General features: G+C 49.9%; 232 protein-coding genes, 3 tRNA genes and 1 riboswitch (2 of these 236 cut by a window edge). Of the genes, 104 read left to right on the forward strand and 131 right to left on the reverse strand.

Annotation, left to right across the window (positions count from 1 at the left end):
- The 6 genes from feoB to BRW83_RS06315 all read left to right on the forward strand — a co-directional run.
- Positions 1-1194, forward strand: the 3' portion of a protein-coding gene (gene feoB, locus BRW83_RS06290) for a ferrous iron transport protein B (protein WP_036602919.1). 963 nt of this gene lie to the left of the window's left edge; 1194 of the gene's 2157 nt are visible here — the last part of the coding sequence; its start codon lies beyond the left edge, outside the window; its stop codon occupies positions 1192-1194.
- A 1-nt stretch (position 1195) separates the two neighbouring features.
- Entirely contained in the window at positions 1196-1399 is a 204-nt protein-coding gene (locus tag BRW83_RS06295) for a FeoB-associated Cys-rich membrane protein (protein WP_036602916.1), read from the forward strand.
- Between the two features lie 496 nt (positions 1400-1895).
- Positions 1896-2846 carry a hypothetical protein gene (locus BRW83_RS06300; protein WP_145814973.1) on the forward strand — a complete coding sequence of 317 codons (951 nt, stop codon included), beginning with the start codon at positions 1896-1898 and terminating at the stop codon, positions 2844-2846.
- Between the two features lie 146 nt (positions 2847-2992).
- Positions 2993-3997 carry a YiiG family protein gene (locus BRW83_RS06305; protein ID WP_005880639.1) on the forward strand — a complete coding sequence of 335 codons (1005 nt, stop codon included), beginning with the start codon at positions 2993-2995 and terminating at the stop codon, positions 3995-3997.
- Between the two features lie 182 nt (positions 3998-4179).
- On the forward strand, positions 4180-4629 hold the full coding sequence (locus BRW83_RS06310; RefSeq protein ID WP_005880638.1) for a hypothetical protein: 450 nt from the start codon (positions 4180-4182) through the stop codon (positions 4627-4629).
- Between the two features lie 213 nt (positions 4630-4842).
- Positions 4843-5922 (forward strand): porin, encoded by a 1080-nt coding sequence (locus tag BRW83_RS06315; protein WP_036602914.1) that lies wholly within the window; start codon positions 4843-4845, stop codon positions 5920-5922.
- 70 nt (positions 5923-5992) lie between these two features.
- On the opposite strand, the gene BRW83_RS06320 is transcribed toward BRW83_RS06315, so the two are convergent.
- Positions 5993-6676: a tetratricopeptide repeat protein gene (locus BRW83_RS06320; protein WP_231284482.1), complete on the reverse strand. Its 684-nt coding sequence runs from the start codon at positions 6674-6676 to the stop codon at positions 5993-5995.
- A gap of 206 nt (positions 6677-6882) precedes the next feature.
- Entirely contained in the window at positions 6883-8565 is a 1683-nt protein-coding gene (locus BRW83_RS06325; RefSeq protein WP_086131748.1) for a hypothetical protein, read from the reverse strand.
- Positions 8566-8874: 309 nt separating this feature from the next.
- Here BRW83_RS06325 and BRW83_RS06330 point away from each other — a divergent pair, with 309 nt between their 5' ends.
- Positions 8875-10143: a type II toxin-antitoxin system HipA family toxin gene (locus BRW83_RS06330; protein WP_005880634.1), complete on the forward strand. Its 1269-nt coding sequence runs from the start codon at positions 8875-8877 to the stop codon at positions 10141-10143.
- Between the two features lie 23 nt (positions 10144-10166).
- Here BRW83_RS06330 and BRW83_RS06335 read toward each other — a convergent pair whose 3' ends face one another.
- The 4 genes from BRW83_RS06335 to moaA are packed head-to-tail and all read right to left on the reverse strand — an operon-like array spanning position 10167 to position 14074.
- Complete coding sequence (locus BRW83_RS06335) at positions 10167-11000, reverse strand: deoxyribonuclease IV (protein WP_005880633.1); 834 nt, start codon at positions 10998-11000, stop codon at positions 10167-10169.
- 14 nt (positions 11001-11014) lie between these two features.
- Positions 11015-12304, reverse strand: coding sequence for a molybdopterin molybdotransferase MoeA (moeA, locus tag BRW83_RS06340; protein WP_005880632.1), 1290 nt, complete (start codon positions 12302-12304; stop codon positions 11015-11017).
- Complete coding sequence (gene mobA, locus BRW83_RS06345; protein ID WP_391561021.1) at positions 12301-12957, reverse strand: molybdenum cofactor guanylyltransferase MobA; 657 nt, start codon at positions 12955-12957, stop codon at positions 12301-12303. Before mobA ends, moeA begins: the two co-directional genes overlap by 4 nt.
- Positions 12958-12961: 4 nt before the next feature.
- Positions 12962-14074 (reverse strand): GTP 3',8-cyclase MoaA, encoded by a 1113-nt coding sequence (moaA, locus tag BRW83_RS06350; protein WP_036602910.1) that lies wholly within the window; start codon positions 14072-14074, stop codon positions 12962-12964.
- Between the two features lie 370 nt (positions 14075-14444).
- Here moaA and BRW83_RS06355 point away from each other — a divergent pair, with 370 nt between their 5' ends.
- A complete protein-coding gene (locus BRW83_RS06355) occupies positions 14445-15143 on the forward strand; it encodes a pirin family protein (protein ID WP_005880629.1) in 699 nt (232 codons plus the stop codon).
- Between the two features lie 700 nt (positions 15144-15843).
- Here BRW83_RS06355 and pgaD read toward each other — a convergent pair.
- The 3 genes from pgaD to pgaB are packed head-to-tail and all read right to left on the reverse strand — an operon-like array spanning position 15844 to position 19654.
- Positions 15844-16386: a poly-beta-1,6-N-acetyl-D-glucosamine biosynthesis protein PgaD gene (pgaD, locus tag BRW83_RS06365; RefSeq protein WP_005880628.1), complete on the reverse strand. Its 543-nt coding sequence runs from the start codon at positions 16384-16386 to the stop codon at positions 15844-15846.
- A complete protein-coding gene (pgaC, locus tag BRW83_RS06370) occupies positions 16383-17687 on the reverse strand; it encodes a poly-beta-1,6-N-acetyl-D-glucosamine synthase (protein ID WP_005880627.1) in 1305 nt (434 codons plus the stop codon). Before pgaC ends, pgaD begins: the two co-directional genes overlap by 4 nt.
- Before the next feature lie 11 nt (positions 17688-17698).
- Complete coding sequence (pgaB, locus tag BRW83_RS06375) at positions 17699-19654, reverse strand: poly-beta-1,6-N-acetyl-D-glucosamine N-deacetylase PgaB (protein ID WP_231284481.1); 1956 nt, start codon at positions 19652-19654, stop codon at positions 17699-17701.
- Between the two features lie 485 nt (positions 19655-20139).
- On the opposite strand from pgaB, the gene BRW83_RS06380 reads away from it, so the two are divergent.
- A complete protein-coding gene (locus BRW83_RS06380) occupies positions 20140-20367 on the forward strand; it encodes a hypothetical protein (protein ID WP_036602905.1) in 228 nt (75 codons plus the stop codon).
- A 128-nt stretch (positions 20368-20495) separates the two neighbouring features.
- Here the strand turns inward: BRW83_RS06380 and BRW83_RS06385 are convergent, their stop codons facing one another.
- Positions 20496-23429 carry an Rne/Rng family ribonuclease gene (locus BRW83_RS06385; RefSeq protein WP_005880624.1) on the reverse strand — a complete coding sequence of 978 codons (2934 nt, stop codon included), beginning with the start codon at positions 23427-23429 and terminating at the stop codon, positions 20496-20498.
- Between the two features lie 65 nt (positions 23430-23494).
- Positions 23495-23656 carry a hypothetical protein gene (locus BRW83_RS11675; RefSeq protein ID WP_155811811.1) on the reverse strand — a complete coding sequence of 54 codons (162 nt, stop codon included), beginning with the start codon at positions 23654-23656 and terminating at the stop codon, positions 23495-23497.
- 323 nt (positions 23657-23979) lie between these two features.
- On the opposite strand from BRW83_RS11675, the gene rluC reads away from it, so the two are divergent.
- The 7 genes from rluC to BRW83_RS06420 all read left to right on the forward strand — a co-directional run bounded on the left by rluC (position 23980) and on the right by BRW83_RS06420 (position 30417).
- Positions 23980-24999, forward strand: a complete 1020-nt coding sequence (rluC, locus tag BRW83_RS06390) for a 23S rRNA pseudouridine(955/2504/2580) synthase RluC (RefSeq protein ID WP_005880621.1) — start codon at positions 23980-23982, stop codon at positions 24997-24999.
- Between the two features lie 63 nt (positions 25000-25062).
- Complete coding sequence (locus BRW83_RS06395) at positions 25063-25722, forward strand: HAD-IA family hydrolase (RefSeq protein WP_005880620.1); 660 nt, start codon at positions 25063-25065, stop codon at positions 25720-25722.
- Positions 25723-25754: 32 nt separating this feature from the next.
- On the forward strand, positions 25755-26702 hold the full coding sequence (sppA, locus tag BRW83_RS06400) for a signal peptide peptidase SppA (protein WP_005880619.1): 948 nt from the start codon (positions 25755-25757) through the stop codon (positions 26700-26702).
- A gap of 147 nt (positions 26703-26849) precedes the next feature.
- A complete protein-coding gene (locus BRW83_RS06405; RefSeq protein WP_005880618.1) occupies positions 26850-27317 on the forward strand; it encodes a hypothetical protein in 468 nt (155 codons plus the stop codon).
- A gap of 29 nt (positions 27318-27346) precedes the next feature.
- The gene (locus tag BRW83_RS06410) at positions 27347-28057 is read left to right on the forward strand and encodes a hypothetical protein (RefSeq protein WP_231284480.1); all 711 of its coding nucleotides are present in this window, start codon (positions 27347-27349) and stop codon (positions 28055-28057) included.
- Positions 28058-28364: 307 nt separating this feature from the next.
- The gene (locus BRW83_RS06415) at positions 28365-29303 is read left to right on the forward strand and encodes a bile acid:sodium symporter family protein (RefSeq protein WP_005880616.1); all 939 of its coding nucleotides are present in this window, start codon (positions 28365-28367) and stop codon (positions 29301-29303) included.
- Between the two features lie 130 nt (positions 29304-29433).
- A complete protein-coding gene (locus BRW83_RS06420) occupies positions 29434-30417 on the forward strand; it encodes a 3'-5' exonuclease (protein WP_005880614.1) in 984 nt (327 codons plus the stop codon).
- A 16-nt stretch (positions 30418-30433) separates the two neighbouring features.
- On the opposite strand, the gene BRW83_RS06425 is transcribed toward BRW83_RS06420, so the two are convergent.
- The 3 genes from BRW83_RS06425 to BRW83_RS06435 form a co-directional block, all read right to left on the reverse strand.
- Positions 30434-30964, reverse strand: coding sequence for a flavodoxin (locus BRW83_RS06425; RefSeq protein ID WP_145814971.1), 531 nt, complete (start codon positions 30962-30964; stop codon positions 30434-30436).
- Between the two features lie 136 nt (positions 30965-31100).
- Positions 31101-32012: a DMT family transporter gene (locus BRW83_RS06430; RefSeq protein ID WP_005880612.1), complete on the reverse strand. Its 912-nt coding sequence runs from the start codon at positions 32010-32012 to the stop codon at positions 31101-31103.
- A gap of 171 nt (positions 32013-32183) precedes the next feature.
- A complete protein-coding gene (locus BRW83_RS06435) occupies positions 32184-37286 on the reverse strand; it encodes a retention module-containing protein (RefSeq protein ID WP_086131750.1) in 5103 nt (1700 codons plus the stop codon).
- 423 nt (positions 37287-37709) lie between these two features.
- Here BRW83_RS06435 and BRW83_RS06440 point away from each other — a divergent pair, with 423 nt between their 5' ends.
- The 5 genes from BRW83_RS06440 to BRW83_RS06460 all read left to right on the forward strand — a co-directional run bounded on the left by BRW83_RS06440 (position 37710) and on the right by BRW83_RS06460 (position 42289).
- The gene (locus tag BRW83_RS06440; protein WP_005880609.1) at positions 37710-38846 is read left to right on the forward strand and encodes a histidine-type phosphatase; all 1137 of its coding nucleotides are present in this window, start codon (positions 37710-37712) and stop codon (positions 38844-38846) included.
- Positions 38847-39416: 570 nt separating this feature from the next.
- Positions 39417-40736 carry a phosphatidylinositol-specific phospholipase C gene (locus BRW83_RS06445; RefSeq protein WP_050757719.1) on the forward strand — a complete coding sequence of 440 codons (1320 nt, stop codon included), beginning with the start codon at positions 39417-39419 and terminating at the stop codon, positions 40734-40736.
- Positions 40696-40902 carry a hypothetical protein gene (locus tag BRW83_RS06450; protein WP_036602897.1) on the forward strand — a complete coding sequence of 69 codons (207 nt, stop codon included), beginning with the start codon at positions 40696-40698 and terminating at the stop codon, positions 40900-40902. Before BRW83_RS06445 ends, BRW83_RS06450 begins: the two co-directional genes overlap by 41 nt.
- 243 nt (positions 40903-41145) lie before the next feature.
- Complete coding sequence (locus BRW83_RS06455) at positions 41146-41643, forward strand: DsrE/DsrF/TusD sulfur relay family protein (RefSeq protein ID WP_231284479.1); 498 nt, start codon at positions 41146-41148, stop codon at positions 41641-41643.
- Positions 41621-42289, forward strand: a complete 669-nt coding sequence (locus BRW83_RS06460; protein ID WP_005880606.1) for a class I SAM-dependent methyltransferase — start codon at positions 41621-41623, stop codon at positions 42287-42289. Before BRW83_RS06455 ends, BRW83_RS06460 begins: the two co-directional genes overlap by 23 nt.
- Before the next feature lie 109 nt (positions 42290-42398).
- On the opposite strand, the gene BRW83_RS06465 is transcribed toward BRW83_RS06460, so the two are convergent.
- Complete coding sequence (locus BRW83_RS06465; RefSeq protein WP_231284478.1) at positions 42399-43406, reverse strand: TDT family transporter; 1008 nt, start codon at positions 43404-43406, stop codon at positions 42399-42401.
- Positions 43407-43491: 85 nt separating this feature from the next.
- On the opposite strand from BRW83_RS06465, the gene BRW83_RS06470 reads away from it, so the two are divergent.
- Both BRW83_RS06470 and BRW83_RS06475 read left to right on the forward strand, forming a co-directional pair.
- Entirely contained in the window at positions 43492-44382 is an 891-nt protein-coding gene (locus BRW83_RS06470) for a LysR substrate-binding domain-containing protein (RefSeq protein ID WP_005880604.1), read from the forward strand.
- Between the two features lie 117 nt (positions 44383-44499).
- Entirely contained in the window at positions 44500-45456 is a 957-nt protein-coding gene (locus BRW83_RS06475; RefSeq protein ID WP_005880603.1) for a DMT family transporter, read from the forward strand.
- Positions 45457-45548: 92 nt separating this feature from the next.
- On the opposite strand, the gene BRW83_RS06480 is transcribed toward BRW83_RS06475, so the two are convergent.
- From BRW83_RS06480 to BRW83_RS06525, 10 genes are all read right to left on the reverse strand, one after another.
- Positions 45549-46598, reverse strand: coding sequence for an alpha/beta hydrolase (locus BRW83_RS06480; RefSeq protein WP_005880602.1), 1050 nt, complete (start codon positions 46596-46598; stop codon positions 45549-45551).
- 156 nt (positions 46599-46754) lie between these two features.
- Entirely contained in the window at positions 46755-47480 is a 726-nt protein-coding gene (locus BRW83_RS06485; RefSeq protein ID WP_005880601.1) for a RibD family protein, read from the reverse strand.
- A 131-nt stretch (positions 47481-47611) separates the two neighbouring features.
- The gene (locus tag BRW83_RS06490; protein WP_005880600.1) at positions 47612-48136 is read right to left on the reverse strand and encodes an NAD(P)H-dependent oxidoreductase; all 525 of its coding nucleotides are present in this window, start codon (positions 48134-48136) and stop codon (positions 47612-47614) included.
- 66 nt (positions 48137-48202) lie between these two features.
- Positions 48203-49201, reverse strand: a complete 999-nt coding sequence (locus tag BRW83_RS06495; protein ID WP_005880599.1) for an aldo/keto reductase — start codon at positions 49199-49201, stop codon at positions 48203-48205.
- 403 nt (positions 49202-49604) lie between these two features.
- Positions 49605-50507 carry a DMT family transporter gene (locus tag BRW83_RS06500; RefSeq protein WP_196793280.1) on the reverse strand — a complete coding sequence of 301 codons (903 nt, stop codon included), beginning with the start codon at positions 50505-50507 and terminating at the stop codon, positions 49605-49607.
- Between the two features lie 281 nt (positions 50508-50788).
- Positions 50789-51097, reverse strand: a complete 309-nt coding sequence (locus BRW83_RS06505) for a hypothetical protein (protein ID WP_005880596.1) — start codon at positions 51095-51097, stop codon at positions 50789-50791.
- A gap of 80 nt (positions 51098-51177) precedes the next feature.
- The gene (locus tag BRW83_RS06510; protein ID WP_005880595.1) at positions 51178-51996 is read right to left on the reverse strand and encodes a tetratricopeptide repeat protein; all 819 of its coding nucleotides are present in this window, start codon (positions 51994-51996) and stop codon (positions 51178-51180) included.
- A 35-nt stretch (positions 51997-52031) separates the two neighbouring features.
- Positions 52032-52847 (reverse strand): tetratricopeptide repeat protein, encoded by an 816-nt coding sequence (locus BRW83_RS06515; protein WP_036602892.1) that lies wholly within the window; start codon positions 52845-52847, stop codon positions 52032-52034.
- 78 nt (positions 52848-52925) lie between these two features.
- Positions 52926-54617, reverse strand: coding sequence for a hypothetical protein (locus BRW83_RS06520; protein WP_005880594.1), 1692 nt, complete (start codon positions 54615-54617; stop codon positions 52926-52928).
- A 274-nt stretch (positions 54618-54891) separates the two neighbouring features.
- Positions 54892-55086, reverse strand: coding sequence for a hypothetical protein (locus BRW83_RS06525; protein ID WP_232451482.1), 195 nt, complete (start codon positions 55084-55086; stop codon positions 54892-54894).
- 374 nt (positions 55087-55460) lie between these two features.
- Here BRW83_RS06525 and BRW83_RS06530 point away from each other — a divergent pair, with 374 nt between their 5' ends.
- Positions 55461-55763 carry a hypothetical protein gene (locus BRW83_RS06530; RefSeq protein ID WP_005880592.1) on the forward strand — a complete coding sequence of 101 codons (303 nt, stop codon included), beginning with the start codon at positions 55461-55463 and terminating at the stop codon, positions 55761-55763.
- A gap of 72 nt (positions 55764-55835) precedes the next feature.
- Here BRW83_RS06530 and BRW83_RS06535 read toward each other — a convergent pair whose 3' ends face one another.
- Together BRW83_RS06535 and BRW83_RS06540 are read right to left on the reverse strand one after the other, a co-directional pair.
- The gene (locus tag BRW83_RS06535; RefSeq protein ID WP_186447487.1) at positions 55836-59798 is read right to left on the reverse strand and encodes an autotransporter outer membrane beta-barrel domain-containing protein; all 3963 of its coding nucleotides are present in this window, start codon (positions 59796-59798) and stop codon (positions 55836-55838) included.
- The gene (locus BRW83_RS06540; protein WP_157661011.1) at positions 59731-60342 is read right to left on the reverse strand and encodes a hypothetical protein; all 612 of its coding nucleotides are present in this window, start codon (positions 60340-60342) and stop codon (positions 59731-59733) included. Before BRW83_RS06540 ends, BRW83_RS06535 begins: the two co-directional genes overlap by 68 nt.
- 1146 nt (positions 60343-61488) lie before the next feature.
- Here BRW83_RS06540 and BRW83_RS06550 point away from each other — a divergent pair.
- Positions 61489-61983: a hypothetical protein gene (locus BRW83_RS06550; RefSeq protein ID WP_231284539.1), complete on the forward strand. Its 495-nt coding sequence runs from the start codon at positions 61489-61491 to the stop codon at positions 61981-61983.
- Positions 61984-62271: 288 nt separating this feature from the next.
- On the opposite strand, the gene BRW83_RS06555 is transcribed toward BRW83_RS06550, so the two are convergent.
- Positions 62272-62976 carry a phosphoribosylaminoimidazolesuccinocarboxamide synthase gene (locus BRW83_RS06555; protein ID WP_005880588.1) on the reverse strand — a complete coding sequence of 235 codons (705 nt, stop codon included), beginning with the start codon at positions 62974-62976 and terminating at the stop codon, positions 62272-62274.
- Positions 62977-63476: 500 nt separating this feature from the next.
- Between BRW83_RS06555 and BRW83_RS06560 the strand changes: the two genes are divergently transcribed.
- The 5 genes from BRW83_RS06560 to BRW83_RS06575 all read left to right on the forward strand — a co-directional run bounded on the left by BRW83_RS06560 (position 63477) and on the right by BRW83_RS06575 (position 66499).
- The gene (locus BRW83_RS06560) at positions 63477-64052 is read left to right on the forward strand and encodes a flavin reductase family protein (RefSeq protein WP_005880587.1); all 576 of its coding nucleotides are present in this window, start codon (positions 63477-63479) and stop codon (positions 64050-64052) included.
- Between the two features lie 295 nt (positions 64053-64347).
- Positions 64348-64503 (forward strand): hypothetical protein, encoded by a 156-nt coding sequence (locus BRW83_RS11680; protein ID WP_155811810.1) that lies wholly within the window; start codon positions 64348-64350, stop codon positions 64501-64503.
- Positions 64500-65756, forward strand: coding sequence for an autotransporter strand-loop-strand O-heptosyltransferase (locus BRW83_RS06565; RefSeq protein ID WP_005880586.1), 1257 nt, complete (start codon positions 64500-64502; stop codon positions 65754-65756). The genes BRW83_RS11680 and BRW83_RS06565 overlap by 4 nt, the downstream gene beginning before the upstream one ends.
- A gap of 68 nt (positions 65757-65824) precedes the next feature.
- Positions 65825-66022, forward strand: a complete 198-nt coding sequence (locus BRW83_RS11685; RefSeq protein WP_145814970.1) for a hypothetical protein — start codon at positions 65825-65827, stop codon at positions 66020-66022.
- Positions 66023-66121: 99 nt separating this feature from the next.
- Complete coding sequence (locus BRW83_RS06575) at positions 66122-66499, forward strand: hypothetical protein (RefSeq protein WP_036602882.1); 378 nt, start codon at positions 66122-66124, stop codon at positions 66497-66499.
- Positions 66500-66563: 64 nt separating this feature from the next.
- Here the strand turns inward: BRW83_RS06575 and BRW83_RS06580 are convergent, their stop codons facing one another.
- The 3 genes from BRW83_RS06580 to BRW83_RS06590 form a co-directional block, all read right to left on the reverse strand.
- Positions 66564-67784: a histidine-type phosphatase gene (locus tag BRW83_RS06580; RefSeq protein WP_005880584.1), complete on the reverse strand. Its 1221-nt coding sequence runs from the start codon at positions 67782-67784 to the stop codon at positions 66564-66566.
- A gap of 270 nt (positions 67785-68054) precedes the next feature.
- Positions 68055-69494: a GGDEF domain-containing protein gene (locus BRW83_RS06585; protein ID WP_050757783.1), complete on the reverse strand. Its 1440-nt coding sequence runs from the start codon at positions 69492-69494 to the stop codon at positions 68055-68057.
- Positions 69495-69792: 298 nt separating this feature from the next.
- On the reverse strand, positions 69793-70707 hold the full coding sequence (locus BRW83_RS06590; protein WP_005880582.1) for an AraC family transcriptional regulator: 915 nt from the start codon (positions 70705-70707) through the stop codon (positions 69793-69795).
- A 243-nt stretch (positions 70708-70950) separates the two neighbouring features.
- On the opposite strand from BRW83_RS06590, the gene BRW83_RS06595 reads away from it, so the two are divergent.
- The 7 genes from BRW83_RS06595 (at position 70951) to BRW83_RS06625 (ending at position 76952) form a co-directional block, all read left to right on the forward strand.
- Positions 70951-72006, forward strand: a complete 1056-nt coding sequence (locus tag BRW83_RS06595) for an NAD(P)-dependent alcohol dehydrogenase (RefSeq protein WP_036603745.1) — start codon at positions 70951-70953, stop codon at positions 72004-72006.
- A gap of 15 nt (positions 72007-72021) precedes the next feature.
- On the forward strand, positions 72022-73017 hold the full coding sequence (locus BRW83_RS06600; protein WP_036603743.1) for an aldo/keto reductase: 996 nt from the start codon (positions 72022-72024) through the stop codon (positions 73015-73017).
- Positions 73018-73076: 59 nt separating this feature from the next.
- Entirely contained in the window at positions 73077-73826 is a 750-nt protein-coding gene (locus tag BRW83_RS06605; protein WP_005880579.1) for a carboxymuconolactone decarboxylase family protein, read from the forward strand.
- Between the two features lie 35 nt (positions 73827-73861).
- Entirely contained in the window at positions 73862-74605 is a 744-nt protein-coding gene (locus BRW83_RS06610) for an SDR family oxidoreductase (RefSeq protein ID WP_005880578.1), read from the forward strand.
- 47 nt (positions 74606-74652) lie between these two features.
- Positions 74653-75129, forward strand: coding sequence for a (R)-mandelonitrile lyase (locus BRW83_RS06615; protein WP_005880576.1), 477 nt, complete (start codon positions 74653-74655; stop codon positions 75127-75129).
- Positions 75130-75264: 135 nt separating this feature from the next.
- Entirely contained in the window at positions 75265-76395 is a 1131-nt protein-coding gene (locus BRW83_RS06620) for a metallophosphoesterase (RefSeq protein WP_005880574.1), read from the forward strand.
- A gap of 290 nt (positions 76396-76685) precedes the next feature.
- Entirely contained in the window at positions 76686-76952 is a 267-nt protein-coding gene (locus BRW83_RS06625) for a zinc ribbon domain-containing protein (protein ID WP_005880573.1), read from the forward strand.
- Positions 76953-77020: 68 nt separating this feature from the next.
- Here BRW83_RS06625 and BRW83_RS06630 read toward each other — a convergent pair whose 3' ends face one another.
- Positions 77021-77362 (reverse strand): DUF805 domain-containing protein, encoded by a 342-nt coding sequence (locus tag BRW83_RS06630; protein WP_005880571.1) that lies wholly within the window; start codon positions 77360-77362, stop codon positions 77021-77023.
- Between the two features lie 238 nt (positions 77363-77600).
- Positions 77601-78692: an NUDIX hydrolase N-terminal domain-containing protein gene (locus BRW83_RS11980; RefSeq protein WP_231284477.1), complete on the reverse strand. Its 1092-nt coding sequence runs from the start codon at positions 78690-78692 to the stop codon at positions 77601-77603.
- A gap of 264 nt (positions 78693-78956) precedes the next feature.
- Between BRW83_RS11980 and BRW83_RS06640 the strand changes: the two genes are divergently transcribed.
- The gene (locus tag BRW83_RS06640) at positions 78957-79256 is read left to right on the forward strand and encodes a hypothetical protein (protein WP_005880568.1); all 300 of its coding nucleotides are present in this window, start codon (positions 78957-78959) and stop codon (positions 79254-79256) included.
- A 158-nt stretch (positions 79257-79414) separates the two neighbouring features.
- On the opposite strand, the gene rnk is transcribed toward BRW83_RS06640, so the two are convergent.
- From rnk to BRW83_RS06665, 5 genes are all read right to left on the reverse strand, one after another.
- Positions 79415-79807: a nucleoside diphosphate kinase regulator gene (gene rnk / locus BRW83_RS06645; RefSeq protein ID WP_005880566.1), complete on the reverse strand. Its 393-nt coding sequence runs from the start codon at positions 79805-79807 to the stop codon at positions 79415-79417.
- Positions 79808-79988: 181 nt separating this feature from the next.
- Positions 79989-81062 (reverse strand): NAD(P)-dependent alcohol dehydrogenase, encoded by a 1074-nt coding sequence (locus BRW83_RS06650; protein ID WP_036602875.1) that lies wholly within the window; start codon positions 81060-81062, stop codon positions 79989-79991.
- A gap of 204 nt (positions 81063-81266) precedes the next feature.
- Complete coding sequence (locus tag BRW83_RS06655; protein WP_005880563.1) at positions 81267-82604, reverse strand: diguanylate cyclase domain-containing protein; 1338 nt, start codon at positions 82602-82604, stop codon at positions 81267-81269.
- 345 nt (positions 82605-82949) lie between these two features.
- Positions 82950-84257 carry a bacteriohemerythrin gene (locus tag BRW83_RS06660; RefSeq protein ID WP_198341919.1) on the reverse strand — a complete coding sequence of 436 codons (1308 nt, stop codon included), beginning with the start codon at positions 84255-84257 and terminating at the stop codon, positions 82950-82952.
- 50 nt (positions 84258-84307) lie between these two features.
- Entirely contained in the window at positions 84308-85204 is an 897-nt protein-coding gene (locus BRW83_RS06665; RefSeq protein ID WP_005880559.1) for an alpha/beta hydrolase, read from the reverse strand.
- Positions 85205-85346: 142 nt separating this feature from the next.
- Here BRW83_RS06665 and BRW83_RS06670 point away from each other — a divergent pair.
- Both BRW83_RS06670 and BRW83_RS06675 read left to right on the forward strand, forming a co-directional pair.
- Positions 85347-85433 (forward strand) — tRNA-Leu (locus BRW83_RS06670).
- A 153-nt stretch (positions 85434-85586) separates the two neighbouring features.
- Positions 85587-86564: a tyrosine-type recombinase/integrase gene (locus BRW83_RS06675; RefSeq protein WP_086131752.1), complete on the forward strand. Its 978-nt coding sequence runs from the start codon at positions 85587-85589 to the stop codon at positions 86562-86564.
- A 117-nt stretch (positions 86565-86681) separates the two neighbouring features.
- Here BRW83_RS06675 and BRW83_RS06680 read toward each other — a convergent pair whose 3' ends face one another.
- Positions 86682-87116 (reverse strand): hypothetical protein, encoded by a 435-nt coding sequence (locus tag BRW83_RS06680; protein WP_086131753.1) that lies wholly within the window; start codon positions 87114-87116, stop codon positions 86682-86684.
- Between the two features lie 30 nt (positions 87117-87146).
- The gene (locus BRW83_RS06685; protein ID WP_086131754.1) at positions 87147-87653 is read right to left on the reverse strand and encodes a lysozyme; all 507 of its coding nucleotides are present in this window, start codon (positions 87651-87653) and stop codon (positions 87147-87149) included.
- Between the two features lie 92 nt (positions 87654-87745).
- Here BRW83_RS06685 and BRW83_RS11690 point away from each other — a divergent pair, with 92 nt between their 5' ends.
- Positions 87746-87964: a hypothetical protein gene (locus BRW83_RS11690; protein ID WP_157661012.1), complete on the forward strand. Its 219-nt coding sequence runs from the start codon at positions 87746-87748 to the stop codon at positions 87962-87964.
- Between the two features lie 135 nt (positions 87965-88099).
- On the opposite strand, the gene BRW83_RS06700 is transcribed toward BRW83_RS11690, so the two are convergent.
- The 3 genes from BRW83_RS06700 to BRW83_RS06710 are packed head-to-tail and all read right to left on the reverse strand — an operon-like array spanning position 88100 to position 91878.
- Entirely contained in the window at positions 88100-88726 is a 627-nt protein-coding gene (locus BRW83_RS06700; RefSeq protein ID WP_086131757.1) for a hypothetical protein, read from the reverse strand.
- Positions 88727-88728: 2 nt separating this feature from the next.
- A complete protein-coding gene (locus BRW83_RS06705; RefSeq protein WP_198341920.1) occupies positions 88729-89265 on the reverse strand; it encodes a hypothetical protein in 537 nt (178 codons plus the stop codon).
- 12 nt (positions 89266-89277) lie between these two features.
- On the reverse strand, positions 89278-91878 hold the full coding sequence (locus tag BRW83_RS06710) for a host specificity factor TipJ family phage tail protein (protein WP_086131758.1): 2601 nt from the start codon (positions 91876-91878) through the stop codon (positions 89278-89280).
- A gap of 80 nt (positions 91879-91958) precedes the next feature.
- Here BRW83_RS06710 and BRW83_RS06715 point away from each other — a divergent pair, with 80 nt between their 5' ends.
- Positions 91959-92447: a membrane lipoprotein lipid attachment site-containing protein gene (locus tag BRW83_RS06715; protein ID WP_036602557.1), complete on the forward strand. Its 489-nt coding sequence runs from the start codon at positions 91959-91961 to the stop codon at positions 92445-92447.
- On the opposite strand, the gene BRW83_RS06720 is transcribed toward BRW83_RS06715, so the two are convergent.
- The 21 genes from BRW83_RS06720 to BRW83_RS06825 all read right to left on the reverse strand — a co-directional run bounded on the left by BRW83_RS06720 (position 92421) and on the right by BRW83_RS06825 (position 112418).
- Entirely contained in the window at positions 92421-92774 is a 354-nt protein-coding gene (locus BRW83_RS06720; RefSeq protein WP_157661013.1) for an NlpC/P60 family protein, read from the reverse strand. The genes BRW83_RS06715 and BRW83_RS06720 overlap by 27 nt on opposite strands.
- Positions 92775-92803: 29 nt before the next feature.
- Positions 92804-93328: a DUF1833 family protein gene (locus BRW83_RS06725; RefSeq protein ID WP_086131760.1), complete on the reverse strand. Its 525-nt coding sequence runs from the start codon at positions 93326-93328 to the stop codon at positions 92804-92806.
- Positions 93321-93716 (reverse strand): hypothetical protein, encoded by a 396-nt coding sequence (locus BRW83_RS06730; protein ID WP_086131761.1) that lies wholly within the window; start codon positions 93714-93716, stop codon positions 93321-93323. Before BRW83_RS06730 ends, BRW83_RS06725 begins: the two co-directional genes overlap by 8 nt.
- Positions 93716-96259, reverse strand: coding sequence for a phage tail length tape measure family protein (locus tag BRW83_RS06735; protein ID WP_086131762.1), 2544 nt, complete (start codon positions 96257-96259; stop codon positions 93716-93718). The genes BRW83_RS06730 and BRW83_RS06735 overlap by 1 nt, the downstream gene beginning before the upstream one ends.
- Positions 96249-96641, reverse strand: coding sequence for a DUF1799 domain-containing protein (locus tag BRW83_RS06740; RefSeq protein WP_331282803.1), 393 nt, complete (start codon positions 96639-96641; stop codon positions 96249-96251). Before BRW83_RS06740 ends, BRW83_RS06735 begins: the two co-directional genes overlap by 11 nt.
- The gene (locus BRW83_RS06745; protein WP_086131764.1) at positions 96638-96964 is read right to left on the reverse strand and encodes a hypothetical protein; all 327 of its coding nucleotides are present in this window, start codon (positions 96962-96964) and stop codon (positions 96638-96640) included. Before BRW83_RS06745 ends, BRW83_RS06740 begins: the two co-directional genes overlap by 4 nt.
- Before the next feature lie 9 nt (positions 96965-96973).
- Positions 96974-97906: a phage tail tube protein gene (locus BRW83_RS06750; protein WP_086131765.1), complete on the reverse strand. Its 933-nt coding sequence runs from the start codon at positions 97904-97906 to the stop codon at positions 96974-96976.
- 13 nt (positions 97907-97919) lie between these two features.
- A complete protein-coding gene (locus tag BRW83_RS06755; protein ID WP_086131766.1) occupies positions 97920-98327 on the reverse strand; it encodes a hypothetical protein in 408 nt (135 codons plus the stop codon).
- The gene (locus BRW83_RS06760; RefSeq protein ID WP_086131767.1) at positions 98324-98629 is read right to left on the reverse strand and encodes a head-tail joining protein; all 306 of its coding nucleotides are present in this window, start codon (positions 98627-98629) and stop codon (positions 98324-98326) included. Before BRW83_RS06760 ends, BRW83_RS06755 begins: the two co-directional genes overlap by 4 nt.
- On the reverse strand, positions 98629-98979 hold the full coding sequence (locus BRW83_RS06765) for a DUF2190 family protein (RefSeq protein ID WP_086131826.1): 351 nt from the start codon (positions 98977-98979) through the stop codon (positions 98629-98631). The genes BRW83_RS06760 and BRW83_RS06765 overlap by 1 nt, the downstream gene beginning before the upstream one ends.
- An 82-nt stretch (positions 98980-99061) precedes the next feature.
- A complete protein-coding gene (locus BRW83_RS06770; RefSeq protein ID WP_086131768.1) occupies positions 99062-101098 on the reverse strand; it encodes a prohead protease/major capsid protein fusion protein in 2037 nt (678 codons plus the stop codon).
- Between the two features lie 61 nt (positions 101099-101159).
- The gene (locus BRW83_RS06775) at positions 101160-102611 is read right to left on the reverse strand and encodes a phage portal protein (RefSeq protein WP_086131769.1); all 1452 of its coding nucleotides are present in this window, start codon (positions 102609-102611) and stop codon (positions 101160-101162) included.
- A 3-nt stretch (positions 102612-102614) separates the two neighbouring features.
- Positions 102615-102833 (reverse strand): phage head-tail joining protein, encoded by a 219-nt coding sequence (locus BRW83_RS06780; protein WP_086131770.1) that lies wholly within the window; start codon positions 102831-102833, stop codon positions 102615-102617.
- Between the two features lie 8 nt (positions 102834-102841).
- The gene (locus BRW83_RS06785) at positions 102842-104977 is read right to left on the reverse strand and encodes a phage terminase large subunit family protein (protein ID WP_086131771.1); all 2136 of its coding nucleotides are present in this window, start codon (positions 104975-104977) and stop codon (positions 102842-102844) included.
- Positions 104970-105572 (reverse strand): hypothetical protein, encoded by a 603-nt coding sequence (locus tag BRW83_RS06790; protein ID WP_086131772.1) that lies wholly within the window; start codon positions 105570-105572, stop codon positions 104970-104972. Before BRW83_RS06790 ends, BRW83_RS06785 begins: the two co-directional genes overlap by 8 nt.
- A gap of 189 nt (positions 105573-105761) precedes the next feature.
- Positions 105762-106529 (reverse strand): hypothetical protein, encoded by a 768-nt coding sequence (locus BRW83_RS06795; protein ID WP_145814968.1) that lies wholly within the window; start codon positions 106527-106529, stop codon positions 105762-105764.
- A 53-nt stretch (positions 106530-106582) separates the two neighbouring features.
- Positions 106583-107362 carry a hypothetical protein gene (locus tag BRW83_RS06800; RefSeq protein ID WP_145814967.1) on the reverse strand — a complete coding sequence of 260 codons (780 nt, stop codon included), beginning with the start codon at positions 107360-107362 and terminating at the stop codon, positions 106583-106585.
- A 307-nt stretch (positions 107363-107669) separates the two neighbouring features.
- The gene (locus tag BRW83_RS06805) at positions 107670-108029 is read right to left on the reverse strand and encodes an antiterminator Q family protein (RefSeq protein WP_086131775.1); all 360 of its coding nucleotides are present in this window, start codon (positions 108027-108029) and stop codon (positions 107670-107672) included.
- 322 nt (positions 108030-108351) lie between these two features.
- Positions 108352-110865, reverse strand: coding sequence for a DUF5906 domain-containing protein (locus tag BRW83_RS06815; RefSeq protein ID WP_086131777.1), 2514 nt, complete (start codon positions 110863-110865; stop codon positions 108352-108354).
- Positions 110858-111703, reverse strand: a complete 846-nt coding sequence (locus BRW83_RS06820) for a KilA-N domain-containing protein (protein ID WP_086131778.1) — start codon at positions 111701-111703, stop codon at positions 110858-110860. Before BRW83_RS06820 ends, BRW83_RS06815 begins: the two co-directional genes overlap by 8 nt.
- Complete coding sequence (locus BRW83_RS06825) at positions 111696-112418, reverse strand: BRO-N domain-containing protein (protein WP_086131779.1); 723 nt, start codon at positions 112416-112418, stop codon at positions 111696-111698. The genes BRW83_RS06820 and BRW83_RS06825 overlap by 8 nt, the downstream gene beginning before the upstream one ends.
- Positions 112419-112509: 91 nt before the next feature.
- On the opposite strand from BRW83_RS06825, the gene BRW83_RS06830 reads away from it, so the two are divergent.
- Positions 112510-112803 (forward strand): type II toxin-antitoxin system RelE/ParE family toxin, encoded by a 294-nt coding sequence (locus tag BRW83_RS06830; protein WP_086131780.1) that lies wholly within the window; start codon positions 112510-112512, stop codon positions 112801-112803.
- A 3-nt stretch (positions 112804-112806) separates the two neighbouring features.
- The gene (locus tag BRW83_RS06835; protein ID WP_086131781.1) at positions 112807-113091 is read left to right on the forward strand and encodes an addiction module antidote protein; all 285 of its coding nucleotides are present in this window, start codon (positions 112807-112809) and stop codon (positions 113089-113091) included.
- A 26-nt stretch (positions 113092-113117) separates the two neighbouring features.
- On the opposite strand, the gene BRW83_RS06840 is transcribed toward BRW83_RS06835, so the two are convergent.
- The 4 genes from BRW83_RS06840 to BRW83_RS11870 all read right to left on the reverse strand — a co-directional run bounded on the left by BRW83_RS06840 (position 113118) and on the right by BRW83_RS11870 (position 114525).
- Positions 113118-113513 (reverse strand): winged helix-turn-helix domain-containing protein, encoded by a 396-nt coding sequence (locus tag BRW83_RS06840; RefSeq protein WP_086131782.1) that lies wholly within the window; start codon positions 113511-113513, stop codon positions 113118-113120.
- Positions 113510-113650 carry a hypothetical protein gene (locus BRW83_RS11695; RefSeq protein ID WP_157661014.1) on the reverse strand — a complete coding sequence of 47 codons (141 nt, stop codon included), beginning with the start codon at positions 113648-113650 and terminating at the stop codon, positions 113510-113512. The genes BRW83_RS06840 and BRW83_RS11695 overlap by 4 nt, the downstream gene beginning before the upstream one ends.
- 166 nt (positions 113651-113816) lie before the next feature.
- Positions 113817-114275 (reverse strand): YmfL family putative regulatory protein, encoded by a 459-nt coding sequence (locus BRW83_RS06850; protein WP_086131784.1) that lies wholly within the window; start codon positions 114273-114275, stop codon positions 113817-113819.
- A 25-nt stretch (positions 114276-114300) separates the two neighbouring features.
- Entirely contained in the window at positions 114301-114525 is a 225-nt protein-coding gene (locus tag BRW83_RS11870) for a helix-turn-helix domain-containing protein (RefSeq protein ID WP_186447524.1), read from the reverse strand.
- Between the two features lie 54 nt (positions 114526-114579).
- On the opposite strand from BRW83_RS11870, the gene BRW83_RS06860 reads away from it, so the two are divergent.
- The 18 genes from BRW83_RS06860 to BRW83_RS06940 all read left to right on the forward strand — a co-directional run bounded on the left by BRW83_RS06860 (position 114580) and on the right by BRW83_RS06940 (position 124211).
- Positions 114580-114969 carry a helix-turn-helix domain-containing protein gene (locus BRW83_RS06860; protein WP_198341921.1) on the forward strand — a complete coding sequence of 130 codons (390 nt, stop codon included), beginning with the start codon at positions 114580-114582 and terminating at the stop codon, positions 114967-114969.
- Positions 114970-115177: 208 nt separating this feature from the next.
- Positions 115178-115708 (forward strand): hypothetical protein, encoded by a 531-nt coding sequence (locus tag BRW83_RS06865; RefSeq protein ID WP_145814966.1) that lies wholly within the window; start codon positions 115178-115180, stop codon positions 115706-115708.
- 8 nt (positions 115709-115716) lie between these two features.
- Positions 115717-115857, forward strand: coding sequence for a hypothetical protein (locus BRW83_RS11700; RefSeq protein ID WP_157661015.1), 141 nt, complete (start codon positions 115717-115719; stop codon positions 115855-115857).
- Positions 115858-115860: 3 nt separating this feature from the next.
- A complete protein-coding gene (locus tag BRW83_RS06870; protein WP_086131788.1) occupies positions 115861-116040 on the forward strand; it encodes a hypothetical protein in 180 nt (59 codons plus the stop codon).
- 9 nt (positions 116041-116049) lie between these two features.
- On the forward strand, positions 116050-116826 hold the full coding sequence (locus BRW83_RS11875) for a DUF3310 domain-containing protein (protein ID WP_198341922.1): 777 nt from the start codon (positions 116050-116052) through the stop codon (positions 116824-116826).
- The gene (locus BRW83_RS06880; protein ID WP_086131789.1) at positions 116816-117175 is read left to right on the forward strand and encodes a DUF4406 domain-containing protein; all 360 of its coding nucleotides are present in this window, start codon (positions 116816-116818) and stop codon (positions 117173-117175) included. The genes BRW83_RS11875 and BRW83_RS06880 overlap by 11 nt, the downstream gene beginning before the upstream one ends.
- A 187-nt stretch (positions 117176-117362) precedes the next feature.
- Entirely contained in the window at positions 117363-118400 is a 1038-nt protein-coding gene (locus BRW83_RS06890; protein WP_086131791.1) for a DUF5131 family protein, read from the forward strand.
- On the forward strand, positions 118397-118621 hold the full coding sequence (locus tag BRW83_RS06895; protein WP_086131792.1) for a hypothetical protein: 225 nt from the start codon (positions 118397-118399) through the stop codon (positions 118619-118621). The genes BRW83_RS06890 and BRW83_RS06895 overlap by 4 nt, the downstream gene beginning before the upstream one ends.
- On the forward strand, positions 118608-118982 hold the full coding sequence (locus tag BRW83_RS06900) for a hypothetical protein (RefSeq protein ID WP_086131793.1): 375 nt from the start codon (positions 118608-118610) through the stop codon (positions 118980-118982). Before BRW83_RS06895 ends, BRW83_RS06900 begins: the two co-directional genes overlap by 14 nt.
- Positions 118979-119611: a hypothetical protein gene (locus BRW83_RS06905; RefSeq protein WP_086131794.1), complete on the forward strand. Its 633-nt coding sequence runs from the start codon at positions 118979-118981 to the stop codon at positions 119609-119611. The genes BRW83_RS06900 and BRW83_RS06905 overlap by 4 nt, the downstream gene beginning before the upstream one ends.
- Complete coding sequence (locus BRW83_RS06910) at positions 119608-120063, forward strand: class I SAM-dependent methyltransferase (protein WP_086131795.1); 456 nt, start codon at positions 119608-119610, stop codon at positions 120061-120063. Before BRW83_RS06905 ends, BRW83_RS06910 begins: the two co-directional genes overlap by 4 nt.
- A gap of 2 nt (positions 120064-120065) precedes the next feature.
- The gene (gene ssb / locus BRW83_RS06915; RefSeq protein WP_086131796.1) at positions 120066-120515 is read left to right on the forward strand and encodes a single-stranded DNA-binding protein; all 450 of its coding nucleotides are present in this window, start codon (positions 120066-120068) and stop codon (positions 120513-120515) included.
- A 25-nt stretch (positions 120516-120540) separates the two neighbouring features.
- Entirely contained in the window at positions 120541-120720 is a 180-nt protein-coding gene (locus BRW83_RS06920; RefSeq protein ID WP_086131797.1) for a hypothetical protein, read from the forward strand.
- Complete coding sequence (locus tag BRW83_RS12065) at positions 120717-120848, forward strand: hypothetical protein (protein ID WP_257789307.1); 132 nt, start codon at positions 120717-120719, stop codon at positions 120846-120848. Before BRW83_RS06920 ends, BRW83_RS12065 begins: the two co-directional genes overlap by 4 nt.
- A gap of 78 nt (positions 120849-120926) precedes the next feature.
- Positions 120927-121214, forward strand: coding sequence for a helix-turn-helix transcriptional regulator (locus BRW83_RS06925; RefSeq protein WP_086131798.1), 288 nt, complete (start codon positions 120927-120929; stop codon positions 121212-121214).
- Between the two features lie 507 nt (positions 121215-121721).
- A complete protein-coding gene (locus BRW83_RS06930) occupies positions 121722-122387 on the forward strand; it encodes a LexA family protein (RefSeq protein WP_231284476.1) in 666 nt (221 codons plus the stop codon).
- A 114-nt stretch (positions 122388-122501) separates the two neighbouring features.
- On the forward strand, positions 122502-123260 hold the full coding sequence (budC, locus tag BRW83_RS06935) for a meso-2,3-butanediol dehydrogenase (RefSeq protein WP_005880557.1): 759 nt from the start codon (positions 122502-122504) through the stop codon (positions 123258-123260).
- A gap of 213 nt (positions 123261-123473) precedes the next feature.
- The gene (locus tag BRW83_RS06940) at positions 123474-124211 is read left to right on the forward strand and encodes a copper resistance protein NlpE (RefSeq protein WP_005880556.1); all 738 of its coding nucleotides are present in this window, start codon (positions 123474-123476) and stop codon (positions 124209-124211) included.
- 279 nt (positions 124212-124490) lie between these two features.
- On the opposite strand, the gene BRW83_RS06945 is transcribed toward BRW83_RS06940, so the two are convergent.
- The gene (locus BRW83_RS06945; protein WP_005880555.1) at positions 124491-125189 is read right to left on the reverse strand and encodes a glutamine amidotransferase; all 699 of its coding nucleotides are present in this window, start codon (positions 125187-125189) and stop codon (positions 124491-124493) included.
- A gap of 98 nt (positions 125190-125287) precedes the next feature.
- Between BRW83_RS06945 and BRW83_RS06950 the strand changes: the two genes are divergently transcribed.
- Together BRW83_RS06950 and BRW83_RS11705 are read left to right on the forward strand one after the other, a co-directional pair.
- Positions 125288-126211: a LysR family transcriptional regulator gene (locus BRW83_RS06950; RefSeq protein WP_005880554.1), complete on the forward strand. Its 924-nt coding sequence runs from the start codon at positions 125288-125290 to the stop codon at positions 126209-126211.
- 169 nt (positions 126212-126380) lie between these two features.
- Positions 126381-126548, forward strand: coding sequence for a helix-turn-helix domain-containing protein (locus BRW83_RS11705; RefSeq protein WP_155811809.1), 168 nt, complete (start codon positions 126381-126383; stop codon positions 126546-126548).
- Positions 126549-126586: 38 nt separating this feature from the next.
- Here BRW83_RS11705 and mdcH read toward each other — a convergent pair whose 3' ends face one another.
- The 8 genes from mdcH to BRW83_RS06990 form a co-directional block, all read right to left on the reverse strand.
- Positions 126587-127519 carry a malonate decarboxylase subunit epsilon gene (gene mdcH, locus BRW83_RS06955; protein ID WP_005880553.1) on the reverse strand — a complete coding sequence of 311 codons (933 nt, stop codon included), beginning with the start codon at positions 127517-127519 and terminating at the stop codon, positions 126587-126589.
- On the reverse strand, positions 127516-128193 hold the full coding sequence (locus BRW83_RS06960; RefSeq protein WP_050757718.1) for a malonate decarboxylase holo-ACP synthase: 678 nt from the start codon (positions 128191-128193) through the stop codon (positions 127516-127518). Before BRW83_RS06960 ends, mdcH begins: the two co-directional genes overlap by 4 nt.
- Positions 128194-128212: 19 nt before the next feature.
- Positions 128213-129034, reverse strand: a complete 822-nt coding sequence (mdcE, locus tag BRW83_RS06965; protein WP_036602869.1) for a biotin-independent malonate decarboxylase subunit gamma — start codon at positions 129032-129034, stop codon at positions 128213-128215.
- Positions 129031-129864, reverse strand: a complete 834-nt coding sequence (locus tag BRW83_RS06970; protein WP_036602867.1) for a biotin-independent malonate decarboxylase subunit beta — start codon at positions 129862-129864, stop codon at positions 129031-129033. The genes mdcE and BRW83_RS06970 overlap by 4 nt, the downstream gene beginning before the upstream one ends.
- Complete coding sequence (gene mdcC / locus BRW83_RS06975; RefSeq protein ID WP_005880551.1) at positions 129857-130156, reverse strand: malonate decarboxylase acyl carrier protein; 300 nt, start codon at positions 130154-130156, stop codon at positions 129857-129859. Before mdcC ends, BRW83_RS06970 begins: the two co-directional genes overlap by 8 nt.
- Positions 130143-131033 (reverse strand): triphosphoribosyl-dephospho-CoA synthase, encoded by an 891-nt coding sequence (locus BRW83_RS06980; protein ID WP_005880549.1) that lies wholly within the window; start codon positions 131031-131033, stop codon positions 130143-130145. The genes mdcC and BRW83_RS06980 overlap by 14 nt, the downstream gene beginning before the upstream one ends.
- Positions 131033-132688 (reverse strand): malonate decarboxylase subunit alpha, encoded by a 1656-nt coding sequence (gene mdcA / locus BRW83_RS06985; protein WP_005880548.1) that lies wholly within the window; start codon positions 132686-132688, stop codon positions 131033-131035. Before mdcA ends, BRW83_RS06980 begins: the two co-directional genes overlap by 1 nt.
- A 243-nt stretch (positions 132689-132931) precedes the next feature.
- Entirely contained in the window at positions 132932-133417 is a 486-nt protein-coding gene (locus tag BRW83_RS06990; RefSeq protein WP_005880547.1) for a methylated-DNA--[protein]-cysteine S-methyltransferase, read from the reverse strand.
- A 797-nt stretch (positions 133418-134214) separates the two neighbouring features.
- On the opposite strand from BRW83_RS06990, the gene BRW83_RS06995 reads away from it, so the two are divergent.
- From BRW83_RS06995 to BRW83_RS07005, 3 genes are all read left to right on the forward strand, one after another.
- The gene (locus BRW83_RS06995; RefSeq protein ID WP_050757717.1) at positions 134215-136230 is read left to right on the forward strand and encodes a beta strand repeat-containing protein; all 2016 of its coding nucleotides are present in this window, start codon (positions 134215-134217) and stop codon (positions 136228-136230) included.
- 81 nt (positions 136231-136311) lie between these two features.
- A complete protein-coding gene (locus tag BRW83_RS07000; protein ID WP_050757716.1) occupies positions 136312-136584 on the forward strand; it encodes a hypothetical protein in 273 nt (90 codons plus the stop codon).
- Between the two features lie 87 nt (positions 136585-136671).
- Entirely contained in the window at positions 136672-137181 is a 510-nt protein-coding gene (locus BRW83_RS07005; protein WP_005880545.1) for a GNAT family N-acetyltransferase, read from the forward strand.
- A 140-nt stretch (positions 137182-137321) separates the two neighbouring features.
- On the opposite strand, the gene BRW83_RS07010 is transcribed toward BRW83_RS07005, so the two are convergent.
- The 8 genes from BRW83_RS07010 to BRW83_RS07045 all read right to left on the reverse strand — a co-directional run bounded on the left by BRW83_RS07010 (position 137322) and on the right by BRW83_RS07045 (position 145109).
- Entirely contained in the window at positions 137322-138395 is a 1074-nt protein-coding gene (locus tag BRW83_RS07010) for an alanine racemase (protein WP_005880544.1), read from the reverse strand.
- A complete protein-coding gene (locus tag BRW83_RS07015) occupies positions 138395-138844 on the reverse strand; it encodes a GNAT family N-acetyltransferase (protein ID WP_005880543.1) in 450 nt (149 codons plus the stop codon). Before BRW83_RS07015 ends, BRW83_RS07010 begins: the two co-directional genes overlap by 1 nt.
- Positions 138845-139388: 544 nt before the next feature.
- Positions 139389-140300, reverse strand: a complete 912-nt coding sequence (locus tag BRW83_RS07020; RefSeq protein ID WP_005880542.1) for a tetratricopeptide repeat protein — start codon at positions 140298-140300, stop codon at positions 139389-139391.
- Between the two features lie 49 nt (positions 140301-140349).
- On the reverse strand, positions 140350-141942 hold the full coding sequence (locus BRW83_RS07025) for a hypothetical protein (RefSeq protein WP_005880541.1): 1593 nt from the start codon (positions 141940-141942) through the stop codon (positions 140350-140352).
- 180 nt (positions 141943-142122) lie between these two features.
- On the reverse strand, positions 142123-142776 hold the full coding sequence (locus tag BRW83_RS07030; RefSeq protein ID WP_005880539.1) for a hypothetical protein: 654 nt from the start codon (positions 142774-142776) through the stop codon (positions 142123-142125).
- Positions 142776-143714: a DMT family transporter gene (locus BRW83_RS07035; RefSeq protein ID WP_005880538.1), complete on the reverse strand. Its 939-nt coding sequence runs from the start codon at positions 143712-143714 to the stop codon at positions 142776-142778. Before BRW83_RS07035 ends, BRW83_RS07030 begins: the two co-directional genes overlap by 1 nt.
- A 4-nt stretch (positions 143715-143718) precedes the next feature.
- Positions 143719-144645: an AEC family transporter gene (locus BRW83_RS07040; RefSeq protein WP_036602858.1), complete on the reverse strand. Its 927-nt coding sequence runs from the start codon at positions 144643-144645 to the stop codon at positions 143719-143721.
- Between the two features lie 56 nt (positions 144646-144701).
- Positions 144702-145109: a GlcG/HbpS family heme-binding protein gene (locus BRW83_RS07045; RefSeq protein ID WP_005880534.1), complete on the reverse strand. Its 408-nt coding sequence runs from the start codon at positions 145107-145109 to the stop codon at positions 144702-144704.
- A gap of 195 nt (positions 145110-145304) precedes the next feature.
- Between BRW83_RS07045 and recC the strand changes: the two genes are divergently transcribed.
- From recC to BRW83_RS07080, 7 genes are all read left to right on the forward strand, one after another.
- Positions 145305-148661, forward strand: coding sequence for an exodeoxyribonuclease V subunit gamma (recC, locus tag BRW83_RS07050; RefSeq protein ID WP_005880532.1), 3357 nt, complete (start codon positions 145305-145307; stop codon positions 148659-148661).
- Complete coding sequence (recB, locus tag BRW83_RS07055) at positions 148658-152398, forward strand: exodeoxyribonuclease V subunit beta (protein ID WP_005880531.1); 3741 nt, start codon at positions 148658-148660, stop codon at positions 152396-152398. The genes recC and recB overlap by 4 nt, the downstream gene beginning before the upstream one ends.
- A complete protein-coding gene (recD, locus tag BRW83_RS07060) occupies positions 152395-154254 on the forward strand; it encodes an exodeoxyribonuclease V subunit alpha (RefSeq protein ID WP_005880529.1) in 1860 nt (619 codons plus the stop codon). Before recB ends, recD begins: the two co-directional genes overlap by 4 nt.
- A 151-nt stretch (positions 154255-154405) precedes the next feature.
- Positions 154406-154801: a helix-turn-helix domain-containing protein gene (locus BRW83_RS07065; protein ID WP_005880525.1), complete on the forward strand. Its 396-nt coding sequence runs from the start codon at positions 154406-154408 to the stop codon at positions 154799-154801.
- A 648-nt stretch (positions 154802-155449) separates the two neighbouring features.
- Entirely contained in the window at positions 155450-155731 is a 282-nt protein-coding gene (locus BRW83_RS07070; protein ID WP_005880524.1) for a hypothetical protein, read from the forward strand.
- On the forward strand, positions 155721-155948 hold the full coding sequence (locus tag BRW83_RS07075; RefSeq protein WP_005880522.1) for a hypothetical protein: 228 nt from the start codon (positions 155721-155723) through the stop codon (positions 155946-155948). The genes BRW83_RS07070 and BRW83_RS07075 overlap by 11 nt, the downstream gene beginning before the upstream one ends.
- A 393-nt stretch (positions 155949-156341) precedes the next feature.
- A complete protein-coding gene (locus BRW83_RS07080; protein WP_005880520.1) occupies positions 156342-157382 on the forward strand; it encodes a hypothetical protein in 1041 nt (346 codons plus the stop codon).
- Between the two features lie 69 nt (positions 157383-157451).
- Here the strand turns inward: BRW83_RS07080 and BRW83_RS07085 are convergent, their stop codons facing one another.
- Positions 157452-158033, reverse strand: a complete 582-nt coding sequence (locus tag BRW83_RS07085) for a DUF302 domain-containing protein (RefSeq protein WP_005880518.1) — start codon at positions 158031-158033, stop codon at positions 157452-157454.
- Positions 158034-158226: 193 nt separating this feature from the next.
- Here BRW83_RS07085 and BRW83_RS07090 point away from each other — a divergent pair, with 193 nt between their 5' ends.
- A complete protein-coding gene (locus BRW83_RS07090; RefSeq protein ID WP_231284538.1) occupies positions 158227-158721 on the forward strand; it encodes a phospholipase D family nuclease in 495 nt (164 codons plus the stop codon).
- A 218-nt stretch (positions 158722-158939) separates the two neighbouring features.
- Here the strand turns inward: BRW83_RS07090 and BRW83_RS07095 are convergent, their stop codons facing one another.
- Positions 158940-159122, reverse strand: coding sequence for a hypothetical protein (locus tag BRW83_RS07095; RefSeq protein WP_005880515.1), 183 nt, complete (start codon positions 159120-159122; stop codon positions 158940-158942).
- Positions 159123-159171: 49 nt separating this feature from the next.
- On the reverse strand, positions 159172-159723 hold the full coding sequence (locus BRW83_RS07100) for a hypothetical protein (protein WP_005880514.1): 552 nt from the start codon (positions 159721-159723) through the stop codon (positions 159172-159174).
- A gap of 93 nt (positions 159724-159816) precedes the next feature.
- On the opposite strand from BRW83_RS07100, the gene BRW83_RS07105 reads away from it, so the two are divergent.
- From BRW83_RS07105 to BRW83_RS07125, 5 genes are all read left to right on the forward strand, one after another.
- On the forward strand, positions 159817-160236 hold the full coding sequence (locus BRW83_RS07105; protein WP_005880513.1) for a single-stranded DNA-binding protein: 420 nt from the start codon (positions 159817-159819) through the stop codon (positions 160234-160236).
- Between the two features lie 86 nt (positions 160237-160322).
- On the forward strand, positions 160323-161111 hold the full coding sequence (ku, locus tag BRW83_RS07110) for a non-homologous end joining protein Ku (protein WP_005880511.1): 789 nt from the start codon (positions 160323-160325) through the stop codon (positions 161109-161111).
- 26 nt (positions 161112-161137) lie between these two features.
- Entirely contained in the window at positions 161138-161341 is a 204-nt protein-coding gene (locus BRW83_RS07115; protein WP_036602852.1) for a hypothetical protein, read from the forward strand.
- Positions 161342-161358: 17 nt separating this feature from the next.
- The gene (locus BRW83_RS07120; RefSeq protein WP_196793279.1) at positions 161359-162309 is read left to right on the forward strand and encodes an ATP-dependent DNA ligase; all 951 of its coding nucleotides are present in this window, start codon (positions 161359-161361) and stop codon (positions 162307-162309) included.
- Positions 162310-162432: 123 nt separating this feature from the next.
- Positions 162433-162519, forward strand: a tRNA-Leu gene (locus BRW83_RS07125).
- Between the two features lie 204 nt (positions 162520-162723).
- On the opposite strand, the gene BRW83_RS11985 is transcribed toward BRW83_RS07125, so the two are convergent.
- The 4 genes from BRW83_RS11985 to BRW83_RS07145 form a co-directional block, all read right to left on the reverse strand.
- Entirely contained in the window at positions 162724-163278 is a 555-nt protein-coding gene (locus BRW83_RS11985; RefSeq protein WP_005880507.1) for a hypothetical protein, read from the reverse strand.
- 86 nt (positions 163279-163364) lie between these two features.
- On the reverse strand, positions 163365-165002 hold the full coding sequence (locus BRW83_RS07135) for a BspA family leucine-rich repeat surface protein (RefSeq protein WP_157658855.1): 1638 nt from the start codon (positions 165000-165002) through the stop codon (positions 163365-163367).
- Between the two features lie 234 nt (positions 165003-165236).
- Positions 165237-165998 (reverse strand): substrate-binding domain-containing protein, encoded by a 762-nt coding sequence (locus tag BRW83_RS07140; RefSeq protein ID WP_005880504.1) that lies wholly within the window; start codon positions 165996-165998, stop codon positions 165237-165239.
- A gap of 94 nt (positions 165999-166092) precedes the next feature.
- A complete protein-coding gene (locus tag BRW83_RS07145) occupies positions 166093-166425 on the reverse strand; it encodes a hypothetical protein (RefSeq protein ID WP_005880502.1) in 333 nt (110 codons plus the stop codon).
- A gap of 449 nt (positions 166426-166874) precedes the next feature.
- Here BRW83_RS07145 and BRW83_RS07150 point away from each other — a divergent pair, with 449 nt between their 5' ends.
- The 5 genes from BRW83_RS07150 to rpmG all read left to right on the forward strand — a co-directional run bounded on the left by BRW83_RS07150 (position 166875) and on the right by rpmG (position 169351).
- A complete protein-coding gene (locus BRW83_RS07150; protein WP_005880500.1) occupies positions 166875-167126 on the forward strand; it encodes a hypothetical protein in 252 nt (83 codons plus the stop codon).
- Positions 167127-167274: 148 nt separating this feature from the next.
- Positions 167275-167559, forward strand: a complete 285-nt coding sequence (locus BRW83_RS07155) for a hypothetical protein (RefSeq protein ID WP_005880498.1) — start codon at positions 167275-167277, stop codon at positions 167557-167559.
- 316 nt (positions 167560-167875) lie between these two features.
- The gene (gene hpnC, locus BRW83_RS07160) at positions 167876-168691 is read left to right on the forward strand and encodes a squalene synthase HpnC (RefSeq protein ID WP_036602850.1); all 816 of its coding nucleotides are present in this window, start codon (positions 167876-167878) and stop codon (positions 168689-168691) included.
- A gap of 232 nt (positions 168692-168923) precedes the next feature.
- Positions 168924-169160, forward strand: coding sequence for a 50S ribosomal protein L28 (rpmB, locus tag BRW83_RS07165; RefSeq protein ID WP_005882820.1), 237 nt, complete (start codon positions 168924-168926; stop codon positions 169158-169160).
- A gap of 23 nt (positions 169161-169183) precedes the next feature.
- Positions 169184-169351 (forward strand): 50S ribosomal protein L33, encoded by a 168-nt coding sequence (rpmG, locus tag BRW83_RS07170; RefSeq protein WP_005882818.1) that lies wholly within the window; start codon positions 169184-169186, stop codon positions 169349-169351.
- A gap of 72 nt (positions 169352-169423) precedes the next feature.
- On the opposite strand, the gene BRW83_RS07175 is transcribed toward rpmG, so the two are convergent.
- The 3 genes from BRW83_RS07175 to BRW83_RS07185 form a co-directional block, all read right to left on the reverse strand.
- On the reverse strand, positions 169424-170596 hold the full coding sequence (locus BRW83_RS07175) for an iron-containing alcohol dehydrogenase (protein ID WP_005880496.1): 1173 nt from the start codon (positions 170594-170596) through the stop codon (positions 169424-169426).
- A gap of 129 nt (positions 170597-170725) precedes the next feature.
- On the reverse strand, positions 170726-170932 hold the full coding sequence (locus tag BRW83_RS07180; protein WP_005880494.1) for a hypothetical protein: 207 nt from the start codon (positions 170930-170932) through the stop codon (positions 170726-170728).
- Positions 170933-170976: 44 nt separating this feature from the next.
- Entirely contained in the window at positions 170977-171192 is a 216-nt protein-coding gene (locus tag BRW83_RS07185) for a hypothetical protein (protein ID WP_145814959.1), read from the reverse strand.
- Positions 171193-171382: 190 nt separating this feature from the next.
- Here BRW83_RS07185 and BRW83_RS07190 point away from each other — a divergent pair, with 190 nt between their 5' ends.
- From BRW83_RS07190 to rfbC, 5 genes are all read left to right on the forward strand, one after another.
- Complete coding sequence (locus BRW83_RS07190; protein WP_050757715.1) at positions 171383-171892, forward strand: DNA-deoxyinosine glycosylase; 510 nt, start codon at positions 171383-171385, stop codon at positions 171890-171892.
- Between the two features lie 126 nt (positions 171893-172018).
- On the forward strand, positions 172019-172873 hold the full coding sequence (locus BRW83_RS07195; RefSeq protein WP_005880488.1) for a fumarylacetoacetate hydrolase family protein: 855 nt from the start codon (positions 172019-172021) through the stop codon (positions 172871-172873).
- 280 nt (positions 172874-173153) lie between these two features.
- Positions 173154-173864, forward strand: coding sequence for an MmcQ/YjbR family DNA-binding protein (locus BRW83_RS07200; RefSeq protein WP_050757714.1), 711 nt, complete (start codon positions 173154-173156; stop codon positions 173862-173864).
- 305 nt (positions 173865-174169) lie between these two features.
- The gene (locus tag BRW83_RS07205) at positions 174170-174406 is read left to right on the forward strand and encodes a hypothetical protein (protein ID WP_005880484.1); all 237 of its coding nucleotides are present in this window, start codon (positions 174170-174172) and stop codon (positions 174404-174406) included.
- Positions 174378-174926 (forward strand): dTDP-4-dehydrorhamnose 3,5-epimerase, encoded by a 549-nt coding sequence (gene rfbC, locus BRW83_RS07210; RefSeq protein WP_005880483.1) that lies wholly within the window; start codon positions 174378-174380, stop codon positions 174924-174926. The genes BRW83_RS07205 and rfbC overlap by 29 nt, the downstream gene beginning before the upstream one ends.
- Positions 174927-175088: 162 nt before the next feature.
- On the opposite strand, the gene BRW83_RS07215 is transcribed toward rfbC, so the two are convergent.
- From BRW83_RS07215 to BRW83_RS07235, 5 genes are all read right to left on the reverse strand, one after another.
- Positions 175089-175445 carry a TfoX/Sxy family protein gene (locus tag BRW83_RS07215; RefSeq protein ID WP_196793278.1) on the reverse strand — a complete coding sequence of 119 codons (357 nt, stop codon included), beginning with the start codon at positions 175443-175445 and terminating at the stop codon, positions 175089-175091.
- Between the two features lie 136 nt (positions 175446-175581).
- Positions 175582-176433: a tetratricopeptide repeat protein gene (locus BRW83_RS07220; RefSeq protein ID WP_005880479.1), complete on the reverse strand. Its 852-nt coding sequence runs from the start codon at positions 176431-176433 to the stop codon at positions 175582-175584.
- Positions 176434-176496: 63 nt separating this feature from the next.
- A complete protein-coding gene (locus BRW83_RS07225) occupies positions 176497-177672 on the reverse strand; it encodes a hypothetical protein (protein ID WP_005880477.1) in 1176 nt (391 codons plus the stop codon).
- 217 nt (positions 177673-177889) lie between these two features.
- A complete protein-coding gene (locus BRW83_RS07230) occupies positions 177890-178822 on the reverse strand; it encodes a universal stress protein (protein ID WP_005880475.1) in 933 nt (310 codons plus the stop codon).
- A gap of 188 nt (positions 178823-179010) precedes the next feature.
- The gene (locus tag BRW83_RS07235; protein WP_231284474.1) at positions 179011-181758 is read right to left on the reverse strand and encodes a cation-transporting P-type ATPase; all 2748 of its coding nucleotides are present in this window, start codon (positions 181756-181758) and stop codon (positions 179011-179013) included.
- A gap of 275 nt (positions 181759-182033) precedes the next feature.
- Between BRW83_RS07235 and BRW83_RS07240 the strand changes: the two genes are divergently transcribed.
- The 3 genes from BRW83_RS07240 to BRW83_RS07250 all read left to right on the forward strand — a co-directional run bounded on the left by BRW83_RS07240 (position 182034) and on the right by BRW83_RS07250 (position 184381).
- Positions 182034-182495 carry a low molecular weight protein-tyrosine-phosphatase gene (locus BRW83_RS07240; RefSeq protein ID WP_005880471.1) on the forward strand — a complete coding sequence of 154 codons (462 nt, stop codon included), beginning with the start codon at positions 182034-182036 and terminating at the stop codon, positions 182493-182495.
- A 31-nt stretch (positions 182496-182526) separates the two neighbouring features.
- Positions 182527-183807 carry a DUF445 domain-containing protein gene (locus tag BRW83_RS07245; protein ID WP_036602844.1) on the forward strand — a complete coding sequence of 427 codons (1281 nt, stop codon included), beginning with the start codon at positions 182527-182529 and terminating at the stop codon, positions 183805-183807.
- 100 nt (positions 183808-183907) lie between these two features.
- Positions 183908-184381 carry a pyridoxamine 5'-phosphate oxidase family protein gene (locus tag BRW83_RS07250; RefSeq protein WP_005880468.1) on the forward strand — a complete coding sequence of 158 codons (474 nt, stop codon included), beginning with the start codon at positions 183908-183910 and terminating at the stop codon, positions 184379-184381.
- Between the two features lie 85 nt (positions 184382-184466).
- Here BRW83_RS07250 and BRW83_RS07255 read toward each other — a convergent pair whose 3' ends face one another.
- The 5 genes from BRW83_RS07255 to BRW83_RS07275 all read right to left on the reverse strand — a co-directional run bounded on the left by BRW83_RS07255 (position 184467) and on the right by BRW83_RS07275 (position 191446).
- Entirely contained in the window at positions 184467-184709 is a 243-nt protein-coding gene (locus BRW83_RS07255) for a hypothetical protein (protein ID WP_086131799.1), read from the reverse strand.
- A gap of 931 nt (positions 184710-185640) precedes the next feature.
- Positions 185641-187074, reverse strand: coding sequence for a tail fiber protein (locus BRW83_RS07260; RefSeq protein WP_145814957.1), 1434 nt, complete (start codon positions 187072-187074; stop codon positions 185641-185643).
- Between the two features lie 266 nt (positions 187075-187340).
- Positions 187341-188483: a phage tail protein gene (locus BRW83_RS07265; protein WP_005880462.1), complete on the reverse strand. Its 1143-nt coding sequence runs from the start codon at positions 188481-188483 to the stop codon at positions 187341-187343.
- A 176-nt stretch (positions 188484-188659) separates the two neighbouring features.
- Complete coding sequence (locus BRW83_RS07270; RefSeq protein WP_036602825.1) at positions 188660-190048, reverse strand: autotransporter outer membrane beta-barrel domain-containing protein; 1389 nt, start codon at positions 190046-190048, stop codon at positions 188660-188662.
- A 3-nt stretch (positions 190049-190051) separates the two neighbouring features.
- Positions 190052-191446: a hypothetical protein gene (locus tag BRW83_RS07275; protein ID WP_005880460.1), complete on the reverse strand. Its 1395-nt coding sequence runs from the start codon at positions 191444-191446 to the stop codon at positions 190052-190054.
- A gap of 875 nt (positions 191447-192321) precedes the next feature.
- Between BRW83_RS07275 and BRW83_RS07280 the strand changes: the two genes are divergently transcribed.
- The 3 genes from BRW83_RS07280 to BRW83_RS07290 all read left to right on the forward strand — a co-directional run bounded on the left by BRW83_RS07280 (position 192322) and on the right by BRW83_RS07290 (position 194198).
- A tRNA-Gly gene (locus BRW83_RS07280) sits at positions 192322-192395 on the forward strand.
- A gap of 243 nt (positions 192396-192638) precedes the next feature.
- Positions 192639-192810: riboswitch (yybP-ykoY riboswitch) on the forward strand.
- Positions 192811-192816: 6 nt separating this feature from the next.
- The gene (locus tag BRW83_RS07285; RefSeq protein WP_036603725.1) at positions 192817-193392 is read left to right on the forward strand and encodes a manganese efflux pump MntP; all 576 of its coding nucleotides are present in this window, start codon (positions 192817-192819) and stop codon (positions 193390-193392) included.
- 314 nt (positions 193393-193706) lie between these two features.
- Positions 193707-194198 (forward strand): GNAT family N-acetyltransferase, encoded by a 492-nt coding sequence (locus BRW83_RS07290; protein ID WP_005880456.1) that lies wholly within the window; start codon positions 193707-193709, stop codon positions 194196-194198.
- A 160-nt stretch (positions 194199-194358) separates the two neighbouring features.
- Here BRW83_RS07290 and BRW83_RS07295 read toward each other — a convergent pair whose 3' ends face one another.
- The 4 genes from BRW83_RS07295 to BRW83_RS11720 form a co-directional block, all read right to left on the reverse strand.
- On the reverse strand, positions 194359-194586 hold the full coding sequence (locus BRW83_RS07295; RefSeq protein ID WP_005880455.1) for a hypothetical protein: 228 nt from the start codon (positions 194584-194586) through the stop codon (positions 194359-194361).
- 17 nt (positions 194587-194603) lie between these two features.
- Positions 194604-195425 carry a hypothetical protein gene (locus tag BRW83_RS07300; protein ID WP_005880454.1) on the reverse strand — a complete coding sequence of 274 codons (822 nt, stop codon included), beginning with the start codon at positions 195423-195425 and terminating at the stop codon, positions 194604-194606.
- Positions 195426-195560: 135 nt separating this feature from the next.
- A complete protein-coding gene (locus BRW83_RS11715; protein ID WP_005880453.1) occupies positions 195561-195827 on the reverse strand; it encodes a hypothetical protein in 267 nt (88 codons plus the stop codon).
- Positions 195828-195940: 113 nt separating this feature from the next.
- A complete protein-coding gene (locus BRW83_RS11720) occupies positions 195941-196138 on the reverse strand; it encodes a hypothetical protein (RefSeq protein WP_005880452.1) in 198 nt (65 codons plus the stop codon).
- A 239-nt stretch (positions 196139-196377) separates the two neighbouring features.
- On the opposite strand from BRW83_RS11720, the gene BRW83_RS07315 reads away from it, so the two are divergent.
- Positions 196378-197535 carry a phage tail protein gene (locus BRW83_RS07315; RefSeq protein ID WP_005880451.1) on the forward strand — a complete coding sequence of 386 codons (1158 nt, stop codon included), beginning with the start codon at positions 196378-196380 and terminating at the stop codon, positions 197533-197535.
- Here the strand turns inward: BRW83_RS07315 and BRW83_RS07320 are convergent.
- Positions 197530-198327 (reverse strand): AraC family transcriptional regulator, encoded by a 798-nt coding sequence (locus tag BRW83_RS07320; protein WP_005880450.1) that lies wholly within the window; start codon positions 198325-198327, stop codon positions 197530-197532. The two genes, BRW83_RS07315 and BRW83_RS07320, sit on opposite strands and share 6 nt — an antisense overlap.
- A 136-nt stretch (positions 198328-198463) precedes the next feature.
- Here BRW83_RS07320 and BRW83_RS07325 point away from each other — a divergent pair, with 136 nt between their 5' ends.
- The gene (locus BRW83_RS07325) at positions 198464-199690 is read left to right on the forward strand and encodes a CynX/NimT family MFS transporter (protein ID WP_036603721.1); all 1227 of its coding nucleotides are present in this window, start codon (positions 198464-198466) and stop codon (positions 199688-199690) included.
- Positions 199691-199710: 20 nt separating this feature from the next.
- Here BRW83_RS07325 and BRW83_RS07330 read toward each other — a convergent pair whose 3' ends face one another.
- A complete protein-coding gene (locus tag BRW83_RS07330) occupies positions 199711-199983 on the reverse strand; it encodes a hypothetical protein (protein ID WP_005880448.1) in 273 nt (90 codons plus the stop codon).
- Positions 199984-200442: 459 nt separating this feature from the next.
- Between BRW83_RS07330 and BRW83_RS07335 the strand changes: the two genes are divergently transcribed.
- The gene (locus BRW83_RS07335) at positions 200443-200796 is read left to right on the forward strand and encodes a S24 family peptidase (protein ID WP_050757713.1); all 354 of its coding nucleotides are present in this window, start codon (positions 200443-200445) and stop codon (positions 200794-200796) included.
- 93 nt (positions 200797-200889) lie between these two features.
- On the opposite strand, the gene BRW83_RS07340 is transcribed toward BRW83_RS07335, so the two are convergent.
- Genes BRW83_RS07340 through BRW83_RS07350 form a run of 3 tightly spaced genes read right to left on the reverse strand, consistent with a single transcriptional unit; the run spans position 200890 to position 202053 of the window.
- Positions 200890-201300 carry a DUF6691 family protein gene (locus BRW83_RS07340; protein ID WP_005880445.1) on the reverse strand — a complete coding sequence of 137 codons (411 nt, stop codon included), beginning with the start codon at positions 201298-201300 and terminating at the stop codon, positions 200890-200892.
- A gap of 1 nt (position 201301) precedes the next feature.
- Positions 201302-201739, reverse strand: a complete 438-nt coding sequence (locus BRW83_RS07345; RefSeq protein ID WP_005880441.1) for a YeeE/YedE family protein — start codon at positions 201737-201739, stop codon at positions 201302-201304.
- Positions 201736-202053: an ArsR/SmtB family transcription factor gene (locus tag BRW83_RS07350; RefSeq protein WP_036602820.1), complete on the reverse strand. Its 318-nt coding sequence runs from the start codon at positions 202051-202053 to the stop codon at positions 201736-201738. Before BRW83_RS07350 ends, BRW83_RS07345 begins: the two co-directional genes overlap by 4 nt.
- 319 nt (positions 202054-202372) lie before the next feature.
- Here BRW83_RS07350 and mscL point away from each other — a divergent pair, with 319 nt between their 5' ends.
- Positions 202373-202804, forward strand: a complete 432-nt coding sequence (mscL, locus tag BRW83_RS07355; protein WP_005880437.1) for a large-conductance mechanosensitive channel protein MscL — start codon at positions 202373-202375, stop codon at positions 202802-202804.
- 86 nt (positions 202805-202890) lie between these two features.
- Here the strand turns inward: mscL and BRW83_RS07360 are convergent, their stop codons facing one another.
- Together BRW83_RS07360 and BRW83_RS07365 are read right to left on the reverse strand one after the other, a co-directional pair.
- Positions 202891-203742, reverse strand: a complete 852-nt coding sequence (locus BRW83_RS07360) for a potassium channel family protein (protein WP_005880435.1) — start codon at positions 203740-203742, stop codon at positions 202891-202893.
- Positions 203743-203927: 185 nt separating this feature from the next.
- A complete protein-coding gene (locus BRW83_RS07365) occupies positions 203928-204698 on the reverse strand; it encodes a sulfite exporter TauE/SafE family protein (RefSeq protein WP_036602818.1) in 771 nt (256 codons plus the stop codon).
- Between the two features lie 349 nt (positions 204699-205047).
- On the opposite strand from BRW83_RS07365, the gene BRW83_RS07370 reads away from it, so the two are divergent.
- Positions 205048-207039: a sensor domain-containing protein gene (locus tag BRW83_RS07370; protein WP_005880430.1), complete on the forward strand. Its 1992-nt coding sequence runs from the start codon at positions 205048-205050 to the stop codon at positions 207037-207039.
- Here BRW83_RS07370 and BRW83_RS07375 read toward each other — a convergent pair.
- The 8 genes from BRW83_RS07375 to BRW83_RS07415 form a co-directional block, all read right to left on the reverse strand.
- Positions 206991-208352, reverse strand: a complete 1362-nt coding sequence (locus tag BRW83_RS07375) for a GGDEF domain-containing protein (RefSeq protein WP_005880428.1) — start codon at positions 208350-208352, stop codon at positions 206991-206993. The two genes, BRW83_RS07370 and BRW83_RS07375, sit on opposite strands and share 49 nt — an antisense overlap.
- 43 nt (positions 208353-208395) lie before the next feature.
- The gene (locus tag BRW83_RS07380; RefSeq protein WP_005880426.1) at positions 208396-209712 is read right to left on the reverse strand and encodes a GGDEF domain-containing protein; all 1317 of its coding nucleotides are present in this window, start codon (positions 209710-209712) and stop codon (positions 208396-208398) included.
- A 265-nt stretch (positions 209713-209977) separates the two neighbouring features.
- Positions 209978-211423 (reverse strand): multidrug transporter subunit MdtD, encoded by a 1446-nt coding sequence (gene mdtD / locus BRW83_RS07385; protein WP_005880424.1) that lies wholly within the window; start codon positions 211421-211423, stop codon positions 209978-209980.
- Between the two features lie 294 nt (positions 211424-211717).
- On the reverse strand, positions 211718-212428 hold the full coding sequence (locus BRW83_RS07390) for an acid phosphatase (RefSeq protein WP_145814956.1): 711 nt from the start codon (positions 212426-212428) through the stop codon (positions 211718-211720).
- Between the two features lie 249 nt (positions 212429-212677).
- Positions 212678-213220, reverse strand: coding sequence for an inorganic diphosphatase (locus tag BRW83_RS07395; RefSeq protein WP_005880421.1), 543 nt, complete (start codon positions 213218-213220; stop codon positions 212678-212680).
- 354 nt (positions 213221-213574) lie between these two features.
- A complete protein-coding gene (gene mgtA / locus BRW83_RS07400; RefSeq protein ID WP_005880419.1) occupies positions 213575-216289 on the reverse strand; it encodes a magnesium-translocating P-type ATPase in 2715 nt (904 codons plus the stop codon).
- A gap of 530 nt (positions 216290-216819) precedes the next feature.
- A complete protein-coding gene (locus tag BRW83_RS07410; protein ID WP_005880418.1) occupies positions 216820-217338 on the reverse strand; it encodes a hypothetical protein in 519 nt (172 codons plus the stop codon).
- Between the two features lie 222 nt (positions 217339-217560).
- Positions 217561-218811, reverse strand: coding sequence for an MFS transporter (locus BRW83_RS07415; protein ID WP_005880416.1), 1251 nt, complete (start codon positions 218809-218811; stop codon positions 217561-217563).
- 239 nt (positions 218812-219050) lie between these two features.
- On the opposite strand from BRW83_RS07415, the gene BRW83_RS07420 reads away from it, so the two are divergent.
- Positions 219051-220463: a chloride channel protein gene (locus tag BRW83_RS07420; protein WP_157658857.1), complete on the forward strand. Its 1413-nt coding sequence runs from the start codon at positions 219051-219053 to the stop codon at positions 220461-220463.
- 161 nt (positions 220464-220624) lie between these two features.
- Here BRW83_RS07420 and BRW83_RS07425 read toward each other — a convergent pair whose 3' ends face one another.
- From BRW83_RS07425 to ybaK, 4 genes are all read right to left on the reverse strand, one after another.
- On the reverse strand, positions 220625-221440 hold the full coding sequence (locus BRW83_RS07425) for a tetratricopeptide repeat protein (protein ID WP_186447510.1): 816 nt from the start codon (positions 221438-221440) through the stop codon (positions 220625-220627).
- A 120-nt stretch (positions 221441-221560) separates the two neighbouring features.
- Positions 221561-222448 (reverse strand): tetratricopeptide repeat protein, encoded by an 888-nt coding sequence (locus tag BRW83_RS07430; RefSeq protein ID WP_036602812.1) that lies wholly within the window; start codon positions 222446-222448, stop codon positions 221561-221563.
- Between the two features lie 81 nt (positions 222449-222529).
- The gene (locus tag BRW83_RS07435; protein ID WP_005880410.1) at positions 222530-223714 is read right to left on the reverse strand and encodes a hypothetical protein; all 1185 of its coding nucleotides are present in this window, start codon (positions 223712-223714) and stop codon (positions 222530-222532) included.
- Positions 223715-224111: 397 nt separating this feature from the next.
- Positions 224112-224594, reverse strand: coding sequence for a Cys-tRNA(Pro) deacylase (gene ybaK / locus BRW83_RS07440; protein ID WP_005880408.1), 483 nt, complete (start codon positions 224592-224594; stop codon positions 224112-224114).
- A 194-nt stretch (positions 224595-224788) separates the two neighbouring features.
- Here ybaK and BRW83_RS07445 point away from each other — a divergent pair, with 194 nt between their 5' ends.
- Together BRW83_RS07445 and BRW83_RS07450 are read left to right on the forward strand one after the other, a co-directional pair.
- On the forward strand, positions 224789-228064 hold the full coding sequence (locus tag BRW83_RS07445) for a response regulator (RefSeq protein WP_036602810.1): 3276 nt from the start codon (positions 224789-224791) through the stop codon (positions 228062-228064).
- 573 nt (positions 228065-228637) lie between these two features.
- Positions 228638-228925, forward strand: a complete 288-nt coding sequence (locus BRW83_RS07450) for a hypothetical protein (RefSeq protein ID WP_036602808.1) — start codon at positions 228638-228640, stop codon at positions 228923-228925.
- A 148-nt stretch (positions 228926-229073) separates the two neighbouring features.
- Here BRW83_RS07450 and BRW83_RS11725 read toward each other — a convergent pair whose 3' ends face one another.
- From BRW83_RS11725 to BRW83_RS07460, 3 genes are all read right to left on the reverse strand, one after another.
- Positions 229074-229250: a hypothetical protein gene (locus BRW83_RS11725; protein ID WP_005880404.1), complete on the reverse strand. Its 177-nt coding sequence runs from the start codon at positions 229248-229250 to the stop codon at positions 229074-229076.
- A 301-nt stretch (positions 229251-229551) separates the two neighbouring features.
- Positions 229552-230418 carry an AraC family transcriptional regulator gene (locus BRW83_RS07455; RefSeq protein ID WP_005880402.1) on the reverse strand — a complete coding sequence of 289 codons (867 nt, stop codon included), beginning with the start codon at positions 230416-230418 and terminating at the stop codon, positions 229552-229554.
- A gap of 177 nt (positions 230419-230595) precedes the next feature.
- On the reverse strand, positions 230596-230686 hold the end of the coding sequence (locus tag BRW83_RS07460; protein ID WP_005880399.1) for a bactofilin family protein. The gene runs 551 nt beyond the window's last position; only the last 91 of its 642 coding nucleotides appear in the window; its start codon lies beyond the right edge, outside the window — the gene reads right to left on this strand; its stop codon occupies positions 230596-230598.

Genomic DNA, 230686 nt, shown 5'->3' on the forward strand with positions numbered 1-230686 from the left:
GATGCTGTCAAGGCAGGGCTTGTTGCCGTGGATTGTGCCGAATGGCTCCAGAATCTGATACTGGACGGGATTATTGCCGGTACCGGTGCCGTTCTCGGGTTCGTTCCGCAAATCCTTATCCTTTTTGCTTTTCTCGCATTTATGGAATATTGCGGTTACATGGCCCGGATCGCTTTCATACTGGATCGGGTGTTTCACCGGTTCGGCCTTTCAGGAAAATCCTTCATTTCAATCCTGATCGGAACTGGCTGTGGCGTTCCGGGAATCATGTCCTCTCGCACGATCGAAAACGAACGCGACCGGAAAATGACCATCATCACCACGACGTTCATTCCATGCAGTGCGAAACTGCCGATCATCGCCCTTTTTTCGGGAGCCTTGTTCGCCGGGGCATGGTGGGTTGCACCGGCAGCTTATTTCACGGGAATCGCCGCCATCATTATTTCCGGCATTATCCTGAAAAAGACGCGACTTTTTGCCGGTGATCCTGCGCCTTTCGTCATGGAGCTTCCTCCTTATCGCTGGCCGACTATCGGCAATATTGTCCGCAGCATGTGGGAACGTGGCTCTTTATTCATCCGCAAGGCGGGCACCATCATCCTGCTGTCCACCATTTTTGTCTGGTTTGTTTCCAAATACGGTTTTACAGATGGCCATTTCGGAGCGGTTGAAGACATGAACGACGGTCTGATTGCCTGGCTGGGAAATGCCATTTCGTGGATCTTTTCGCCGCTGGGCTGGGGGGACTGGAAAGCGTCAGTCGCTACGATCACGGGCCTGGTCGCCAAGGAAAACGTCGTCGGTACATTCGGAATTCTCTTCGGTTTTGCGGAAGTGGCCGAAGACGGACAGGAAATATGGGGCACCCTTGCCACCCATTTCAGCCTTCTGGCAGCCTGGTCTTTCCTTGTTTTCAACCTGCTTTGCGCCCCTTGTTTTGCAGCCATCGGTGCCATCCGCCGCGAAATGAACAGCGCGAAATGGACTTTCTTTGCCATCGCCTACCAGACCGGCTTTGCATGGTGCACGGCATTGTGCATGTACCAGCTCGGTAACTGGATATTCAACGGGGTTTTCGGTTTCTGGACAGGGGTTGCCATTGCACTGGTTCTGGCGGCACTGTACCTGCTTTTCCGGTCATCCCGTGAAAAGAAACGCCTGTCCATGACGGTCTCGAATACGCAAGGAGCATAATATGATTGCCACCATTCTCATCAGTCTGGCACTGCTGGCCATTGTCGGAAGCATTATTTTCCGGATGATCCGGAAATGGCGCAGCGGACAATCGGTGTCATGCGGCGGAAGTTGCAGCGGGTGTGGCGGCGATTCCGTCTGTCACCCGAAACATCCAGCCGGACAAGCGATTAACTGGTATCCCCGGCAGAAGCCGGAACCGTGAATGGCAAATCCGGAACCCGAATAAGGGGTAGTGATATTTTTTATTTATAAAACCTCGCAAGCTACAGGCACTGTCCTGCTCAACTCTCATGTCTGTCGATATTGGCAGGCATGAGAGTTTTATTTTTGGCGGAGTGACAGATTGCTGTTTTAATTGGATATGTTTAAAAAACATATTTAGTATCAAATTGATAAACAGGTTTATTCATGTCTGTTCTTCGTATGGAAGGCGGCGTTTAAATCCGGAAGACTGCATCGGAAACTGTTTTTATCACGGTTTTTGTCATAGGCGTGCAGTATTGCCGGATTTAAATCCATATTGATGATTTTTATCATATTTGCCCTTTTTCCCGGTCTTAAACTCACGCTGAAAAGGGCATCATCCGGTCGTTTCGTAAAGATGAGGTTCGGCAGGCCTGACAGAAAAAAGGCTTGTATCGGCCAGTCGTGAAACGCTTATGAAGCGTGGCAGGTATTTTTATATGCCGGGGTATTCCATGAAATTCAGATCAATTATTTTGCCGGTCATGCTGTTGGTTACGGTGGGTATCACCGGATGCGACCAGACAGGCAAAAAAGCCAATGAAAAACCTGCAGACGCAGCCGCAAATAGTGCGTCGGCCAGACCGGATGCCGTTTCCGCCGCAAAGCTCGATTTGTATTCACAGGCATATAAAGTCATGATGAGTGGACAGACAAGCCTCAGGCCTTCTTATGAGGGATTTGTCGCCCGGCTTGAAAACACGCGAAACAATGAGGAAATTCTGTACATCTCCGGCGGCAGACTCGAATATGCGCTTGAATTGTTCAGGCAGGGGTATGCCATACATGGTGGCGATATGCCGGAACTGGACAGGAACGTTCTGGATGTCATCGATGCGGGAAATAGCCTGATGGCAAAAAGGGCCGGACAGGAGCCGATAGAAGGCAATCAAAAGGAAAATGATAGCCCTGATCGTGCAACGGACGGAACTTCACCATTACCGTCCGGTTATGAAGCCCTGTTTGCCGCAATGGATCGGATGGAAACGCTTTTGTTCAAATACAGGAAGAGTGAATCGGAAAAACGGATGGCATGGTTCAAAAAGGCAGGCAATTCATTGGGCTTTTATACGGAACGAAGTCTTGCTGAAGCACAGGATCTTTTGGCATTGTTTATCGCTTCGAAAAATGCCATCAATGACAGTGAAACGTACGACAAGGGCGATCTTGTTCTTTCCAGTCTGGAAGAGTCACTGGCAGCGCAGCGCAGGGCTTATGTCAATGCCAGATCAGAGGAGGTGGAAGGGCTGGAAAATTATCCTGCCGTTTACCGGGTTTTAACGAGTATGGCCGGAAGCTATCGTGACCTCAGGCAAAACAGGACGCTGTCAGATTTGTCTGCCCTGAATAAAAAATATAACGAAGCGATCAAGGCCAACAATCGGGTTTCAATGCTGATCCAGTGACGCAATTGCGGGAATTTCATGTCCGTTTGTCGCCATTCGGGTATAAAAGAAGGTTTCTTTGAAGAAGGCTGTCAAAATTTTCACCGATATCTGGAATAATAGGAAAATATTTTCGTCTTGCCATTGTCCTTTTCCGGAATCGAAAAATGAGAATTCCCGCTTTTGTCCGTCTCTTCGCTCTCGCCGCATTCACATTGAGCCTCTCCGGCTGTGTCGTCCTCATCCCGACGGTTGTTGAAGCCGTCAATCAGTACCGTCTGAACAATGAAGCGGAAGGTGCGGTTCTCGAGTCGAATACCGGCGCCTTGAAACTCGTCAAGGACAGTAACGACCCTGAAACCGGCAAGCTGAACGATTACATTTCCGGTTATAACAGCATCATGGTCGGTAACTGGAGCCTGTGGCCATCCTGGAATACCCTGACGAACCATACAATGAAGGCCAAACCGGCCGATACGATTTCCTTCCCGGTCGTCGCCGGGCTTGAAAAAGGGATAACTTCCTTCAAAAAGGGATTGGCGGTCAATGCGCAGGCATCTCCTGAATTGAATGCGGCGGTGACGGCTGCCGTAACAGCAGGGGAAAAGCTCTTGAAAGACGAACGCAGCAGCCTGCCTTACTTCCGGGATCAGGTATATCGTCGCGACAATCTGGATGGTGGCCGGGTTGTCCTGCCGATTCTGAAAGCGGATTATACGAAGCTGATCGATGCCATGAATGACATCGGTGCGATTCTCATCAAAAAACAAAGGGCGGAAACCCTGCGCAGAATGGATGTTTTCAAGTCGCAAAGGAATATGGTTCCGTATTATGCCGAACAGAGTCTGCTTTATGGACAGGATCTGGTGACCCTCTTTAACGATCCGGAAAACAGTGTGGCCGACAATGCCAAATACGTGGCAGGTGACAAGATCGTTGCCAGTCTTGAGCTTTCCCTGAAAAACCTGAAGAAATCGCTTGAAGCCGATTATCCGAAACGGGAAGGCAACAATGACCTGGACAGCATCATCAGCCATCTGGAAGGCACGATCAAGGTATACAGGTTCATGAAAGAAAAGAAAACGGCGAAATCTTTCAATCTGATGATGAAGCGTTACAGCAATGCCGTTGAAAGCTATAACCGTATCCTGAAGTTCACCCGTCCGGTATAAAACAGCTCATACGGGCTGCGTCAGACAGAAAAAAAGCACTTCGGCACTGAACGGAACGATTCATGACCTGAAGTGCTTTTTATATGCCGGTATTTTCGGCTATCATGTCGTCTGTTCAGGTTAATCGGATTCGGCATTTATTCACCATCACGCTTGTGATATTTCCATAAGGACAGGTTTCCATGAAAACGCCACTTGAAAACATCGTCGAATGGTTCAACGCTCTACCGGTTTCGTATCGTCAGGCAGTCGCAGTGGAAGTGGCTTCCATGATGCCCGGAATGGAGCCCAATATCAGCAATCCCTTTTATCACAAGCAGTTCATCGCCAAAATCAGTGAACCCCAGCCCGACAGGATGAAAGAAGAGGGGCTTGTCGTTTCCCTGAAAGCCCTGATCGAAGACATAATCACCGTCCGGACCAAAGAAAACGAAAATTGGGAACAGATGGAAAAAGAACTGAAAGAAGCGGCTGAACTTACCGGCAGCTGTTCCCTTGCCGAACACGCTTATCAGAAGCAGATTCAATACAAGCAATGGACAGCCATACGCGAGAGCTGGAAAGCGATGGCGGCACAATCCCTTACTTATCAGGCGCTTTGCCTCTGGCGCAAGGCCCTTCAGACAGCATAAACAGCTGTTTCAAAAGCTGTACCGTTTCAGTTACGAAACGAAAACAAACGGTAAAAAAGCATTGTTATTCTTTCAGGAAAGCAATGCTTTCGTTTTTTTATAATTTTGAGAATGATAATTATTCTCATTTGATGAGTTTGCATTTATAATGCAGTCCACTATGCGAGCCCATGCAGTGGCTCACAAATGAATCTCAGTCAGGAAGTTTCACTCATGTATAAAAAATTGATAGCCTTGTCGGCGCTGGGACTGGCCATGTCCGCGCAGGCACAGACCAATGTCATTATTTACGGTACCGTCGATACCGGCTTCGTCAAGGAAACAGGCAGCAGTACGCGGATGGATGAGAGTGCCGCCAACCTGATCGGCGTACGCGGATCGGAAGAGCTGGCAAACGGTATTAAAGCGACTTTCCAGCTTGAACGGCAATTCCAGCTCCCTGACGGCACCAACAAGGAAACCTACAGCCTTGACGATTCCATTTCAAGAGCGCTCGGCAACCGTGGGCAGACAATCGACTGGACAGGTGCCGCCAACGTTGGCCTTGAAGGGCCGTGGGGCTGGGTCCGTCTGGGGCGTGTCAATGAAATGTCGTCAGAATTCTTTACCGAACTCGATCCGTTTTTGCAGGCGGCAACCGGTTCGGCACTCGCCAAGTACAATCTTTTGCGCAGTGAACAGCTTTCCAATACGGTTCGCTACGACAGTCCCGAATTCGCCGGGTTCGTCGTCGGCCTGACTTACACGTTAAGTGCGGATGACCATAAAAAACCGGTGGGAGTAAACAGCGACATTTACAATGCCGGTTTCGGCGGCTCGCTGCGCTACAGCAATGGACCTGTTTCGCTGATGACCAACTATAATCGTCAGGCCGATTCCAATAAATCGTTCGTCTGGAATATCGGGGGTGCCTATACGCTGGGCGACTGGCGTTTCTCGGCAGGATATCAGGGAAGCCAGCTGAAAAACCTGTCGTTGATCCCTGATCTCGACCTTGGCGTTGATACGCCGATCAACCAGAAAGAATGGTTGCTGGGTGTCCAGTACCATATAGGACAGGGCACTATCAATGCATCGTATAACCGCGCTTCGGTCGATAAAACCGCCCACGATGGTGACGTCAACAAATACGCTCTGGGTTATACCTATGACTTGTCGAAGCGGACACAGTTATACGGCATGGTGTCCTATACTGACAGCGACAACAGCTTTGTCGGCAGTATCTACAATAACAACGGAGCGGAAAGGGAATCCGTTACCGGTGTTCAGGTCGGTATCACGCACAGTTTTTGATGTAAAAAGGAAGAAAAAACTTTGTCTGGAGCACGCCAGCCGTGCTCCTTTTTTATGTGAACAGAATTGATTACTGTTTCTTTTCGGCTTTTTCCGCCATATCCAGCCAGCGTTGAGACTCGGCATCATTCTTTTGAACCCCCAATTGGCCGAGCTTGTAAATGCCTGAGAGCACCTTCATCGCCAGCACATTCCCGTTTTTGGCAGATTCCCTGTACCAGTACAACGCCCGATTGGCATCATAGGGTACACCATTTGCCTTGGCATATGAGTCGGCCAGAAAGAGCTGGGCTTCGCTATCGCCTTTTTCTGCACCGAGGATGTAATACTGGACGGCTCGGTTAGGGTCTTTTTTGACACCCTGTCCCTTGTCGTAAAAAAGGCCGATATCCGCATAAGCCCCGACATCACCATGTTCAGCCGCCCGACGGTACCATTGCATGGCTTCTTTGTAGTCTTTTTTGACTCCTGTTCCCGTTACCGCCAGATAACCCATTTTCATTTCAGCGTCAGGATAGTTTTGATCTGCGGCTTTACGGAACCATTGAATAGCTTCATTCATATTTTCTGGTATCGGTTTACCGTGTTGATACATGAGACCCAGATTGAATTGGGCAGCAGCAAATCCGGCTTCAGCCGCATTCCGGTACCATTTATACGCCTCTTCCGGGTTTTCCTTTATTCCCAATCCCTTCTTGTACATATAACCAATGCGATTCATGGTAGCAGGATTATTGGCCGCATCAGGCTTCATGAAATAGCTCAAGGCTTCCTGATATTTTCCTGAGTCATAAAGTCGGTTTCCTTCTTTTACGTTGTCAGCAAAGACTAATGATGTGCTCATCCAAAATAAAAAGAGGAAAACAAAAGATTTGAGAAAAATTTTCATTTTATAAATTAGTTTGTACAAACAAGGCCAGCCTATTATGGCTAGCCTTGTTTGTTTCGGTCAAGCGGATATCACTGGGAAAGATCTTTGTCGTCCTTTCTTTTATCAGTATTTCTTTTAACAGCCAAATTAACCCCCACCTCCTGCCCCTGAGACACCCCGAAATCCGCCAGAACAGACGTGACCCACCTCTTCAATTCTTCGGGACTCCTGACCTGCGCAGGTGGCTGGAAAGGGATGTTGAGTAGCGAAAGCATCCCCAGAGGTATCCCGTACATCAGCGATTCCCCCACATGGGCCTGTCCTGTCTTGTCCAGCAGTTTCGCGTGCAGGTTGGCCGAGACGCTGGCTGCTGACATCCCGGTTAACGTCGCCAGACTGTCGACTTTGCCCAGTAAGGCCGTTACCGGAATTTTGACGATCTGGTTCCCGAGGTTCTGGTACAGGTAATCCGTCACGTTTTGCAGGGTCTTTTCCGGGTCATTGGGGTCGATGATTTTTTCGGGGGTCATGGGTTTCATGGCGTCCATTTCCCGCTGGTATGTTTTCAGTGTGTCCTGCACGGCTCTCAGGGCTTTGGGGTCGCCCCCGGTCATGCCATAGACCATTTCCCCCATCAGGGAGGCGAAGGAGTAGAAGGCGGTTTTGGCTTCCAGAGGCGCCATTTTCATGCCTTTTTCGAAGGAATAGGCTTGCCGGCTTCCGTGTTTGGGGTCGTAGGTGTATCCCTGTGCTTCGTTGAATTCCTGTATGGCCCGGCCGACGGTTTCATTGTCCATGTTCTGGAAGATGGCCGGGATCAGTTTGCCGGTGGTCTGGTCGGGTTCGCTAACGGGGCGACTGCCGTCTTCGCCGTGGACGGGGTTTTTCGGGGCAAGCGCCTTGTTGACGTAGCCGGTGACCGCTTTCCCGGCCTGCCTCTCTGCTTCGGCATAGCTCGAATCCGGATGCCCTGCCGGATTCTTTTTCCACGATTCGTTTCCTTCCATCGGGGCGATGGCGTTATCGTTCAGGTAGTCGTATGCGCGGCCCATGCTTTGATCCTGCGGAATATTCACACTCATGATCTGCGAAAGGAAATTGTCATCCACCTTCACGACCTTCACCGGTTCATCCGCATATTGAATCGCCTTCTGTATTGACGGCACCCCATCGCGTTCCGGAACATATTCAAGAGTGCGATAGCCGGTTGTCTGAGGATTTTTGTCATCCAGACGGAGTTCCAGTGTTTGGGCTCCTTCCTGCTGTTTTTGTCTGAGCTGGCTTTCCAGTTCGATCCATTGCCTGAAAACCGGGTCATGTCTGGCGTTCAGGATGAAGCTGATATCTTTCTGATCCTGTGTCATCCCATTGACCTTGTTTTTCCAGCCATGGATGTAGTCATCTCTTTCCGGGCCGGTCAAGGGACGTCCCAGTGGGCTTTTGGGGTCGTTTCCTGCACTGAAACGATTCATGAGCATGTCGTTTCGTCTGCTGGCGTCCAGTCCCTTGTACGGGTCGTCGGGGTCGGTTTTGAAGACGGGGGCCCGTTTATCGTTATCGGTGACGACTGGTTTTTGAGTATTTTGCTGGAGGGATTTTAGCTGTTCGGCCTGCGCGGCCTGTTGTTCCCGCAATATCCTTGCCTGTTCCCGTTCCTGTTCGCGCCTCCGTCTCTCGGCTTCACGTTCCAGTGCACGGTTTTGTTCTTCGGGGTCCTGGCTTCCTGAGTACATGTCTCCGGCAGCCCCAAAGTAGTCATCGATTCCACTCATTACGTATCTTTTGCCAATGAAAAAGCCTTCCGGCTCATGAGGTAATGGCGGAAGGCTTCAGAAATAAAAAAAGCCTCCCGTCAGGAAGGCTTCAGGTATAAAAAAGGCCCCTCCATTGGAAAAGCCTCGTGTCAATTTCGAAAACCGGGCGCATGTCGCCCGTCTCTTTCATTTATACAGGATAAATACTCTTCGGTCAGCTATGTCACTTGTATTTTGTAATAAAATCCGACCGGAAGAAGGGATGAAACTATGTCAGGCTTTCTCTATCTGATAAGATGGGGAATGTCTCTTCAAGCGAGGTGATCCATGCAATGCACGATTGAAATTTTCGACCGCGGTCAATGGCAGCCTTGCTGCATCGTCGAAACGGAAAATCCGTCGGCCGGATCGCAATCGCCTTCCGTTCTGACGTATCTGCCCGATTATGTTGAAAACGGCAGCCTGCCCGTCTCGATTCATTTTCCTGTCCGCAAGGAACCCTACCGTCTGTCTCATTGGCCTTCTTTCATGCTGGATATGGTACCGCGCGGGGAAGGGCGGGAATATCTGCTTTATGAATGCCACATTCAGGAAGAGCTTGCGACCGACTGGAAACTGATGCTTGTCGGGGCGATCAATCCGATCGGCAATTTGCGGATTGCCGAAGCGAACGTGTTTTACCGGAATTTTTTAAGCAAAAAAGCGCCGCTCTGGGTCAATCGGGGGTTTACGATCAAGGAAATTCTTGAGCGGAGCGAGAATTTTGTGGAATACCTTGAAGAGCATGGCATGCTGTCGGCAGGAACGACGTCCGTTCAGGGGAAAACACCCAAATTTTTGATGACGCAGGACAAGGACGGCCTGTGGTATGCGGATGCTGCCTTGCCGGACACAAGGGCGGCGCGTCATTTTCTGGTCAAGCTTTCCCGGGGTCGCAATCTGGCAGACTGGAAAATTCTTGAAAACGAAACGGCTTATGTTCGTGTCGCCCGTGAAATGGGTCTGGCTGTCGGTGAATTGCCGAAGTGGCAAAGCGATATGCTGTTCATTCCGCGTTTTGACCGAACGGTCACGGAAACGGGCGTTATCCGGCACCATCAGGAAAGCATCGCTTCGCTGTGCCAGCTGGCCGATGCCTCCGAAAGACCTTCCCATAATGTCGCTTTGAAGACCTTGCGGAAATTTGTGTCCGATCCTTTTGCGACGACGGTGGAATACCTGAAACGGGATATTCTCAATATGGCGATGGGCAATATCGATAACCATCCCTTCAATAAAGCGGTCAGGATGCTGCATGGAAAAATCGGACTGACCCCCATTTTTGACTTTTCGCCGTCTTATCTGTTGACGGACGATATTGAACGGTCGATGGAATGGATGGATAAAAACGGGGATATTCTCGATAACTGGAACGATATTCTGGACAGTCTGGACATCCCTCCGGAAGAAATGTCGGCTGTTCTGGTCGAGATTGACCGTTTTGGGCGCAAACTGGACAGCTTGCAGGACATCATGACACAGCAGGGTGTGGATGAGGATATCGTCGATGCCCGTTATTACGGCATCCAGAACTTGCGCTCCCAGCTGAAAAACTGAATGCTTGAAAAGTCAGGCCGGGTTCAGTCCCGGTAAAGGCTTTTCAGCAGGGCGATTTCTTCGGCATGGCCCGGCAGTTCGTTGGGCGTTTCCAGACAGAACGGCAGGTTTTTCAATACAGGATGGTTGATGATCCGGGTGATCGCGTCGATGCCGATGGTGCCTTCCCCGATTGTCGCGTGTCTGTCCTTGTGGCTGCCGAAGGGCATCAGGCTGTCGTTCAGGTGGATGGCATGGAGATGCTTCAGACCAATGACTGAATCGAATTCTTCCAGTACGTCGTCAAGCCGGTTGACGACGTCGTAACCGGCAGACCAGACGTGGCAGGTATCGAGACAGACGCCTGTTTTCGGATGGTTGCCGCAGCCGTCTAGGATGGCTTTCAATTCTTCGAAGCGGCTGCCGACTTCACTGCCCGATCCGGACATCGTTTCCAGCAAAAGCGTCGGTTCGGGACCGGTTTCCAGCACCCGGTTCAACAGGTCGATGATCAGTTCGATTCCCTTGCCGATCCCCTGTCCGACATGGCTGCCCGGATGGAAGTTGTACAGGTTGCCGGGAAGAAGCGCCATGCGGCTGATGTCGTCTAAAATGGTTTCAAAGGCAAAGTCGCGCAGGCGCTCGTCTTTGGCGCAGGCGTTCAGGGTATAGGGGGCGTGAACGACGATCGGAGCAAAACCGTTTTCGTCCATCAATTGCTTCAAGGCCAAACCGTCGGCCAGGTCCAGTTTCTTTGCTGCACCGCCACGCGGATTGCGCAAAAAGCATTGAAAGGTATTGGCGCCGATGGAAAGCGCGTCCTTTCCCATCCGGAAAAGACCTTTTGAAACAGAGAGATGGCAGCCGATATTAAACATATTTATAAGCTACTCTAGGCGAGGCCTTCCAGAAGGACGATATCGACCTGTTCACCTGCGCGCACCTGTTCGCGTTCTTCGGGCAAGACGATGATACAGTTGGCTTCCGCCATCGAACGCAGGATGCCGGAACCCTGTTCGCCGGTCGTCCTGACCGTCAGGCCGTCGGCATTTTCGGTCACGACGCCGCGCTGGAATTCAGTGCGTCCCGCTCTTTTGGACAGATTGGTGGCTGTCTGTGCCTTGACGGTCACGAGTGGCGAGTGCGTCGCTCCCATCATATGCAAAAGGGCATCCCGCACGAAAAAGTAAAACGAGATCATGACGGCGACCGGATTACCGGGCAAACCGAAGAGAATGGCGCTCTGCTTGCCGGAGTTGATTTTCCCGAAAGCCATCGGTCTGCCGGGGCGCATTTTGATCGACCAGAAGGCAACGTCACCCATATTGGCCATGACCTGTTTTGTATAATCGGCCACGCCGACGGATACGCCACCGGAGGTGACGATGGCATCGGCATTTTCGGCGGCGGTTTTCAGGGTGGCTTCCAGTTCGGCCGGATCGTCGGCCACAATGCCCATATCCATTACATCGCAGCCAAGCCGTTCCATCATGGCAGCCAGCACCGCACGGTTGCTGTCGTAAACGGCGCCGTCGTCCAGTTCCATGCCTGTTGGACGCAGTTCATCGCCTGTGGAGAGCAGGGCAACGCGGACACGGCGGCGCACAGGCACTTCGGCCACACCCAGCGAGGCAAGCAGGCCAATATGGGCAGGACGCAGCACGGTGCCTTCAGTCAGGGCGACCGAACCGGCGGCCAGATTTTCCCCGGCACGACGGATGTTGTCGCCACAGACAGCGGTTTTCGGCGGGATGGTCAAATGGGTTTCATCGAGCAGTTTGACGTTTTCCTGCTGGACTACGGTATCGCAGCCTTGCGGAATCATCGCGCCGGTCATGATGCGAATGCATTCGCCGAAACCGACCCGGGTGGTATAGGGATGGCCTGCGTAGGAATAACCGGCCACTTTCAGGGTCACGGGCTGGGAGAGGTCGAGGTTTTTGCAGGAAAAGGCATAGCCGTCCATTGCCGAGTTGTCGAAGGCGGGAACGGAAAAGGACGAGACAATGTCTTCGGCCAGAACGCGTCCCAAACTGTTTTTCAGGACAACCCGTTCGATGGCGCCGACAGGAGAAACAAAACTGTGAATAAGGTCGTGCGCCAGTCTGACCGACAGGGAATCGGGATTGTAGGAAGGGAGGCCACGGGTCAGTTCGTCAAGGACAGAAGCGTGTTGGGTCATGAGCGTTTTTCCGGTTGGGGGGAAGCTGGCTGGTATTTTTCCAGATCGACGGGCGTATTGATGTTTTCAAACGCATGAGTATCATTAAAGCATACTTCAACGGTCTTTAATGTTGAAGTCCAGCTGTCGATTTTTCGACCGCCGTTTTCCAGAAAAGATTCAAGATGCGGCCTGAGCGTTTTTTTCATCAGGGAAAATACCGGCTGGATGCGACACCCATCGCCAGAAGGAATACAGGCTATCGCCAGGTCGGCCTGTTCCTTTTCCAGTGCAATAGCCAGTTTTTCGACCAGTTCAGGCGAAACGAAAGGAGTGTCACACGGCACGGTGAGCAGCCAGGGTGATTCGCAATGACGCAGTCCGGTCAGAAAACCGGCCAGCGGGCCCGAATAATCGAGTGGTACGTCCTTGAAAACAGGATATCCGAATGACCGGTACGTTTCACCGTTCCGGTTGGCGTTGATAATGAGTTTGTTGACTTGCGGGGCAATCCGGTCGATAACGTGTTTTACCATCGGTTTGCCGTCGAAGACTTGCAAGCCCTTGTCTGCCATACCCATGCGTTTGCCCTGGCCTCCTGCCAGAATGACTCCGGTCACCCGGTCTTTGTATGAAGCGGGAAAAGCGTCTTTCTGACGTGTTATGTCTGCCAATGGATCAGCCTCCAATATAGGACATTTCTATTTTTTTGCTTCCGGCCAAAGGCAGGGTATTGTTTGCCCGCAGTTCGGAATAGCGGTTGTCCCTTTCCTGCCAGTGCTGTGCCAGTGCGCTCGAGATTTCGTCATCCGACCAGCCGTCTCTCAGCATGGACCGGATATCATGGCCATCCGTTGCGAAAAGGCATTTGTACAGTTTGCCTTCGGTAGACAGGCGAAGGCGCGTACAGTCGCGGCAAAACGCCTGGGTAACGCTGGCGATAAAACCGATTTCACCGCTGCCGTCACGATAGCGCCAGCGTTCGGCAGTTTCGCCTGCGTAATGGCGGTCCAGCGGCTCGATCGGCATTTCGGAGCCGATCAGGCGGATCAGCTTTTCAGAAGGGATGATTTCCCTTTCTTCCCAGTCGTTCGACGAACCGACGTCCATGTATTCGATGAAACGGACGATGACGGGCGAGTTCCGGAAATGGCGGGCAAGCGGGAGAACCTGATGTTCGTTCATGCCTTTTTTGACTACGGTATTGACCTTGACGGGGTCGAACCCGACCGCAAGGGCCGTGTCGATACCGTGTAAAACGTCCCTGACGGAAAAATCGACATCGTTCATCTGGCGAAAAACCGTGTCATCAAGGGCATCGAGCGATACCGTAATGCGTTTCAGGCCTGCGTCGAAGAGGGTTTGGGCTTTTTTCGCCAGCATGGAACCGTTTGTCGTCAGGGTCAGATCGATGGGGCGGCCTTCCGGTGTTTTCAGTCGGGAAAGCTGTTCGATCAGCCGTTCGACATTCTTGCGCAAAAGCGGTTCCCCTCCCGTCAGCCGGATCTTTTCGACACCACGGGCCACGAAAAGACGGGCAAGCCGGGCGATCTCTTCGAAGGAAAGCATGTCGGAATGGGGAATGAAGCGGAAATCCTTGCCGAAAACCTGTTTCGGCATGCAATAGACACACCTGAAATTGCACCGGTCGGTGACGGAAATGCGCAAGTCTTTAAGTGGGCGTTCAAGTCTGTCGAGCACAGGAATACTCATCGCAGGCAGGATGATTTCCGGCCTGACAGGCATTTCAGGGTTTTCCTGTCGCAGGATGGGAATGACTGAACGGCTCATCGACAAATGGTCAAAAAAGAGAAATGAGAGACTGTAACGATATCACGAACCCGAAATTGTTTCATAAAAGGGGCTCCAGATCAAAAGAATGAAACGTTTTCGTCCGGAAAAAGACAGGACGGGGGAATGGGTATACATGTGGAACGGACATTTTTCGTTTTGAAAGGAAAATTTCAAATAATCCGTTTTCCATGATAAAACTCCGGAATGAATGGAGCTTTTTTACGATCACTCAAATGGCTGTCTTTTTCAACTCTCTAATATGAATCCATTAAGGAATCCGGTTTTTTTGAAATCGATGAAAAATATCGGTTTTCAGGAGAAAACGAAACAGGATGAATCGAAGACAGTTTTTTGAAAAGGACTCAAGATGATTACCGTCAGAAACGCACAGGACAGGGGCTATGCCGATCACGGCTGGCTTCAGTCTTATCATACATTTTCTTTCGCAGACTATTACGACCCGCGCTTTATGGGCTTCCGATCGCTACGCGTGATCAACGAAGACCGTGTTGCGGTCGGCAAAGGGTTCGGGTTGCATCCACACAATGATATGGAAATCATTTCCTATGTCGTTTCCGGCGCGCTGGAACACAAGGACAGCATGGGCAGCCATGAAATCATGCAGGCCGGTGAAGTCCAGCGCATCAGTGCCGGTTCCGGCATCATGCACAGTGAATATTGTGGTTCGAAGGATGAGCCCGTCCATTTCCTGCAAATCTGGATCATGCCGGACGAGCAGAACGTCCGTCCCGAATATGCACAGGCTTCCTTTTCCGATATCGAACCGGACAGCATGGTTCTGATCGCCAGCAAGACCGCACGCTACAATTCGATCGCCATTCATCAGGACGCTGACGTTTACGCCGCCAAACTGAAAGAAGGCGGGGTGATCAATCACGATGTGGCCCGCGGCCGGGGCGTCTGGATTCAAATGATCGAGGGCGAACTGTCGATTAACAATGAAAAAACCATTTATACCGGCGACGGGGCAGCTATCGAAAATGTCGATCATCTGATGCTGGTTGCCAGCAAGGACACACATTTCCTGCTGTTCGACCTGAAATAATATGGATGGACAGGAATGCAAAATGGCCAGGCAAAATTCAAAACAGGATCTTTTGACGCCGGATAATGGCGCGGCCTTTTTTATAGGGTAGCATTCGCGGATGCACTTGAACGTGACCGATACCGATAGCCATACATTGACGAACCATGTTCCGGGGCCTGCCGTTGAAGCGGGGATTTTAAAGGGTTCTTGCGTCTGTTCCCGTACAGCGGACAGAGGTATACGGTTTCGGCTTCGAATGCATCTGCACGTGTTCACAAGCAGCCGCAATCTGCCCGGATGCACCGGACTCCTGAAAAACAGGCCTCTTTTTTCCCCTCATGCCGGACAACCTCTCCCATCTGGCATGAGGCTTTTTCGAAAACGAAAGGGCCTTGTATGGAATATTTCGTTTCAAATGGAAAGCTTCCTCCGTAAAGACAGGAAAATCCGTCAGATGCCGCGAGAAAGTGGAAAGGAAAAAACCGGGATCGCGGAAGAAACGCGACAGCAGAGCGGTTTGAGAATCGGTATCTGAACAAGCGCAAATGCCTGAAAATCATGAGAAAGGGGTGGAATTTTCCGCCCTTTTTTTGTATTTGAACAGGATATTTGTGGCAAGCGTGCAGGCAGAGCTGGTATTTTTGCACTGCAACCGTCCAGCCGCAGGTTTCGCTCTCAGGACGGATTCAGACAGGAAAATTCATGCTTTCAGAACCACTCAGGCGGCGATTTTCTCACCTTGTGCCGTATCGTTGTGGATGGTGCGAACGTCAACAGGCCGCTGTTTTTTGACGGGCGATATCATGGCGTCATGCCTGATTCCGACAATGTTTCCGTTATCGTCGAACATGCAGGTCAGGATTTTCGCCTGCTGCATGTTCCGTACGTTCCCCGTTTCAAGATGGCAGAATCCGGCCGTTTCTTCCAGACTGACCGGTTGCGGACGGGGAATGCATCTGTCACGGTGTGTCGCAAATCGAAGCGTATCGTAGACGACCCACAGCAAAAAGGCGCAGACAAATCCGCCAATGACGGGAAAGTATCTTGAAATGATCTTTTTTATCGCCAGGATATCCTCGTAACCCATCCAGTTCCCGAAGTGCGAGTAATCGATTATCGAGCTGCCAAGGGCAAACAATGTGGACAGGACATAAAGCAGTATGCCCCAGAACAGAACGGGCAGGACTATCCCCAGTGCCCTCTGCCGGGTCGATTGTTTGTGCTTGTAACATATGATCAGATTGCTTGGGTCAATTATCATTTCGTTTTCCTGATGTCGTTTGATTTATCGTTTTGCAAAAGTGTCGTGTTGTTGTCCGGTTCGCCTCCGATTCCCCTGTCTGTCGTATGCCAGCGGCCCCGTTTCTTTCCACTGGAAAAAAACATGGCTTTCGGAAAGGCAATGATGGAGACGATCCAGTTCAGCAACCAGTAGAAAAGCGGATACCAGATGATTTCCAGATAAATGCCGCCCAGATTGCTGTCGTATTTCCGGGCCATGAAAAAGCAGACCGCAAACTGCAAGAGGCAGGTGACGCCCAGAACCAGCCCGGTATAGGGGAATGAGAAAAACGGTTCCGGAAAAGGGGTGACCAGTCTGAAAAGCCCGATTCCCATCAGTAGCAGAATGGTATAACTCCAGACGATGCTGGCGATATATTCGATAAAGATAGGCCAGAAACGGCGTACTTTCCAGCTGAACAGGTAGTGGCAATAGTTTTTGAATGCCTCTGCGCCACCCAGAGCCCAGCGCAGCCGCTGTTTGAAGAGGCCTGCCAGTGTCTCGGGCATCAGTATCCAGCAAAGGGCATGGGGCTCGAAATGGATATCCCAGTTGTTGAGCTGGAGCCGCCAGCTGATGTCGATATCCTCTGTAATGGTCAGTTCATTCCAGTATCCGACACTGTGCAGCGCACGCCGGCGGAAGGCGCCGATCACTCCGGATATGGTAAAGAGGCGGCCGTAAATCTGCTGGGCACGTTTCAAGAGCCCGACGATGGCTGAAAATTCGCCAACCTGGATTCTGCCCAACAGCGTGCTGCGAGTACGGATGCAGGGATTGCCGGTCACCGCGCCGACGCGAGGGTCACGGAGAAAGTGGGACATGATCCAGGTCACCGCGTAGTGATCCAGTATGGCGTCGCCGTCGATACAGACCAGAAATTCCCCTCTGGCGGCCATCGCTCCCGCTTTCAGCGCAACGGCCTTGCCCTGATTGGTCGCCAGCTGGACAACCCGCATGCGGGGAATGGTTTTCGCCAGTGTTTCCAGCTGATATCCCGTATCGTCGGAGCTGCCGTCATTGATGGCAAGAATCTCGTAGTTGGGATAATGCAGCTCAGCCAGTGCAGTGAATGTCTCGATGGCATTCGAGGATTCGTTATAACACGGTACCAGTACTGAAACCAGCGGGTATTCCGGCAGTTGGGGCGGATTCGCATAGCTTTTGCCTCTTTCGTAGCGGGAGTAATAGAGCAGCGCTCCCGTCATCCAGAGGTATGACATCAAAAGCGGATAGAAGAAGGCGAAATCGAACAGCAGTACAGTCAGGCGGTCAAGCATATCTCTCCTGTTCAGTTCCGGATGGAAAACCAGTGGGAAATCATGCCGATATCCGGATGACCCATGATAGGATCGTCAGGGTAGTAACCGAAATTGAGCGCGCCGTGTTGTAAGAGCTGTTGCATCTGTTTTGCCATGATGTCGTTTGGCATGGGCCTCAAGTGATCCGGCCGCCAGTCCTTTGCCTGCAATTCAAATACCGTCTTGCGCAATCCCAGAGGGTGTGCGGAGACTTTTGCGATGAGTGTTTCCATCCATTGTCCGGCATGGTCGGCGGCGCCTTCCATGTAAGGCATCGCTTCGATTGCGGTATAGTCGTACGTGGTCAGGAAGTCATCGAAATTCTGGGCCATCCATTCTTCCGCGTACGGCGAGAGAATGGCCGGAGCGTATATATTCCGGGCCGTGTAGACGGGAGGATGCCATTTTTCGACGGTTGCCTGAAGTTCTTTCGTGAAGTCGATCAGTGCGCGGCTTTTCGCACGGGTGAATTTTTGCATCATTTTCGGGTTTTTCCGGATCAGTTCCGGATCGTCAGGCAATCCCATACTGGTAAGCCAGGCTTTTCCGGCTGGGCTGACATCCTCATAATCGCCGATGATGGCATCGTCATGGAAAATGATTCCCATAAAAGGCGCATGACTGGCGAGGTCTTCATAAATTTCGTTGATGATGCGCCGGTTTTCTGCATCGAAGGGGGTCAGGCGGGTGTAAAAAACTTTCTTGTCGGGAGAAACGGCGGTAATGACCGGACGGTTCGGCAGATCGAAACCCAATACAGGCATCCATGCGTAAACCTCGCATTTGTATCGTGTTGCCAGCTGCCAGGCGATGTAGCTGAAAAAGTCGGCACGCATGGGAAGGTGGCGGTTCGGAAAATACATGGCGTCTGCCGTCCCGTTTCCGTCCGGGTCGGCAAAAGCCTGAAGGTAGATCACATTTGCACCCGACGCCCTGACGCGATCGAAGAGCAGGGACGTGTTTTTTTCACGCTGGGCGGGATTGTCGTCGTAGATCATGTCCAGATCGACATGCATGACGCGCTGTACCGGCAGATCGGATACGGGAAGTTGTGCCATCGCGTTGCGGCGTGAATAAAGCGTGCTTCCCGCCATGACGCCGGCTTCCATTTTTCGCATCATGTTCGGCAGGTCGATTTCTTCATGCATCATGAGTCGTGGAATGGTCGGCCAGTCGGCATAGAAAGCCAGTGAAGCCGTCAGCTCATACCCTGCTTCCAGGGCGGCGGCGACGCCGACCTGATTGTAACGGCCATAGGGCCATACAGCGACCTGCGGCCGACGGCCTGTTTTCTCATAGATGATGTCGGCAGAACGCTTCCAGTCGTTGCGAACCCTTTTTTTGAAAGCATCGACCGATTCATAGGAGCCGGTTTTCGGGTCGTACCATCTGTATGCGCCAGAAGGAAGCTGCATTCCCTGCGGATTGCCCTGATGTCCTTCGTGCAGATTGTGCGAATGGGAAGCCAGCTCGACAAGGCCGGAATCGGCCATTTCCCTGATCTGCTCCCAGCTGAGAAAAAAGGAACGGGGAAGCTGTCTGGTTCCTCCGTAGTTGACCATTTTATTGTCCGGGGTTTCCAGCCAGCCTGTTTCCAGCGCCAGCAGGGCGGTATAGCCGTAGGATTTCAGCATGGGATAAACCGTTTCGTAGAAACTGCGGTATCCGTCATCAAACGAAAGCAGGACGGATTTGGGCGGCAGTTCCCGATTGTTTTCCCGGGCTTTCAGAATGTCACTGACGCTGACGACGGTATAGCCGTTTTTTTTCAGCCAGTCGAAATGTTCCTTCAGTTCCGCCTGTGTGACAGGGGCAGTGTCGTCAGGAATGCTGCCATCCAGAACGGGAACCACATTGTGGTAACACAAGGTGATGAATGAGGGAGTGAGCGGAGCGGCCTGCGCAACGGCGGCGACAAGGGAAAAGGCAAAAACAGCGAGACACAAAACACATTTTCGTGGGGCTGACACTATTCTGGAAATAATTGCGGAAATGACCATGCTACGTATAAATATGACTAAAAAATTCCTTATCCTACCGGTACGAATATGGCCCGGGTTAAACAAGTCGTTGAAATGAATGGGAAAAACGGAAAATTGTACAGGGAATGGATAAAATTCGCACATCTTGGGGTGGGTTGCCCGTTTTCCACCGATGCCCTGTTAAATCCTGTTGTCTCTTCGGATACATGCCGCAGAGAGACAAACTTGCCAATAATCAGTTTTCCGGAAATGGCATATCCCTGACGCAGGCTTGAGAAAGTCCGGGTAAATACCGTCAATTGCGGTTTTCTCTGGAATCTGCGGGATAAGCACACGGGTTTTTCCGGCCACTGTTTCCGGGCAAGCCCGGTCAAACAGCGCTTTATGTTTACTGATAACGCATAAGGTACGCAACAGGTTGACAGGTATGTCCATATTTCAGGCGTTACTTGCGTTTTTCTTTCATTACACCTGCAAACAGGAGGAAATACGGGATTGATGCAATCGGTCTTTACCGTGGGCTCAGTGGGAAAGCATCGTCTGTTTTGCCGGACTGGTTACAGGTTGCCGGATATGGCGGGTTTGATAATGGGTTCACCTTTTTACGGCGCTTGCCGGTGAAACGGATCATCGGCATGTCGATCATCATGGCTGTGCTCACCATTATGGCAACCTGAACGGCTTCACATGAGGATAGTGATTTTCTGCCCGGTGTTCTGAACGCAAGCGCATTCAGATGAAAGGGCTCAAAAAAAACCGCATCAGATGACGCGGTTTTTTTTTGCAGAGGAACAATAACGGAGTTTTATTCCTTGCGGGTATCGACCTGAACCAATGGGCCATCGTCGATGACAACCGCTTTTCTGCGTCTGCGTACCGGTGGTTTGGCAGCTTCCACTTCAACCGGAGAGTCTTCCTGAACTTTTTTGAGTTTTTCAGGATCGGTCGACGCCATCGTCAGACCGGCTTCAGCCAGAATACGATCCAGTTCGGCGGCTGCATCGGCCGCAGAAGGGGCGGCAACAGTCGTTTGAACGGACACGGTTTCGACTTCGATCACGTTTTCAGCGACAAAGCGAACAGTAGTCGAGCCTTCGGAGACAGTTTCGACAGCGACAGGCGTTTCAAAAACCGCTTCGGCCGGTATGGTTTGTGCCGTTTCGACTTCAGTAACAACCGGTTCAACAACGGCCTCTGTCACGACTGGAGCAGGCGTTTCCGGTTTAGCTGCCGTGTCGGTTTCGGCGCCAGACACGACTGGAACTTCAACGGAGCCGTTTTCGATAACGACAGCTTCTTCAGAGCTGACTTCCTTCACTTCGGCTTCAGTTGTTTCAGTTGCGGCTTCAGCTTCTCCACGACTTGAATTGCGGCGTCTTGGATGGGAGCGGCGGCCTTCGCGGCGTGCAGGAACTTCGTCACCGGACGGGCTTGCTTCGGTTTGTTCTGCACCTTCAACGCCATCAGCAGCCGTTTCTTTGATATTGGATGTATCGGCAGATGCGGCAGCCGGTCCGGTTACGGTTTCAGCCGATACTGTTTCATCCGTCTGTTCTGTCGTTTCTGCATTCGGATCACGACGGTTACGGTTGCGTCCTCCACGACGGCGACGGCGGCGGGTTTCTTCTTCTGCGCCCGTGCGTTCGGCCGTTTCGTTTTCAGTGACGGCTTCCGTTTCACTTGCAATGACCTGAACCGCTTCGGAAACAGGAACGAGTGCCCTTGCGCCCGGTTTGGCAACGGCTGTTGTCGATGCTTCTGCCGAATCGGCATTTTCTTCGTTTCTGGCCGGTTTTCTGTCTTCACGCTGACGGTCGTTTCTGTCCGCATTTTTCGGACGACGGCCCCGTTTCTGACCGGCATTTGCGTTTTCGGTTTCATCCGCTTCCGGAGCGGCAGCAACAGGCGTTGCCGGAGAGACCGGTGTGCGTGCCTTGTCATCGCGTTCACCACGATTACGGTTGCGGTTACGATTGCGGTCGTTGTTCCTGCCTTTCCTGGCATTGTTTTTCGCCGGTTTTTCTTCCGGTTCGGCCGGTGTTTCTTCCTTGCCGATGCCGAAAATGCCCAGGAGTTTGCTGAAAAAGCCCTGTTCTTGTGCGACCGGTTTGCGTTCGACGACCGGAGCCGCAGGAATACCTTCAGGTATGTTCTTGACCATCGCTTCCTGAACCGGTTTGACCGGTTCTTTCTGGCGTTTGGCAAAACTCATGTCATCGTCGGACTGTTCGGCCAGCTTGTAGCTGACTTGCGGTTCTTCCAGTCTCGGATCATCGTGCTTGATGCGTTCAAGCTTGTAGTGCGGTGTTTCCAGATGGGTGTTCGGAATCAGGACGATTTCGACCTTGTGACGGTTTTCGACCTTCATGATTTCGCCACGTTTTTCGTTCAGAAGGAATGCGGCGACGTCGACCGGAATCTGGACATGAATGACGGCCGAGCTTTCCTTCATCGATTCTTCCTCGATGATGCGGAGAACCTGCAATGCGGAAGATTCGGTATCGCGGATATGGCCGGTGCCGTTGCAACGGGGACAGGTGATGTGGCTGCCTTCGGACAGGGAAGGGCGCAAACGCTGGCGCGACAGTTCCATCAGGCCGAAACGGGTGATCTTGTCCATCTGGACACGGGCACGGTCGTAATGCAGCGCTTCTTTCAGGCGATTCTCGATTTCACGGCGGTTTTTCGCCGATTCCATATCGATGAAGTCGATGACGATCAGGCCGCCAAGATCGCGCAGGCGCAACTGGCGGGCGACTTCTTCTGCCGCTTCGCAGTTGGTGTTGAATGCCGTGGTTTCAATATCGGTTCCACGGGTGGAGCGGGCGGAGTTGACGTCGACGGCAACCAGCGCTTCGGTATGGTCGATGACGATGGAACCCCCGGACGGCAGGGAAACGACACGTGAATAAGCCGTTTCGATCTGGTGTTCGATCTGGAAACGGGAAAACAGGGGCACGTCGTCGCGATAACGTTTGACACGGTTGACCATGTCGGGCATGACATGGCTCATGAACTGGCGGGCCTGTTCGTAGATTTCGTCGGTATCGATCAGGATTTCGCCGATATCCGGCTGGAAGTAATCGCGAATGGCGCGGATAACGAGGGACGATTCATGATAAATCAGGAATGCGCCAGGAGCGGAGCTGCCTGCGCCTTCGATGGCGTTCCAGAGTTGAAGCAGGTAATTCAGATCCCACTGCAATTCCTCCGTGCTCCGTCCAATACCTGCGGTACGGGCGATAATCGACATGCCAGCCGGTACTTCCAGCTTGTCCATCGCTTCACGCAGTTCCTGACGTTCTTCACCTTCGACGCGGCGGGAAACACCGCCTCCGCGCGGATTGTTCGGCATCAGAACCAGATAACGGCCAGCCAGTGAAATGAAAGTGGTCAGGGCTGCGCCCTTGTTGCCGCGTTCTTCCTTTTCGACCTGAACCATGATTTCCTGGCCTTCGGTCATCGCGTCCTTGATGGCGGCGCTTCTGACATCGACACCGTCCTTGAAGAGGGATCGGGCGACTTCCTTGAACGGCAGGAAACCGTGACGGTCTTCACCATAGTTTACGAAACAGGCTTCAAGGGATGGTTCGATACGGGTGATGACTGCCTTGTATATATTGGACTTGTGCAGTTCCCGTGAATTGGATTCAATATCGATGTCGATGAGTTTTTGTCCATCGACGATTGCAACGCGCAATTCTTCCTGCTGCGTCGCGTTAAACAACATACGTTTCATATATGCTCACCCCGTGGCTTTGCAGCCAACGGTCCTTTAATTGAAACGCCTTTTAAAGCGCTTCATCAATTTTGCCGGGGTGTACGCGGGGAATAAGGGTCGGGATTGAAAAGAGATGCCAGAAACAGGGCAAAACGGCGCAAGCCGTCCATGCCGTCCCTTGGGCAGGGATGGGTCTGATTGGTTTCGAGGTCAGCGATTACGCCTGCAATATGCATGTCATTCATCAAGAAAAGTATTTATCCTGAAAAGAGCAAATCAAAGCCGAACTTAAAAATCTTCAGTTATCAAACACATCATCGACGGGCAGCAAACTGTTTCTGCCTGTCATCAAATTCTTTGTATCCTGACGCAAAATCCACATTTTCGTGTCCTTCCCGGTTGACGCTATGGCGCAACCCAGGTTTGCACGGGAATGGTGCGTACACATCTTTTCCATTAAATTTATCAATGACGGGGGCCAATGGAAGCCCCAACTGTGTAGAATGCTTATTATTATTGTACACAGACAGCCATATATTAAATTGGCTGATGGCAGATTATATATCAAATGGCTCAAATACGTAGAGGAAATATCAGTAAAAGTGTTAAAAAACAGGTCGATACTGCGGATATTTCATCATTTCAGCAGGTTCGGCAGGTCACCGTAACGGAAAACGATGACGGACAACGGATCGATAACTTCCTGTTTCGTACCTGTAAAGGCGTCCCGAAAAGCCATATTTACCGGATTTTGCGTTCCGGTGAGGTTCGCGTAAACAAAAAGCGGATCGACCAGACTTACCGCCTGCAGGAAGGCGATACGATTCGTATTCCCCCCATCAAGGTGGCCGAGCGGGAAGAAAAACACGTTCCCGGCGCCAGTTTCGACATCCTGTATGAAGACGACAGCATTCTGGTCATCAACAAACCCGCAGGCGTAGCTGTCCACGGCGGTTCCGGTGTTTCCTATGGTGTTATCGAACAGCTGCGCGCCGCACGGCCCAATGCCAGGTTTCTGGAACTCGTTCACCGGCTGGACAAGGAAACCTCCGGCATTCTCGTTCTGGCGAAAAAGCGGAGCGCTCTGGTCAAATTGCATGAGCAGATCCGGGAAGGGTCGATAGACAAGCGTTATCAGGCGCTGGTCAAGGGAGACTGGAAAAACCAGCGCCAGCACGTCAAGCTGCCTTTGCTGAAATATCATACGGCCGACGGCGAACGACGGGTCAGGGTCGATGCCGGCGGCCTGGCTTCGCATACCATTTTCAACGTATTGAAGCGCTTTCCCGAATTCACGCTTTTGGAAGCCGAACTGAAAACAGGGCGAACTCACCAGATCCGTGTGCATCTGGCTTCATCCGGGCATGTCATTGCCGGTGACGACAAATACGGTGACTTTGAACTGAACCGGGAAATCCAGAAGGGCAAAAAAGGTGAAGACGCCTTGAAACGCATGTTCCTGCATGCATACAAAATTACCTTCATACATCCGGAAACCGGCAAGCCCCTTACGGTTTCAGCCCCGTTGCCGGACGAATGTTCCGGCTACCTGAAAGGCCTTGACGCCGAAAATGACAAGGACGTGTGAGGTATTTACGGTAAAATCCGCTTTTGTCAAACCGGCAAATGGCCGGATAAGGATTCATTCGATATGTCCAAACAACAATTTAACCTGATCGTTTTCGATTGGGACGGCACCCTGATGGACAGTACGTCCGCCATCGTCAAGAGCCTTCAGGATTCGGCAGCCGATCTGGGCTTGCCCACACCAGACAAAAAGAAAGCGGCGCATGTGATCGGCCTCGGCCTTCGAGAAGCGCTGGAAACCGTCCTGCCGGACGTCAGCCCGGAATACTATCCGAAACTCATCGAGCGCTATCGTACCCATTTCCTGAAAAACAGCGTATCGCTTTCCCTGTTCGACGGTGTCAGGGAAATGCTCGACGACCTGAAGAATCAGGATTATTTTCTGGCAGTGGCCACCGGAAAAAGCCGGGCCGGTCTGAACCGCGCCATCGACGAGGTGGGCTTGCAGGGATATTTCGATGCCAGCCGCACGGCTGATGAAACGCATTCCAAACCTCATCCGGCCATGTTGCTGGAACTGACCGAACAGTTGGGCGAACCGATGAAACGCACGGTCATGATCGGTGATACCACCCATGATTTGCTGATGGCAAACAATGCCGGTGCCTCGGGCATCGCTGTACAATACGGTGCACATTCACCCAAAGAACTGCAATTGATGCATCCGATGTATTCAGCCGATACGGTCGAAGAACTGCATCGCTGGCTGAATGAAAATGCCTGATTATCAACCTGCCAATCCAAAGCGAGCTGAACATGAGTGAAAACGGCTGGGAACGTGAAGTTCTCGAAAAACTGATGCTGCAAACCCTGAAAGAGCAACGGGCACGCCGCCGGTGGGGTATCTTTTTCAAGCTGACGACGATCATTCTGGTTATTTTTGTCATTTTCTCGATCAAGAGCCTTTCTTTTTCCAGCAAGGAAACCGTTCCCGTCCAGAAACATACGGCGATGGTCGAAATCCGCGGGACGATCGATTCCTCCGGCAATTCGTCGGCAGCCAATATCATCAAGGCGCTGGACAAGGCCTATGACGAGCCACTGGCAACAGGCGTTATCCTGAAAATCAACAGCCCGGGCGGAAGCCCTGTTCAGGCAGGCATGATTTATGATGAAATCCGGCGTTTGCGTGAGGTTCATCCCGACAAGCCTCTTTACGTCGTCGTTGAAGAATTATGCGCTTCCGGCGGTTATTATGTTGCCGCAGCGGCAGACAAGATCTTTGTCGACAAGGCCAGTCTGGTCGGTTCCATCGGTGTCATGATCAACGGTTTCGGAGTCACCGGCCTGATGCAGAAACTCGGCGTCGAGCGCCGCCTGTTGACGGCCGGGGAATACAAGGGTTTTCTCGACCCGTTTTCTCCCCAAACGCCACAGCAGGTCCAGTATGCCCAATCCATGCTGAACCAGATTCACCAGCAATTCATCGAAGTTGTCCGTCAGGGCAGGGGCGACAGGCTGAAAGAAAACAGGGAAATCTATAGCGGTCTGGTTTTTCTCGGTCCTGAAGCGATCAAAATGGGGCTGGCTGACGAACTGGGTACGGTCGAAAGTGTTGCCCGTGACGTGATCGGGGAACCTGTCATCGTCGATTACACCGAACAGGAAAGACTGTCTGACCGTTTCCTGAAGAAATTCGGTGCCTCCGTCGGTTATGGAGCGGTTCAGGCCGGTCTGGATATCAATCCCGTTCCCTTGCATTGATTCATTTTTGACTGTCCGGCTTTCATGAAAAATTGAAGCCGGACATTTATTTTTTTCGCGTTTTGCTGTTACTATTAAGAGCAATCTTGCCGATAGGCAGCAGATAAAGGCAGATAACTTGTTTTACGGACCCGATGGAGGCTGAAAATGTCGAAACGAATCCTGAAAGGATTGGTTGGAATCGTCGCTGTACTGACTCTCTTTGCCAGTGCCAATGCTGAAAATGTCACTGTACCGGCAAAAAGCGTTTTGTCGTACCGGCAACAGCAGGTTATCCGGAATGAATTCTCCAAAATCGAGTCACCGTCCGAACGTAAAATGGCAATGGAATGGAGCGATGCCAAAAAAGTGGCCGAAACCATGTGCCGCCCCATTGCACTGAAATATTTTCAGAAACAATTCAGGGATGCAGACCGCGTTTTTCTCGGTAACGTCCAGAGCGACAGTTTGAAACTTCAGAGTAATGAGTTGTTGACCGGGACGGGTCAGGTAAGGGCAGGCGGAACCTGGCATTACTTCACGTTTTCCTGTCAGCTGAATCCAAGAAACGGCCGCGCAGTTTCGTTTGCCGCCGATATTACACGTTCGGAAACCTACTCCCGCCAGTCGATTTGACTGGAAATGGGTAAACAGTCAGGGAAACTATGAGAAAACAGGATATAGCCAAAATCTTGCTTGTCTTGTGCGGCATGATGCCGCTGGCTTCCAATACGTTCGCCGCAAATCAGGACAAGCCCCTGAGCCCGGATGACGTTCCTTCCGAATGCAACAAGAAAAACGGGGCTGTCATCGATGTCAGTACCCTGCGCAAGCGGATTGCGACGACACCCAAAAAAACAAGCACCTGGATCGACAGCACTTATGGTTTCCAGTTTGTCTATCCATCCGGACTGAGACCATCACACCAGTTTGACGCCACTTATCTGCAACCCGGTAACTGGAGTTATTTCGGTACAAAAGACAATGGCCGCCGTCTCGTCTCGATTGAACTGCCGACGACACCCCGAAAAACGACAGTTGCGAATTTGCGCATCGGAGTGAGCGGCGATCCGGCTGTCGTCGCACAATGCCTTGCCGTTCCGGCAAATGCTGACCCGAAGAGCCTGAAAACGTTCAAAAACAACGATATTATCTACACCTATTTCACGGCAAAAGACGCCGCGATGAGCAAAAGCATCGATGTCGAGGTGTATCGTACCGTTCATCAAAACCGGTGCTATTCAATCGAATTGATGGTCAATGCCGTCAATCCTTCCGTACAGGACCCGCCGGACACGGATGCGATGAAACCGGATCTGGCCATGAAAAGGCTGAATGCCCTGTGGCGCCAGATGGACTTCAGGTGGCTCCCCTGATGGTTGCCTGACGCCGTATTGCCCTGAAAACCCTTTTTTACGGCATCCTGACGCAGAAGGAGGATGCCCGGGTTATTGTCTTCATTGATTCTGATCGTTATCACGTTGCGTGTCGGGTCGTTTCACCTGCGTGAAAAAAGGCCAGCGTTTGCGGAAACCGGCCCGGTTTCCTTCCGCATCATTCATATAAAAAATATATAAATTTCAAACAAAAAAAGTATTTTTTATATGGATGTCAAAAGAATAAACTGACATTGCCGATCTCGGGTTTTGTTTGTCAAATCAGTCAGCATAGTCAGGTGACGCCATGAATACCATCATCACTTTTGTCAAAAACTGGACATTGCCTCTGGGTATCGTACTGGGTTTCATCGGTTTTCCAGTCTTGTGGCACCTCAATTTTCTGGTGCCGTATCTGATTTTCACCATGCTGCTTCTGACGTTTTCGAAAATCCCGCTATCCAATCTCAAATTCAGTACCTTTCATTTTTTGATGGTTGCAGTGCAACTGGTCGGAAGCGTTGCCGTTTATGCGGCTTTAAGGCCGGTGAATATCATCATCGCTGAAGCCGCCATGGTCATCATCATGACGCCGACGGGGACGGCGACAGCCGTCGTGACGCAAAAACTCGGGGGCAATGCCGCCAGCCTGACCAGTTACATGATTCTCTCCAATCTGGCGACGGCGATCACAGCCCCCCTGCTTTTTCCGTTCATTCATCCGATGACCGCAGGGATCGGCTTTTGGGAAGCGTTTTTCTTCATCCTGCAAAAAGTTTTCCCCCTCCTGATCCTGCCTTTCATCATGGCGATGGTCATCAGGCATTTTGTTCCCCCGTTGGGACAGAGACTGGCCAAATGGCAGGAATGGGCTTTTTATCTCTGGGGCATTACCCTCATGATCGTTATTGCCAAAACGATCCACACGCTGGTTACCGAACCGAATGATGGCATGATGGCGTTTTCGCTGATGATTTCCGCCGCTGTCATCTGCTTTGTGCTCTTTACATGCGGCAAGTGGGTCGGCTCGTTCTTCGACGAAAGGGTGACTGCCGGACAGGCGATGGGGCAGAAAAACGCCATTCTGGCGGCATGGCTCTCGCAAACATATCTTTCTCCCATTACTGCCGTTGCTGCAAGTTCTTACATTGTCTGGCAAAACGCGTTCAATGCCTGGCAACTCTGGAGGCAAAGGCGGCGAACGGAACGGGAATCGCTTTTGAAATCGGAAGAAAAAGCACTCTGAGTGCCCGTCGGGCCCCGATTTGGTGTTTTTCGTTAAAATTGAGACTTCAAACAGTCGCTCTTCATGGCATCAGCCTGTATCATTCGCTATGAGTACCTTATTCTGAATTGTTAGAAAGCGATTGTTCCCGATGGAAGACACTCTATTCTCCAGTTTGCAGGCCGATCTGTTTGCCGAACCCGTCACGGAAACGGAAGCGAAAAAGGATAATTCACCAGACGATGTCACCACACTCAGGAAGCGCCTGAACAAAATCCTTGCCAAAACAGACGATTTCAGAATCCTTGAACGTATTCCCTTGACCAGACCCGGTATCGATTTGCCATATTCCCTTTCAGAAAAACATGGCGATGAAATCGCCATCGTTTTTCTGGATACCGAAACGACTGGCCTGTCGTCCGATATGGACGTCATTATCGAGCTGGGACTCGTCAAAGCGCTGTTTTCTCCCACGGCACACCGTCTTGTTTCCATCGAACGCATCGTCAGTGCCTATGAAGATCCGGGCAAGCCGATCACGCCTTTCATTACCGAACTGACCGGCATTACGGACGACATGGTTCGTGGCAAGCGGATCGATGAAACGATGGTTGCCGGTTTTCTGGACGATGCCGTCCTGATCGTCGCGCACAATGCCGCTTTCGACCGGCCGTTTTTCGAAAAACGTTTCAGAGGTTTTGAGGAGAAAAAATGGGCGTGTTCACTGGTCGGCATTGACTGGAACGGACTGGGCTTCAAAAACCTGAAACTGGAAGAGCTGGTTTTGAAGTCAGGCTATTTTTATGAAGCGCATCGGGCTTGTATCGATTGTCTGGCGCTGGCCTGGCTGCTTCACTGCCAGCCCGACGCATTTGCCAGTCTTTTGAAACAGGCAGAAAAAAGAACCGTGACGGTGCAAGCTTTCGGTGCGCCTTTTGAGGCGAAAGATGAGCTTAAAGCCCGTGCTTACCGGTGGCACGACGGGACAACCGGTCCCAACCGTCACTGGTGGAAAGAAATCGCCGAAGAAGAGCTGGCGGAAGAAAAAGCGTTTCTGGACGAGCTGTACGCCCACGGTTCGGAACGCGCCGGGTTTTCTTACAAAACAGCGGCAGAACGCTTCAAGGCACTCTGATTCTTATGCCTGTTTCTTATCCCTGTTTTGCCAGTCCCGTTTTTTTCAGCCAGTCTTTCAGAGATTGGTCCGCTTTCTCGCGCAGATGTCCGATGATCGCCAGACCCGGCAAGACAGTCGCTTGTGGACAGGCTTGCCGGATGTAACGTTCACTCATGCCGAGCCCGCTGCCTTCGTGAGTGCAGAACGGAGCGATTGTCTTGCCGGAAAAATTATACGATTCCAGAAAAGTCAGCACCGGCATCGGCATGACACCCCACCAGATCGGGTAACCCAGATAGATGACGTCGTAAGCGTCGAAATCGGGCACGCTTGCGGTCAATTCAGGACGGGCATTTTCACCCAGTTCGATTTTCGCCACTTCAGTCGATTCATCATAATCGGCCGGATAGGGTTTGACGGCCTCGATATGAAACAGCTCGGCTCCAGTCAAGGCAGCGATTTTTTTCGCAATCACTTCCGTATTGCCGACTGGCAGATCCATGATTTTTCCATCGAAATAATTGCTTCCCTTGCGGGAATACCAGGCAATCAGGCTTTTTGACATGTTCCTCTCCATCCTTAGACTATCAAAACGAATAGGAAAATTTCTTTTCCGGACAGCTTCACTATAGTCCTCGCAACAGTCTGGATATAGATTGAAATCTGCCCGATTCTTGCCCGATTCTCTCAGGCGCGGCATTTTAATGACGAATCAGTTGCCTTAACACGTTCAGGGAAGAGAGCAGGATTCCGCCGATGATCATCAGTCCTCCGACGATCTGCGGCATTGAAACCGTTTCATGCAGGAGAATGACCGCTTCCAGACTGGAAAAGAGCGGAATACTGTAATAGACGATTCCGGCACGGGCTGCTCCGATATATTCTACCGACCGGTTCCAGAGCAGGTAGCCGATCAGGGTAGGGATGACGGCAATATAGAAAATGATCCAGAGGGTCTGTCCATCGGGAAAATGCCAGTCTGTCGCCATCGCTTCAGCTGCCATGAGAGGGCAGAGTGCGAAGAAACCGAAAGCAAGCATCGCCGTCATCAGCGCTTTTTGCGGCATCGTCCCCGGTCTTTTTCGGACCAGAATGCTGTAAACGGCGAAAAGCGAGGCAGCCAGCAGCATCCAGAGGTCGCCAATGGTAAAGGACAGATCGGAAAACCGGTGGAATTCGCCTTTCAGCACCAGTACCAGAACGCCGATGACAGCAATGACCAGCCCCAGAATCTGGGGGAATGACAAACGCTCATGCAGAAAAGCAATGGCAAAAAAAGCCATGAAAACCGGTGCCGTGGCCGCAATCAGTGACATATTGGTGGCGTCTGTAGTCCGGCCTGCCTCGAACATCAGGATGCTGTACATCGAAAAGCCGAGCACGCCGGCGGCAAGAATCCATTTCCAGTTCTTTTTGAGAGCTGGCCGGTTGTTTTTCACTGCGACAAAGCCGAAAGGCAACATACATGAAAACGTGAACAGCCAGCGCCAGAAAGCCAGCTCGACCGGCGACATGGAAAAGGCGATCAGGCGTGCCAGCGGGAAGGTTGTGCTCCACAAGACAGTTGCCGACAGGGCCAGCAAATAACCTTTGGCGGACGTGGATGGAGTCATGGTGTGTCGGGAACAAGCGGAAAAAGAAGCCATGTTACCTCAAATGACAGGAGTTGGAGGAGAGGATTGACCAGCCTGTACAAGACCGTCACCTTTCTTTGGGCCGGTCTGTTCAATAAATGAAAAAAGGGAATGCTGTTGCAGCATTCCCTGTAAGGACAGGCAACAAAACTAGAACTTGATGTTCTCGTTGTTGACCAGTTGATTCATCAATTCCTGAACGATGTCTCCCCCATGATGGTCGAAACCGGACATGGTTATCGTCGCGAGATTGGTCATATGGGCGCTTCCGTCATGGCCGTCCACATCGATAGACAGTTTGACCGTCAAGGTGCCGTCATCATTTTTCTGGACGTCATCGAAGCTGAGATAGCCACCGTTCACAAGCGATTCCAGACTGGTCGGTTTGTCGTGACCCGTGATCAGCTCACTGATATCGAGCACGTCGGCATTCACATCGAGAGGACCTTTCGACTCGTTCAGGTTGCCCAGATGGAAATCCGTAATGGTATCGCCGTGCGTTACACCGTCCAGATCACCGGCAGTGTATTTGAATATATCGTTACCGGTACCGCCTGCCAGAATGTCATCCCCCTTACCGCCGACCAGCACATCGTTGCCGCTGCCGCCGAGCAGGATATCGTGGCCTTCGCCTCCGTAGAGGTGATCGTTTCCACCCATTCCGACAAGGATGTCGTCGCCCGTTCCACCGTAAAGATGGTCATTGCCATCATGGCTGCTTTCGATATTCAGGTTTTCAATGCCATTCGTGAAATGGCTGATTTCCTGTGCCGTACCATGATCGAACAGATGATGGATTCCGGCCGCCAGATCATCTCCCTGTGCATGGGCACCCATCAGATAGTCGAGATGATCCAGGCTGCCTTTTTGCGTCAGACTGTTGTCGCCGTCACCGATCAGGAGATCGTTGCCACCCTGTCCGACAAGGATGTCGTGGCCGGTTCCCCCGATCAGCAGATCGTTCTGGTTACTGGCTGCATCGGGACTGGAAAGGGTGTCGGCAAAATCCGGATGAGCCATCAGGAACTGATGGATGCCTGCCAGACTGCTTATATCGCCACCCGCAGCCGCCACAGCTGAGAAAAGGGCGATGTCCCCATCGAGTGCAGAGCCGTCTTTCGCGACGTAATGGACGTGATCGCCGAAAACGATGTCGTTGCCTGCTCCGGCATAGACGGTATCCCGGTCTCCATCGACAGGAGGAATAACGACTCCGGGTTTGAGAAACTCGGTCAGATCATGGCTGTTATGGAGAATCTGGCCTCCTCCCGTATTGTCGAAATGATCCAGCGTACCACCGTCCAGTCCTGATCCGGCGAAACCGGCGCTGTTCATTTCCAGATCGGGAACCATACCCAATAATTTTTCATAGCCATCCGTATGCGAAAGAACATATTGGCGTGCATATATGAAATAATCCGGGGCATAGGAATCATGCGGCCAACTGGCAGGCCAGTCCGGCTGACGGTGCAACGAATCGTAATTGATGACGGCGCCATTTACCGTAATGGCATTGGGAACCCCGTCAGAGATGAAAAATACTTTATTGACTACATCCGTTCCCTGAACGGGAGGGACGGCAGACTGTTGGGCAAACCATTGGCAGACTTCTTCGAAGGCCGCCTGATAATTGGTATTGGACGCTCCGCCATCCCGGATATGATTGGCCAGTTCGTTTACGTAACTCTTGAGTTCGTTAACATTGTCCTGAGTCACGGAGAGCCAGCTGTTTTCGAATGCACTGGAATGGAATCCGACCAGCTGGATATTGACGGTTATCCCTCCCTGAGCCGTCTGGGCGGCAATGGAATCGATCAGATTGTTCAGCGCTTCCACAGAGGAGGCAAGACGTGTATTGCCATTGTCAAGACCGGCATACATGGAATTGGACACGTCGAGCACCAGCGACAGATTGTAAGTGACCGTATTCTGGACACCGTCTATATGGCCTTTGTCCCCGATAATGATATCCGCTCCGCTTCCGCCGGTAATCGTATCGGAATGAACCCCTCCGACCTGCATGCCAACCGTTTCCAGATGGACCGTTTGCGACACGACGTCCCCGTCGCTGTCGGTCACCGAGACAGTGATGTCATGTGCTTGCCCTTGCGTCCCGAAGGCGGTGTTGACGACTTCGCTGTTTTGCTCATAGCTGACTTCGCCTGTTTTTTCATTGACCTCGAGAGAAGAGAGGGTCTGGTGATTGCCGCCGACACTGCCTTCCGTATGATGGGGAGGGACGGTTTGTCCGTCAACAGTCACCGTGACAGTTTTGCCATCGCCGTTATCCGCTCCGAAATCGAAGTCGAATCCGGCCTTGAAATGGTCCACACCGTCGGTGGCATTCACCATATCCTGCACTGCTTCGGCAAACAGCGTATTGACCGTCGGGACATCGTCGATGATATCGACCTTGACGTCGACCGTGAACTGATTGCCATAGGCGTCCTGAACGACCATTTTGACGGTATCGGCACCTTCGACCGTATTGGTTCCCTGTTCATTTCCGGAATCGATCGCCTTGTTCAGTGTGTAGTGCCACTGACCGTCCTTGCCGAAAGTGACGGTTCCGAATTCGCCCCCACCGGCCTTGACAATCACATATCCGTCAGGCGGGGTGAGAGTCGCCATCTCGGAATGGTCGGTCGCGTTGTCGAGGCCGTGTTCGTTGACGACGATGTGGGCGATCTTGCTGCCATCAGGGCCCGTGGCACCGGAGACATTGACGTCGATCTTGGTTTCAGCCCAGTCGCCGTCGGCATCCCTGATCTTGACGTCAAAACTGTCCTGCCCCTGTCTGGCGTCCGGGTTGGCCTTGTAAGTGTAGGTACCGTCAGCGTGAATGGTCAGGGTACCCAGTTTGCCGGCAATGTCATAAGAGCCTTTTGAAGCGATATCGGTAATGTCGACGGCTTTTCCCTCAACCGAAATCGTCAGTTGTTTTCCTTTACCGTCGTCCGCCCCGAAATCGACATCCAGCTTGCCGCCATCAGTGGACTGTTGACCGGCCATCACATCGTTGACAATGTTGTCTGTCACATTGACCGTCGGGACATCGTCGATGATATCGACCTTGACGTCGACCGTGAACTGATTGCCATAGGCGTCCTGAACGACCATTTTGACGGTATCGGCACCTTCGACCGTATTGGTTCCCTGTTCATTTCCGGAATCGATCGCCTTGTTCAGTGTGTAGTGCCACTGACCGTCCTTGCCGAAAGTGACGGTTCCGAATTCGCCCCCACCGGCCTTGACAATCACATATCCGTCAGGCGGGGTGAGAGTCGCCATCTCGGAATGGTCGGTCGCGTTGTCGAGGCCGTGTTCGTTGACGACGATGTGGGCGATCTTGCTGCCATCAGGGCCCGTGGCACCGGAGACATTGACGTCGATCTTGGTTTCAGCCCAGTCGCCGTCGGCATCCCTGATCTTGACGTCAAAACTGTCCTGCCCCTGTCTGGCGTCCGGGTTGGCCTTGTAAGTGTAGGTACCGTCAGCGTGAATGGTCAGGGTACCCAGTTTGCCGGCAATGTCATAAGAGCCTTTTGAAGCGATATCGGTAATGTCGACGGCTTTTCCCTCAACCGAAATCGTCAGTTGTTTTCCTTTACCGTCGTCCGCCCCGAAATCGACATCCAGCTTGCCGCCATCAGTGGACTGTTGACCGGCCATCACATCGTTGACAATGTTGTCTGTCACATTGACCGTCGGGACATCGTCGATGATATCGACCTTGACGTCGACCGTGAACCGGTTGCCGTGGGCATCCTGAACGACCATCTTGACGGTATCGGCATCGGTCACCGTATTGTTGCTGTCGTTTTCGCCCCCGGAAAAGATCGCTTCGTTCAGGGTGTAGTGCCATTGACCGTCCAATCCTTTTTCCATGTGGCCATGGGTCCCCTGGCCGTTTTCGGCGACGTCGACAATCGTGTAACCGTCGGGCATTGTGACCGGTTTCGAGATTTCTGAAGTATTGTCGACATCGTTCAGTCCGGCTTCATCGACAACGACATGGGCGATGCTGTCGGCGTCGGGTCCGGAAGGCGGTGTGACCGTCACATCCAGCTTGACATCTTTCGTGTCGCCGTCGGCATCGGTGATGGTCAGGGTGAAACTGTCCTGTGCATTGCCCGAAATGTTCGGATTGGCCTGATAACTGTAGCTGCCGTCCGCATAAACAGTCAGTGTGCCGTATTCGCCTGCAAGTTCGTAAGAACCTGCCTGGGCAAGATTGGTCACGTCGTAGCGATGGTCTCCGACGGAAATCGTCATGGATTTGCCTGCACCGTCATCCGCCCCGAAGTCGTAATGAATCGAACCGGCTATTTCACTGACGGATGAGCCCGATCCCACCGAAATCTGCTGGTAATCGGAGCCGGCCAGATCCAGCAGGGGAACGTCGTCGACGATATCTACCTTGACGTCGACCGTGAACCGGTTCCCGTTGCCGTCTTCAACCGTCATTTTGACGCTGTCCGCATCCGTGACGGTATTCGCTCCCGGATTGTTTCCCGAATCGATCGCCTCGTTCAGGGTGTAGTGCCAGTTGCCTTGGCCATCGTTCGATACGGTGCCGTGTTTGCCATCTTCAACATCAATGATTTTGAAACCGTCAGGGGCTTTTATCAAAGCGCTTTCAGATGCGTCGGCAGTATTGTCCAGCCCGTGTTCATTGACGACGAGATGATCGCTGACGACCGGATCATTATCGGTCGGTGGAACATCCGGACTTTCCGGATCGGAATCAGGTTCGAGAAGGAAGGTATCGAGCCCTCCGTCATATATTTCACTTTCCGGGACGGGATTGGAAAAGGTGCCTGTTTCGAAACCGGGCGTGACTTCCCCGCGTGCGGCATCCTGATCGACAACCACGAACGAGTGGGAACCGGAATGATTCGGGTCTCCACGGGTTCCCGCATCCGCTCCGGCCGCAGTCGCCTCGGCGATTTCCGTCGGATCAGCCCCGGCTGCGATCATTGCCTGAATGTCGGCTACGCTCAGATCGGTGGCAGCCTTGTTATCGGATTCAGCCATCGGATCGATGACGGACGCGTCCAGAACAAGTTTTTCGTTACTGCCGACCGTGGCGAAATTGCCGTTGTCAAATGCGATATGGACGGTGCTTCCATTAGCTGCCTGTACGGTATCGTTGAGTTCTACTGTATCACCGGTGCGCAGTTGCCGGGTGACGCCTCTGGTATTGGTAACCGTTACCGAACCGACCAGTCCTCTGACTATTCCTGTGGCCATGATTCACTTCGTTTTCGTTAATTCATTGATATGCCAAACCGTCTGGGCAATGGATGCCGGACGGGATACTTGCTTGATATAAATCAAGAATAGTCCTTCAAATGAAGTGCAAATATTGTCCTTTGGTACTAGTTTTTGACGTGAAATATCGAAATTCAGCCAGGATTTTCAGGCGGAAATGAAAAATGGCGGACGGCAAGTAAACGGAACATTCTCCGTTTTGTTTAATTGATCAAATCGCAATTAAAAGTAATGATAAAAATTCTTTAAACAAATAACTGATAACTCTTGAACAAAAACAAGTCCTCCATTTTCGATGTCCTGAAAATGAAAAAAACTGAATGAAAAAAATCCGTCTCATGACATGATATTTGCCAATAAACAACACTTTTTATCCAATATCCGACATTACCGGGGAGGGAAATGAAGTCAGCAAATTTGGTCAAAACGGTCATTCTCAGCCGTCACGGTATCCGTTCCCCCAAGGAAAGCGATGCGGTGCTCAGGCAATGGTCGACAAGAGCCTGGCCAACATGGCCGGGAAATCAGGGAGATCTGACGGAAAGGGGAAAAGAGCTGGTCAAGGCACAATGGGCAGCCATGAGACCTTTTCTCGTCGAAAATGGCTTGATTCCTGCAAGCGGCTTGCATCAGGCTCGCGACTATGCGCTGATTGCCGATGAAGACCAGAGGACGCGCATGACGGCGATTGCCATGTTTGAAGGCCTTTTTCCCGCTTGCCACATCAGGCCACAATACGGCAGCCGTTACGATCTGCTCTTTCATCCGGACAGTTCCATGTACCGGACAATGGATCGCCAGAAAGCGCTTGCCGAAGTTCAGGCGCTCCTCGATTGTCTGGATAGTGACCCCGTCATCGGCAATGCCCTGACTATCTTGCAGGACATCACGAAATGCTGCCGGCCTTCGCTATGCGGCGCACTCGGTGGGACGACTTCCTGTACATTGCAGGGCTTGCCGAACCGGATGAGTATCGATCCGCGAAAACCCAAACTCGATATCGCAGGAAAATGGCAAGTCGCCTCTACACTGGCGGAAATCATGCTGCTGGAATTTGCCCAGTGGCCGGAAAAGGAAGCGGGATGGGGAGAAGTGGATGAGACGGTGTTAAGGCAGATCATTCCCTTGCACAACGCTGTGTTCAATGCCACTCACAGGGCGCATTCGCTGGCAAAAGCGGGGGGAACGCATATGCTGGAATATATCCGGGAAACGCTTCTTTCGGAAAAATCGCCGCCCCTGACGATACTGGTCGGGCACGACACCAATATTGCCTACGTCAGTGGAATGCTCGACATTCACTGGACTGATCCGGAACTGGGATGCGATCCCATCATCCCGGGAAGCTTCATCACATTCGAACTCTGGCAGAAGACAGAAAGCGTCAGGGAAATCAGGATCGGTTTTCACGCTCCGTCACTGGAATTTTTGCGGACCTCGCCAGCCTCATTGACCCGACCTGTCTCCATACCGGTTGACAAAGCCGTTTATGAACCCGACACTTTCCGCAAAATGGTTGAGAATGTGACATCTCCTTAAAACGCATTGTCCGTTTTGTCGCTGACATCGTAATGACATTGAACACTATATCCCTTATGGAATCGGGCATTGGCGATATTTTTTCATTATCCTCTCCATTTTCAATCCAGCCATTTGGTTTCCAGAAAGAAATATATTTTTTCTTTTGGCAATCTTCATGAAAAAATGTCTCGGAAATAATACTTATGAATAAAAGTTGTCGGAAATATGAAATCTTCTTCCGGGAATATCGGCAGTTTCGGTATAGCATGAAATTCAGGCAGAGGCTTGCCGGCCTGAAAATAGTTTTAAAAGAAGGTTTCACAATTGAAATGAAGAAAACGACAGAATGGCCATTTCCGGGATCGTCAATGGATCGTTCGAACATCATTTATTCCGTATGACGTGACGGCGATATTGTTTATGCTCTCCTGATTTCATTGCATTTGCCGGGGCCGCTCGCTTCAAGCTACCACATGAGGAGTGAACACTATGGATAAGGTGCTTAACGTCCAATTCAGCTCTGGGGCCTATTCGGATTCAGACGATTTCAAACTCACGGACAGTCAGAATTCAGGAACGGTAAGAAGCATGTTCTGGAGAATTGATACACCGGGTTTTTTAGAGTTCAGTGCAAAACTCAGCTCAGATGAAATGCAGACATCGTTTGTCCGGTTTTGCCTGAATGCTTCCATCATGCATCGGTACGACGATGAATTATGCCATAACCATATTACGGTCGACGTAAACGGATACAAAATTGTCAGCGAAGGTACCGCTTACATGATCGACGGAGAAAGTTTCCGGGATTTTTTGTTTATGCTTCCCGGGGGTGTGTTGAAGTCAGGTGTCAATACGATCCGTTTTTCGTATGAATCCTATGACGGGACAGGTCTCTTCGTTAAAAAGGCGTGGCTTGAAATTTTCAGCGCGCTCGACAATAGCAAGTGGATGTTGGCTATTAATAATTTTACTCTCTTGTCAGGCATCAGTATGCCGGGAACACATGATTCAGCCGCATTCAGAAAATGGTATAAATCGCCATATACCTGCCACGACACCAGTATTACAGAACAACTCCAGGGGGGTATCCGCGTTCTGGATATTCGTCTGAAGACAAAACGCTCGCAAGTCGTAACCTGTCACGGTGATGTGGGGCCAAATGAATTCCAGCCTTTCAACGATGTTCTGGATGAGTGCCACCGTTTTTTGACGACAAACCCGTCTGAAGCCATTGTCATGATTTTGAAGGTTGATGACTGGGCGGATTATCGAAACGATCCGTCAGGAGGCAAAAAACTGATCAAAAACGGACTGGAAAATTTCAGGTCAATTTTATATCGCGGCAAAAGTATGCCGACAATGAACGAAGTACGGGGAAAAATCGTATTGTTGAACCGGATCGACGACAGTCTCGATTTTGGTGCACCTGTCTCCATTCCCCATAATGTCGCGGGAACTTACCTTGCCGATTCTGTCAATCGTCAGTACAGGGTCTATGTACAGGACAAATGCGAACTTTATTCGCAAGACTACACACGTTCGGCGGCCAAAACGTACAAATTCAACTGTTTCATGGACGCTCTCAGAAAACGGGGAAATGAAGGGCAATGGGGTGAGGTTTATCTGAATTTTGCCTCGGCCTGTTTTTTCAAAAGATTCACTGTCGGAAGGAAACAGGTGGATATCCCCATGTTCGGCATTTACATCATGGATTCGTTTTTGAACGAGATCGGTAAAGGTTCCAATCTTCCCCGTGCTCTGGGGTGGCTGATGTTTGATTATCCGTTCGAAAAGTATTACACAACCGAATGCGGGTATGTAAACGTCGTTGATATTGTTATCGGAGCCAACACGTTTTCAAAAGGATATGGAAAACGATTCCGGATTACTGACGACAGGGAACTCTGATACTGTTTTCGTGCAGGGTGAAAAGACGGTGGTGGTACTCTCCCGTAAGACCAATACTGTTGTTAGGCTTGCTTGTGCCCATGTGAAAATCCTGAAAAATGCCAGTCTCATGATGGCAAACACATTCATTACCGTCTTGCTGGTCGTGACATTCATGGTATTGTGAAAGAACACCTGCCCGAGCCTGAAACGGCTCTGGAGCGAAAAAGAGCGAATGCAAAATCATCTGAGCTTGCCGGTGGACGAGTTCATGTAAATGACAAAAAATGGCGAGGTGTTCGGCATCGACGGGCATCCTGTTACTGAAGGTGAGTAACGACGTATTCCCAAAGCCGGGTGATGCCCCTATAAACCATCCTGCCGGGCATGTTGATATTGCCGAAAGAAAAGGAACCGCAGCGTATGGCGGGTGGATTGCTGTCCGCTCGCCGTTAATGCAATCGTGTTGCCGGAAAAACAGGGCTGCCGGGTCGGCAAGATCGCCTATAATACCGCTGGATGGCTGGCAGCCGGTTTGCCTGTCGAACATTCTTATTTGAAAGGAATTATCATGAAAGTACTGATCATATTCAATCGTGAACCGTATGACATGACAGATGTTTCATGGAACGGTCTCCGGCTGGCGAGGACTTTGCTGAAAAACGGTCACGATATCCGGATATTCCTGATGAATGATGCTGTCGACATGGCTCGCGATGTCTGCAAACCGCCCCAAGGCTACGATCAGGATCTGGTAAAGATGCTGAAAGAACTGATTGCCGACGGTGCAACGGTCAGGGTGTGCGGCACCTGCATGGCCCGTTGCGGCATCCACGCCAACCAGCCTTATTTCGACGGTGCGGAAAAATCGACCATGCAGGCCCTGTCCGAATGGGTGATCGACAGTGACAAAGTCCTCACGTTTTAAAAACATCCCTGCGGAGTTATATGACGGATGGTATGAAACGCCCTCAGGAAACTGGACTGGCACGGTAGAACTCGGCCTCGTTCTGGACGCGCTAAAACCGGCTGAAGGAGACAGCATTCTCGACATCGGTTGCGGGACAGGGTGGTTTACGCGACAACTGGGCAAGTTGACCGGGATTTGCCTGACCGGCGTCGATATCGATACGAACTGGCTGGCATACGCCCAGAGCCGCGATTCGGCATCCCGTTATTGTCAGGCGGATGCCTTGTCTTTACCGTTTGAAGACAAGCGCTTCAGTCATGTCCTGTCCATCACGGCATTGTGTTTTACGCCGGACTGGAAAAGAGCCATTGCCGAGGCGGTTCGGGTAGCGGAAAAACGGATAGCCATTGGCCTGTTGAACCGGAACAGCCTGCTCTGGTGGAAAAAAGGCCGCAAACCGGGGAGTGCTTTTGACGGGGCAGAGTGGATCACCCCGTCTGAACTCATGGAAATGGCAAGCATGTTACCGCTTGAAGATATCCGGATTTCCACCGCGATTTATCTCCCGTCGGGATCAGGATTGGCGCAGGTCACTGAGCGTATGCTGAAAAACCGTCTGGATTTCGGATCGTTTCTGCTCCTGTCAGCGGCAGTTAACCCATGATCCGGTTGGATACGCATGCTGAAACAGACGAAAACGGGCAGAAAACAAGACTGGTTTTCTGCCCGTTTCATCTGAACTACCGGTTTTCGTTCTCTGTTTGTCGTTTGTCTTATTTTGCAATACTCTGGCTGACATGCACTCTGTGCGGCAGGAGATAGTTATGGATGAACCGGATCGAAACATATCCGATGATCGCCGTCGCTATCACGGCCTGCCCCAATGCCAGAATGTGCAGCTGGCTGGCGTATTCGGATGCCTGTGGATACTGACTGACAAGATTTGCCATTTTGTACAAGGCCGTCGCGCCGATTGCCATCGGAAAGGTGAATGCCGAATAACCCGGTGAAAAAGGCAATCTCATCAGATGGAAAAACGCGAAATAAATGACCAGTGTCATCAACAGGGCGATACCGAGCAGTACCGAACAAATCAGTAGTGACGGTTCTTTTACGACAGTCAGATAACCGGCCAGGGACAGGCTGGCGGGAGCGGCCATGATCGCAATGGTCGGTTTTGCCGAGTCAGGCACTTCACCGCGGAAAATCAGGCGATAAACCATCAGGGGAAGCATGATCAGGTAACTGAGCATGCCGATCGCCAGCAGGATCAGGGCAAATTTTGAGTAGCCAAGACCGGGCCAGGTAACGTCTGCGACGATAATGCCGACCGGAGGAACGAACCAGCTCGGTACCATGTGGTGCATTTTAAGATCTTTCGCACGGTAATAAATAAAAATCGACAGTGCGACAATATGGATTCCCACGGCCCCCAGCCAGAGCAGCTGACCTGCTTGGGGAAAATAATTGCCCAGTGCTTTCGAAATCACCATAATTGCCATCGCAAACGTCGGGACAATACTTCCGATTACAGGATGTTTCAGATCCTCACCCAGGGTATCAGGATGCAGAATGAAGCGAACGATCATGACGCCAAGCAGGATCGCTGCAATTAGCGCACCGATATTCTGTCCTGCACCATGAAGCGGCAAGACATTTTCAAGGCACCATCCCATACTCCCGATCCCGAGAGCGAGCCCGGCGACCGGAGTCGGCAATCCGCGAACTTTCTTATTCAGATACGTAAACATCTTTTCACCCCGATTTTTTGATTCTGCCATAACATCCATTGCCAATTACTATAACCAGCGGGTATTATTTAGAAAATCGAAATATTTTTGACATTGGGTTTAGGAAAACTAAACGATGAATATCACTTTCCGGCAATTGTCCGTTTTCGTCTCTATTGCACGGCATGGCAGCATGACGGCAGCCGCGGATGCGCTGTTCATGACGAAAGGCGCTATCTCCCAGACGCTGGCGGAACTGGAAAACCAGCTTGGCGTGCGCCTTTTCGACCGTTTGCATGCGCGGCTTTTCATCAATCATGAAGGGCAGAAGCTTTTGCCTGTTGCCGATGAATTGTTTTCACGCATGCAGGGGGTGGAACGGCTTTTTGACGATGACCATGAAGATACACGTTTGCGTGTCGGGTGCACCCGGACGATCGGAAGTTATTTCATGCCCGATATGTTCCTGGATTTTGACCGTAAAAACGGCTGGCTTCCCCAGTCGGTTATCGCCAACACCCAGGAAATTTGCGGCATGCTGAACCGTTTCGAGATCGATATCGCCCTGCTCGAAGGCTTGCCGACCGATTCCCGTCTTGTCAGCGAGACATGGATGGAAGATGAAATGGTCGTTGTGGCAGGAAAAAACCATCCGTTGGCGAAAGAAAAAGACGTTACGCTTGAAAAACTTTCAAGGGAACGCTGGCTGTTGCGTGAGGAAGGTTCAAGCAGCCGTGCCTTTTTTGAAAACCAGTTGGCGCTGAATTTCGATCACCCTCTGCAAACCTTGTCGCTCAATGCATCGGACACCATCCTGTCCTGTGTGTATCACAATCTTGGCATTACCTTCATTTCCAGCCGGATGCTGAAGCAACCGCTGTACGCCGGGCATTTCGTCCGGGTACAAACCGGAAAACGGTTTTTGCGCAAGTTCGTGCTGTGCTATCACCCCGACAAATTCATGTCTCCCACACTGGAAAAATGGATAGGCTTTTGCAGGGCATGGGACAAGGATATCACTGGCTGAAGCCGCATGGCACCGGCAAACAGGGTGTCCTGTCGTTTTTCCAAAACAGATTTTCTCCGGCAATCTGGTTCTTTCTTTCCGGAAAGAGTAAAGTGAAAAATTGTCTGGAGAAACAGGATGAACCGGCGGATTCCACTGGACGGCAAGGCGACCGTATTGATGCTGCTTTTATGTACTATCTGGGGGCTTCAGCAAATTGCCCTCAAGGCGGCTGCGCCCGATATGGCCCCCATCCTGCAAATCGGCTTGCGTTCCGGTGTCGCTGCCATTCTGGTCGGCCTGTTTTTGCGTTTCAAGGGTCTGTCTCTTTTGCCTGAGAGGAGCGCATTGCCCGCAGGAGTGCTGGCCGGTGCGCTTTTTTCGCTTGAATACCTGCTGGCGGGGGAGGGATTGCGCCATACCAGTGCCGCGCACATGTCGGTCATGCTCTATACCGCTCCTGTTTTCGCTGCGCTCGGGCTTCATTTCCGGATTCCTGAAGAACGCCTGAACCCGATCCAGTGGAGTGGTATCCTCGTCGCCTTCGGCGGAGTCGTCATCATGTTTTACGATCCGGCTTCGGCAGGGCCATCCGTCAATGACATGATATGGGGCGATTTTCTCGGTTTGCTGGCCGCCATGTCCTGGGGAGCGACGACCGTCGTCATCCGGACCTCAAAACTGGCGGACGTGCCTTCAGCCCAGACCGTCATGATCCAGCTGATTTGTGCCGTTGTCATTTTGCTGACGGCGTGTGTCCTGTTCGGCAATACCTCGTTCAATCCGACGGAAATACTCTGGGTCAGCCTGGGCTATCAGACCGTGATCGTCTGCTTTTTCAGTTTTCTGGTCTGGTTCTGGCTGCTTCGGGTCTATCTCGCTTCCCGCCTTGGGGTGCTTTCATTCCTGACGCCTGTTTTCGGGGTGATTTTCGGCGTGTTGCTGTTAAACGAAACGGTTGACGTCCGCTTCATTGCCGGAGCGTTGTGTACCCTCTCGGGTATCGTTCTGGTCAGTGCCTGGGATATGGTGAAAAGGTTTTTCAATAAAAAACCGGCTATTGTAATCAATCGGGGAAATGAAATAAAAAGATGATCTCGCCAGGAGAATATATTCATTATTGTTTCCTGTTTGTAAGAGAAAAGGCGCTTTCAAGCGCCTTTTTCAATCCATATTCCTTTAATGGTTTATTTCAGGTTCCGGCTGAAAAATTCAGTCAGTTTGTCGAAAGGGATGACGTTGACCCGGTCGTACAGATCGACGTGTCCTGCGCCCCTGACGTAATACAGTTCCTTCGGTTCGGCAGCACGCTTGTAGGCATCTTCCGAAAATTCTTTCGAGTGTGCCTGATCGCCAGTGATGAAGAGCAGGGGACGTGGCGAGATCGTTTCCATATCGTTGAACGGATAGAAGTTCATGAACTTGACGTTGGACGTCAGGGTAGGGTGCGTCGCCAGTTCTTTTGACGAGCCTGCCGGAATGAATTCACCTCTCTGTGTGCGATAGAAATCATAGAATTCGCGGGCGATCGGATCGGAATGTTCAGTGATTTCATGGACAGTTCCGCCCGTGTATCGGGTGGCTCCCCCTTCAAATTCAACATAACGCTGGCCAGCTGCTTCGGCAATAATCGCCTTTCTCTGTTCCAGTGTCTGTGCCTGTTTGAGGCCGTTGCGGCTCGCCTGTCCCATGTCATACATGCTGATCGTCGCGATGGCTTTCAGGCGTGGGTCGATCTTGGCGGCACTGATGGCAAAGCTTCCGCTGCCGCAAATACCGATGACGCCAATCGCGTTTTTGTTGACGAACGGGCGCGTACCCAGATAATCGACGGCCGCACTGAAAGCGTCTGCATACATATCCGGCGAAACGGCATTGCGTGGCTGGCCTTCGCTTTCGCCCCAGAACGGCAAATCGATAGAAAGGGTGACGAAACCGCGTTCAGCCATTTTCGTCGCATACAGGTTTGCTGCCTGTTCTTTCACGGCGCCCATCGGATGCCCGACAATAATGGCCGGAGATTTGGCATTTTTGTCCATGTTTTCGGGAAGATACAGATTTCCCGCGACTTTCATTTTGTACTGGTTTTCAAAAGTCACTTTTTGCATGGTGACCTTGTCGCTTTGATAAAAATTATCCGCTCCGCCGGACATGTCTTGTGCCGAGACGCTGGTGTTCATGATAAGCATTCCTCCCAAAATGGCTGCGATCCAGCCGGAGATGTTGAATTTGCGCATGATCCTCTTTCCTTTTTACGTATTGCAAGTGTTTGATTTTCAAGGAATAGACGGGCATTGAAAAATTTCCCGCATGGATTCAAGTATAGGAAAGAGAGAGAAGGGAGCGAAGATGCAATTTTGCCTGTTTCTTGCCCGATTCTCTCTTGTTTGCCTTTATTTCGCTTTCGATGGGGCAGGGTGGAACCGGTAACGCAGCCATGCCACCCCATGTGGAAGCATTTTCATCGACAGCAGTTCCAGTGACCGGTCTTTTGCCGGATGTTCCCCATGTTCACTGAAATACTCGAAAACGGCAGGAATACCGGCCCGGCCATCGATGCCCGGATAAATCAGGAGGCTGAGTTCGTCGATCAGGCCAGCCTTCAGAAAACTGCCGTTGATGATGCCGCCACCTTGCAACATGATTTTCCGGAGGCCGAACTCTCCCAATGTTTCCAGTGCCTTGTTGAGATCATTGCCGTGCCTTCCCGCAAAAAGATATGAAATCCCCAGTTCACGCAGGTGTTCCAGATAGGATTGTGAGACACTTTCACCCAGAACGACAATGATGTTTTCCCCCATTATCCTGTCGCTGGAATAACGGATTTTGCCTTTCGGGTCCATGACGATACACATCCTTGCGGTTTCACAGGTTCCGAAGAACGTATCGAAACTTTCAGCCTTCGGGGACTGGCCATGATCGAATGTATCACGAACCAGATCGGTCTGAACGGTTTTCCTTCCCAGCCATTCGGCATCCGCACCCATGTCGTTGCTGATATCGAAATAACAGGCGATCACGGTTTCATAGTCCGTTCCATCATATGGCCGTGTCCAGCCATTGCCGACAATCCGGCCGTCTACACTGCTCATCATCTGGCAGATGATTTGGGGGCGCATAAAAATCCTTTCATTTTTCCTATCATTTGTATTGATCTGATTGTCGTTTATTTTTTCAATAAAATCATATTATTAAAAAATATATTTCATCCTGTTCATTATAATTATCCTCAGGGATATAGGCAGTGGATTCATTCTTGAAGCCTTTCGGAAAACACTTTCCTGAACTGTCCAAGTGTTTTTTCATCGGCCTCTTCAGCCTTGTAAAAAACCAGAGGGTTCAGATACGTCATACCGACGTATCCCGCACAAGCCTTGAACGGAGTCAAAACATCTTCCATCGTGCAATCAAGCGGGCTTTGGTGCGAGTATGCTTCTGCTGCTGCGCCAGCTGATGTCACGACAAGCATTTCCTTGCCTTTCAGAGCCGTTCCATTCGGCCCGTAACACCAGCCATAGCTCCAGACTTCGTTGAAATAGGCTTTCATCATGGGAGTCAGATTGAACCAGTGAAGAGGGAAAAGATAAACGATCCGTTCAGTCCCTTCGTGAGCCTTCTGTTCTGTCGGGATGTCAAATCCCGTCACATCGTTTCCGTATAGCGTTTCAAGGTTTCTGACAGTGACATCCGGAATGCTTTCAGCTTCTCTTGCCAGGGTCCTGATGACTGTCGATTGTGAGGGGTATGGATGGGAAACAATGACGAGTGTATTCATAAGCTTCTCCTGTAGTTGGCAGGCGGGGGCAAGATTGTCACCGCCTGTTTTTCATCAATCATTCACTCAGATACCGGTTCCTTTTTCATAAGCCTGTGGAAACCGGTCGCCAAAAATGTCTATTTTCGCCAGTTCGTTTCCGATGCGTTTCAAATCATCGGCGGTCAGTTCCAGACTGGTGGCGGCCAGATTTTCTTTTAGCCGGTGAAGTTTCGTCGTTCCGGGAATCGGGACGATCCACGGTTTTTGTGCCAGCAGCCAGGCCAGTGCCACTTGTGCAGGTGTGGCATTTTTTTCGACGGCAAGTTCCGTGAGTTTTTCAACAAAGACCTGATTCGCTTTCAAGGCCTCCGGTGAAAAACGCGGAAAAAACTGCCGGAAATCAAAGCCTTCATTGAAGGTCGTATCGGCTTTCAGGGCTCCCGTCAAAAAGCCTTGCCCAAGCGGGCTGAAAGGGACGAAACCGATGCCCAGTTCTTCCAGAAGGGGAATGATTTCCTGTTCCGGTTTCCTGTACCAGAGAGAATATTCACTCTGAAGGGCAGCGACCGGGCAAACGGCATGCGCACGACGGATGGTATTCGCACCGGCTTCGGACAGGCCAAAATATTTCACCTTGCCTTCCCGGATAAGGTCTCCAACCGTCCCCGCAACGTCCTCGATGGGAACGGCAGGGTCAACACGGTGCTGGTAAAAAAGGTCGATGGTTTCCACGTTCAGGCGTTTTAAAGATGCTTCCGCCACTTCACGGATATGCACGGGACGGCTGTCGACCGCCGTCCAGGCTCCTCCATCGGCCGGGTTGGGTCTGAAACCGAACTTCGTGGCAATCGTGACCCTGTTTCTGATGGGGGAGAGCGCCTTTCCCAATAATTCCTCATTGATAAAAGGGCCATAAACTTCTGCCGTATCGAAATGGGTCACGCCCATATCAACCGCATTGCGGATCAGTTTCACCATCTCGTTGACGTCCGCTGCCGGGCCGTAGCCCAGACTCATGCCCATACAACCCAGCCCAAGCGCCGAAACCTCAAGCCCGCTTTTCCCCAATTGTCTTTTTTCCATTTTCAACTCCAAGAAATGATATGAATGCATCAAGTGAAAAGAAAGTCCGGAAATTTCTCATCAACTGGCATTCACTTTAAATTCCATCGACGAATCCGCACAGACACAAAGCTCTATATTGATTGCCTGATTCTCCCGGGACAGGTGGAAAATGGCTGGAAGAGAGTGCGAGACTGAGGCCTGCAAAGATGAAAGAGCTTCACGGGAATTTACCGGACCGAACGCAGTAAATTCGGCGCGTTCTGTGAAAAATCTTTTACATTTGAACGACTTGAGTCTGGATAACGGGCGTCGTTCACCCGAAAAAAGTGGACTGCAAACCAGATAGGCTGGATGCAAGCATCGAAAGAATTTCTTTTTGAATTTAGTCTGGTTCACTTTTTTGCCAAAAGTGAACCAGCCCTTATTTTTGGGAGGATGAAACCGGTGGTCTCTTTGATAATTCGGTGAAAATCACGGCAGAAAAGATCAGGGCTGCCCCGATATAGCCCTGGATTCCCAGAATTTCATGAAGGAAAATGTAAGACAAAAGAGCGGAAAAGACGGGTTCCAGCGAGAAAATCAGGCCGATCTTTTCAGGAGATGTGTAACGCTGGGCAATCGGCTGGACGACAAAGCCGTAAGCACTGCAAATCAGGCCAAGGCCGAGAATGGCTCCCCACTGGAGTGGCGTCTGCGGCAAGGATGGCGTTTCAAGAAGGCACATGAACAGGGCACCCAGCAAGGAAGCGATCCCCAGCTGGATGATGCTGATCAGGAAGGCATCCGGGCCCTTGGCCACCTTGTCGATAACGATAATATAAATCGCGTAGAAAAGCGCTCCGATCAGGCAGTAAATAGCCCCGAGGTCAAGGGAAATGCCATCTTTTGCCGTCAGCAGAAACAGTCCGGCAACTGCAAGCAGCGTACCGATCACAATGGTTTTCGATGGAAGCGTCCTCTTGAGCAGGCATTCCAGAACCGGTACCATCACGACCGTCGTACTCGTCAAAAAGCCGGCTGTCGATGCCGTGGTGTGGTTCACACCATTGACCATACCGTAAAAGATCAGAAAGAGGATGATTCCCATCACGATCCCTTTTGCCAGCGTGGAAACCGTCAACAGACGATAACGCGGGAAAAAAAGAACCGACATGACGAAAAAGGCAATCCCGAAACGCAGGGCAATCAGATTGTACGGGCCGATTCCATCCAGTCCGAGTTTCATCAGGAGATACGAAGACCCCCATGCCAGTGCCACACTGGCCATCAGCCATTCCGCTTTACGGCTATTCATGTATGCCGCCAGCGGAAAACAGGATTTCATTTTGCGATCCTGTAGAAACCAACGGGACATTGCAGCAGCCAGCCGAACGGACTGATTCAGGGTGTTTCAAGGGAAAGTCCGGATAAAGACGGTTGCAATGCAAGTGCATGATGCCGAATAAAAAAATTGCCGAAAAGCTATTTTATCGGTTTCCGCTTTCTTTTATAAGGGATGAGGGGAAAAACCTGTGGAGCCGTTTTAATGTCGGAATCAGATCATGGCTAAAATTTCTGAAAGTTCTGGATGGGATTTTATTATCGATTTTTGTAGAAGTATGTCGGTCAATGAATTGTTTCGGACTCCTTCATTACATTGGTCTGTGCATTCAGCCAGCGTAATAATGCGGTCGTGTCGTCTTCATTTTTGAATGGCCGGGTTTTTCCTGTCTGGGCAAAGAGTTGGCCTATGGCAGTAATCTCATGGTATACAGGAAGGATCTTCACCAACTGACAAAGAAAATCAACAGATACGTTATAATCTTTTATAAACTCATTCTTGGCGGCTTCGTTGAAATTTGATTTTTGAGATAAAAGTGTGCTGCACAGATAAAGCAGGCCTAATGTTTTTGAAATGTATTGTTCGTCGATCATAAGATTTTTCAAGTTTGATAATTAAAGAAAAAAATAAGCCGGAAAAATTTTCCGGCTTATTTGTTTGAAAATCAGGTAAATTAATTTTTCTGTTCAGCTTTTCTGGCCATGTCGTTCCATCGTTGTGCTTCCTGCTGGTCTGGCTTGACACCGAGACGGCCTTTTGCATAGATGGAACCCAGTTCTTTCATGGCGTTGACGTTGCCGTTTCTGGCGGCTGTTTTGTACCAGTAGAGGGCTTTTTCACTATCCGGTTGGATACCTCTGCCCAAGGCATATGCTTTTCCCAAAAAGGCCTGTGCTCTGGCATCACCCTTTTGAGCGCCCATAATGTAATACTGGACAGCACGGTTGACGTCTTTTTTGACACCATTGCCCAGAGTATAGAAAAGTCCAATTTGTGCATAAGCTGCACTATCGCCATGTTCAGCAGCGCGTTGATACCATTGTATAGCTTCTTGATAATCTTTTTTGACCCCTGTTCCTGTTGCGGTCAAATAGCCCATTTTCATTTCAGCGTCGGGATCATTTTGTTCTGCTGCTTTACGAAACCATTTAATGGATTCATTGATATCTTTTGAGACGCCGGTGCCATGTTGATACATAAGCCCCAGATTAAACTGGGCAACTGGTAAATTGGCATCAGCTGCTTTTTTGTACCACTTGAAGGCTTCTTTTGGATCTTTTTTGACTCCCTGACCTTCGTCGTACATATACCCGATCCGGTTCATGGTGGCTGGGTTATTGACCGCATCCGGTTTCATGAAAAAGGTCAGGGCTTCCTGATATTTTCCAGCATTATAGAGATGGTTGCCTTCTTCAACATTGTCGGCGAACGCCAGAGTGGAACCAATCAGAATGAATGCGAAGAAGAGGGCTTTGAGGATGGTTTTCATCATTTAAAAACAATGCAGATCAGATCAGAACAGAACCATCATGGCTGAGCTTCTTTTTGTTTGGCCATCTCAAGCCAGTGTCGGGATTTTTCCGGATTCTTCTCTATACCCAATTGGCCAAGTTTGTAAATGCCGGACAACACCTTCATCGCAGTGATATTTCCGTTTTTGGCGGATTCCTTGTACCAATACAAGGCGCGATCGGCATCATAAGGAATCCCGCTTGCTTTCGCGTAGCAATCCGCGAGAAAAAGCTGTGCTTCGCCATCGCCCTTTTCTGCACCCATGATGTAATACTGGACAGCCCGGTTGGGGTCTTTTTTGACACCGTTTCCCTGATCATAGAAGAGGCCAATGTCTGCATAAGCCCTATTATCACCATGTTCTGCTGCGCGCCGATACCATTGCAAGGCTTCTTTGTAATTCTTTTGAGTACCGATACCTTCTACTGTGAGATACCCCATTTTCATTTCAGCTTTGGCGTGATTTTGTTCAGCTGCTTTGCGATACCATTTGACAGCTTCAACCATATTTTTTGAAATGCCAGTACCCTTTTCATAAGAGAGTCCAAGGTTGAATTGAGCTTTGGCAAATCCCTGTTCAGCTGCTTTAAGATACCATTGATTGGCTATTTCAGCGTTTTTTTCTACACCTAAGCCCTTATCATAGAGATATCCAATAAGATTTTGTGCTGCAGGGTTTTTCTGGGCATCAGGCGTCATGAGGTGGGTCATGGCCTGTTCATATTTTTTTGCTTTGTATAACTCGATCCCTGTAAGAGCATTGTCAGCAAAAACAGCGGAAGAACACAGCATTAAAATGAAAGAAAGAAATAGCTTGTAAGAAATTTTCATCGTAGTGGTGTATCTCAAAATTGATAAGGCTGATTCATTATGATTAGCCCTTTCCGGCGAAGTCAATAGAAAATCGTGTTAGATAGGCTCTTTATCATCCCTAATGTTATCGTATTTCCTGACAACCGCCTTAGTCCCTTTCTCCTTGGCCTTCCCAACCCCGTAATCCGTCACCACCGACTGAACCCAGCCCATCAGATCAGCCGGAGACTTGATGGAAGCAGGGGGTTTAAACGGGATATTCAAAAGAGAAAGCATCCCCAGAGGAACCCCATACATCACCGATTCCGCGGCATGCGCTTCCCCGGTCTTGTCCAGCAGACCCGCATGAATATTTGACGCCACCGTCGCCGCAGACATCCCCGTAATCGCCGCAATCGAATCCGCTTTTCCCATCAATACGGAAAACGGCACCTTAACCATCTGATCCCCCAGCGTCTGGTAAAAATAATCCGTCACATTCTGCATCGTCCTTTCCGGGTCCCCCTCAACGTACACCTGATCCAGCTTCATTGGCTGAAGTTCATCCATTTGCCTCTTGTATTCCTTAAGCGTCCCCTGAACCGCTCTCAAGGCTTTCGGATCACCGCCGGTCACGCTATAAACCAGTTCACCGGTCAGAGAAGCGAAGGAGTGAAAAGCGATCTTCCCATCCAGGACGGCCTTATCAATCCCTTTTTCAAAAGAGTAGGCTTCCCGGCTGCCATGTTTGGGGTCAAAGCGGAAACCCTGGGACACACCGATATCTTCCTGCGCCTTGGCGATAGCATCGTGATTCAAATTTTGAAAAATGGCAGGAACCAGTTTGCCGGTAGACTGATCGGCTTCCCCGACAGGGCGAGTGCCGTCTTTACCATGAACAGGACTTTTCGGTCCCAGACCTTTATTGACATACTGAACGGCTGCTTTCCCGGCTTGTCTTTCCGCTTCGCCATAACTCTCATCCGGATGAGAGGGATAAGACCGGCCATAACCGGTTACCGCTTTGTCAGGACCGAATACACTGCCGTAGATGCCTAACAATGCACGATAAAGCGGCGTCATGCTCTGATCCTGCGGAACATTCACACTCGCCGCCTGCGGCAGCAGCCTGTTGTCGGCCCTGATCATGGAAACGGGGGCATTGCCATATTGAAAGGCATTCTGTATTGACGGAACCCCGTCGCGTTCGGGACGGTATTCAAGGGTGCGATAAGCGTTTGACGGATTGTCTTTATCATCCAGCCTGAGTTCCAGTGTTTGGGCTTTGGGTTGGGGCAGCCATTCCTGAAACTGCCGTCTGGCCTGTTCGACCTGTTCCCTGATGTCGGGATGCCGGTTCATATTCATTTGCAGCGTGACGTCCCTGACCACATCGGAATATCCCCTGACATCTTTTTTCCATCCTTCGACATACTCTTTGCTTCGATCCGGTGAGAGTCGTTGACCCGAATAATCGTTCGGATGGCGATTATCGTATTTGTGTAGCAGGATGTCGGTTCGTTTCTCACCCGGTATCCCATCAAGGGGATCGTCGGGGTTGGTTTTCAGAACGGATGCCGGTTTATTGTTGTCGATGTCAACAGGTTGGGGCAGGGCTTGCTGAAGGGATTTTTGGAGTTCGGCCTGTTGTGCCTGTTGTTCCCGCAATAGTCTGGCCTGTTCCCGTTCCTGTTCGCGCCGCCGTTTTTCAGCTTCCCGCTCCAGTGCCCGGTTTTGTTCTTCCGGGTCCTGACTGCCGGAGAACATGTTTCCTATGGAACTGAAGTAATCATCGTCTTCACCGCTCATGTTTTTCTCCTGTTTATGAAAAAAGCTTTCCGGTTCATGAGGTGATGGCGGAAAGCTTTAAAAATAAAAAAACCTCCATTCGGAGGCATGAAATAAAAAAGCCTCCCATCAGGAAGGCTTCAGGTATAAAAAAGGCCTCTCCATTAGAAAGACCCGAAAAATGGGCGCAACTTGCCCGACTGTTTATTTATACCTGTTTTTCAAACTTCTGTCAGCTATGTTCCGAGAATAAAAACAGCCGGAATATTTCCGGCTGTTTATGAAGAGATAAGGGTTATTTCTTTTGTTCCGCTTTTCTGGCCATGTCGTTCCATCGTTTCGCTTCTTGTATGTCCTTTTGGACTCCGAGATCACCTTCTGCATAAATGGAACCCAGTTCTTTCATGGCATTGACGTTTCCGTTTTTGGCTGCGGTTTTGTACCAGTAGAGGGCTTTTGGTATCTTTGGAAATTCCTTTTCCATAGGCATAGGCGGTGCCGAGGAGACCTTGTGCTTCAGGTTCACTGTGCTCCGAGTATGAAATATGGACAGGCTACTCTGGTTTAAAAGGGATAATGCCCAGTTCCGTTGACTGAAGCCAGTGGCTCGCAGGCATCGATTGCGGTATTCAGGTCATTTGGTTTTTCGATAATCGCAGCGGGCAGTGTAAGCTGGCCGGGAAGATTGGATTGCAGGCAACAAATTCATTCATATAATTTCTATTTTACATAATATAAATTATGCGAAGTTTGTATGTGATGGCTAAGTACTAGAATCCGCAGGATATCTGAAAACATCTCAGTTCAATTCGCCTGTTGTCAGATGAAATTGACTATGGCTGTCAGTCAAACCGGAGTCATGTCATGAATGAAAAGAACAATCTCACCGATTCCCTGCGATGGATGAATGTCTGGGGCGAAGTGATCAATGCGAATGGAGAAAGAAAAACGGCGCGAATGCGTACGGCCAACAGCTACAGCCTGACTGTTACGGGTTCACTGGCTGTGATTGACTATCTGATGAATCATCGGCCTGATGGTGGAACCTATACGCCAGCAAAGCTGATCGGTACCGATCAGCTTATGCGATTGCCTGAATCGGGAACACTGGAAATCGTCTGGTTTAAAGTTAATGTTTTTTCTTTTGAGTTTGCTTTATATATATGAAAATAAACAAAAAGGAGCTATTTTTTCAAGAGGCAGCTCCTTTTTTGTCATTACTGCCCGTTTTCGCAAAGGTCAATCAAACTGCCGGTTTATTTTCAGCATGAAACCACGCGATTTTTCATTGCCTGATTTCTGGTAAGCAGCACTGAACCCGATACTCAAGCGGTCTTTTTGCATATCCAGTCCCAGTGAACCGTTCCAGGACGTACTATCCATTATTTCCGTTCTGGTGATGTCACTCGCAGCGACGCCAGGGACATGGATACGCGTCGAGGCGTTCCTGTCGCCGGTTGCCGGAATAAAGGAAATGTCCAGTTTCGGTTTCACTGTCCAGCCGTTTTTGGCAACATAATCGCGGCTTAAGGTCACTCCAACCGGGATTTGCCAGATGTTCTGGGTGTCGCTACCGGTATTGAAAACAGTGCCCTGGCTGTTATGGGTTTTGAAAGCGTCTGTTTTCAGTCTGAGCCAGCGTACTCCGATATGAGGTGTCACGTCGAAAGTTGCTGTTTTCAACCGGTATTCACCCTGTGCGCCAATCGTCCATATTTGCGTATCCACGTCCGCTTTCAGCGTATCTCCCAGTGTTGAAGGAACCGTTTGTTTGAGCTCGTTCTTTCCCTTCATGTAACCGATATCGACCATGAGATTGGCGTTGCCACTGTTCAAGCTGCCGTAGGCGCTGAGTCCGTAAGTGTCATAATCGTTTCGGGTATCGTTGAAATCTCCGCGGGATTTGCCCTCGCCCGTGCCGATATTAAGCGCACCACCGGCACGGAAACTGCCGTTACCTTTATCTTTCCATGTGTAATCGGCTCCGGCCACAATGCCACCGAAATCGTTCTTGTAGTCGGCGTTGAAGCGCCCTGCCCGGATGCCACTGCTGTCGCTGTCACGATAAAGCATACTGGCCCACAAATCGGGACCTTCACGATGCAGTGAAGGCGCACCACGCTGATTGACGCTGTTGCTCAGTGACAGATGATCCTGCAAGGCACGGTTGACGGAACCGGAAGCAGAAATAGCGGATGCCTGTACGCCTGCGGCGATGGCTATCTGTGCGGCGCCATTGATGGTGCGGACGGTATCGTTCGGGGCAAGATACCGGTTGTCCATCGTTCTTGAAAGGAATGCAATACCCGCGTTGGAACTGTCAATGTCGTTACGGCCGCCGAACCATATTTCACTGATGGTTCCCGGCATGACGACACCGGGCAGCGTACTGGCCACATCCAGTGCCCTGGCTTCCACCTTGATGGTTCCGGTTTCGCTCTTGTCGATCGTCAGTCCGATTAGCTGGTCCGTTGATGACAGATAATCTCCTTCCCATCCCTTGACGTTCGCATTGTCTGCAAAACCGCTTGTGATGACGTATTTTCCTGTTGTGGCATTGCCTATAAGCAGCGATGCATTCTGAGCCACGTAGAGGGCTCCACCTTCCGAGGAGAGTGCCGCATTGCCATTCAAGCCTGATGCATCCACTATCAGGAGTGACCCGTTTGCGAAGGTGGCGGTGTTTGGGGCGAGCGGCGAAGTGGGCGCGGAAGTTTTTGAACCGTCGACCACGATGGCTCCCTGAGTCGGGCTGAGGTGTTGCGCAGCGGTAATGGACAGAGCAGCACTGATATCGTCTTTTCCCCATTTCAGTCCTGAGGTGTTGAACATGTCGATACTGCGGTCTACCGAAGTTTCTCCCAGTACAAGCAGGGAATTTTGTCCTACTGTCAGTTCACCGTCCACGGTCTGGTTGTTGAAAACCAGGGCGCCATGAGAGGCTGTTACGATTGTATCGTTACCAAGCCATGCGGGGTCCAGAAAAATCCCTCCTCCGTTAAGCGATACGGATGAACTGGAGAGTTTGCCTGCTGCACTTCCATTACCCACGGAAATCGTCATGCCGGAGTTGGCGACAAGATTTTCGGTTTTCAATGTACCGGTAACACTCATCGTGCCGCCAGCCACTTCGAGAGAATTGCCTTCAACCGTTCCCGATATGACAGTGTCTCCACCGCGTTGCTTCAATTGTTCGATCTGTGCCGATCCGGATACATTGAAATTTCCGCCTTCGAGTTCTACCGATGAAGAGGCAAGTTTTCCGGCGATGTTGGTTTCCCCCGTCGTCTGTTTCACCGAGGTTTGCAGGGTTGCATGTTCATCGATATTGAGTGTTCCGCCGTTGTTGTTGATGCCTGCAACGGCTTGCCCGGCTGTGCTGTCAGACTCGCCGGTAATACTGTGTTCGCCACCGCGGACGTTGACTATGCTGGAACTCCCGATCTGCACGTTTCCGGTGAGAGTGCCACTGGAAGCCATCCCAGTCGTACCGAGATTGAGCGTCCCTTCGGGAGTTGCGCTATTAGTCGATCCCACATGAACATCAACTGCCTTGTTTCCTTCGTTTCCGGCCTGCACGAGAGATGTGTTTGTCTCACCGCCCAGAAGCGTCAGGTATTGTCCACCTGTAATCGTCACTTCCGAGCCATCCGTTCCCAGATTCAGGTTGCTTCCACCGATGCTGCCCTCAATGGACTCTGCACTGCCGTGGGAACCGCTTGATGCGCCAACGACCAGATTGTTGCCTTTTGAGTCGGTTCCTGTGGTAAGGGTAGCACCACCAAGGACCATATTACTGAGGCCACTTGAGTTCAAATCACTTATTGAAACACTGGAAGAAGCATTTCCCGAGTTGTCATAGAGATTACCCGTAAAGATGATTTCCCTGCCACTCGTTTTATCGACCCCCAGTATTCCGGCAGCAGAACTGGCATATTTGAGGTTATATTTCGCATCGTTGAAAGAGATGAGTCCCTTTTTGAAGTCGATATGCTCTTTCAGTTTGCCTGCGTCTTCGTCTCTACCTTCCGAACCCAGTGCAGTTTCGAAAATATGGCTTGTATCCGTTAACAGCGTACCACCGTTGATCGTCAGGCTGGCATTATCTCCCACGAAGGAAAATGAGGAAGAATCCAGCGTTCCTCCCGTGACCGAGACGGCATTTCTGATATTCCAGTGTTGGGCAACGCTTAATATACCCTCTTCCACGCTGACAGTTCCCCATATACTGCTCATGGAAGAGTTTATTTTCATTTCTCCCCCGCCTGTTTTTTTGATGGCGGAATCAGAACTGATGTAGAGAGAATCCCTGTTGTTGTCAGTACCGAAGTAATTGACATCACCTATTTGCAGTTGCTGACCCTGAGCGATATTGAAATTAGCGGAAGAGGCGCTCAACAAATACAAAAATCCGCCTGCACCGGAGGTATTCCCGGAAATGGCGGGTGTGGGTGACGTTTTTGTCACGTTGAAGTCAAGATTCCCTGTCTGAAGATAGATCGCTCCTCCTTTTTGGGAGGATGAGTTGTTTATGAATGCAGTGTCAGTCATGCTCAGTGAGCCTTGAACTACTGTGATGGCTCCTCCTAATGAACCGGCCTGATTTTCTTCAAAACGTGTTCCACTTCCCAGATGTACATCCGATAGCTGGGCATAAATCGCTCCACCGTAGGAAGATGCTGTGTTGTTCTGGAAAACTGTGCTGGTTGTCGCAAGCTTTCCGCTTTCACTCTGGGTAGTAATGGAACCGCTTGTAACGTATAACGCGCCACCATTTCCATTTGCCGTGTTATTTTTCAGGGTTGTGTGATTGATGTTTATAGTCGATGAATTTGCGTAAACTGCTCCGCCCTTGGAAGCTTCGTTGCCTTCTACCACCGTTTCGTCCGAAAGATTCAAAAAACCATCCTTCAAATAAAATGCACCACCACTTCCTCCGTTGGCAGCAGTATTATTCTTGAGCGTCGTTCCCGAGATATTGGCAGTCCCCTCAATATAAAAAGCGCCTCCAGTCGCTTTTTCTGCCGCTACCTTATTTGATTCGACAAGCGTATTCTGATTGAGGGTCAATATTCCGTGAACTCTGATTGCACCTCCGTCTGTTATTGCCGAGTTTTCACGGATAATCGCACTTTCACCGAATGTCACTGAACCGGAAGCATCTATTGCTCCACCACGGACTGCCTCGTTTTTTTTCGACAAGAGCATTTTTTCCGAAGATAACTGCGCTGTCTGCGTCACCATCTACAAAAATGGCACCTCCTCCATTAGATTGGGACCATGGACCTATAACGACAGCTGCCTGGTTACTGATGAGTTTGGCATTCTCACCAAAAGTGACGCCTTTATTGGAGTAAATTGCGCCTCCTCCTTTTGTCGCTTCTCCTGAAGAATAATTATTGAGAAACGAGACGTTGTCACCGAAAATAATTTTACCGCCGGTGCTGGTTATGACTCCCTGTTTAACAGGTATAAGGTCGGGTCTCCAATTTTGAATAGTAAGAGGGCCTTCCGAAATAATTTTGATGTCTGTTCCATCAGCGATGAGCCATGCGTCCCCGACAGTCTTCCCTCCATCGTAAATACCTGACTGGAAACGGTATTCGTTTCTGTTTCCCTCTGTTTTTGCAATTATTCCGGTTACAGATTTTCCGTCAGCGCCTTTCCAATTCTCTTCATCGGTGGCGGCTCCCGTTTCTGAGTTGCCCGTGTAGTAATAGATAGGCTCGGCATTCGCGTTTCCCACACTTGCTGCAGCAAAGATCCCTATTTCTGCCAATGTCAGGAGTATATTTTTCAGGCGTTTTTTCCTCTGGACGGCATAATGCTCGTCAATCAGCCTGTCGAGTGCCTTTTTTGATCGGGTTAATTGGGTTACCCCCCCCCCCCCCCCCCCCCCCCCGATGGGAAAAGAGGGTGTGACGGCCTTGCATCAATGTCTGCATCAGTGTCACAAGCTATATATTCGGCAGCGCTCATCGAAATTTTTCCTTGAAGGTTTTAAACGGATGTTCCATGAGACGGATTGTTCATAATCTCGAAAGGAAATGTCTCGTTTTCTCTCCTGATTATACCTGTAAAAATTTCTTGAAAGAAATATTACTCAAGCCATCAAAATTTTATTTATACATGTCATTCGGGCATGTTCGTTTATTGAAGCGTTTCGATGCAATATTGAAATTTTGAATCGGCAACTGAAAATACGCGGGCCAACATGAAAATGTCTTTCTTCTTACTTGTAAGAAAAGGATGTCTTGCAAACTACCGGCGAAGGGTGTTGAAGGATTTGCCTGGCGGCTGGTCCCTGGTTTGGCCATGATCCGGCAAAGTATGGAAAAGTCAGTTAACGAAGCCGATACGTTTGTGCTGTTTATCAAACTGATACGTTTTATTGACAAAAAATTCGGCTGCCAATCCAGCAGGAATTTTATGGATCACTATTTTTCTGTCTTTTATTAAAAAACATCGATCTTTCCAAACTTTCCTGTTTTATTTCTGCCAAAGACATTCCGGTACGCGAAAAAGATCTGAAAGCGGATCGTGCATTTATCGCTACGTTCACATTTTTAATCGCGCAAGGGCTTTTTGTTTTAAAACCTGTCGCAGCCGGTTTTATTATTTTGGGTTTTTGAAGATATTTCTGTTTTTTTAGTGTTTTTGCTGGCTTTTTTTAGTAAAAACAGAGGTGTTTCACAGGATGTGATTTATCTGAGGACAAAATAGTGAAAATGGCTGTTGCTTTCTCACAAATTCCCTGAAAAATTGTCCTGGATCACTGCTTCACATGTTTTGAAAAATGTATAGTAATAATAACGGAACGATGTTGTAAGAAAAACCGAAGTATTTCGTTGTAAACCCAATTTTTTTATAAGGAGTAATTAAATTGGAAACCATGCTCATTTTCTTAACATTAAGCGTTTTCATTTTCGGTGGCCTGATCGTCATGCAGTTGTATGTTTTGCGTAAAAAACGCAAGGATGCCGACGAAACACGGGCACAGCTCGAGCAAATGCTCGTGCGCAAGTGCCGTCAGTCCATTTCCAAGTACCGCATGCATTTTTATCGTACGCCAAAAACCGATTTGGGTTTTCTGACTCAGGTAAGGCTCAGTCATGAAGCATGTATGCCTGAATTCTTCATTGCATTCGGCGATATGGCTTCGGAAGTCCTTGGCTATGCCAAATTCACGCAGACCGAATCTCACGGTCACCGGCAGACATACACACTGACGGAAATTCTGCCTGCTGGTGTGGAAGCTCCCTATCCTGTCATGTCTTTGGACAGCGAGCTTTACACACTCGATGAAGCGGTCAGAACGCGTGAAACGATTGATACGACGATCAACAAGATAGTGGACATTCGTGCCCAGGCGGCTGCGGCCAATTAAAGGCGTGAGTTTTGTCCTGACAGGATTGCGATGACACCTCCTTCGATCCGGGTGGATGTATCCACCCGGTCGGTCATCGCATTTTTCGTTTTACGGCATTTTTTATTAATGAGCATGTTTGTTTGAAGATAATCCCGAATACGGGATTTTTTTTAGAGGCCGTTTGTCGGCCTGTTCAGGTTCGGGTGTCGGGATAATAAAAAAACCGGCAAAATCTGCGGAGTTTGCCGGTTTTTTGTTTGTGTCATCATTATTGAGTCATGACGACCGTGAATGGTTTCGTTCCGATCAGGCGCGGAAGCAATCCGACAAGGCAGAGCCTGCGACCTTGTTCTTGCCGCTCATGTCGTATGCGCGGCAACCGTTGGCGCTGACTTCGTCAATCAGCATCAGCTTGCCGGTTTCAGCGTCTTTGCCCCATTCGATCTTGATGTCCCAGAGGTCCAGACCTTTCTGTTTGAACAGGTCGTGAATCAGTCCCATCGCCTTGGCGTTCAGGGCAACCAGTTCCTTGAGTGTATCGGCGTCCATCATGCCCAAAGCGACGATGGAGTCATGAACGATCAATGGATCGCCGCCTTCGTCGTCCTTGATGGTGATTTCAAAAACAGGTGTATCGAATACCATGCCGTCTTTTGCGCCCGGAACGGTTTTGTAACGGCGGATGAAACTGCCGGTGCCTCTCCAGCGGCAAACCCATTCCAGACCCGGTTTGAAAGTGACGGCCTTGCGGACAATCATGGACATGTTGTCCAGATCGGAAGAAACCATATGGGTTGGAACACCATTGTCAGCCAGATATTTGAAAATGGTCGATGTCATGGACAGGCAGGCGAAGCCCTGACCGTCGAGCAGGGAGTCAGATACGTTGTTTCCACCCGGATCGACTTCACCTTTATCGTTCTTGGTAACACGATCGGTGAATTTCAGTTCCAGAGTGTAGTCACCGTGGCTGTATACATCTTTTGTTTTTCCGCGCTGCAGGAGTGCCATTTTACAAATTTCCTTATGAATAAAAAACGGTTGAAACGGCAAGTAATGCCGGATTTTTCGCTATTTTATGCCGATTCTTTATCAAATAGAAACAAAAATCTGTTGGCATTCTTCCGATTTATTGAATACAGGAGTCGGGAAAAAAAGTTTCTCCATAAAAATGTCGCATGACTGCCACGTGGCATTTCATTGATACATTAACCGGTTTTGGCCTGATTTCTGCCAATCTCGTGTGTTGCCGGAAAAATCCTGACATTGCCATCTATTTCATGTGTCTGTTTTTTTTACCTGTTTTTCCTGTTCGGCTGAAACGGTAAACTGACAGCGTTTATGAAGCAATGTCATGAAGGCGTCAATTTTCTGCGGGATTCTTTCTCATATTGCCATTGGCAAATACGTGAATGATTCGACAGTGTTATGATGCGATTTATATAATCGAACCCATCCAGTAATGGTTCCCTTTTTTACTCGTTGTAAAGAATATCTGAAAGGATTTTGAAATGAGTCACTTCCGTCCTGTTCCGCTTGAATTTGCCACCCGTCTGATCAACCACGGGCCAACCATTATGGTCACCAGTCGCAGCAGGGATGGAGAAAAAAAGAATATCATGACGGCGGCATGGTCAACGCTTGTCGAGTTCGACCCTCCCCGTCTGGTCGTCGTGATCAACAAGGATTCCTATACACGGGAACTTCTTGAAGAAAGCGGTGTTTTCGCTGTTTGCGTTCCTGCCGCCCATTTTATCGATACGGTTTACGGTGTCGGAAGCACGACTGGAAAAGTGGAAGACAAATTTGCGAGCTTCGGTATTGAAACGGTCGCCAGTCCCGAGCTGGACATTCCTGTCATCGAAAAAGGATGTGTCGCCTGGCTGGAATGCCGTCTCCTGCCGGAACCGGGCCCACAGGACAGGTACGATACCTGTTTCGGTGAAGTCGTCTCGGCCGCAGCGGATGAGCGGGTATTTAAGGACGGTCTGTGGAATTTCAACAAGGATAATATCAACCTGCATACCATCCACCATCTCGGCGGAGGTACTTTCGTCATGAGTGGAGACATGATCAGCGCGAAATAACTTGAAGTTTTTTTTGTAATTTATTGATAACAAATTGAAAATACAATTTTTAAAATTGTAAGATACACGTAGTATTCATATTGACAGGATGCCTTTTGGCATCCTGTTTTATATTCGGAATTTCTCCACCCATCTCCTCCACTTCGAAACCAAAAGTGTTGCAAAAAACATGCTGGATTTGATTTGCCTGAAACCGGTTTTACGGAATCTGACCGGTTTTTGCCGTTAAACAAGGTCTTTTGCAGACGCGATTTTACATTGTGATGAGTTTCTCCATTTTTTACTGGAATCACTCATGAATTCGCGCTCCCTGACTGTCGGTTTCACTCTCTTCATTTGTTCGTCTCCTGCGATCAAGCCGGAAGAAAAGACCGGTTCTTTCATGATCGCCACTCTGGATGGTTCCTGCCAGTTTTCCTGTCCATTTTCAGACCAGTTGAAGCCATCATGAACATCATAGCCATCCGTGACGATTCCAGAGTCGACGAAGTCAACGAAACTCCGTCCCCCGTAAACTCTTCCAGTAACCAGAGCAGCGGTTATTCCCTTATGCCTCCCGAAATGCCGACGCAAAAAGGTCCGGCAGGGATTTTGTACGACTTCAATGACGGAGCCCGCCTCTTTCTTCCTCCGGGAGAGTGGCATGCGCAAATCATTGATGCCGATACCGGCAATATCCTTTTTTCCTGCGATTCCGAAGGCGGTTGGGTCTCCAGCACCAAAAAGTATTTCGTCAATTTCGGGTTCAAGGTCTGGAAACGGGGACAGAAAGAGCCGCTTTTCGAACACAATCTTGATCTGAAAAACCAGAATGTCATCATCAGTTTTCCTGTCGGGACGCTGGGTGACCTGATCGGATGGTTCCCCTATGCGGAGCGTTTCCAAAAACAGCATGGATGCAAGCTGGAATGTACGATGGGGCAGCTGATTATCGATCTGTTCAAGGAACAGTATCCGGATATCATTTTTTCCACCCCTGAAACCGTCAAGACCAAAAAGCCGTACGCCACTTATCGCGTCGGTCTTTTTTTTGGAGGCGATCTGGATCATCAGCCGATGGATTTCCGGCAGGTCGGATTGCACCGGACGGCCGGTTATATTCTGGGCGTCGATCCGACTGAAGAAAGGCCACGCCTGAAACTGGGATCGAAAAGACAAATTGAAGAACCTTATGTCTGTATAGCGACCCAGTCTTCCTGTCAGGCGAAATACTGGAACAACGGTTATGGCTGGAATCAGGTGATCGACCATCTTAAAAAAGCCGGATACCGTGTCTTGTGTATCGACCGGGAAGCGACTTATGGACAGGGATTTGTCTGGAACCACATCCCCTATGGCGCGGAAGACTGCACCGGCGCCCTTCCCTTGCAGGAACGCATTGCCCTTCTGGAACACGCTGACTTTTTCATCGGCCTTGGCAGTGGCCTGTCATGGCTGGCCTGGGCCAGCAATATCCCGGTTATTTTGATCAGCGGGTTTTCCTTGCCCAATTGCGAGTTTTACACCCCATATCGCGTTATCAACACGCATGGCTGTTTCGGATGCTGGGATGACGTGAATATCAATTTCGACCACAAGGATTTTTTCTGGTGCCCGAGACACAAAGGCACCGACCGGCAATACGAATGCACGCGCCTGATTACCGGGCAGCAGGTTATCAATCAAGTCGAACGTGTAAGGCAGTCACTGAAAAAACCGTCCTGATCTGAAGTCCTGATCCGAAAAAAAGCAGACAGTTTACGGTCAATGGAACGTAAATCGACCGCAATGCCGTGCAGATCCTGCTTGGCGCTGAATTTGCCATTCAGAAAAAAATGAAGCTTTATGTCGGATGCGATGGCCTGACCGGTAATGAGTCCCGCAATCATGGCGCACAGATCCAGTGGCAGATGAAGTTCTGGGTTGGTACGCCTGAGATGCAATTCGTCAGGAAAACAGGATGTCGGAGACGGCATCCTGTTTTTTTGTAGTGCATCATGTCTGTTCACACGGATTTGGGTATTATCTCATTCAGCTTCATTTGAAAAAACTTTGTGATCCGTTTTAAGACATTATGGAATCGGGAAATCATGAAAAAGATCGCTCTATTATGTGCCGCTTGCGTCTTGGTACTGACAGCGTGCCAGTCAACAGGAAACAGTCCGGACATCACGGCAAAACCGGACAGTCACAATGCCCGTATCGCACTGGATGTTGAGGGACGATATGAGGTCGGCAAGCCGGTTACCGGCACTGACATTCGCGAGGTATGGATCAAGAGTGGGAACCGTTATGCCGTTACGCTGGCAAACGGCATCAATGTCAGTGGCATGTATACATGGGATATTTCCGGCAGCCGGATCGTTCTGGATATCCGGGGCGACCGGAGCCCTTTTTTCGTGGGCGAGAATTTCCTGAAGTATGAGGGATCGGGCAAACAGAAAGACTGGACGTTCCAGAAGATGTGAACCATTGTCCGGTTTGGATCGCCGTTTGAAAAACGCGTCATTTCCTTATGCATGACGCGTTTTTTCATGGCTGGACCAGTTGTCGTACCTTCAGTGAAAAGGCGTCAGGCGTGAAGATGCCCTGATCGACTGGAACCTGTACGGGTCTGGCTACGGGAGCAGGTTGTGCATGCAGGGAAGCAAAAGTCGGTGCGCTGTAGTTCACTCGCACTTCACGGGTGCCATCGGCTTTTTGCCAGAGTTCGAATGTCAGGAAACCGCCGGGCGGGGTTGGATTCTTTCCCTGTTCCGGGATATTCCAGTCAATATTCAAGAGTCCGCCGATATTGGCGATATTGGTATCGTGACCGACAAGGAAGTTCAGCTGCGCAGACGTATCGGAGAGCAAGGTGCTTTCTATTGTTTTCAAAAGTTCCCTTCCGCCCGCTTTCGCCAGCGCCGGCGTCCTGTTGACGGCATCGAAAACCTTGTCGTGAAGCGGGACAATTTGTCTCAGGACGCTCTCGTCCACCTGCCCCCACCCGGCATTCTTCCCGGGCCACTGGCCGTATTCCAGCAGCATGATTTCGGCAATGCTGGAGGCGATTGCCCATTTGCCTCCGATTTCAGGTTTGTTTTTGCGCTGGTCGAGACTTGTCCGGTTCGGCAATTCCGTCAGGGCACAGCTGTTTTCGTGGGCCGTTCTGGCGCAAAGTGCCGGACCGCAACAATCGGTGATGTCCTGTATCCGGTTCAATGCGGCAATGGCGTCCGGGTCGTCATTCAGCTTCTCGATCCTTCCTTTCAGCACGGAGAGGACTTTTTCCGTGTTCAGGGCAGCCAGATCGTTTCTGGAAGGATGAAACAGGCTGTCATATTGTTCGCCCCATTGTGGACGGACACCGCAACCGGGAGCAAGCCCGTCGAAAATGGCGATTGCGGTCTCGCGGGTTCTCTGGTCCCTGTCGGCAATGAGAGTGTAGCTGGCAGAAGCCGGACAGGCATTTTCAGGCAAGAGCCCCTGCTCCGTCAAAACAGGCCGGATGGCTTTCCATTGAGCCGTGACCAGTTCGTGCCCACGTTCGGTCAGATAACCATATCGGACCGGCCACCGGGGCCAGGTCTTGTTGGACCATTGGTCCAGTGTTGTCCGGTTTTGTGTCGGAGACCGTACACCGTGGCGGCTTAACACGACGATTTTGACCAGTTTGTCTTCAGGCTGACCAGCCTCGCTGGCATAAACGGATGGGATTGCCGTCAAAACGGCCAGTACGGCGAAAAGGAAATACTGGAAAGATCGCTTCATGGAAAAACGCTCTCTATGGTTGTCTGAAACGGCAATGTATTGTCAATTGACTCAGGTGATTATGCATACAATCAAAGGCATGATCAAGCGGGAAAGAACCTCTTTTCCGCGATGATTTCCAGCGGGTCTGTCCTTAAAGCCGGGCTTTGCGGCATGCGATTTTACCGGTAATTTACCGTCAATCAGTCAAACCGGTTTTGATGTATCGGGAAAGGTTCGGCAAAAGATATGGAAACAATGATGGATTATTGCCATATTGGTTTTTTGTGTTCAGCTTTTTTGTAAAAGCACCGGATTATTGGCCGGGCTATCGAACGCTTCGATTTCTTCATAAAAGCAGATACCGGCCCCGCCCTTTTTCTTGATTTCGTACATGGCGTGATCTGCCTTGCGGATCAATTCCTCTGACGTATTGCCATCTTCAGGGTAACAGGCCACGCCAACGCTGGTATTGCAAAATACATTCCCTTTTTTCAGGGGCCAGGGTTTTTTGAACCGTTCGTGAATGAAATTGACCAGACTACGGATATTGTCTTTCATGACAGAACCGTTGATCAGGGCAACGAATTCATCGCCACCGTGCCGGTACATCCGGTTTTTCAGCATCGGGATGCCGAGGAAAAATTCCCCCAGCTGGATGAGAAATTCATCGCCCGAATCGTGACCGTAATTGTCATTGATGGCCTTGAAACCATCCAGATCGAAGAACAGCAGATAGCCATTGCCACGGTTTTGAATATGATCGATGAGGATCGTACAGTCATTGATCAGTTTCCTGCGGTTTGGAAGGCCGGTCAGTGAATCGAAATTGGCCAGATACTCGATCAGTTCTTCATTGCGTTTGTTATCGGTGATGTCTGCGCTGCTGACAACATGGGCAAGACGGCCGTCAACCCATCGGAACGCGGCGGAAAACACCCTGAACCACGAACCGTCAAAAGGCCGCTGGTAATCCCAGATATAGACTTTGCTCGGATTTCCGTCCTCGTCAAGCAGGTTTTTCTGGGGACAGAACTCGCACGGGCCATCCTGGCCCGGAAACAAAACCTGCCAGCACACTTTTCCAAGAAAGGCCGATGGGCCGCCATAAGGCGCTGCCATGGACTTGTTCACCCACAAGACCTTGTGGGTATGAAAGTCATTGACGTAAATGTCGATTCCCGTATTGTCCAGAATGCTTTCCAGCGAATTTTTTGCAAACGAAATCTTGTTCTGGTAGACCCTGACGCCGATATACCTGCCGAGCATGGCGAGCAAAACAGAGATCCTTTTATGATCTTCATCCAGCAGTGCCTTGCCTGATCCGGTTTTGAGAAAGACAATCAGGCCAAAGATGCGTGCATTTTCGTCCACGACAGAAAACGCGGTCACATGCGTTGCAGATAGCGTTTCAAGCAATTGTCTTTCGCCTGTGGTGTTATCTTCCTTTTTGTCGATTGAGGTAACGACCGATTTCGCCATATGGCTGCGGAATTCAGGGTCGATCGAGTTGATGGCGAACGTTTCGCACAAGGGAAACTCATGAAGAAGATGGCGTTCCATCAGATTGAAATCATGGGCCTGGTCTGCTTCATAAACAAGGGCGCCATCAAAAGAAAAAGCCTTGCAAATCAAATCGAGAGACTTGTTGATAATGACGGTGTCTACCTGTTTTTCAACAAGCATTTCTGCCATTGTCCAGATGAGTGAATCCCTGGATTGATCTGTCATATTTCTTTCCATCACGAAGTGACTGTCTGAATCGGGCGATATCGGTTTATCGACACTGATTCACCCGATGGCAATCGGAAAAATTGTCTAAAAGCCAATTCCGGATTTTTGTTGCATGGGAGACAAATTTCTTCCATAACAAAATTCTAGGGAAGAAATAAAGAAAGTCAATAAATTGGCTGGGAACTTTCCTAAATAAACAACATGTGGACATTCATGTTTTTTTCAAACCCGCTTTTACGTTATCTAAAAAATATAATGTTTTCCTTCAGGGCTGCATGTCTTGAGGAACGGCGGCTTACATGCGCAGTTCCCGCACTTTATTGATATTGCGCGATGGCGGTTCGCCGAAAAGCCGTTTGTATTCCCTGTTGAACTGGGTCGGACTTTCGTAACCGACGGCCATGCAGGCATTGGCGGCATATTCATTTTCGACCAGCATCAGCCTTTGGGCTTCGTATAGCCGAAGGCGCTTTTGAAACTGGAGCGGGGAAAGCGATGTCAGTTGTTTGAAATGCCGGTGAAAGGTCGACGTTGCCATGTTGACTTTTTTTGCCAATTCATCGACTTGTACGGGTTCTTTATAGTTGTTTCTTAACCATGAAATGGCTTGTGCCACCTGATTTCCCTGCGTTCCGAATGTATTGACGGTCCTTAAAAACGAGCCCTGTGGCCCGATCAGCAGGCGGTAATGGATTTCACGGAGGATCATCGGGGCCATGACCGGTATCTGTTCGGGTTTTTCAAGCAGATCCAGCAATCGGGCAAATGCATCCAGAATGTCCGGATCGGTCCGGGTCAGGGACAGGCCGCAGTCCGGTTCATTGCCTGTTTTCGGTGGTGGCGGGATTTCGGCAGCCAGCTGGGTTGTCAGCGATTTGTCGAGTCTGATGCCCATGCCGAGGAATGGATTGTCCGGCGTGGCGTCGAGGATAGTGTTTTTGGCTGGCAAATCGATTCCATTGACGAGACAATATCCTTCCCCGTAACGGTATTCCCTGCTGCCGATGTACGAATGCTTTTGTCCCTGGATGATCACGCCGACGGCAGGTTCATAGAAACAGTTTTCCGGACATTCACATTCGTTCTTCCTGAAAAGAAAGAAACCGTTGACCGGTGTCTGGTATTCACCGCTTTCAGGCAGCCATTTCAAAAGTTTTTCCTTGATCGGGTCATTTTTGTTTTCAAAGCCGGTTTGATTGTCTTGTCCCATGATGAAAATTCCCTTTTACGTCAATAAACGATTGAAAACACATTGTCTTTTTACCAGATTGTCTTCCGTTTTTGTAGATGGTTGAGAGAAATAGGCAATAAGAAGGCAGTTTCGTATCTATATCCGGCATTCGGCAAAGCTTTATATTTCAGGCATCGCAGGACGTTGGCAACAGGATTTTCCTGACGGAAATCGTCTCTGTCCTGACAGAAATTCGTTGTTCACATTTTGATGAGGTTTGCCATGAAAACAATTGCTTATGCATCGCATTCTCCTGATTCCCCGCTGGTTCCCTATTCTTTCGAACGACGCGAGCTTCGCGATAACGACGTTGCCATGGAAGTCCTGTATTGCGGTGTTTGCCATTCCGATATGCACATGTCCCATAACGATTGGGGCATGACGGTCTATCCGGTTGTCCCGGGGCATGAAATTATCGGACGGGTGACTGCAGTAGGGTCGAAGGTGACTCGATACAAGACTGGTGATGCCGTTGCGGTCGGCTGCATGGTCGACAGTTGTATGGAATGCGACCAGTGCCATCACGGGGAAGAACAGCTCTGCCGTGAGGGCATGACGATGACGTATAGCAGCCTGGACAGGATTGACCATACCGTGACTCAGGGGGGATATTCAAAATATCTTGTCGTCCGTGAGGAATTCGTTTTGCGTGTTCCGGACGGACTTGATCTTTCTCGTGCCGCGCCGCTTTTATGCGCGGGTATCACGACGTATTCGCCACTCAGGACATGGGATGTCGGCCCGGGCAGCCGTGTCGGGGTGATTGGCATGGGTGGTCTCGGCCATATGGCGATCAAGCTGGCTGTCGGGCTGGGAGCTGAGGTCACTGTATTGAGCCGCTCGGAAGGCAAACGGGCTGATGCGATGGAATTGGGTGCCGACAAGTTCCTGATTTCGAGTGACGCATCTGCGATGGACAAGGCACAGTCGTCTTTCGACCTGATTATCGATACCGTTCCCGTCAAACACGACCTGAACCCGTACACCCCGTTACTGGATATCGACGGCACGCTTGTCATCGTCGGACAGGTCGGGCCAGTCGCCGAGGTCAATACGGCGCCTCTTCTGTTCGGGCGTCGACGTATAGCGGCTTCACCGATTGGTGGCATTCGTGAAACGCAGGAATTGCTCGATTTCTGTGCCCGTAAAAACATTCTGCCTGAATGCGAAATCATCCGGATGGACGAGATCAACACGGCTTTTGAACGGATGGAGCGTTCCGATGTGCATTATCGCTTTGTGATCGATATGGCCACGCTTGAAACTGAAAAAAAATAAGAAGGGTCGATGGTTATGGAAAAAAGAAAATTGGGAACCGGTGGCCTTGCAGTCTCGGCTCTCGGGCTTGGCTGCATGGGTATGAGTTTCGGCTATGGGCCTGCCGGGAATAAAAACGACATGATCGGCGTCATCCGTTCGGCATTCGAACATGGAGTGACTTTTTTCGATACGGCGGAAGTGTATGGGCCCTTCACGAATGAAAAACTGGTGGGTGAAGCGCTTGCGCCCTTCCGCTACGACGTGACGATAGCCACCAAGTTCGGCTTTGTCGCCAATGCCGGTGACGACGGAAAATGGACGAAACTGGACAGCCGTCCCAGGCATATCCGTGAAGTGGCTGAAGCGTCTTTGAAACGCCTGAAGACAGATGTGATCGACCTGTTTTACCAGCATCGTGTCGATCCTGAAGTGCCGATCGAGGATGTGGCCGGTACGGTTAAGGATCTGATTGCCGAAGGCAAGGTCAGGTATTTCGGCCTGTCCGAAGCCGGTGTCGATATCATCCGGCGTGCGCATGCCGTTTGCCCTGTTACCGCCCTTCAAAGCGAATATTCGCTCTGGTGGCGTGAACCGGAAAAGGAAATTATTCCGGCACTGGAAGAACTCGGTATCGGTTTTGTGCCATTCAGTCCGCTTGGAAAAGGTTTTCTGACGGGGAAAATGAATGAGAAAACGACTTTCGATGCATCCGATTTCAGGAATACGTTGCCGCGTTTTACACCGGAAGCCTTGAAAGCGAATCAGGCGATGGCCGGTCTGGTTGGAAAAATGGCTGAACGGAAAAAAGCGACTCCGGCGCAAATTGCACTGGCATGGGTTTTGGCGCAAAAGCCCTGGATGGTTCCGATTCCGGGTACGACGAAACAGGCACGACTGGAAGAAAACATCGGTTCGGTCAATGTCGAACTGTCGGCGGAAGATTTGCTGGAAATCGATTATGCCGCGTCGAAAATCAGTCTGGTTGGCGACAGGTACCCGGAAAAATACGCAAGGATGATCAGCCGATAGGCTGATTTTTCCGGGAACCGTATTGGCGGGAACCCGGTCTTTTAAAGAAGGATCAGAAAATGGCAGGAAAATCGTTTTCGAAACTGGCAGCGGTAATGTTTGCCCTGCTGTGTCTGGGCAATCTGGCAAGGGCGGATGACATGGAAAAGCTTAAAACGGCGCTTGACGCCAGACAGGAAAAGATCGTGACGATCGCGGCTTTCACGGCCAATGGCAATTTGCCGGAACTGAAAACGGCATTGAACGGTGGCCTTGATGCCGGTTTGACGGTCAATGAGATCAAGGAGGTATTGATACAGTTGTATGCTTACGCTGGTTTTCCGAGAAGCCTGAACGGTATCCAGACGTTCATGACGGTTATGGATGAGCGGGAAAAAGCCGGTATTGCCGATCCCGCCGGTGCACAAGGGACAGCACTTCCGGCCGGTACGAATCGGGATGCCTATGGTGAAGCGGTTCGCATGAGATTGTCCGGCGTGACAGAGGTTCCGGCAAAAAGCGGATACCAGCTTTTCGCCCCGGGGATCGATGTCTTTTTGAAGGAACATCTGTTTGCCGATATTTTCGGGCGTGGTGTGCTGGAGTTTTCCGACCGGGAAATCGCGACGGTTGCCGCTCTCGCCGCTCTGGGCGGAACGGATGCCCAGCTTCAGTATCATTTGAATGCCGCCATGAACGTCGGCCTGAGCCAGCAACAACTGGCGGGAATCATTTCGGTTCTGGAGAAGGACGTCGGGAAAAATGAAAGTGCGTTTGCCGGAAAAGTATTTGGCGAGGTGTTGAAAAAGCGCTCGAATATCAATCCGTAAATGGTTGAATTATCATTATTTTCAGGGAAAATATAATGGACAATATTGGGAATAAGGTCGTTATCGTCACAGGTGCCAGCAGCGGAATCGGTGAAGCGATAGTCCGCAAGCTCGCGGCTGACGGCGCTATCGTTGTTTTGGCAGCGAGAAGAAAGGACAGGCTGGAAAAAATTGCCGGTGACATCAATGCATCCGGTGGAAAAGCCTTGTATTACACTGTCGATGTGACGGTCGAAAAACAGGTCAGGGAGTTGGTCGATGATGTCGTTGCCAGATTGGGGCGGGTGGATGTCATGGTCGGTAATGCGGGGTTGATGGCTCAGGCCCCTCTTTCATCGCTGAAAGTGGATGAATGGGACCGGATGATCGACATCAATATCAAGGGTGTTTTGTACGGTGTCGCGGCCGTATGGCCTGTTTTCGAAAAACAGCAGTCCGGCCATTTCATCAATATCTCATCCGTGGCGGGCATCAAGGTCGCCGCAGGAACGGGGACGGTTTATTCTGCAACCAAGTATGCCGTACGTGCCCTCTCCGAAGGCATTCGTGTGGAATCGGCAGGCAAATTCCGTTCGACGGTCATTTATCCGGGCTATGTGGAATCCGAATTGATGTATGGCAGTTCGGATGAAAAGACGCGTGAAGCGGTCATCGCGGGTTATGCAAAATATGCCATTCCTGCCGCGAGCGTTGCCAATGCTGTGGCGTATGCCATTTCACAGCCGGCTGATACGGCGATTAATGAAATTGTCATCCGGCCGACTTCACAGGAATTCTGAATACTGTCTTGATTGGGTAAAGAATGGAAATGAATCGGATTTTAAGAATGGCTCTCGTTCCCGTTTTGTTTGCCGCAGCGGCAGCTCAGGCCGGGACGGGAAGTGACGAAATGGTATCAAAGGCACAAACGGTGTCGAAAAGCGGATCAGAGGCTTCGTTTAAGGGGCCTGAACAGTTTTTTACCGGAAACGTAAACGTTTATATGTCGTTTTCACCCACGGCGGAACTGCCTGCCTCCGGTGCTTTCGTGATTTTTGAGCCCGGCGCGCGTTCGGCATGGCACACGCACCCGGCTGGTCAGACCCTGATCGTCATTTCCGGTGCCGGTCTTACGCAGGAATGGGGGCAGCCGGTGGTCGAAATCCATCCAGGTGACGTGATCCGCTGCCCTGCCGGAGTCAAACACTGGCATGGGGCGGCACCGGGCTCCGCCATGACGCATCTTGCGATAACAGGCGATGTAAACGGCAAGAATGTCGACTGGATGGAAAAGGTAACGGATGAGCAATATCGGGGAAAATGACTCTGTTTTTTCTGTTTCCCTTAAAAAGCATCCTTGCCATTCAAAATTGCAATATCAGGTAAACTACCGGCTTCAGGCGACTTTCCCGAAAGGAGGTCGCCTGTCCGGTTTCCCTCTGCTGAAAGCCATAAAAGCATGTTCCATATCTTTGCAACGATTATCGGTATTTATGTCGCCCTGAGACTGGTTCCCCCTCTCCGGTGGAAAGCGTCGGTCAAATGGATTGCGGGGATTTTCATCGTCCTGCTTTCCCAGTACCATTTCATTGGCCGGATGGTTTTCGGCAATATGGCTTCGCCGGAGTTACCGACAGGTTTGCTCATTTTTATGGGATGGCTGTTCGGTTCTTTCTTTTTGCTGGCCGTTTTTTTCCTCTTGAAAGACATGTTTTCCTTCGTGATTCTCCTCTGGAGAAGGATCAGGAGAACGCGAAAACCGCCGTTTTCGCCGAACCGGGTGAATGCGGTTTTGCTCACTGCTGCGCTTGTTTTGTCGGGTATCGGTGTCTGGCAGGCTGTCCGTGTTCCGGATGTCAAAATGGTGGACATTGCCATCAAGGGTTTGCCGTCAGAAATGGATGGCCTGAAGATAGTCCAGCTAAGCGATTTGCACGCCAGCCGTCTTTTGACCGGTGAGCGCAACCGGGCTGTGGTCGACAAGACCAATGCATTGAATCCCGACCTGATTCTTGTCACGGGGGATCTGGTCGATGGCACTGTCGAAAACCGGGTCGATGACGTCGCTCCCTTCCGCGATTTTCGTGCAAAGTATGGCGTCTTTTCCATTCCGGGAAACCATGAGTATTATTCAAGTTATGTGGATTGGATGAAGGCTTTTGACGGCCTCGGCCTGAATATGCTGAAAAACGGGCATGCTGTCGTGATTGTCAACGATCGTCCATTGGTGATCGCAGGTACGACGGACAGGGTCGCGCCGAATTTCGGTTTGCCCCGGCCGGATATCAGGGGGGCATTGAATGGCATTCCCGATAACGCGCCGGTCATCCTGCTGGCCCATCAGCCAAGAGGTGCCTCACAAAATGCGGAGGCCGGAGTCGATCTTCAATTGTCAGGCCATACCCACGGCGGCCAGATAATGGGTGCACACTGGCTTGTGCAGCTCTTGAATGAAGGATTCGTTTCCGGTCTTTACGACGTGGGTGATATGAAGCTGTACGTCAGTAATGGAACGGGTTTGTGGAACGGGTTCCCGATCCGGCTCGGCCGCACGGCAGAAATCACTGAAATCGTGTTACACGCTGGCTGACTGGTGGAAACTTTCGGACAGTGTTTTCAAATCAGTCGAAATACTGTGGTTTGTCCGCGCTTTGGATGGACATTTTTTCGTATTGGATTGCCATCGATCAATCCGGCAAATTCATGTCTATTGATGTGCCGGGTCAAGACGGTTACTCTATAGGTATGAAATGGAATAATCGCCCGGGCGTAAAAAATACTTTTCAATAGGCAAATTTATATGTATAAATGTTGAAAAGAACGTTCGGATGACGAAGAACGACCATACCACTGTCAATGAAGATTCTCGGAAAGGTGTCTATGGAAAAGATATATTGCCAGTCCTGCGGCATGCCGATGTCGGATCGGGATGCCACTTACGGAAAAAACGCCAACGGAACCGACAACAAGGATTATTGCAGCTATTGCTATAACCACGGCAAGTTCACGTGGGATATGACGATGGACGAGATGATCGAACATTGCGCCCCGCATATGGCGTCTGCTGCGGGCATGACCCGGGATGAGGCACGCCAGATCATGAAGGGCTTCTTCCCTACCCTGAAACGCTGGAAGGTGACGGATTAGGGTATTTGTTCATTGATCTCAAAAGAATGAAAAGACTTTGCCTGATTGACCGGTAAAGTCTTTTTTTATCATATCCCGTATGGATTGGGACCGTATTTGTTGGTTCCTGGGTCGCTTTTGAAGAAATACAGCATCGCGAAAAAGAGCAGATTGAGAATGGGAATGAACAGCCCTATCAAAAACCAGCCATTCAAGCCCACATCGTGAAAGCGGCGGACGGTCAGGCCGATGGATGCGATGAAGACGACGACATTGAAAATCCAGGCAAAAGGACCGATGAGCAAAATGAGGATAGTCCCGATCACGATGTTATTGATCAGGAAGTTCCACATTTCCAGCCGGGTTGAACGACCTTCAAAATTGCTGAAAGCGCGGAATGTATCCCGATAAATAATGAACCAGTTTTTCATATGTCGATTAAAAGTGTGTCGAAGTGTTCGCAGTATAAAGATTGAGACTTGAGGGTGCAAATCCGATTGTCGCAAATTTGATTGTGATCGAATATGTAGTGAAACGAATGTCCTGCAAAAATGCATTTTTTCCATGAACGATTCTGTTTTGAAACGCAATTACAAAAAACAAATGAAAAGTGGCCGTGCAGATAGACGTCAGGACACTTGATGCGGACAATTCAACGCTTTTTCAGCTTCAGTCGAACAGAACCTGCCAGTTTTCGTCGGCATCCGCCAGAAAGCACATCCTGACCTGCTCTTCGGTATTTTTATCCGTAAAAAGGGGTGGCAAATTGTCGGGGGAAAACCAGCCGCTTTCCGAGGTCTCGGCATTTTCATGGAACCGGCCTCCATTCGATTTGCACAGGACAAACAGCTTGCAGATGCCGTAAACGTAGCGCCTGTTCTGTTTTTTGTTTCCATCGAGGGCTGCGATCAGTCTGACCGGTTCGACGTCCAGCCCGGCTTCTTCACGAACTTCCTTGACGGTATTGGAGGCGACAGACTGGTCAACGTCTACCCAGCCACCGGGCAACGACCATTTGTCCCCTTCCCTGACCATCAGTATCTTTCCGTTTTCGAATATGGCTGCCCGTGTATCCAGTTTGGGTGTCTGGAATCCCGATTCATTGCAAAACAGTTCCTTGACGATACCCATGGAAAGGCCCGATTTTGTCGCCATGATTTCGGCCGATATTTCCCGGATGCGGTCGAAACGTTCCAGATCGAAGACGTCTTTTGAATAGGTTTGTCCTGCCTGTGCGATGAACTGGAGTTCGATGGCCCATGACAGCAAGGGGTCGATGGGAGTCTCCCTGTCCGGTTTGCCGAGCATGACAGCCAGCTCGTTCGGACGGGAAAACCGGTACGTCGCGTTTTCGGATGAACAGTCGCAGATATTCCAGAGCGTCAATGCGCAGTCGACGCTGGCATCTCTGGCGAAATGAAGGGCTTTTGCAGCGGATGTCACAAAAAGCGTTTCGTCCGGTTTTGCGCCCGTCCTGTCGAGATACAACAGGATGGGATTGGTGGTTTCGCTATTGCCTGAGATGTCGATGCAATGGGTGAAGTAAGTAAATATTGAGGATTTTTCAAAAACGGTCAGACCCATTTTTTCGCGGGACAAGGCTCCCAGTGTGTATGACATGGCTTTCAGTCCCTGTATCAGCGGACGGATACCTGAACAGGAGCGGATCGGGGCCGGAAAGTGATTCTTGCCGCGTAACGGGTTCGATTCTTTTTCGTCGAGGACGGAATCCAGATCGAAAACGATATGTTTGTATTTCACGTGATATCCCGGTTCTATTGAGTGTTTCTTTCCAACACCATTGATAATACCGTGTCCTGAAGCAGAAAAGTTTGATCTTTAAGGGTTATTTTCAGACGCAAATCGATGTTGAATGTCATGGACGTTACATTTGCGAGACATGGCATACGGAAAAAACCCGTTTTTATCCATTTGTGGTCAATAGCCGGTTTTGGGGATTGGATAGAATCGGCTTATGCATTAATCTGTTCGAGTCCCCGCCATTATTTGAACTGGAGGAGCTTCATGAGTCGTATCGTGCAATCTTTTTTAATGGGCGCAATGGCAGCATGTGCCTTTTCTTTCACGGCAGCCGCCCATGCCGATATTCCTTTCGGCTATACTGACTCGCAGGATTGGGATCAGCGCCCCTATCGTCACCATAATCCGGCGCCAAGATACGAAGATCCCTATAACGATTACCAGCGCATGCAGCGGCAATCGGATTATGTGAGAAGGCAGGAGGAAAACCTCTCCCGGGATTATCATCGGGATATCCAGCAATTCCAGCAGTCACGTGGTTATATGCGTAAACACCGGCGCTAAAAAGGTATTGTCGGTTCCTTGTTTTCTGGAAACAGGAGTGAACCTTTATCTTCAAGGAAGAAATCCATTAGGGATTTCTTCCTTTTTTATTCATGTTCTTGTTTGACAAAAATAATGTTTTGCTTTAAAAAAAGAAAATAATTTATTGATTTAAAAGATTATTCATTATCAGGTTTTTTTACATCAAGAACTTTTAACAGCAGTTTTTGCCTTCCGGGGACCTGCCATGGAATCGATTGGCCGACAGACATTCCCAGCAACGCACTGCCGACAGGTGCCAGCACGGAAATTTTTGTCGCCCCGTCAGCCTTGTCCGGATAAACGAGTGTGATTTCGAATTGTTCGTTCGAAGTTTCATCGAGAAAACGGGCTGTGGAATTGATGGTGATGACGTCGTTTGGCAATTCTTCCGGTTCAACGACGTTGGCCCTGTCAAGCTCATCCTGCAATTCGTCAATGCCGGGCAGAGTGCGATATTTGTTCAACATGAGCATCTGGGTCAGACGTTCATAGTCGCAACTGGTCAGGGTAATGGGCGGTCTGTCGTTCATGGGGTAAATCCTTCCAAATGTAAAAGCAGTGATACGGCTTTGAATAAACATCTCCGGGGCAAAATGTTTCCCTGCCTGCTGTGAAGGCCGGTGGAACAGATTGTTCGGGGAACAAATAACAAAAATAAAAAAGGCCGGATTGTATTTTCCAATCCGGCCGGAAAATCGTGGTTGAGCTTAATCAGGGAGTGATGGCAATTTTCAGCACGCCATCACGCTGATTGGCGAAAAGATCATATGCCGCTTCAATATCGTCCAGTTTGAAGCGGTGCGTGACAAGCGGTTTGAGATCGACGCGGCCACTTGCGACGACGTTTAACAGTCGCCGCATGCGCTCTTTGCCGCCCGGACAAAGGGTCGTAATGATGGTCTGGTCAGCCAGCCCCGCCGCAATAGTATCGGCTGGAAGCGTCAGCTTGCCGGAATAAACGCCCAGACTGGACAGGACACCACCCGGTTTCAGGACACGCAGGCAGCTTTCGAAGGTCTGCTGGGTTCCCAGTGCCTCGATCGCGACATCGACGCCTTTGCCATCGGTTATTTTCATGATTTCCTCGATGGGGTCTTTTTCGCGGAAGTTGATCGTGACGTCGGCGCCCATCCGTCTGGAAATGGCAAGCCTCTCGTTAATGCCGTCCACGGCAATGATGCGGGTGGCTCCACGCAGCTTCGCTCCTGCCGTGGCGCACAGGCCGATCGGCCCCTGGGCGAAAATGACGACGGTATCGCCGATTTTGACCTTGCCGTTTTCGGCACCTGAAAAGCCTGTGCTCATAATGTCCGGACACATCAGTACCTGTTCGTCGGTCAGGTCGTCCGGAATCGGTTCAAGATTGGCGACGGCATCGGGTACGAGCACGTATTCTGCCTGTGTCCCGTCGATGGTATTGCCGAATTTCCAGCCTCCGATGGCTTTCCAGCCGCCTGTTCCATGACCGCCGCATTGCGATGAATGATTGTCCAGACAGGCGTAACACTGGCCGCAAGGGGTAATGGCGCCGACAATGACCCTTTGACCGAGCTGATAGCCGGTGACGCCAACGCCGAGTTCGGCAATGACGCCGACGGGTTCATGGCCGATGGTCAAACCCGGTTTGACAGGATATTCGCCTTTGAGGATATGTACATCCGTACCGCAAATCGTCGTGGTCGTGATTTTGACCAGTGCCTGACCCGGACCGACTTCAGGAACCGGTTTTTCGTCGAGAACGATTTGACCCGGTTTGACAAAAACTGCCGCTTTCATGGTTCGCATAGGCAACTCCTTCCGTATATGTGTTCTTTCGGACAGGGCGAAAGAAATTTTTTTCGCCCTACAGGCAAGGCATTACTTGAAACGGCCGGGTGATGGTGATCGTTAAATTTTACTGCACCAGTCTGCACGTGCAAACTCGTCAACCGATCTCCCTTTTACCCCTAGATTAACCGGTGAGGACTGCCCTGTCCAGACGTAAAGCAATTAAATATGAAATTCCGAAAGAAATGAAAAGAAATTCCTGTCCTCTTTTTGCATGTGCATAATGACGACGTCATTGGCAAGGAAGCTGAATATTTCGGCAAAATCCAGTCTGTTTCTTTCAAAGAGCTCAGCCAGATGAACCGCTTTATGGACGAGTTGACGGTGAATGATGGCATGTTCATCCGTTTGCGGATATCCGATGGACATCATGATTTTTTCCTCGTTGTCGAAATGCATTTGAATGTGTGTCAGCAATTGATGGATTAACGGCGAAATCTGCTTTTTCGGCTTATTGTCGTAGATGGCATGCAAGAGCTGGCTGGAATAGAAAAACAACTGACGATGTTCTTCGTCAATGGTCTGGTTTCCACATTCATATTCCTGTTTCCAGACGAGTTTCAGAAAATGGCGCGCTTTCAGCTCAACCCGTTTTTTTCCGCTTGTCTTGGCCGCGAAAACGGCCGCGTCTATACGATTGATGAAGTCTTCAAGGGTTTCGTCCCTGCGATAGGTCGCCACGCCAAGGCTGGCCGTTATTTGTCCAACCTGGCTGAACTGTTTGTGCTCGATGGCACTTCCGATCCTTTTGGCAATCTGTTTGCCGGTAGTGAGATTCGTATCGGGCAGTAGCAGGATGAATTCCTTTTCGCTCCATTTGCCGAACAAATCGGATGAGCGAAGGTGTTTCAGGATCAGCTGGCAAAATTCCGCAAGAACGATATTGCTCGAAAATTGTCCCCATTCTTCATTTATTCTTGCAAAGTTATCGATATTCATCAGGACGACGGTGGTGCTGCTGTCGTTTTTGTCAGGCCTGAAAATAAGTTTTTGCAGATTGGCCAGCATGGACGGGTAATTCCAGTTACCGGTTTCGATATTTGCTATTCTTTTGTCATTTATTGACAAGAGCTTTTGTCCATCCTGAAGATGCTTCTGGCTGTCGACAGGAATGCCGATCATCCCGACTCCGGTAATTTCATCATCATTTTTGACGGGAAAATAAATCGTCAGGCACGATGTGACCGTATCGTCAATACAGAATTTTTCGATGCATACGGCCGGTTTCCCTGTCTCTTGAACGGTGTTTTTCCGATTGATATCAAACGGTTTGTCGAATCCGGTATTGGCATAAACGGTCTCTCCCGACCGGTTACGAATGACGACGACTGTTTTTGTATCATGCAAACATATCCCGGTTTGCAAGGCTGATTCAATGATGGCATGACCGATTCGTTGTGTCAGATTGTTCATATGCGGACCATTTGAAAAAATGTGCGTGGTCGACTGTCCCGGGGATGCCGGAAAAGACAGGCGCGTTTGCACAGTGCCAATATTCATTGTGTCAGTCACTGCCACTCTTCATTGTTCTTGTATGTATGAAAAATAGCCAAATGATTCATTCCTCTTGCCCTGGCGGCACGCGGTTTGCAGGCATCGAACAAAATAGTTGCATGGAAATGGCCGCTTCCATTTTGATGCAAACCATCGATTTGGATGACAGGATGAAAGGAATGATTTTTCATCCTGTCCGGACAGGGTATTGATAAAATCGATTGCTGGTGTTGATTGATTATCGGGAAATGATACTTCTGATAGTGTATTTTTATGCTCTTAACAATTACAAATAACCCTGATAACCTTTAGGTTAACCGGAGAAAGGCCATCTGTCCAGATGTAAATCGGTCAATGCCGTGCTTGTGGAAGAAACGGGAAGTATTTCCTGTCGGTTTTCAACATGTGTTCGATGACGACGTCGTTAGCCAGAAAATTGAAAATCTCGCCGAAATCGAGTTTGTTTTCCTCAAAACGGACAGAGAGCCGGACGGCCTTGGCAATGAGTTGCCTGTGGATCATGGCGTGTTCTTCGGTTTCCCTGTAACCCATTTTTTCAAGAATGCTTTCTTCTTCGTCGAAGTGCTGCTGAATATGAGCAAGCAATTTGTTGATCAGGGGCGTAATTTGTTTTTTCGGTGTGTTTTCCAGCATGGCGGCCAGCAAATGGTTTGCATCGGATACCATAAGACGATGCTGATAATCGATGATGGTATTGCCGCATTCATATTCGCGCTTCCAGACCAGCCGCAGGAAGTTGCTGGCTTTCAGGTCTGGCAGGCTCAGATCGCTCATCCCTGCCCTGTCGACCTCGACGCGGTTTTTTCCGTTCATCTTGGCGACGAAAACGGCGGCATCGGCACGACTGATACAATCTTCAATGGTTTCTCCCCTCTCATGAAGGGCAACGCCAAAGCAGGCCGTCAGGGAAGGCACTTTGCGAAACTGGTAATTTTCGATGGCATGGCGGATACGTTCGGCGACCTGAGCTGCCGCCACGACATTCGTGTCTGGAAGGACAAGGATGAATTCAGTGTCCTCCCATCTTCCGAACAAATCGGATGAACGCAGATGGTTTTTGACCAGTTCGCAGAATTCGACCAGAACGATGTCACCCGTGGCTCTTCCTGATTCTTCATTGATTCTGGCGAGGTTGTCGACATTGATCAGGACGATGGAAAGCGGTTTGCCATTTTTTTCGGACTGGATGATTTCATGTTTGATGGCATCGGCCATGGCCTGATGGGTCGGTATTTCGGTCAGGGGATCGATGTCGGGATTGTCGTCTGGCAGCAAGGATGTCTCATTTGTTTCATATTCAATTCCGTTTTTCGCCGGAATGCCGACAAGGCCTGTCCCGATAATTTCGCCAGCCGTATTTTTAAGAGGAAAATAAACCGTTGAATACGATATTTCCGTGTTTTCAAAAGCCAGTTTCTCTTCAAAAACGGCCGGTTTTCCGCCGGATTGAACCAGTTTTTCACGCTCACTGAAGAGTTTGTGGAAAAAAGCGGGAAATGCCGCACCGGATGCAGGCCCAATCAGTTTTTCAGGCTCCGTATCAATGAGTCTGGCAAATTCATTATTGATGTACAGGACAGCATGGCTACTGTCGCGCACAAGCGCTATCGTGCCGCTTTCCTGCCAACAGGATTCCATTTGGCGGATTGCATTGACAAGGGCTGTTAGTGTTTCCTGTTTCTTCTCACTCATGGTGGTGTAGGTGATTTTCGTGAAATATGTACAATGACGGGATTCGATGACACTTTGTTGGCAGGCGAGTGACAAAGAGAGGATATCCTGAGGAGCATGTCGGAAAAATCGCGTTTGTGCCAGCTTCCGATCGAATGGCCTGCTCCCTGATAGACAATGGCCCTCGCGTTGCCTCCGGCTGATTTCCATGCGTTGGCCATGTTTTGGGCCGTATCGGCAGGCAATCGCGGATCGGCTTCGCCCTGAAAGAAGAGCGCATCGGGCAATGCGGTTTTTTCACCGCGCTTCAATATCAGCAGGGGACTGGATTCTTCCATCGTTTTTTCATCGCCAAAATAGGCACGATGACACAGCACTATAGCCATGTTGCTGGATTCTTCTGCCATCCGGTAGCGGGCCAGAGGGTCGAGAACGCCTGAACAGGTAATGACGAAAGCCAGTCTGGCATCCAGCTCTTTGCCGGACGCCTGCAATTCATGGATCATGTATCGGGGGTCGTTATAACGCATGGCGGACAGAAGCAGCAATTGGCCGCCACTGGAAATGCCCAGTCCCCCTACCCTGTCAGGATCGACTTTATATCTGCCACTATGGTATTTGAGCCAGCGAGTCGCGTAGTTGACGTCGGCCACCGAGGCTGGATAAGGACAGGCAGGCGCCAGACGGGTATCGATGGCCATGACGACTATGCCTTTTTCCGCAACCAGTTCGGCAAAGCCTGCCGTGGCAAAACGGTCTCCGGAAACCCAGGCACCCCCATGAACACAGACAAGGGCAGGAAACGGCCCATCCCCCTTCGGACGGTAAATCAATGCACGGGCGGTTTGCCCATCCTTTTCAAGGTAAGTGACTTCGCTGACGGTAATGGTATCGAATGCTTTGGAATCAGGCATTAATGTGAGACATCCTGGCGGTTACTGAATATGTTCAGGTTCTTTTCCTATTATATCGGATGAATGGTTTTTTGTTGCCATAAAGTAATTTGCATGAATTCTGTTCAGCTTTTTGAGCCTATCTGTTACAATTCCTGTCCTTGCCCGGGTGGTGAAACTGGTAGACACAAGAGACTTAAAATCTCTCGCCAGAAATGGTGTACCGGTTCGATTCCGGTCCCGGGCACCACAGGCAAAAACAGCATTTAGACTCAAATACAATCAAAAGCCCATTTTCTCTCTGAAATCGGGCTTTTTTGTTTTTTCGAGATTGTCTTTTATTTGCTTTTCCACTTATTTAAATTTAATCTGTTACGGAAATTTTACGGAATGGATTACGGAAATGGCATCGTTTAGAAAAAAAGGAAACGGCTGGGTTGCGGAAATTGCTCGGGCGGGCTTCAGACAATCAAAATCGTTTGTCACAAAAGCCGAGGCTGTCGCATGGGCAACGCAAACCGAAGCGGACTTGCTAGCAGGGAAACGTGGCCGTGCGCCGAATAAACCATTAAATTGGCTGCTGGAAAAATATTCTAACGAGGTCTCCACCACAAAAAAAGGGGTTCGCTGGGAGCAAATAAGGCTTTCCGCAATGTCGCGTGACGAAATCGGAAAGATAATGCTGTCGGATCTTCACAAAAGAGACATAACCGAATGGCGGGACAGGCGACTCAGGACGGTCTCTTCAGCAACGGTCAACAGGGAATGGAATCTTCTTTCGAACGTGTTTACCATTGCGATGAATGAGTGGGGCTTCCTGGATGACAATCCAATGAAGACAGTAAGGCGTCCAGTAACATCAAAAGCGAGGGACAGACGCATATCTGAAGATGAAATTGAGCGCATGTTGCTTGCATGTGGATACGATTATGAGACACCCCCTGAAACGACTCAAGCAAGGGTTGGTGCCGCTTTTTTATTTGCTATTGAAACAGCTATGAGAGCTGGCGAGATCGTCTCGTTGACATCGGATGACATTGATATAGATAAACGGACCGCCCGTCTGAAAAACACAAAAAACGGGACAGACAGGGACGTTCCCCTTTCGTCAGAAGCAATCAGAATATTAAAGCAATTGCCCGAAGAAAATACCTGTTTTGATATAGCATCGTCGAGTCTTGACGCACTTTTCAGAAAAGCAAAAAAACGTGCGATGATCGATGACCTACATTTCCACGACACCCGACACGAATCTATTACCCGACTTGCAAAAAAACTGGATGTTCTTTCTTTGGCTCGCATGGTCGGACACAGAGACCTGAAAATGCTGATGGTTTATTACAATGAGACCGCCGAAGAGCTGGCAAAGAAACTTGATTAATTATCCCCGTTTCACATTGATAAACTTGTGGACAACTTCAGTAACTCGTTGCTTTGTTGTGTTCGTTTCGGCGTGATCGAAAAGGAGGCAGCTGTCCGATTTTTTCGGACAACTCAGTTAACCCCCTGATTGCGGCCACCCATCTCTCAACTTCCGTCTGTCGTTATCGAGTCTGTCAGCTGTTTCCGCCATGTCTCGATATTTTCCAGCGCAGTCTGCAAATAGCTCTGCGACGGTTCCGGTTCGCTGAATGCTGGCGGCGTTGGTATCGTTGGCTGTATAACTGGCAAGCTGCTTGCGCAACCGGTCAACAGCATTGCGAGCATTATCAGCATCGGCCCGGATTGTTTTTTCACGTTCGATGGCATGGTTATTTGCCTCCTGTATTTTCTGATTCCATTTTGTTTCGGCCTCTCTTGCCTGTTCGGCCTGTTCTTTCTTCCAACCTTCAAGTTTCGAATCGAGCCGCCAGCCGTTGACAATCCAGCCTGCACAAAATGCCACGGCCAGCAGTATTAAAAGACCAATGATCCACTTCCAACTGTTTGTCATATCGTTCTCTCATTAAAGAAAATTCATGCTTCACGCTGCCGCCATCAGGCATAAATCACGTTCAGCTTTTCGTCGCCGTGTAAGGCCTTTCAGGGTTTTCCCTCCTGCCTTATCCCAAGCCAGAAGTGCATTACAGGATCCGGCTTTGTCGCCTGCTCTCGCTTTCCTGATATGTGTTGGGATCTTCCCAGATTTCAGAACACAGAACCCGTCTTTTACGCCTTTACGACCAGGCCCCACATTAAAAGCAAACGAGATGTAGGCGGCGCGTTGATATACATCTATCGTGCCCGGAGCACACCGCTCAACTGTTAAAGCCGCTTCTTCAAGATCGCCCTGCAACCAGCCTTCACGTGTAGCCTTGTCATACCATTTCCCGATGACAACATCTGGCCCGGTATGTCCTGATCCTGCCGTGGCGATACCAACCGGATCAGCGTATCCGACAGCTTTATCACCCTCGAAATAAACAACCGTTGAAGCGCATAACGTAATGGCTGCTATTGATGCAAGCGTGATTTTTCTGGTTTTACTCATCGTCGCGCTCCATCAGGTTCTCAAGCCTACGGATTTCCAGCCTCTTCTTGTGGATATCAAAAAGGTACGCAACAATCGCACACAATCCACCGATGATCGCCAAGACCGTTACCCATCGATCAGCAGGTATTGAAAAGAACCAGTCCAGCGCTGCATATAGCCATGTCCCGATTCCTGCGGCCTTCCCAACCACTATGCTGTTTTCTTTCATTTATAGCCTCTCAATTCTGGCGGCAAATGCCGACGGTTTAATTCGCTTTCATACGCCTTTCGGCAATGGTTTTTCTGCCAAAAAAAAAGCACGTCAATGACGTGCCTCATGATTTTCCAGCGCTTCTTTTTCTCTCGTTCCCGCCACGCCCGACATGACAGCGTTTCATCGGCCCAGCCGCCACAGCATGAATTTATAAACTGATCGAATGCGATCAGTATCTGCTCACCGCGCTTCATGCGACCGACTCTGGAATCTGTATGTTGATGATGAGTGCCTGAACGGATTCGACTGTTGTCAGCGTATCGAGCACGTCTTCAAGCGCCTGCCGTTGCCCGATGATTGATCCGGAAAGTGCTGAAAAAGCATCATGCTTTACAAGAATCCTCTGCACCAGTTCCGGTAACGTGATTTTTCTCGATGTTGCTAAAGCAGACAGAAGCGGAACGCTTGTGGCATTGTCGGTTTGATATGTCTGTGCTTCTCTCACCTGCTGGTCAAATGTCAGAACTTCGGATGCCGGATATGTCGCTGTGGCCGCGTTCAAAATACTGTCGCAGGCCGCATTAATTTCTGCCAGTTTGGCGGCCTTGGCTTCTTCAAATGTCGGTACATAAGGCGCATTGATCTCATCGTATTTCGCTTGCCAGATTTCAACGTAGGAATTGACTTCACTGGTATAGCTGCTGATTTCGTGATTGCTGATTTTCCCATCGTCTGAAACGATTTCAAGTTCACCTTTTCCGTTGTGCCATTGCAATGCATGCAATCCCGCAATATGAGTATCAAATTCGCATTGCAACGGGAGGCTGTCAACAATAATAATCTTGTCTTCCGGAATTACTGTAACGTGTTCTTTCATGATTAAACTTTCATAATGTAAGCAAGCGCGTAATAAGGAGGCAGAGTGCCGACAGTTCCTGACAAACTGTGTGTGTGGGGTTGTCCGCCACCGGTATACCCAGTTGAACCATCACCCCCTCTAACTTCATTAGAAGTAACGTTATAAGAACCCCCTGCCGTGGTGACTACATTTGAGTGCTTGTGACTTGGAATTTGATCAATCGTGAGTGTTGTCCATCCAGTATTTCCCGAAACAGATGCAGACGCTGCCCCACCCGTTGCACCCACTCCATAATTGCCGCCTGCACCAACAACGAATTTATCTCGTAAGTCCGGTGTGCCGTTTTCACCATTGCATAACGCCCAGCCGGACGGTATTGCATTCGACGCGCCTGACCACATACTAATGATTCCCGTTGGAATCAGATTTAGTTTCTGTCCGTTATCGCCAAAGAGTTCATCGAGATATAGAAGCAATTTGTTCATGGCCACTTTAAAATCCCCTTCTTTGACGCCCGTACCATTGAATTCAATAATTTCCGGTAATGGATATTCCATATTTTTTCCTTTTTAGTTTTTCCACATCAGTGTATTTTCGTCATCGCTCCACATCGGCGTGTTTTCGTCCGGATTCCACATGTAATCCGATCCAGCCGAGTAAGCGATCATTACCCACGGGCCGACGGCAATTCCGGTAGCACAAACCCTGAAATACGTCGAGTTTCCATAGAGTGCGATACAAGAAAAATTCGGCGCAGAACTTTCGCCGGATCGCGTCCATGCCTTCATGTCCGACGACTGTTCAATGTAGTAATACTCCGCCCAAGGCGACGGCTCCCACGACAAAACAGCCCGCTCGACAGCATCCGGCATTGACCTGACAATCAGGCCTGTCAGAATTGGCCGCATTTGTGTTATCGGCAACTGGGTATGCGTCGTTTCCTGCGGAATGTTTTCAGTATCAGCCAGATGCACCGCGTCGTCTTCACCAACAAGTTCAATCTCAACCTTGTTGATCCCTCTCGGCTTTAATGACAAGGCTCGCGCCGGTTGTCGCCATGTCTCGCCCCATCCGAATGCCGTATGTGTCGGCTCGCTCGTGTCGCCTGTTCTGATCGTGAAGTCCGGTTCCGAGCCTTCGGCGATTACGCACTGGTTTTCTGCTTCGCCTTGGGTTACGACAGCGGGGCCGAATACTGTTCCGTTCGGCCTGCGAAGTGCAATGTAATGGGTTTCGCCTGCTTTCCACGTCAAAGGCTCTGTGAGCGTCAGAACTCGCGTTTCTGGGTCATATGCCATCACGCTGGCAGACTGCCCCCATTGCGGCATATCGTGTGCAACGATGCACAGATCGCCCATCGTCGGGATAAACCCTTCCATTTCGGTCGACAGGGAGATAACACGACGACGGAACCGGTTACAGGCGGCCATATACATGCCTTCTCGCCATGCCTGATCCCGGTTTGTGACCCCCAGTAATTTCACGGTCACGGGCTTTTCAGCGATGGAATCCGGCATCTTGGCCTTGACGGTTTTCCATTTCCAGATTCGCGCATCGAAATACTCAATATCCACCGCGTCGGCCGTTTCCTCGGTCGGCATCAGGTACTGGACTTTGAACGATCCTTTCACAATATTGCGCATCGTGAACATGCCGGATGGAACGCTTTGCGGCTGGTCACGAATAATGCGAACCATGCCGCCCTGTCTGAACGGTTTGGCGCGCCCTGCCCGTGCTATCGTTGTTAATGCTTCCCATACCGTCGTTTTGGTATCGAAACGGATATCAATGTAATCTCCCCGTCCTGTCCAGATCCTGTCCAGTTCATATAACGCTGGCAGATCAATTCGCCCATCGTTCAGTTTCGCGCTGTATTCCGCTTTACACGCATCAGCAAAGGCCCATGCGATGGATCGGGTGGCCACAGGAGCCGACCATCCTGTTTCGGGATTCCACACAGGCAATTTACGTGTAGCAATAACGTTGATTTTCCGGCTGGCCTGCTGGCTGATGTTGTTTGTGGCCCGGATTCGGACGGCAAGCAGTGTCATACCCGGATAGACCGTTCCGGCGTCTTCAAGATACGCCCGAAGCGATGCCCAGCATATTTCATGACCGGCCCTGCTATTCGTGTTTTTCGTGTCTGTCCGGGTAATTCTCGCTTCATAACGGCCCGGGGAAACGGTGTATCGGTAACTCCGGCGCTGTGGGGTTGATGTCGCTGCCTTGATGACTTCCGAACCCAATACCGTCCAGTCACCGATTGCTGTTCCGTAATCATCGATCAGACGGGCTTCACAACGAAATGACACGCTCATTTCGCTCAATGATCCGCTGTCGTTTGCGTAGTAAAGTCCACGGGTACAGACAACATCGAATGCCAGCCTGTTGGCTTTAGTATCCGCTTCGTTGGCGACAAACGCACCAAGTGGCGTACCCGTTAACATTTCCTGTCCGGACACTTCTACGGACGTTTCGACATTCGCCGGGAAAAGCGTCAGTTTCCCACCTGGTGGGATGACTTCTGTACTGACTTCGGCAAACTGGTTAATATCCGTATCTTCAATCCGGATTGCCTCGATGTCGTATTCACCCTGCCCGATGCAGAAAAGCTGATACAGATACTGTTCATTACCGCTGTATTCGACGTATGGCGAAGCCGCGAAATCAGGCCACGAAATATGACGGCCGTATTGCACCGGTATCGGCTCTCCAATACGTGCACTGTTTCCTTGCGATGAAACAGAATAAGTTGGACTTGCTGATTCTGTGGAGGCAATCGAATTTGACGGCGCTCTTACCGGGATCAGGACGTTAACCAGTGCAGCACCGACAATGCCGATGGCTGCAGTGGCGACTGCACCATAGGTTGCCCCAGCCCAAGCAGGACCAGCCCAAGCTGCAAATACCATTACGGCTAACATCAGGATCATGCGCAAAGGGTTGGAACCACCGCCGCCTTGCGGCAAGACAAGGAACTGGACGATATCGTTTTCTGCGATTTCGCGTGTCCAGCCCCTGCGAAGAATGACTTCGCCGTTGACCAGACAAATATACGGTTTTGAAATCGCAGGAGCCAAATCACAGATTCGGTTTCCTTTGGCCGCATTGAGTCTTTGCACGTCTTTACCGGGGTGCCACGGATTGTGATGTACAGCGATTATTGGCATGTTTTTCCCATAAAAAAACCGCCTTAAAAGGCGGTTATTGCGTGTTAATATTGCAATCAAACAATTAAAAGGCTTTGATCATGAAAAAACTGATTGTCGTTATTTTTCTATCTCTAATTCTTTCAGGATGCACAACATATCGCCCGCAATATGATGCCGACTATGAAAAGGCGGTATCAGCAGTGATTGATAAAAGTTCTGAAACCATCAAGTTTAATGATCATGCTATTTGGCACCCTAATAGATCAACTATCCCAACCGTTTTTCCTATCCCCACCCCAATTGAGGGAAACATGGTTATAACAGACAAAACACTATATTTTCTCGAATGGGATTCTGATTCAAATGCATACAATATTGTAAAGAAACTACCCATTACTGATATTCAGAATGTAAAAATCACGACGTTTGGGTTAAACCGCCAACTCGCAATACAATCTAAAAACAATAATTTCGATCTTTTCTCTTATACATCTCATATCAAAAGAAACGGAGATATGAATATTGAAGTTTTAAATTACATAAACTCCCTTATTAAAAAATCACCGGTGGTGCCAGAACGTCATTAATCCCCATCCGTCCAATGCCAGCGCCTGCCGCGTCTGGCATACAACGCCCATTCCTTGCGCACAGTGCAATACCTTTCCTCCATCCACATCAACCCACAGGCCAATATGCGACGGGTACCGGTTTCGCTGCATTAAGACAGCATCGCCATCTTTCGGATCGGTTACTTCAAACCAGTTTGACCGTTCGTCATGGGTTTCCATCGTCGTGATGACTTGCCGAAGATCGAGCGCGTCAACATCGACCGCCGGAACGTCTCGACCATAATACGTTTTCTGACAATGCCGGAAAAACGCCCAGCAGTCCCATTCTCCGGACACCCAAGGCATACCGATGTATTCTGTAATTTGTGCTGGTGTCATGACGATAAGGACGGAAACTGGTCCAGTGTGTATGTTTTTCTTGGATAAGCCGTTTTCGACAGGTCAGCGAATCCGGCACGTGCCGTTACCCGGAAAACGTCCGTCTCAACTGTATTAATGACCATTGTCATGGGCGGATCATTTTGGGGGCCGGACGGGTCAGACATCATGTAAATCCGGTATGCAATCTCGATCAGGTAAGGCGTTCTGACCGCCGCTTCAATGCTGGCCACAATTTCACGACTGACGTTATCGATCGTCAGCACGATTTCGGGCTTTCCACTTTCTGCGATTTCAGGTAATTCCAGATCAAAGGCGTATGGCAGGAATTCAACGGCTTCACCCGCGTTTTCAGGGGCTGATGCTTCCAGTGTTCCAGTAAACGACTTGTGGTCACGGACGACACGAAGCGGCTGCGTGAAGGCCGGATGACGCATTTCTATCGTGTAAACGATAATCTCATCATCCGGAGCACTGGCATAGGCCTCTTTGATCGCTTCTTTCAGTGTGGTATCAGTCAAGATATTCCTCCAGTTCTTCAGACGTCATTACCGACATGTCGCGTACTTCAAGCGTGGCAGACACGTTATAAATCCCTTTTGCGGCCAGCTCAACGGTATAAGGACCTACAAACCGGCAATCGGTTTCCGTCATTCCCATACCGTTATCAACCTCCATTACAAACCACGCTGTCCCATCGAATATCGTATGTTTGAACCACGCTTCAAATACCTTGAATTCAAGGCGTTGCATAATCCATTTAACAGATAGTTGCGTCGGCATACTGGCGCTTAACCGGCGCTGCCGTGCTGGCCCGGTCTCCATCTCTGTCCGGACTGTCGCGTTTTGCGGACTGATCTTGTACCCATCCACGGCACATGCCGGAATAATGCTCGGTATGTTTGCCATTAGTAAGCCCCCGCTGCCCGACTTGCGCCGAAGTTCCGCATGATCGCTCTGGATACCGGCCCATCGTTTTCGATGTCTCTTGTGACGATATTGACAATCATCGTGTTGCCATCAAAATGCGCACTGGATGAAGAGACTTCCTGTTTTGTTCCTTCGTTTCGATGATTGATTTGAATACTCATTTTGTTACTACCTCCCAGCGCGTCATTCGGCACAATGGATCCGCTGTTATTTGGCACGAATAATTCAGGCCCACGCTCACCGACCAGATATGTCTTTCCACCTGATACGGAGCCGCCGGATGCTCTGGCACCATCAATCGCACTGTATCCGAGCGTATCGTACCAATCCGCTGGCTGTGCCGCATCACCAAAAAATCCACCAAAAGCAGAACCAAGAGCAGACGTCAATCCATCTGCAAGCCCTGAAATCATTTTTTGAGCCTGAATACGGACGAGCCCAGCCAGAACAGACTCAACAAGATCCCCGAAAGAGATTTTTCCGGTTGTCACGAATTGCACGATAGCGTCTTCCGCCCCTTTGAAAGCATCCTTGAGTGTATCCCCCACCTGTTTTCCGACATTTCGCGCGGTTTCTCCGTATTCTGTAACGGCCATTTGCATGTTGACCCACGGATCGTTTTCACGCTGATATTTCATATTTGCCATTTGGATTGCAACGGTCTTTGCTGCCTCGGCCTGATCGTACAGAGCTTTGACATTCGCTTCATGAGCTGCTTTCTGCTCACCTGACAATGTCAGCCCTTTTTTACCGATTTCTTCATTGACCTTGCGAATACGTTCCTGTACTTCCAGATCAATGTTTCTTGCCGCAGTCAGCTTTTCTGTTTCGAGCGACGTCTTGCCAATCAGATCTATTTCGAACTGACGATTCGCATTATCGGTTTTCATGTCGAACGCAAATTCATCGACACGAGTTCCAAATTTTTTGACGACATTGATCTGTCTGATTTTTTCAGCTAACTCATCGACATACCGACCCTGCTCGACGTACTGTGCTTTCTGTTCAGCACTCAAGACCGGTAACTTCGATGAAATACGAGACTGATCAGACAATTTCCCCAGCGTGACATCAAATTCAGCTATAGCTTCTTTCGATGACTTTACACGCCTTTCAAATCGCTCGAAATTATTGATTGCAAAGTTCATGTCGGCAGCGGTACGCTGCATCGACTGCATTCCGGTTGTGAACGGATCTGATTTCTCGGCTTTCCCCTGAAATTTCTTGACGAGAGCGGCGCGACGTTTCTGATAGGCCTCCAACACCTGATTATATTCAGCCGATCCTTTTGCAAGCCCACGGGCAGCTTTCTGGAATGCTTCGTTTTCCTTTTCAAGTTCCGTTGACAGCGATGCACGCTTACTGTTTTCGATATATGTTTTTCGGTCTTTATAGGCAGCAATACTTTCTTTGTTTGCTCTGGCATTTTCTGCCTTGGCGATCGTATTGTTTTTAATCTCATCCGTTTCCTTGCGCATGGCCTGAACGTTTTGTTCAAGTTTGGCAATAATGTCGCGTTGGGAATCGGTTGTATTGCGTCCACTATCGTAGGCATCCCTGGCGCTTTTCAAGGCAGCTTCCATTTGTGCCAATTGCTGTGACTTTGTGTCCTGACGTCCCCAGTTCAACAATGCCTGCCAGCTCTCCTGAATGGATTTTGTCACACCTTTCCAAGCCGCCTCGATCCAGCCAAGATTTTCAACCATCTCACCGGCCCGGGAGCGCATCGTATCGGCAAACGTATCAACCGCCTTTTTAATCGCTTCCTGCTGTTTTCCTTGTTCAACCAGTGACTCGATATGCTTGTATACGTCCAGCGTTAAAAAGTTGTATTCATCGTCCAGCTTTTGGATGGCTGCCAACGGATCTTTAGCCAGCGAAACGAAATCCTCGACTACCTTTTCAACGCTTTTGCCTGCGACAGAAACAGCATCAACAACGCCACGCATTGCCGTTTCCAACGTTTCAGCACCAAATAAACCCGTCGATGCGAGCGCTATGGCGGCATCGCGTGCTGTTCCATATTTCCCAGTCAGCTCACCTATGCGACCGGCCATATCGGCAATATCGTCTGGTGTCAAACCAAGGATGCCACCGTTTTTTGTATTTGCGCCCGATAACGCTGCAATCTGGGATCTGGCCTCATAAACTGCATATCCCAGACCGGCTATAGCAGCCGTCGCCAAAGTTACAGGATTGATAATCGATGCAATATAACCGCCCATTGCCCTCAATGCCGGGCCAATACCACCGAACATGTCTTTCAACTGTCCACCCTGTTGTAACAGTACCGTCAAAGGTTTCTGTCCACCCTGGAGCGACACAAAGATATCGGTAAACTGGGCAGGAACCCCACGCAATGCAAACGCATATTGCTTTGCCGACATACCACCTGCACCAAAACTTTGAGATGCAATAGCAGCATGTTGTTGTGCCGCCTGACTTGCTTCTGCCAGATCGCGTTTATAACCGCTGGCATCAACCGACAATGTAGCAACAAGATCGCCGAGTTTACCTGCCATTTTTTACCTCTTTCAGTTTTTTATCGAACACTTCCAATGCTGCCAGTTCCATTACCCGAATGCGTTTAAACATTTCGGGTTTATCAGGTATTTCCATCAATCGCATTGCTGTTTCCAGCGCCGGATAAGACAGCCCAACATGGAAACAACCCGAGAGGCCGTTCGACATCATCCATTGAGTTTCAAGCGATAGAAACAGGCCGACTGTTTCCATGTTTTCCGGCCACACAAGAAAGTCATCGGCATCCTGCCGGATATTTTGCTGGGCCGCCTTGATGACTTCATCGGGCGCACCGGCGGCAACAAGAGAGGCAATGACGTCATCATCAACACTGATAACCTGATTGCTCTCTCCCGCCCAATAACGTGCCGCCTCAATCAGTTTTTTTCACGTGCCTTGAAAATGGTTGACCAGTAATAATGGCCCAGTGCCTGCAAAGCCTGCGGAATTTTCAAAAGCGCCGTTTTATTGGCTGAGTTGTAAGGCAATTCGTTTCCGGATGAATCAACAAGGCCGGACCAGCCGATCAGCATTTCATTCATGACCTCGGCAATGGACTTCGTTTGCAAATCGTTCAACCGGTCGAAATCGCACCGCAAAAATTCGGCCATAAAATCCGACTGGTCGAATTTGCCTTGTTCATTCGGAATATCGACAATAATCTTGACTTTGTATGTCGGTGTTAAAGCGAGTTTAAACGCCATGATTTCCCCTTATTTCACAGTAATACTGATTTCATCATTTCCCTCATCCGGAATCAGGGAAAGCGACACAGACAACATGGCGTTACCATCCTCGTCCTTGTACGACGGACTGTAAATCTGCGCTTTTGGTGCAGAAATGACCACGATATTGCCGGCAACCGTGCCATGCGTCATGGACACAGATCCGGTATCTCCATCGGCAATCGTCTGATACCAGTTTTTTGTTGCGATACTGTTCAGCTCGAAGGTGACAGATCCGGTTGGTTTGCGGTTCGTGATTTCAACACTGGACGCGCCGATCAGCTCCCGATAAATGACATCGTTGGCGACATCAACAGAAAATTCAGACATCGGCGCGGTTTGCCCATGTAATGACCAGACCGGTGTATTCAACGTACTGGCAACCTTCGGCACCTGAAATGCCGAATAATCCACACTGGACGGATTGGATGTATCAGTCGGTTCGGTGTATTTCCCGGTAAACTTGAATTTCATTTTCGGGATACCTTTTGGGGACAACTCAAACGAGACAGTCCCGCGACATCCGCTCATCTTGTGTAACAAACCGTCAAGATAATAAAAAATCGTTACAGACGGAATATTGTCGGTAACCGGTTTATAGACCACATCCGTCGATTCCGTTACTGTTTCGCCAAAGGCACAGGCTTTCAGTAATGGCCCCCATGCCGGAGCAACACCCGCCGTTCCGGAGCCGGTCAGCTCGACATCGAATTCAAGTTCTGACTTAACCGATGCAAGCAATTGCTCCGATGCTCCCAAATAGGGACGTTGCAAGTCCCTGTCGACAAATTCCGCCGACATCATGTTGGGAGAAATTCCACTGCACAAAATCGCGTTGGCCGCCCCTGTTGGTGTCGGATCGACACCATACGTCGTTTCTGTTTTCGCCAGAATCAACGCATTACGCATTCTTTTTGCCATAGCTTTTTCCTTTTTAAAGATTATTCGGGTTTGTTCTGTACAAAACCGAATAATGAGACTGCACAAAACAGCCATCAGACGGACGTTCGGCATATTTCGGCTCATCTGAACCGGTTTCTGCAATCTCGATAATGCCCGGGATCGGAGCCGTCATCAGGGCAGAATGGATGATCCCCATCAGGTCATCCGCTGCCACTTCCGGATTTTCACAACGACAAATAACCGTGATCCTCAAATCCATTGTCCTATCGATTGCCCCGATCATTCTGTCGTTTACCGTCTCGTCTCCACGATGGACAACGACAACCGGCGTTTCTTCTGCGCTGTACGCTTTTACAAGAGACCGTTCGACATGCTCGATCCCGTCTGTTGCATTCAGTAACGCAATGACTGCCGACATGATTTCTTCACGTTTTGTCATGGCAAGACCTCCAGCATCACCGTAGAAAATTCGCCATCCGCATCCTGCATGGGTGGACGGGTCAGTTTGTAGGCTGTCCCGTCAATCCGGATGACGTCACCCCTTTTGAGGGTGACGGCACTGGTGAGATATTCGATTGAATAATCCGTTGCCTTGACGAAATCATCCATATCCAGAACATCCGGACGTTTCAGACCGACTTTGAATGTCATACCGTTCCCGTTCGGTAACTGGAAAGTTGCCGTTTTCAGCATGCCATGCACCGAACCGATGGCTTCCCATATTTCGTCAGGCAACCCCATTAAAATGCCCCGTTCAGCCGAATAGTCGCACTCGTCTGTCCGGACGTCTTTGCAATCAGGAACACACCGATTTTTGGATAGGCAACCGGCGTTTGGGCGCCATCATTCGCTGCCGATGTCACCTTCTTGTCCGTATTGTTCCAGTAAGCAGCCGCGCCAACGGTGGCCGTGTCGGTACTGACGGCCGCCAGTTCATAGACACCATGCAAGTCAAGAACAACGTCTGCGTCGGATGCCGCGTCTGTCAAAGCAACACCGAACAGCGTGCCGACAAGCGCGCCATCACCACTGGACAGGGCATAAGGGGCTGGGACCTTGACGGTCTTGCCACTCGCAATCATGTTTTTCATACATATATCCTTTAAAAAAAGACGGTGGCCGAAACCACCGTCAAAACCACACAGGGAAAGATTTTTCAAACTGTCGTGCCGCTTATGCCGCACCGTTATTTTTGTAAAGACCACGCCAGTCGATGGCCTTGGCTGCAAAAACAAGACGCGCCTTGATCTGCAATCCGTCCACTTCGAATCCCTGTTTCTGTTCGGTAAACAGGCCGTTTTCACCTTCCAGATAGGCGTATTCGATTGTATCTACCATGTTCGGCGAAGCCGACATATACCAGGAATTTCCAATAATTCGCGGATCGACGATCACTTCCAGCGAGGTATTGAATTTCGGATTGATATTGACTGATGCGGCCGCGACGAATTCGGCTGACGTGTACTTGTTTGCCAAACCTTCGTTATCAGGGCCGACAATCAAATAAGCCGGTGTCAGGTTCAGATAACCATCTTTCAGGTCTTTCTGTTTTCTCATCATTGCCCTGGCTGCTGTCAGGGACGTGTCACTGATCGCCGTTCCGGTACTGGTCAGATTTTTATGGTCAGAATCGAACAGGGCTTTTCCGTCGGCCATATTCGGATTACCGGTCAAAATACCGTACACAATGTCTGATTCTTTTTGCGCTGCCTTATTCGCAAAAATGCGTGGAATACGGTCAAAGGCGTTCAGATCATCATTGACCAGCGTTTCCATCGTGATTGGAATAATCCGGCCATATTTGACGAGTGCATATTTCTCTGCACTTTCTCCCATAGTCGCCATTTTGTATTCTTCACCTTCGGTCACCTTTTCAAATCCACTCATGTCGGACAATTGAACACGGGCAACCTGTTTGAAATCCGGCGCGGTTGACCGGGTACAAAACGGCGTGAATGTTTTTGGCGCGGCATCATAGACCCGTCGCAAGGTGCGCCCGACTGTATTGCCAAGCACTTCCGGGAAGTCGCTGGTCGAGTTCATACCCGCACGCACACGCAGGTTTTGATCCACGTTCAATGCAATGGACGCGATTTCATGACGGGCAAATCCGGCAACCTTGCCGCCACCAGCTTCAATCGCAGCACGTGCCATGTCAATCAGGTTCATGCCCCGATACTGTCTTGCCCGTTCGATCTGATCCTTGTCCGTCAGGGCATTTGGATTGGCTCGCAAAAGAATGGCATCCGACATGGCCGCACGGCGAATATCCGTCTGATCTTGTACGGTAACAATATGTGCCGGACTGATAGTCGCACCAGACCCAGCAGATCGCTTGTGCAATTCGTTCAGACAGGCCATGCCTGCATCTTTTCCATCCATATCCCGATTATTGATCAATGCATCGGCAAAGCCCGGTTCCAGCCCAGCCATCCGGACAGCATCACGGATAGCCGTTTGGCGTTCCGCTTCCATTCGCATCCCTTCTGCACGAGCCGCTTCAATTTGTGCCTGGTTATCCTGTGGCACAACAGGTGCAGCGACAGGCGCGCCACTGCGGGTTCCTTCATTTGCTTGAGGCATATTGTTTCCTTTTTCAGTGTTCACGGCAGGTGCCGCAAGTTGACGTACAAAAAAATGGCATGGCGTTGTGGCCATGCCGGGTTGCTGGTCTGGCTGGCTTCGGGTGCCAGCGCCCCCATCCGCTGGAACCGTCACCAGCGACAATTCCAGCGGTTCCCAGTCTGTTGCCCGATAAATCCAGTCTTCTCCATCCTTTTCTGGCGGGATCATCTCGATGGAATGGATGGCATAACCAACCGAAATATTCCGGATAATGCCTTCCTTAACGTCCTGCCAAATCGCATTCACTTCTTCCCGTTTCGAGAATCGAGCAGTCGCAATGCCCTGACCATTTTCGATAGATGCTGATTCCACAACGCCGAGTTGGTCGGACAAGTCATAGCGACAATGACTGTTCAGAAATGGTGCCCTTCCTGATGTCAGTCGTTCCATTCGTACACATTCCGGGCTGACAGGCAGTTCTTCCACATAAAAACGTCCTCGCATGTAGTCGTACCGTCGAACCTTGCCTCCTGTCGTCCAAACCAGATTACACGTCCGGTTTTCATCGTTGATTGTCCCAACTGATGCGGCTCTGGTCTGCATCGGTAGGTCCGTCATTCCTTCTTTATTTGCCTGCTTTGGCATCTGTTTCTCCCAAAAAAATAACCCGGACAAGCCGGGCTTTTATTCTCACAATTCAAATACCTTATGAATCCTCTGTTTTCATGACATCCGTTATCTTGATCAACCTCTCCGATACCGCTGCATCCGAATCAAACAATATCCCCGCGTCGGCATACTGCTGGCGTTCGGCAATGATTTCAGCCAGAACGGCATCGGGGTCACCACCCAATTCCCTGATACTTTCTGATACGGATTTCATCCCTGCCCGTTGCGCTTCTTTTGCAGCCATAACATCCTTGACCGGATCAACCCAGGCCTTTTTAGGCATCGTCACTGACATTCGTGATGGTTTTCCTCGCAAAGCGCCAGATAGAATGGCTGATTTCTGCCATGCCCAGCAAATCGGGTTAATGAGCATCGGCACCAGCGCAAGCCACTGTTCGGCATTGATAATTTGCCTAAACTCCACCAGACCGGCACGGTAAGACGAATAATTGAACTTCGATAAATCGCCAGTCATCTGCGAATACATCACGCCCATACCGGCGGCAATGGCGTGCAATTGGGTGTTGGTATAACCTTCATATCCCCCCGATTGTGACGGTGAAGCAAATTCGATGGCATCCGCATTGTCGATTCTCGTTATCATGCCGGGGGCGAGTGTTTCCGTCCGTTGTCCTGATGCCGTTTTACCCTGTTGGCCAACATTCAAACCGCCATTGTCCGAGCGAATGAATACGGCGAAACAGGCTTCTATCTTTTTGCGAACCAGTTCGGCTTGTTCGTAATCGGCCACATCACGCAAGCGCATGAGCGCCACGGCTAATTCAGACATTCCTCTGACCTGCGATGCCCGTTCTTTCCGGTAGTAATGGAGGATATATCTGGCCGCCACCCTGATGCTGTCCATCCCGTTTTTCCAGCTCATTCCGGCAATCTCTCCCGGATGAGTCTGGAAAAGCCAATACGCACAGCGCCTGCCTGAACGGTCAAACTCCACACCGGCAATCACGAAATGCCCGTTATCCAGTTCACCTATTTTGCTTGTATCGAGATGATCAGCTTCGAGGACTTGCAACTGTAACGGAACTGACAATCCCTCATAAAGCCCGGTATGATGCAGGCGAATCAGCACTTCACCATCGGTATAACGATGACGTACAGCCAATTCCAGCAATCCATTGAAATTCAGTTGCCCGTCATAATCACACTGATCACACCATGCTTCCCACAATCCGTTATCCGGAGCTTTAACCGTTATACCGTCCCCGATTGTATTAGCCACCAGCGCACGAATGGCCGACCGTCCATATTCGTTGTTTCGGACAATATCCCGTCCTCTGGCACGAATACGGGACAGTTGCGGCGCAATTTCAGCATTGGCACTGCCGTTTGTAGCGTGCCATCCAGCTGTTCGTCTGCCAACCTTGCCCGCATCGTATGATCTGGCCATATTCAGAGACATACGCGCATACGCCCGGCGAACGGCAGCAGCGGGCGACACGTATTCAACCATTCGATCTATCCAGTTCATCCGTTAATCCCTCGAAAATATTGCCAGCGCTGCCGGTCCCCTGTTACTGTTTCCGCCCGATATCAAGCCGCTGGCGGTCAGCTCGCTGCGCATCAGGTTCCTCACCCGGAGCAGTTCATCCATCGAGCGATACCGCACCCGTTTTCCGCCGTAATCCACTTCCAGCAGACCATTTGCCAGTGCTTTTTCCACTGCATTGAATTGTTCAACTGTGAATGCCATTTATCCCCCTATAACCAGTTATCGTTACCTCCTCTGCAGAGCCAGTTTGACCCGACACCCAGCCAGTTATCCGGTTCCGGCTCTGGTTCTGGTTCGGTCTTATGTTCCTGTTCCGGTTTCGTTTCTGGTCTCGCTGTCGCTGTTTCAACAGTTTGCTTTTCCGTCTCAAGCTGCCGTTTTTCCGGTTCGGTTTCGGATATTTTCGCACCTGAAAGCGAAACGGATGTTCCACTCTGTTCCATCGCGTTCCGGTCATTTTTTTCATGTTCGTCAGCTTGTTTAAACAGATCAGGAATGCGCGGTTCGATCAGAGTTTTCAAATGTTCCCAGTCCGCTGCCTGAAACCGGTTAATTCGTACATTGGGATGACAGGCAGCAGCATAGGCATACACCCATGTATCCAGCGCCTCGTTACGCTGCCTTATCTTGACGTAACGCCCTCGCCGATCATCGTACACTTCCGCTGTCATCTGTTCGTAGAACTCCGTCGGCAATCCTTCAGGGAAACGAACCATCCTTTTTTCAGGTGCAAGATATTGTTCTGTTTCGCCTGAAATCTCGACGTCACTCGCCAGACGCGAAAACAAGGCGTTCTTGGCCGTATCGGTACCGACAGACCAAACCATTACCCCGTTCTTCTGAACGTCACCACGGGCGTTTTTGACGTCCTGGCGTGTCGGTCTGGACAGGATCGGCCGATTCGTTTCTTTTGCGCCCTTGACTGCAATAACTCTGTCGAAACGACATTGCCGGACATGGTTGTAAACCCTGTGCGTGTTGTAACCGGTATCGATTGCCGTCATGGATATTTGCAAATCCACGCCAAAGGCATTGCGAACCGGTGAATGTCGATACTTTTCCAGCGCTTCCCACACTTCCGGTTTTTCCGGATCGCCATGAATAATGACGTAATCGATGGTTGCGCACCGTTCGTTTTCTCCCCACCCCACAAGATGACCTTCCAACCGGTCTTTCTGAACGTCCACGCCCAGCGTCAGAACGAAAATGCCTTCCGGAACCGTCCGTACCGGCCAGCTTTCTGCCCGTTTTTCAAGATCAACGCCTTTAACCCTGTCGCCGAAATCTTCATAAGGCAAACCTTTCTGCAGGTTAATGAACGGCTGTAATTTGGCCGGATCATTGCAAGCATCCAGCCATTTCTTCGCAATCTCGACCCAAGTAAGCCCAAGCCCGATAGGCGAATACAAGGCATTGATGTGATAACCTAGCCTTTCCCGTTCCGGATGGGCATGTATCCAGCAGGCTCCGTTTTCCTCGGCCAGCATCCACGGCTTGAAGCGTTCTTCGATACAACCGCCACAATGTGGACAGACATATGCTGCCGTCTCCGGATGATGTATTTTCTTTCCGTCTTCGCCGACCGTTTTCTGCCAGATCAGATTTTCAAATTCAAGCGTCTGCAGTTCTACACAATGCGGACACGTCACCCAATATTTCGCCTGTGATGAGCGTTCATATTCTTTGGCGATATGTGACGTTTCTTTCCGTCCCGGTGTCGATGCCTTATACCGTTTTGCACGTGCAAACGTCACTGTCCGCTGTTCAGCCAGTGAAATAGGATCGCCTTCGCCGTCGACATCGATCGGGTAACGATCCGTTTCATCCAGAGCCAATTTCTTGATCGGCATGGATGCCAGTGCCGATGCCGCATTGGCGCCGGTCATGACGAGCACACCACCTGGAAATTCCTTGACCAACGTTGTGTTGCCGCTATCGCGTTTCCTTGATGCCGGTATTTTTGCCAATAATCGTTTGTTCAATTCGATCATTGGCGCAATACGCTGTTTACTGTACTTTTCTGCCGTGTCCACCGTCGGCTGTACTGTCAGCATCGGGGCCGGTGCATGATCGACTGTGTAGCCGATCCAGTTCAGCAAGACTTCCGTTTTTCCGACCTGCGAAGCGGCCATGAAACAAATATCCTTTGCAGGATGCTCATCCGATAGCGTGTCCATGATTTCACGCAAATACGGCGTTCTGGATGTCCTCCACAACCCCGGTTCAGCAGAGGCCTTACCGGACAACATCCTGTTTTTATCTGCCCATGTACTGACTTTCAGTTTTTCCGGTAATTTCCACGCTTTGACCACGGCATGACAGATTGCCTTGTAGCCATCAAGCATGATCTTCTCCGGATAGATGTTTCTCAATCAGTTCAGATACCGTTTTTTCCATCGTGCTGCATATCTTTTCGCATTCGTCTGTAATCAGAGCATGGACCTTTGCCGGATCCGTTTCAGCCGCGATCTGTTGCGTCAGGCGTTCCGGAATTTGCATTAAAGCCGTTCTGGCCGCCATGTGCGTATCCACCACCGCCTTGACGATGGGTTCCACCATGGCAATAAGCCCTCTTTGCTTTGCCAGTTCAATTTTTTTCAGCTCGGCTTCAGCCCGCTCCCTATCCGCCCGTGCCTGATGGTAGTCGCTTTCCTGTTCATCACTTACAAAAGGGCTGACTGGCTTGTTTTTTGGTGCTTCGGACACTGGTTTTTCCGGTAACGTGATCTCTTTTCCATCACGATAGGCATTCCAGCGATCACGAACTCCGACCTTGCTTGGATCGCCCGTCGCTTCGATCAGGCGCAAGCTGGCTTCGACGTTGACCTGTTTCCCATCTTCCGACAAAACGATACGTTTCTGGTCTTTCAGCTTCGTCACATATGACACGCCGCAACCGTATATTTTGGCGAACACGGATTTTGTGACAAAACCATTCATGCAAACATCCTTAATTTCACTTAAAATATTGATTTCACTACATATATTTCACTAACTTCACCAAGCTGTGACCAGCGAAAACACGCGGTTCGAATTACCCGCATAGGCGCCCCAAGGGAAGGACCCATATTTTTCAATTGAGAATGATTCTCATTTACAATATCGTGATCTGTACCCGAATCATTGCCCTCAGCCTTTTGATGTACCCGATCCAACAACTTGGACAAAAGTTTCCTTGAGATTCTTTTCAAAATGTCTCTCTGCAGATTTTTCCGTTGCATAAAAGAAATCCAGACGTTGCCCATAGACCGGATACGGAACAAACATCATGATCGGCTTGACTGCCGAACCCTGCGCTAACTGATACCGTGCCCAGATACCGGCAGCAAACTTGTCTGCTCTACCTTTCGAAACAAAGTAGCTGACTCCCTGTTTCGTTTTTGTTCCGCGTGCTATCGACTTGCGCCGTTTATCTGTCATGTTTGCCCGATAACCTTGCTCACCGAATGCTTTGAAATAAGCAAGAATCTGAACAATCAAACCTCGTGGCATGTTGCCATATGAATCCAGCTGAACCCCTGACCCAGGCACAACGATATGGTTGCTCGGCAAGATACCAATAGAGCGCAAAGCCACCTCAAACCGTTTGAGCGGACGAACCCCACCGAAAACTTGCGGTAATAGATATTTGCCAGCTGGAATGCCTTTGCCCCCGAATGTTTTGAAACCGACTGTTGCTTCAAGTTTTGATTTTGAAGCCGCTTGAATGTACGTGCTGTTTAACGTGTATGGCGTCGGTCGATCGAATGAATCCGTCATTTCATGTTTCAGATCGGCTTGCAAATCCTTGGCCGTCATCGTCAGACTCTTTGCTGCGATAAATGGAATCTGGCGGGCAATATGATCGTCAATCGACTCTTGCAATTCCTTCAAGCCCTTTATTTCGATTTTCATCATGACAATAAAAAAGCCCTGCAAATTTTGCAGGGCCTGCTGTATAAAAAATAGAACTATTCGTTATCGGTGAATATCTCATGAACATCAATAATCTTATACATTTTGGGTACATCCTCAACTGTTTCAACAAATACATCGACAAGAAAATAGTCTTGAAAAGGATAAGGACGTTCGAATAGCATTTTCTTTTTCAATTCCTCATTTTCGAACGTCACCCTGATCGGTTTTGGCGAAATACTTTCAATTATTGCCTTGTCTCCCACAGTATTGCTTGTCTGATTCTTAGCTTGATCCCAATGTAATAACACTTTATTGCGAACGCCAACCAGAGGAACTTTAAGAATCTCTATTTCCCTACGTGCATTATTCTGAATTGTATTGGCTTCTGGAGAATGAAAATGGTAATGGACACTAATTTCACCATTTACATTTACGGTATCGATTCTGAAAGAGCCTTTAGCATCTTTAGCAATTGGGTCAACGATATCCATAATATTTTCAAGTGTCTTTTTTTCGATCACAGCAGGTCTGTCAACCTTATTTCCAGCAAGCCAATTTAATAACACGACAAGTCCTCCCCCAAACGCAACCAATGTATTTATGTCTTCCATATACGGAAGCAAGGATGAGGTTAATCCCACTAGCTCGGTGATAATACTGCCAGACCTTACGTCTTTAACGTAAAGACCGGCATCAACAGGTGGCAGCCCCAACTCTTTTTCTACGTAACGCTGATATTCATTACTGACACCCAACATACATTCGGCCAGATCCCTCACATCTACCGGTCGGCTGTTCTTGATTGTCAACACGAGTTTTGATTCATCAGGCATGACGAGCTCCAACTGTTTATTCAGTTAGTAATTTACTCGTGCTCAACCATTTTTAGAATCGAAAATAACTTTTCCTTATAAAAATTAAACTTATCTGCTACAAATAAATATGATTACTGAGCAAAGTATTGAAAACGCAATAATTTCTTGTAAACTGTAAGGTTATTCATAAAAAAATCCCTGCCGAAATAGGTCAGGGATTAAAGAAAATAGTCTTTGAGTAACAGCTCTGCTTGAGCATAGCAATAATGTAACGAAAAAGTGTAATTTTTCAAATAGTCACTTTGTCTAAGTTCGGCTTGACAGTTTAAATCACTTGTTTATAATCGCGCGACCCAATTAAAACCTGTTGTTTCAACGCGCTCATTCGGTTATAGACTGTCTTGTTGGCACATCTATGATGAAATGCAATAGAAGACACCGGCAAGCCCTTCACATACCAATCCCACCCCATCCAGAACAACGATGGTTTTTCTGCCTTCACCCTGGACATAATGCCGTCGATCATCATTACATCAGCATCGACCAGCGCAACCGTACCAGAACTCCCGCCAGACAATTCAACCCTGAATGTCGGCGATTGAGCAGGAAACCCGCAAACCCCTTTTTCCTTCAGTGCCGAAAACAATCCCCATTTTTTCAATTTTTCGTCTGCCCAATCGCTCATTTCATCTTCTTTCTTTATTTTATTGATTCATGTCAATTTTTTAATGGTTTTGTGAACAGTATGAATAGTTATGTTAATAGTTTTGTGAATAGTTTATTTTTTATAACATATTGTTTTTATTAATATTTTTTAGGTATGTGAATAGTATGAATAGTTTTATCCCTATACGCGCGAGAAATTATTTCATTCTCGGAAAAATATGCATCTCGCGTGTGCGCGCGCACGTGTAGAAAAAACTGTTCATACTGTCCATACTGTTCACAAAGCCTTATTTCATGCGGGTTCTGACGTGTTAACAGTTTTTCGAAACTATTCATACTGTTCACATTTCCTGTTGTGTGTAAACGTTCCGGTACTTTTTAAGATGCTCTTCAAAAAGACTTGACGCCCCCTCAACCCAGCCACTGATCGTTTTATCGTCCGGCTTGTCTCCGACCAGATAAACAGTCCTCTGCTTGACATCACTGTTCAGGTCATACTTGATCAATGACTTCCTGACCAATCCTTTTCCTATCCGGTCTATCGTTCGACCGAATAGCGTCAATGTTGGGGGCCATCGCTCGCCACTCACTACGCACCACCGCTGGAAACCTGAATAGAGTTGTTGAGCGGAACAACTTATAAACGGAAGGGGAAGGAAACCCTGCGACCAGTTATGAAAAAAACGCTCTGGTGGCGACATGCTCAACGTAATAAGATCGTCCTTTGCCTCGGTTCTGGGCGGGTCGGTGTACTCGTCAAAACCATCAAACGTGACGGTATTAAGCAAAAAATCATAAAAAGCCTCAATACCGCCGTTATTCGCCTCTTCAGCCACAGCGCGATAAAACTCTTTCTCCCGTTTTGGCGGTGTCCAGAGAACAAGATAACGCCTGTCTGAACTATCCAGAACCAGCGGTTGCAACTCATTCGAAAGAAACACAAAATTCATGTGATTTGCTTCTTCCCTGGCATTCAGGTTTTTCGGATTAACCATCACCGTATCGCCAGAAATGATTTTTTTCAATCTGCCTTTTGTCGCTTTAAGCTCTGATCGAGTAATCACCTCATCAGCCACTACAAACAGCTTCTTGCTGGCCCAGTCGTTAAACTGGTTTTCCAGCTGTTCACTGCCGATAACCCCGCCATACTCGCCGTATATCCGACGCACAATGATTTCCCAGAACAGGTTTTTACCCGAACCTTCATCACCGTGCATCACAATACTCGTCCGCATTTTTGCGCCGGGGTTTTGCAGTGGGTAGGCGATCCAGCGCAATAACCACGTCATAACCGCTTTATCACCATTGGACAGGTGCCCGACCAGCTCCATGATTTTTTGATAAGAGCCTTTTTTCGGTTGAATCGTCCAGCCGTGATAAAGGTTTATTGCGCCGATCATGTCCTCTTTATGCCCAGGATCGAAAATAACGCGGTCTTTATTGACGATCTTTCGCTCACCATTGTTCAACCAGAATTTAACCTCGTCGCTGCCGTATGCCAGCCTTAAATTCGCGATCTTGATGAACATGTGGCGGTCACTATCGTAAGCCTCGTCCGTTCCGTAAATCAGAACAAACTTATCGAGCAGAAAATTAACTTTTTCCCAGAAATTAGCGCCCCGTTCCTTGATCTTGCGACCGCCCCTTTCCCCCTTGCCGTCGGCACTTTTTCCACCTTTTTTGTTGACTGGCAACGGCTTTCCGGACAGAGCAGCATCGATAGCCGCCTGAACCTGATCTTTGACCACATCAAGCGATTCATGAACATGCAGATCGTTGAAATCCGTCCATTTATTTGTTCCCCGATCTTTAAAAACCGGCCAGACTACCGACGCATTACCTGCATCAATCGCCGCATTTTTGGCACCGTAAATCCCTGCATTTCTGAACGTGAGTGAACGTCCATGTCCATTCCGTATGACTTCCGAATAAATGTAATCGTCGCCGTGCGGATCTTTTTTAAGCCCTGATGTGACACGCACAGGCATCCCGTCTTTATCAATCAGGTCGTTTTGAATACCGGAAAGTTCCGGAATATCAGAAAGCCCGTAATCAGTTGTCAGGCGTTCAGCGTACCGCTGCCGGATCAGATAATCATCATCGGCAATGAAGAGCAAATGCGCCTCTGGCCAGTCCCGTCTTACCCAGCGTATGACGCGCATCAGATTACCCACGTCAAATGCCACGATAGCCGGATATTTCCGGTCTGTCGCCATCCGAACAGATTGCATCGTTGCGTACCCCTCGCCAACCATGATCAGCTGGGGGGCGAGGGGAATTTCTCCTAATATCAGGCCTGCACCGTCTTTTTGCATCCCTTTATTAAACCGTTTATCGCCGGCTGGATCGATCTTTTGTAATCCAACAAGATGTTGGCCATCCGGGTCATACTGATACGCAGGGACAAATACGGATCCATCCGGCGCGATTTTCGCCCCGTCGCCATCAATACCCTTGCGCTGCAGATATGGCGAAATAACCCCAGCTTCCGGCTTGACTGCCTCCCATTGCGTTTTCGCCCGGTTTGCGGCAAACGTCGCCATTTTCCGGCGCTTTTCAGCTTCCCGATCGTCGAACTCTTTTTGTTTTTTGAGGGCCAGTGCTTTTTCTTCATCGGAAATTCCTTGCCAATCGATTTTGACGGATACTGCATTATTGTTTTCGCCCTGCCAGATTCCGAATGCGCCTGTCACGACCTGACGGCCCGACTTGAGCGTAATGTCACGCAAGGCATACCATGCTTTCTTACCGGGTCCAAATCGATGAATCTTGCCATCAAGGACTGGATGCCCTGAAGGCAACATCGGCAGACCGCAAGCCGTCATCTGGTCGATAACCGATGTCAGATTACTCATTGACGCCCCCCTGGATTTTATTCAGGGCTTTATCGGCCTTGATCCTGACGAATTGAAGCAGTTCTTCGATTCGTTCTTTTTCTTCATTCAGTTTGTGCAGGAGCGCATTGCCAAGGGTGGTTGTCTTGACAACTCTTTTTGCATACATCAGATTTAGTCTTCCGCCGGCGACACATCGATATTCAACCGCACGGCGCAAATGATCAATACAAAGGTCATAACATTCCCGCGACATTTCCCATGCCTTTTTTTCCATATCATCGGCCAGACTTTTCGGAATATCGACGCTGGAAACAGGAAGACCTTCCCGCATCATTTCAGCGATATCAACAGAAGACATCGATTTCGTTTCTTGAGGAATCCAGATATCCAGATCGTCAACCTTTCCAGAAAGATAATCGGACATCAATTCACCCCGGATTTCCCGGTATTTTTCCATTACCAGAACGTGCGCACGCATGTTGATGGCGGTTTGCTCTTCGGTAGTAATGACACGGACGGCCGGAAGTGTGCTTACAACCTGCGCTTTCGCGGAATCCAGAAACACACGAATGACCTTGAGATGGAATGCAGGGCTGATCCATGCCGCGTAGGCAATGACTAGTTCTTTACAAACATAAGAACCCTGTGCCCGCCCTTTTCCGGCAACTGTATTTAAGCTCCTCATATGTGAGGAACTATCAATTTCAGAAATTAAAGCCTTTGTTGCCTCAAGCCGCAAAAAATTGGAGGGCTGATGTTTTTTATTGCCACCGCTGGCCTTATGTAAATCATTGAGAGAATATAAACCGTCTTGCTGACGGATGGCGGACGAACCGATAGATATGATGTTAGTCATGGCTGACTCCTTTGTAGCGTTTTGAATTTTCGCTACCCGCTTCTAAACGGGTGGGCGAAACCGTGCGGATTAGAAGACCGGTTACAAAGGAACCCGGCGCACCCGAAGATGCCCCGCACGGCTCGCCCATAAAAAGAGACTTGCCACGGACATAAAAAAACCGCTTTGATGGCGGTGTCCGCCTTTGTATATCCGAGCTTCTAAACCCGACGCTGTTTTTTTCCAGCGCAGATGTAGCATAGCCGGATAGTTGACGGCTTGTCAACTCACCCCGGATTTCCCGGTATTTTTCCTGTGCCAGAACGTGCGAACGCATGTTGATGTTGGTTTGTTCTATCGTAGTGAGAATGCGCACGGCTGCAAGCGTATTTCTAGCATGTTGCTCCACCTCTTTATCCAGAATATCCAATACCCATCGCCGGAATTCTTTTGCCTTCGATGTTCTGGAAAACATGGCAACCAAATGAGCGCCACGAAGGGAAAAAAGACGGACGGTTTTTTGAATATTCCCCGAGACGGTCAAATTGACCGTCTCGGACATATCTGCCGTAAATTCATCAGCATTACGTCTGTATATCCGGCTTATTGCATCATCGGATTGATAACCCAATGACTTTGCGATATCGGTCGCAGAAAAATAGGTTTGATTGTTTTGTCGAATAATCGACAGAGATACGCCGTTAAAAACGAGCGCAGGCAATGAGGATTTAGGCATAGTAGCCCCCTTGAGTATAGCGTTTTGAATTTTCGCAATGATTGCGGCTTGACTCCTTGACCTTTTGTAACCGATTGGTTACAATAGAACCATGAAATACACAATCAAACAAACCGAAACATTTAAAACGTGGCTCAAAACAGTCAAGGATAGAACGGCATTTATTGCCATCATCAGAAGACTTGAAAGAGCCGGAAACGGCAATTTCGGGGATGCCAAGTCGATTAATGACGGTGTTTCTGAAATGCGCGTCGATGTCGGTGCAGGTTATCGCTTGTATTACACCATTCGCGGAAATGAGATCGTGTTTTTCCTGAACGGTGGAAAAAAGTCCACACAGAAATCGGATATTAAAATCGCAAAAAGCAAGGCGAAAGGAATTTGAAAAATGACTGAAAAAACACACACTTTTGACATAGTTGAATATCTGGACAGTGAAGAAAACGTCCAGGAATATTTCAGACAAGTCATGGAAGACGGCGACTCCGATGAAATTATCCGGGCGCTCGGCCACATCGCCAAAGCGCGGGGCATGATGAAACTTGCAAATGATACCGGACTCGCCAGAGAAAGCCTTTACAGGGCGCTTTCTGAAGGCGCAAAACCGCGTTTTGACACGATTATGCGCGTCACTCAAGCCCTTGGCCTGAAACTGACTATTGCGCACGGCTGACCGATAAAACAATAGGTGGTTTGCAGCTAACATGCTGCACCTCTCCCAACAACAACCTGAAATGCCCAATCATCCAGAAATTCTTTTCTATAAACGACTTCACGTGATGATTTTATTCGGACTGGTGTTGGCGATAGTTCCAACACCGGTTTGCGTTTTTTTGGTCCGGCAACCTTGCGGTTTGGTGTCGGTGCATCTTTACCAACTCCGAAAGCAAATACTCTTGAAAATGCATAGTCGCCCTCAAGCCAATCAGCAACATAAACCGTGCCATTTTTCCTTTTCTCGACTCGGATTTTACGCACGTGCTTATTGATCGTTTGACTGCAAAAACCTGTCTTTTCAGCGAGTTCTTTTACTGTCGCCGGTTTTTCTTTCAAGGCATCAATAATCTCTTTTTTTATATCTCTTTTGGTTTTCATTCCGACACCTCGTCAGTAAAAAACAGGCTGAAATCATCAATCACGTCGCTGATATAAAAATTCTGGTTATAGATCCCGACCAAAGCCTCATGCTTTTCCGTCACAAACGAAGCAAACCGCAAGCCCGATGACTTCATGATTGTTATCCGCCCGCAAAAGCTGAACACTGCGACAGAATCGGATGTTTGCCTCAATGCGCAAACAAGACGTCGGACGGCCTCTGTCAGTGACGTTTTTTCTGACAGCTTTCTTTTTCGAAGACTTTTCCTGACTGGTTTTAACGACATGGTTCTGGATATCATTTCAGTCTTCCTTTTCATGTTGCTTGCAATAGATTCGAAATGTGAGCGCCAACAGTTCCTGTACCAGCTTATTTACCCCCTCACCTGCCGCCGACAGATCCTGACGTTCTCGCTGATCGACCACATCATCAGAAATCGCCCTGCTGAATTTTCCGGAAAATTCGCCTACTTTCGCGTAGAGTGCATTCCACTTTTCCAGCAGTTCATCGTTTCCGATATCAGACACATCCGGCAATTCGACAAAAACCCCACCACTTAACGACGCCACTGCATCAGCAAAGAACGTTGTTCCACTGAAGGACTGGATCTGCAACTCTTCATCGGCCGTAAAATCCTGCCCCTTCCGGTTATATAACCGGTTATCAAATGCATGAATCGTCATTCCCATTGCCACTGCTAGCGCATCTTTTCCGCCGGGAAACGACTTGATCATTTTGAGATTTGCCTGCCTCACATTCACAGCGTTTGCCCTTTCCCTGTGGTTTTTAATTTTGGCGATTACAGTTAAATTGATTACATTGAACAGCAGCGACAGTTTCTGGATACACAGCCTTTAAATACATCATCCTGGCATCCGGAATCCCTTGTTTTCGCCACTTTGAAACAGCCTGCGAACGGATGCCAAAAATGTCAGCCACTTTGACGGAACCGCCAAGCTCATCAATTAATTTGGAGTCGTTTAAATGAATCATATTAGCGATTGTAACCATAGTTACACAGAAAAAGCAAATTATAGTTACAAAAAAATATGTAACCATTCTTTCATGGATACCATTAGCAAAAAAATCAGAGAGTTAAGGATTAAAAAAGGGCTGACTCCGGAGCAATTCGCCAAAAATATTGGAGTAAGTCGAGTATCGGTATTGAAATGGGAAAATGGCTCGGCGCAAAATCTGAAAATAGCTAATATTTTGAAAATTTGTGAGTTTTTTGGTCTTACAACTGACGAATTTTTGAAAGACGAATCGCCCTCTACATTAAAAGCGGCGGAAAAGGCAGAGCCTTATCGTGTGGGCCGGTACTGGCCGTTCAATTTCCCGCCTGACAAATTAAATTTATTACCAAAACCCGAAATCGACGCGATCAACGAATACATGGAATTGCGTTTTTTTAACTGGGAAATGAAAAGTAGAAAGAGAAAGAACGCTGGCTAAACGAACGCTTGCGATAATTATTCCTTTCCCGCGAAAAATCCTACCACCAAAAAACAACCCGCTTTGACGGGTTATTTTTTTATCCGTTTTACGCCCCCAGAATGTAACTACAATTACAAATTAATGTAATTACTATTGACACATTAAAAAATTAATGTAACTATGGTTACGAACAAAAAGTAATTAACGTTACAGAAAAGGGGGAAATATGCAAAGCAACGATACAACGCCTGTAGTGATTTATGGGCCTGCTGGATGCGGTAAGACGAGATACGCCCAAGCATTAGCCAGACACTATCGCAAGCCAATCATTATGGATGACGTCAGCAAACATGATAAAGGGGCATTTGGCTTGAATGCCCTTTATTTAACAAATGAAGACTTGAGCGATTCAGACATCCCTCATGCCATCCCTTTTCATGTTGCAGCCAGGGCCGCCGGCATTAAGGTGCCAGATAAAGACAAAAATGATAATCAGCCGCGTTACTGCAAAGACTGTAAACATTGCTCGGGCGATCTCAAATGGGGCCCTAAGTGTTCCGCCAAAGAATCCGAGTATGTCGATCTGGTTCAGGGTCCATTATTAAGATCATGTGAAAAAATGAGACGGACTGACCAGTTTTGCGGGTCATCTGGACGCTTTTATGTCGTCAAGGAATCGATTTCTTTTTCATCAAGAACTTCCATGTTGTTCTCCTCTTTAAATAAAAGGCATTCTGCCACGCTTTCCAAAAAATGAGGTCAATTATGAACTCTTACATTCTGACAATTACCGTTGATCTGCACAAAATCGGCAGATTCTGCAAGCGTCTTGCAGAAGGCCTATTTGTCGGCTTGATCATTGGCTCACCTATTCTGCTTTACGGCCTCGGCTGGATCAAGGGGTAAATCATGCTGATTCTTCCCGAAGAAGAGCTTAAAAAAGCATGGCAATGGCTCAAAGTCACTACCCCGTATCAGCAAATGATCGCATGCCCGACACAAAAAGCCATCCTTATGGCCATCGCCAAGAATCGCTCGCGAAAGAATCGAGTAAATACGCAGAACCGGCGGATTACTGAACGCACATAAGAGATTATTATGCCAAATCTGAAGTCCAAAATTATTGAATTGATAACCGCTCATCCAGGCATCAATGATGCAGAGATAGCCGACCGTCTGGATATAGAGGTAGATCTTGCCAGATCTGTCACCTCACCTCTTCTTGGAAATGAAATTTCATCCTCGGTTGTAATTACCCCGTCTGGACTACAAATCCGGCGATATCGGCGAATCTGTACTGAAAAAACTGCTATACCCATCACTCCTAAAATCAGTAAAAAAGAATCAATTTCTGTCGAAAGCGATCGAAAAAGTTCGATAAAAGTTTCAAAAGTGGCACTCGCACTCGCTTATTTAAGAACTCACGAAAAAGCAACGCCCGCAGAGTTAAAGCAAGCAATGGGACTTACTTCTCGTCAGCACCCTCTCCCTTTTTTGAAACATTTGATTTCAAAAGGATCCGTGAATTTTAGGGACAAGGTCTGGACGCTATGTGATATCGCTACCACCAATCCAAATACAGCTGACGAAGCATTAAATAAAACTGCATTGGAAGAATCAAAAATCGGAATAACAGAACAATCGTTTGACCCAGTCAACCAACCTTCTCATTACAAAACTGGCGGTATAGAGATGATCGATATTCTTCAGGCAAAGCTATCTCCCGAAGAGTTCAAAGGTTTTCTTAAAGGAAACGTCCTGAAATACACAATACGAGCCGAACATAAAAACGGAATTGAAGACTACGAAAAAGCCAGCGTCTACGCAAATTGGCTGGTACAAGCAGCCAAAGGAGAGGCACAAAATGGGATTTAACCACGATTACGGCGGCGTTTATGAAAAGCCGTCAACAAAAAATGTAAAAAAAACGCGGGTTTATATCAGTGGCCCAATGACCGGATTACCCGGTCTTAATTTTCCATTGTTTAACGCAGAGGCGTTACGTCTTGAAGGGATGGGATATGACGTAGTCAACCCTGTGGACCTATGCCCCAACTCGACGGATTGGCAACAGTGTATGCGCATTGATCTGGCTGCACTCCTGACTTGCGACATGATAGCCCTGCTGCCAGGCTGGATGAAATCAAGGGGCGCCCGTCTTGAAGTGAACATTGCTCATCAGGTCGGCATTGAAATCGTATCAGCAAAGGACCTGACATCATGACAGATGAGATAGATCGAGCACAGGAATACGAAAGCAGGATGACTGAAGCAGCAATTTCTCATGCAAGGGCAAACGCAGAAATGGCTAAAGGTGTACCCGGCGAATGTGAGTTTTGCGGTGAATGGTCCGGACGACTCGTTAATGGTGCTTGCGCCCCTTGTCGCGATAAATACAAATTGGGGTGATCATGGCCGACAACTCGAAAATCGAATGGACGGACGCGACCTGGAACATCATAACAGGGTGTTCTCCAGTTTCTCCCGGCTGTGCAAATTGTTATGCAAGTCGGCTCGCTGGTACACGTCTGAAACATCATCCTTCCCGTGCGGGCCTGACGAAAGAAGTAAACGGACGCTATGTCTGGAATGGTGAGGTGTGCTTTAGCCTCGAATGGCTGGACCAGCCTATTCGCTGGAAGAAACCAAGAAAGGTTTTTGTCTGCGCGCATGGCGACCTGTTCCACGAAAACGTCCCAGATGACTGGATTGATGCTGTTTTTGGTGTTATGTGGGCGTGTCTGTATGGACGCGATAGCGAACCCGGTCATATTTTCCAGATATTGACAAAACGTGCCGACAGAATGCTTGAATATCTGTCTCAAGACCGACGCGAGCAATGGGCAACTAATGCTGTTAATTATGGCGGAGGACTTGACCCCGATGGTCTTTATGATCAGACAAAATACTTTGACGGACCTCATCCGAGGATATGGGCTGGTGTCACAGTTGAAAATCAGGAGATGGCGGACAAACGTATACCGCTATTGTTGGCAACGCCTGCAGCAAAACGATTTATCAGTATGGAACCGTTGATTGGAAGCGTTGACATAGTTCATGCGTTTGATTGGCCAGCCCCCGGTGTTTGTATTGATTGGGTAATCGTTGGCGGTGAATCCGGACAAAATGCAAGACCAATGCACCCAGACTGGGTGCGTACTGTACGAGATCAGTGTGCGATAGCTCATGTCCCGTTCATGTTCAAGCAATGGGGAGAATGGTGCCCAAGAAGCGATTGCGTTCACAAATTCGAGGACGGTTCTTGCTTAGCTGACCTTGATCCAAGCTGCAAGAAATGGCCTTATGTCGTCCGACTGACAGCAAGGGGAAATGATGGATCCCGGCTCGAAAATTCCTGCGATGGCGATGACACATATATGCAAAAAGTTGGAAAAAAAATAGCAGGCCGTCTCCTGGACGGAAGAACTTGGGACGAGGTGCCGGAATGAGCAAAACACCTGAATTACACCAGTGTTATCTGTGCGGCGGGGATGTCGAGCTTATGGATGCCAATCTGAATAACAGTACTGCAAGCTTCCAATGCAAAAAATGTGAAACATGGATTTTAGTGAAGCTGAATAATGAGGTTATCAGCAAGTCAATCTGTGCCAACAAATGGAACAGCTTCGGAAACAAAAATCCGGTAAAGGAGTTTTATGAAAACACCTGAATTACTGCCCTGCCCGCATGACGGAAGCAAAGTCGAATTTTGCGACGAATGCGATGGCGGCTGTCACAGAATTATCGGCAATGGCATAGAGATAGACCTACTGCCAACAATTCGTCAGGGCGACAGCTTGGAGAACCGCAGGGCTATATGCGCTGAGCGATGGAACACCCGCGTATACCCGCCAGAAGCCCAAAAGGCCATTGAGCGGGATACACCAAAGATGCTAAAAAAAGGCAACCCTTTTTTCTGTGAAGGAGATGAGTTTATTTGTCCAAGTTGTGACGAGCATGTCCGCAAAAGTTTACTCAAAGGAAATTGCTGTTGTCACTGTGGCCAGCGGCTGGATTGGAGCGAAGAATGAGTAAAAACATAGTTATCAGCTTGTTTGATTACACCGGAAATATTGTCAAACCTTGGGCAGAAGCCGGATACAACTGTATATGCGTTGACCTTCAGCACCCGAACACATCTTCAGATGGACGTATTGCAAAAGTCAGGGCAGATGTACTGCACTGGATGCCAAAAAAACCGGATCAGGTTGCAATGTTATTTGCCTTCCCTCCGTGTACAGATGTTGCGGTATCCGGTGCCAGGTGGTTTAAAGACAAGGGGCTGGGGGCGTTAATCAACACATTAAATCTTTTTAAGCGCTCTGTTGACATGGCTTTATTGCTCGGCTGCCCGTATATGATTGAAAACCCTGTAAGCGTGGTCAGCAGCTACTGGCGTAAACCAGATTATACATTTCATCCGCATGAATATGCTGGGATATGCGCTGATGATAACTACACAAAAAAAACATGCTTGTGGACAGGAAATGGTTTTGTAATGCCGGAGACTCAACCAGATTTAAAGCTCGGGAAACCAGATGACCGCATTCATAAAGCCTCGCCTGGACCAGAACGCGCAAACTTTCGAAGCGCTACACCTAGGGGGTTTTCTGAGGCAGTGTTCAAAGCAAATCATAAATTCGAAGAGGCAGCAATATGAAGCCAATTCTTGATGCTTGTTGCGGCTCTCGGATGATGTGGTTCGACAAACAGAATCCGCTGGCTGTTTTTGCTGACAGCCGTAACGAAACTCACACTCTATGCGATGGACGAGTTTTGCATATCAATCCAGATGTTCAGCACGATTTTAGAAATATGGATTTTGAGGACGAGACATTTAATCTTGTTTGTTTCGATCCTCCGCATCTTGTACATGCGGGTGAAAAATCATGGCTGGCCAAAAAATATGGTGTTTTATCTGGCAGCTGGCAAGACGATATCAGACAAGGATTAGTTGAGTGTTTCCGCGTTTTGAAACCGCTCGGGACGCTCGTTTTCAAGTGGTCTGATGAGCAGATCAATACGTCTGACGTGCTAAAACTGACAACACATGAGCCGCTATTCGGGCATCGTCGCGGGAAAACAGTATTTTTAGTTTTTATGAAAGTTTGAATATGGCATCAATCAACAAAGTAATCATCGTCGGCAATCTTGGCCGGGATCCTGAAAATCGCTATTTGCCAAGTGGCGAACAGGTCACCAGTATCACTGTCGCAACGACTGATCGCTGGCGTGACAAAACATCGGGTGAACAGAAAGAACAGACCGAATGGCACCGTATTTCATTCTTCGGCAAACTGGCAGAGATTGCCGGTCAGTATCTGAAAAAGGGTTCACAGGTCTATATCGAAGGCCGTCTGAGAACGCGTAAATATACCGACAAGGAAGGTGTTGACCGTTACGCGACCGAAATCATCGCCGACACCATGCAAATGCTCGGCAGCCGTCAGGATTCACAAAGCACGGGGCGGAATGAGTACGCCGAACAGACAGGACGGTCACAGCCTACGCAGCGCAAGACCCCGCCAACTGCCGACATGTTGGACGATGATATTCCCTTCTGACGGGAAAAATTGAGAGGAAATAACGATGTCTGAAAATTCAAAAATCGAACAGCTGAAGCACGTTCGTGATGCCATGCAAATTCTCGTTAACGGAATCGGGCTACAAGACTTGCCTTATGCTTTGTCCACGACCGAATATGCAAAGGTACAACGGGCACAACGTATGCTGAATCAGCTTATCGATGATGGTGAAAAAAATGATTGAGCACCACTGCCCCGACTGTGCTCGCCAATCTCTCACGCTCGATCAGGCTTTTTCTCGACATCGCGTCAGGTGCGAAAAATGCGGATGGCGTATCGAGAAGTGGCACAGGGAACCAGGGGAAGCGCTAGCATTGCTGGAATTGGTTTGCTGGCAGATAGAACAGGATCGCAGAACAGGAACTTTGAAATTAACGAGGACGGCATAAGATGGAAACAGATATACTTGATAAACTTGCTTCAGCGGTCGCCGGTAAAATTCGCCCTGCAGTACCGATCAGCGTTGCATTATGGGATTCTGACGACGTATCTTCTTATTTGCGGGTCTCAAAAAACCAACTGACGCGGTACACACCGCGCCCGGATTTTCCAAAACCGATCAGATTACCAACACAATCAGGCGGCTACGGTCATCCGCTTTGGAAAGCGGAGCAAGTAATAAAATGGGCCGAAAGTTATCATGATAGCGTTATAAAAAAGCGTGTCAGAAACGGATGAATTACGGATATATCTGTTGAAAGCCTTATAAATAAAGACGTTTGTGGTGCCGGTCCCGGGCACCAGTTTGACGGATTCGGCATGAATCCGTAAAAAGGCCCTGTTTTCACAGGGCCTTTTTTCATACCAGTATAAAAAATTCCGGATTTAAAAAAATGGCTGAATGCCGCATGATACGGTTCATTGAGCTTTATCATATTGTATTAATTCCTGCCCAGTCCGCTTGCCCTGCAATTATAATATTTTATAAACTACGGGTTTCGTTATTAAGTATTCGAAAATCATGCTTATCTGTTATGAAGACGGACTTCACTATTCATAAGCTTCGGACAGAGAAAATTACATTTGCCAAAACGAAATAATTGCAGTTTGGCAATCACGTTCCTGACATCTCAGGATAGGCCTGTGTATCCATTTATGTTTAAACGTTTTGTTGATGAGTCCGTCAAACATTACGTGTAACACTTCACTTGAAAAATCGAGACAATGTTTTGTATGCATGAACAAATGAAACGTCTATACGAAGCAGCTAGGGTTTTGAAGCGCATACATGGCCAGTCCGAACTGGCCAGGGCGATTAATGCCTCTCCGCAAACGATTCATAACTGGCAGGAAAGAGGCATTTCGAAACAGGGGATGTTGAAGGCTCAGGAGGTGATCGGATGTTCCGCCTTGTGGCTGGAAACCGGTAGTGGCCCAATGTCCCTGAATGTGCTTTGCAATTCGTCACAGCTGTTTTCCAAAACCAGCCAGATTCCACTTATTCGGCCTGATCAGGCATTGAAAGTGAATTCGACGGCTGCCGCGCCTGCATTGGGTGATCCTCTGGGCTGGTTGTTCACTCATTCTAATCTGTCCTCGCGCGCTTATGCCCTTGAGGTATCGGGCAATTCCATGCAACCGGTCTTTCAGGAAGGCGACTGGATCATTCTCGATCCGATGGCCGTACCCGAACCGGGCGATTTCGTGGTAGCAAAATGTGGGGAAAAGAAAGAACTGATCTTCAGGAAATATCGCCCGAAAGGTCTGGATAATTCCGGCAAGATGACTTTCGAACTGGTGCCCTTGAATGAGGATTTTCCTTCCTTGCGATCGGATATCTTGCCCATTGAAATCATCGGGACTTTGATCGAGCATCGTATTTTTACAAAAAAACATCTCATAGCCTCATGAAAATGAGGCTTTTTTTTGTCCACTTTTCCTTCGGAAAAATTTCACAATCCGTTATATCCGCAACTTTCGGGTTTTATGTCTGTCTTTTTGAAATAAACTTCAATGGAGACGGCTATGAATCGATTTACGAACAAGGTGGTTGTGATTACGGGAGCCGGTAACGGTATTGGCGCCGCTGCGGCAAAGCGTTTTTCTTCCGGGGGGGCCACTGTCGTCGCTGCCGATTATGTCATGGACGATGTGAAAAAATTGGCGGCCTCCCTTCCTTCCGATCGAACATTTGCCGTATTTGTCGATGTTTCAGACGCGAAAGCGGTTGAAAACATGATTGCCGAGACGGTCAAAAGATGTGGCAAACTCGATGTCATGATCAACAATGCAGGTGTCCATGTCATTGGTTCGATTCTGGAAACGACACTGGATGACTGGCGGCGCATTTCCGCCATCAATATCGACGGGGTTGTTTTCGGTGCAAAATATTCCCTTCCCCATCTCATCAAATCAAAGGGTTGCATGATCAATACCGCTTCTGTTTCCGGTCTGGGAGGTGATTGGGGTGCGGCTTTTTACTGTGCTTCCAAGGGGGCCGTTGCCAACCTGACGCGTGCGATGGCGCTGGATCACGGTTTGTCCGGCGTTCGTATCAATGCCGTTTGTCCGAGTCTGGTCAAGACGAACATGACGAAAGGCTTCGACGCGGCAGTTCAGGAAAAATTCAATGAACGGATTCCGCTCGGCCGTGCGGCACAACCTGAAGAAGTCGCGTCCGTAATGGCTTTTCTGGCAAGCGATGACGCCAGTTTCATTAACGGGGCATGCATTCCGGTCGATGGAGGCACCACTGCTTCGGATGGACAGCCGAAAATCGCCTGATTTTGGTATTGTCGACGAACCGGACGCATTCATATTGAGTCGTCCGGTTCTTTTTTCGGCAAAAAATCATCTTCTTTTACCGTTTTTTTCTTTTCGTGCCATTTTCTGATCGCTTTCTGATTTGTGTCACTTCCCGGGATTTTGTGTGAGTTAGCCTTACTCTGGTTTTAATTCTTCCTGAATTTTTCAACTTAGGACATCCCAGGAGACATTATGAAGCGATTTTCCCTTTTTCTGGTTTCACTATTCATGCTGGCTGCGCTTGCTGCCTGTAGCAAGGCGCCCAAAAACGATACTCCTCCACAAGGCATGTATACGGGTACCATTCCCTGTGCCGACTGTGCAGGCATTAAATATGCCATTACCTTCAATCCTGATGGAACGGTAGTCGATACTTCCCTGTATGAAAATACAGATGGTGCATCTCTTTCCGAAATGGGTACCTGGAAAATGGAGAAAGGCATTGTTACAGTGACTTTCCCGTTCGACACGAAATACTTCATTGTCAAATCACCGGATGCAATCGAAATGACGAACAAGGAAGGAAAACGTTCCGAATCGATGGCAGATCAATATACGCTGAAGAAGGTACAGCCCAAAGTCGCTTCCGACTTTTCAGGACGCTACAAAATGTCCGGCGACAGTATGTTGAATGGCAATATGCAAACGCTGACCATTCTTGGGAATGCTGAAAACGGTGTGTCTGTTTCATTTGCTGCGGATGGCATGGAAGAAGGCTGTACTTTCAATGGCAACGGCAAGATTGTCAATGACCAGATCGAAGTGCCGCTTCAAACCGCCAATCCGGATCTGAAAAGCACGATGGTTATCCGCTCGACCGGGGCTGAAAGCATGAACGTTTTCACGTCCAAAGCAAATGACAAAAACGATCTTGGCCTTTTCTGCTCAGACGGAAAAACGCTTGCAGGTGATTACGTCAAGGCAAAATAATCCGTTTTTTTCCAAAATAATGCGCAGCCTCTGAATAGAGCTGCGCATTTTCATTTGTGTCGAATGATGAGGTTATTTTCATAAAACCGGGTCCTTCGGAAAACATTTGCATATATGACACAAAAAATTATGGTCGGAAAGAAACTTTTTTGGGGCTTTTGAATAAGGTGGGTAAACGCTATGTTTATATACCTTTTTGTTTATTTTCTCTCCGGAAAATATGCCATTAATTTTTAAAAACCGTTAAAAAGCAAGTGGAAGGGATGGGAAAATTACGATTTAGCCGATATCTTCGGCAATCCGGCAAAAATTATGCAAAAGTCGTAAAGGCCAGTTCGTTTTTTGAGAAGTCAATGCTGAAAGAGTATCCGGTTTCGTGCCGATGGTATGACATGCCGATTCAATGATTTCTGATGTGAATTCAGGATGAAACTGGACAGAGAAAGCACTGGTCCCATAACGGAGTATCTGGCATCTGTCTTTTTTGGACACGGCCAGAATGTCGCAGTCTTTCGGTGGTTTCAATACGCTTTGGCGGTGAAAAACGCAGGCAGGAAAATTTTCCGGAAAATTGTCCAGCAAAAGATTGCGTTTGCCTGCCTGTGTCAATTCGATATCGGCAAGGCCGGTTTCACCTCCGGCAGGATTGTCGCCGACGATACCGCCAAGGGCATGTGCCATGAGCTGATGGCCGTAACAGACCCCGAAAAGCGGGATGTCGAAAGGCATGGCTTTCCGAATCCATTCGGCGATTCTTTCGCTCCATTCTTCCCTGTCGGTTACCATGCTCCACGAGCCTGTAATGATGGCAGCGGTAACGGATACCGGTTCGGGCAGTTTTTCTCCGAGATAAGGTCTGATTACGTCAGCTTTTTTGCCGATTTTCGCGAGCGCAGCCAGAAACCAGTCGGCCGTTTGTCCACAACGTGCCAGTACGGATTCAGGAGGAGATCCTGTTTCAATGATCGTTATCGCCATTTTTGCTTCTGAAAGAGATGTTCTGTTATTGTAGTGCCTAATGGTTTGAAATAGTCATCAGACAAGGCAAAATCGATTGACGGGTTTACTTTTTTATCATGATAGATAGCGAACTGACGATCAGAAAGCTTGAAATTTTTCTGGCTTTCATGGAAAAGAAAAACATGGCACGCACGGCTGAAGCCCTGGGACTCAGCAGTGTTTCCGTCCACAGGGCACTCCATTCACTTGAAGAAGTACTTCGCTGCCCGCTCTATGCCAGCGAGGGGCGGAATCTGCGCCCTCTTCCAGCGGCGCATACACTGGCGCATTACGCCGGAGAAGTGTTGATGGTGACCCGTCGCGCCATCGAGGCGACACGGCAGGCGGCCGGATATGGCAGTGGGCGGATGAAGCTGGGTTGCCTCTATTCGCTGACGCTTGAAATCGTACCGAAGCTGATCATGGGCTTGAAGCGCAGGCGTCCTGAAATGGAAATTGACCTGACAATGAATTCCAACCAGAACCTGCTGGCGGGACTGGACGAAGGCCAGCTCGACGCTGCTCTCGTTTCAGTTTCGGATGCAAAAGCGGAACTGGCCGGGCTCGACATATTACCCCTGTTTGAAGACGACATTTATTTCGCCATGCCGGTTTCAGCGACAAAACCGGTTACTGATACGATCGATCTGGCTGATTTCGCCAATGAAAAATTCGTGACCTTAAATGAAGGTTTCGCGACGGCGCAGAGTTTTTCGCAGGCATTTGACGTGGCCGGTTTCAAACCGGAAGTCGTGACGAGGTTAAACGATATCTTTTCCCTGATGAATCTGGTACAGGCCGGGGTTGGCTGTTCGCTGGTGCCGAAACGGGTAAAAAAGGTGTTCGAGAATTCGGTCAGATTGCTTCCGCTGGAAGAAAAATACCAGACAAGTCAGACGGTTGCACTGGTTTTCCCGAAAACACGTGAACGTGATCCGGACATGCTGGCGCTGGTTGCCGAAGCGAGGATGATTACGCGGCAGGCAAATGATCAGTCTTGAGAATGGCTTTGAATATACTCTGGCGAAAGATTTTTTGATGACATTATGCGTGTAACGTTACACGCACCATATTGAACAGGATTAAAAGCTTTGTTCATAAAGGTCTGAAACTTTTTTTCGAAAACGGTTCGAGAGCAGGCATCAATGCACAGTTACTTCGGAAATAGCCGTGCGTCTTTCAGAGGTTATCGGCAGCTCACGGCAAGCATGGCTGGCAATGCAGAATGCCCATGATTTATGGCAGGCCCGCAACCGGGTCAACGTTTCACGTCTGACACGGCTTCATATACCGTCTGACAGTTTTCAGGACGGTATTCGTAAAAACGGCAGGAACTGAAGCGGTTCGTTCTCTTTCAGCTTATGGACTGGCCTGCTTTATCCTGTCCTCTTCCGCTGTCCAAGCCTCAAAACCGTATTAAATCCCTCCTGCTGGATTGATACGGCATCCCCTTCGGTCATGACCCGTTTCGCCAGTCCGGTCAACACTGATCCGGGTGGCATTTCAACGGCCAGCCGCACGCCTCTTTCATACGCTGCGGTCATGGCATTGGCCCAGTAAAGCGGACGGGCCATATTGAAGGCAAGGTCGTCGGCAATTCTCTCGGGCTGCCAGAGAACGCGGCCGGTACTCCCGGAAAGATAGGCTATGGCCGGGCGTTTGAATGGCACCTTTCGGATGGCTTCGAACAGTTTTTGAGCGGCCTGCCCCAGCAAGGGACAATGCGACGGGACGGCAACAGCCAGCCGGTCGGTTTTGGTCGCGCCCTTTTCGCGCGCCTTTTCCAGTACGGCCTGCATGGCGGCCTCACTTCCGGCGATGACGAATTGATCGGTGGCGTTATAGTTGGCAAGATAAACCGGGTTGTCGGGCGATTGGACGGCAGCGATCAGCGTTTCGACGTCTTTTTCGATCAGGCCACTGATGGCGGAGAGGCCGTAACCATCGGGATAAGCGCTTTCCATCAGTTCGCCGCGAAGGGAAACGACTTTCAGGGCATCGGTAAAATCCAGAGCACCGGACGTGACGGCAGCCGGAAAAGCGCCAATGGAAAGACCGCCGACGAAATCGGGAAGCATTTTTTCCTGTATCAGACGATCAGCCATGACAACACCCGCGATCAGGATGCAGAGCTGGACAGCACGGGTACGTTTCAGGGCATCAGCTGTATCCAGTGCCATGACATCTTCGCCCAGCGCCTCGCTGGCTTTATCGAGCCATGTCTGACATGGAAATGTTTGGGACAGGCTGTGCAGCATGCCCGGTATTTGAGCACCCTGTCCGGGATAGGTAAAAAGAATCCGGTTCATGGTGTGTTCCTGTTTTCATTCCAGGGATCGGTCGTCAGGATCGGGCCGAAGTCGGTTTTCAGAAGAACCCTCCTGCCCTTTTCCCGTACCCATTCTTTCAGGGCAAATGCCCCGAACGGGGTTTCAATCTGGATGTCTGTTTTGCAGGGCAAACTGTCCCATTTTTCAGCCAGAGGCGCGAATGCTTCCGGCAAAACGGGTTCGTTGCAGCGGATCAGCATATCGAGATCGCTTTCGGCATGCATGACGGCTCGTCCGCTTGCCAGTGCATACGCGCAACTGCCGGTCGGTCCCCATGCGAATGGCAGTTCCAGTTCCAGTAGTTCGAAAATGGCGCGGACGGGTTTTGCATCGGCAAAGGGGAAAGAAAACAGTTTTTCCCTGTCCATGATGAGGGTTTCCGGCGAGAGCCGCTTTGACACGTTTTCAGGGGCAATCCATGCCGGTGCCCGCTGGTGCTTTTCTTTTGCCCTAATGCCGACTGGAATCAGGCCTCTGGCGGAATGGTCACGCCGGACGATGAGAGGGAGAGACGCATTCCACTGTTCGTTTACCCATGAAGGCAATGGATCATCCGGAATCAGGGCGTCAAAACCGTCTGTCCACAGCATGTCGTGTGGCCGGTATGCTCGCACGGGTATGCTTGATACGGGTACTGTTTCAGACGGTTTCATCACTCTTTTCCCTTTCGGTTCAGGCTGCGTTCCATTCGGCCCTCATGCGCTCGCGTACCAGTGACGTGCTGGCACGGTTGGGCGATCCGAGACGGTTGGTCAGCATCACGCCTTCCCTGCGCGCGGTTTCGATAGCCTTGGTCACAGCTGCCTTGACCGTTTGCACTTCCGCCTGTGTCGGGTGTTTCGGATCGGCAACGTCGATCAGTTCTTCCAGCAGGCCAAGCGTTTTGTAATTGGCGATATCATAAGCCATCGGCGGGATGGTTGATGCGAGTTTTTCAAGCGCTTCAACCGTGCGCAGGGTAATGCGGGCAGCGGAAGCCTTGCCCATTGCGTGGATCATCACGTCCCTGTCGTTCAAGGCGATCAGGCGATTGGCCTGATAACCGTGTGCCAGAAACGCGCCGGACATGGCCTTGCCGACGATCAGGCCGATGACCGGATGACCGGCCAGACGGGCGTTGGCATAGGCTCCGGCAGCGGCAGCCAGTGCCAGATGGATGCCGAAGGCTTCTTCCCTGCGGCCGTAAGCCTGGGACGGCACGTCGATGATGGCGACGATAGCCCGTTTGACCGGTTTGTCCCTGTCTTCCTGTATGGCTTCATTCACCATCTGGCCAAGTGTCCAGCCTTCCAGAAGCCCGACTTCGCCCTTGACGGCGCGGGGATAATGGTTCTCCGGGTCGGGAACGACTGCGATGATGCGGGCAGCCTGTCCATCGAGCACGCCGTCGGCGACTTTCACGGAAGCGCACTGCCCTTCGCGTTGTCTGAATTGCCCGGCGAAAAGGTCGAACCAGATGTCGCCGTTGCCCCTGATTTTGTTGTCGGTGTTCATGAGCGGTTTCCTTTCGCAAAGAGTTCGGCGGTCAGTTTCGCATCGGCCTGCTGGCGCGTGTCGAACGCATTCAGACGGGTCAGGAATTCGTCGTAACGTTCGTTGCGCAGGCTGGCCGGTTTTCCTTTTTCCATGCATTCGACGGTCGCGGCTTTTACGGCAGCGAGGGAGTCGTCCACGAGCTTGTCCACGAATCCGTTACGTTCCCGGGCTTCACCGCCAGTCAGGCTCCAGATAAATGGACGGTTACGGGAATCGTATTCGTCGATATCGGCTTCCTGTTCGATGACCTGCGGGCCGTTCAGGCCGAGACGTGCTTCCCGGGTGACGATCAGGTAGCTGCACAGGGCAGCGGCAATCGACATGCCACCGAAACAGCCGACCGTTCCGGCAACAATGCCGATAACCGGGACATAACGACGCAAATCGACGATAGCGGCATGAATGTCGGCAATCGCGGCCAGCCCCAGATTGGCTTCCTGAAGGCGGACGCCACCGGTCTCAAGGCAAAGGACAGCCTGTGTCGGGATGCCCTTGCGGTTGTCTTCAGCGGCGAGTTCCAGTGCCGCAGCCATTTTCGCGCCGGAGACTTCACCCATGCTGCCGCCCTGAAAGGTGCCTTCGATGGCAATCACGACGGAAGGTTTGCCAGCGATGGTGCCTTTGGCGACGACCATGCCATCGTCAGCGGCCGGAACGATGTTCTGGGGCTCAAGCCAGGGTGACATGATGTATTCAAACGGGCCGAGCAGTTCACGGTACGTGCCTGCGTCCAGAAGTCCTTTTGCCCGTTCGCGGGCGGAAAGTTCGATAAAACGGGAATCAGTCATGGCTGGCCTCCTCGAAAACCTGTTCAATTCTCAAACGGGCAACGCCGGGCGTGGCACCGAAGTCGTGGATGACCAGTTTTCCCGACGGCAGGCTGCCTGTGATGGAAATCCGGTCGAAAAGGCGTTGCCAGCGAGGTGTGCTGCCGTCGACCGAAGTTTTGATCGAGACGGACAGTTTGTTTCCTTTGCCGGGTTCGAACAATGCTTCCATGTCGCCCGATCCAACGACACCGGACAGGGCCCTGTTTCTGGCAGTCTTGCTGCCGGTGTATTGCAGTTCAATGCGTTCCATTTCGTTTTCCTCCTTGCACGATGGCGGTATGTTCCATACCATCGAGAAACAATGTTGCTGCCAGCAGGTCAGCCGCTCCGCCCGGGGAGACGTTTGCCTTCATCATGCCTGCTTCCAGAATGTCGTATGTTTTGCGCCCTTCATGGCTGCCGATGCCGCCCTGAACCAGAATGGCGCGGGCACCGCTGCGCATGTCAGTCAGGGCCTTGATGCCGCCTCGTGAGAGTACACAGGTATCCGGCAGGGACGTCATGATGGCCAGAAGTGCGTCGATACGCGCCGCGTCTTCACTGGCACCTTCCCGCCTGCTTTTGGCAAGTTGTGGCAGAGCCAGTTTCATGACGTGCGGGAATCCCTGTTGGGCTTCTTCCCTCGCGCCGGGAACTTTATAGCGGTGGCTGGCGTACCGGCCTTTCGAAAAGACGGGTGGACAGGCTGTATCGGGCAGGCTTGCAAGACGGGCAGCCGACGATACCGTTTGGACGATCCCGGACTGGCCTTCATGCATGGCAAAAGCCGTGACCAGCAGGCCGAGCGACCAGATGGCACCACGGTGGGTATTGACGCCGCCGGTGGTTGCCAACATGGTTTTTTCCCCTTCCCGTCCGATGGCTCCGATTTGTCGGCGCAAGGCTGCATCAGGCACCCTTCTCCATCCTGCGTGCGCCATCGCGATAAAGGTCGGCGTCAGACATTCGGCTGAGGTTTCGAGCATCGCCAGATTCATGTCTTTATGCGCGCCCGATCCGCGACGGTCGACCAGTCCGGGTTTTGGCGTCAGCCGCGCTTCATCCAGCAGGGCCTCTGTGGCCCGATTCGCCAGATGGGCTGCGAGTTCTTCCGCCCGGTCGTGGTTTATGTTGATGGATGGGTTCATTACCAGCTCCTGAAACGGGCAGGCGGATTGTAGAGGCCGCCCGAGCATTCGACGAGTTCGGCGATACTGCCTGCCGCCAGCAGGGAACGTTTCGCGTCCGTGCGGGCGATGCCGAGGTCTTCAGGGAAAACGACCTTGCCTTCCTCGCGCAGGCGTTTGACGGTTTTCGGGTCTGCACCCATGCCGACGTCTGATATACCGGCGACCGCTGCAACCATCGCCTTGCGTTCTTCCAGCGATTTGGCGCGGTAGAGGTAAGCAATACCCTCTTCCGTCAGGACGTGAGTCACGTCGTCGCCGTAAATCATGACTGGAGCCAGCGGCATACCGGATTCCCGTGCAACATCGACCGCGTCCAGATTGTCGACGAAGGTCGGTGAGGCACCGGACTGGTACGTTTCGACCATCTGGACAACCAGCTTCCTGCCGCGTTCGAGCAGGTCGCCTCCTTCGATCATGTCCAGCCATGCCGGGGTGGCGTGACGGCGGCCGTGCGGGTCGTGTCCCATGTTCGGCGCACCGCCGAAGCCGGAAACGCGGCCTTTGGTGACGGTCGAGGAATTGGCGACGGGATCGACTTGCAGGGTGGAACCGATGAACATGTCGACGGCGTACTGCCCGGCCATCTGGCAAAACGCCCGGTTCGATCGCATGGAACCGTCGGAGCCGGTGAAGAAAACGTCGGGACGCGCGGCGATATAGTCTTCCATGCCCAGTTCACCGCCGAAACAGTGTACCGTTTCAACCCAGCCGGATTCGATGGCCGGGATCAGGGTCGGGTGCGGGTTCAATGTCCAGTTCTTGCAGATTTTTCCCTTGAGGCCGAGTTGCTCGCCATAGGTCGGCAAGAGCAGTTCAATGGCGGCGGTGTTGAAACCGATTCCGTGGTTTAGGGACTGGACCTGATGTTTTGCGTAGATGCCCTTGATCGCCATCATCGCCATCAGGATATGGACAGGCTTGATCAGGCGCGGATCGCGGGTGAAGAGCGGTTCGATGAAAAACGGCTTGTCGGCCACGACGACGAAATCGACCCATGAGCCGGGAATGTCGACACGCGGCAGGTCGGTGACGTCGTCGACCAGTTCATTGACCTGTGCGATGACGATGCCGTTCTTGAAAGCGGCTGCCTCGACCATTGCCGGGGTGTCTTCTGTGCTGGGGCCGGTATAAAGGTTGCCGTTTTTGTCGGCCTTGTAAGCGGCGACCAGTGCGACGTTCGGGATCAAATCGACGTACAGGCGGGAATACAGCTCGATATAGGTATGGATCGCGCCGACTTCAAGCAGGCCGTCTTCCAGCAGCTGCGACATACGCAGGCTTTGCGCGCCGGAATAGGAAAAGTCGATTTTGCGGGCGATTCCCTTTTCGAACAGGTCAAGATGTTCCGGCAGGCTGACGCTGGGCATGATCATATGAAGGTCATGCAGTTTGTCAGGGCTCGTTTGTGAGAGCATGCGGGAAAGAAAATCAGCCTGTTTCTGGTTGTTCCCTTCCAGCACTACCCTGTCGCCCGGCGCGATCAGTTTTTCCAGCATAGCCGGCAGATCGTCTGTCGGCAGCACTTTCCCTTTCAGGCCAAGACGCTCTATCCGCGCCTGTTTTTCTTGTCGCCGGGTATCCCACCTTTTCGGTGACGATGTTTGCTGCAACATGGAGTGTCTCCTTTCAGATAAGGCTTCGATGTTGACAGCATAGGAAAAAGAACGCTTCGGATCAATTAGGCTGGATGATGAATTATTAGTTTTAAGCTAATGATTTAGAAGTTATAAAATTGTCAAAATGGAATTTTATATTAGATAAATCACTTTAGAATGTATAAACAAGATTTTGAATAATAATGATAATTTATGATTTTCAAAATGCAGAATTGTTCTGTTTTCTGAAGTGGCATTTTTTCAGAAAAGAGAAGAATTATGATCGCGCGAATAATGTTTTTCCAGTTCGAGCAATTGTCGCTTGATGGGCAATCCCCCACCATAACCGGTCAATGAGCCGTTTGCGCCAATGACGCGATGGCACGGGATGACAATGGAAATGGGGTTATTGTGATTCGCCATGCCGACGGCACGGTTGGCCTTGCCATTGCCGATTTGTTTCGCGATGTCACCGTATGAGCATGTCTTGCCATAAGGAATGGTTTGAAGGGCTGCCCAGGTCCTGAGCTGGAATGGCGTTCCGGACAACTTCAGGGGTAAATCGAATGTCTTCAGCTCTCCATCGAAATAGTCCGATAACTGGCGAAAAGCTTCCTTGATGGCGGGCGTTTCCTTTTTTGCGGCATCGCCAATGTCGGCAGAAAATCCGATAAAAACGATTTCACCCCCTTCTTCCATGACGGTAACAGGACCAACGGGAAACGGGACAGTCTGGTAATAACGCATTTTGATTCCTCGCCAAATCAAAGATTAATTCAGGTTTATCCGGAATTTTTTCAGATTCTTTTCATTAATCATAACCCAATTTGAAAATTGATGAATCCAGTATTGAAAACCTGATTCACGGAAAGTTTTTAATGAATTTATTCACCTAAAATCAGGTTTGTTGTTTTTTTTGAGTGCCAGTATAAAAAATTATAAGCCCTTGAAACCTATATGAAACATGTCTTATTCTTAAGTGTTATCAAATCACGTTTTTATATGCTTCAAAATGAAATCATTTAAATGTAACATTTATAAATAATAACAATAATTATCTTTGGGAAATATTTATTGACTGCTTTTTTATTATTTATTTCATAAGGGAGTTTCAAGAAAAACATGAGCAGAATTTTTACCGGAACCGGCAAAATATCCGGTTCGTTTCTTCATTTTTGTTGCCCCATCCTGCTGATCGTCTCCGGTCAGGGTTCATTCTGAAGTCGTACCGGCAAGTAAAGCCTTGCAAATTATCCGGAATGAATATCACTTCACTTTTTTTACACGCGCTGGCCTGAACATTCATTCACAAGTGTATTTATCTGGCAGGCAACAGGTTTCATGTTCTGTCTGTTGTCGCGACATACACATATTAAATGATGAAAATCAACAGCTTGTGCAAATTCTTCCCATTTTTCAGGGTATTTGATTTTTGACAGTAACCCTCTCGGGTTTCTTTTTAACTCGACAAGCATACGCGTCCGCAGGATCAGGCTCGTGTGGGACTCTTTGTCATCTGCAAATACCAGACAGGATCATTAGATATGCATAAAAATCATTCAGAGAAAAAAACCGGCCGAACCAGTCACCCGGACAGACAGTACAGCCGATTTACACCGGTTGCAGCGGCTTGTGTCCTGCTATGCGCCTTATCTGCAAACACGGTGTTTGCGGAGACGATTGATTACACTGGCAACAGTGCCGATCTGCAAACCGTCCCGGCCGGTTTCGGTAGCGTCAGTAATGCAACGGATGCGCTTTTTCCGGCGACGGCTTCTTACTCGGGCAATTCGGTTACCATCAATATCGCACCCGGAGGGACTATTCCGTCTTTCGCTTTCGGCGGAATAGTGAACGGACTGAACGCAACAGCCGATGGCAATAACGTGCAGTTCATGCAGGGCACTGTTGCAAACGACGTACATGGGGGATATGCCTATGCCGAAAGCACGGCAAATCCGGCCAATGCGATTTATGCCGAAACAGTGGGAAATACCGTTGTTTTGGGCAATGGTACGGCAGCAAGGGCTGCTTATGGCGGCTTTAGCACGGCAGTTCATCAGTTGAACAATAGCGGTAGCGCCAACGCGTTTTCCGATAGCAACAAGATTACCGTCAATGGCGCAACGATCAGTGAAGAAATTTACGGCGGAAGAAGTATCGCATCAGGTCAGGGAACTGGACTGGTCAATCTCAGCGCGGAAGACAATGAGGTGTTTGTCGGAACCAATACTACCGTTGGCGCTGGCGTTTATGGCGGTTCGGCTGAAGGAAACAACTCGGGTGGTGGCAATATGGTCGTCAACACCAGCGATAACCGTGTCACGATTGCCTCTGGTGCCACGGTAAACGGCAGTGTTTTCGGTGGATATGCAACGGGCCAGACTCTCGGCCCGGGAACCATTGCCGTTACAGCCAGTAACAATACGGTTTCCATTTCTGACGCCACGGTAAACGGTGACGTGTATGGCGGTTTTGTCCTGGGCGATACTCAACTTGATACCAGCACGACCGCAAAAGCGACCGGGAATACGGTCAGTATTTCCGGCAATTCCACGTTCAGCACGAATACATCGATTTACGGGGGATTTGTCGAGACCGGGACGACCGGCACGATTCCTCCGGGATCGGATGTCCGGACCGGCAATACCCTGAATGTATCGACTTCTGGCATCAACATCAGGGAAGTCGGCAATTTCGAAAACTATAATTTTTATCTGCCCTCTTCCACAACCAACAATACGGTCATGATCCAGACATCTCAGGGAGCGGATCTGACAGGGTCGACGGTTGCCGTGAAGGCGGTCGCTCCCGGTGTCGCCCTCAAACAGGGCGATACGGTTTACCTGCTGAAAACGGGTGGGCTGACCGGCAATCCGACTCTGGTGAATTCGGCGAATGTGTCCCAGGGATATTCCCTCCAGTATGACCTGACGATGGCACAAAACGCCAACGACATTTATGCGACGGTTGGCGGGGTAAGTGTCAATCCGAAAAGCAAGTCTTTCCTTGAAGGCAGGCTGGCTGGTCTGGCACTGATATCGCAAGGCGCTGACATCGTTGCCGGTCAGGGTATGTCTTCAGCCATTGCAGCGGCTGAACAACAGGAAGGGAAATTGACCGTGTTCGGTACGGTTTCCGGAGGCTCAAGCCGTTACAAGACCGGTTCCCATATCGATCTGGACGGGTTTGGCCTGATGGCCGGTGTGGCGAAAAAACAGGACAATCTGGCCGGAGCGGTCTTTGTCGAAGGGGGTTGGGGCAGTTATGACAGCCATAACAATTTCGCCAACGGTTCCGTTCACGGTGACGGCGATACCCACTACTACGGTGTCGGCCTGCTCGGCCGTGCGACACTGAAAAACGGCATGTATCTGGATGGTTCGTTCCGGATCGGCAAAACCAGCACGGACTATACCGGCAAGAATTATCTGGACGCGGCAGGCAATCAGGCGCATTACAAGAGCAAGGCCACGTACGTCAGCGCCCATGCCGGGGTCGGTTACATGGCTCCGCTCAATTCGGTCACGGATCTGGATGTGTCGGCAAAATATCTGTGAAGCCGTCAGGGAAGCGATTCCGTCACCGTAGGCAGTGATCCGGTTCATTTCGATGCGGAAAATTCGCAACGTCTGCGCGGTATGGCGAAGGTCCTGCGCAAAATGTCCCCGGAATGGACCCTGACAGGGGGACTGGGTTACGAGTATGAGTTTGACGGCAAGGCAAAGGGAACCCTGTATCACATGTACAGCATCGATTCCCCGAGCCTGAAAGGCGGAAGCGGTATCGGTGAAATCGGTCTCGAATACAAACCGCAAAATAACCAGCGCCTGAGTCTGGAAGCGAAATTGGCCGGATATGTCGGCCAGCGTGAAGGGGTCAGCGGGCTTGTCCGTCTCAACTATGCGTTCTGATTGAAAAGCAAAAGGTAAAGGGCAATCGGATGGTTGCCCTTTTGTTTTATGATGGCAGCATATCAGGCAAACAAAGGAAAAACCATCATGATTATCCGGCAGGAAAAAACGGGTGATATCGACGCTGTTCATGAGGTCGTCAGGCAGGCATTTGAAAAGGCCTTGCACACGAATCACGATGAGCACAATCTCGTCAATCGCCTGCGCGAAAGCGAGGCGTTCATTCCCGAACTGTCGCTTGTTGCAGAAGAAAACGGACGCATCGTCGGGCATATTCTTTTTACGAAACTGAACGTTGGCGATACCGTTCAGCTCGGACTCGCACCTCTGGCTGTGCTGCCACAATGGCAAGGCAAAGGTATCGGTGGAAAACTGATTGAAGCCGGACATGCAAAGGCAAAAGAACTCGGATTTGACTATTCCATTCTGGTCGGGCATGAAAGCTATTACCCCCGTTTCGGCTACTTCCCGGCCAGCTGTATCGGAGTGACAGCGCCCTTTGATGTGCCCGATGAAAACCTGATGGCTTTCAGTTTGCAGGGAAAGAATACGCCGCTTGACGGGATGCTGGAATACCCGGCGGAATTTCTGCTTTAGGGCGATATCCGGATTTTTCCTCGCCTGTCCTGATCCCTGCTGTATAAAGACCCGGGCATGGGGATAATGTTTCGTTTTCCTGCCTGCTTTTGTCTTCCCTTTCATTTTTGACAGCGTTGTCCGGACGTCCTGTCCGTCTGTCATTCGATGACCCGTTTCCCGATATATCGGGAATTCATGAGTCGGACAGCTCCCATATAGTCCATGCTGAAGGCGATGGTGTCTCCGGTCTTGTACTGGGTCGTGTTCTCTCCCAGATCGACAACCAGCATATCCGAGCAGGCGCCACAACAGCTGATGGCGTTGTCATCCGGGAAAATGCGGGTATGTTCCACATCGAGCAAGCCAATATCCAGAATGGCCCGGACAGAGGTTTTCCCCCGGTCGTTCCTGTCGAATTCAGGCGTATCCCCTTCCAGATTGGTTCCCAGACGCCCTTCCGGAATCAGCGGTTTTTCTTCCAGTTCGATTATTTCGGCATACAGTTTCAGGACATCGTGTTCCATGTCGGGCAACAGGGTATCGTGATACAGATCGTTGCCGAAAAAGAGCGTTTCACCGATCCGGAAGTGATTGATTCCGGCTGGCACGACCTTGTCGGTCAACAGCGGAATCGTGACAGACGTGCCTCCGGAAACATAGGGGATGGCTTTTCCGAATTTTGCGTGCAGCAAGTCGCGGTAAAGGCAAAGCTGGTTCAGCTTGTCGTAATCCGGCAGGATGCCGGAAAGGCAGGACAGGTTCGTCCCCACGCCCACAATGTCGATATGGGGAAGTGTCAGTGTTTTTTCATAGATGGGCAAAACATCATCCCTCAATACGCCTTCCCGCAATTCGCCCAGTTCGATCATGATGATGACCTGGTGAACCTTGCCTTGCCGGGACGCTTCGGCAGACAGTTTTTCCAGTGTCGCGTATTCCGTATTGAAGCTGATATCGGCGTATCGGACGATATCGGGAATCGCTCTGAGAGCAGGTGGCCGGATGCACATGGTTTCGATATCTGGCGCTATTTTTTTGATGGCTTTGATATTGGCCATGCGGGAATCGCAAATCCGGGTCACGCCCAGTTTTCGAAGCTCTTCCAGAAAAAGAGGATGGCCGCACAAGAGTTTGGAGACGACACTCCAGCTGATACCGTTCCCGTCAAACAGGCGGTTCAGGTAATCGTAATTGTGTTTGAGTTTGTTTCTGTCCAGTGTGATATAGGCCATCAGCAATCCCTTTTGTCCAGCCGCATTTCCAGGTACTTGTTGCCGAACCCCAGATTGCGGTACAGGTAGAAAGCCGGATTGTCCGGTTCCACATGCAAGGCAATGGCGCCTTCCGTTTCAGAAATGACCGAAGACAGCAGGCGTTTCCCGAATTTCTGTCCCCGGAAATCACGGTGTACAGCGATATAGACCAGTATGTTTTCAGGGATGTAGCTTTCCATGCCGGTCCGGTTGACGACAGCGGCACCGATTGTCTTTCCGTTTTCTGTGGCAATCGCGACATGGCCTCCCCGTCCGTTTTTCGGGTCGTCCAGAGCGTATTCAATCGCTTTTCTGATGGATTCCACGGGATCGCCATACTGCTCCAGTTCGCGATGCAAAAAGCGGGAAAGCGCATCGGTTTTTTCGGGCGAAAGCGGGTTTGCTGTCGAATAATAGGTAATTTTCATGTCTTTCTCCTGTGGCAGATTCATCAGGCATCCGGCAGGTTTTCGCCGGACATGAATTCATGACCTTTATCGTATGAATGTCAGTCATGAACAGGAACAAACGTCTGCCGATGGCGATGATGTCGCTATCGGCCTGTTGTCGAGTGCGCTTTTCAATGGATGGAAACAGATAAAAAAGCACAGGTTCGGGAAACAAGCTTTTAAAAAACAGACGTTTGTTCCCGATTTTTAATTTGCCGCCTTAAAAGGCATCTTTGGCATATCTTCTGTCAGGCAGAATACAAAAACCTGTTTGGCGAAGATGATCATTGAACTTGCCGATACCATCGGCAAAGAGAATGTGACGCGTCAGGGCAGTTGAACGTGTCCGGTTCAAGACCGGACTAACACATCACTTTTTTATTTTGCACCATAAAAGGGCATCAGGGCAAGTTTCAGAGGGAAAATGATGAGGCAACATGAAATCCGGTTTCCGGATGAGGGAAGGCCCTGCCCTGATGCATCCGATGGACGGACATCCGGACGGACGTCAGATACAAGCGGCCTATAAGTCATCCGGGTCTATGCCGAAAAAGCGCAGTCTGCGGTCGACCTCCGGATCGGATTCCCCGTTCTTCTTGCGGGTTTCCCAGGCTTTTTCACCCCATTTTGCGGCAGCATCCGTATCCATTTTCTGGTCCAGAAGTCCATTGGCATAAACGATCCCGAGTTCTTTCATGGCAAGGAAACTTCCATTGTCGGCAGCTTTTTTGAGCCAGTAAAGTGAACGTTCGGGAGAGTATTGAATGCCCCGCCCCTGCTCATAGGCGCGGCCTAAAAGATACTGGGCATAAGCGTCGCCTTTTTCAGCACCCATGATGTAATACTGCACGGCACGGTTCCTGTCTTTTTTGACGCCATAACCTTCGGCATAAAAAATGCCGATATCGGCATAAGAACGGTCATCGCCATGTTCAGCAGCGAGACGATACCATTTCAAGGCTTGTGCAAAATCCTGTTTTATTCCTTTTCCCTTGACAGTGAAATAACCCATTTTGGATTCGGCGCTGGGATATCCCTGTTCTGCTGATTTACGGTACCATTTGATGGCTTCATTGATATCTTTTGGAACTCCCAAGCCTTTTTGATAACTTAATCCGAGATTGAACTGTGCTACTTTGAATCCCATTTCAGCTGCTTTTTTATACCACTTGACACTTGTTTGCAGATTCTTTTCAACACCAAAGCCTTTGTCATACATATAAGCTATGCGGTTTAATACATCCGGATTCTTTTGGGCATCCGGCTTCATGAAATATGTCATGGCCTGCTGATATTTTCCAGCCTGGAACAGACGCATGCCTTCCTTGGCGTTGTCGGCAAAAGAAGGAACACTGAAAAGAAACAGACAGACTATACAGAAGATCTTGAAAAAAGATTTCATTTGAAATGACAGGTTTGGATAAGGCTTGTTCATTATGAACAGCCCTATCCATATTGGTCAAGTGAAGCAAAATAAAATAAGTTTATTCTGTTTTTTTGATATTGTTTTTATCAACAAACCCATCAACTATCTTCTTCCTCCCATCATCCTGAGCCTTGTGAACGGCCGCCCCGACAACCATCGACTGGACATAATCCCTGACTTCCTTTGCACTTTGAAAGACGCCTGAATCCCTGAAAGGAAGCAGCGCTGCACTCATCAGTCCAAGCGGGACTCCGTACATGACCGATTCGGCAGCATGACCGTCACCGGTTCTTTCCCTGAAATCGGCGTAAAATTGTGAAGACAGAACGGCTGAAGACACGCCGAACAATTGCGCAAAGGTATTCAGATGGGCTGCCACATAATATGCAGGCAGTTTGACCGTCTGGTTTCCGAGTTCCTGATACAGGTATTGAGTCATATTCTGCATGGTTTTTTCAGGATCGCCCTCCACATGGATTCGGTCCACATTCAGGCGTCCCATGTTTTGACGCTCTTTCTGATGCTGATCCATAATTCCCTGAACCCGTCTGAGCGACGTGTCGTCCCCACCGACGATATCGAAAAGATGCTCGCCCGCGAGGGACGCTCCTGAATAAAAGAGGATTTGCATATCTTTCATGCCTTGCTGTACGCCTTTTTGCATGAAATCCAGCGGTATCTCCCGAAGTTTTTCATCCTCCAGGTTTCCCCAGTAACTCATATTCGGTGCGCCGATGACTTGTCTGCCCCTGCCGGTAACGGCACTGTCAAGACCGAAATTTTTCGATACGTCACCTATAGCCGGGTCGTAGCTTGAATCGGGATGCCCAACCGGAGCCCGCCCATAGCCGGAAACAGCGCTTTTATTGCCCAGATTGTTCGTGATATTTTCGGCAGCAAAGTCGGTCGCGCTTTTGTAACTCTGGTCCGTCTGACCGGCGATACGCTTGCCATCATGACCATGAACCTTGCTGTCAAATCCCAGTCCCTGATTGGCAGACTGAGCCAGAACCTGACCGAACGGACCATAACTCAAATCCGGATGAGTCGGCGGGTTTGCCCGCCAGCCGCTGTTTTCTCCCAAACCGTTTCTGGCGTGGTCATTCAGAAAATTGAAAAAAGGGGTCAGGGTCTCATCTTGCGGGATACTGACTTCGGCCGCTTTTTCGAAAGCGGATTTTTCCGGTGATGCCTGACGGGTTTCCGGTACGTCGCTGTCGAAACGAAAAGCCTTCTGGTTGGGGGCGTTTCGTTCCTGCCGCAGTTTTTTCAAATCGTCGAGAACCCCGTTGATGTCGTCCGGGTTTTCGGCCCGCTCTCTGGCACGATTGGACAGAATACGCTGGCGCTCTTCTTCTGAGACGGGATGGCCTGTCCAGTCGTAAACGGGTTCGTTATCCGGTGTTGTGGATGTATCCGGTACAGCATCGGATTGGGGTGTCTGTGCGAACGGGGCTGCCTGTTTTTGAACCTTCGGGATGACCGGCCTGAGAAGAGCGGTTTTTTGCTGCTGTTCGATCTTTTTCTGCTGTTCATCCATCCATCCGTTTTTTTCCACGGGGTTGTCGCTGGCGGCAGTCATGTCGCCGATCGTTTCGCCCCATTTTCTGGCTTTGTTGAACAAATCTTTTCCTGTGTCGAACCAGTCCATATCGATTTCCTTTCAAAACAAAAATGCCTTCCGGACAAGAGATTCGGGAAGGCATGGGATACAAAAAGGCCTCTCGGTTGGAGAGGCCATGAAAAATGGGCGCAAGCGCGCCCTGACTCTTTCTTTATAGCACGGTTTTCTTCTTCGGTCAGCTAGGGCATGCGAATGCTATGCTGACGTTCATAATCTGGCACTGATCAGATCCATCAGATGCACGGCATTGACGCCACCAAGCTTTAGTCCATGCAGGCACCCGGTGCAATAACAGACGACTTTATCGGTGGTGAACTGCTTGCCATGTTCCTGCATCCTCCTCTCCTGTTCTTCCGGAGGCAACGGGATGAATTTGTCTTTTGCATTGTCGAAAAACCGGACAGGGGCAAACCGGGAATATCGGGGAGACTGGGTTTTCATGAGCGAGGAACCGCAAAAGTCCGTTTTTTCAAAATTCTTCGCGATTTCGACTGTCTCGACATTCATGAGGCCAAGGATGTGGCGGACGGCATCCTGCATGGGACGGTTGTCGAAGGATCGCCAGCAGTCCTGTACGGTAACGGTATCGCCACTGTAGTCCGGCCATGGGAAGGCATCGTCGTTTTCCAGTATTTCCCAGATGGAGAGGGAGCGGTTTTTCGGCGTGTATTCCTGAATGAAGGCGCTGCAGGTCGGACAGGTATAAACGGCTATGTCCTCTTCCCGCAGTGTGTCGAGTCCGGTGCTGCAACAGCCGGTTTGACGGATGCCGTGCTGACGGATCAGGTATTGCCGGATTTTCCGGCTGTTTACCCGTGAATGAATGGTGTATTTGCAGCCCGGAAAATAGACGGCGGACATTATTTTTCTCCCGTTTTGACTCGCTCGATTTCTTTTTCTATTGTAGCCAGATTTTTACTTTGTGTGACAAGATACACACCGGAGAAGATTAAAATGACGGCGATTGTTTTCAGGAGGGTGAAACTGTCCATGCCCCATAAAATGGCGACGATGGCGGCGGCTATCGGCTGGATGTAGTTGTACATGCTGACGACGGTCGGCCTCAGTCGCTTTTGTCCTATCGAAATGAGCAGATAGCTGATGAAGGTGCCACCCACGACGACGAAGGCGATTCCGGCGAGGGTGCGCCATTCGACGGCCGCCCAGTCGATCGCCAGTATTTTGTCGTATGTGAACGGCAAAACGGACAGGGTCGAACCGGTGAACATCCATTTCATGATGGTGATCGGCGAATACCGGTTGATCAGGCCGCGGAAGAAGACGAGGTAGATGGAAAAGCAGAGCTGCGCTGTCAGGCACAACAGGTCGCCCCGGATATTGCTGGCGTTGCCGTTGGCGAGTTGCTGGCCACTCATGACGAGCAGGATCGCTCCGGTCGCGCCGAAGACGATACCGGTGATTTTCTTGCCGGTGACCGGTTCTTTCAGGTAGAAGGCAGCGATGATCAGGGTCAGGATCGGCAGGCTGGTCGTGATGATCGACGCGTCGATCGGCGAGGTCATGGAGACGCCGAAGATGAAGGAACCCTGATTGAAGACGATGGCAATCTGGGAAGCAAGGAAAAAGAGGCCCAGATCCTTCCAGCTGACGGGTTCTCTCTTCGTAAAGAAAGAGGCTATCCAGAACAGGATGGCTGCACCCAGTATGCGGAAGTCCGTCATGACTATCGGGCTGACGACACCGGCTGCCATGACCATTTTGGCGACCGGCGACATGATGCCCCACATGGCGTTGGCCCCGAACATGGCCGCGTGACCGGTCAGTTTTTCAGGCTTCATGATGTCAGAGGATGGTCAGCCAGACGGATAAGGTCAGGATACCCAGCACGGTTGTCAGGAATATGGTTCGGGATGCGATACCCCCGCCCTTGCCGTAGAGTTCGGCCAGCATGAAGGGCCCGGTTCCGGTCGGGAGTGCCGAGAGGATGACGGCGGACTTGGCCCAGAGCGGTGGCATATTGAAGACATGGAACGCGAAATACCAGGCGATCAGCGGCTGGGCGATCAGTTTCAGGATAACGAGTTCGATGGCGACGGCGGAACTGGAACTTTCCTGCCTCTGGGCGAGGAACAGGCCGGTGGCAACCAGCGCGCACGGGCTGGCGGCCCCTCCCAGGAGCTTGATCGACTGAAGCACGCCGTGTGGCAGTTGCAGTCCGGTCGCACAAAAGGCACCGGCAATGACCGGGGCGGCGATCAACGGGTTTTTGCAGAGTGAGACACCGACGTTTTTCAGGGTTGTCCAGACGCTTTTCCCTGACTGGGAACTGGCCTCGATGAAGACGATGGACACGGCAAAGTTGGCCGAGACGGTCAGGATGGCGGCGACCATGGCCGGGCCAAGTTTGTCGGCACCGAATGTCAGCGCACAAAGCGGCAGCCCGATATAGCCGGTATTGGCGTATGACGCGGAAGTCGCGTCGATGGTGGCCGAGGTCAGGTTTTTCGTTTTGAGCCAGTGAAAGGCCAGTACGGCGAAGAAGATGATGAATACACCGAGTTCGAAGGCGTAAAAGAATTCAGGCTGGTACAGCTCGCTCCAGGTACTGTTGACCATGACGTCGATCATGAGGGCCGGGAGTGCCAGATAGACGACGAAACGGTTCAGTTCGGTACAGGCGTTTGTAGACAGCACGTTTCGCCTGCGCAGGACATAACCCGCGATGATGAGCGCAAAAACAGGCAAAACGATATTGGCGATAGCAAGCATAGATCTCAGGCAAAACATAAAGCCACCCGGAGGTGGCTTTTCAATTCATTGAAAATTCAGTCCGTCAGGGCGGCGACTCCCGCTTTGGCGATCTGTGCGTCTTCAAAGGCTTTGACACCCGATACGCCGACGGCGCCGATGCAAACCCCGTTCACAATGACCGGAATACCGCCTTCGAGCATACCGTCAATTGCAGGAGCGGACAGAAAAGCGGTACGCCCTCCATTGATCATGTCTTCGAAAACCTTGCTTTCCTTCCCGCCTAGCGCAGCGGTTTTCGCCTTGGCCTGTGAAATGTGGGCAGACAAGGGGGCGGCATTGTCCATGCGAAGGAAATGAAGCAGGTGACCACCGTCATCGACGACGGCAATAGATACGATCAAGCCGTTTTTCACGGCTTCCTTTTCGGCGGCAAATGCCATTTTTCTGGCATCGTCCAGAGTCAGTACAGGTTTTGTTTTCATAGTCGCTCCTGGTGAGAGTTTGATAAACGGCAGCTTTTTGTGGAAGAAACCGTTTTGCATTTGCGTCAATTGTACGATATGACGGCATGAGGTTGTACAATCCGGTATGGATTTGTGTATCAGGGCCGATAGCATACTCCTGTTTTTACGACTGTCGGCAATGATTTTTCAATAAAAGGCCGGTTACGCCATCGCATGCTGAATCTGAATCTGTCCAATCGCTTCGAGGACCTTCTCGCGGCTCTGTTAAAGAACCTGCATTCCTCGCCTGCTTCGGTGTTCGAACCGGAACGGATCATCATGCCAAGTGCCGCGGTAAAGCGTTGCCTGACGATGGCGATTGCCGATACTTTCGGGGTCTGCGCCAATGTGGAGTTTTCCTTTCTCGCGCAGTGGCTCTGGCGACAGGTCGGGCATCTTGTCCCGGTTCAGAAAACCTCACCTTTTTCTTCCACGGTTCTGGTCTGGCGGATTCTGGGTTTGCTGGAGGAACCCGGTTTCGCTGATCCTTACCCACGGCTTTCAGCTTATTTGTCTTCCAGCGACGAGCTTATGCGTTACGATCTTGCCGCCCGGCTGGCGTCACTGATGGAACAGTATGTCATTTATCGCCCCGACTGGCTGTCGGCATGGTCCAGAGGCGAACGTGTCGATATCGTGCCTGCCGACCATAAGAAGTTCGATACGATTGAAAGCGACCAGCGCTGGCAATCGGCCTTGTGGCGCCGGATTGCGGCAGAGACCGGCACGCTGGAAAAACAGCCTGTCGAGCTTTTTTTCGAGGCTATTTCCGAAGACGAAAAAAAGGCGGCTTCCCTGCTGGATTCGCGTATTCACCTGTTTTGCGAGCCGTCCATTGCGCCGCAATATATTGAGATGCTGGAGAAGCTTTCACGCCTGATCGATATCGAGCTTTACGTCCTGAATCCCTGCCGTGAATACTGGTTCGATATCGTCGATTCCCGCAGGCTGGCCTATCTGGCAAACCGGCAAAAAGACCTGTACCACGAAACGGGGAACACCCTGCTTGCCTCATGGGGAAAACAGACGAAGGCATCGCTTGAATCCATGCACGACCGCCTGGACAATATCGAAAGGGAAGATGACGCTTTCATATCGAATGCGGAGCTTGGCGTGCCTGAAACGCTGCTGTCACATTTGCAGGACGCTATTTTCGATTTGCGTGAGCTGGAACCGGCTTCGCTGTCCCATCTGGGGGACGATGGCAGTATCCGGATTCACGTCGCCCATTCCCTGACCCGGGAAATCGAGATCCTCCATGATCAGCTTCTCCAGCGTTTTGCGTCGGACGATCCGCCGACGGCCGACCGGATTCTGGTGGTCACACCCGATCTGGACGCTGCCGCTCCGATGATCGAGGCGGTATTTTCCAGCCATAACAGTCATCAGGCACGTATTCCTTATACGATTACCGGGCTCTCCGGTAACCGGATCAATCCGGTGGCGCGCGCCCTGCTCGACTTGCTGGCGCTGGCGTCTTCCCGTTTTTCGGCAACGGACGTGATCGATTTGCTGATGCAGCCGGTTATCGGCAAGACTTTCGGGTTCGATGGCGATCTGAAAACCTTGCGGAACTGGTTTGCCGACGCGGGAATTTGCTGGGGACTGGATGGTGCACACAAGGCCGAGTTCGATTTGCCCGAAGAAGACAGACACAGTTTTCATGACGGGATGCACCGCCTGTTTCTCGCCTATGCCTTGCCGGATGGTGAACAGATGCCATTGGCCAATCGCCTTCCGGCCGGAAACCCGTCGGGATCACAGGCTGTCGCTCTCGGTCAGCTCTGGCAGTTTATTGGCGGCTTGCGGCGTTTGAAACGGGAACTGTCGAAACCGAAGACGGCGGATGGCTGGATGCAGACGTTTTCCGATGTGCTTGACTCGTTCATGACGGTTTCAACGGAACTGATCGAAAGTGAACGGGAAGTCCGTTCGTGCATCGGCGAGTGGCATGCCGCGATGGCGGAAGGCAGCCCGGAACTCCTGGCGGGATTTGCTATTGCGCGTCATGCCCTGGAACGGGCGCTGGAGGGTGCCGGACAGGGGAGTGTTCCCGTTGGAACCGTGACGTTTGCGCCGATGGACAGCTTGCGCAACCTTCCCTTTGACCATATTTATGCCATCGGACTGGACGATGGGATTTTCCCGGCTGACCGGTATCCGGACGAGTTCGATCTGATTGGAGTCGCGCCTCGCAAGAGTGACAAGTTGCCACGGGAATCGGACAGGAATGTGTTCCTCGATCTGGTGCTCTCGGCCAGAAAGAGCCTGACCCTGAGTTATTCCGGGAAAAATATCCGCGACAATTCCGCAAAGCCTCCTTCGATATTGATATCCGAACTCCTGAAATCGCTGAAACCGGCGCTTGCCGTATCGAATGATCCGGCCGATCTTGCTGCGGCTGAAAGGATGCTGGTCGTCGTTCACCCTCTTGCCGCTTTTTCCGCCGATTATTTCAATGGCAGGGGCGATCCCCGTCTGGTGAGCTTTCGAACCGACCTTTGCGAAGCCCTCAGAATACGGCAGGAAAGTCAGGCAAAACAGCAAAACGACGCATCTTTGACCGTTTCATCTGCGATGGCGACGGACGAGAGTGACGATGACACGACAACGGACAAATCCCTGCCTTTTTTTACCGGTTCTCTTCCGAAGCCCGAACCGGTATGGCAGGAAGTCAGTCTTGAACAGCTTGTCCGGTTTTTCAGCCACCCTGCCCGTTATCTGCTAAGGCAGCGTCTGGGTATCCGGTTTTCGTCAAAAGAAGAGGAATTGCCTTGTGCCGAACCGTTCACGATTGACCGGCAAAACCGCCGACAGCTCGCCAACAGGCTGTTGCCGCTCTTCCTTGAGGGCCACAATGAAGAATCGATCCGTCTGGCGGCGCTGGCCGGAAATGAATTTCCTCCCGGGCAAATGGGTAAAAACCGGATGGAACAGGAACTGATGGAACTGGCGGCTTTTGCAAGGGCGGCACAGGCTGACTTGCAGGCCGATGTTCTCGCTCCGGTAACGGGCAGCCTCGATTTCATAATTGATGGTGAAGAATGGCGATTGTCGGGGTCGCTGACGGAATTGAGGCAAAACGGCCTTGTCCGGCTTCGTTACGACAATGGCAGTGCATGGGATTATCTGGCTGGCTGGATCGAACACCTGTTTTTGAATGCCCTTGTGCCTGACGGCATTGCGCCGCATTCGGTGTGGTATTACAAAAATGAAAGCGTACGGCTTCATGCTTATAAAGAGGCGAAAAACAGGCTTTTCGAACTGGTGGACATTTACCGGACAGGATTGATGGCTCCGGTCCATTTTTTCCCGCGTTCCTCGTGGGAATTCGTCTCCTCTGACGACAATATGAACAGGGCCAGAGGCGAATGGGTCCATGCGCAACATGCCAATGGCGGCGAACATGCCGAGCGCTACACGCAATTGGCGATGCGTGGGGTGGACAATCCACTGGATGACGATTTCATTGAATTGTCGAAACGGGTTTTCGTGCCGTTATATGGACATCTGAATGGGGAAATATCATGAGTTTTCCTGAAGAATTCGATGTTTTCAACTGCCCTCTTTCAGGCCGGATTCTGATCGAAGCCTCAGCGGGGACTGGCAAAACCTGGAATATCGGAGGCCTGTACCTGCGTTTGCTTCTGGAAAAGCAACTGGAAGTGAAGCAGATTCTCGTCGTGACATTCACAAGGGCGGCAACGGCGGAATTGCGCGACCGCATCCGGGGAAGGATCGCAAAAGCGCTCTCTTACCTGAATGGCGTTGATGATCTGGCGGACGATACCTTCCTGCTGGAACTGCTCGGCAGGCAGCTTGAGACCGGTAATACGCACGCGGAATTGACCAGTCGCCTGCAACTGGCGTTCGAGTCCTTCGATCAGGCGGCGATTTTCACGATTCACAGTTTTTGCCAGCGGGCACTGGCGACGACGGCGTTTTCTGCCGGCGTCGCGTTTACCGTCAGGACTGAAACGGTCGACGAGGAAATGGTGCTCGAAGCCGTGCAGGATTTCTGGCGACGCCACATCGCCAACGGGCACCTGTCCGCCGCTTTTTCGGCATGGCTGGAAAAGAAACGGGTCACGCCGGAAAAACTGATGCTGCTTTTGCGAAGGCATTTGAGAAAACCGCTGGCACATGTGCTCTGGCCCGATGAAATCGGGGCTGCCGGAAATCAGGATGACAATCCGCAGGCGTCTGGTCTGGAGACGGCGTTTCACGAAGCAAGAGTATGCTGGCACACCCGTCGTGAAGAAGTGCTTGAAATCATGATGTCTTCTTCTGCCGATCTGAATCAGCAGCGTTACAAGCCTTCTGCGATTGAAAGTGCCTTCGGTGCTTTCGACAGGCTGTTTGCGACCGGCGACCCGCTTGGAATGGTTGACAGTGTCGGCAAAACGGAACTCCTGACAACGTCGAAACTTCTCGCCTCGACCAAAAAAGACAGGACGACGCCCAAGCATCTTTTCTTCGGACTCGCGGAAAAGCTTGTGATTGAATGCCAGCAGACAGAAGCTGATCTTTCAATGGCCTGGATGCGATTGTTAAAGCGATTTCTTGAAGAAACAGTCGCTTTGCTGAAGGCAAAAAAACAGGAAAAACGGGTGGTCGCTTTCGACGATATGTTAATCGACCTGTACAAGGCCTTGCATAATCCCGAACTGCCCTGGTTGCCCGACGTGCTCAGGCAGCAATTCCCTGCCGCTCTGATCGATGAATTTCAGGATACCGATCCGTTGCAATATGCCATTTTCCGTTCGATTTATGGCGAATCGGACTTGCCGGTTTTCATGGTAGGCGATCCAAAACAGGCGATTTACAGTTTCCGCAACGCCGATTTGCACACGTATTTTGCAGCCCGTTCCGAGGTCGATTATCACTACACCTTGCCTGAAAATCACCGATCGACTGCTGGCCTGATCGAAGCCTGCAATACGGTTTTTTCCGTCAATTCACGGGCGTTTCTCCAGTCTGGCCTCGATTTTCTGCCAGTCAGAAACGGAAACCGGGAACGGCCTGAACTGCTTGATTTGTCTGAAACTGAATCGGAAGCCAGTCTGACAATATGGCGCTTGCCTGACGAAAACGGCGAATGGATAGAACGTACCAAAGCAAAAGAACGCGCTATCGAAGCGACGGCCGATGAAATCGCTCGCCTTTTGAATGCGAGTGCAAAAGGAAAACTGACGATTGGCGAGAAGCCGGTTTGTGCCGGGGATATGGCGGTTCTGGTCAGGAGCCACCGGGAAGCGTCTATGGTGGGCAATGCCTTGTCACGCCGTGGCATCGGGAGTGTCTCGCTTTCTCATGAGAGTGTCTTTTTGTCCCGGGAAGCGAGGGAACTGGAATGTATTCTGGCAGCCCTTTTGTCGCCCGGCAGCGAGTCTTTATTGAAAGCGGCTCTCTCGACTGAAATGCTCGGGTTCAATGCGGGAGAAATGGACGTCCTTTCAAACGATGAAGCCCGGTTGTCGGACTGCTTCGAACGGTTCGAACAATACCGCAACAGCTGGATTTCCAACGGCATCGGCTATGCATTGCGTTTCCTGATGGATCGGGAAGGTATTGTGAAGCGGCTTCTGGCCTTGCCTGACGGTGAAAGGCGCATGACGAACCTGATGCATCTGGCTGAACTGTTGAACCGGGAAAGCGAAAACAACGATGCGCCAGACGCCCTGCTCCGCTATCTGGCTGAAAAACGCGAGAGCGACAAGACGGGTGAAGAGGAAGAATTACGGCTTGAAACGGATCGCAATCTGGTCCAGATTATGACGGTTCACCGTTCGAAGGGACTCGAATTCGCTTTTGTTTTCTGTCCCCTGCTCTGGGACGGCTATTCCAGACGGATGCCGAATGCTCTGGAAGGCATCGAGTATCACGATAATGAAAAGCTTGTGATCGATTTCAGGGAAATGGACAAGGAAACGTCACAGGCGATCAAAAATGATCAGGCGATTGAAACGGCGGCTGAAAGCCTGCGTCTGATTTACGTCGCACTGACCCGTGCGGTGTATCGCTGTTATCTGGTCGCGGGCTGTTACAGCCGTTCAAACGCAAAGCTGAAAACGGCGGAATCGCAACGCAGTCTTCTGAACTGGCTGGTAGCCGGAAACGGGTGTTCGCCCGATGAATGGTTCCTTTGGGACAACCGGAAAAAAGAAGACGAAATCGCTGCCGGACGAAACGCCATAGAAGAGGCATGGAAAGCGCTTGAAGGACGTTGCAGGGATATCGTGTTGTCAGATTTGCCGGAAAATCGCGGGGTGAGCCTGACTGAAACGGAAAACGGGCATGACACGCTTGCGGCAAAAACCTTTAATGGCCGGATCGTTTCGCGCTGGCGGATGAACAGTTTCAGTGGCCTGATGCGCAACGCTGTCGAATTGGACGAGTCGGGCGACCATGACGAGTATGTTGTGGCTGAAACTGACGGTTCTGTTGTGATGGAAACCGCACAACCGGAATTGTCCACCATTGACGCAGACGACATTCTGCTGTTCCCGAAAGGAACCTTTGCCGGAAGTTGCCTGCACGCGATGTTTGAAAACGCGGATTTCACCGACCGGGAAAGCTGGAACACGGCAATTGAAAGTGCACTGCAGCAGTTCCCTCAAACGGCAGAGGTGATTACCGTTGAAGATGGCAAAAACAGTTACCCCGACCTGAAGGCAATGGCAAGACGGATGATGGAAGACGTGCTGAATACGCTTTTGGGTGATGGTATTGTTCTTTCCTCGATCCCGAACGAAAAACGCCTGACCGAACTGCCGTTTTGTCTTTCGGAAGCGCCAGTATCGGCGAAAAGCCTGAATGCCCTGTTCAAACGTTTTGATTACCCGGTCCCGCAACTGGTTTTCGATGATATGAACGCTTTTCTGAACGGGTTCATCGATCTGGTGTTCGAGCATGAAGGCCGTTTTTACGTTCTGGACTGGAAATCGAATGTTCTCGGTACGAACAGGGAAGATTATGGCCCGGCTCCTGTTGCGATGGCGATGGCTGAACACGGATATCACTGGCAATACCTGCTTTATACCGTTGCCCTGCACCGTTTCCTGTCATTGAGACTGCCCGGTTACGACTACGACAGGCACATGGGAGGTGCGCTTTATCTGTTCATCCGTGGAGTCCGGCCGCAGTGGAGTAACGAAGATGGAACACCTTCTGGCGTGTTTTTCGACAAGCCGGATCGCTCCATTATCGAAGCGATCGACAGTCTTTTGAAACCGGCGGGAATGAAAAACAGGGAGAATGCGCCATGAGAAAGCCGTTTTTCACCGAATCCCCCGAGCAATCCCTTGCACGTGCCTTTGCCGAACATATCGTGTCCTGGGCTAGGCAGACCCGCGAGCTTGACGATCCAGTCGCCAATACGCTGAAAAAAGCGGCATGGCAGGTGAGCATGGCGGTTTCATCGGGTGATTCATGCCTGTTGCTGGATGATCTGGATGAAAATGGCGATAAGACTGATGTCGGCATTATCCGGCAAATGCTTTTTGACTCCGGTGTCGTGGCAACGCCTGATTTGCCTGGAAACTGCCCGCTTGTTCTGGACGGCGAAAACCGGCTTTATCTGCACCGGTATTTCGGGTATGAACAGACACTGGCCGAATGTCTTGTCAGACTGTGCCAGCCTCGTGAGATCGATACGAAATTGTTACGCCCTCTTCTCGATTCGCTTTTTTCACAAAACAAAAGCGACAAAACGCCAGACTGGCAAAAGATGGCGACGGCACTGGCTTTGAGGCAATCCCTTCTGATTATCAGTGGCGGCCCCGGAACCGGCAAGACAACGACTGTCGCCAGTCTCCTGGCATGCATTCTGGAAACGTCTCCCGCCAACCGGATCATGCTGGCTGCCCCAACCGGGAAGGCGGCCAAACGGATGCTGGATTCGATTTCGCAACGATTGGATCTTTTTCCTCTTCACATGCAGCCAGCCATCCCGAAAGAAGCGTTTACCATTCACCGGTTGCTCGGCATTACCGATAATCTGTCGAATGCCCGTTACCACAGGGGCAATCCCCTTCCCTGTGAGACGCTGATCGTCGACGAAGCATCAATGCTCGATCTTGCGCTGGCGTCGACACTGTTTGCCGCCTTGCCTGAAAACGCAAGGGTCATTCTTCTGGGTGACAAGGATCAGCTGGCAGCCGTTGAAGCCGGTTCCGTTTTTTCGGAACTCTCTTCCCGATTTGTTCTTTCCGGCTCATGCCGTGACGATCTGGAAGCGCTCACCGGATACCGGCTCACGGATAGTGACCTGCCGGACGCGGAAAATGATGCTTCTGGCGCTCCTCTTGGCGACAGTGTTGTCTGGCTGATGAAAAACTACCGTTTTTCCGAGTCGTCGGGTATCGGGAGGCTGGCAAGCGATATCCGTGACAAACGCATTGCGGAAGTGATCCGTTTCCTGCGTGAGCAAAACGACCCGCTCGTCCAGTGGCTGGATATGGACGATACCGGCGTTGTATCCGGTTTCGGGAAAACAGTTTCGGAGCAATTCGACGATTATTTCAATGTCGTCAGGGAAAATCCATCCGACGTCCGGCTGGTTTTTGATGTTTTCAACCGCTCCCGCATCCTTTGCGCGGTTCGGGAAGGACCGTATGGAGTGAACGCCGTCAACCGTTTGCTTGCCAATGCGATATTGAAAATGCAGGCTGACGGGAATCAGGCAGGTAAAAACCTTCGCGAGAAATGGTTTGCCGGACAGCCGGTTATGGTCAGGCGAAACGATTATGTCCTGAAACTGTTCAATGGGGATGTCGGTATTGTTTTACCGGATGCTGCGGGAAATTTGTCCGTTTATTTTCCGGATGAAGACGGTTCTTTCAGGTCTGTACCGCCCTCACGGATCAGTGACTTCGAAACGTCTTTTGCGATGACGGTTCACCAGTCACAGGGGTCGGAATTCGATTCTGTCCTGCTTTTGCTGCCGTCAGAACCCTCCAGGGTATTGTCCAGAGAGCTGATTTATACCGGCATTACCCGTGCCCGAAGTAAAATAACGATGGCATCCCGGCTGCCGGTTCTGCTGGAAAGCCTGCAACACGATTCTGCAAGACGTTCAGGCCTCGTGAAGCGGATCTTCGAAATCACGACTTGCAGTGGATGAAAACGATGAAAAAAACGTTTTCCTTTACGGTGCTGTAGCCAGTCAAAACGGGTGTTACACTTTATTTTTATGGATGAGTCCGGTTTGGGAATACAATACGCCCAAATTGTTTTGAACTCATGCTCAATATCTTTATTCGACCTGTTTTCATATGGATAAAATTGCTAAAAGAATAGAAAATTGCCGGCGCCATCTGAATTTCAGTCAATCCGAATTGGCACGAAAAGTCGGCGTAACCCCTCAGGCTGTGCAAAAATGGGAAAAAGCCAAAACCGTTCCCCGGGGTTATACATTGGAAAAACTGGCCGGTGTGCTTGGTGTTTCACCGGCTTATATCCAGTTTGGAATTACCGATGCATCTTCTGGCGGTCATTTTTCCGTAGAAGACGAAAAGACCGAATACCTTGTAACCGGCTGTTCAAAACAGGAGGAATGGCCTTTTTCCATTTCCAGAGAACAGTTCAGCCACTTCAGCGACGAGCAACGTTCTCTTATCAATCGATATATCGAAATTCTCTGGCAATCGGTCGACCGGAAGGAAAACTGATTCCTTTCACCCACATCTCCCCGCTCCATTACCCCCTGTTTTGTTATCTTTCAGGCAAAACGCTTCATACACTTTTGACACCTTGATGCCTTAAAACAACGTTTGGCATCTTCTAAAAAACCTTTTCGGAAAACAAGGTAAACTGCTTGCCGCCCCGTTATCTGGATGGCCTATTTTTACACATGACGGGAGTTGGTTTGAATTGTCTGTCAATAAGCTTTTTTTAAATGGACTTATTGATTTTTAGCAATTTTGTTTATAGCTTGTTTTTTATAATTTCCGTTCTTATTGGGAAATGTTGTTTGACGGATGCATTATATATTTAGGCTATTGGAAAATGTAAAATTTCAGTCAGGTTCAGGTTATTCAAGAATCTTCGAACCGTTCTTTTCATGACATTCCAATCTGTTTTCATCCAGCATAAACCGTTGGATCAAGCGAATTGTATTCGGCTTTAAAAAGATGTTCGTTAACAAATTTAACCATTTTTTACTGTTTATTACAACCGAAGGTTGTAGTATTGCCGTTGATGCGGTAACATTCGGGTGTATCATTTGTAACTTTAAGTTTAATCAAGAATTTGTTTTACTGATTTTTATCTAATGAAGTCGGTTTTTGAAACGAATCATTTTTACGCCAAGATCTAAAATGGACGAACTTAAAATGAAGGAAATGCTCACCAATATTCATTTCGAAATTATCCGTAATTCCATTCTGACGAGTCGGGAAATTGCGGATGGCGTCGGTGATTTTATTCAGAGATATACAACCGGAAGCGAATTTGCCGAAGTTTCCGTCGCACTCATGAATGAAGACAAGGATGAAGTCTTTGCATTGATGAAAAAGATTTTGAATGAAGCCATCTGGTATATGGCAGAAGAACAAACGGAAGAAGAAAACCAGGAACCTAAAAAGGAATATGATGACTGAATATTCGCATATGATCCATGAGGGACTGGAGGTCAGCATCAATGCCCTCGTCCAGTCGATCAACGGGCTCATGAACCGGGAACAGAATCTGCGGGAAAATGGATTGTCGGACAAGGCTGAACGAGTTCATGCAACGATTGAACGTCTTTATGTTTTACGTAACGAACTCATTCTTATTTTCAATGAACAAAAAAAGGAACGGACGGACTTTGTCTGACGCCGTTTTTTCCTGAATTACGGTAAAGGCGAATCTCTTCGTCTGTTCCTCCCGGGACCTGCCATCTGGCAGGTCTTCTTATATGGAGAATGACCTTGGTTACATTCTTGAGTTTGTCCACTTTCCTTGTGGACAAGCTTGTGCAAAAACGATGTATGGCACTCATAACGCCTTGATATTGAATCCTGTTTGAAAATATGCCTGTTTTTCGGGCAGGCTGTTTCATATTTTTTCCGGTACAGACAATTATCGATGCATAAATATTGTCTCTGAAAGCTCAGCCATTATCTTGTTGTCTGACCAAACTCAATGCCGGTTTTCACTCTCACCTGACAATGCTCCTGTATAGGCTTCTTTTGGATTTGCCGATTTTATTTTTGTTTGAAAACCATTATGGACGTACTGGAAAACATCATTGTCGCCTCTCTGGCTATCGTAATGACCTCTCTGATTGCGGTGCTGTATCATATACGGCAGCTCTATGCGACGGCGCCTGTCATGTTCCAGAAGAAGTCGGATAGCGGTTACGATTCTGTTTTCCAGATCGTCGTGACAAACCGCGGCAATCAGGTTGAAGAAAATATCGAGCTTGAAATCGATCCTTCCATCACGTTCGAAATTGTCGCCGCCAGTGTTCCGGACGTGACGAAAGACGGATCGACCGTTCGCATCGAACGTATTCACCGTAAAAACGAAGTGATCGTTTTGATTTCCACCACCGAGATCCATTTCGGATCTGCCACAATCCTCTCTGTCTCGTCCAATAATGTCAGCGGTCGTGTTTGCAAGACCCCGAAAGATATCCCGTTCAATTATGGAATGACTTCGCTTGCAATCCTGCTCCTGCTCAGCGCATTTCCCGTCGGGTATTATATTTATCAGGTCGCCGGTTATGTCGGGGACAAGGTCGATGAGGAAAAACTGGCTCCCGTGACGAAGGAAGGCTGGAGCAACCTGGATGAATATCAGGAATCGGATTTGCGGAAAAGTTACAGTGATCAGGAATTTCCGGTCAGACTCTCGCAGGTCAAAAAGAAGCAGGATTATGGCAACGATTCCGTTCCGGTTTCCCTGAAGGATGAATGGGACAATATCGATAAGGATAAAGATGCCCTTTTGCAGTATGAAATCAATAACAAGACAGCAGACAATCTTGGCGTCATGGCTTACCGGCGAAACGGGAACGCAACGCGCCCCTATTTTGCTGAAGTCTCTCCGCTTTCGAAGGGCGTCATTATCGTTCCGGTAACAGGACAGACCGATTCCGGCAATGTACAGGTCGAGTTCCTTTTCCGGCTGAACGATGAATGGCTTGAGAAGATCGTTCATTCCATCGATGCACAAAAATTGCAGGAAATGAAAAATGAGGACGCTTCAAAAACGGATGGAGGCCAATCGTTTAAGGCCAGAAAACTGGCCAGCCCCTCAAAATAAGGGGCTATTGCTTTTCAGCAAGGGATGAATGATTCCGTTCTGGCCTTTCGGAATATTATCTGCACCTTTTCAGTGCGTATCCTGCATTTTTCCTGAAATGACCTCGAACATTTTCTGCATTTTCACGACGGTCTGGTTTTCGGGATCGATTCCGTATCGTCTGGCAATCCATGCCGGGTCGTTCCATGACAGCATGGTTCCATCCGGTGATTCCCATACGAGTATTTTGAGTGGCAGATCGAGTGCCGCTTCAGGGTTTTCCTGCATCAGGAAGGTTCCGACGGCCGGATTGCCGAAGGAAACGACTCGTGCCTCCTTCATGTCCAGCCCCACTGAAACGGCATTGGCTTTGTGATCGACTTTTGAAAAAACAGGAGCTTTCATGTTTTCGAGTGTCGAAAGCAGTTTGTTCCAGACTGAATCGACGTCGCCGGGTACTTTGCTGTGTATGATTCCATTTTCCATCTTTGCCATAGTTATCTCCTTGTGACTGCCGGACGCCGCGTTGACGGGAAACGCCTGAACGCATAACAGGATTCCGGTAACGAGCGCTTTTATGAGGCCTGTCGTCAGAAACGGCTTCAGGCATATTGAGACCGGATTTGTGTTCATTCGTTCACGGTAATCCCGGTTCGATTGATCGGCATTCATGTCGTTTCTCCATATCGTGTGGCTTCAGAAAATATTTTCGTACGGTCAAAGCATTCGGGCTTGTCCGGTATGACGGTATTGTCTGAAAAATGGCGCTTCTTTATTGACGGACCCAACGATATAATACGCCACACTATCCATTACTGTTTTTCTGAAGATGAATAAAATCCACCGTTTTTTCCTTTTCGCTCTGATGCTCCTGTTTTCAGCCCATTTACAGGCTCAAACCGTTATCGAAAGCGCTTTTTCGCCTGATGACCGGGCACAGGAACTGATTTTGAAAGTGATCGATTCGTCCCGGGAAAACCTGCGTCTTGCCGCGTATTCGTTCACTTCTCCGGTCATCATGAAAAGGCTTCTGGCCGCCAAAAAACGCGGGGTGGACGTAAAGATTATCGTCGATGAAAAGGGCAACCGTTCCAAAGCCAGCAAGGCAGCCATGAATCTGATGGTCAATGCAGACATTCCATTAAGAACCGTTTCCAGTTACCGGATTCATCACGATAAATATATTGTTGTGGATGGAAAGAATGTCGAAACAGGCAGCTTCAATTACAGCCAGTCGGCCGCCAGAAATAACAGTGAAAACGTACTGGTGATCTGGAACAATCCGCAAATCGCCAGCCGTTACCTGTCGCACTGGGAATCCCGCTGGAATCAGGGTACCGATTGGAAATCGGAGTATTAGTCTTTTTTTGCTCCAGAATAAAAAAAGGGCCGGCTTTATGTCGGCCTTGTTCACAGGGATTGAACAAAAAAATACTCTGGTTTGGGAAAAGATTTGACCTTATAGTTGACGCAAAAAGCGTGCCATTTTTTTACGATACGATGAACGCTTTGCCCTGATCTGACCGGCAGATTGCCCCTGTTGGCGACAGAGCGACCCTGAATCCGGCTAAAGACCGTTTACAAGTTATTTTCAGGATCTTTCCGGTTGACGCCTTTCACCGGTTTTCCAGTGAAATCGTTTCCTGCCTTGTCCATATCGTGAATATCCGTGCCGACCAGCTCAGGTATTTTCTTTTCGATGTTATAAACGGACGATTTGGAGAATCGGACGGTTTTGTCGAGTTCTTCAATGATCGTCATGCCGGTTCTGTCTGTTTTTGCCGGTTTTCCAGTTCATCTGTCAGGTTGATCACGTTCCGTATGCTGTCCTGAACCGAAGCGATTTTATAAATTCGATTCCAAAAACGGGAACCGGATTCGCCGACTGTCCGGCAGACCGGAGAGGCTGGTTTTTCAGGAAACCGTCGGATTCTTTCAGCCGCTTGCGATGCGCGTCCATTCTGATCAGGTTTTCCAGTTCGATCTCGTTTTCAAACCTGAACCCGTTGAGACAGTTCAGAAAGACCTGCATGGTCGAATAAAGCGATTTGAGCTGCAATACCATTCCGACAGCGGTCATGCGGGACACGAACATGGCCTCTTCCCTTCTTTTGCGATCGTCCGGCTCCGCCAGCCAGGGTGAGACGGCGGCCGCCCCCATTGTCCCGATAGCGGTGGTCATCGACCAGTCCATAGCGTATGCGGGATTGCGCCAGTAGAACCCGATAGCGGTGAAAATCCAGCCGGCCAGTACGGCAAAGAGCGCATATTTGTATAAATTGTTATGCATGGGAAGGGAATGATTTTGTTTTCCTTTTTTCACTCTGGCCGTATCCCGTGAAATGAATCCGATTTTCGTCAAGATTTTCGTGACTAATTCTTCTTGCAAGGCTTTGAAACGAAACGAAGCATCTTGCCGGCGTGTCCAAATTTCAAACAGACGATGGGATGAAAAATGGCGTCGGTCAATAAAATCATTCTGCTTGGAACCGTCACGACAGCGCCTGATTTTCGGGTACTGTCGGGAGGCTCCATGATGGTCAGCCTTCAAATGGAAACGACTGTCGGGGAAGAGACAGAATCGCATGATGTGACGTTTTACGGGCGGCTGGCTGAAATTGTCATGCAATACGTTGCCGAGGGATCCGTGATTTTTGTCGAGGGGAAAATCCGGTCGAGACAATACAGGGATAAAAATGGCGTCGAGCGGCTCGTAACGGACATTGTGTCGCAAAAAATGCAGATGTTCGGACGGAAAAAAGATATCGTTTCCGACACGGACGATCTTTTTTCAAAAGACAATCCCTATAAAAAAGCCAGGGAAGGCAGGGGCGATCCCCCCGACTTGTCCAGATTCGAATATGACGACTGGTAATACACTGTTTCAAACAGGGATTTCAGTCGAAACTTTCATGACGATTATCTCTCTATAGGAATTCCAGGTATTTTAGTGAGGCGATCATGCCCGTTGCCCAGAAAAGCGCCATTTCCTTTGCATTGGTTCACATCCCGGTTGAACTGTTTTTGGCTACGCAGGATAACGATATTCATTTCAACCAGTTGACCGGCGACATGAAGCGGGTTCGATATCGTAAAACCGATGGTGCCGGTCATGAATTGAAAAATGAAGATATCGTGCGGGGCTTCCAGTACGAAAAAGACCGTTACGTCATTGTCACGGATGACGATATCGAAAAAATCAAGACCGAGAAGGATAACAGTATCGATATTCTGCTTTTTACGGATCTGTCGTCGATTCCGACGGTTTATTTCAACAAGTCTTACTACTGTGTGAGCGGGAAAGGCAGTGAAAAAGCGTTTGAACTCCTCCAGCGCGCCATGAAAGACACCGGAAAGGTGGCTATCGGCAAGACCGTTATCGGAACGAAAGAAACGATGCTGGCGCTGGTTCCGGAAAAGGACGGGATATTGCTCCAGACGCTTTATTTTCATGACGAAATCCGGGAAATCCCGAAAGAACGGGCTCACCCTCCCCTTGATAAACAGGAACTTGATATGGCGAGGCGCCTGATCGGATCGATGGAAAGCCCGTTCGAGCCGGAAAAGTATCACGATGAATACCAGATGCGTCTGAAAGCGATGATCGAAGACAAGATTGAGGGCAAGGAAGTGGTGGCCGCCAAACCGGTAAAATCAGGTAACGTGATCGACCTGATGGATGCCTTGAAAGCCAGTCTGGAACAAAACAAGCCGAAAAAAAGCCGTCCGGCACAACGCAAAGCCGGATGATGCCTTTTTGATGAAAGGAGTGTGTTATGCCTCTGCCAGCCCCGAAAAAGAATGAAAAGAAACAGGAATTCATATCCCGTTGCATCAAGGAAATGACGCTGGATGAGTCCGAACGTTTTCCGACACGGTCCCAACGTGCGGCCATCTGTTATTCGCAGTGGGGTGAAACACCCGAAGAACGTCGCCAGTACGCGGCGGCCAGAAAGAAAAAACCGTCTCCGAAAGCTTGAAAAGGCTGAAAATGGACATGTTCGACTCACGATCTGCTGTCCCCATGCTGATCGGGGTCGAAAGCGGGCCTTTTGACGATGAGGCCTGGATTTATGAACTGAAACTGGACGGCGAACGGACACTGGCCTATCTGGACAGGAATGGCACTTTACTGGTCAACAAGCGTTCTGTCAGGCTGCTTGCCAAATTCCCCGAACTGGCTACCCTGAATGACTCTGTTTCCCGACGGTGCATTCTGGACGGCGAACTGATCATCGTCGATGAAAACGGGCATCCGGATTTCGAGGAAGTGAAACGCCGGTCCCTAATGACCCGGACAATGGCGATTGAACGGGCCGCAGCCATGCGGCCTGTCGTTTTCGTCGCTTTTGACATCCTTTACGATACGGACAGGGAAATCATTCACCTTCCCCTGATGGAACGGAAAGCCATTCTTGCCGATGTAGTCCGGGACAATGCGCAAATGTCCGTCGCACGATATGTTTCAACGCAGGGAATCGCTTTTTACGATTTGGCGAAAGAAAGGCGTCTGGAAGGCATTATCGCCAAACGCAAGGACAGTCTCTATTCGCCCGGCAAACGGACGAAAGACTGGGTCAAGATCAAGAACCTGATGGACGACGATTACATTATCTGTGGTTATGTTTCCAATGCTGAATACGTTGTCAGTCTGGTATTGGGACAATATGACCGTTCCGGACGGATTATCTACAAGGGACGTGTGACCCTGGGAAAAGCGTCTGAAGATTTCGCGCTGATCGAAAAACAGCCGAAAGTGAAGTCCTGGCCTTTTCCTGAAAAGCCGCCCGCGTATGTCGACAATGCCACCTGGATCCGTCCGAAACTGGTTTGCAAGGTCGCTTTCATGGCGCGAAACCATAACGGCCTGATGCGGCAGCCGGTATACAGGGGCTTGCGGCCGGACAAGACTGCCAAAGAAACCCGTGAACCGGAAATCATGGACTGATCCACTTTCTTTACAGTCTTGACCTTTCTATGCAGTGTTGGAAAAACTGCCAGAAAGCCTGAAGCGGCGAAACCCGTTCAAATTCGTCAGGAAATGAAGTAAAATTGCCAGCTCTGGTCGTTAGCGAGGGTGGCGAAATTGGTAGACGCACCAGGTTTAGGTCCTGACGCCAGTGATGGTGTAGGGGTTCGAGTCCCCTCCCTCGCACCATTAAGCTATTGATTTTAAATGGCTTTTCAAAAAATAATGTCAAAAAAAGACCTGAAACAGGCATAAAAATGACATGGTTTGCCAGTATTTTGTCTGCCTCTTTATCCTTTATCCCATCCTTCTTCAGACCCTTACCATAAACAGGGTGACCACCCGGTTCGGGATGTCAAAATAGACGATTCAGCAGTCAATCATTTCCGTTCATCAGCCATCAATCCCGACGGCTTCTCCCATAACGACGTAACGGTTCACTACTGAAATGACGTAAAATTTATTGGCTTCCGTGGTCAAATCGCCAATCAGTTTGTGACTTGTCTGAATATCGATTTCAACCGGCGTGTTTCCGGTCGAAAAATATATGCTCGATTCGAGATGGCCGTCAGGCAGCGATGTCACGATGACTTTCTTTACTTCCCCTAACTGGTAAACCCTGTTTTCTTCGACAACTACGACGCTTTGTCCACTACCGCCATTTTCCGGTACCGTACCAGTAATGGTGACGACTTCGGGAACCGTTCTGAATCGGTCAGGATTCGCTGCATCATAAGGTGTATAACCCAGTGCGTCGATGATGTCTGCCGGGGACATGGACAAATCGATGCCCAGCGCTTCCCTTGCGGCTGCCTTGTCATCGCTGTCCGTGCCAAGTAAAGCTGACAGATAATCTCTCAGTTCACCTAGCGCGGCTTTCATCTCTCTGGTACTGGTTTTGGGTGTCTTGCTGCCGTCAAGCAGGGATTTTTCCGGTAATTTCGTCATTGTTTTCTCCATAAAAAAACCTCCGCGGAGGGAGGCTGGTCGTTTGAATGTGAATTGTCTTTTTGTGGCGGTTTGTGAAACGTTCGCTATTTCCAGCTTGCCGGAATCTGGCTGTAGTTGGACAGCGAATTGGCCGAGTTGCCGTTTCCGCCGAAGCAACCCGACGTGGTGGGTGTCGTTGAAAAACTGCAATTCCACAATTCCGGTGCACATCCCGTTTCAGTTCCGTATGAGTAGGACCCTCTTGAAAAGCAATTGGTGAAATTGATTGTTTCAGCGGAGGCAAAACGGCTCCCGGCATGGATGGTGTCGTCAGTGAATAACTCGCTTGCCAATACCAGACTGGTACATGCGTTGAAACAGCTGGAAAAATCGGTGACCAGACTGTTTCTGGCGAACAGACCTGAAGGGACTGTTTTCAGTTTGTTGCAATAGTAATAACAGTTTGAAAAGCTCGTGGCGGCGAGATTGGTGTCGAATATCCCTGAAGGTAATTCCGTCAGGGCCATGCACATTGAAAATGTCCGGTCGAAAAGCCGGGCCGCACTGCAGTTTCTGAAAACGGAAGAAGGAATATCGACAAGTGCCTTGCAACTGGCAAAACAGCTTGAAAATTTAACGGCACCTGTGCAATCCGCAAATATTTCATCGGAAATCGATGGCAGGTTTGTACAGTTTGCAAAGCACTGGGAAAAGTCCGTGACGCTGGCAAAGCCTTTGAAAAATGCCGGTGGAATGATCAACAGTGCAGAACATCCATTGAAACACATGGCAAACGAAGTGGCTTTGCTGCAATTGTCAAAAAGTCCTGCCGGGATGGATTCCAGCGTCTGGCATCCTGAAAAGGTCTGGGTGAAAGTTATCACATTCGTAGAGGTGTTGAACAGGCCTTCAGGGATCGCCGCCAACCTGGCACAGCCGGAAAAACACTGGGAGAATGTCGTCACTTTATCGCAATGATCAAACAAGCCATCGGGAATGGTTTCCAGTGAATTGCAGTTCATGAAGGTTTGCGAAAAATTGGTGACGCTGCTATTGGTATCGAAAAGACCCGAAGGAATGGTTTTCAGGTTTGTACAGGTACTGAAACAGCTGTAGTACGTCGAGACATTGACGAAATCACTGAACAGACCAGCGGGCAATGCTGTCAGACCGGTGCAATTGCCGAAGGACTGGAACATGTTGGTGTTTTTCGTGCATCCGGCAAACACGGTCGAAGGCAGGTTCTTCAGACTGGTGCAGTTGTAGAAGCATTTGTTAAATGAAGTGATATTCGGGTTCTGGCTGAAGAGATTGCCACAGACATTCCCCAGATTGGTGCAATTGGCAAAGAAATTGGTGAAATCCGTGACCGGGTTTCCATTTCTTGCCGTCATGGAACAGAGCGAACTATCCACGCTGACTAATAGCGTATCCGTATTGAAATTGAATTGCGGTATTTTTCCATCGGAACTGGTCATTTTTATCTGCCATACCTTCCCTTCGACATAGGTATGAGTGAGTTTCTCGACAGTGACGTTTTTATCGTCTTCGGAGATGAGTTGTGTCGATGTTCCGTCACCCCATTCTATGACGACATTTTCAATACCGGAATATTGACCGGTTACCGGATTTTTGAACGTGTAGGACAGCGTCGGACTTCTGCCGGAATCGATGCTGATCCGAAACGACGGGTCATTAATGCCCTGCGATTTCGCCTTTTGCATCAATAATGCTCTGAACATGGTTTGGCCTTTCTCTGGAGAGGTATTTCCCATAAAAAAAGACCTCTCTGATCAGGGAGAGGTCCTGGGGGAATAAAAAAAGGGCGCAAAAGCGCCCACACCGACATTTTAATGAAAAATTATTCTTCGGTCAGCTTGTGCAAGAAAAATAAACGGGAATATCCGGTCTCATGGTATGTAATGAAAAAGGCTGCATTTCTGGCAGCCTTTTTGTTGAAACTTCATCAGGTGAAACTAGTCGGTTATCCATCCCCATTTCCTGTAGATGGCTTTACCGTCGGAGGATTTCAAAAATGAGGTAAAGTCGATGGCGGCTTGCCGTGTTTTTCCCGATCGGGTGAGAGCGACTGCCGTATCACGATAGATCACGTATTTTGATTCGATCGGGACAGCATCGGCCAGCTTTGGATTGGATACCTGCCAGATGTTCCAGATGAGCCAGACATCCGTATCGGGATGGCTGATCCAGTAGTCTTTGGCCAGTGCTGAATTTCTGGCGTAAAAAACGATGTTGTTTCTCAGAGCCCGTACGGTTTCGATATTGCCCAGCCGTCCCGCCGCATCTTCCCAGACACCGTTCTGGCCCGCTCCGTTAACGACCAGCACTTTAACGCCGGGTTTTGTCATGTCGCTGAACTGACGGATTTTTTTGGGATTGCCGGGTTTGACGAGCATAGCCAGCGGGCGCAGGTAAAGCGGATAGACGTCCCGGTTGTCGATTGCGCCGTTCATGGCGTAAACGAAGTCGGTCATCATGGTTTCAGAGCCGCTATAGACGATGTCGGCATTTTCGCGCGCGCTGGCGATCCACTTGTCGGTTGGTCCACCGGTCACTTCGACCCTGACGCCGGTTTTTTTCTCAAAAGCGGTTGCCGCTTCCTTTACGGCGGGCAACGGGCCACCGGGACCATAAACACGAATGATTTCGGCTGCACCGGCCGAAGTGAACAGGAAAAGCCCCAGAAAGGCACAGGCAGCAATGGACAGATTTTTCATGGAATGCCCCTTTTCGATCAAAAAAAGAAAACGTCGACACCAGCGGTGAGTACCACTTTATTCTGCCCGGATTTTTTTGATAACGCCTTATCTGCTATGCTGCCGATTTTTCAGTATCGGGGGTGCCTCTCGGATAACCCGATTTTTCGAGATAGGCATCCATGAACTCATCGGTCTCATAAACTTTTGTCCAGGCTTTGACCGAGTTGGTTTCCTGTTCTCCCATTTTGTACTGGTCGAGAATTTTACGTTCCTTGGCTTCGAGATGGACACTGAAAGGATAGCCCTGCTTTTCAAGGTAGGACCCCATGATTTCATCTGTTTCGTATACGTGTGCCCAGGCCTTGACGGATTTGGCTTCCATTTCGCCCATCTTGTATTGATCAAGGATTGCTTGCTCTTTTGAAGATTCGTTCGTTTCCATCATGACTCCTGGTTTCTCTGCATCGCTAACTGGTAACGGCTGTTTTTGGTGTTTTTATGCGCCACCTGTTAACTGGAAATACACACAGCGATTTCTCTGTGTATATAGTACCGTAAGTCTGGCATTTCGTGGCTAAATAGATCACATTTTCGGTGATCTGTCGCAAAGTGTACGGGTTTTATGAAATCTGGTTCATAAACTTCCCGTGTTTTTTATCTGAAACGTTGGAAAATTCGACTTCAACGCAATTTATCCCTGAATTTTTGGTTTCTGTCCGTGTCAAATGATTTGTACTGTCTCTGAAAAAATGAATTATTTTTTCGACTGGCAGAAAAATTTCATAAATACGGCACCAGATTCGTTAAAATAGACCCTCTTTTGGCGGACTGAACATGGAAAAATGTCTTCCGCCTGCTGTCTCTGCTGGTAATGATTGATGAAAAGGATAAAGAATGAGCGAATCCAATGACAAGGCTCCTGTACCCAGACAGTTTTTCGAGGATCTGGGTTTTGAGCTGCCCGAAGAGGCATTCAGCTTTTACGTTGAAGGTTCCAGAATCGTTTTCAACGTTCAGGAGCTTGAGGAAATCGGTTGCAGCTTTATGGTTCGGGAAACACAGGAAGAATTTCCCCTTTCCGAAGAACAGCTTAAAAAACTGAGAGATGCCGGATACGATAGCCCGGAAGGCTTTCTCATCCTCTGACGAGGGTGGTGCCGAACTTCTCTTTTGCATGAGAATGATTTGACTGCCATCACCGGCGTTCTCCGGGATGCCGGAGTCCGGATATCATCAGGCAACAGACATGAGATGTCATAAGTTGAATCGATAATTTACTTTACTGGAAAATTTTATGAACAAGACTGAAATGGACGAAGCGTTCCGCAAATTTGAAAACAAATACGGCATTCCTCCTGTCTATCCCATGATTGACGGTGATAAACTGGGTGCTTTCATCATCACATTCAAAAGCCATGATTCTTTCATGATCACTGCCGAGAGCCCTGACGTCGATATTCAGGATGCCGCCAGCATGCTCGATCCGGACAACGTCAAGGAAGCGGCCAAAGATATCAGGGCATTGCAGAAAATGTGTTCCCCTATTGAAACGAACGCGGTACCACCTACCCTGCACTAGGACAGTTCCAGTCGAAAAGGCCGGCTTGTCCGGCTTTTTTTATGCGTTATTTCTGTGCTGAAAACCGGGAAACCGTACATTCCCTCTCCTGTTCTTTTCTTTTCGTGTTGTTTTCAAACACGCCCTTTATTCAAGATTTCTATTTAAATAGATGGCTCAAGTAATTGAAAATTATCGATTTTGGCTTTTTGAGAAAAACAGGCGTCATTATTTCGGAAGACCTTGATTTTGTTAAATAAATCCGGTTTCATGACTGAAAGCTTGAAAAACAGTATTTTTGTTTTACCATTACCGGTTTCAACATTCAGGGTCTTCAATGGCAGTCGAACATTACGAGAATTTTCCGGTCGCGTCGATCTTGTTGCCTTCAAACCTGCGCAAGCCGGTCGAGGTGATTTACGCGTTTGCCCGCTCGGCCGATGATATTGCCGACGAAGGAGATTTTCGCCCTGAAGAAAGACTGGCGGCTCTTTCCGGATACATTGCCGAACTCGATACCATCGAGCGAAACGGGCACCCCGACAGCAAGCTTTTCATCGACCTGAAACAGGTCATCGGGGAATTCCGCTTGCCTCTTGCGCCTTTCAGGAATCTGCTGGCCGCTTTTATACAGGACATTTCGACAAAAAGGTATGAAACGTACGATGATTTGCTGGATTATTGCCGTCTGTCGGCTAATCCCGTCGGCTTGCTGATGCTGCATCTCTACGAAGCGGCGACAGAGGAAAACAAACGGATGTCGGATGCCATTTGTACCTCCCTGCAACTCATCAATTTCTGGCAGGACATTGCTATCGACTGGAAAAAAGACAGGATCTACCTGCCACTTGAAGAGTTGGCCCGTTTCAATGTCACCGCCTCCGATATCGCTACAGGTAACTTGTCTGACAACTGGCGTTCTCTCATGCAGTTTGAAATCGACCGTACCCGCAAACTGATGCTTTCCGGAGCACCTCTGGCCAGCAGGTTGCCGGGCCGGATCGGATGGGAGTTGAGACTGGTCGTTCAGGGCGGCTTGCGTATTCTGGATCGCATTGAAATGGCCGCTTGCGATATATTCAACAAGCGCCCTCTCCTGCAAGGTGGCGACTGGCTCAGCATTATCTGGCAATGTCTGAAGCGAAAAGACTGATTTTTCCGGCTATCGGTTCACTCTTTTATTTTTTCTCATTCTTTTAGAAAAATCCTGAAAAAACATGACCTTGAACAGAATTGCATCCCGATTGTGACTTTATTATAAATAATACGACACAATAAATATTAACAAGTGCCTGTTTTATATTGTGTTTTTCAATCGTTTCGGGGTAGAATCCGGACTTCCGTTTTTTGTTTTGTTTTTTCTGTTTTTGTCTGGAGGTTTTTTCATGGCTCGTGTTTGCCAGATTACAGGTAAGAAGCCGATGTCGGGTAACAAGGTTTCTCATGCCAATAATAAGACGAGACGCCGTTTTATGCCGAATTTGCATTACCGTCGTTTTTTTGTCGAATCGGAAAACCGCTGGGTTTCCCTGCGGGTGTCGAATGCCGGTTTGCGCGTGATTGACAAGCTGGGGATCGATGCGGTCCTGGCTGATTTGCGCGCTCGTGGTGAGAAGGTTTAAAGTTTTTTTAGAGGGTTTTTGTTATGGCTAAGGCTGGTAGAGAGAAGATCAAGCTGGAATCGACGGCAGGTACGGGTCATTTTTATACGACGACCAAAAACAAGCGTACGACGCCTGACAAGATTGAAATCGTCAAGTTCGATCCCAAGGCAAGAAAGCATGTTCCTTACAAGGAAACGAAGATCAAGTAGGTCTTCACCGCTTTCTTATGCAAAAAGCCGACATGTATTTGTCGGCTTTTTTGTTGTGTGCAACGGACTGTTCTAGCGATAAGACTGTTCGTAAATGGCGATGCAATCAGCTTCAGTCAATGCTGCCGGATCGTAGTTGAACAAATCTCCCATTGTGTCACGGGCGTTTTTCGCCATTTTCGGCAAGTCCTCCCGTTTGATACCGTAATCGGACATCTTGAGATTGTCCACGCCACAGGCTGCCTGCAGGTGCGCCAGAGCCTTGACGAAATCCATCGGATCGGCCGCATCCTTTTCGCCCAGCGCTTTTGCCATATCGACCAGTTTTTTATCGCAGGCATGGACTTTGGCGAAATGGGTGTAATACGCGAGGCTGATCATGATCAGCCCTGCCCCGTGCGCCAATTCGGGATGATAAGCCGATAAGGCATGTTCAAGCGAATGCTCCGACAGGCACGACGAGGTCGATTCGACCATGCCCGAGATCGTATTGGCTGCCGCCATGCCTTCCCTTGCTTTCAGGTCTTTGCCGTCGTGTACGGCTGTCGGCAGGTTTTTTCCGATCAGTTCGATGGCCTTGATAGACAGGGCTTCGCTGATCGGGTTGGCGCAGTTGGCGATATAGCCTTCCGTACTGTGAAACAGCGCGTCGAATCCCTGATAGGCGGTCAATGCCGGAGGTACCGTCAACATGAGTTCCGGATCGACGATGGAGAGAACCGGAAAAGTGTCATCGTAACCGAAACCGATTTTTTCATTGGTTTCTTCTTTGGTGACGACTGTCCAGGGATCGGCTTCCGTTCCCGTGCCTGCGGTGGTGGTGATCGCGACAACCGGCAGCGGTTTGTTTTTGGGAATGTGTGCCTTGCCGGTTCCCCCTGCAATGTAATCCCAGTAATCGCCTTCATTGGTCGCCATGACGGCGATGGATTTCGCCGAATCGATGCTGCTGCCGCCACCCAGACCGATGATGAAATCACACCCTTCGCTCTTTGCCAGTGCCGCGCCTTCCATGACGTGTTTTTTGACCGGATTGGGCAGGATTTTGTCGAAAAGGACGCCGGAAATACCGGCCTGTTTCAATTGTTTTTCGACCCTGTCGAGATAGCCGAACTGTTTGATGGATTTGCCTGTCGTCGTGACGATCAGGGCTTTCTTGCCCGGCAATGGCTGGGCATGGAGTTCATTCAAGGTACCGGCACCAAACAAAATGCGTGTCGGAATGTAATAGGTGAAATTCGTCATGCTGCTTCCTTTGCCTGTCTGTCTTCACGGATGGTTTTTTTCAATAAAAGGATAAGTCCGGTTAAAACTATAACGCGTTAAAAAGCCCCTTGAAAGGGGCTTGTCAGAAAAAACCGGTTCCTTGCTATCCTAGTGGCGAACGATCTTCAATGCGTCCTTTGCGGCATCCATGCTCATGCCTTTGTACTGAAGCCAGACAAGAGCGTAATCCATGCCTATCCGGTCACGCATTGAAATGGCTTCGTCAATGATGTCATCATCCATAAGGGCCGCAGGAATCCTTCCTTTCGGGTCAAGCAGGAGTACCTGAATTTCCGGTTGTATGAGTTGAGGCATTTTTTCACCCGTTCAAACTGTCATCCGTTGGATAATAATCCGTTTCAACACCTTGCCCGGCGATCCCGTCGCCTGCGCAAGACCCGCTCTATGATTTCCGGCGCTATATCGTGCTTTTCCATAAAGCGGGCTGCAGACGAATAGCCATGATCGATGTCCATTTCGATGCCGCGTTCAACGATATCGAACTGTTTCCAGTCGCTGCGCCGGTTGTCTTCTTCGGGCAAAACGGTTCGTTTTTTCTCTTCTGACTGTTTCATATGTCTCTCCATTTTTCAGAGGGAAAACGGTTCCAGTTTATAAAAAATCCTCACTTGTCCTATTGTCCTATTTCAAAAGCAAAAACGATCTTCCCTGTTTTTTCAGTCTTGCCTGCGAAAGATGGACTTTGTCCGATAAAATAAGGATTCTTGCAACCGGCATGTAAAGACATAAAACGGGATAAGTTTCATGAGCGATTCATCCAAACCAGCCATACTGCTGGCTCCGCTGGAAGGCCTGCCGCCGCTTCTGTCCCCTGATATCCATACGATTATCCTGGGGAGTTTCCCTAGCCGGGAATCGCTGGCGGCAAGCCAGTATTATGCGCATCCCCGCAACCAGTTCTGGCGGCTTTTGTCAGAGGTTTTGACCGACGATCTGGCGCAACAGCCTTATGAGGACAGGCTACCGCGCCTGTTGACGCATAAAATCGGCCTGTGGGACGTGATTTCCATGTGTGAACGCGAGGGCAGTCTCGATTCCCGTATCAAACACGCGGTCGCCAACGATTTCGATTTGTTGAAAAAGGAGTGCCCGAAACTGAAAAAAATCTGCTTCAACGGCAAAGTGGCGGGTGCTTACGCCGAACGGCTTTCCAGCGCCGGTTTTGAAACAATTGTGCTCCCCTCTTCCTCACCTGCCTACGCCAGCCGCTCTTTTGAAGACAAACTCGCCATCTGGAAAAAAATATTGGATTAGGCTGTTTATTTCCGGGTCGGTTCGGTTAAAATTTTCCGGTTGTGGCAGCATGGTATCCGGTCATGAAAATAGCGGTTTTTTCAAACATTTCCGGACTTTATTTTCACTTTATGAAATGGATATTTTATGAAACTGGTTCGTTATGGCAAACCCGGAAAAGAAAAACCCGGACTGATCGACGCAAACGGGAAATTGCGGGATCTCTCCGGCAAGATCGATGACCTGACGCCGGAACAATTGTCGGACAAGGCTCTGGCCAAACTGGCGAAGCTCAATCCGGAAAAACTGCCACTGGTCAAAGGTAAACCCCGTCTGGGCGTGCCGGTTTCTTTCATCAGCAAATACATCGCCATCGGCATCAATTACATCGAACATGCCGAAGAAGCCAAAATGCGCATTCCACGTGAACCGATCGTGTTCATGAAAGCCGTCAGCTGTATCTGCGGCCCGAACGACAATATCATCCTGCCGAAAGATTCGAAAAAATCCGACTGGGAAATCGAACTGGGCGTCGTGATCGGCAAGAAGGCCCAATATATCTCCGAAGAGGAAGCACTCGATTACGTGGCCGGTTATTGCGTGACTGACGATTTGTCCGAACGCGAATTCCAGATCGAACGCGGCACCCAGTGGGACAAGGGCAAAGGCTGCGACACCTTCGGCCCGATCGGCCCCTGGCTCGTTACCCGTGACGAAGTGCCCGATCCGCAGAATCTGGATGTCTGGCTGGACGTGAACGGCGAACGGATGCAAAAAGGCAATACAAGGACGATGATTTTTTCCGTCGCCAAAATCGTCAGCTACCTGTCGCACTTCATGACCCTGATGCCGGGTGACGTGATTGCTACCGGTACCCCTCCGGGAGTCGGTCTGGCCCGCGATCCGCAGGTATTTCTGAAACCGGGGGACGTTGTCGTCGCCGGTGTCGAAAAACTGGGCGAACAACGCCAGAAAGTCGTTGCCTGGCCCGGCAAGAAATAGCAGAAGAGGAATGAAGCTGCCCGTGTCCTGTGCGCGGGTAGCGCAAATAGCGCCAGAACAGACGTTGTTGCGGGAAAAGAAGTTTTTCCTGCTTCACTTTTTTCCGGTTTTCTTTTCCCCTTGTTTCAAGCTTCTTCTTTCCGTTTTCTTTTACTTTTCACCCCGTTTGCCCGTCTGTTTTTCGATTTTTTCGACTTCCCTTGTGAAGGCTTTATGTCAGAATAGATCGTAGATACAGACAAACCGTGATGCTTTTTCCGCGAGAAAAGGACTGCAAGCGATGAACGAAAAGGACAAAACAGGAAAAAATCCAGACCTTGCCCATTTGGCCGAATTCCCGTTCAAAAGGAAAAAACTGAATGAAACATGCCTGATCCCTTTCGGTTTTGTCGAACAGGACGAAAAATACGTCTGGTCAACGCCTGTTTCAGACGGCCAGTTCCTCATGACCGTCTTCGTGACGAAAACAGGCGAAATCAGCACAAAACTGCTGGATCCGGATTCAGGAGAGGAATACGTACTGCATCGTGATCCCCTTGCAAAAGGGGCATTTGTCGGCAAAATCCGGATGGAATACGGGCGTATTCTGGAACTGATTGCGAATAAGTGCTTTGAAAACGATGTGTTTCAAAGCGACTATGCCCACAAAGTGATCCGATATGTCCGCCAGACGTATGGTGATGAACTGGAATTTTTGTGGGAGCGGTTTCCGGATAACGCCATTTTTCGCCGTAAGGATACCGGAAAATGGTACGGCGCATTGCTTGTCCTGTCCAGACGGAAACTCGGCCTGGCGTCTGACGATCTTGTCGACATTCTGGATTTGAGGATCAAAAGCGGAGAAATTGAAACGCTTGTGGACAAGGAAAAGTTTTTTCCGGGCTACCATATGAACAAAAAGCACTGGTTTACCGTTTGTCTGGATGGTTCGGTTCCGATGGAAGAGATTTTCCGGCGAATCGATGACAGTTATCTTCTGGCGAAAAAATGAGGCCCTTCCTGACGAACCCTGACAAACGGCCTGAATCCGGCGGCTGGCCTGTCGGTACATGAAACATTGAGCTCGGGAACCTGACAAAAACGGGAATTTCGACCATCACGCCGAAAGCTTTCTTGTGCCGCTTTCGTATTCCATGTTTTTATCTCTTCAAGTACCTGTCTGCTTGTATTTCTTGCTTCCCATTTCTCTTTTGTATTGCGCAAGGACAAGCTGTTTTGACTGAAAGCGCATTACCCTTTACCCATACCGCCATGTCATTCCAGTGACGGCATCGTTTAATTTTCTCATTCAGGACAATGAATATTCCCGAGGAAAATGTCAGTTTTCTGGGCAACCGGTTCAGGGCCGATCCGGCAACGGGGCGATTTGTCGAAGAATACGATCCCAATGTCGCTTTCGATGAATCCTGTACGGAAAACATCGACCCGTTTACATGGAACCATTTCGGCAAAAGCATGAACCGGTACCGCCCACGCAATACCCCATTGCATCTGGTGATCAATCATGAATATTACGAACACAGCCATACGTGAAGTCAAGATCGTCAACCCGGATGTTTTTCACGACAGCAACGGTTTCCTGATTGAGGATTTCAATCTGGAAACCTTTGGAAAAGCGCTGGATCACGCCGTAGAATTCGTCGATGAACGCCTGATCCATTCAGGAAGACATGAGCTCATGGGACTGCATTACCAGCTGCCGCCCCACGCACAGGAAAAGCTCGTACACGTCACGAACGGGCAGACGTTTCAGGTCGCCGTCGATCTCAGAAAATCCTCGCCTGATTTCGGCAAATGGATCGGGACGGTCGTTTCCGATGAAAACCGCATCCGGTTCTGGGTGCCCGAAGGCTTCGGGCACGGCTTCGTTACCCTCTCCGACTTCGCCGATATCGCCATCGGCGTCACAAAAGCCTTCGACAAGGAAAGCGAGCGTTGCATCCGCTGGGACGATCCGGCGCTGGAAATTGACTGGCACGGTATTATCGCGCCCCGCGTCTCGCTGAAGGATCTGGAAGGCAAGCTGCTGTATGAGGCACAAGTGTTTGTTTGAGCGGAACCCTGTTTCTGTCAGGACGCCAGCATCATCTGAAGACGCCTTTTTCCGGATGAAACAGCAAGGCATTTGAGCCATTGACGTGATTGAACATCGCTGCACAGCCTGATTCAGTGTTCGTGATTGCCTTCAGGTGCCAGACTATCCATCGTTTGGTAATCAGTCTGTTTTCTTTTTACCTTTTCTCGCTTTTGGTGCAGGTAATTCATCAAACATCGCTTCGAGCAATCCTGCCAGAAATTCCCTGTTATCGACTTCATCAACCAGTAACATCGGTTTTGCGCCTTCATAGGGAGATTCATATCTGGCGGCCGGCATAAAATCGACAGCGGATTTTGTGGGTTTGACAAGAAAGCGGTCATCATAAATCCCGCCGACTGTTTTTCCACGGTAATACAGGATGAATTCTCCCATCATGGGCTTGTATGCAATGTCGTCAAGACCGGATAGCTGGTCCAGTATAAAATTCAGATATTCCTTGCCTGACGCCATTACCGGCCACTCCACTTTTGGCATTCTTTTATGCGTTCGTCCTTATCATCCTTCGATATTACCGGAAAACTGGTGTCATAACGGACAGACAGGGTTAATACATTCGCCGCAATACTTTTACCCTTTTTTCTTTTCGACAAGACATTACAGGACGGCGGAATTACCTGACGGCTTCCCTTGCACGTGCCTTTGCAGCCTTGTCGGCCCATTCATCGGACAAGGCCTGATTGGCAGGGATGTGTTTGTAGCCGACCCGATAGATTCTGGCCAGTTTGTCCATTGCCTTGATGGTGCCCTCTGCAGCGCTCTTTTCGTACCAGTAGATGGCTTTGTCGAGGTCTCGTGGGGTAGCTAAGCCGGCACGGTAGTATTCGGCGAGATTATATTGGGCGGCCGAATCACCTTTTTCGGCAGCTTTTTTGTAAAGATCAAAGGCTTTTGAGTCGTTTTTTTCACCGCCGAGACCTTCCCCATAAAGATTGCCTAAATTGACCATAGCACTGACATTACCCTGTGTGACTGCTTTTTGATACCATTCACGCGCTTTAGCGTAATTTTGCTGAGTACCTTCTCCCTTTTCATAAGCGATACCAAGGTTATATTGTGCGTCAGCATATCCTTTTAAAGCGGAGCGCTGATACCATTGAATCGCTTTTTCATGATCCTGTTTCACACCCTGTCCAAAATCGTACATAACGCCAATATCGTACATGGCTTGAGGATTACCCTGATCAGCTGATTTGCCATACCAGAACATCGCCTTTTGATAATCCTGCTTGACGGCAAGACCCTTTAAATACATATATCCCAATATACGTTGAACCCGGGGATTCTTTTGAGCAGCCGGTGTGGAAAAATAACGATATGCTTTTTGATATTCTTCTTTTTTATAGTATTTCAATCCCTGAGTAATGTCATTGGCGTATGCAGGCGTTAAAAGAAAACAAGCCAATAAAAAAAGAATTAAAACGCGAAAATATATTCTGTAATCAATTGAATAGTTTTTACACATAGAATCTCTTTCTGGTTGGCTTGTTCGCTTTGTTTCTTCAAATTATAAAATACAGGTGTTTTATTATTCGAGTTTATTTTGTTGCTGTTTATTTTTCACAATTCTATCCACCCCCTCATCCACCACCTTATCAGCCAGATGATCCGATACCAGCGAATCGATTACCCGGGCAACGGGATCGGCTATCGTTTGATAATCTGCGGGCAGCTTTTTTGAAAACATCCCCCACGGTTCCAGATCGGAAGCAAGGGTCGCCATGGCTCCCCATCCCATCGCCTGCGCAAATTCCTCGTCGCCTGTTTTGTCCAGCACTCTCTGATAGACCTCGTGGGTCAGCCTTGACCAGTTATTGGCTGTCAGCGTCATTCCCGTCTGGGGCAGGTTCCGCTTCACGGCCATCAACAGGGACGCTCCCGCCACTCCTCCCAATACATTGCTGTATTTTTCCGTCGCCTGATGGATCGATTCGGCGGTCGGCTCGTTATAGTGAAACCGGTTTTGCTCATAGGGTTTGTTGATTTCCTCATTCAATGCACCCAGTTCCCGAAATCCGGTGCGGGCAGCCTTCAATGGGGAGGTTCCTGCATATTGATCCGGACGGTCGCTGGCCTTTTCGAACTCCGTTCCCATGTGTTCCGCTTTCATCTGGTTCACGACCGAGTTTGCAAAACCGTTATAAAACCCGAATGCATATGGATGTGCCTTCTGCGGGTTCTGCTCGTCATAATCCAGATTGCCAACCGCTTTATCCGTCTCCTCCACCGCTTTCAGACCGGACACCGGTTTCCCGTTTCCACGTATTGCCCTGAAAAACGGCGACGTGGGTTGATTGTCGAGACTGTATTGCCCTTCGACGGTTTTTCCGGCCACGTCGTGGTTCGCGCCCTGAAAGAGGCGGGTGGAGGCTGCATTGGCCGGGTCATGCTCGTCCTGTATGGAGGACGAAACAGCCTGATGGTTCCCGGCCTGAAAGAGTCGGGTCGAGGGGGCGTTGTCCGGGTTGGCTATGGCTTCGTTAGTGTCTCCGACCGCTTTCATGCCGGTACCTAATTGGCGGCTGAATGTGTTTGTTCGTCCTGCTTTTGGTGCATTGGGTGCTGTCCGGTTTGGAACACCTGGATAATCCGGCATCGGGAAATCGTTCCCGGCATTGTTGAGGTTTTCCTCGTATTCGTCCCCGTAAACGCCCGTCAATCCCCTGTTCTTTTTTCTGCCGTAATAATCGTATTCGTCTGCCATGTGTCCTCCGTATAAATGTTAAATGGCTCACTTATCTTGTAACATGGCTTTTCGCATGCTCCGGACATTTGTGGCACATTTGTGCAGGTTCGGGGCTTTTACGGTCTGTTTGACGGGTGTTTATGCTGATATGTGTTGGACTGGGGCAACAATCCCGATGACAATCAGGCCGGAAAAACCGGCCTGAAAATGACAGTCATGATGAATAAACGAAAACTTATATGCCCTTTCCGGCCAGTCCCAGATCGCGGTCGATGGCGGCAGGTGGGACGACGAGGATGTCGCAATCGGTTTCGTTGATGGTATTGCGGGTTGTGCTGCCCAGCAGGAATTCTTCCAGCCGGGTGCGGCCGTGCTTGCCCATGACGATCAGGTCGGGGTTGTTCGCTTCGATGTTTTCTTTCAGGACGACGGACGGGACGCCGAACTGGATGACGGGCGTGATCGGGTTGGGCACGTCCAGTTGCGAGATGAAATCCTGCATTTCCGCTCCGGCTTTCAGGCGGATATTGGAGCGGAATTCATGCAAAAGCCCTTCCGAGACGCTGGCATAGCGCATCATGCCTTCGTTGGGGACTTCGTAGGCATGAACCAGTACGATTTCGGTCTCCGGTGTCGCTATCGCCAGTGCCTGCTGTGCCAGATAGAGCGATATTTCGGAAAAATCGACTGCGACGATGATTTTCCGGTATTCGGTCGTGGGGGCTTTTCTTACAATCAGCAATGGACACGGGTTGAACTGCAGGAGTTTGCTGGGCAGGTTGCCCAAAAACATGTCACTGCCCGGGTCGTTGCCGTGTGCCCCGACAACGAGCAGGCCTGTTTTTTCGCCAATGACGCGGGTCGTGATTTCGTGTGCCGGTTTGCCGAAGCGGATCACGAGTCTTGAATTAATGCCGTAAGCTTCCTCAAGCCTTTTGGTGATGTTTTCCAGGTCGGCTGCCAGCCCTTCCCTGACGACCCGTTTGGTTTCGTCGGTCGGGCTCTTCAAGGCACGCGTCAACATGTCGATGACGGAAAGGTCCTGTACGTTGATGATGTCGAGCGTGTCAATGCCAAGCTGCCTGCACAAGAGGGCAGCCCGCTTTTCCGCCATGACGGCACAGGTGGACATATCGGTCGCCACCATGATGCTTGCGATTTTTTTCATGGGTTTTCCTCCTGATGCAATATGGTGGTGGATGAGGCTGTTTTTCCTAATGTAACCCCTAACGCTGAAAATTTCATCTCCGTGAATCGTTTTTCAACGGTTTTGTTTGATTTGATCAACGCGATTTCACTTCCGGTAAAAAACCTTGTTTAAAATGGAAAACGGGACGGCGAACCGTCCCTTTCTTCCTAAAAGTCCGGCTTGCCGTTTCTTGCTGCCAGAAACCGCTCTATGGCCTTGTCCATCTCGATGATGAGGAAAGTGCCGAGTCCCATCGCCAGAACGAGTATCCAGTCCTGAGGCCGCAGGGACGCCGTATCGAACAGGTCATGGAACCAGGGTGCGTAAGTGTATATCAGCTGGAGAACGGCCAGTATGCCCATGGAAATGTATATGGACGGGTTTCCGCAAAAAATCCGTCTGGTCAGCGACGAGCTCCGGAGGAAACGGCAGTTCAGCAGGTAAGCCATTTGCCCGACGACGATGGTACAGGCAACGATGGTACGTGCCACTTCGATGCTTTGCCCGCGCCGGAGTTCAAGATTGAACAGCAATAGTGCCGCCAGCATGAGGATGAAGGAAACGAATACGATCCGCCATATCTGGTAATACGACAGTGGCGGGGCTTTCGGGTTACGCGGCGGCCTGTCCATGACGTTGGCCTCGGGCCGCTCGAAGGTCAGCCCCAGACAGAGGGTCACGGCGGTGATCATGTTGATCCACAAAATCTGTTTCGAAGTCATGGGAAGCGCGAAGTCGAACAGGACGGCTGCAATGACGACCATCGTCATGCCGCCATTGGTCGGCAAGAGGAAGAGGATGCCTTTTTGCAGGTTGTCGTAGATGCGGCGCCCTTCCCTGACGGCTCCGGCAATGGTGCTGAAATTGTCGTCCGCCAGAACGATGCTCGCCGCTTCCTTCGCGGCTTCGGTACCCTTGACGCCCATCGCCAGCCCGACGTTGGCGCGCTTCAGGGCCGGTGCGTCGTTGACACCATCTCCGGTCATGGCCGTGACTTCACCGTTTGCCTGCAAGGCTTCGACCAGCCGCAGCTTGTGTTCCGGACTGGTACGGGCAAAGACGTCGACTTCCCCGACGACCCGTCTCAGTTCGGCATCGTCCATTTTTTCGAGTTCGGCACCTGTGACAGCCGGTTTGCCGACGCCGATGTTCAGACGTTCGCCGATGACACGCGCCGTTTCGACATGGTCGCCTGTGATCATCTTGACGACGATGCCTGCGTGATGGCACTGGTCGACCGCAAGGAGCGATTCCTCACGGGGCGGGTCGATGATGCCGAAGAGCCCCAGCATGACCAACCCTCCCTCGACATCGCCGAATGTCACGTCGGTTTTGTCGGCAGACACTTTTTTGGCGGCAACGGCCAGCGTTCTTTGTCCGGACGAGGCGATTTCACGGATTTTTTCATGCCAGTAATGCGGGTTGATCGGGCGTTTTCCTGTTTCTGTCCGTTCATCTGACGAACGTTCGATGATGGTTTCAGGCGCGCCTTTGACGAAGATGAACTTCGTGCCGGAACTGTCCTGATTCAGGGTTGCCATGAACCGGTGTTCCGATTCGAACGGGATGGAGGAAATCCGGTATTCCAGGTCACGCTGGACGTTCGGATCGATGCCCGCTTTCATGCCGAGCGACAGGAGTGCCCCTTCGGTCGGGTCGCCGATGACAGTCCACGTATCGTCCTTTTCCTGAAGGACGGCGTCATTACACAAAACGGCAGCATGGACGAGTTCTTCCAGTTCGGGATATTTGTACACCTCGACCATATGGTGGTTCAGATAGAATTCGCCTGCCGGGAAGTAACCGGTTCCGGTCACTTCAAACAGCCTGTCCGGTGTGACGACTGTCTGCACGGTCATTTCGTTTTTGGTCAGTGTACCGGTCTTGTCCGAACAGATAACGGTTACGGAACCGAGGGTTTCGACGGCGGGCAAGCGCCGGACAATGGCGTTCAGTCGCGCCATACGCTGGACACCCAGCGCCAGCGTAATGGTCATGACGGCTGGCAAACCTTCCGGAATGGCGGAAACGGCAAGTGCCACGCACATCAGGAACATGTCGGCGATGGAATAATCCCGGATGACCGTGCCGATGATGAAGGTGAACACGGTCACGGCAAGGATGCCGACGGTCAGCCAGCGGCCGAACACGGCGATCTGGCGCAAAAGCGGCGTCGTGATTTCCTTGACCTCGTTGATCATCTGCCCGATCCGGCCGAATTCGGTCATGTCGCCGGTGCCGACGACAACGCCCATCGCACTGCCGTGTGTGACCAGTGTGCCGGAATAGACCATGTCTTTCCGGTCGCCCAAAGGCGTATTCATCTGGACAGGCTCGACATCCTTGGAGACGGGATGCGATTCGCCGGTCAGCGCCGATTCATCGATGGAAAGGCTGTTGACGTCGATCAGGCGGATATCGGCGGGCACCCGGTCACCGGAAGCGAGCATGACGATGTCACCCGGAACGAGTTCTTCACTGAAAATGGACATGCGCTTGCCGTCCCTGACGATAGTCGCTTCAAGGGAGAGCATTTTGCGGATGGCTTCAAGCGCGCTTTCGGCCTTGCCTTCCTGTATGAAGCCGATGATCGCGTTGATCAGGACGACCCCAAGGATGACACCGGTATCGATCCAGTGCCTCAACAGGCCGGTAATGAGCGCCGAAACGAGCAGCACATAGATCAGGACATTGTTGAATTGCAGAAAAAAGCGGGCGAACGGGCTGCGGACTTTGGTGGCGGACAGCGTATTCAAGCCGAACTCATGCAAGCGTTTTTTGGCTTCGGCCTCTGTCAGGCCATTCCTGTCGACTTCCAGCCGCGCCAGCACCTGATCGTCGGGCATGGCATACCAGGGCAGATCTTTCAGGAAAAGCTGGCTGCGCTCCCGGTATTTTATGTTTTCCTTATCCAATTGTCGCTCCTTTTCAGCGGTCGATATAGCGTGATGCGAATCGGCAAAAATCGTTGAAAATCTTTTTTGAAGCCAAAAACTTAAGGATAGGGTCTTCATGTGTGCCGGAATTGATCTATATCGAGACAAGTGACCCGAAAGATCAAGGAAATGCGCCATTAAATGCCCATCATTGGCTAACTATACCTTAAAATAAGAAGAGTTCCTTCACTCTTTTTCGAACTGTTCCTTAACAGAAATCTGTCCTATTAACCTTCTTTTGAAAAGGTCGGCCGGTGATACAGAATATTCTCGTAATTTGTCTCGGCAATATTTGCCGCAGCCCTATGGCAGAAGGTCTTTTGAAACAGCGTTATCCGGATAAAACGATCGGTTCGGCCGGGCTTCGGGAAATTACGGTTGGATGGTCGGCAGACCCTTTTTCAATCCGTGTCATGCGGGAACATGGCCTGGATATCAGCCGGCATCGCGCAAGGCTTTTGACGAACGAGCTGCTCAAAGACGTCGATCTCGTCATCACGATGGAAAAGGAACAGAGCGATATCGTCAAATACAGTTTTCCCAATTTCAAAGGCAAAATTCTTCGTGTCGGGGAGTATGGCAATTACGATGTTCCCGATCCTTATTCAAAGAATATCAAGGCGTTCGAAGAATCTTTTGAACTGATTTCTCAAGGTATCGACCAGATCGATTCCCACCTGATGCAGCCGGAAAAGAGCGCTGAAAACGGCAAATAACTCCCTTCACGGGGAATCTTTCGGGACTTTCATGACGAGCGATATACGAAAAAGCCAGCTTTTCAGGATGAAGCTGTACGCGACCGCCCTTCTGGTCGCGATGGCAGTCTTGTTTCTCGTTTCCCGGTTAAACGGTCGTATCGGCATCTGGGAATGGATCAGCGCCTTTGCAGAGGCGGCCATGATCGGTGCCCTCGCGGACTGGTTCGCCGTCGTCGCGATTTTCCGGCATCCACTGAACCTCCCTATTCCGCGCACAGCGATCATTCCGGAAAACAAGGACCGTATCGCGGAGAATATGGCCGTTTTCATCCGGGACAATTTCCTCTCGAAAGAAACGCTCGTTTCCAAAATGCGCGACTGGGAACCGGCGCAGCGGATTGCCTCGTGGCTCTCTTCCAAGGAAAAAGCTGATTTTCTGGCGGACAAGACGGTCCGGGTATTGGTCGGTGCGCTGGAATTCGTCGACGACGCCCGTGTCGGCAAGCTTTTGCGCAATTCGATTTACCAGCGGCTGGAAGAACTCGATCTGGGCGACCTGATCGGGCAGTTGATGGATGTCTTGACGCACAATAACCAGCATCAGGCCATGCTTGACGTGGGTTTGCGGCGGATTTCGACCGTGCTGGACGAACCGGGAACCCGGAAGCAGCTGGCTACCGTCATTATCGAAGTCTCCAGACGGGAGTATCCGAAACTGATCAAAATGCTCGGCCTGGTCATGGATACGGATGAATTCGGCTTGCGTGTCTCCGGTACGCTGGTGGAAAGCATGCAGGGATGGCTGCACGATATCGGGCAAAACCCGACCCACCCGCGCCGCAAGCAGTTCGACGATCTGGCAACGCGCTTTATCGACAAGCTGAAAAACGACCCGGAATACCATGCCAAAATCGAGGAATGGAAAAAGGAATTTTTGGGTACGCCTGTCGTTGCCGACTATTTCGAAACGCTTTGGGTTCACTTCCGCAAATGGCTCTTAAAAGACATCCAGAGCAACGATTCCCAGATGCGGCACCGCCTGTCGCGCACCTTCCGGCGCTTCGGACGCTGGGTGCTGGAAAACCCGTCCCTCACCGAATCGATCAACGACCAGATGGTTTTGATCACTTACGCCATGTCTGCCGAAATCCGCGAAACGGTATCGCAACATATCGTTTATACCGTCACGCACTGGGATAATCAATCAATGGTCCGGGAACTGGAATTGTCCATCGGGCGCGATCTCCAGTTTATCCGGATCAACGGTACGCTGGTCGGCGGCCTGATCGGTGTGCTCTTGCATGCCCTTGTCCTTGTGCTGTCGATGTGATTTTTCCTCAGGCTGTCATTTCCTCTTTTCATTTCGTCCCAAGACAGGCACACTTTTCCCCTATCGCTATTTGTATGAACCCGTTTCAGGGGACAATGACATGGATATGAGACGAAAAGACAGGCTGGTGGACGATCCCGGTGAATTGCGGCTTATCCTTGAAGAATGCAAGGTTTGCCGGATCGCGATGATGGACGGGGAAGGCTTGTATATCGTCCCGCTGAATTTCGGGTACGAATATGACGGCGACAAGCTGACGCTCTACGTCCATTCGGCGCGGGAAGGCCGTAAAGTCCGGGCTTTCCGTCACAATGCGGCTATCGCGTTCGAAATGGATACCGGCCATGAACTCGTCGAAGGCAACATGGCCTGCCAGACCAGCTACCGCTACAAAAGCATTATCGGCAACGGCTCGATCCATGAACTGGACGACAATACCGAAAAGGCAAGCGCCTTGAACGCCATGATGGAGCACCTGACGGGGCAGACATTCGAATTCAATGACAAAATGGTGAGTGCTGTGGCCGTTTTCAGAATTGACGTCAGCCAGTTCAGTGGCAAAAGAAGGATTTGAATCCTTCACAATGCGATCAAAACGATTCCCGAACGTGGACGATTGGAAAGAGCGTTGTCATGGCAACTGAATCAGTGCCATGTTTTCACGATTCTTTTTTATCCATAAAAGGTTTATAGGTCAGAACCCTTATCTGTTTATCGCGCCCGTATTTATCCCGTAAAAACTCCAGGTCGTCGCTGTAATCGATAATTCTTGTTTTCGAGTCGTTCCATACGGCATAACGGTAGACAGGTTCATCCTTGTCGTTGATGTAAACGAATGGGCTTTCTCCAAGGTCTGCAATGTAAATGATGTCGTTGTTGTCAGTTGCTGAAACTTTAGGCATTCGTGTTCGTCCCCTGAGTTATGACCTTACGAGGGTCGGGCGGGAGCTAAAACACAGTCGTACCACGCTGCTGGGCATATTCCCCCTTAAGGGTCTTGTATTAGCCCACTCCCGCCCGTTTGAAGACGAACGAAATCCTACTTGCAGAAAAAGTATGGTACGAAGGTGTGTTTTAAGCACCGGTCTCAAATTTACATTTATTGTTAAAGATTGGCAAGTTCCGTCAATCGCTGATTTGCAGGGATATTGACGAGAGAAAGGAATAAAAATGAAGAAGAAATAACCGTCGTTCCAGCCAACAGGTCAGAGCAACCTGTCGTTGGAAACGAGCGGTAGTACATATACGGTATGTACTCACCGGGTACGAGCGCGTTTTAAAGCGCCGGTAGCAGGCGAAGCTGCCACCGAAGCCTAGATTAATTTGCCATCTGCATTTTTGCAAGTTTTTATGCACGGCTATTCAGACCTGATTTGGCTCTGAAACAGGGCAAAAATTTTCTGTGTAAAAGTTTTATACCGTGTGAGTCGATCAGACTTTTTATGCTTTTAACAAGACGGCTTACGGCAGATATTCATGCTCACGCTTTTTTAATATATAAGGCAGCGTTTTCAGGGACGAAATCCGCAATGGCACAACTGTCATCATTGCTCTTTTTTCGTATCTTGCGCTGTATCGGCGACAGAATGAACACACTGAAATTCGCCAGGCGTCAGTTTGTCATTCCTTTCAAACTTTTCAGACAGACTCTGGAGTAATCCCTGATCTGTTGACCTGACGGTATTCCAGTGTGTTCAGGCACGAGAAGAATGTGTATTACGGAATCATCCTTCTGCACTGGATAACTGTTTTGCGGATGATCCGCCAGAACATTGTTTCTACACATTTTGACCTATCCTGTGCAGGTTTCGGGATTTGTTGTCCAATCATGATTCAGGCGCTTTGTCCACAGGCATACCAATAATTAATATTTATTTTTGCCAGACGCATGCCAAATGATGTCGTTGTTTTTTCCCATGTAGAGAACCATTTCCATCCAACATTGATATCACTGTCTTTGTTACCTGCACCGGTACTTCCCTGTAATAAAGAAATATAATAACTTGTGTCTGAAAATGGGCAGCCAAGAGTAACTGTAATATTTGTATCATTTGCTGTTTGGTAAGCTCCTCCCTGCTCAACCCACCCATCCGACCATTTCCTGTACCAGTTCGTCCCGTCGTTATAGGCATCGACGACATACCTGACCGGTTTGCTGTCGATGACCCTGTCCAGTTTGCCATCCACTTCATTGGCCAGTCCGGTAATGTCGATCAGGCCGGGATTGGCGGCGGCGTCGAAGGCCTTAATGCAGGGGAGCAGGGTCAAGGCTGGCGGCTGGACGGTGTCGGATGCGCCGTAGATTTGATTTGACTGAGAAGCATTGAAAGATAAGGTATTCGCCCCTGCTCCAACAGTCGCGGTATTTGCGCGTGGACTTGCCCCTGTCAGCGAAAAAGCTCCACTTGCATCTTCGTTTCCCGCCCAAAGTATACTTCCGCTGTTTGTTATTACCCCTTCAATATTCGGCAACCCCGCCTCGATCTTCTGCCCCGGCGTATTGCTTCCCTGCGCAAACCGATCGATCAAATCCGGCAGGTTGAAGGTGGTTTGCTCATCTCCTTCGCCGAAGGTGGTGCCGATGACGCTATAGAGTTCGGCATAGGTTTCCCTTCCCACTGCCCTTCCGTCGGCTTTGAGGTAGCCTGCAGGCGGAGTTGACATGGCGAAGTATTCGACGGTTCCGATGGGGACACCGTTTAGCGGGCTGATTCCTTTGGCGGGGTTTTGGAGTACCCATTTGTCGAGTGCCTCGTCATATTGCAGTTCGAGCCAGTACCCGGCTCCGGCGATGTCGCCTTCTTCCAGTGGCAGGTTGTTGCCTTTGACGATTTCTTTTACTCCGGTCTGGTCAGCCTGAAAGCTGGGGGTTTTGCTGGTGTTTTTCTGTTTTGCGCGGACGAGGACGGTTTTTCCGGAGCTGAGGTGTTTCAGGGTCGGGTTGAAGCTGGCTGTCATCTCGTCTGCTGTTCCCTGCGCTTCAGCTGAGAGGGTCGCGCTGACGGTGCGGATGGCGGTTTCGAACTGCTGCTGAAGGGTGTCGATGTCGCCATTATCAAGAATGTCCTGTTCGCTTTTGTCGGCGGTGAATCCGGCGACGACAGCGGCGATGCTCGTGGCTTGCCGCAGGGCCTTGTTGACTTCGTTGGATCGGGCAAGGCCCTTTCTGAAGCCTTCTTTTACGGCGGTCGATTTCTCGTAGTCTTCCTGTGTCTGGACGATGGCGTTGGCGCCGGTGGCGAAGGGTTTGAAGTGGTTTTGTGTCATGTTGATATTCCGTTTAACGACTTGAATAAAAAAAGACCTCGCTTCATGTGAAGGAGGTCTCTGATTTTTTTTGTAAATTTCAGACGCAACTTTCGCGTCGAAAGAAATAATACTGCATGAAAATTCTTCGGTCAGCCTGTATTTCGTATTCAATATCCGGAAAACAGGCATATAAGACAGTGACCGAGATTGTTGCCTTCATGTTTTCAAAAATATTTGCCTGCATTGAAAATCGAAGGCTTACGATTGTGCAGGTGCTTTCCTGTTTAAATTCCTTGTCCGGTGGTATACCAGTTGCAATTCGAATCGATATTGGCATTGGTATAGTAAATTCGCGGTGTAAATGACGTGGTTGTTTTTACATAAGGTATTGCACCGACCAGCGCACCGTACGATGGAGCAGCCGCATCGCTTACGGTCATCACTAATGTGTAATCATTTCCGGAATAAGGCTTTAACAAGGTAATGGCTTGATTCGATTTTGACGTCTGTCCTCCCTGCTCCAGCCAGCCGTCCGACCATTTCCGGTACCAGTTCGTCCCGTCGTTATAGGCATCGATGACATACCTGACCGGTTTGCTGTCGATGACCCTGTCCAGTTTGCCATCCACTTCATTGGCCAGTCCGGTAATGTCGATCAGGCCGGGATTGGTGGCGGCATCGAAGGCTTTGATGCATGGTAGCAAGGTCAACGCAGGAGGCTGGACGCTATCAGATGCACCGTAAATTGGATTGGAACGGGACGCGTCAAAACCCAATTTCCAGCCATTTCCGGTGTTTCCGGAAGTGGCATCATATCCAATCGCACCGGCATTATAAAAACTGCCGGTTAAATTCGACGAAGAATAATCATCGATTGGCCCGACAACCCCGGCAATATTCGGAAGCCCCGCCTCCCGTTTAACTCCGGGAGTAGAACTGCCTTCTGCAAACCGGTCAATCAGATCCGGCAGATTGAACGTCGTCGATCCATCACCTGAACCAAATGTCGTCCCGATAGCGGCAAACAGATCGGGGTATGTTTCCCTTCCCACTTGCGAACCATCCGCTTTCAGATAACCTGCTGGTGGTGTTGCCATCGCAAAGTAGTCGATGGAACCGACAGGCGTACCCCGTTTGGCGATTTCCGCTTCCAATGCCAGCGTTTTTCCCTCCAGCTCCGACCTGTCGACTTTATTTTGAATGGCCGATTGAATCTCTTCAGAATCCGCTTTCGAGTCGATCTGTTCTGCCCATTGTTTCAGGTTAATTCCCAACGCCTGTCTGGCCGCTTCCTTGTCGCTGCTGTCTTCTCCAAGCAACTCTTTGAGATAATCCCGCAATTTGCCCAGTGCGCTTTTCATTTCGCCTGTTGTCGTTCTCGGCTGTTTGTTCCCATCCAGCACGTTCTTTTCCGGTAATTTCGTCATGTGTTTTCTCCATAAAAAAAGACCTCGCTTCAGGGAAGGAGGTCTTTCACGTTTAAATATCGGGACGCAATAAGGGCGTCATCGAAATGGTACCGGATAAAAAAACTTCGGTCAGCTTGTGCACCTGTTGCGAAAGCAGTCAATATTGTCCTGCTTTCGCATGGTGCTTGCGCTTGTCAGAAACTGTACCGGTACCCGATATTGAACTGCTTCTGATCGAAACGGCTGCCTTTGGCGTAGTTCGCGCCCATATAAATGTTATGCCGGTCGTTGATCTGCATGTTCAGACCGATGCCGTTATCCCACCAGCCTCCTCCGAAATCATACGATTCACGGTCGGCGCCGTTGAAGGTGTAATGGGTCTTGCCGGAAAACTCCCGGATATAGCCGGTTTTGAAGTACACATCGATCGGGTTCTTGCCCTTTATGATACTGTAACCGGCGATGATGCTGGCGCGTCCCAGTGTCGAATCGTAACTGCCCAGTTTCGTTTGCAGGCCATTGGATGCCTGCACCGACGCACTGTTCTGGTGCGAATACGTCAACTGCCCTTGGGGTTCGAGATACCAGCCGGTATCGGCATTTTCAAGATAGAAGCGTTTGCCGGTTTCGACCCCGATGGAAAAACCGTTCGTATTGCCGCTTCCATCGACACCCAGTCCGCCACCGGTCACGGTGTTGAACTCGTTTTTCATGTGCATGTATTTCACGATCCCATCCACATAAAAGCCGTTGTTCGCCATGTACGTGCCGTAAACACCGAGGTGATATGACCTGACGTCGCCAGTGCCGACGCTGTAATCCACGTCTCCTTTACTCGTTCCAGCCGCTGCGCCGACATAAAAACGTCCGTCCTGTCCGTCCAGCCTGCGGTCGACACCCATTTGCATCCCGGCGTATTTCATGTCCATGCCGCCCAGTCTGGAATCGAAATGGTCGAGCGAACCGCCATAGACCCGACCCCAGACGTCGCCGTCTTTGGCGTTACTTTGACGGAGCTGTCCCATGCGTTGCAGGAGAGTCTGGTTTTCGACGTAGCCCAGCAGGTAATTGATATTTAAGAGATTGACCGAGTTTTTGGCGGTATTGTTCAGGTCATTGCCCGGCGTGGCCGCCAGTATCCAGTACTGGGTATCGGAACGGGCAAAATTTTCTTCCCTGTCGAGTATATAGGAATAGGCTCCAACATCGACGCTGGTCTGCTGGATACCGGTTCCGGCATCGCCACCCAATGCAAAAGTTCCTGTCCCGCCGCTGGAATCCTCGACAATGCGCAGTCGTTCCGTCCCCAGTGTCGAGGTCGCGATGTTCCCCAGATTGGCGTCGCGAACGTAAACCTTGTGCGCGCCGCTCGAACTGTCGGTAATGTAGATTTTGTCCCCGTTATTGATGGCCGTATTGCCGTCGCGAGCGATATCGGAACGGACGTAGAAAGTCCCGTTTCCGGAAAGATTGGCGATCGTCAAATCCACCCGGTTACCCGAATGGGGATTGGCGGCGTCTCCGAGAATGACCTCCGTACCGGCATCGACATTCAGGTTCGTGAGGTTGGATGAGTTCATCATCTGTCATGTTGCCGTATTTGCAAGGTTCAGGGAAATAGAGCCGCCTGCGGAAGCGTCCGTACTGCCGGTATAGCGTGCATTTCCACTGAAGTTTCCGCTAATGCTGCCCGTCGCATCCGTTACCATATTGCCGGACAGGCTTGAACGTTCGCTCATGGTCAGCTGAACTTGCCCACCCGTTGTGGCATTCAGATTGCCGGTGCCAACCGCATCGCCACTGTAGGTTTGCTTCACGATACCGGAATCGCTGGCTGTCGCGTTGCCCGTCACACGGCTTGTATTGTCATAGGCGAGCTGAACCAGCGAACCGGCATTGTCGGAGACGAGATTGCCTGTAAATTGTGAAGCGCCATTGGCGTTCAGGACGATTTGCCCTTCTTTTTTGGCAACGATGTCTCCAGTGACGTTGTACACTCCTGCAACGGATGTGCCGTCCGCTTTTTCCGATGCGATGGAGGAACCGGTACCGGACGAGAAAATGGCATAGCTGCCTTTGGAAGAATCCACGGTGATGGTCGTATCACCGGCCAGGTGGATTTTGCCTCCCTCAAACGATTGTTTTATGCACGACGCATTTCCCAAAAGACAATTCAGGGTTGATCCCGACCAGACTTCTCCGTCTTCGGCAGCCAGCCCGTGAGCTGTCGATCCGGTTGTCGTTATCGTCGTGTTGCCCAGGTAAATCTCGCCGGTCTTGTTGGCGTATACGGCATGGGCGCTGTTACCGGCTGTCTGGATGACACTGCCGTTTCCAACCGTCACTTCTGCGGATGAAACCTGTGGCATCCCTTCCGTTTCCATAGTGCGGTTGCCTGCGTAGATACCGTATCCCAGACCCTGGGAGGTATTTTCACCATTGGCTTGTGTGACAATGGTCGCGTTTTCGCCTAGCGTGATGACATTTTTTCCCCCGTTGCCTGTCTGGTTGGACAAGTTGGCCCGGACAGCGACACCGCTCGTTGTCGTGATGTTTGCGCGATCGCCGACAACCAGATTCGAAGCGCCTGTCACGGCCAGATTGAGTCCGTCAGCTGAATAGCCGGTTGTGACAATAGTCAGGTCGTCACCGATCGTCAGGTTATTGCTTGAGCGCTGCATGAGGGCGTCAGACTGGGAACCGGTTGTGTTGACCGTGACTTTGTTCAAGGTGCCACCCTGGTTATACATGCCATAACCGGTCAAGGGAGTAAGGCTCATGTTCTGGGTCGTATTGATTTCCACTTCATCGTACTGTCCCGGATTGCCGCAATAATAAAGTGTGTTATCTGTTGTCAGTTTCGATCCGGACGGTGTGCATACGGCAAGCGCCGGACCTGCGAGACAAAAACCAAAGCCGAATGCCATTGCCAGTTGCCTGCATAAAACAATCGGAAAAACGGTTACCGTTTCTTTCTTCATACTTCTCCTTTAATTGAATTCCCCTCTGAGCCGCATACTGAAACCAGTCATTCAGGTTTTATGTTTTTATAAATAAAATCGGCATTTCTTTAAAAATATTGATTGCATGCAATCTTTTAAAAACCCGCGTGTTCTTTCTGTATCACTGAATATCCAAAAAAGAATTTTTCAAGAAAATAGTTTGCATGCAAATCAATTTCACGAATTTTATCATTAAATGTTAAATATCAAATCAATGTTACATTTTTTGATATATAAGACGTTTAAACAATTAATAGACGAAACCCAAATTAAGCGAACTGGAGAATAATAAAAACAAACAGAATGCATCAGCTTTAAGTAACTGATTTCAAATGAAAATAATTTACACACATAAAAATTTCCTTTATTTCGATTCACAGTATTATTTCTGTTGAAACAATAGGAAAAATGTATAAAGCGATGTTGTAAATTTACAGTGGAGATTATTTATATTTCTTTATAGAAATAAATAAATATTACTTGCGGGATATGTTTTTTAATATTTATGACAAAAACATAATGTCTATAAATCAAATATTGATTTCAGGAAATGAAATTTGAAGGAATATGTAAAAACCTTTCAGGTTTTCAATAATGGATTTATATCGTCTCTTTATTAACGAATGGTTTTCTATGTTATAAAAAATGTTTTCTTTAAAAAACATTTCAAACAGGAAACCTGTTTAAAAAGTCCGCGTCTTTTTTTAAACAAGCTGATTTAAAAAATCATCATCGATGCCAATAGCTGAGGGAAGACGTTTTTTCCTGTTATATGGTTAGGGTAAAAAAGTGCATGACGATACATGTGCATCAGGATGAACCGGCTTCAAAACAGGTTTATAATAGGAAGCTGTGCGGCGGTAGCTCAATGGCAGAGCCGAAGCTTCCCAAGCTTAAGACGCGGGTTCGATTCCCGTCTGCCGCTCCATTTCTGTCACTGTCCGCAATCAATGCCCTGACCGGCCAGTGTTCCTGAAACGCCAGCTCGTCATGCAACGCGTCTCCCCTCATCCGCTTCCATCGAATGCACCTGTCCTCAAAATGGGGAAAAGACCGTTCTGGGTCATGTGTTTTGTTTCCTGAAGCAGGAAAAAAGGTTTTATTGACGTTTTTTGCCCTGAAGAAATACCAATAAAATATGGACGTGGCTTTATCGGATTGATAAAATGCGCGCAGTCTCCTTGGGGAGTAGCCTGCTTCGCTTGCACGAAGCGCTTATGTCAACATATTCAGCCCTCCCGGCTGTGGTATAAGCGACCATCCGGTTTGGCGAGACCAGCGAGCGGTTCATGTTTTCCCGGTCGGGCGCATGGATTGCTTGTCTGTTGCGTCCCGGCCGCTGTATCACGATGAATCCGATTTCCATTTTCATGCTCGGCATGGCCATGTCCACCGATGCATTCGCGGCCGCCCTCGGCAAGGGCGCAGGCATGCTCAAACCCCGTTTCAATGAGGCTCTTCGCATAGGGTTCATTTTCGGCTTTGTAGAAATGCTGACCCCCATCATCGGCTGGTTTCTGGGATCGGCCGCCGCGCGTTATATCGACAGCATCGACCATTGGGTGGCCTTCATTTTGCTGGCCGGTTTGGGCTGCCACATGATTTACGGCTCCTTTCAGGATGAACCGCAAGAAAAGGAAACCTCGCGGAAAAACGGGATTTTTTCGATTGCCCTGACCGGTCTGGCAACCAGTATCGACGCGCTGGCGGTCGGCGTCGGGTTGGCCTTGATCGACGTGAATATCGTTCTGGTCGCCATCGTGATCGGTTTATGTACCTGGACGATGGTCACGATCGGGATCATGATGGGACGCATTCTGGGCAAAATGGTCGGAAAACGTGCGGAAATGATCGGAGGCTTTGTACTGATTGTCGTGGGCACCAGTATTCTTTGCGAACATATCGGTTCTTCCCCTGGCTTGTGAGGCTTCCTTCATCGTGCCAGGCACATGCACGTTACTGTACCCACTTGCACGGGAATGGATCGGACTATTTGTCTGATTTCGGAAAAAACGATTTTAAAATCAGTTATATCCTGTATAAAAATTTTTGATATTGCCGATTCTGAAAAACTTGAATTCTTCCCTGAATGAATAAGGTCAATATGTCATCGGGAACGTAAGTGTTTTTTCCATTTTCTGTCTGGATTATAATAATCGGCTTGCAAAAGGCAATATTCAAACCCGCCTTTTAAAGGGTTTTCAAAACAATAAACGGAAAGTTTTAAAGGCACAGTAAAATGGGAATCATTGCGAGAAAGTTCAACCCTGACGACATTGAAAGCGCCATCGATATCTGGAATGAAATTGTGGAAGACGGCATCGCCTTTCCGCAAATGGAACAACTGGACAAACAGGCCGGACTGGATTTTTTCCTCTCCCAATCCCATACAGGCGTGGCAATCGAGGAAGACACAGGCAAAATGGTCGGCCTGTACATCCTGCATCCCAACAACGTCGGACGTTGCGGGCATATCTGCAATACCAGTTATGCCGTGAAAGGCAGTGAACGCGGCAAGCGTATCGGCGAAATTCTGGTGAAAGACAGTATGGAACAGGGCAAAAAACTCGGTTTCAGGATTTTGCAATTCAATGCCGTGGTCAGCACCAATGAACCGGCTCTGCGTCTGTATAAAAAACTGGGCTTTACACAACTGGGCATTATTCCGGGAGGCTTCCTGATGAAAGACGGGCATTATCAGGACATTATTCCGCATTATCACGTTTTATAAAAAACCATTTATAAACAATGATTTTTTATAAATGATGATTCTGATTTTTACAGTGGATTGATTCAGGCATTTCATCCTTCTTTTTAAAAGTCACTAATCATTCAAACAAAAAACCGGCTGTCTATTCACGCCGGTTTTTTATTTTTTCATTCGAATGAAATCAGTTGCCTAACTTGTATTTGATCCAGTCGAATATCGTCCAGCTTGAGGGATCGACTTCGTGCGTTCTGGCTCTGGTCTCTTTGGCCCTCTTCTGCCAGTAGTCCCATTTCACCGGGCTTTTTTCCAGCCCATAGTTCCCGTTCGGGTAGGCTTTGGCAAGCACATCCATCGCGAGAGCATGTTTTATACGTTTTTTTAATGTAGAGCGCTTTTGTTCTGCTTGCAATCGATTCCGGCATTTTTTTATTTTCTCTCATTCTGGTTTTTATTCTCATTCAACATCCACCCATCCACCATCGAATTGAACCGCTTCTTCAGTGCATCGCCCAGTTGTTCGATGAAGACGCCTCCCTTGCCTGCTGTTTTTATCAGGCCTTTCATCTGGCCGTCTATCGCTTTTCCTCCCACGGCTTTGATGCTCGCTATTTTGAAGGCCAGCTCCCAGTCATGGGTTCCTTTTTCCTTCACGATGCTGGCGTTGGCTTCGGCAAGGTTGATGCTGAAGTCTTTGACCATTTTGAACGCTGTCATGCCTGCTCCTGTCATGGCGGCTCCAGCCATGAGGGACGCTCCCGGTATGGATACGGCTGCGTACGGCCCTTTTTCTCCCAGCACTTCGTATCCGAATCGGGTGAGGTTTTCGACTGTTTTGGCATCGTCTCCGGCGACGATTGATTTGTTGAGTTTTTCGATGGTGACGCTGTTTTTCAGCCAGGTCTCGCTTTTTTTGATGAAATCGAAAAGGTTTTCATCGACGTTTTTGGTAATGGACGGGTTGATGGGCTTGCCGCCGTTTGCTGTTGCCAGGGCGTGGTCTGCGAGTGAGACGAGAGCCATTCCCAGTTTTGCAGGTTCGGTGATGTATTCGTTGAGAAAGGCGTCGCTGACGATCTGGTACTTTTCTTTCCCGTTGACGTCGGTTTTGATGGGTTCAGCGGCGGCCTCGGCCAGTTTCTGGCTGGCGGGATGCCCGAGGATGGCCTGATAGGTGGGCTGATAATCCTGTCGGGAATGGGTGACGGGGTTTGGCATGGCATTTCTGGCGACGTCGGCTATCCAGTTCAACAGGTGGTTCCCGTTTCCGGTTTCCTGTTGCCGGCGGGTGATGTCAGCGGTTTTTTCGACGAGTTCTCCAGTAGCCCGGTTGACTCCCTGCTGGATCGGTACGAAGGCGTTGGGGTATTTTCCTTCGGGATCGGATTACGCGGCGATATTGTCGGCGTTTTCGTTCTCGCCTATCTGGTTCGCGTATGTCTGGACGCTGTTTTGCGGAGTGTTTTCCTGTTTCTGGTTTTGGACGGATTCCTGTTGATTGGCCTGATTCCGGTTTTTGAGGTTTTCAAGGTTTTTTGCCGTATAAGGATCGTGAATTCCAATCGTGCCACTCCCGTCTTTATTCGTCCGGAAAGTTCCGGTCTTGTCTTCTTCCGTCTGGCTGTTGCCCACCCCTCTGATCTCGATTTGCAAAGGAGGGTCTTGTTCTTGCTGTGCTTGTTTGTTTTGTTCTGCCTGCCGGGTATTTCCCGCTTGTATCCGGGCAAGGACTTCGCGTCCGAAGTTCAGGGCTGTCTGTTCTGTTTTCAGGACAGGCTCTGTCCTGATTTCCGGTCCCGTCCATTATTTTGTGCTGCCAGTCTTTTTTCTTCTTCGCTCAGTGTGATGTCAGGCATTTTGTAGCCAAAGGCTTTTTCGAATTCGTCTGCCCTGATCGGTTGCCCGATCATGGCAAAGCCTTTCGGTACGGACGACATGGCACTCCCTGTCCAGTCTTTTTCCAATTTTCAGCTCCTGTTTTTTTGTCTGTTTTGTCATGTCACGATGTGACTTTTGCTTCAGACTGTACACTTGATACACTTTTCGGTCAGCCTGTCTGTACGGGCTTGTGTAAAAAAACAAATGCCATGGCTGACCGAAGAGAAAAACCGTCCTAAACTGTGGGCGACGGGCGCTTTTGCGCCCTTTTTTTGTTTTCAGGCCTCTCCCTTGTCGGGGAGGTCTTTTTTTATGGAGAAACGATATGACGAAATTACCGCAGAAGGATCTTCTGTCCGGCTCGAAAACACCACGGACAACGACGGGGGAGATGAAAACCGCTTTGGGCAAGTTGCGCGATTTTCTCTCGGAGCTTTTCGGGGAGGACAGTTCTGACAAGGAAGGGGCCAGACAAACGCTCGGGATTGATTTGTCTTCTCTGGCATCGAAACCGGATGTCGAAAAGGCTTTGCTCTTTAAAGCCGATCGGGCCGGGGTGGATCAAGCCTTGTCGGAGAAGGTGGACAGGGATGAGTTGAATGCCCTTGAAGAGGCGATTGCCAAACGGGGGACGCCGGTCGGCTCGATTGAGTTTTTTGCGATGGCGTCTCCTCCGGCAGGATACCTCAAAGCGGATGGGTCGGCGGTGGGAAGGGATACCTGTCCGGATCTGTTTTCCGCGATCGGCACGACATTCGGTTCCGGCGATAATGAATCGACGTTCAATCTTCCTGACCTGATCGACCGCTTTGCAGAAGGCAGTTCTACTCCCGGAGTTAAACGGGAGGCGGGGCTTCCGAATATTGCCGGGGTTGTCGGGCCAATCGATGATTATTCTTCGTCGAATTTAACCGGCAGTTTTTATAATGCCGGTGCGATTGGATATGATGCCACTTCCGGAAACACCGGAAATGGCTGGAAATTGGGTTTTGACGCGTCCCGTTCCAATCCAATTTACGGTGCATCCGAAACTGTCCAGCCTCCTTCCCTGACGCTTCTGCCCTGCATCAAGGCTTTTGACGCCGCAACGAACCCTGGACTGATCGATGTGACTGCACTGGCTGGCGACATGAATGCCAAGCTGGACAAGTCTGTTGACGGCAAACCTGTCCGGTATGTCACGGATGCTTTCAGCGATGGCACGAACTGGTTCCGCACATGGTCGGATGGCTGGCTTGAACAGGGAGGAACGTATGATCACGGAAAGAACGAAGCTGCCTGGACAGACACGATAACACTGCCACAGCCATTTGCAAATGCCAGTTACACTGTTTCGCTAACCCAGCTCGACGCTTCTACACAGACCAATATTGCCGCGCAAAAGAAAACCGGAATGACTTTTGAGATTCTGGCATCGCCAAACTATGGAAACGGGTACACGCAGCGTTACGCAATGTGGTCGGCAAGTGGTGAGGGTTTATAAAAATCCCCGACCCCCGCTTTTTTCCTGAACGTATCGCCCCGGAGACGTTCCAACCGCTTTTTTGAACATGGTTATGAAGGCAGTGACGGATTCATATCCGAGATCCCAGGCGGTTTTCTCTACGGATGCACCTTCCGTCAACTGCTGGATGGCCATAATGAGAAGCAGTTGCTGTTTCCAGCGGCCGAATGAGAGGCCGGTTTCCTGTTTGACCAGTCGCTCCAGTGACCGGCGGCTCATCCCGGTGAATTTTGCCCAGTCCGACAGGGTTTTGTGCACTGAAGGTGTATCGATGATGGCTTCGGCGATGGCTTTCAGGTGTGAATTGCCGGAAATGGGAAGGGAGAGTCCCGAGACCGGCATGGTCGACAGTTCTTCAAGGAGAACCTGATACAGCAGACGGGCATGGCCGGTAGTCGCTTCGGTTTCCGGCAGGGAAACGATACGCCGGAACAATTCCGTGACCAGCGGGGTTACAGACAGGGTACAGGTCGTTTCAGGCAGCCGGATTTCTTCCGTTTCAACGAACAGCATGCATACGCCTGAATGGGGACTGATCCGGTTGCAATGGAAGGTGCCGGGTGGAAGCCATATGGCACATTGTGGCGGGACGAGCCAGATGCCCTTTTCTGTCCTGCATGTCACGTTTCCGGTGAGGGTCAGGACAATCTGGCCGGTCTTGTGCCGGTGCATGGGCGATTCATATTCACTCTGCGCCGCTTCGAAGCGGGTAACGGCGACAGACGTGAATTTTTCCTGCGGATAATCGATCAGAAGGTCTCTTAAGGTCATTTTGGCGTGATTTGACTATTTATTGGCATCATATCCAAATGCAATCGTAAAGAAAAGCAGGCATAGTGGCACTCCGTTTTGGACTTGCCGGATTGGGATTCCCAAAACGTTTTTGACACGATTGATGAGGTTTGCCATGACACTGAAGGGATCATCTGTTTTTAAAAACGAAATTACGCTCGCCATTTCCATTCTGTTGATTGCAACTTGCCTGAGGGCGCCTTTTACCAGTATGGGTCCTCTGCTGGAAACGATTCAGGCGTCTCTGCACCTGTCCACAGCGGCTGCCGGTCTGGTCAATGCCTTGCCATTGCTGGCATTCGGGACGGTTTCTCCGCTTGTTCCCTGGATCGCCAGACGGCTTGGGCTTGAACGGGCGATGGGTCTGGCGCTTGTTTTGACGGGATGCGGGATCGTTTTGCGTTCTTTCGGGACAATCTGGAGCCTGTTTGCCGGAACGGTAGTGCTCGGGTGCGGGATTGCCGTCTGCAACGTCCTGCTGCCGGGTCTCGTCAAGCGTGATTTTCCCAATTCGATTCCCAGACTGACGGCGCTGTATGCTCTGACGATGGGGGTCAGTGGAGCATTGGGATCGGTGCTTGTCGTTCCCCTCTCGGAGTTTCCGGGGTGGGATTGGGGATGGGCATCGGGAACCCTGTTCATCTTGCCGTTTATCGCTGCAATCAGCTGGATTCCCCAATTGGCTGATGGCAATAAAGAGAAGACAGCAGTACAGGTAAAGCCCACCGGAAAAGTCTCTTTGTGGGGTTCTTTTCTGGCATGGCAGGTATCGCTGTTCTTCGGACTGACTTCCCTGATTTATTACATTTGTGTCAGCTGGCTGCCTGCCCTGTTGACGAGTGCCGGATTTACGGAGGCACAGGCCGGTAACGTTCACGGCCTGATGCAACTGGCCTCCGCCATTCCGGGGCTCTTTCTCATTCCGGTGTTGAAGTGGATGAAGGACCAGCGTCTTGTGGCGGTTGTGGTCTCGGGGATTGCCCTGACAGGGACAGCCGGTCTCGCCCTTTTCCCGCAATGGGCGGCGATATGGGGGATCTGCATCGGTCTGGGTACCGGGGCGACGCTGGTTCTTGGTCTGGTGTTTATCGGCTTGCGTACCCACAATATCGCACAGGCGGCATCCCTCTCGGGAATGGCTCAGGGGTTCGGGTATCTGCTGGCGTCTGGCGGCCCGGTTTGCGCAGGAGCCATTCATGACCTGACGGGCAGCTGGTCTGCCGTATTCTACGCCTCGACGGTTCTTTGCGTCTTTCTGGCTCTGGCCGGATGGGGTTCAGGACGCAATATCCGGATTGGGGAAACCCGTTCGAACCCTGTTTCCCACACGGGGGCAGTCTGAGCAGGCAATCATCAATCTGATTAGGTGGATTGATCCGTATCGGTTTCCTGCGAAGTCTGCTCTTCCATGAAAGATTTATACGTCAAAACTTTAACCTGTTTATCGGTACCATATTTATCACGTAAAAACTGAAGATCGTCTGAATATTCCAGTATTTTCGTTTTGGTGTCGTTCCAGACGGCATAACGATAAATGGGTTCATATTTGCCGTTAAAGAAAACAGAAGGGCTGGGGCCAAGATCAGCAATATAAATGTAGTCTTCGCTGTCGGCGGTATATGTGTAAGAAGGCATGATATACGTCCCGGTTATGACCCTTACGAGGGGTCGGGCGGGTGGTTCGAACAGCCAAACTACACTGCCTGCTTATTCCCTCCGGAGAGGTATTGTATTAGACAGCCACCCGCCCGATTGAAGAAAACCGGGACGAACGAAACGACATTTGTGACAGACTCGCCAATACTCAACTGGTTCCAGAGTGTGTTTGAAGCACCATGGAAGTGAGTATATGACGATCGGATTAAAAATATCCCCTTGGAAACGAACGGTAGCGCAAATAAGGGATGCACTGACCGGGTTTTGCTGAATGCCTGATGCCGCGTGGTACTTGCATTCCGATCACCAGAATACTCACTTTAATTTAAAGTAAATGGCTATTTCCTGCAAGAATTTATTGCCCTGCCGAGCTTGATAAGCATTGAATCCAGCCTGAAAATACTGTTTTTCCATCCAGTAATATTTTCAGAAGAAATCATGACCCAGTGTTTCCCTGTCCCACATACCGATTCGGCAAATTCAGGCATCGATCTTAACGAGATTCTGAACATCCGGAAAAATTCCTGCTTTCTCTTTCGCGCCGCGACAGATGATATGAATGAAACCGGAATTTTCAAGGGAGATATCGTCGTCGTGGATAAATCGATTCCTGCCAGACATGCGAACATTGTTCTGGTTGTCATGGACGGTGAATTCAGTATTCGCAGATTATTCAAACGGGGTCGTGTATGCCGCCTGTTTTTCGACGGCAACAGGGAAACGAAATTGCCTGACGGTCAGGAAGTGGCTATCCGGGGCGTTGTGACGGCCTGTTTGCGCCGGTTTGTCTGAACTGGTCAAAACTGCTCTTTTCAAAACCGGTTTGATGCGAAAGCGTATCCGGATTATTCACCGACATGTCACCCTAGTGCTTCCGGATGGGTCTTATGCATGAAACGTCCACCGATACAGCATCATGCCAAAGAGCATGGAAATGACGAAGATCAGCGCCGGGGCCATGCCTGCCGAGAGGGTGACGATCGCAGGGCCGGGACAGATTCCAGCCAGTCCCCACCCTGTTCCGAACAGGGAACTACCGAGGACAAGGCGCTTGTCGATACGGGTGGCGGTCGGAAGCTGGATGGGTGTATCAAGCAGTGAAGCCGGCCGTTTTCTGGCAAGGTAAAAGCCGACGAGGCCGACGGCGATGGCGCCGATCATGACGAATGCCAGCGACGGGTCCCAGTTTCCCGTGATGTCAAGAAAGTTCAGGACTTTGGCCGGGTCGGCCATGCGGGAAAGGATCAGTCCGATACCGAAGATCAGTCCGGACAAAAAGGCGACGATATTGAACATCTCAGACTCCCAGACAGTGACGGACGATCCAGACGGTGATGGCGCCGAATACGATAAAAAGGATGGTGGCGACGAGTGAGCGTTTCGACAGGCGCGACAGGCCGCACACGCCATGCCCGCTGGTGCATCCCGAACCGAGACGGCTGCCGAATCCGACCAGAAGGCCCGCAGGCCCCAGCAATGCCCATGAAACACTGTCGAAATGGAATTCCGGCAAGGGAATGAAAAGGCTGTAGAGCCATGGCGAAACGGCGAGACCGGCGACGAAAGCGACCCGCCACCAGGTTTCACCCTTTTCTGCCCTGAGGATGCCGGCGATGATGCCGCTGATCCCGGCGATGCGACCATCCGCCAGTATCAGAAGTGACGCGGCGATACCGATCAGAAGGCCACCGGCAAGGGATTGCCAGGGTGTGAAATTGATCCAGTCGATTGTCATGTCCGTTCTCCGCAAAAATGACGGTGCAGTATCGTCATGATGTCCATTGCAGGACCTTCTGCCAGCTGGTAAATCATCTGTTTGCCTTCTTTTCTTGCCACGATCAAACCTCCCCTGCGCAATACGCCAAGCTGCTGTGACAACGTCGGTTGCCGGATTCCGCATTCGGCTTCAAGTTGCCCGACGTGGCATTCTCCCTGTGACAGCCGGCATAACAGTTTCAGCCGGTCGGCATTGCCGAGTTTTTTGATGAAATCGACGGCTTTGTCTGCCGACGCCTGCCATTCGTTCCATTCTGTAGCCTCACTGATCATTGCGTTTTCTCCTGGATCAACTCTCATACATTATATTGTTTTATATTTTATAAAATTATATATCGTTTTCAGTTTTTGAACGACTGAATGGGGCTTTTTAAGAATATGCCCGGTTTTGTTGAAAATCTGTTGTATCGGTACGCCAGTGGTTTGATGTTTGTTCAGGTCCGTTCAGACTCTGCCGCTACAATAATCAGGTTGTCTTTGCATTTCACGTCCTGTTTTTAACGGTGAATTTGCAGTCGGGACGTAAAAACGGGGGGTTTTCCGGAAAAACCGGTTTTTACGTTTGAAATTCATTTCCTTTCTCTTTATCGCCATGAAAAAAACACTCGAAGAATTCAAAGCGTTTGCCTTGCGCGGCAATGTAGTCGATATGGCTGTCGGTATCATTATCGGTGCTGCTTTCGGCAAAATCGTCTCGTCGCTCGTCGGCGATATCCTGATGCCCCTGCTCGGCCTGCTGCTCGGGGGAATCCATTTCAACGATCTCAAGTTCGTGATCAAATCGGCTGTCATGGATGGCAGCAAGATCGTCTCTCCTGAAGTGGCTTTGAATTACGGCAATTTCATCCAGACGACGATCGATTTCATCATTATCGCGTTTGCGATTTTCATGATGATCAAGGGCATCAGCAAGCTGTCTTTCAAAAAGCTGGAAGAATCGCCCGACGCTCCCCCTCCTCCACCGGATATCCAGTTGTTGACGGAAATCCGCGATTTGCTGAAAGATGAACAGAAAAAAGGCTGAGTCAGTAATGGCATTCTCATGATGCCGCTTTTGCGGAACAGGGATAAAAAAGGCAGAAACGACGGTTTCTGCCTTTTTGTTTGCCTTTATGGTTCTTTTGGAGGTGGCTTTGGCGGCTCCACAGGTTTCGTCTGCTCTGCTTGTACTGGCTGGACTGGCTGTGCGGGTTCTTCCCGCGTTTTTGGCACTTGCTGTGAAGAGGAAGCCGCTTCTGTCGCCGCCATATCCCCATCCAGTTCACGATAGTATTTTCGCCTGAACTGGTTATGGTTCTGGACGACGTTGGTGATGTATACAGTAAAGATCGGAAACATCATCATGCCCATGCCCGCCAGTGCAACGGACATGATCTTGCCGAATGTCGTCACGGCATAGATGTTCGACCCGACGGTCGTCACGTCCATGCAGGCCCACCAGAGGGCTGCTGAATAACTCGTGACCATCGGATTGACGTTCTGTTCGAGCACGTAAAAGATCATGCTGGAAAAATACACGGTCGCGATCAGCATGGTCAGATAGGTAATGAACAGGCTGTACGCCCTGTTCCAGGTCAGCCATCCGATGACGATGGCCAGTGCGTACCCGCTTCTGATCATCGGGACAAACCGGATGATGTAGTTCGTTTCCGGTGAAAACGAGAGGTTGTAATAATCGATAATGTTCAGGTACGGGATGGAAACCAGCAAAAACAGGAAATGGGTAATGAAGAATTCCCAGCGGTTTTGCGCCAGATACATTTCCAGAAAAAAGACAAACAGGAAAAACATGCAGATCCAGAACTGGATATCCAGAAAACTGCGTTTGGAAAGAAACTGGATGTGGTGGAAGGTATCGTAGGTGATGGTGATCACGAGAAACAGGGACATGCCGAGAATCAGTACGTGAAGACTGTTCAAAATGCCTTGTTTGGTATAGCTGGGATGTCTTGATGTCGCCATGATGAATACGCCATAAAAGCCTTTCGGGCACCGGCAGGAAAATCGCTTTTATCCAGCGTTTTTCCTGCGGTGGATTGCTTTCTTTTTAACGTATTGGCATGACCGCTTTTTGTGTTTGCTCACATATTCGGCATTTATTGCCGTCATTCAAGGAAAACGCGGCTTCCCTGTCTGGAAAATGCCCTTTATTTCAGGTCGAAGAGGATCATGAGCAAACCGGCCACGCCCGGCAACAGGACCATCATCCATTTCAGGAGCCATCCCGGTGCATGCCGGGTGAATTTGGCACCCACGTAAGCGCCGATCATCAGGCCGAGCAGGACTTGTATGAAGAGCATGAAATCGAGGTATCCGGAAAGCAGGTAGCCAAGACCGCCGAAAGCGGCAATCGGCAGGATGATCAGCATGGTGGTGCCGACGGAATGGTACAGCGGCATGGCAAAGAATATCAGCAACGAGAGCTGGATGAACTGGGCCGCTCCGAAACCGAAGGTGCCCGACAAGAGGCCATTGCCGACACCGGTCAATCCGGCCAGAAGCCAGAAACGGCTGCCGGTGAGATCGGCACTCTGCCCTTGTTTCAGGTGGAAAAGCGGCAGGTTCGGGTAAGTCAGGCGGGTATAGACGAGGATGGCGGAAGCGATCAGCATGGATGCCGTAAAGAACTTGAGTTCACTGCCTGGCAAGAGCGTCGAGATTTTCGAGCCGATAAAAGCGCCGCAAGCACCGGAAAGGCCGACGGTCAGCCCGATTTTGATATTCATGTTCCCTTCCCGGAAATGGCTGAATGCGCCGGAAAGTGTGGTGAATATCATGGCCGCCAGTGAGGTGCCGACAGCGGTATGGATAGGGATATTGAAGACAAGTGTCAATACGGCAATGACAACCCCGGCCCCGCCCGCTCCGATAAAACCGATCAGGCCACCCATGGCCAACATGGTGATAAAAACCAGCATCGTATTTCCTTACGGCCTTTTCGTCTCATACGGCACCGGTTTCCCGACTGGGCAAACCGGCATGACTCATGACCTTTTTTTAAAAAAGTATTGTAACCAATTTGCCGGAAAAGACCAGTTTCCCTGAAAAAACCTGATTAAATATTGCAAGACATAAAGATTTGCAGAGAGAAAATAAAAAAAACTGCCATTTTTTCTGTGTCTGTGTTGTTTTTCCCTAATTTGGAATAAATTGGTTGTCTGGGTCTTTTTTTATTGTGTTAAAGTTAATGCATTGCCTATAGGAAACATAGGCAATAATTGTCAGTGCCATTACCGAAAACCGCAGCCCATTTCCGATTAACACACCATGGCCACCATTGAAGAATTCATCGTAGAAACCAGTAATACATTTGCAGGCATTATTGATTTCGACACATACGAAATACGATGGATGAATCGGGCTACTTCGGAAACTTTTCCTCTGGCGAAAACGGGGGATGCCTGTTACCGCATTTTTTTCGACCGTTCTTCCCCATGTACCGACTGCCCGCTTCTTTCCGTACGGCAAAACCGGCAAACTGTCTCGCAACAGGTTTTTTTCGAAAAGACGCGGCGCTGGATCGAGATGAATTACCAGTATGCCGAAATTGACGGACAGCCATGCGGAGTCTGTACGGGCACCGATATCACTGGCTTGAAGTCCAGCCTGATCATGACCGAAAATGTTCTGGACAGTCTGCATGCCATCGCTTACATCATCGACCGCAATACCTATGAATTGCGTTTTGCAAACCGGGCTTTGAAAAACCATCTGCCGGGTCTTGTCCCCGGCAAGAAGTGTCATCAGGTCCTGTGGGACAGAACCGCGCCCTGTGACGTTTGTCCCATGACGGAGCTGAAAGCGAATCACAGCCATAACATCGAAATGTATAACCCGAAATTCAGGCGGCTGTTGAGCCTTGACGGTGTTTTGCTGAAAACGGCGCAAAATGAGGATCTGGCCGTTTTTACCGGCCATGATGTGACACACCGTCTGGAATACGAGTCGAAGCTGAAAAAACTGGCTTATTTCGATTCCATGCTGGATGTCGGCAATGCGGCCGGTTTCCACAGGAATGTGGAACTGGCATTAAGGGAAGGGAAAAACGCCCATCTTTGCCTCGCCAGCATCAAGAATTTCAATAACGTGAATATGCTCTACGGGCGTGAACGGGGCGACTTCATCCTGAAAAGTTTTGCATCGGGTTTTCTGAAACATGTGCCCGATGGCAGGGCCTATCGTGTCGGCGGCTGCAAATTCGCCTTTGTTACGGATTCGCCTGAAAAAGGCATGACTGTGCTGGACAATGTCTGGAAAGACGTTTGCGTCTCGCTTCCTTCCGAAGTGAAGAATTTCCACATTCCCGTCGATTCCGTATCTATCGAGTTTCCCCGTTTTGCCAATACGCCGGAAATGCTCTTGATTCATGCCGAATACAAACTGAAAACCAATACCAAATCGGAATACGGCAAGCGGATGGTATTCGACGATCACGACCGTCAGATGATGGAACGCCGTTTTCTGCTGACTTCGGTGATCCGCAAGGCTCTCGACGATGAAACGTTCCGGATTTTCTATCAGCCCATCTATTCTTTCAGGAACCAGTCCTACACCAAGGCGGAAGCGCTTTTGCGACTGTACGATGAAAACCTTGGCTGGATCACGCCTGACGAATTCATTCCGATTGCCGAGGAACAGGGCCTGATTCACGATCTCGGGCTGTACGTTCTGGAACATGTCTGCCGAAAACTGGTCGACAGGAAAAAGAAAGGCCTGCCGCCTGTCGGAATACATATCAATGTATCGACCGTCCAGTTTTCAAAAAACGGCTTTTTCGCCAGTTTTATGGAAATTATCGACCGTTACGGGATCGACCCTTCCCAGATTGTCATGGAAGTGACGGAAAGTATCATGATCCAGTCGTTCGATTTCATCATGGCGATCATGAAACGGTTCATCGACCGGGGCGTCTGTTTTTCACTGGACGATTTCGGTACCGGATATTCGAGCCTGAACTATATCGCCGCCCTGCCGATTTCGAGTATCAAGCTGGACAAATCGTTTATCGACCGTTCGGAGAAATCGGATGTGTATGCCCTTTTGATCAAAAATGTCGTGGAAATCGCCCGTGGCTTAAAGATCGAGCTGATTGTAGAAGGCGTTGAAACGACAGGACAGGTAAAAACGCTGACGAAAATAGGCTGTGAGGCGATGCAGGGATATTATTTTTCGAAACCGTTGCCCGAAACCGAACTGGATAATTTCTTCTATCAGGACATTTCCCGCCCGGCCGCTTGCGAAACGTCGGCCGTTTCGTAAACGGGTTCAATACGGTTGACGACAATACCGTCGCGCCCCTTTTCCTTGACGGCATAGAGCGCTTCATCCGCTTTTGAAAACAGCGTGTTCAGTGTCGACTCGTTTTTGGCGATGACGCCGCCGATGGAAAGGGTCAGAGGCATCGGGTCACCCTGATTTCTGAATTCTTTCATACGGGCCTGCAGTGCGGCCAGACGATTGTTCAGGGATTGTTCGTTTTCAAAACGCGGGATGAAAATGACGAATTCATCGCCGCCCCACCGGCATAATACGTCGGTTGCACGAAAAACCTCACGCATCGCCTCCCCCATGAAACGCAGGACGGCATCACCGAGAATATGCCCGTAAACATCGTTGAAACTTTTGAAATGATCGATGTCGATCAAAAGGAAAGTGTTCCATTCGTCAGGTTTGGCGCCATACAGGGATTCACGGATCAGTTTTTCAGCCGTGGCACGGTTAACCAATCCGGTCTGCGAATCCATCCGGCTTTTTGCGAGCAGGGTCTCGCCTGTTTCATTGGCACGTTTCAGGCGGGTAATATCCTGCGCACTGGAGAAAACAAAGAATTTTTCCTCGTCTACTCCCGGGTCCCTGATCAGGGCATTTGTAATCATGAAGTCGTGACGCCCATCGGAATAATTGACGGTACAGGGCACCTTGCAGATACCACTTTCCCGGATGCGGGAAACGAGCGCGTCGAGATCGAAATAAGCTTCATAGTCTTCCCGTTCTTCAGGGACGACGATATTGTCTGCAAACCAGCGTATCTGTTCCTTCCAGGACGATTTCGGCTGCATTTGCCGATGGTCGTGGACGAATGTGGTCGCCTCGTCCGTTTCCGGGTTCACGATGATGAAGTTTTCGCACATGTGCCGGACGATAAAGCGGATGCATTCATCTTTGAGCCACAAATCGCGGTTTTTTTCGATATGCTCCAGCACGTCTTCCGTTTCGTCGGTCACGGCGCCGATCAGGCCTTTTTTGTCGCTGGAGAAGATGAAAGACAGGTTTCTGTACTGAATCCGGTTCTCTTCATTGCGAAGCCGGTACCGGATATTATGTTTTCCGTTTTTTTCGACTTCGGCCAGTATTTTCTCCAGTCGTATTTCTTTCAGGAAATGATCCCTGTCGGCAACAACGATCTGTGTATCGGCAAAACGTTCATTCGCAGCATCAAAATCCCCATCAGACGGGACATTTAACAAGGTCTTTTCACGCAGGAAAGTAAAATGATATCGCCGCGAAGCGGTATCAATTGATAAAACGGCTTCGAAATCATGGGAAACAAGAGTCTGAAGTATGTTTTGCATGTCGTTTTATCCCGAAATTACGTCAGACATGCCCGACTGAAAGTCAGGAAAGACGTAAAAGCGATATTCCATTTCGGCCATGGTTTTTAACATCGTAAAGGGCTTCATCGGCCTTCTGGTAAAGCATATTCAGGGTTGTCCCGTTCGGGGCACATACACCGCCGATAGACAGGTTGACCTGCAACGGCATTCCCTTGCTTGAAAATGTATTCATTTTATCGCGCAAAATGGTCAGGCGGCTGGTCAGGACCTTTTCATCGGCAAAACCCTTGATAAAGACAACAAACTCGTCTCCGCCCCAGCGGCAGAGAATGTCATCGGAACGGAAAACTTCCCGCATGCAATTGCCCATGTGGTGCAGGACTTCATCACCCGTCATGTGACCGTACTCATCGTTCACGTTCTTGAAATGGTCGATGTCCAGAATCATGAAGGTGTTCCATGAATCGTTTTTCGCGGCATAAAGATGCTCACGGATGTTCTTTTCAGTCGTGGCCCGGTTCAAAAGATGCGTTAACGGATCGAACTGGCTGGAGACGAGCAATTCCCGGTTTCTTGCCTCGGCGGCCCTGATTGACGTAATGTCCTGTGCACACAGGAAAAGATACCGGGATTTTTTATGACGTTCGGACGGGTCGTCGATCAGGGTGGACGTCACGGCAAAATCGTGACGGCCACCCTTGTAATTCACCGGAAAGGTAATGCTGGATATGCCCCCTTCTTCCATAATGCGTTCCATCAGGGCATCCAGTTTGAAGTATTGAAGGTATCTGTCCCTGTCCTGGGCAACGACAATATTGTCTGCAAACCAGTTGATCTGGCTTTCATAATGGTTCTTGCAGGCAATATTGCCTTCGCTGTTGGTGAAGGTGGTGCATTCATGTGTGGAGACGTTCACGATCATGAAGTTTTCACACATGTTTTCGACAATGAAACGGATACCTTCGTTTTTCAGTCGCAAATCCAGATTTTTTTCGTATTGCCTGTGTACTTCATTCGTCTCGTCACGGATGGCGCATATAAAAGAGGAACTGTTTTTTCCGGGAATAAAGGAAATGCTTCGGTAATGCAGTTCGTTCTTATCCGAATAACGGCGATATTTGACGGAAAGCGGTTCGTTTCCTGCCATTTTCGCCAGAACGTGACCCAGCTGTGTTTCAGTCAGAAAAATACTCCTGTCAGCCTCACAGATTTTATCTGTGGCGATGAAATCCCTGACCTGTGACATCGGCCCTTCCTCCGGGAACTGGATAAGGGCATCCGGTTTGGAAATGATTTTCCGGAAACGGTCGGTCGCAGGATTGACTTCGAAAACCACTTCGTAGTTCTGTAAAACCAGTGTTTCCAATACTCTGTCCATATTCCCTATGCCCGAGCAGCACTCTCAATTGATCCAGTTTAGCACAATGTTGCCTTCCATCAATATGACATATCGTCTGCGACTGGAATGCTTTACACACTTTTATAATATTCCATATTAGGATATGGAATATTTTGCCGTAATGATACCAGTTTGCGTCATTATGGATACAATTGATTTGCCTTTGACTGTCAATTTGTACAAGGCTTGCCGGTGGGCGTTAAAACGCCAGAATGCGGGAATACGGTTAAACGATAATGGTATGTCAGTCTTCAGGAGCGACAGGCAAGGGTTTGCTGTCCTGTTTTTTGGGCACTTTGCCGCTGTCAGGCGTAATGTGGATGAATATGACGGTCGAGATGGCTGCCAGAAAACCGAGGCACAGATAGGTTCCGGCAAAAGCGGTTATGACGTCGTGTGCGGAGGTCAGCGGAATGCCATCGGTGAATTCAGACAGGATGGCGGCGGCGATGGCGACCCCCATACTCATGGACAGTTGCATGATGACGGAGAGGAGACTGTTTCCGCTGCTGGCCTGCTCTTCCGACAAATCGACCAGGGTGACCGTGTTCATGGCGGTGAACTGCGTGGAGTTGATAATGCCGAATATGGTGAAAATGACGAGCATCAGCCAGAAAGGCATTTCTTTTGAAATGGTCGAAAAGAGCGCGATCATGGCGCCCAGAAGCAGGGTATTGACGGTCAGGATCAGGCGATACCCGAACCGGTTGACCAGCCGGGTGGCCGCGCTTTTGGCGATGACGGCGCCGATGGTCATGGGAATCATGGTCATCCCGGCTTTCATCGGGGAGTATCCCATCCCGATCTGGAGAAGCAACGGTGTCAGAAAAGGCATTGCTCCATTTCCCAGCCGTGCAAACAGGTTTCCCAGAATGCCGACGGAGAAGTTCCTGACCTTGAAAAGGTCAGGCGAAAAGAGCGGCATCGGGTGCCATCTGGAATACATGATATAACCGACGAGACAGACCAGCCCGAAGACCATCATGAGCACCATCGGCGCATAGGCCAGATGCAGCTCGCCAATGCCCTGCAACCCCAGTGTGATGGTCAGCATGAACGTGCCGAAGAGCAGGAAACCGACGGTGTCGAAAGGATGAAGGTCCCCTCCCCGCGTCAGATACGGCATGTATTTCAGGGTAGCCAGTATGCCGATGATCCCGACAGGGATGTTGATCAGGAAAATCCAGTGCCATGACGCATACTGGACGAGAAAGCCGCCCAGTGTGGGGCCGATCAACGGGCCGACGAGTCCCGGAATGGTGATGAAGCTTAAAACGGTGACAAGCTGTTCGCGTGGATAGGCACGCAAGACAACCAGCCGTCCGACGGGAACCATGAGCGCACCGCCGATGCCCTGAAGAATCCGGCAGCCGACGATGATGTTCAGGCTGGGTGACAAGGCACAGGCCAGAGACCCCAGCGTGAACAGGGCGATGGCGAAAAGGAAAATCTGCTTGATGCCGAATTTGTCGGCAAGCCAGCCGGAAGCCGGGATGACCAGCGCGACGGTCAGCATGTAGGAGATGATGACGCTTTGCATCCGCAAGGGATTGGTGCCCAGGTCATGTGCCATGGCGGGCAGCGCGGTATTTAAAATCGTGCTGTCCAGCATCTGCATGAAAAAGGCGATCGCGACCACCCACGGCAGTATTTTTGCCGTTTTCGGATCGAGCACCGGTTTGTCAGGCATATGTCACCATGTCAATAAATTATCATCCCATTAGAATTTTTATTTTTGAAAAATACTTTTACAAACAAAAGGATAAAAGACAATTTTTATTTGTTTTATTAACTGTTTAAAACGCGAACCAGATGAAAATATCTCTGTTTCAACTATCTTCCTGCACAAAATTTCATCTGTCAGTGTATTACGAATAACGTCAGGAACGATTTGACGGTTTACAAAGAAAGAAGCACTTCTGTGTCTGTATCTGTTTTTCCCTGACACCTCGTACCCATAAACGGAGGTTTTCCGATCCGGATTTCAGGGGTTTCGTGTTCTTATGGCGGCCATTTCCGCTTTGGCTTTTTCAAGTTGCCTTGTGAAGCCTGGATCGCTGTGCAGTTGCGCGACTACGGCAGCGCCGGGCATCCTGCCTGCCTTCACATCGCTTTGCCAGTGAAAGCCGCAGATCACGCGTGATTGCCCCATTTCATAGCCCCGTTTCAGTATGGCGGCCTGAGCCTCCGGCGTGATTTCTGCCAGTATCCATGCCATTCCCAAGCCCATGGTGAAATGGCCCGTAGGATAGGAACCATTATGCCGGTGGCTGTCCTTATCCCAGGGGGCGCAGGTTTCATTTTCCGTCTTGTCATAAACGTATGGCCGCTTGCGCCTGTCATGCTTTTTGGCAGACCGGGCGGCTTCATGCTGTGCCCGGATATAAACGAGCATGAGTTCATATAGTGCCGGTGTATCCTTTTTGCCGATTTTCATGCCAAAGGCCTCTTCAAACCATGCTCCTGCATTTTTATCGAGTCGGGTGTCGGCATCGAAAGCGGCTTGCTGCCAGCGTTTGCTCCCCTTCTCCGCCTGTGTCTGCCGGTAAATTTCGCTGTCCCGGGCAAAGTCGATGCTGTCATTTCCGGGAGGGGCTGGCAAAAAGTCGACGCTTTTAATGATTTCGATACGAGATATGGCTGTATCTTTGGCACAAGCGGTCTGCACCAGTGTTCTGACAGGGGCAACAGGCATGAAAACATCAGGGCATTTTTTTATGGCAAACCTTTGCGTCTTTCTCCCTTTTTCAAGGGGCACTGGCAGAATCAGTCATTCTGAAAGCATGTTTCATTTCAATGGGTGCCTGCCGATGGACAAGAGGATTACCATGAACGAATAATGACCAAAAACGCCGAATGCGCCGGAAAGACAGGCATAAAACCACTCAACAAAAAATGCCGGGGCAGTTTCTCGCCCCGGCAATTTTCATTTTGTTCCTGATCATCAGGCTTTGGAATATTCAGGGAATTTCTGTTTGTATTTTTCAATGCAGCTGGCGATGATTTCTTCAGCGCAGGTGTGGTCCTTGATGGATTCGATGAAGGTTTTCTTGCCTTCGAGCGCCTTGTACACGGAGAAGAAATGGGACATTTCTTTCATGATGTGTTCCGGCAGTTCGCTGATGTCTTCGTAGCTGTTGAAGGTCGGGTCACCGTAAGGCAAGGCAATGATTTTTTCGTCTTTTTCGCCACCGTCTTCCATCATGATGACGCCGATCGGGAAACAGCGTGCCATGGACAGAGGCACCAGTGTTTCGGAACACAGAACCAGCACGTCCAGAGGATCGTTGTCGTCAGCCAGTGTCTTTGGAATGAAACCGTAGTTGGCCGGATAGTGGGTGGAGGTATAGAGAATACGATCCATCAGCAGCATGCCGGTTTCCTTGTCGAGTTCGTATTTGACCTTGCAGCCCTTCGGAATTTCGATGACGCCGTAAAAGTCCTGCGGATTGACACGTGAGGAAGCGATGTCGTGCCAGATATTCATGTGTTACTCCTTTTATTCTGCTCTTCTTTTGAAAGATATTTTTAACGGGATTTATGGTGCCGATGGTTTGAACCGGAACACCCCGGGTTTTTCCCTTTTTTCGCAAATACGGCCGGATTATTTGACCGGCCGTTCTGTTTAATGGCTTGCCCCTGCATTCAAGTCAGGCAAACGCACATTTCTGCGGGACAGGCTGTACCGGTTGAAACTATTCTCTTTCCGGTATTTTATGGCCGCCCTGAAAAACATGAAATTTTAACAGCTGGAACGGTTTTTTTGAATAAAAATCGTTTTTTTGCGCTGGGAAAACGCCGCATTTTCCGCTGCCTGTTGCATTTTCCCTGTGAAGCTTTTCTAGAGCCATTCGTGATATTTGCGGATATAAGCCACTTTCACGACTTCAACGAGCAGAACGTAACCTGCAATGATCGCGAAAAGCCAGGCAAAATAAATGCCCGGCAATGGCGTCAGGCCGATGGCGGCGCCAAAGGCCGTGTACGGAATGAACGTCGTCAGGGCGATCCCGGCAGCACTGGCCAGGATGACTGGCATCGATGCCCTGCTTTCAATGAAGGGTACGTGCGGTGTCCGGATCATTTGCATGATGAGTGTCTGGCTCCACATGGATTCGATGAACCAGCCAGCCTGAAAGAGCGCGATGAACAGGATCTGCCGTTCGACTCCAAGGGTATGGAAAGGCCCGCCCACGACAGCCGGACAGATGACGAAGAACATCAGCAAAAACGTCAGGATATCGAAAATGGAACTGACCGGCCCGATATGCAGCATGAAACGGCCAATGGAAGACGCTTCCCATTTCTTCGGTTCCATCAGTTCGGTCTTGTCGACGTTATCCCAGGGCAAGGCGACGTTGACGCCATCATAGATCAGGTTCAGCAGGATGATCTGGACGGCTGCCATCGGCAGAAACGGCAGGAAAATACTGGCGGCCAGTACGGAAAACATGTTCCCGAAGTTCGAGCTGGTCGTCATCTTGATGTACTTGATCATGTTGCCGTAGGTCTTGCGTCCTTCGACGACGCCCTGTTCCAGCACCATCAGGTCTTTTTCCAGCAGGATGACGTCAGCGGACTCCTTGGCGATATCGACAGCGGTATCGACGGAAATGCCGACGTCGGAGGCTTTCATGGCCGAGGCGTCGTTGATGCCGTCGCCCATGTAGCCGACGACATGCCCGTTTTCGCGCAGCATGCTGACGATGCGCGCTTTCTGCTGAGGCGACAGTTTGGCGAAAACGTCCGTTTTTTCGACGGTATCGGACAAAGTGGCGTCGTCCATGTCTTCAACGTCGCTGCCGAGGACGATCTTGCCGGTTTTCATGCCGACCTGACGGCAGATGGCACTGGTCACGAGGTCGTTGTCGCCGGTCAGGATCTTGACGTTGACACCGTGCGCGTTCAGTGCGGCAATCGCGGCCTGTGCGCTTTCTTTCGGCGGGTCGAGGAAAGCCAGATACCCCATCAATACCATATCGGATTCATCGGCCACTGAAAAAGTCGGCGTTTTGACGGTCGAGCTTTTCCGGGCGATGGCAATGACGCGCATGCCGTCGTCATTCAGGTTTTCTACCATGATCCGGATTTCATCGATGATGGTATCGGTCAGTTCGATGACTTCCCCGCGGTATTCGGCATACCGGCAGACGGAAAGCATTTCCTCGACTGCGCCTTTGGTGATCAAAGTCGTCCCGCCATCCGGACTCGTGACGACGACGCTCATGCGACGGCGTTCGAAATCGAAGGGAATTTCATCGATTTTGGCATAGCTGGTCGACAGCCTTCTGAGAGAGGGTTCGTTTTCGCTTTCCTCGTTTGTCCGCTCGATGATGGAAATGTCCATCAGGTTTTTGAGGCCGGTCTGGTAAAAGCTGTTCAAAAAGGCAAATGACAGGACGCGCACGTCTTCGGTGCCGTGAATGTCCAGATGGCGTTCAAGGATGACCTTGTCGCGCGTCAGCGTCCCGGTCTTGTCGGTGCAGAGAACGTTCATCGATCCCAGGTTCTGGATGGAAGACAGGTTCTTGATGATGGTTTTCTTTTTGCTCATCGCAACCGCCCCTCTCGCCAGACAGGTCGTGACGATCATCGGCAGCATTTCTGGCGTGAGTCCCACGGCTATCGAGATGGCGAAGAGCAGCGCTTCCATCCAGTCGTCCTTGGTGATGCCGTTGATGACGAATACGATGGGCACCATGACGAGCATGAAGCGGATCAACAACCATGAGACGGAGCTGATGCCTTTTTCAAAACCGGTCGGTTCGCGTTTGGCGTCGAGCGATTTGGCGATACCGCCGAAAAGGGTCTGGTTTCCGGTCAGGATGACGACGGCTTCGGCACTGCCGCTGATGACGTTGCTGCCCATGAAAGCCAGATTGCTGCACTCGGTGACGGCTTTTCCGTCTGAAATGTCGACGACATGAGGCGTCTTTTCGACCGGTTCACTCTCTCCCGTCATGGCGGACTGGGAGATGAAAAGGTCTTTGGCCTTGATGATGCGGCAGTCGGCAGGAACCATGTCACCTGCAGCCAGAAGGACGATATCGCCGACGACGACGTCTTCCATCGGAATTTCCTGTCTGCCGGTGTATTGCCGGAGGACGGCCGTTGTGTTCTTGACCATACTGGTCAGTTTTTCGGCGGCGTTATTGCTGCGCGTTTCCTGCACGAAACGCAAGACGCCGGACAAAAGAACCATCGTCAGGATGACGACGATTGTCATGAAGTCCTGTTCGCCTGTCGATGGCAAGACGACGTCGGTCACGAAAGATACGGCAGCCAGTACGGTCAATATTGCCGTAAACGGGTTGATGAACGCTTCCGCAAGCCGTCTGGGAAACGATTTGTGTTTGCCGGTGTCAACGAGGTTGCTGCCCCAGTCTTCCCGGTTTCTTTCTACTGTTTCTGGGTTGGCGATGCCATCACAACCCGAGTGGTAAGCGCGCAAGACGTCCTCTGCGGGAAGTGTTGCGTCGTACATGAGCCGTTGAAAAGCAGCGTTCGGTTTGACTGCTTTTGGCAATCTGATAGTGGATACGGTTTTGCCGTTCATGATTGTTCCTCCAGCTGTTTTTATTTTTCTGGATGGGCTGGGTCGTGCACAGACCGACCGACTGGCAAAACGAAAGGATGGTGGGCGAAAAAACGTCGCTTGAAAGTTGCCCTGGCAACTAAAAATCGCTGACGATATGCCCGTCAGGTCTGGTCATACTGCTACTGTCCGGGTCCATTTTTTCACCTTGAGTGAAGGTTGTTGAAAAGGCTGAAACGATGTTCCAGCCACCATATTCGACGGGATTCACTTTAATCCTGTTTGCACAGGTCATCAAGCATAATACCGCTGAAAAGCATCGCGAGTTTAAGGATGCATCAAACGAATGTCAACCCGTTATCCGTTTTATTTTTCCAGAAAAAACAGGATGTGGCGTTTATGTCTGACATTTAACCGGAAACTTTCCGCCATGAAATTTTTGCTGCCGGAAAAGTATCGTCAAGCCGCAGCGAATGACTTATTGAAGGCAGCAAGAACAAAAAATCCGGCAGGTCATTGCCTGCCGGATTTTCATGAGCCAGACCTTTACATCAGGCGGGCGTCTTGTTGATCCTTACACGAGGCATGGGCGGGAACGAGGGCTTGTACCAGTCCACTTCGACCATGATCTGTCTGGTCACGTCGGCATGCTTGTTATACCCGAGGGTATCGTCGGCTGGCACGACGGCGGCGACGCCCCTGTTCTTTTTCAGCCATGAACGGACGGCGGCACTGACGATATCGCCGATTTCATTGTCCAGTTTTTTCTGGTACAGCGCCATTTGCTGCTGGTAAAAGGATTGCGCCTGTGCAATGGCACGCGCTCCTTCAGGTGTGTTTTCCCGACCGCGGTACATGGTTCTCACATCGTCGATGCCTCTATGAAGGATGGTTTGTACCGTTTTGATATATTGGGCGGCGGCGCGACCCGGGAGTGAGCGTTCGGCCAGCGCTTCCATGTCGAGAACGACCACGGGTTTCCGGGTTGTCTCGCGGTGTTTTTTGATAGCCTTGCAAGCGACTGGAATCAGTACGGCAGCCACGGCCAGCATCAGTCCCATACGTTTCATGGTATTCGATTCCCTTCCAATGTTTGACAGAAAAACGATTCGCTTTCTAAAAATATCACTTTTAAGCCTATTCCGGTTTATCCAAACATGAAAATTTCAGTTTCAGAGGGAGAAAATGCTTTTTTTGTATCGTATGAGGCACGTTTTTTCCTCTTTATGCCCTCTCATTTTGCCAATCGATTGTGACGGTTTGAATTCGGCTTTTCCTGTTTTCTCCGGAAATCAGGAAGAGACGTTTTTTGTTTCCCATGAGCTGAACACGAAAGCCTTCTGGCGCATCCATGCATAAACGGCAACGGCTATCGTTATGATCATATTGAAGGCAAACGGGAATTCCTGCGACGAAAAACCCAGCAGGCCTGCAAAAAAGCTGATGATGAATGGACATAGCAAAATGGCGATATAGTTCATGGCCATGATATAGGCGAGTGCCATCGTGACTTTTTTCGGAACGGCCATGTGCGTGGCTTTTTCATAAACCCAGGGCTGGATGACGCCATAGCCCAGACCGGCCAGTATGCAACCGGGGGCAATCAGCCATTCGATCGGGGCGATCAGGATCAATCCAAGTCCAATCGCCATGGAAAGGTAACTGAAGAAAAGCGTGGTGTCTTTCAATTTCGCCACAATGGGCTTCAGTATCAGCCCCGGCAGCATGATGGCAAGGAAAAACAGGGAAATCATGGTTCCGGCGTTGCCGCTGGTGAAATGGTGTTCTTCCATCAGAAACGGCAGGTTGTACACGACGACAAGGTTCAGGTATGTCCCCAGACCGTACAGGATCATGGTTTCGATCAGATTGCCGACCATGAAACCGGATTTTGTCTTGACGGTCGATTCGGTGTTCCTGTCTGCCGAAACGAGCATGCTGGTGCTTCCGGCATTCTTGTCATCTTTCATGCTTCGCGCCAGAAAGACCGACAGGACAAGCGAAATGGCGGGCAAAAGGTAAACGACAAACGGCCAGCGCCAGTTCACTTCGGCCAGATAGCCGGTGACGACGGTTGCGATGACGAGGGTCAGGTTGGTGATGGCAGAACTGTAGCCGAACTGTTTCAGGCGTTCGTCCCCGACGAAGAAGTGGGAAATCAAACCGGTAGAGAGCGGCACGATCAGGCCGGAACCGATCCCCAATATGGCGGAAACGACGATCAGCTGCCACATCTGGTTGGAAAGAAAATACAGGATACCCGAGAGCAGGAATATACCGAGCCCGACGCGGAGCAAGACCATGTTGTTGACTTTTTCAGTCAGCCGCCCGGCGATGAGGACAAACGGGATGATCATCAGGGACGGCAAGGAAGTCAACATCTGGATATCCAGTTCGCTGGAGCTGGGAAAAATATTGGTCAGCTGCCCCAGAATCGGCGATACGGCCAGCCCGGGCAAGGCGTTCAGGGCAGAAATGGACCAGATCCCGATCAGGGTAATAAGTGATATGGTTGTCGCCCCCACACCCGTTTTGATTTTCATGACGTCTTCCATCCAGTTCGTTAGTCTTAGCCATCAGGCGATCAGACTTCAGTAAACCAGATTTATCCGAATCGGATTTGCGCTAGCTCATTGCTTTGGAATTTGTAACAAAAATTTGGGAAAATGAAACGTTCAGGTGACAAAAAAGAGAAAAATACGGCTGTTTCAATCGGCTCCATTCCTCCTGTATATTGGCGAACAAAGTCTTCATGCCGCGATGGAAACAACACCGGACAGGCTTGACATTCCTTCTGTCAGGGCACCTGATCCGGTTTTATCTCAAAGACGAAGCGGTTCAATTCGTTTATATTGAAGCCGAACCGGATAGCTCTTCCGTTTCAGAGCAGAAGAGCATGCTTTTTGAAAATGACGTACCCATTTTATTCATCATTCATCGATCCATGACCAGTCTGCCCAAATTCCTGCGTTTTGCCCTGATCGTCCTGCTGCTTGGCGTCGTGGCCGGCCTGATCGGTATGCTGCTGGGCTACGTACTGTTTGAAACCCAGTCTCTGGCTTTCGGTTACAGCGCAGGGCCTGACCACGAAAACTATCTGGAAGCGATACAGGCAACCTCCCCTCTGCGGCGGGTAATCGCTCTTGTCGTTTGCGGGCTGATCGGCGGCATCGGCTGGTTTCTGCTGGCCCGCTATGGCAAAAAAACAGTCAGCCTCAAACAGGCCGTCAATGCGGAAAAACCGCATATGCCTGGCATTGAAACCGTCGCAAACGCCCTTTTACAGATCGTCACCATCGGTATCGGCTCGCCATTAGGCAAGGAAGGCGCACCGCGCATGGTCGGCGCACTGGTGGCGAACCGGGTCGGCAACTGGTTCCGGCTCGACCATGAGGACACACGGCTTTTGATGGCGGCCTGTGCCGGTGGCGGCTTTGCCGCGATATACAATATCCCGGTCGCCGGGGCACTGTTCGCACTTGAAGTGCTGTTAATGGGCGCCCGGCTCCGCTGGATCGTCGTCTCGTTTTCCATATCCGTCATCGCAGCCTTCACGGCACGATGGGGACTCGGTAACGTTCATCAATATACGATTGTGTCGCCCCTGAACTTCGGCTGGGATTTATTGCTCTGGGCGCTGGCAACAGGGCCGCTATTCGCCTGCAGCGCCCTCATTTTCATACGCATTACCGATGAAGCCCGTGCGAAAGCGCCCACGCAATACAAGATCATTGTCTTCAACATGTTCAACTTCACGATACTGGGGATATTGATGATCTTTTTGCCCGAACTGGCAGGCAACGGCAGGATCGCGGCGCAACTCGGTTTTACCGGGCAGATGACGGTCATCTTCGCCACCGTACTGCTGGCAGGAAAGGTGCTGGTCGAATGGGGCAGCCTGCGTGCCGGTGCACAGGGTGGACTGTTGACGCCCAGTCTGGCCAACGGTGCCCTTCTGGCGATCATCACGGCCGGGGCATGGAGTCATTTTTTCCCGGATAACGCTTTGGGAGCATTCGCCATTGTGGGCGCATCCACTTTTCTGGGCATCGCCCGGAAAATGCCGATTACCGCAATTGTCCTGTTGCTTGAAATGACGCAGGTCGATCTGAAACTGGCTGTTCCGATGGTGGTTTGCATGGGATCGGCAAAACTGACGGAAATGCTCTGGACGCGTTATCGGGTCCGGTTATGAAAACGGTTAATAATGACAGATCATTATTTCAATCGTTCAGGATATAAAGATAATGAAACGGTTTGAAGATTTTTATAATGTTTTTCTGAAATATCGGCTTGATATGAAAAATATTGTCTTTGCGTTACTTTATAAACCGGATAGAACAAAAAATTATTTCATCAGAACCAGATTCGCTCTATTTTTTCGATAATGCTCATTGACTCGGGAGCCAGTTCTCCTGTTTTACGGCGGGTTTCCCGGGCTTTTTCAGCCCAGTAATGCGCTTTTTCATCGTCTCTCGGCAAACCCAATCGGTTGAGGTGATAGGCTTCATACAATCGTTCCATCGCCATTGCATTTCCATTTTCAGCCCCCTTGAAATACCAGTAAACAGCCTGCTTGTAATCTTTTGGAACGCCGGTACCATTTTCATAATCACGTGCCAGATTATATTGGGCTATATCATCACCTAATTTAGCCGCCCGTGTATTCAGTTCTGCTGATTTAGCATAATCTTTCGGGCCGCCCCATCCCCGATAATAAAGAAGTCCCAAATTCGTCATAGCACCCTTGTGTCCCTGCAAAACGGCTTTTTCATACCATTCCCTGGCTTTTTTGTAATCCCGTTTTGTTCCTCTTCCTCTGGCATACATAATCCCAATATTATATTGGGCATTCTTGTATCCATTTTCAGCTGCATACATATACCATTTGAACGCTTTTTCTTTATCCTGTTTGACAATCAGTCCAAGGTCATACATGGTTCCCATTCCATACTGTCCTCTCGGATTGTTTTGTCTGGCTGACTCCAGAAATAAATCAAATGCCTTTTGAATGTCTTTCGGAACGGCTAAACCTTCACGATACATGTATCCCAATGCAGCCTGAACGTCCGGATTTTTTTGCGCAACCGGTTTCTGAAAATAAGGCAATGCCTTTTCATATTCCTGTTTTTTGAACAGCTTTAATCCTTTTTCTATATCACCGGCAAACACATTTATACAAAATGATAAAAGAAAAAGGATAAATATAATTTTTGCATTCTTGAAAGAACGATTGATCATATTTATCCAATTTTGAGCTTGAAAAACAATTTGTTTTGGAAAATGGTGGTATCAGAACCAGATCATTCTGACTTTTTCAATGACAGACAATGAACGCGGATCGACTTCTCCCGTTTTTCGACGGGTTTCCCGGGCTTTCTCAGCCCAGTAATGGGCTTTTTCATCGTCTCTCTTCAGACCCAATCGGTTGAGGTGATAGGCTTCATAAAGACGTTCCATAGCCATGGGATCACCGTTTTCAGCGGCTTTAAAGTACCAGTAAACGGCTTGCTTGTAGTCTTTGGGAACACCTGTTCCATCTTCGTAATCCCGGCCCAGATTGAACTGTCCTTTTCTGTTTCCCAACGCTGCCGCCCGTTTGTCCAGTTCCGCTGCTTTATTACGATCTTTTTTTACGCCTTTTCCCCAATAATACATAAAGGATAAACCAACCATGGCATTCGAATGTCCTTGAATCATTGCTTTTTCATACCATTCTCTGGCTTTTTTGTAATCTTTAGGAATTCCCTCTCCATGTACATAAGACCAGGCTACATTATTTTGAGCAGAACTATAACCATTCTCAGCTGCGTATAGATACCATTTAAACGCTTTTTCCTTATTACGTTTAACAAAAAATCCACGATCATACATACTTCCTACGCCGAACTGTCCCTTGGGATTGGATTGTTTGGCAGACTCCAGAAATAACATAAACGCTTTCTGATAATCTTTTTCGACTCCCAGCCCATCCCGATACATATATCCTAATGCCGCTTGTACTCGAGGATCGTTTTTGGAATGTGATGCTTCCAGATAGGGTAACGCTTTTTCGAATTGTTTTTTTTGAAATAAATCCAGTCCTTGGTTTATGGTATCGGCGGCTTCAAGGTTCAGGCTGAATGAAACCAAAGAGAGGATAAATATAATTCTGATATTTTTAAATAAAAAATCAACCATATTTATCCTCTGTCAAATTTAAATAAAAATTATTTTAGCGTTAAATTTAAAACTAATAAATATTTATTCATTCTATTAAATTTATTCATCATCTTTATTATATGGATTATGTTTGCCCATCCACTGATCCGTCCCATACCGTATTGCCTGTCCGGCTGCGTGTGCACCAAGCTTGGTCCAATCGTTTTTGCCATAGGGATTGAAGGTTCTGTTCAAGAATGGCAATTCCCGGGCGGTCGCATTGAGCGCCCCTCCCACCACGGCTTTTGGATAGTTTGACTGGCCCGTTTGCTGTTTGATTCCGGAATGGTTCAATGCCGTTTGATAGGTGGTTCCCCCTGCGAGTCTTGATGCCAGTGGTGCCGCTTCGATGAACGGCCTTAATGCAGCAATGGCTGCGTACGGCGCTTTCGATCCCAGTGATTCGTAAAAGTATTGGGACAGATTATTGAGGGTGTTTTCAGCATTGTCGTTATCCCAGATATCTTTCAGGTGCATGGAATGATCTTCGTACCGATCGAGTTCACGCTGAAAGCTGTCTCTTTTCATTTCGGCATGATCCAATGCCGTATTGTCGATGCTCCCTTCCGGCGCAACGGCTCTTGCTGCATCCCCGGCGATGGTGCCCGCACTCCAGAAGGCGCTTTGGGGCTTGGTGACGAATTCGTTTTTGAATCCGCCAGTGACCAGTCCCAGTTTGTCTTTTCCGTTGACGGTGGTCTCGATTGGCTGGTCAAGTGTCCCCTGAATGGCATCATGCCTCATCTTTTCAAAAAGCTTTTTCAACATTAATGCCGCGCTTTCGTCCTGATGTTCGGCCTGACTTTTTCCGTATACGTCGATGCCTTTTTTCACGATGTCGGGAACGGGGTTTTCCGCTCGCGACAGGTGTTCGTCGGCGTTGAGTTTCATGCCGTAGGCGATCTGTTTCCCCGCTTTGGCCACGCCACGGTTGACGGCATCGGTCAGGTTTTTTCCGTATGACTGGCCTGTCGCGTCCTGTTGGGCATGGACGTTGTCAGAGTCGTCTGCCAGCCCCATTTGCACAAGGTGTTTCATGGTGACGGAATTCTCCGGTGTGACGGGATCGTGATAGCCGATCATGCGGGTTCGACGGACGGCGGTTGTCCCGGTTTTCGGGGTATTTCTGATTTGTCCGCTCATGCCGGATTGACGCTGGCTGTTTTCTCCGGTCTCGGCGTGTAGATTGTCACTCTGGTTTTGCTGGTTGAAGGTGTTCCAGTATTCCTCGTCAAAGAGTCCCATATACCTCTCCTTTTTTAAAAAAGTTAATAAAAAAGCGTCGTTCGAAGAACGACGCCTTGTGTGCGGTAAGGCTTTACTATAAGCCTGTTTCCGGTGGGCTCAGGACATTTGTGTCCAATTTGTGAAGGCTGCTTGCAATAACCTCTATTTCACTTCAGGTTTATTGTTCAATTTATTGATATCACTTGTTTTCTATCAGTTTATTTATTTCAAATACGTTGCCCTTTAGCAACCGTTTTTCGGTTGGCTATGACCGTTTCGTTTCCATTTCTTCTGTCAACTCCTTTTTCGCAACACTTTTGACGCTTGAAACGCTTTCCAGTAACTGTTTCTGTTTGAATAAAAGGTCTTTTTGACTGGATTCGTACGGTTATGGTTCAGGTTTCTGTCTGTTTTTTCAGGCGATGATGTCCGCAACGCTTGCCCTGACTTCCCTGATGAGGTCTTTGGGTGCGATTTCGATTTGCAGCCCGCGAATACCGGCACTGACCCAGATTTTGTCAAATCCTTCAATGGTGCTGTGGATGAAGGTCGGGAAGTGTTTTTTCATGCCGACAGGGGAACATCCTCCCCGGATGTAGCCGGTCAATGGCAGGAGTTCTTTTACGGCGATCATGTCGCATTTTTTGTTGCCGGAGGCCCTGGCGACTTTTTTGAGGTCGACTTCATGGTCGCCGGGAACGACACAGACGAGGTGGCCGGTCTTGTCGCCGTGAAGCACCAGTGTCTTGAAGACCTGTTCGATGTTTTCGCCCAGTACGTTGGCCACGTGTCTGGCTGACAGGTCGTCTTCATCGACTTCATAGGGGACGAGTTTGTATGGGACTTTCGATTTGTCCAGTATGCGGGCGGCGTTGGTTTTGCTGATTTTTTCTTTCATTTTTTCATGGTTTTATGCTTCATTTCTCTCAAAAAAGAGACAGTTTTCAATTTCCAGAAAATATTGTCCGACACAACGATTCCGATGTCAAAAATGACATGATGCAATTCCACACGATGCCTGTATAATTTTAATGGTTGCCTTCAGGCAACTGCATACCCATTTGCGGGTCAACGTGAAAGAAACCGCCTTATATGTATCTGGATGAAGAACAGGAAGTCGAGAATCTGGCATCGTCGGTGCTTCGCCGTTATTTTACTGACAATGACGTCGATTATCTCGTTTCGCTTTTCACGCCGGATATCGTCTGGCTGGGCGCGGGCAAGGAACAGAAAGCGGAAGGGTTCGACGCTGTTTCCCGGCATTTCCGGAACGAGAAAAACGTTCTCATGCATTGTCGAATGTGGGACGAAAGTTACGTTACCCGGAAACTGGCAGACGACTGCTATCTGTGCGAGGTAACGAGTGAGCTGGAATCGGTCGATCCGGGCGTTTTGTTCCGTATCCGCCAACGCGTTTCCTTCATTTTCAAACGGATCGACGGTGCCCTGAAGATCGCTCACATTCACCATTCCGCCGCTTACGACCCTATCCAGCCGGATGAGTTGTTCCCGATTGAGGCGGCCAGAAGCAGTTATGAAGAACTGACGCGCCTTTTGACGGAAAAAGAACAGCAGATCGAGCTGATGCTGCATCAGATTCCCGGCGGGACGATGATCTGCCATCATGACGAACGCTACAGGTTCAAATGGGTCAGCGAAAATTTTTACCGGATGATGGGATTCGATTCCGAGTCGGAACTATATGAAGCGACGGATGGCGCTTACGCTTCTCTGGTTCACCCGGACGATCTCGACAAACTGGTTGAAGAAGTCCACCAGAGCAAGATCGCCAATGTCGCGTCCCATTTCGAATACCGGATGATCAAAAAGAATGGCGACATCATCTGGGTTCACGATGTCGGCCGCTGTTTTACTGATCTGGATGGCGATAACGTCACCAGCTGTTTCGTCTCCGACATTACCCGCCGCATTGAACGGGACGCACAGGAAAAGGATACCCGGCTTGAAATTTCCCGGAAGACGGATTTTCTCTCCCAGCTCTACGATACGATTCCCTGCGGGATTGTCCAGATGTCGATCGATTCGGGCCACCGCATTATCAATGCCAACCGGGGGGCCTGGGAAATCTTCGGTTATACGCGCGACGAGTATTTGCAGGAAAAAAACGATCCTTTTCTTCATGTCCTCGACCGGGACAAATTCTGGATTCACAAGAGGGTCGACCATCTGGCCGTAAACGGTGGTTCCATCACGTATGAGCGGGAAGCTGTCAAAAAAGACGGTTCCACCGGCTGGATCAGTGTGACGATTGAACGGCTGTTCAACTTCGACGGGATCGAAGTCCTTCAGGCCGTCTATTCGGATATCAGCGAAGTCAAGAAATTGCAGAAAGAACAGGAGCAGGAACGCGCCATTGAAAACCGTTCCCTGCGTGCCGCCATTTATACGGCTTACCAGCTGATTATCCGCGTCAATCTGACACAGGACACATATGAAGCCCTCTCTGAACGCGATTATGTCGTGAATTATGAGCCGTACGGTTATTTCAATGAATTGATGGAAGAGGTGGAGAACGGTCTCCATCCGGACTATCGGGATGCCTATATCGGTACTTTCACCCGGCAACGTATGATCGAGCGTTTCGACAAGGGCGAAAAAGAAATTTACATGGAATATCAGCGGATGGGGGCAGACGGCATCTACCACTGGGTTTCCCTGACCGGTATTCGTATCGATAACCCCTACAACGACGATACGCTTTGTATTTTGCTGACCAAAGTGCTGGACGAGCAGCGCGCGGAACAGGCTGTTCAGGAACAGGTCTTAAAGAACGCGCTTTCTGCGGCACGAATGGCCAATCAGGCAAAATCCGATTTCCTGTCCCGCATGAGCCACGATATCCGTACACCCTTGAACGCGATTATCGGCATGAGTACGATCAGCCAGCTCAAAATGAAAGAGCCGGAGGTTCTCGCCGATTGCCTGTCGAAAATCGATGTATCGTCCCGTTACCTGCTTTCCCTGATCAACGACATTCTCGATATGTCGCGTATTGAAAGCGGAAAAATGGCTCTCTCCAGCGAACGCTTCGATTTCGTCGAACTGATCGGCAGTATCAATACCATTGTTTACCCGCAGGCTGTTGCCGGCAAGCTGGCTTACCAGATTCACCAGCATGAGTCGCTGGACCGGTATTATGAAGGCGATACCTTGCGGATCAACCAGATTCTGATGAACCTGCTGTCCAATGCAGTCAAATTTACGCCTGAAGGCGGCAAAATCGACGTTCATATCAGTGAATCGAGACGCAGCAACGGTTTTGCCTACATTGAATTCAGGGTCAGCGATACCGGTATCGGGATGTCCTCTGACTTCATGAAACGTCTTTACCTGCCATTCGAACAGGAAACGGACGATATGGCCCGCAACAAGGTCGGCAGCGGTCTGGGACTTTCCATTGTGTACAGCCTTGTCCAGATCATGGGCGGAACGATCGACGCGAAAAGCGAAAAAAACAGGGGAACGACGTTTACGGTCGTCATTCCCCTGAGACTGGCCGCGCCGGATGGGGACGGGGACACGGAAATTGCAGGCAAGGCAAAGGAATTGCTGCTGGACAAACACATCCTGATCGTGGATACCGAAACCAGTATTGGCGAACAGGCCGCTGCCATTCTGGAGAGAATCGGCGCGAAAACGACTTGTGTCTTTTCAGGAAGTGACGCGGTTGATGTGGTCAAAATGGCTATGGAACAAGGCACTCCGTTCGATATTGCCTTGATCGATTGGAAAATGAAGGACATGAACGGCAGTGAGCTGACACGCCGCATCCGCCAGTTCGCCCCGCCTGAAAAAACGGTCATTGTCGTGACGGCATATGACTGGAGCATTTTCGAGCTGGATGCCCGCGCTGCCGGGGTCAATTATTTCATGGCAAAACCCTTTTTCACCTCTTCTTTCTGCGAAACCCTGTTGCAACTGGAACGCGACCACCGGCTGGGCAACAGGAAGCATCATGAACAAACCTATCTCGGCCGACGCTTTTTGCTGGTGGAAGACAATGAACTGAATATGGAAATTTCCAAAGCACTGATGGAAATTAACGGGATGGAAGTCGAGACGGCAGAAAACGGAAAAGTCGCGGTTGAAAAATTCCAGTCCTTCCCTTCCGGTCATTTCGCCGCCATTTTGATGGATATCCGCATGCCTGTTTTGAACGGGCTGGACGCCACCCGGCAAATCCGCACCCTTCCCCGCGAAGACGCGAAAACCATCCCTGTCATCGCCATGTCTGCCAATGCATTCGACGAAGACAAGAAACGGGCGTTTGACGCCGGCATCAACGATTATCTGGTAAAACCGATCGATATTGCCAAACTGCTCTCGACACTGGAGAAATGGGTTTGATATAGCTGCAAAGAGTCGATTCAAAACGTTCTTTCCATAAAACCCGATCCCGGTTCAGGCAGGGTTATTTGCTTTCCTGAACCATTTGAAGTGTTCCCGTCTTTTTGAAAGCGATCCTGTCTTGTTTCTTTACATGCGTTCTTCGATAGATCAACAGTCCCGGCCAGTCAGGGATATTCACTTCTTGCCGATCCTGTCTCCTGCAAAAACGCAACGCTCAACAGTGTCACTGGAAAATCAGACACCCGGGCCCTTTCAGGTTGACCTGTATGCCCTCTTTGCAGTTTGCATGCATGACGGGGCAGCGGCCGGTTCCCATTGTTCTCTTCCTCCCAATTTCGAAGCACGTATAAAAACACACTCAATATGGTGGAAATCCCGCTATTGCCTGAAGACTTTCGCCCCGTTCACCTACAGCAGGCACATGAACACTCCACAATAACGTTCAGAAGGTGCACTGTACCTTCACCTGTCCGGTTTTGGCAACACCACCTGGCCAGCCCGGCCAATATGGCCTTTTCAGTGGTTATCAGAGTAAACTTGATATTTTGAGAAATCTTCAGGACAGTTATCATGAAAAAAATATCAATTGCCGCTCTTTTCCTGCTTATATCCTCTATTGCCTTTTCCGCCAATTTGACAAATCAGGACATCCAGTCGCTCATATCCGTGGAAAACACGTTGAACAGCATGTGCCGGGGTGGCCGGGGCGACGATCCCGATACGGGAAGGGCATGCGATGCCAGAAACAAAACACTCAAAGTCATCAACCGCCTTGGCTGGTGCTACGGAAAAAAGAATCAGGCCGCATACCAGATGAAATGGCATCCATGCACCGTCAATTCCAGTTACGCCCGATAAACTCCGATCAACCGGAAATCTGCCTGGGCAGATTCTGGCGAAGCGATCCATAAAATGCCGGGACAATCCGGGATTCTTCAGTAATTGAGTCTTTAACGATAAGCTGCCCACCGGTCACCCGTCTTTTCCGCCCATCCGGCATCTGGTTTCAAGGATCGCTTAAGTAAAGGAGCAAGATATTAATGCCCGTGTCGGGAAGAACCCCATAATTTTCAATCCACGCACCCGCGAGGGGTGCGACTGCCTCTTCTGAAAGCCTGATAAACAGGGCTTTTGGCGGAATGTTTTCGAGCATATCTTTTTTTTCGTCTAAATCCACTGCCATTTTTGCCTGATTTCATTTTTTTCAATATTTTCAGTTATCTGGATGTGCGAGCTTCTCTCAAGGGAAGTTCTGTCTGCTTCAGGTCCTCGTTTTCTATCTTGCCTACGCTTCCTGTTTTATTTTCCTCTGTTTTTTCCTTTTTTTAAATGATCCGTGGCCCTTCGTGAATAACGGCTTCCCTACAATGAACGCTGAATCTGCTGTTTAAACACAATTCAACAAAGCTCTGCCTGAAAGTCATTTGTTTCCACGGGAAAATGTTTCCTTTCACCCACAATTTCCCCTTCAGAAACAGGTTTTCTCAAGCTGTTTTGAGTGTCAGGGATTGTTTGTATTCCGACGGGGTCTGCCCTGTCATCTGTCTGAACTGGCGATTGAAGTGGGACAGGTTGGCATAGCCGGATTCCCATGCGAGACGGGAGACTGGCCATCCGGTGTCGATCAAAAGACGGCAGGCATTGTCGATGCGGATGCGGGCAAGATAGTGAAAGACGGTTTGTCCGGTTTCCCGTTTGAAGAGGCGACACATGGCATTGGCGTTCATGCCGGTTTTTCCGGCAATGTCGTTCAATGAGAGGTTTTCGCGGAAAGCTTCTTTCAGGTAGACCTGTATCCGGGTAACGGCGTCGGCAAAGTTTTCCTTTTCGATCGAAACCGGCAAGGGGGAAACCAGCCTTGTCCGGCTGGAGCACGACAGTTTGTCGAGGATGGAGAGCAAAACCTGAACCCGTGCGATTCCAGTCGTTTTCCTGATTTTCTTCATGTCGGCATGAATGCGTCTGTTTTCATCCGGATCGGTAAAACGGATGCCACTCATGCTTTTTTTCAGGAGGGTATGGATCGGGCGATATTCCTCGACAACTTCCATATTTTCAGGAAACAGGCTGGCGGGAAAATAGAGGACTTCACAGCTGCTTTCCGTTTTGACGGAAGGATCGCTCATGGAGTCGCAAATGTGGACATGGGGAACGCCCTTTCCGATCAGGGTCAAATCCCATTGCGCAAATTTCCCGACGGCATGCCCGATATATTCCCTTCCCGTTCCGGATGTCATCAGGATGAGCTCGTACTCATCGTGATAATGGAGGGGATATTGAAGATGGGAAAATGTCACGATCGAAAAGGATCGGTCGATATCGTGAATGATTTTCCGCCGCAGGATTTTCATGAGTCAGGGATGCATACCGGGTTCGATTCGATGATTCAATGATACATCAGCAAGTATGCACAGACACGGAAAAAGGGAGCACAGGATAGCAGCGGGCAAAATCTTTTCCGGCCATCATGCAGGAAAACGGTGCTGCGCCTGTCATCCGGGACAGGCGCCGGGGTATTTTCCCTGTCCTTACTGGCTGACGACAACGCCTTTGATGACAGCGCCTTCTTCGATACTGATCCGGATGGTATTGATATTCCCGCTGGAGTTCGCTTTTTCC

The sequence above is a fragment of the Oxalobacter formigenes genome, from assembly GCF_002127965.1.
Taxonomy (GTDB): domain Bacteria; phylum Pseudomonadota; class Gammaproteobacteria; order Burkholderiales; family Burkholderiaceae_D; genus Oxalobacter; species Oxalobacter formigenes.

Excerpts from the sequence above, each read along its gene's own strand:
- rpmG (WP_005882818.1), top strand. The coding sequence starts at position 169,184 with ATGGCTAAGGCTGGTAGAGAGAAGATCAAGCTGGAATCGACGGCAGGT.
- BRW83_RS06560 (WP_005880587.1), top strand. The coding sequence starts at position 63,477 with ATGAGTCACTTCCGTCCTGTTCCGCTTGAATTTGCCACCCGTCTGATC.
- BRW83_RS07080 (WP_005880520.1), top strand. The coding sequence starts at position 156,342 with ATGGACGTACTGGAAAACATCATTGTCGCCTCTCTGGCTATCGTAATG.
- BRW83_RS07215 (WP_196793278.1), bottom strand. The coding sequence starts at position 175,445 with ATGCCAAAAGTGGAGTGGCCGGTAATGGCGTCAGGCAAGGAATATCTG.
- BRW83_RS11695 (WP_157661014.1), bottom strand. The coding sequence starts at position 113,650 with ATGAAGTCATCGGGCTTGCGGTTTGCTTCGTTTGTGACGGAAAAGCAT.
- BRW83_RS06795 (WP_145814968.1), bottom strand. The coding sequence starts at position 106,529 with ATGATGAAAATCGAAATAAAGGGCTTGAAGGAATTGCAAGAGTCGATT.
- BRW83_RS06625 (WP_005880573.1), top strand. The coding sequence starts at position 76,686 with ATGGAAAAGATATATTGCCAGTCCTGCGGCATGCCGATGTCGGATCGG.
- BRW83_RS06405 (WP_005880618.1), top strand. The coding sequence starts at position 26,850 with ATGTCGAAACGAATCCTGAAAGGATTGGTTGGAATCGTCGCTGTACTG.
- BRW83_RS06750 (WP_086131765.1), bottom strand. The coding sequence starts at position 97,906 with ATGGCAAAAAGAATGCGTAATGCGTTGATTCTGGCGAAAACAGAAACG.
- BRW83_RS07325 (WP_036603721.1), top strand. The coding sequence starts at position 198,464 with ATGACACTGAAGGGATCATCTGTTTTTAAAAACGAAATTACGCTCGCC.
- BRW83_RS07350 (WP_036602820.1), bottom strand. The coding sequence starts at position 202,053 with ATGATCAGTGAGGCTACAGAATGGAACGAATGGCAGGCGTCGGCAGAC.
- BRW83_RS06665 (WP_005880559.1), bottom strand. The coding sequence starts at position 85,204 with ATGCCTGATTCCAAAGCATTCGATACCATTACCGTCAGCGAAGTCACT.
- BRW83_RS07370 (WP_005880430.1), top strand. The coding sequence starts at position 205,048 with ATGGCCACCATTGAAGAATTCATCGTAGAAACCAGTAATACATTTGCA.
- BRW83_RS07290 (WP_005880456.1), top strand. The coding sequence starts at position 193,707 with ATGGGAATCATTGCGAGAAAGTTCAACCCTGACGACATTGAAAGCGCC.
- BRW83_RS07045 (WP_005880534.1), bottom strand. The coding sequence starts at position 145,109 with ATGAAAACAAAACCTGTACTGACTCTGGACGATGCCAGAAAAATGGCA.
- BRW83_RS06565 (WP_005880586.1), top strand. The coding sequence starts at position 64,500 with ATGAACATCATAGCCATCCGTGACGATTCCAGAGTCGACGAAGTCAAC.
- BRW83_RS06760 (WP_086131767.1), bottom strand. The coding sequence starts at position 98,629 with ATGGGGTTGCCTGACGAAATATGGGAAGCCATCGGTTCGGTGCATGGC.
- BRW83_RS06385 (WP_005880624.1), bottom strand. The coding sequence starts at position 23,429 with ATGAAACGTATGTTGTTTAACGCGACGCAGCAGGAAGAATTGCGCGTT.
- BRW83_RS07340 (WP_005880445.1), bottom strand. The coding sequence starts at position 201,300 with ATGTTCAATATCGTCGCCTTTTTGTCCGGACTGATCTTCGGTATCGGA.
- BRW83_RS07360 (WP_005880435.1), bottom strand. The coding sequence starts at position 203,742 with ATGGCGACATCAAGACATCCCAGCTATACCAAACAAGGCATTTTGAAC.
- BRW83_RS06960 (WP_050757718.1), bottom strand. The coding sequence starts at position 128,193 with ATGAAACCGTCTGAAACAGTACCCGTATCAAGCATACCCGTGCGAGCA.
- BRW83_RS06630 (WP_005880571.1), bottom strand. The coding sequence starts at position 77,362 with ATGAAAAACTGGTTCATTATTTATCGGGATACATTCCGCGCTTTCAGC.
- BRW83_RS07150 (WP_005880500.1), top strand. The coding sequence starts at position 166,875 with ATGAGCGAATCCAATGACAAGGCTCCTGTACCCAGACAGTTTTTCGAG.
- BRW83_RS07180 (WP_005880494.1), bottom strand. The coding sequence starts at position 170,932 with ATGCCTCAACTCATACAACCGGAAATTCAGGTACTCCTGCTTGACCCG.
- BRW83_RS06585 (WP_050757783.1), bottom strand. The coding sequence starts at position 69,494 with ATGACAGATCAATCCAGGGATTCACTCATCTGGACAATGGCAGAAATG.
- BRW83_RS06835 (WP_086131781.1), top strand. The coding sequence starts at position 112,807 with ATGACTGAAAAAACACACACTTTTGACATAGTTGAATATCTGGACAGT.
- BRW83_RS06940 (WP_005880556.1), top strand. The coding sequence starts at position 123,474 with ATGAAGCGATTTTCCCTTTTTCTGGTTTCACTATTCATGCTGGCTGCG.
- BRW83_RS06800 (WP_145814967.1), bottom strand. The coding sequence starts at position 107,362 with ATGCCTGATGAATCAAAACTCGTGTTGACAATCAAGAACAGCCGACCG.
- BRW83_RS06615 (WP_005880576.1), top strand. The coding sequence starts at position 74,653 with ATGGCTCTCGTTCCCGTTTTGTTTGCCGCAGCGGCAGCTCAGGCCGGG.
- BRW83_RS11725 (WP_005880404.1), bottom strand. The coding sequence starts at position 229,250 with ATGGCAGTGGATTTAGACGAAAAAAAAGATATGCTCGAAAACATTCCG.
- rluC (WP_005880621.1), top strand. The coding sequence starts at position 23,980 with ATGGCTCAAATACGTAGAGGAAATATCAGTAAAAGTGTTAAAAAACAG.
- BRW83_RS07145 (WP_005880502.1), bottom strand. The coding sequence starts at position 166,425 with ATGATGGAAACGAACGAATCTTCAAAAGAGCAAGCAATCCTTGATCAA.
- BRW83_RS07205 (WP_005880484.1), top strand. The coding sequence starts at position 174,170 with ATGAATATTCCCGAGGAAAATGTCAGTTTTCTGGGCAACCGGTTCAGG.
- BRW83_RS06500 (WP_196793280.1), bottom strand. The coding sequence starts at position 50,507 with ATGAAATCCTGTTTTCCGCTGGCGGCATACATGAATAGCCGTAAAGCG.
- recC (WP_005880532.1), top strand. The coding sequence starts at position 145,305 with ATGCTGAATCTGAATCTGTCCAATCGCTTCGAGGACCTTCTCGCGGCT.
- BRW83_RS06520 (WP_005880594.1), bottom strand. The coding sequence starts at position 54,617 with ATGAGCGGTGAAGACGATGATTACTTCAGTTCCATAGGAAACATGTTC.
- BRW83_RS07345 (WP_005880441.1), bottom strand. The coding sequence starts at position 201,739 with ATGACAATCGACTGGATCAATTTCACACCCTGGCAATCCCTTGCCGGT.
- BRW83_RS06755 (WP_086131766.1), bottom strand. The coding sequence starts at position 98,327 with ATGACAAAACGTGAAGAAATCATGTCGGCAGTCATTGCGTTACTGAAT.
- BRW83_RS06705 (WP_198341920.1), bottom strand. The coding sequence starts at position 89,265 with ATGGAATATCCATTACCGGAAATTATTGAATTCAATGGTACGGGCGTC.
- BRW83_RS06945 (WP_005880555.1), bottom strand. The coding sequence starts at position 125,189 with ATGGCGATAACGATCATTGAAACAGGATCTCCTCCTGAATCCGTACTG.
- BRW83_RS11870 (WP_186447524.1), bottom strand. The coding sequence starts at position 114,525 with ATGGTTACAATCGCTAATATGATTCATTTAAACGACTCCAAATTAATT.
- moeA (WP_005880632.1), bottom strand. The coding sequence starts at position 12,304 with ATGACCCAACACGCTTCTGTCCTTGACGAACTGACCCGTGGCCTCCCT.
- BRW83_RS06550 (WP_231284539.1), top strand. The coding sequence starts at position 61,489 with ATGCTCATTTTCTTAACATTAAGCGTTTTCATTTTCGGTGGCCTGATC.
- BRW83_RS07025 (WP_005880541.1), bottom strand. The coding sequence starts at position 141,942 with ATGGACTGGTTCGACACAGGAAAAGATTTGTTCAACAAAGCCAGAAAA.
- BRW83_RS07260 (WP_145814957.1), bottom strand. The coding sequence starts at position 187,074 with ATGACACAAAACCACTTCAAACCCTTCGCCACCGGCGCCAACGCCATC.
- BRW83_RS06465 (WP_231284478.1), bottom strand. The coding sequence starts at position 43,406 with ATGGCAGAATCAAAAAATCGGGGTGAAAAGATGTTTACGTATCTGAAT.
- BRW83_RS07390 (WP_145814956.1), bottom strand. The coding sequence starts at position 212,428 with ATGCCTGTTGCCCCTGTCAGAACACTGGTGCAGACCGCTTGTGCCAAA.
- BRW83_RS06515 (WP_036602892.1), bottom strand. The coding sequence starts at position 52,847 with ATGAAAATTTCTTACAAGCTATTTCTTTCTTTCATTTTAATGCTGTGT.
- BRW83_RS06330 (WP_005880634.1), top strand. The coding sequence starts at position 8,875 with ATGCAATGCACGATTGAAATTTTCGACCGCGGTCAATGGCAGCCTTGC.
- BRW83_RS07265 (WP_005880462.1), bottom strand. The coding sequence starts at position 188,483 with ATGACGAAATTACCGGAAAAGAACGTGCTGGATGGGAACAAACAGCCG.
- pgaD (WP_005880628.1), bottom strand. The coding sequence starts at position 16,386 with ATGATAATTGACCCAAGCAATCTGATCATATGTTACAAGCACAAACAA.
- BRW83_RS06675 (WP_086131752.1), top strand. The coding sequence starts at position 85,587 with ATGGCATCGTTTAGAAAAAAAGGAAACGGCTGGGTTGCGGAAATTGCT.
- BRW83_RS06475 (WP_005880603.1), top strand. The coding sequence starts at position 44,500 with ATGAACCGGCGGATTCCACTGGACGGCAAGGCGACCGTATTGATGCTG.
- BRW83_RS07065 (WP_005880525.1), top strand. The coding sequence starts at position 154,406 with ATGGATAAAATTGCTAAAAGAATAGAAAATTGCCGGCGCCATCTGAAT.
- BRW83_RS06900 (WP_086131793.1), top strand. The coding sequence starts at position 118,608 with ATGAAAACACCTGAATTACTGCCCTGCCCGCATGACGGAAGCAAAGTC.
- BRW83_RS06410 (WP_231284480.1), top strand. The coding sequence starts at position 27,347 with ATGAGAAAACAGGATATAGCCAAAATCTTGCTTGTCTTGTGCGGCATG.
- BRW83_RS06325 (WP_086131748.1), bottom strand. The coding sequence starts at position 8,565 with ATGAGTGGAATCGATGACTACTTTGGGGCTGCCGGAGACATGTACTCA.
- BRW83_RS06745 (WP_086131764.1), bottom strand. The coding sequence starts at position 96,964 with ATGGCGTTTAAACTCGCTTTAACACCGACATACAAAGTCAAGATTATT.
- BRW83_RS06995 (WP_050757717.1), top strand. The coding sequence starts at position 134,215 with ATGCATAAAAATCATTCAGAGAAAAAAACCGGCCGAACCAGTCACCCG.
- BRW83_RS06775 (WP_086131769.1), bottom strand. The coding sequence starts at position 102,611 with ATGAACTGGATAGATCGAATGGTTGAATACGTGTCGCCCGCTGCTGCC.
- BRW83_RS07040 (WP_036602858.1), bottom strand. The coding sequence starts at position 144,645 with ATGCTTGCTATCGCCAATATCGTTTTGCCTGTTTTTGCGCTCATCATC.
- BRW83_RS06300 (WP_145814973.1), top strand. The coding sequence starts at position 1,896 with ATGAAATTCAGATCAATTATTTTGCCGGTCATGCTGTTGGTTACGGTG.
- BRW83_RS07155 (WP_005880498.1), top strand. The coding sequence starts at position 167,275 with ATGAACAAGACTGAAATGGACGAAGCGTTCCGCAAATTTGAAAACAAA.
- BRW83_RS07085 (WP_005880518.1), bottom strand. The coding sequence starts at position 158,033 with ATGAATGCCGATCAATCGAACCGGGATTACCGTGAACGAATGAACACA.
- BRW83_RS07095 (WP_005880515.1), bottom strand. The coding sequence starts at position 159,122 with ATGACGATCATTGAAGAACTCGACAAAACCGTCCGATTCTCCAAATCG.
- budC (WP_005880557.1), top strand. The coding sequence starts at position 122,502 with ATGAATCGATTTACGAACAAGGTGGTTGTGATTACGGGAGCCGGTAAC.
- BRW83_RS06510 (WP_005880595.1), bottom strand. The coding sequence starts at position 51,996 with ATGATGAAAACCATCCTCAAAGCCCTCTTCTTCGCATTCATTCTGATT.
- BRW83_RS07105 (WP_005880513.1), top strand. The coding sequence starts at position 159,817 with ATGGCGTCGGTCAATAAAATCATTCTGCTTGGAACCGTCACGACAGCG.
- BRW83_RS06640 (WP_005880568.1), top strand. The coding sequence starts at position 78,957 with ATGAGTCGTATCGTGCAATCTTTTTTAATGGGCGCAATGGCAGCATGT.
- BRW83_RS06920 (WP_086131797.1), top strand. The coding sequence starts at position 120,541 with ATGTCTGAAAATTCAAAAATCGAACAGCTGAAGCACGTTCGTGATGCC.
- BRW83_RS06425 (WP_145814971.1), bottom strand. The coding sequence starts at position 30,964 with ATGTCAAAAAGCCTGATTGCCTGGTATTCCCGCAAGGGAAGCAATTAT.
- BRW83_RS07395 (WP_005880421.1), bottom strand. The coding sequence starts at position 213,220 with ATGAATATCTGGCACGACATCGCTTCCTCACGTGTCAATCCGCAGGAC.
- BRW83_RS06735 (WP_086131762.1), bottom strand. The coding sequence starts at position 96,259 with ATGGCAGGTAAACTCGGCGATCTTGTTGCTACATTGTCGGTTGATGCC.
- BRW83_RS06990 (WP_005880547.1), bottom strand. The coding sequence starts at position 133,417 with ATGCGTTATTACCAGACTGTCCCGTTTCCCGTTGGTCCTGTTACCGTC.
- rfbC (WP_005880483.1), top strand. The coding sequence starts at position 174,378 with ATGAATATTACGAACACAGCCATACGTGAAGTCAAGATCGTCAACCCG.
- BRW83_RS07250 (WP_005880468.1), top strand. The coding sequence starts at position 183,908 with ATGGATATGAGACGAAAAGACAGGCTGGTGGACGATCCCGGTGAATTG.
- BRW83_RS06315 (WP_036602914.1), top strand. The coding sequence starts at position 4,843 with ATGTATAAAAAATTGATAGCCTTGTCGGCGCTGGGACTGGCCATGTCC.
- BRW83_RS07270 (WP_036602825.1), bottom strand. The coding sequence starts at position 190,048 with ATGATGAACTCATCCAACCTCACGAACCTGAATGTCGATGCCGGTACG.
- BRW83_RS06480 (WP_005880602.1), bottom strand. The coding sequence starts at position 46,598 with ATGCGCAAATTCAACATCTCCGGCTGGATCGCAGCCATTTTGGGAGGA.
- BRW83_RS07175 (WP_005880496.1), bottom strand. The coding sequence starts at position 170,596 with ATGACGAATTTCACCTATTACATTCCGACACGCATTTTGTTTGGTGCC.
- BRW83_RS07200 (WP_050757714.1), top strand. The coding sequence starts at position 173,154 with ATGAACGAAAAGGACAAAACAGGAAAAAATCCAGACCTTGCCCATTTG.
- BRW83_RS06305 (WP_005880639.1), top strand. The coding sequence starts at position 2,993 with ATGAGAATTCCCGCTTTTGTCCGTCTCTTCGCTCTCGCCGCATTCACA.
- mdtD (WP_005880424.1), bottom strand. The coding sequence starts at position 211,423 with ATGCCTGACAAACCGGTGCTCGATCCGAAAACGGCAAAAATACTGCCG.
- BRW83_RS06710 (WP_086131758.1), bottom strand. The coding sequence starts at position 91,878 with ATGCCAATAATCGCTGTACATCACAATCCGTGGCACCCCGGTAAAGAC.
- BRW83_RS07000 (WP_050757716.1), top strand. The coding sequence starts at position 136,312 with ATGGCGAAGGTCCTGCGCAAAATGTCCCCGGAATGGACCCTGACAGGG.
- BRW83_RS07070 (WP_005880524.1), top strand. The coding sequence starts at position 155,450 with ATGGACGAACTTAAAATGAAGGAAATGCTCACCAATATTCATTTCGAA.
- BRW83_RS07010 (WP_005880544.1), bottom strand. The coding sequence starts at position 138,395 with ATGGCCTATATCACACTGGACAGAAACAAACTCAAACACAATTACGAT.
- BRW83_RS06785 (WP_086131771.1), bottom strand. The coding sequence starts at position 104,977 with ATGCTTGATGGCTACAAGGCAATCTGTCATGCCGTGGTCAAAGCGTGG.
- BRW83_RS06595 (WP_036603745.1), top strand. The coding sequence starts at position 70,951 with ATGAAAACAATTGCTTATGCATCGCATTCTCCTGATTCCCCGCTGGTT.
- BRW83_RS07115 (WP_036602852.1), top strand. The coding sequence starts at position 161,138 with ATGCCTCTGCCAGCCCCGAAAAAGAATGAAAAGAAACAGGAATTCATA.
- BRW83_RS06980 (WP_005880549.1), bottom strand. The coding sequence starts at position 131,033 with ATGAACCCATCCATCAACATAAACCACGACCGGGCGGAAGAACTCGCA.
- BRW83_RS06610 (WP_005880578.1), top strand. The coding sequence starts at position 73,862 with ATGGACAATATTGGGAATAAGGTCGTTATCGTCACAGGTGCCAGCAGC.
- recD (WP_005880529.1), top strand. The coding sequence starts at position 152,395 with ATGAGAAAGCCGTTTTTCACCGAATCCCCCGAGCAATCCCTTGCACGT.
- recB (WP_005880531.1), top strand. The coding sequence starts at position 148,658 with ATGAGTTTTCCTGAAGAATTCGATGTTTTCAACTGCCCTCTTTCAGGC.
- BRW83_RS06660 (WP_198341919.1), bottom strand. The coding sequence starts at position 84,257 with ATGGAATCCTGTTGGCAGGAAAGCGGCACGATAGCGCTTGTGCGCGAC.
- mdcC (WP_005880551.1), bottom strand. The coding sequence starts at position 130,156 with ATGGAACGCATTGAACTGCAATACACCGGCAGCAAGACTGCCAGAAAC.
- BRW83_RS06530 (WP_005880592.1), top strand. The coding sequence starts at position 55,461 with ATGAATGAAAAGAACAATCTCACCGATTCCCTGCGATGGATGAATGTC.
- BRW83_RS06790 (WP_086131772.1), bottom strand. The coding sequence starts at position 105,572 with ATGAATGGTTTTGTCACAAAATCCGTGTTCGCCAAAATATACGGTTGC.
- BRW83_RS06440 (WP_005880609.1), top strand. The coding sequence starts at position 37,710 with ATGAAGTCAGCAAATTTGGTCAAAACGGTCATTCTCAGCCGTCACGGT.
- BRW83_RS06805 (WP_086131775.1), bottom strand. The coding sequence starts at position 108,029 with ATGAGCGATTGGGCAGACGAAAAATTGAAAAAATGGGGATTGTTTTCG.
- BRW83_RS11700 (WP_157661015.1), top strand. The coding sequence starts at position 115,717 with ATGAACTCTTACATTCTGACAATTACCGTTGATCTGCACAAAATCGGC.
- BRW83_RS07225 (WP_005880477.1), bottom strand. The coding sequence starts at position 177,672 with ATGGCAGACGAATACGATTATTACGGCAGAAAAAAGAACAGGGGATTG.
- moaA (WP_036602910.1), bottom strand. The coding sequence starts at position 14,074 with ATGAGCCGTTCAGTCATTCCCATCCTGCGACAGGAAAACCCTGAAATG.
- BRW83_RS11985 (WP_005880507.1), bottom strand. The coding sequence starts at position 163,278 with ATGACGAAATTACCGGAAAAATCCCTGCTTGACGGCAGCAAGACACCC.
- BRW83_RS06335 (WP_005880633.1), bottom strand. The coding sequence starts at position 11,000 with ATGTTTAATATCGGCTGCCATCTCTCTGTTTCAAAAGGTCTTTTCCGG.
- BRW83_RS06415 (WP_005880616.1), top strand. The coding sequence starts at position 28,365 with ATGAATACCATCATCACTTTTGTCAAAAACTGGACATTGCCTCTGGGT.
- BRW83_RS07330 (WP_005880448.1), bottom strand. The coding sequence starts at position 199,983 with ATGCCTTCTTACACATATACCGCCGACAGCGAAGACTACATTTATATT.
- BRW83_RS06700 (WP_086131757.1), bottom strand. The coding sequence starts at position 88,726 with ATGAAAGAACACGTTACAGTAATTCCGGAAGACAAGATTATTATTGTT.
- mgtA (WP_005880419.1), bottom strand. The coding sequence starts at position 216,289 with ATGAACGGCAAAACCGTATCCACTATCAGATTGCCAAAAGCAGTCAAA.
- BRW83_RS06420 (WP_005880614.1), top strand. The coding sequence starts at position 29,434 with ATGGAAGACACTCTATTCTCCAGTTTGCAGGCCGATCTGTTTGCCGAA.
- BRW83_RS06715 (WP_036602557.1), top strand. The coding sequence starts at position 91,959 with ATGAAAAAACTGATTGTCGTTATTTTTCTATCTCTAATTCTTTCAGGA.
- sppA (WP_005880619.1), top strand. The coding sequence starts at position 25,755 with ATGAGTGAAAACGGCTGGGAACGTGAAGTTCTCGAAAAACTGATGCTG.
- BRW83_RS07435 (WP_005880410.1), bottom strand. The coding sequence starts at position 223,714 with ATGGGACTCTTTGACGAGGAATACTGGAACACCTTCAACCAGCAAAAC.
- BRW83_RS06450 (WP_036602897.1), top strand. The coding sequence starts at position 40,696 with ATGGAAAACGATTCCGGATTACTGACGACAGGGAACTCTGATACTGTT.
- BRW83_RS07415 (WP_005880416.1), bottom strand. The coding sequence starts at position 218,811 with ATGAAAATCAAAACGGGTGTGGGGGCGACAACCATATCACTTATTACC.
- BRW83_RS06880 (WP_086131789.1), top strand. The coding sequence starts at position 116,816 with ATGGGATTTAACCACGATTACGGCGGCGTTTATGAAAAGCCGTCAACA.
- ku (WP_005880511.1), top strand. The coding sequence starts at position 160,323 with ATGCCCGTTGCCCAGAAAAGCGCCATTTCCTTTGCATTGGTTCACATC.
- BRW83_RS07365 (WP_036602818.1), bottom strand. The coding sequence starts at position 204,698 with ATGCTGGTTTTTATCACCATGTTGGCCATGGGTGGCCTGATCGGTTTT.
- BRW83_RS07275 (WP_005880460.1), bottom strand. The coding sequence starts at position 191,446 with ATGAAGAAAGAAACGGTAACCGTTTTTCCGATTGTTTTATGCAGGCAA.
- BRW83_RS06925 (WP_086131798.1), top strand. The coding sequence starts at position 120,927 with ATGGAAACAGATATACTTGATAAACTTGCTTCAGCGGTCGCCGGTAAA.
- BRW83_RS07020 (WP_005880542.1), bottom strand. The coding sequence starts at position 140,300 with ATGAACAAGCCTTATCCAAACCTGTCATTTCAAATGAAATCTTTTTTC.
- ssb (WP_086131796.1), top strand. The coding sequence starts at position 120,066 with ATGGCATCAATCAACAAAGTAATCATCGTCGGCAATCTTGGCCGGGAT.
- BRW83_RS07450 (WP_036602808.1), top strand. The coding sequence starts at position 228,638 with ATGAAAAAAATATCAATTGCCGCTCTTTTCCTGCTTATATCCTCTATT.
- BRW83_RS06600 (WP_036603743.1), top strand. The coding sequence starts at position 72,022 with ATGGAAAAAAGAAAATTGGGAACCGGTGGCCTTGCAGTCTCGGCTCTC.
- BRW83_RS07335 (WP_050757713.1), top strand. The coding sequence starts at position 200,443 with ATGACCCAGTGTTTCCCTGTCCCACATACCGATTCGGCAAATTCAGGC.
- BRW83_RS06930 (WP_231284476.1), top strand. The coding sequence starts at position 121,722 with ATGAAACGTCTATACGAAGCAGCTAGGGTTTTGAAGCGCATACATGGC.
- BRW83_RS06555 (WP_005880588.1), bottom strand. The coding sequence starts at position 62,976 with ATGGCACTCCTGCAGCGCGGAAAAACAAAAGATGTATACAGCCACGGT.
- BRW83_RS06815 (WP_086131777.1), bottom strand. The coding sequence starts at position 110,865 with ATGAGTAATCTGACATCGGTTATCGACCAGATGACGGCTTGCGGTCTG.
- BRW83_RS07430 (WP_036602812.1), bottom strand. The coding sequence starts at position 222,448 with ATGGTTGATTTTTTATTTAAAAATATCAGAATTATATTTATCCTCTCT.
- BRW83_RS06445 (WP_050757719.1), top strand. The coding sequence starts at position 39,417 with ATGTTCTGGAGAATTGATACACCGGGTTTTTTAGAGTTCAGTGCAAAA.
- BRW83_RS07455 (WP_005880402.1), bottom strand. The coding sequence starts at position 230,418 with ATGAAAATCCTGCGGCGGAAAATCATTCACGATATCGACCGATCCTTT.
- BRW83_RS11690 (WP_157661012.1), top strand. The coding sequence starts at position 87,746 with ATGATCGCCAAGACCGTTACCCATCGATCAGCAGGTATTGAAAAGAAC.
- BRW83_RS06770 (WP_086131768.1), bottom strand. The coding sequence starts at position 101,098 with ATGCCAAAGCAGGCAAATAAAGAAGGAATGACGGACCTACCGATGCAG.
- BRW83_RS06495 (WP_005880599.1), bottom strand. The coding sequence starts at position 49,201 with ATGGAAAAAAGACAATTGGGGAAAAGCGGGCTTGAGGTTTCGGCGCTT.
- BRW83_RS06910 (WP_086131795.1), top strand. The coding sequence starts at position 119,608 with ATGAAGCCAATTCTTGATGCTTGTTGCGGCTCTCGGATGATGTGGTTC.
- BRW83_RS07195 (WP_005880488.1), top strand. The coding sequence starts at position 172,019 with ATGAAACTGGTTCGTTATGGCAAACCCGGAAAAGAAAAACCCGGACTG.
- mscL (WP_005880437.1), top strand. The coding sequence starts at position 202,373 with ATGAAAAAAACACTCGAAGAATTCAAAGCGTTTGCCTTGCGCGGCAAT.
- BRW83_RS07035 (WP_005880538.1), bottom strand. The coding sequence starts at position 143,714 with ATGAAGCCTGAAAAACTGACCGGTCACGCGGCCATGTTCGGGGCCAAC.
- BRW83_RS06505 (WP_005880596.1), bottom strand. The coding sequence starts at position 51,097 with ATGATCGACGAACAATACATTTCAAAAACATTAGGCCTGCTTTATCTG.
- BRW83_RS06680 (WP_086131753.1), bottom strand. The coding sequence starts at position 87,116 with ATGACAAACAGTTGGAAGTGGATCATTGGTCTTTTAATACTGCTGGCC.
- BRW83_RS06720 (WP_157661013.1), bottom strand. The coding sequence starts at position 92,774 with ATGCCTTGGGTGTCCGGAGAATGGGACTGCTGGGCGTTTTTCCGGCAT.
- BRW83_RS07120 (WP_196793279.1), top strand. The coding sequence starts at position 161,359 with ATGTTCGACTCACGATCTGCTGTCCCCATGCTGATCGGGGTCGAAAGC.
- BRW83_RS07320 (WP_005880450.1), bottom strand. The coding sequence starts at position 198,327 with ATGACCTTAAGAGACCTTCTGATCGATTATCCGCAGGAAAAATTCACG.
- BRW83_RS07075 (WP_005880522.1), top strand. The coding sequence starts at position 155,721 with ATGATGACTGAATATTCGCATATGATCCATGAGGGACTGGAGGTCAGC.
- BRW83_RS07315 (WP_005880451.1), top strand. The coding sequence starts at position 196,378 with ATGACGAAATTACCGCAGAAGGATCTTCTGTCCGGCTCGAAAACACCA.
- BRW83_RS06395 (WP_005880620.1), top strand. The coding sequence starts at position 25,063 with ATGTCCAAACAACAATTTAACCTGATCGTTTTCGATTGGGACGGCACC.
- BRW83_RS06310 (WP_005880638.1), top strand. The coding sequence starts at position 4,180 with ATGAAAACGCCACTTGAAAACATCGTCGAATGGTTCAACGCTCTACCG.
- BRW83_RS06580 (WP_005880584.1), bottom strand. The coding sequence starts at position 67,784 with ATGAAGCGATCTTTCCAGTATTTCCTTTTCGCCGTACTGGCCGTTTTG.
- BRW83_RS06905 (WP_086131794.1), top strand. The coding sequence starts at position 118,979 with ATGAGTAAAAACATAGTTATCAGCTTGTTTGATTACACCGGAAATATT.
- BRW83_RS06355 (WP_005880629.1), top strand. The coding sequence starts at position 14,445 with ATGATTACCGTCAGAAACGCACAGGACAGGGGCTATGCCGATCACGGC.
- BRW83_RS07285 (WP_036603725.1), top strand. The coding sequence starts at position 192,817 with ATGAATCCGATTTCCATTTTCATGCTCGGCATGGCCATGTCCACCGAT.
- BRW83_RS06865 (WP_145814966.1), top strand. The coding sequence starts at position 115,178 with ATGCAAAGCAACGATACAACGCCTGTAGTGATTTATGGGCCTGCTGGA.
- BRW83_RS06605 (WP_005880579.1), top strand. The coding sequence starts at position 73,077 with ATGGCAGGAAAATCGTTTTCGAAACTGGCAGCGGTAATGTTTGCCCTG.
- BRW83_RS11680 (WP_155811810.1), top strand. The coding sequence starts at position 64,348 with ATGAATTCGCGCTCCCTGACTGTCGGTTTCACTCTCTTCATTTGTTCG.
- BRW83_RS06650 (WP_036602875.1), bottom strand. The coding sequence starts at position 81,062 with ATGCGAACCATGAAAGCGGCAGTTTTTGTCAAACCGGGTCAAATCGTT.
- BRW83_RS06320 (WP_231284482.1), bottom strand. The coding sequence starts at position 6,676 with ATGAAGCCTGATGCGGCCAATAATCCTGCTACCATGAATCGCATTGGT.
- ybaK (WP_005880408.1), bottom strand. The coding sequence starts at position 224,594 with ATGAAAGAAAAAATCAGCAAAACCAACGCCGCCCGCATACTGGACAAA.
- BRW83_RS07375 (WP_005880428.1), bottom strand. The coding sequence starts at position 208,352 with ATGCAAAACATACTTCAGACTCTTGTTTCCCATGATTTCGAAGCCGTT.
- BRW83_RS06620 (WP_005880574.1), top strand. The coding sequence starts at position 75,265 with ATGTTCCATATCTTTGCAACGATTATCGGTATTTATGTCGCCCTGAGA.
- BRW83_RS07190 (WP_050757715.1), top strand. The coding sequence starts at position 171,383 with ATGAGCGATTCATCCAAACCAGCCATACTGCTGGCTCCGCTGGAAGGC.
- BRW83_RS06430 (WP_005880612.1), bottom strand. The coding sequence starts at position 32,012 with ATGACTCCATCCACGTCCGCCAAAGGTTATTTGCTGGCCCTGTCGGCA.
- BRW83_RS07135 (WP_157658855.1), bottom strand. The coding sequence starts at position 165,002 with ATGTTCAGAGCATTATTGATGCAAAAGGCGAAATCGCAGGGCATTAAT.
- BRW83_RS07380 (WP_005880426.1), bottom strand. The coding sequence starts at position 209,712 with ATGGACAGAGTATTGGAAACACTGGTTTTACAGAACTACGAAGTGGTT.
- rpmB (WP_005882820.1), top strand. The coding sequence starts at position 168,924 with ATGGCTCGTGTTTGCCAGATTACAGGTAAGAAGCCGATGTCGGGTAAC.
- BRW83_RS06890 (WP_086131791.1), top strand. The coding sequence starts at position 117,363 with ATGGCCGACAACTCGAAAATCGAATGGACGGACGCGACCTGGAACATC.
- BRW83_RS07230 (WP_005880475.1), bottom strand. The coding sequence starts at position 178,822 with ATGAAAAAAATCGCAAGCATCATGGTGGCGACCGATATGTCCACCTGT.
- BRW83_RS11675 (WP_155811811.1), bottom strand. The coding sequence starts at position 23,656 with ATGAATGACATGCATATTGCAGGCGTAATCGCTGACCTCGAAACCAAT.
- BRW83_RS07185 (WP_145814959.1), bottom strand. The coding sequence starts at position 171,192 with ATGAAACAGTCAGAAGAGAAAAAACGAACCGTTTTGCCCGAAGAAGAC.
- BRW83_RS06860 (WP_198341921.1), top strand. The coding sequence starts at position 114,580 with ATGGATACCATTAGCAAAAAAATCAGAGAGTTAAGGATTAAAAAAGGG.
- rnk (WP_005880566.1), bottom strand. The coding sequence starts at position 79,807 with ATGAACGACAGACCGCCCATTACCCTGACCAGTTGCGACTATGAACGT.
- BRW83_RS06485 (WP_005880601.1), bottom strand. The coding sequence starts at position 47,480 with ATGCGCCCCCAAATCATCTGCCAGATGATGAGCAGTGTAGACGGCCGG.
- BRW83_RS07220 (WP_005880479.1), bottom strand. The coding sequence starts at position 176,433 with ATGTGTAAAAACTATTCAATTGATTACAGAATATATTTTCGCGTTTTA.
- BRW83_RS06575 (WP_036602882.1), top strand. The coding sequence starts at position 66,122 with ATGAAAAAGATCGCTCTATTATGTGCCGCTTGCGTCTTGGTACTGACA.
- BRW83_RS06295 (WP_036602916.1), top strand. The coding sequence starts at position 1,196 with ATGATTGCCACCATTCTCATCAGTCTGGCACTGCTGGCCATTGTCGGA.
- BRW83_RS07005 (WP_005880545.1), top strand. The coding sequence starts at position 136,672 with ATGATTATCCGGCAGGAAAAAACGGGTGATATCGACGCTGTTCATGAG.
- BRW83_RS06470 (WP_005880604.1), top strand. The coding sequence starts at position 43,492 with ATGAATATCACTTTCCGGCAATTGTCCGTTTTCGTCTCTATTGCACGG.
- BRW83_RS06870 (WP_086131788.1), top strand. The coding sequence starts at position 115,861 with ATGCTGATTCTTCCCGAAGAAGAGCTTAAAAAAGCATGGCAATGGCTC.
- BRW83_RS07245 (WP_036602844.1), top strand. The coding sequence starts at position 182,527 with ATGACGAGCGATATACGAAAAAGCCAGCTTTTCAGGATGAAGCTGTAC.
- mdcH (WP_005880553.1), bottom strand. The coding sequence starts at position 127,519 with ATGAACCGGATTCTTTTTACCTATCCCGGACAGGGTGCTCAAATACCG.
- BRW83_RS06840 (WP_086131782.1), bottom strand. The coding sequence starts at position 113,513 with ATGAAAACCAAAAGAGATATAAAAAAAGAGATTATTGATGCCTTGAAA.
- BRW83_RS06525 (WP_232451482.1), bottom strand. The coding sequence starts at position 55,086 with ATGCCTATGGAAAAGGAATTTCCAAAGATACCAAAAGCCCTCTACTGG.
- BRW83_RS07140 (WP_005880504.1), bottom strand. The coding sequence starts at position 165,998 with ATGAAAAATCTGTCCATTGCTGCCTGTGCCTTTCTGGGGCTTTTCCTG.
- BRW83_RS06780 (WP_086131770.1), bottom strand. The coding sequence starts at position 102,833 with ATGGCATTCACAGTTGAACAATTCAATGCAGTGGAAAAAGCACTGGCA.
- BRW83_RS06830 (WP_086131780.1), top strand. The coding sequence starts at position 112,510 with ATGAAATACACAATCAAACAAACCGAAACATTTAAAACGTGGCTCAAA.
- BRW83_RS06435 (WP_086131750.1), bottom strand. The coding sequence starts at position 37,286 with ATGGCCACAGGAATAGTCAGAGGACTGGTCGGTTCGGTAACGGTTACC.
- BRW83_RS07410 (WP_005880418.1), bottom strand. The coding sequence starts at position 217,338 with ATGAAACGTATGGGACTGATGCTGGCCGTGGCTGCCGTACTGATTCCA.
- mdcE (WP_036602869.1), bottom strand. The coding sequence starts at position 129,034 with ATGAACACCGACAACAAAATCAGGGGCAACGGCGACATCTGGTTCGAC.
- mdcA (WP_005880548.1), bottom strand. The coding sequence starts at position 132,688 with ATGTTGCAGCAAACATCGTCACCGAAAAGGTGGGATACCCGGCGACAA.
- hpnC (WP_036602850.1), top strand. The coding sequence starts at position 167,876 with ATGGCAGTCGAACATTACGAGAATTTTCCGGTCGCGTCGATCTTGTTG.
- BRW83_RS07445 (WP_036602810.1), top strand. The coding sequence starts at position 224,789 with ATGTATCTGGATGAAGAACAGGAAGTCGAGAATCTGGCATCGTCGGTG.
- BRW83_RS07030 (WP_005880539.1), bottom strand. The coding sequence starts at position 142,776 with ATGTCCGCCGTCTATTTTCCGGGCTGCAAATACACCATTCATTCACGG.
- pgaC (WP_005880627.1), bottom strand. The coding sequence starts at position 17,687 with ATGCTTGACCGCCTGACTGTACTGCTGTTCGATTTCGCCTTCTTCTAT.
- BRW83_RS07015 (WP_005880543.1), bottom strand. The coding sequence starts at position 138,844 with ATGAAAATTACCTATTATTCGACAGCAAACCCGCTTTCGCCCGAAAAA.
- BRW83_RS06825 (WP_086131779.1), bottom strand. The coding sequence starts at position 112,418 with ATGCCTAAATCCTCATTGCCTGCGCTCGTTTTTAACGGCGTATCTCTG.
- BRW83_RS11875 (WP_198341922.1), top strand. The coding sequence starts at position 116,050 with ATGCCAAATCTGAAGTCCAAAATTATTGAATTGATAACCGCTCATCCA.
- BRW83_RS06730 (WP_086131761.1), bottom strand. The coding sequence starts at position 93,716 with ATGGCAAACATACCGAGCATTATTCCGGCATGTGCCGTGGATGGGTAC.
- BRW83_RS07090 (WP_231284538.1), top strand. The coding sequence starts at position 158,227 with ATGCTCCTGTTTTCAGCCCATTTACAGGCTCAAACCGTTATCGAAAGC.
- BRW83_RS06895 (WP_086131792.1), top strand. The coding sequence starts at position 118,397 with ATGAGCAAAACACCTGAATTACACCAGTGTTATCTGTGCGGCGGGGAT.
- BRW83_RS06655 (WP_005880563.1), bottom strand. The coding sequence starts at position 82,604 with ATGAATATTGGCACTGTGCAAACGCGCCTGTCTTTTCCGGCATCCCCG.
- BRW83_RS07255 (WP_086131799.1), bottom strand. The coding sequence starts at position 184,709 with ATGCCTAAAGTTTCAGCAACTGACAACAACGACATCATTTACATTGCA.
- BRW83_RS06590 (WP_005880582.1), bottom strand. The coding sequence starts at position 70,707 with ATGGGACAAGACAATCAAACCGGCTTTGAAAACAAAAATGACCCGATC.
- BRW83_RS06765 (WP_086131826.1), bottom strand. The coding sequence starts at position 98,979 with ATGAAAAACATGATTGCGAGTGGCAAGACCGTCAAGGTCCCAGCCCCT.
- BRW83_RS06820 (WP_086131778.1), bottom strand. The coding sequence starts at position 111,703 with ATGACTAACATCATATCTATCGGTTCGTCCGCCATCCGTCAGCAAGAC.
- BRW83_RS06950 (WP_005880554.1), top strand. The coding sequence starts at position 125,288 with ATGATAGATAGCGAACTGACGATCAGAAAGCTTGAAATTTTTCTGGCT.
- BRW83_RS06490 (WP_005880600.1), bottom strand. The coding sequence starts at position 48,136 with ATGAATACACTCGTCATTGTTTCCCATCCATACCCCTCACAATCGACA.
- BRW83_RS06685 (WP_086131754.1), bottom strand. The coding sequence starts at position 87,653 with ATGAGTAAAACCAGAAAAATCACGCTTGCATCAATAGCAGCCATTACG.
- BRW83_RS06970 (WP_036602867.1), bottom strand. The coding sequence starts at position 129,864 with ATGACTGATTCCCGTTTTATCGAACTTTCCGCCCGCGAACGGGCAAAA.